The sequence below is a fragment of the Photorhabdus africana genome (assembly GCF_035181445.1).
GTDB classification, from domain to species: Bacteria; Pseudomonadota; Gammaproteobacteria; order Enterobacterales; family Enterobacteriaceae; genus Photorhabdus; species Photorhabdus laumondii.
Genome location: NZ_JAXBVE010000006.1, coordinates 1 through 185,878, shown reverse-complemented (window position 1 = coordinate 185,878; position 185,878 = coordinate 1). Strand labels below are relative to the sequence as shown.

Here is a 185,878-nt window from a genome sequence, read left to right as displayed (position 1 = left end):
TAGCAAAAAGTATTTACCTCGTTATCTTGCCGAATTCTGTTTCAAGTTCAATTGGCGCTTTAACCTTAAAAAAACATTCGAACAGCTTATTTATTCATGTATCCGGGCAGCACCTATACCTGAGTATTTACTCAAGCTAGCTGAGATTCGATGGTAATCAGGTACTGATATTAGAAGAAAAAACATCAAAAAAACAAGGTCTAAATTGTTTAACAAAGTGGAAAAACAACAAATCACCGCATTAAGCAAACTTGCTTAACCAAAAGATTTTACGTAGTCGTAATACATTTTCGCAAAATCAGATAAATCATTAAAAGAAGCCGTAAAATCCTTAGATTAACCAGATTAACCGAAAAAAAATAAAAAAGTTTAACAATATTAAAAAACATTAAAGAAATGGGACTTGATTTTAATACCATTAATGCCAGATTTTAAAAAAGCACAGGCGCTAAAAACAGCCTATTCCCCGCCGTGTTTAATGCACTTATCGACGATTTTATCCCCCCTCTCATTTTACATTTATTTAAACTGCCATAACCATTTAAAAGCACGAACACAGAGAGATTAAGGTTTTTATGTGGCAGGAAGATTTAACTATAGTGCAATTTTTTATAAAGGTAATTCATTACACTTAATCGAAATCTATTAACCATTAATAAAGAATTGAAAAGAAATCAGCATGCAAAGGAATATGACCTGAATAGATTGATATTAAGGTGTTTTCTCGCCATTCTTTTATGAAGAAAACCATAGAAATAATTTAATAAAAAATGAATAAAATGGTTAATGTGTCAGGATTTAAACCCTGAAAAAGGAAGGGATTATTTAAAAAAACATAAAGGGATACCTTTATACCCTAGAAAATAAGGATATGAATAGGTTAATCAAAAAATCCGCTTTTTCAAAGAAAAAGACTTTAATAGCGTTTTCAACCACAAGAGTAAATTTTTTCATAACCAGTTAAATAATCGATGATGAAAAATCGGCATTGAAATATAAATATTAATTAAGTTCTATGAAAGAAGATACAATATGTTACAAAGGTAGCTTAGTTATTTAGGTAATGGTAAAACCATTTAATCAAGTTAAAAAAATAAATAATAAAACATTGCTTGTAAATCCAGCATTTTATTGGTTAATTACTCCTATTTAGTACTTGTTGATTAATAAATTTAATATATTATACTTGCCAGATTTTTAGGGCTGACTATAACTTTTAATATGCAGACAAAAAAAAGATTCAATAAATTACAAGTCAATAATTAAATTGGAAAATACATGGATAATAAGAACCTAAGTTTTAATTCCAAAGCTATATACAACAATCAGGAGGTATTTATCCCTGGTGGTCAATCCCTCAGTAGCACAGAAGGTATGGAATGGATTGGTCAAGCATGGGATATTGTCAAACGTAAATTGGGTATGTGGATACTACTTAGTATCATTTATTTCATTATCATATCTGTTTTACAGCTTATTCCTTTCCTTGGGATATTTACTGTACTTTTTGGCCCGGTATTTTTTGGTGGTATTATTGCCGTGTGCGAAAAACAAAGAACAACTGGACAATTCGAAATAAGACTACTATTCAACGGATTTCAGAAAAACTTTGCATCACTGCTTAGCGTTGGTGCTTTATCTCTTGGCGTTACGCTTCTTGGAATTATCGCAATGTTTATTATCAGCAGTAGTACAATGGCTCATATATTGTTAGATAGCCAATATGACGAGATCCCGGTTGAAGTATTTCCAAATGATCTATCTCCATTATACCTTGGTGCCTTTGTTCTGCTTATTTTTAACATTTTTGGTACTGCTTTAACCTGGTTCGCACCAGCATTAATCGTTATCCATAATTTGAAATTTGGGGCTGCCGTATCAATGAGCCTGGAAGCAGTGAAGAAGAATTTATTACCCAGTTTCTTATTCTTCATGGTCATGGCAGTAATATTCATAATTTCTATCATGACTTTGGGTTTGGGCCTTTTAATAACCATTCCCCTATTTTTAGTCAGCTATTATTCCTCTTATCGTAGTATCTTTATCGGAAAGGAGAAATTGTCGTCTTTAATTAGTTAAATCTTTACTAAACCTAATAACTTTATTTTCAACAAAAAAATCAATAAATAAGAAGCAAAAAGCGCCAAATCTGGCGCTTTTCATTAATATAATAATCAACCAATATATTCCAAACCACCCATATATGGACGCAATACTGCCGGTATTTCAATACGACCATCGGCTTGCTGATAGTTTTCCATAATGGCAACCAGAGTACGGCCAACTGCCAAACCAGAGCCATTCAGGGTATGAAGTAATTGAGTTTTCTTATCTTCTTTACCACGGAAACGCGCTTGCATACGGCGCGCCTGGAAATCCCACATATTAGAACAGGAAGAGATTTCTCGATATGTGTTCTGAGCCGGTAACCACACTTCCAAATCATAAGTTTTACACGCGCTAAAACCCATATCACCGGTACACAATAAAACTTTACGATATGGCAGATTCAGTAGTTGCAGTACTTTCTCGGCATGACCTGTCAACGCTTCCAGTGCATCCATTGATTCATCAGGATGAACAATCTGAACCAACTCAACTTTATCAAACTGATGCATGCGGATCAGACCACGGGTGTCACGACCATAAGAACCCGCTTCTGAACGGAAGCAAGGGGTATGAGCGGTCATTTTCAACGGCAGTTCATTTTCATCCAGAATATCACCACGAACCAAGTTAGTTATCGGAACTTCAGCAGTTGGGATCAGCGCGTAATGGCTCTCCGCCTCTTCTTCCAGCGGCTTCGTATGGAAAAGATCTTCACCAAATTTCGGCAATTGACCCGTACCATATAAGGTTTCATGGTTTACCAAATAGGGAACATAAGTTTCCAAATAGCCATGCTGTTCTGTGTGAAGGTTTAGCATAAATTGTGCCAAGGCACGATGCAGACGGGCAATTTGCCCTTTCATCACCACGAAGCGTGAACCGGTTAGTTTAACCGCAGCGGCAAAGTCCAAGCCATTGGTCAATTCACCTAATGAAACATGATCTTGAATTTCAAAATCATATTTACCTGGCTCACCCCAACGGCTCACTTCCAAATTATCGTTCTCATCTTTACCTACCGGTACAGAATCATCTGGAATGTTAGGGATACTTAAAGCCAAATCACGGATTTCAGCTTGAAGTTTTTCCAGTTCAGCTTTCGCTGTATCCAACTTTTCACCTAACTGGTTCACTTCCTGACGCAGTGGATCAATATCTTCACCACGGGCTTTTGCTGCACCAATAGCTTTCGATCGGGAATTACGTTCTGCTTGCAGGGTTTCAGTTTCAACTTGTAAAACTTTACGGCGCTCTTCTTGTTTGCGCAGCGTATCCACGTCAAGGGTATAACCCCTGCGAGCCAGTTTTTCGGCGACTGCGCCTAGCTCATTACGCAGTATGTTTGGATCGAGCATGCTAGTCCTGTGCTTGTCGTTATTAAGTTAGATGATATAAATAGACCCACACAAGTTGATGGGCCATAAGGTATTTTTACCCGTCAACCTTACCGCAACAATAACGTTAGCGATAGCGTTTTATCGGGCTATTTTGATCCTGTTCAGCAAGCCAGGCGAGTTTATCGCCTATTTTACCTTCTAATCCTCGGTTAGCCGGATGATAATAACGAGTTTCCCGCATCTCAGGCGGAAAATAAACTTCACCCGCCGCGTAAGCATTAGGTTCGTCATGGGCATAACGATATTCCTCGCCAAACCCCATCCCTTTCATCAATTTTGTCGGTGCATTGCGCAAATGCACAGGAACATCATAGTCAGGTTTTTCCTTCGCATCAGCCATCGCTGCTTTAAAGGCGGTATAAACCGCATTACTTTTCGGCGCACAGGCAAGGTAAACAATAGCTTGAGCAATCGCTCTTTCACCTTCCGCCGGCCCAACACGCGTAAAACAATCCCATGCAGCAATAGCTACCTGCATTCCCCTCGGATCGGCATTACCAACATCTTCGGAAGCAATAGCCAATAAACGACGTGCAACATATAACGGATCACCACCAGCAGTAATGATCCGAGCATACCAGTAAAGCGCAGCGTCAGGGGCTGAACCACGAACGGATTTATGCAGTGCTGAAATCAAATCGTAATAACGATCTCCTTTATTATCAAAACGGGCACTTCGCTCTCCACTAACCTCTTTCAATAGCACCGGTGTCAAAACCCGCTGCCCCTGAGCATTGGTTTCTGCCATATCCACCATCATTTCCAGCAAATTCAGTGAACGGCGAGCATCACCAGCAACCAGTTCCGCAATCATATGACCGGTATCTTCGGGCAAAACGATATTCTGACCATGATAACCGCGCTCTTTATCATTCATCGCCTGCTCAAGCACCTGTTCAATCTCTTCTATTGTCAATGACTTAAGCAGATAGACACGTGCCCGTGAAAGTAATGCAGAATTCAGTTCAAAAGAGGGGTTTTCTGTCGTAGCGCCGATAAAGGTGATCGTGCCATCTTCAATGTGTGGCAGAAAAGCATCCTGCTGGCTTTTGTTAAAACGATGTACTTCATCAACAAACAGGATCGTTCTACGCCCTGCATTCCGGTTCTGACGCGCTTTTTCAATCGATTCACGTATCTCTTTGATGCCGGAAGTGACCGCAGATATCCGTTCAACATCAGCCTGAGCATAATGCCCAATAATTTCAGCTAATGTTGTTTTGCCCGTCCCCGGTGGCCCCCATAAAATCATGGAGTGCAGTTGTCCAGCCCGGATAGCCCTTGGCAGAGGTTTTCCTTCAGCGAGTAAATGCCGCTGGCCGATATATTGCTCTAATATCATCGGCCGCATACGCGCGGCCAATGGCCGAAACTCATTTTGAGAAAAATCGAGTGACAGGTTGTTCACTTAAACCTCACTGGCGCTGATCATCCAGCGTAACGCCTTTCGGTAACGTAAAACTGAACTTTGCCGCATCTACATGGGTATTTTGCTGCCTTTTTAATTGATAAGCACTCTTTTGTCCATCCTGCTCAATAGCAGAAAATTTTTGGATAGTGCCATCCGTCGTGACGGTAATCGAGAAACGTTTCAGATTACCAGTGACATCATTCGGCGTCAGTTCAAAATCATTCCCTTGCTGGCTAATTTTATATTGAGACCACTCTTTAGCATCGTTACGAGTAATTAGCATAAATGGCGTATTACCTGTGGCATCTTTCAACCAATTAGCCGTTACCTGCTCAACAAACGGATTATAGAACCACAACGTTTTACCATCCGATACCAAAACACTTTCATCAGGTGATGTCATATGCCAGTTAAATAGGTTTGGACGTTTAACCCACAATTGCCCCTCACCTTCCTGAATTGTTGCCCCATCATCACTGGTGACGGTTTGAGTAAAGCTGGCATGAAAACTATTTACTTTACCCAAACGTTCCTGCAAATTTTGGCTGGCATTCGCCCATGCCACATTGATATTCATGCCAGCCATTAAACAACCAATCAATATCAGTTTTTTCATGTCAGAGATACCTTTCTCAGCGTTATTACTTCTTTCTCAACGTTATTACTTCAAGTGACTTATTATCAGGGTCTTCAACGTTCAATATTCACTATATCCTATGGATTTCAAGATGCATCGCGACGGCAAGGGAGCGAATCCCCGGGAGCATAGATAACTATGTGACCGGGGTGAGCGAGTGCAGCCAACAAAGAGGCAACTTGAAAGATAACGGGTATATCAGCTCTCATGTGGTGGTGGCGCTAATACTTCACGATTACCATTATGACCCGGAGCACTGACAATCTGCTGTGCCTCCATCTGTTCCACAATACGCGCCGCTCGGTTATAACCAATACGAAATTGACGCTGGACACCAGAAATCGAAACTCGTCGTTTTTCCGTCACAAATTGAACTGCCTGATCAAACAGGGCGTCTAGCTCTTCATCACTGTCAAGGCCTAAGCCACCCTCAGCATCATCACTACCACTGAGAATGCTATCAATATACTCTGGACGACCGCGGGCTTTCCAATCATTCACCACTTCATGAACTTCCTGATCTCGAACAAATGCGCCATGAACACGCACAGGAATCGAGGAGTTTGGTGCCAGATAAAGCATATCTCCCATGCCCAACAGGGATTCAGCGCCGCCTTGATCAAGGATGGTGCGGGAGTCAATTTTGCTGGAAACCGTAAAGGCAATACGCGTCGGAATATTCGCTTTAATCAAGCCGGTAATAATATCGACAGATGGGCGTTGAGTCGCCAGAACCAGATGAATACCAGCAGCACGCGCTTTCTGTGCTAATCGGGCAATCAGCTCTTCAACTTTTTTGCCGACGGTCATCATTAAATCAGCAAATTCATCGACCATGACAACAATATACGGCTCTTTTTTCAGCACCGGATGAGTAACATCCATGCTGTCACCCGGCTTCCAGAATGGATGAGGAATTGGGCGTCCCATCTCTTCTGCCTGTTTAACTTTTTCGTTATAACCCGCCAGATTACGCACACCCAATGCAGACATCAGTTTATAACGGCGTTCCATCTCACTAACGCACCAGCGCAGTGCATTAGCGGCGTCTTTCATATCGGTAACAACTTCGGTTAACAGGTGCGGAATGCCTTCATAAACCGACAACTCCAACATTTTCGGGTCAATCATTATAAAACGGACATCCTCTGGTTTTGCTTTATAGAGGATACTGAGGATCATGGCGTTGACACCAACAGATTTACCCGAACCGGTTGTACCCGCCACCAGCAAGTGCGGCATTTTACCTAAATCAGCAACAACCGGCTGGCCGCCAATATCTTTACCCAACACAATTGTCAGTGGGGATGGATTATCGCGGAATTTTTCACAATCCAATACTTCACGCAAATAGACCGTCTGGCGCTTTTTATTCGGCAATTCCAAGCCAACATAAGGTTTACCCGGAATCACTTCCACAATACGCACAGCAACCGCTGATAGAGAACGTGCTAAATCTCTTGATAAGTTGGAAATACGTGATGCTTTAACACCCGGAGCCAAATCCAGTTCAAACCGGGTAATCACCGGACCGGGTGAAAAACCCACGACATCAGCTTTAACTCGATAATCACTCAGACGCGCTTCAATCAAACGGGACGTTTGCTCAAGGGCAAACATATCAACGGGTTCCTCTTCCGCTAAAGGACTGGTTAGCAGATCGAGCGAAGGCATTGGTGTCGTTGGTTTTGGCAACGGTTGATCGTTACGAATCAAAAACGGATGAAATAAGCTATCTTGCTGCGGTTGCTGCGGTTGCTGCGGTTGCTGCGGTTGCTGCGGTTGCTGCGGTTGCTGCGGTTGCTGCGGTTGCTGCGGTTGCTGCACAACATTGTGTACAGGTGCTGGCGCACAAGCAATTTCCGTGGGCCGTTCTGATTGATTTTCCGGTGCCGATTGAACAGAAGGCATAAATAGCGGCTCTGCTGGCTCTTTTTCAACGAGATCTTCAACCGGTGAAAAGTTATTTAAAATCGATAAACTCTCCAGAGCAGAAAGCTCTTTTTTCTCCTGGTGACCTTGCTCCTGATAATGCTTATATTGCGGCTGCTCAACTGTCTGTTTAACAGTCTCTGGCGCTGTTTGAGCCCGTTCTTCCACCGAAAGCTGATTTTCCGGCTCAAATAGATTCTGTCTCATCTGAGGCTGGATTGGAGCCTGTTCTTCTGTATCCGTCGTAATACGATAACGCTCGCGCTGTTGTTCAAGAAACTGCTGACTCAACAATGCTTCTTGCTGTTTATCAGACTCAATATCATCATCCGCTCCACCTACTTGTTGTTTAACCTCTTCTTCACGCTGTTGTTCTGCAAGACGTTGTGAAGGCACTTTAATGCCATACAGTTCACGGCGGGTTGGAATACGGACAGGATTAGGACGGGGTAGTTCTGGCCCGATTCCTTGCTTAACCTGAGAGTTACCTGTTATAACCGTTGCAGAGGTTGAGGTTGCTGCTACAACATTTTTTGGTTCTGTTTCACGCATAAAAGTGGAGGTGTCGCTGCTGTTCCGGCTATTTTCGACGGGTTCAAATGTTGGCGTCGCTTCACGATTAAATTCAGATATAGGTTCAAAATGGTACTCAACAGGCGTTTCAAATACATAACGAACAGGTTCGTCATTATCCTTTTCACTCTCTTCGACTAATGCTTGAGGCCGTGCAATATCATCTGATGTATTGACCAAAATTTCAGGTTCAGCATCAATATCAGCCATATTCGTGGTAGGAATATCTATTGGCTGTTCTTGTTCAATTTCTGCTTTCACCCATTCTGGTTCGTCCAGTTCAGCTTTTGCTAACTCTACGGCTGAAGGGGCTGTAAATAGTATATCATCATGATCAATATCAGCCGCTGTAAATTCGGATTCTATTTTATCATCAGCGGGATCTTCCCTCTCAATAACCGTTTCACCATATGGCATATATTCCTGTTCATGACGGCTACGGTTGGTAATAAATCCTATTGCTCCCAGAATGATTGCTCCCGTTTTTTCAGCAATGGTTAACCATGACCAGCCAGTAAATAACGTCAACCCAATTGCCCAAATACACAACAAGACCAAAGTTGCACCTAATTCATTAAACCAAGGCAACATCGCACTACTAAACAGACTGCCAATAATACCGCCGGAAGCAAAGTAATGGAGATCGTCAACATTCAGTGCCGCTAATCCACATGAAGTCAAAACGATTGCCAATGCACCAATAACGCGCAAAGCCAACGCAAAGAAATCAACGTACTCTCGGTCATCATGTTGCTTAAAAGCAGTCCAGCAACCCAATATCATCACTGGGGGGATAGCATAAGCGAGAATACCAAATGCGGAAAACAGCGTATCGGCCAGCCATGCACCCACACCACCACCCAAATTATGCACCGGCTCATGCCATGCGGTCTGAGACCAGCTAGGATCTGAAGGGTTAAAACTGACAAGTGCGACCAGCAGATAAGCCGATAGGATAACAATGACAAGCAACACAGCTTCTAACAGCCTGCGTCCACTACTTAGTCTTTTTAATTTAATATTTTTATCTTCTGTATATTCCTGGCTCAAGAAAGGCTCTCCAGGTTTCCTGTTGATTTAACGGAACAACGCCGAGATAGCTCAGCGTTGAAACTGTATGCATAAACAGGAGTGTACCTAAGTTTTTCCAGTTTTGCACCTGTACATTTTTGGTAAGATTTTAGCGAGTCTTAATAACCAAACGATTGCTCTGCTTAACTTCTTCCATCACAACATATGTGCGAGTGTCATTAACACCGGGCAAACGCAACAAAGTTTCACCTAGCAACTTACGATAAGCTGACATGTCTGGTACGCGAGTTTTCAATAGATAGTCGAAATCACCGGAAACTAAGTGGCATTCCTGAATCTCTTCCAATTTTTGTACCGCAGCGTTGAATTGTTCAAAAACATCTGGAGCGCCACGGTTTAAGGTAATTTCAACAAATACCAGCAAAGATGCATCCAAATAGTGAGGATTCAGCAATGCCGTGTATCCAGTAATAAACCCTTGACGTTCCAGACGACGAACACGCTCCAGACACGGAGTTGGAGACAAACCTACCCGTTTAGACAGTTCTACGTTAGAAATTCGCCCATCTTTCTGTAGCTCATTTAGGATATTACGATCTATGCGATCAAGATCTTTTCCCGGACGTTTTTTATTATCTATCATCTTGTTGATCTCTCTTTATTTTCCTACACCCATAACATTTTCCCCTATCTCTCTAAGTTTGAGTTGGAAAAGATGTCTTAAAGTTAAAGCCTCGCTCTATCAGCGTAAAGCAACCCACAGGCCATTTTTTTAATGCTACACTAGAGGAAATTATCCGCATGTCGATTTTTATAGAAACGAATTTAGCGAGGTGGATAATTATCTCTTACAGTGATGTTTTCGCAAATGCACAGCCGATTGTCAAAGTAAATGAGCAAAAATCAGAACAACCTGTGGAACAAATTTTCAGTTAATCGTTTCGATAGTCTACCATTAATTGAAAACGAGCAAATAAAATCCAAACAGCACTAAAAGGACACTTTTCTCAGGTTAAAATCATTGTTAGTTAATATCTATCGGTAAAATCGTTAGTAACATGAGTCTTTTAACTTTTTTTACCCTCCTATTTCTCCTACAATCGTTCGATATTCGATAGGTGATAAATGGAAATGAGGTATTCATGAGCGCCGCCAAACACCACAAACTCATTATTCTTGGCTCCGGTCCAGCAGGCTATACTGCCGCGGTTTACGCTGCCCGAGCAAATTTAAATCCGGTTCTTATTACCGGGGTTGAAAGAGGCGGTCAATTGACTACAACCACCGAGGTCGAAAACTGGCCTGGCGATCCTGAAGATTTGACCGGCCCAGGGTTAATGGAACGCATGCACCAACATGCTGAAAAATTCCAAACCGAAATTATTTCTGACCATATTCAAAAAGTTGATCTGCAAAACCGGCCTTTACGCCTTTATGGTGATGAGCAAGAATATACCTGTGACGCACTGATTATCGCAACAGGTGCTTCTGCCCGTTATTTAGGTTTACCTTCTGAAGAGGCATTCAAAGGTCGTGGTATTTCAGCCTGTGCAACCTGTGATGGTTTCTTTTATCGTAACCAGAAAGTCGCCGTTGTTGGCGGTGGTAATACTGCGGTAGAAGAGGCCTTATATCTGGCAAATATTGCAGCGGAAGTTCACCTAATTCATCGCCGTGATACATTCCGTTCAGAGAAGATCTTGATCAGTCGCCTGATGGATAAAGTCAAAAATGGCAATATCATCCTACATACCGATCGGATTCTGGATGAAGTACTCGGTGATGATATGGGCGTTACCGGTGTTCGCCTACGCGATACCAAAAGTGGCGCTACAGAAGAATTGGCTGTTACCGGCACCTTCATTGCCATCGGCCATACGCCCAATACCGCTATTTTTGAAAGCCAATTAGAACTGGATAATGGTTACATTAAAGTTCAATCCGGTTTACAGGGTAACGCCACTCAGACCTCCATTCCCGGTGTATTCGCCGCCGGTGATGTCATGGATCATACCTACCGACAGGCAATTACGTCCGCCGGTACAGGTTGTATGGCAGCCCTCGACGCAGAACGTTTCCTGGATGGGCTAGCCGCTAAATAAATTCTTTTTCTTTCAAGGCGCTATTTCGGTAGCGCTTTTTAACATGTAACATATCAGCAGGATGCTGACACATAGGATATGTCCAGCCTTTTGGTACACCATTACCCTCACCTGCTAAATTAGAATTTTTCCTTATGGACAAAACAAGACAGTATGAATTGGTTCGCTGGCTGAAACAGCAAAGTGCCCCGGCCCAACGCTGGCTCCGCCTGTCCATGTTACTTGGCTTAATCAGTGGATTATTGATTATTGCTCAAGCTTGGCTACTGGCCTCAATTCTGCAAGCTTTAATCATGGATAATCTTCCACGCAAGCACATCACGAACGAATTTTGGTTGCTAGCAGCCACCTTTGCGTTACGAGCTATCATCAGTGCCATTCGAGAACGAATCGGTTTTATCTGTGGCAAAGTCGTGCGTCAGAAAATTCGCGCTATGGTATTGGATAAGCTGGAACAACTTGGCCCAATGTGGGTTAAAGGCAAACCAGCCGGTAGCTGGGCAACCATTATTCTTGAGCAGATAGAAGATATGCAGGATTATTACTCCCGCTATCTGCCACAGATGTCTCTTGCCGTCATAATCCCTCTTCTTATCCTGATCACCCTATTCCCTGTTAACTGGGCTGCCGGGCTAATTTTATTCGCTACTGCTCCCCTAATCCCGCTGTTTATGGCGCTGGTTGGTTTAGGCGCCGCAGACGCTAATCGGCGTAATTTTGTCGCGCTAGGGCGGTTAAGCGGTAATTTTCTTGATAGGCTACGTGGGTTAGAGACGTTGCGCCTGTTTTATCGCAGCAAAGCAGAAACACAACAAATCAGCGAATCCACCGAAAACTTCCGTTGCAGGACGATGGAAGTGCTGAGATTAGCGTTCCTTTCTTCTGCGGTGCTGGAGTTCTTTGCTGCCATTTCTATAGCCGTTGTCGCTGTCTATTTCGGTTTCTCCTATTTGGGGGAGCTTAATTTTGGCAGTTACGGGATGGGCGTTACCCTGTTTGCCGGTTTTCTAGTGTTAACCCTCGCCCCAGAATTTTTCCAGCCATTACGCGATCTGGGTACTTATTATCATGCTAAAGCCCAGGCGGTTGGGGCCGCCGAAGCATTAGTGACTTTATTGAGCAGTGATGGTGAATATGCACCTGCCGGTGGTGATAAAACACTCCCCCCCCAAGATCCGTTGACCATCATTGCTAATAATCTGGAAATTTTGGCCCACGACGGCAACCCGCTTGCTGGCCCGTTGAATTTTACTATAGAGAAAAATCAACGGGTGGCATTAGTTGGTCAAAGCGGAGCTGGTAAAAGTTCCCTCTTGAATTTACTGTTAGGGTTCCTGCCCTATCGTGGTTCAATACAAATTAATGGCACCGAACTGCGTGAGTTGGATCAACAGAGATGGCGTAATCAACTGAGCTGGGTTGGACAAAATCCACATCTGCCTGAGCAGACTTTGCTTGATAATATTCGTCTGAACCAACCTAATGCCAATCAACAACAAATCCATCAGATTATAGAACAAGCATACGTCACCGAATTTATTCACGACTTACCCGATGGGCTGAATACCATCATCGGTGATAATGCAGCACGATTATCCGTTGGTCAGGCCCAACGTATCGCTGTTGCCCGTGCCCTATTGAAACCTTGCCGGTTATTATTACTGGATGAGCCTGGTGCCAGCCTGGATACTCATAGCGAACAACAGGTGATGGAAACACTCAATCAGGCATCTCATCATCAGACGACCCTGTTAGTTACCCATCAATTGGAAGAAACGCTGGAATATGATCAGATTTGGGTCATGGAAAAGGGATTAATTATTGAACAGGGAGATTACCAGACGCTAAGCCAATCTCAAGGGGTATTCACCCGCCTGTTATCCCATCGAAGCGAGGAGCTGTAATTATGCGGGTATTACTTCCTTTTCTGGCGCTCTATCGCCGTCATTGGTTTCTTATCAGTTTAGGCATGGTTCTGACCATTGTGACACTACTCGCCAGCATAAGTTTACTGACCCTCTCTGGCTGGTTCCTTGCAGGCGCCGCACTAGCAGGTCTTGCCGGTTATACATTCAACTATATGCTACCGGCTGCCGGTGTCCGTGGCTCAGCCATTCTTCGAACTGCCGGGCGCTATGCTGAACGGTTGGTTAGCCATGATGCCACTTTCCGGGTATTGGCACATTTACGGGTTTTTGCCTTTCAGAAAATTTTGCCACTTTCACCGGGAGGAATGGCTCGTTTTCGCCAAGGCGAATTATTAAACCGACTCGTTGCTGATGTTGAAACATTGGATCATCTCTATTTACGGGTGATTTCGCCGATATTATCAGCTCTTATCGTTATCATGGTCCTCACTTTCGGCCTTAGCTTTCTGGATCTCACATTAGCCTATACCCTTGGCGGTATTATGCTGGCTCTGTTGATCCTGCTGCCATCAGTATTTTATAACGCCGGTAAATCCATTGGCCGCCATCTGACTATTCTGCGTGGTCAATACCGCACCCAACTCACAGCGGCATTGCAAGGGCAAGCCGAATTGATGGTATTCGGTGCTGTTGGCCGTTTCCGCAAGTCAATGGCTGATATCGAGTCGCATTGGTTAAGACGTCAACAACAGCAAGCCAATCTGACCGGTTTGTCACAGGCAATCATGATTTTCGCCACCGGTATGACTGTCACATTGATCTTATGGCTGGCTGCTAACGGCGTAGGGGGAAACAGCCAGCCGGGGGCATTAATTGCACTGTTTGTCTTCTGTTCTCTTGCCGCGTTTGAAAGCCTGGGGCCTGTCACTGTTGCATTCCAACATTTAGGGCAAGTCATTACCTCTGCAACCCGTGTTTCTCAATTGATGCAACAAGAACCGGAAGTAACGTTTCCTACATCAGGGCCGGAAAGTTCAGCTCAAGCCAGTATTGATATCAAAAATATCAGTTTCACTTACCCTGATCAGCCAATGGCCGTCCTGAAAAATGTTTCTCTCTGTTTGAAAGCAGGGGAACATATCGCGCTGTTAGGCAAAACCGGTTGTGGTAAATCTACCTTGCTACAATTACTGACCCGGGCCTGGGATATTGATTCAGGCTCAATCTGTCTGAATCAGCATTCTATTACTGCTTATGACGAATCAACTCTGCGCGGTATGATATCGGTTGTTTCACAACGTGTTCATGTGTTCAGTCATACTTTACGACAGAATTTATTACTGGCAAAACCAAATGCAACCGATAATGAACTAGAAACTGTGCTGAAACAGGTAAATTTAAGCAATCTACTGGAAACCAATGAGGGCCTAAACTGCTGGATGGGCGAAGGCGGTCGTCAGTTGTCAGGCGGTGAACAGCGCCGCTTGGGAATTGCCAGAGCGTTACTGCACTCGGCACCACTGATGTTACTGGATGAACCTACGGAAGGGCTTGATGCGGATACTGAACAGCAAATTCTCTCTCTATTGCGTCAGCATTGTCAGCATAAGTCACTGATTATTGTCACCCACCGCCTGTACGGGCTTGACCATATGGACCGTATTTACGTCATGGATGGCGGCACTATTCTTGAACAAGGGCAGCATAATGAATTACTGGCTCAGCAAGGTCGCTATTATCAGTTTTATCAGCGGCAACATCAGATTCGTCTTGAACCGGGGCAATAACACACAATGCCAATAATTCAACTGGATGCTGATTCATATGATTTCCCTCACCCGAAAGAAGCACTAACGGAGCCTAACGGCCTACTGGCAGTCGGGGGGGATTTATCCGCTAAGCGATTAAATGCAGCCTACCATCAAGGTATTTTTCCCTGGTTTTTACCCAGTGAAATACCACTTTGGTGGTCCCCCGATCCACGGGCGGTAATCATTCCGGGTGAATTGCATATTGGCCGAACCCTACGCCGGTTTCTGCGCAATCCCCCATACCATATTACGGTGAATCATGCTTTTGAACAGGTGGTTCATTTCTGCGCTCAACGACAGGAGGGAACATGGATAGGCAAGGATATCCAACAAGGTTATAAAAAATTATATCAGACAGGACAAGCACATTCAGTAGAAGTCTGGCACAATGAGCGGATTGTTGGTGGTTTGTATGGTGTCAGCGTTGGCACACTATTCTGCGGTGAGTCTATGTTCAGCAGAATGGAGAATGCATCCAAATGTGCGTTCATTGCCTTCTATCACCATTTTCTGCGACACGGTGGTGAACTACTGGACTGCCAAGTGCTTAACCATCACACAGCTTCACTGGGAGCAAAAGAGATCCCTAGGGAAGAATTTATTCAGTATCTTTATCAATTCAGAAATCGGTCATTAAAACCTGGTTGCTGGTTACAACAAGTACTGGAATTATAATCAACATTTGACCGATTCATGTCGCTGATAACATAAATATCACTATGCACTATTTGCAAAATAGCGGGTTAAAATACAACACTCCTTTACATAATGAGGGTTTTTCGGCATTATCTTGCCCGTTAAAAACGATGGTTATTAAACTTAGAGGATTAGATGGCCAAAGAAGACAATATTGAAATGCAAGGTACTGTGCTAGACACACTACCAAACACTATGTTCCGCGTTGAATTAGAAAACGGGCACGTAGTCACTGCTCACATTTCAGGTAAAATGCGTAAAAACTATATTCGCATCCTGACAGGCGACAAGGTTACAGTTGAGCTGACCCCATATGACCTGAGCAAAGGCCGTATCGTCTTCCGTAGCCGCTGATTCATTACCGTTTTTAGGTATTACACCACAGGTAGCAACTTTGTATTTTACAACTTTGTATTTTACAACGTTGTATTCACCTGTGGTGTCGCTCTTCTATTAGTGCACTACATCTTCCGGCTTCTGCTTATAAGCATTGCTGAAATCGTAGGTCAGTATGCGTTTTGCCTTATCCAGGCCAATACTCACCGAGCCACCGTGAACTAATGAGCCGAATAAGAGTTCATTTGCCAACGGTTTTTTCAAGCTATCCTGAATAACCCGCGCCATTGGACGAGCACCCATTGCTTTATCATAGCCTTTATCACATAACCATTGACGAGCATCCGCACTGACCTCCAGCGAAACGCCTTTTTCATCCAATTGTGCTTGCAAGGCGACAATGAACTTATCAACTACCTGTTGAATGACTTCAATAGAAAGCGTATTAAACCAGATGATACCATCAAGACGGTTACGGAATTCCGGTGTAAACACTTTCTTAATTTCTTCCATTGCATCGGAGCTGTTATCCTGCTGCTTAAATCCAATGGATTTGCGCTGTGTTTCACGTACACCCGCATTCGTTGTCATGACTAGAATGACGTTACGAAAATCCGCTTTGCGCCCGTTGTTATCAGTCAGAGTACCGTTATCCATGACTTGCAATAACAGGTTAAATACATCTGGATGTGCTTTTTCAATCTCATCAAGCAGCAATACTGAATGAGGATGTTTAATCACAGCATCCGTAAGCAATCCTCCTTGATCAAAACCAACATATCCCGGTGGTGCGCCAATTAAACGACTTACTGTATGACGCTCCATATATTCTGACATATCAAAACGCAATAATTTGATATTCAACACCTTAGCAAGCTGTACGGTGACTTCTGTTTTCCCTACGCCTGTCGGACCTGCAAGTAGGAAAGAACCTACCGGTTTATTATCCTGCCCCAACCCCGCACGACTCATCTTAATGGCTTCGGTCAATGCCGCAATCGCGGTATCCTGACCGAATACCAACATTTTCAGCCGCTCATCCAGTGTTCTTAGGACATCTTTATCACTGGCCGAAACGGTTTTTTCAGGAATCCGAGCAATCCGAGCAACGACGAATTCAATATCTGACACATTAATCGTTTTTTTACGGCGACTAATCGGCACCAGACGGGTACGCGCCCCAGCTTCATCGATCACATCGATCGCCTTGTCTGGTAAGTGGCGATCAGTAATGTACTTCACCGATAAATCAACCGCAGCACGGATAGCTTTCGTGGTATAACGTACATCATGGTGCGCCTCATATTTTGGCCGCAACCCTCTAATAATCTGTACCGTCTCTTCGGGTGAAGGCTCAACAATATCAATCTTCTGAAAACGACGCGCTAACGCCCGATCTTTTTCAAAAATATTACTGAATTCATGATAGGTCGTAGAACCAATGACTCTGATACGTCCACTGGATAACAATGGCTTAATCAGATTAGCCGCATCGACCTGCCCCCCTGACGCAGCCCCCGCACCGATAATGGTATGGATTTCATCTATAAATAGAATACTTTTTCTATCCTGCTCAAGGGTTTTTAGCAATGCCTTGAAGCGCTTCTCAAAATCGCCACGATATTTAGTTCCCGCTAGCAATGAACCAATATCCAGCGAATAAATCGTACAATCAGCCATCACTTCCGGTACATCTTTTTGCACAATCCGCCACGCCAACCCTTCTGCAATGGCTGTCTTACCAACCCCCGACTCGCCGACCAACAATGGGTTGTTTTTTCGGCGGCGACACAATATCTGAATTGTTCTTTCTAACTCATCCTGGCGGCCAATCAATGGATCAATCTGTCCTCTTTGAGCGAGTTGATTAAGATTAGTTGTAAAATTTTCCAACCGATCCTCTCCTGTAAGCTGCTCTTCTGCTGATTGCGTGCCTGTCTCCTGATGATCCGATTCCGAGTCCTCTTTTTGAGTTCCGTGAGAAATGAAATTAACCACGTCCAGACGACTCACATCATGTTTACGCAGCAAATAAGCCGCTTGGGACTCCTGTTCGCTAAAGATAGCCACCAGCACATTAGCACCAGAAACTTCTGAACGCCCAGAGGATTGAACATGAAATACCGCGCGCTGAAGAACACGTTGGAAGCTCAACGTTGGCTGAGTCTCCCGCTCATCATTTTCAGGTAACAACGGTGTCGTTTGTGAAATAAAATTCTCCAGCTCCTTACGCAATTGAGCCAGATTGACCTTGCAGGCTTCCAATGCTTCACGCGCTGATGAATTGCTTAACAACGCCAGCAATAGGTGCTCCACGGTCATAAACTCGTGTCTGTTATCCCGTGCTTTAGCAAAGGCAATATTAAGACTAAGTTCAAGCTCTTGGTTGAGCATAAGCACCTCCCCCTAAAAATCAGTATACCTGGTCAGACTTTTTCCAGCGTACAAAGTAATGGATGCCCATACTCCCTGGCATACATATTTACCTGAGCTGCTTTAGTTTCTGCCACCTCAGCAGTATAAACCCCACAAACAGCCTTCCCTTGATAATGGACATCCAACATTAATTGCGTTGCCCGTTCAATATCATAAGAAAAGAACTTTCGTAATACGTCAACTACAAACTCCATCGGAGTGTAATCATCATTGTTAAGAATGACCTGATACATCGACGGCGGCTGCAATTTTTGCTGTCGCTCATCCTTAACAGATTCCTTACTTTTCAAATTGTTATGATACTCGCTCATTATTTTCCCAACGGATTAATCCCTAAAACCAGCCACTGCCAGCAAATAAATTATGTTGCCATTTATCTTATCATTATCTGGCAACTCCTTTTACCACAGACTATTCCCCTATGAAAACTCGGCATAAAAGTGCATGAACGAAACTCATATCGTTATCTATATCAAACTTTAGTCATTCAAAACAACCAGACATTTGTTCTGTGCTTGACGAGAATTTGATTTTTATTACAGTATGTTTTGTGAACAAATATAGATAATGTCACTGTCTACATGTGATTGTTCACGACTGTTATATTAATGACTCATCTCAACCGAAATCATCAAACGAGGGATGTAGAAGTATGGAGACAGGTACTGTTAAGTGGTTCAATAATGCTAAGGGTTTTGGGTTTATTTGCCCGGCAAGCGGCGGAGAAGATATATTCGCTCATTACTCAACCATTCAGATGGACGGTTACCGGACGCTGAAAGCGGGCCAAAAGGTGAATTTCAGCGTTCACCTAGGACCAAAGGGAAATCATGCCAGTATTATTGTTCCTCTTGAAAACGACCCCAAAGGCTAAATAGCCTAGCCTGTGGGTGATAACCAGGTATTATTTTCATACGCCGCAGGCAGTTACCTGCGGCGTCATATTATTTCCGCTTATTCTCTTGCCAACGCTTCGATTGGATCGAGGCGAGCGGCATTACGGGCCGGCAGAAACCCAAATATCACCCCAATTGCGGTAGAACAGGCGAAAGCACTGAGTAAGGCTATGGGCTGGAAGACAAAATGCCAACCAGGCAGCGCCAGTTGAGCAATCAATGCAATCGTATAAGAGAGTACAATGCCCAAAACACCGCCAACCAGACAAACCAAAATAGCCTCTATTAGAAACTGCTGCATCACATCACTGGTTCTGGCACCTACTGCCATACGAATACCGATCTCTCTTGTACGTTCAGTCACCGAAACTAACATAATATTCATAACGCCAATACCACCAACTATCAGCGAAATTACCGCCACCATCGTCAGAAACAGTTGTAAAGTATGGGCCGTTTTTTCCGCCGTTTTTACCATCATATCCACGTTATAGGTGAAAATATCCTTTTTCCCGTGGCGTAAAGTAAGCAATTGAACAATCTTCTTTTCTATATCTTTAGAGTTATAACCATCCTTTATTCTGACAGTAATTGAATCCAGATAATTTCGGTTCATCAGACGGCTGGTCATCGTGCTATGAGGCAACCAGACATGCAATGATTTGCTACTGCCAAATGTAGCTCTCTTATCAGATATCACTCCCACAATTGTGGCCGGCATATTACCCACCAAGATCACCTCCCCAATCACATTTTTCTGGTGAGGAAACAGCTTACGATGAGTATTTTTATCAATAACCACAACTTGCCTCTGACGGCGTATCATATCCAATGAGAATCCCATTCCTTGGGTAAAGCGCAGAGCATAAACCTGAAAAAACTCATCACCAACGCCAGTCACTCTCGACGCAACATCAATGTTCCCTTTACGAAGGCGCATTTGTCCCTCAATTTCTGGTGAAATCGCCAGAATATAGGACTGCGCTTTAATTGCGTCTGAATCCTCTATTTTCAGCGCTTGCATACTGACCGGATCATCAATGCCAAAATCTTCTCCTGGATAAATATCAATGGTGTTTGTCGCAATCTCTTTAATATCGGATAACACCGATGCCCTAGCCGCATCTCCGATAACCAAAATAGTCACGACAGAAGCAATACCAATAATAATCCCCAACATGGTCAGTAAAGTACGCATCTTGTTGGCAACCATTGCCCGCCATGCCATGCATAAAGCTTCATTAAACCGCCCAAAGATTTGGCGTATCGAAGATATTTTTGGTGTTAACATCGGAGCTTGAATGACTTTTTTACCCATTTGCGTGCCGGAATCATTCATAATGTGACCATCCTTGATCTCAATAATTCGTTGTGCCTGCGCCGCGATTTTCGGATCATGAGTGACAATAATGACGGTATGCCCCTGTTCACACAGTTGTTTGAGAATAGTCATCACCTCTTCGCCGGAGTGGCTATCCAACGCCCCGGTTGGTTCATCAGCCAAAATGACCTGACCACCATTCATCAACGCCCTGGCAATACTGACCCTCTGCTGCTGTCCACCAGAAAGTTGCCCTGGCTGATAGTAGATTCGATCTTCAAGCCCTAAACGACCAAGCAACTCTATTGCTCTCTGGCGACGTGCTGCTTTAGCGGTGCCCGCGTAAATAGCGGGAATTTCCACATTCTGTTCAGCGGTTAAATGAGTCAGCAAATGATAACGCTGAAAAATAAAGCCAAAATGTTCCCGTCTCAGTGCTGCTAATTCATCATTATTCAGTTCAGCAACATTCTGCCCCGCGACCCGGTATTCACCGTTACTGGGTTGATCAAGACAACCAAGAATATTCATCAGTGTCGATTTACCCGAACCTGACGCACCAATAATCGCAACCATCTCACCGGCATGAATAGACAAGGTGACATCATCCAGTACTTTTACCTGCTGTTCACCCGCGGGATAGCGGCGCTCTATGCCTCTCAGCTCAAGTAACGCATCCATTACTCATCCCCTGCTTCACTGCGACCAGTAATCACCTGCTCATGTTCTTTCAAGCCAGATAGAATCTGTACATTTACATCATTGCGCACACCAATGGTCACTTCTCGTTTTTCTTCTTTACCCTCATTTAGAACATCCGCCTCATAACGGGTCGGCGTAATCTGTTTACCCAAAGCAGAAAGCGGGATCATTAATGTGTCACGATAGGAATCGAGCTGAATTTTCACCTTCGCAGTCATTTGCAAACGCAAAAGTTGCTGGGGATTAGCTACCTCAAAGCGGGCATAGAAGAAAATCGCATCATTAATCTTTTCTGGCGTCGGCAAAATATCTTTCAACACCCCTGGGAAATTTTTGTCAGGGGCGCCTAATACAGTAAAAGAGGCCTTCTGACCCGGTTTCAAGTCAATAACATCCGCCTCTGAAACTTCTGCTTTTACCAGCATCGTGCCAAGATCAGCCAATGTCAGAATAGTCGGGGCTTCCTGTGCGGCGATGACCGTTTGCCCCTGAAGTGTTTTGATATTGACAACAATACCATCCATCGGTGCGGTAATACGGGTGTATTGTAAACTAGCCTGGGCGGTATCAAGGCTGGCCTGATTTTTACTGATTTGCGCCAGCAAAGTTTCTACCCTCGCTTTTTTCACTTCAACATCCGTTTTAACCTGATCCAATTCCTGGTGAGAGACTGCCTGCACTTTTGCCAGATTGTTCTGACGTTGTAATGTAAGCTGCGCCAGTTTCAATTGCGCCCTAGCTTCCATCAGATTAGCGTTTAATTCTTTAATCGTCGCTTCAACTTCTTTTACTTGGTTTTGAGCAGGTTTAGGATCGATCAATGCCAGTAATTGGCCTTTTGTCACCTTATCACCCACTTCAACATACAAGTTCTGCAACTGACCACTAACCTGCGCCCCTACATCTACTTTTCTGACAGCATCCAGCTTCCCTGTGGCCAGAACATTTTTCTCCAAATCGCCTTTAATAACGGATACAGTCTGATATTTAGCCGTTTCTGGCCCATGCAGAAAATACCCCAGAAGCAATGCGATAACGGCCACAATAGCTAACAACACCACCCATCGACGTTTCGAACGAATAAAATTCATTTAAATATCACCATTTTAAACATTGGATAAAAGGAATAGTAAAAAAATAACGTTTCCTGTAATGTCACGAGTAATCAGAAATTTCCACTCAATCCTAGAAAGATGTAGTCCTCATTCGATTTTTATACCCACTGAAAGTTCACCCACCTTAAGAATAAAAAATTCTTTGAGCAACAACATACTTCACCCTACCCTGACTATTCTCTTAATATAAAAAAATTGTTATCTTTATTCCCGTAGCCTTTAAGGCTAATTTTTATACGAAACTTGGACAAAAAGACGTTAACCGTTTTATAAAGGTGTTAACCGTTTTATAAGGATGTTAATTATGTATTCTGGGCTGCTGATCATTCTTTTGCCTTTAACTCTGGGCTATCTTATTCATTTGAAGAATAAAACAGGGTTAAATCTTGTTCATCGTCTCCTTAATGCGATGGTCTATGTCATTCTGTTTTTCATGGGGATAAGTTTAGCTTTACTGGAAGATTTAAGCCGTAACCTTTTCTCTATTTTTCAATATGCCATTGTATTTTTCTTGTGTATTTTTGCCTCCAATATGCTGGCATTATTCCTGTTTGAAAAACACAATCCCTGGATTGTCAGCCCGCATAAACAGGAAAAACCCCCTTCCCGTTTACATATGATTTTTGAATCACTGAAATTATGTGGTGTTCTGATTTTAGGTTTTCTACTTGGGTTAACTGACTGGTCATGGTTGCATTTCGCCAATCATGGCAGTGAAATTGCACTGGTTGTTTTACTGTTGCTGGTAGGTATTCAATTACGTAACAGCGGCATGAACCTCAAACAGATATTGCTAAACCGCCGTGGTACAGTTATTGCGATTATCGTCGCTGTCAGCGCACTTGCTGGCGGGGCAATTGCTGCACTTATTCTTGGACTGCCGATCAAAACAGGTTTAGCATTCGCTTCCGGTTATGGCTGGTATTCCCTTTCTGGCATCTTACTTTCTGACGCTTACGGGCCCATCATCGGCAGTGCCGCATTCTTTAATGACCTTGTGCGTGAACTTACAGCAATTATGCTTATTCCAATTCTGGTCAATCGGTATCGATCAAGCGCAATAGGGTTAAGCGGTGCAACTTCTATGGATTTCACTCTGCCGATATTACAAAGATGTGGTGGAGTCAGTATTGTTCCAGCAGCTATTGTTCACGGTTTTTTGTTGAGCTTACTGGCCCCTTTACTGATCGCATTCTTTACTTAATCAGAATTTCAGCCACAATGATGTTTGATGTTATCGATGAGAATCCGAGCACTTGATTGCTAAGAAGTCAGCAATAATTATTCATTATACAGTTGTACTTTATTCATCTTCCGCCCTATGGAAACGAATACGTAAGCTTTTGTTAACGAATTATACAAAACGCGGATAGAACAGGTTAATCAGACATGTAATTGAAATATCAATTAATAATATTCCGTGCATAAGATATTGCATAATTATGCTAACGGGTTTAGCATCGGACTAAATCACTGACTATTCAGAATTAAAGCATGAGTATTCAATTAAAAAGCATTGATTGCTATTACGGTGTCCATCAAGCACTGTTTGATATTAATCTTGAATGTTCTTCAGGGGAAACGATGGTTTTGCTAGGGCCAAGTGGTGCAGGTAAAAGTACATTGTTACGAGTCCTAAATCTGCTGGAAATACCCCGATCCGGCCAGTTGCATATTGCTAATCATCAATTCGATTTCGAACAAACACCAGGAACGAAGGAGATTCGTTCTCTACGCCAGAATGTAGGTATGGTTTTTCAGCAATATCACTTGTGGCCACACCTTACTGTTATGGATAACCTAATCGAAGCGCCTTGTCGCGTACTGGGTTTACCCAAGCAACAGGCGCAGGAAAAAGCGGATAAGCTCCTTTCCCGTTTACGCTTAGATGATTTTGCGGGCCGCTTCCCACAACATTTATCTGGAGGGCAACAGCAACGGGTTGCTATTGCACGAGCATTAATGATGGAACCACAAGTTTTATTATTTGATGAACCGACGGCAGCGCTGGACCCAGAAATTACAGCACAGGTTGTCAATATCATCCATGAATTATCCGCTACGGGTATTACACAGATTATCGTTACCCATGAAGTGGAAATCGCCCGTAAGGCCGCAAACCGTGTCGTATATATGGAAAACGGCCACATTATAGAACAAGGTGATATCAGCCATTTTACGCAACCACAAACCAAAGCCTTTGCTAATTATCTATCACACTAACTATTAATAGGATATAGCGATGAAAAAACTACTTTTTGCAGCCCTCTTAAGTACAGTAGCTTTATCTGCAACCGCCACGGAAAAAGAGACTATTCGTTTTGCCACAGAAGCCACTTACCCTCCGTTTGAGTTCATCGATGTAGAGAATAAAATTCAGGGTTTTGATGTCGATTTGGTCAATGCCATCTGTGAGAAAATTAATGCAACATGTACCTTCAGTAACCAATCCTTTGACAGCCTGATCCCTAGCCTGAAATTCCGTCGCTTCGACGCTTTAGCCGCAGGGATTGATATTACCCCTGAGCGCCAAAAGCAGGTTGATTTTACTAACACTTATTACGATAACTCCGCGGTTTTTATCTCCGTTAAAGGCAAAGTCTCCAGCACCGCAGAGCTGAAAGGCAAACTTGTGGGTATCCAGAATGGTACAACTCACCAGAAATATCTGATGGAACAACGAAAAGAGATTAAAACCGTTCCTTATGACAGCTACCAAAATGCAATTCTGGATCTGAAAAATGGCCGTCTGGATGCCGTTTTCGGTGACACTGCCGTTGTTAACGAGTGGCTGAAAAAGAATGAAAACTTAAATACCGTAGGTAACAAAGTCACTGACAAAAATTACTTTGGTATCGGCTTAGGTATTGCAGTTCGCAAGGGTAACAAAGATCTACAAGGTAAGCTGAATAAAGCACTCGCTGACATCAAACGAGATGGCACTTATGACATCATCTATGAAAAATGGTTTAAATAAGTAGCCGAATCTCCATGAATGAATTCCAATCTCTAACAAGCGCCGCCGGCATCACCGTCGGCCTTGCCGTGTCTGCATTAGTGCTTGGTCTGATTTTAGCGATGCTATTTGCTGCCTGGGAATCAGCCCGCTGGAAACCCTTCGCCATACTTGGCACCTGTTGGGTCACTCTGTTCAGAGGATTGCCAGAAATTTTGGTCGTGCTGTTCGTCTACTTCGGTGCATCACAACTTCTCATGACACTGGCTGATGGCTTTGACATTGATCTTATCTTCTGGCACTCCAGAATTCAGATAGATATTCAAGACTTTTATGTCAGCCCATTCCTTTGTGGTGTCATTGCACTTTCCCTACTCTACTCTGCCTATGCATCCCAGACACTCCGTGGTGCGATAAAAGCCATTCCTGTCGGCCAATGGGAAGCCGGTCAAGCATTAGGTCTTAATCGCGCTGAAATATTTTTCCGCCTGATCATGCCTCAAATGTGGCGACATGCTCTACCCGGGCTCGGTAACCAATGGTTAGTTTTGTTGAAAGATACCGCGCTGGTATCGCTTATCAGTGTGAATGATCTCATGCAGCAAACTAAAAGCATTGCCACACGCACTCAGGAACCCTTTACCTGGTATATGATTGTGGCGCTTATCTATCTGGCTATCACTCTGATCAGTCAGTTTATTCTAAAGAAAATTGAGATGCATACCACTCGCTTTGATCGGAGTGCTCCCTGATGCTTGAGTATATTCAACAAATTTTACCCGGTCTGCAAACCAGTCTAAGCCTGACCGTCACAGCGCTTTTTGTTGCTTTCATGATGTCCGTCCTGTTCACTATGGTTCTGACCATGAAACTGCCTGTACTGACACAACTGGTAAAAACCTACATTACTCTGTTTACCGGTACGCCTTTGTTGGTACAGTTCTTTCTGATTTATTACGGGCCTGGGCAGTTTTCATCCATAAAAACGTACCCGTGGCTTTGGCAATTACTGTCTGAGCCTTGGCTGTGCGCAATGGTAACGCTGGCGCTTAACAGTGCGGCATATTCTACTCTGCTATTCTATGGCGCAGTAAAAGCCATTCCTGCTGGTCAATGGCAATCCTGTCAAGCGTTGGGCATGTCTAAAGCACAATCTATGCAGATCCTGCTGCCCTATGCGTTTAAACGGGCGTTATCTTCCTATTCCAACGAAGTTGTATTGATTTTCAAGAGTACTTCTCTCGCAAGTACGATTACTTTGCTGGAAGTCATGGGATACAGTCAGCTTCTATTTGGCCGTAATTATGATGTGATGGTTTTTATGGCCGCAGGGGTGATTTATCTATGTGTCAACGGTATCCTGACTTTGCTGATGCGGATAATTGAACGCCGTGCACTTGCTTTTGAGCGCCATGACTAAACGGGATAGGGCGTCCTCTTTTGAAACCCCATCCCCACACATCCTTTCGTTATTCAGTGATGATTTAATACCAATAACGTTAAAACTTCGTAATGTTCGGTATGAGGAAACATATCAAACAACTGTGTCTTTTCTACACGATAATCAGCTAGTGCAGCAATGTCTTTCGCCATTGTCTGAGCATTACAGCTTGAATAAAGAATATAATCCGGTGCCATTTTACTGAGATAATCGCACAACACCTTACCAATTCCCCGACGAGGCGGATTGACCAAAACCAATTGCGGAATTTGATCTTTTGCTACAGCAAAATGTGTTGAGTCCAAAGCTTGAAACTCGATGTTTTCCAAACCCAGTGTTTTCGCCGAATCGCGGGCACAATCAATCGCTTCTGAGCTGATTTCAATGCCGGTTAAACAGGTATTTTTATCTGCGCAATGCAGACCAAAGCCCCCAACACCGCAGAATAGATCCCACATGCTACTGATTTTCAGTTCACGAACCCAACGCCCTGCTGTTGCATACAATTCAGAAGCCATTTTCGGGTTAGTCTGGAAAAAGCTATGTGGACGGATATAAAGAGGAATGCCATTGAACTGTTCTTTAAGCGCCTTTTGTTCAGTAAACAGAATCTCTTTTTCCCCCTCCAAAATCGCCATATGGATTGGCTGAATATTGGCAGAGATCACCGTAAGCTGTGGCAATTGCTCACGCAACCGGGGTAGAGCACGCTCCAGTTGAGCAATTTTTGTTTCAGAACGCAGTTACAAAACGCAACATCATTTCACCGCTATGACGGCTTTCTGTCAGCAACAAATATTTCAGTTCACCCCGTTTACGAGCAACGTTATACGGTGTCAACCCGGCACAAGCAATGAACGATTTAACAACATCGAATACAGGCTGAAAATGCGCTGGATAGAGGGGACAATGACACAGATCAACCGCCGTGCCATCACGATGCAACATGCCTAGCAATGGGCGTTCTACACTGCCACTGACGACCATTTTAGCTTTATTACGAAAGGCATCTTGTTGGCTGGCAATCGGAGGTAACCATTGCTTCACAATAGCTTGAGGTAATAACTGCTTTAAATTCTGCTGCTTATCTTCTAACTGCTGAGAATAGGGTTTTTCGAGCCACTGACAAGAGTGACAGTGCCCCGCAGAATAATGCGCACATTGCATTGTTGGATGACCGTGTTGAAAATATTAGTGCAAAGTAAAAGTCGGTGCCTTAACAGGAGCTTGTGACTCCTCTTCCTCTTCAATGTCACCCTCGATTTCGATATCACGATTAATATACAACAAGTTATTACTGTGAATTTCAAAAATCACACCCGCAATCTGCTCTTCGCTTTGTTGCAAGAAATGAGAAAACTGGGAAAAAGTCAGCCCGGCTGAAACAAGGAAAGATTGACACACCACCAATTTCGGTAAGTTTTCATCCTGAATATCAAGAAAAGCCTTGATTGTCAGCGAACTGGCATTAATCTGGCTTAGATTAGCCATCAAAGGAATAATGGCGGTTGGTTTAACTTCAGCCAACGCAGAAAACAAGATTACATTGTCCAACAGATCAATTTTAGCATCAAATAAACCATCAATATTCTGCATATGAGGGAGATGCAGCGCCTGGCATGAATCGCACTCAAAGTAGGAAATTTTGAGCTGATCCAACCACTCACGCAATACTGATAAGTCAGGAATGACAAGTGAACTCATCTAACAACCCCATACAACGGAAAATGAAAAAGCGCTATAGCTTACGAAATAATTCTTTATCGCGCTATCACCAATAACTGATAAATTATTTTTACTTACCGTTATCACTACCTTCTACCTTATTTTTGCTCTCTTTTTTATGATCAACTCCCAGAAAAGAGAGGCCATACACTGCACGCCAAATGATATTAACCGCAGCAGGAACCAAACAACCTATGCCGATGAAAATCATAACAACATGTGCTTCTGGCGTCATTAGTAAATCTGTTAAGATGACAATATCATTAATAGTCAAATATGCCAGGAGCAAGCCTAAAATGCCGACAATTTCTAGCAGGATAACCTGTTTTGGCATATCTGCCAATGAACTCATACTGCCTTGATGACTTTTCATCGTATCCTCTCTTAACAACCTGATGCGACATTATACTACCGGAAACACTGTTACCAAAATTGGTGTGATGAATTAGAACAAAAGACAATTTCTGCTTTTTTTTACCGATCAGTACAGGCATAGTAGCCATCAAATAAGCATGAGTAACACATCACACCGCATTATTTTAATATAACCAAGAGGAATTTATATGTTTACTGTGATTTTCGGTCGTCCTGGCTGCCCGTACTGTGTCCGCGCGAAAGAGCTGGCGGAACGACTGAAAGAGCAGCGTGATGACTTTGACTTCCGTTATGTTGATATTCACGCAGAAGGTATCACTAAAGCTGATCTGGAAAAAACAGTTGGTAAACCGGTAGAAACTGTCCCGCAAATTTTTGTTGATGAGAAACATATCGGTGGCTGCACTGACTTCGAAGCGTACGTAAAAGAACACCAATTGCTACAATAATCGAACTTCAATCGAACTTCTCGTTTTACTTTCGTTGCGGTGAAAACCGCGATTGATTATTAATCACAGTGGACTCGGTTGATTTGTGCAAAAAATGTTATTTTCATCAAATTGAAAAAAATTTGTTTTTTTTTCTTATCACGAAGAACTTTCTTGCCAAACCGTAGTCTGAATTAATGCCACTGCTTTTCTTTGATATCCCCATATTGAGGAACCCGATAGTCAATCCATTTTGGTTCAAGACTATCGGGTTTTTTTATTGTCTGAAGAGTATACCGTTCATAAACACATAACCGATCCTACAGATGATCAACCTATCAACCACCGGTACTATCAATGCGCTGCTCTAGAGATTATCATCATATATATCAATTATTTGCTTAGTTTTTGTCAGGATGACTGCCCGATATTTCCTTGACGGAAATATAAACCAAAAATAAATAACACCAACAATTAAGACAATTGCGCTTTACTCTCAGGTCAGCCGACTTTACTCTCTTGCGTCCGACTATCGTGATGTACATAAGTGACTATATGTGAGGCCCGATTTGTTAGAACAAATAAATCATGATCTGTTTACCTTTTTCAATGCTACGCCTGAATCATCACCAGCCATGATTGCAATGGCGACGTTCATTGCAAAGTACCTGGTTCTTATTTTCCCTCTAATATTGGCTAGTTTCTGGTTCTGGGGTTCAGAGCGTACTCGCCCTCATCATCGGGTTATGGTCAGCAAAACCACCATTGCCTTCTGTTTTGCTATGCTAACCTCATACTGTATCGGTTTACTTTGCCCTCACGACCGCCCGTTTGCAGAAGGTTTTGGTTATAACTTTCTTCCTCACGCGCCAACAACCTCATTTCCAAGTCATCATGGAACAACCGTCTTCACTTTCGCTTTATCCTTTTTATTCTGGTATAGGATTTGGCCGGGCTTATGCATGATGGCAATTGCACTGGCTATTGCATGGGCCAGAGTCTATTTAGGCGTTCACTGGCCGATGGATATGGTCGGGGCATTTATCGTCAGCTTAATGGGATGCACTTTTGCACAAATAATCTGGAGCCTGTTTGGTGAACGTTTACAAAAAAGATTGAACAGTCTGTACCAACATTGCTGCGCTTTTCCTATCCGTAAAGGCTGGATAAAAAGCTAGCAACATAAATGCAACTGAGTGACTTGAGATAAACGAACGCTATTTCAACCAAAGTCTTTTTATCAGAAATTATTTACAGGGCCTTCTGTCTATTTAGCATTTATTTGCGCTTAAATTCAACTCAGCGATTTTCATATAAATCAATAAATCTGTATAAATCACTATGTAAATAGATATATAACGAAAGAGATTATTAAAACTTGATCAAAGAATGGCTAGCACATCTTTCATTCATATTATTGATGCTATTAATCTATTATTCTGGTTTTATCTATATCTTTCACAAAGATACAAGCATTACATAAGAGATATCTATTTTTAAATCTGGTAATAAATTGATATTTATCAATTTATTACCCATTTACTCTATTTGCCATTTTCATTCATTAATATGTAAACAAATAGACAGAAAATAACAAAACATAAGAGAATAATAAGAGTTGAATAATGGGAAAATTGAGGTTATAATTTGACCTCATTAAAATTCGCAATATTTAAACAACAATTACACTAAATCTCGTAACATGATGACTTTTCGAGATGTATTCCGCATTTGAGACTATGATCACGGTACTATTCACTAAAAATCGCTATCTTGCCGCTATCAAAAGTCTGGTCTTAAAATTTCCAGACTTTCTTTCAAAAAAGAAAGTAAAGCGAAAATTTTGGCTTGTTAATTTAAAGCCCAATTTTCGACCAAGATGTTAATGTGGTAATAAAAACGTTTAAATAACCACCAGAGATATTTAAAAAATTTATTTTTTATAAAGAAAGAGTTAGGCCACATGTATTTGCATTTATTGCATACTTGCGGCATTGTAATTTCATTTTTTAATTTACCGCGTTATTCTCGGAGATAACTATGGATATGACTCAAACAGGTACGATCGCATCGCAGGCGACCAGCCCAAGCGATTATAAAACCTGGCGTAAATCAGATACAGTATGGATGCTTGGCTTATATGGTACTGCGATTGGTGCCGGTGTATTATTCTTACCCATCAACGCCGGTATTGGTGGCCTACTACCTCTTTTAGTAATGGCACTACTGGCTTTCCCAATGACTTTCTTCGCCCACCGCGGGATGTGTCGTTTCGTTCTATCCGGTAAAAACCCTGGCGAAGATATTACCGAAGTCGTAGAAGAGCACTTTGGCAACCTGGCAGGTAAACTTATCACCCTGCTCTACTTCTTCGCTATCTACCCGATTCTCTTAGTTTACAGCGTTGCTATTACCAACACCGTAGACAGCTTTATTGTTCACCAATTACATTTGCCATCACCTCCCCGTGCCCTGCTGGCTCTGATCCTAATTATTGGTGTAATGACCATCATCCGTTTTGGTGAACAGGCTATTGTTAAGGCAATGAGCGTGCTGGTATTCCCATTTGTTGCCGTTTTGATGCTATTGGCGTTTTATCTGATCCCTAACTGGAATACCACAATCTTCGAAAACATCAGCGTTTCTGCATCGAGTGCAAGCCATGGGCTACTCATTACTCTATGGCTAGCGATCCCAGTAATGGTGTTCTCCTTCAACCACTCGCCAATTATCTCGGCGTTTGCTGTGGCAAAACGTGGAGAATATGGTGAACATGCTGAGAAAAAATGCTCCCGCATTCTGGCTTACGCTCATATCATGATGGTTGTAACCGTGATGTTCTTTGTATTCAGCTGTGTATTGAGCCTGTCTCCAGAAAATCTGGCAGAAGCCAAAGCACAAAATATTTCTATTCTGTCTTATCTGGCTAACCACTTTAATACACCAGTGGTTGCCTACATTGCTCCGTTTATTGCATTCATCGCAATTACCAAATCTTTCCTGGGCCATTATCTGGGTGCACGTGAAGGTTTTAATGGTATCGTGGTTAAAACATTGCGTGACCAAGGTAAAACTATTGAGCCTAAAAAGCTGAATCGAATCACTTCCATTTTCATGTTAGTAACGACTTGGATTGTCGCTACTCTGAACCCAAGTATTTTGGAAATGATCGAAAGATTAGGTGGTCCTATTATCGCAATGTTGCTGTTCATTATGCCAATGTATGCAATCAGCAAAGTTCCTGCAATGCGCAAATATAGCGGCAAACTGAGTAATCTGTTTGTCGTCTTTATGGGGTTAGTTGCTATCTCTGCTGTCCTCTACTCACTGTTTGCATAATAAACATTTGGTTGCTGTTCTCTTCAAGCGGACAGCAACCGAATAATGACATGAGCTAGCTAGCGGAAAAATTTAAACTACACTATCCACTTCACCCAATCCCCCTGCTGTTCATCATATTGCCACAAATCGTCTTCGTTAAAATATCCACGTTCGTCTATTGGTACCCCCTGCTGTTCTTCTTCGTCCCATTGTTGCCGCAACTTATCTGTCAGGATATAAGGCGTCTTGGTCGCAATCTCTCCAGTAAAAGGAAATCTATTGCCAGTCTCCTCAAGACGGATAAACCTGGCATCGGTAGAAATATTAGAGATAACTACAGCCTCAGTTGCTGAAGGAAAGAGAATATAACCGTTAATCAGCGGGAAATATCGTGGCAAACCCGGCTTATACGGTGGTGGAATGATATCAACGGCGTTCCACATAAGAAGATAATCTAACCCCTCATCGTTATTAGGCCCCATTGGATAACCTTGGTAAAAATAACGATTATGAATTGAATAATTACCCGTCAATACATATGCAATATAAAAATAGTAACTAATCAGATCTACTTCTTCTGTTCTGAACGTACCGAATATTGAATGTAAAGGAAATGTTCCCATGCCACCAAGGAGACCAAGAACCTCATACTGTTCATCATGACCATATTGATCAATATATTTCCCCGTCTTGATTTTCGACACCTGCATATCTGTCAAAATATTATCTCGTCCATTACTTGGATTGAATCTATATCGACCATAAAGAAAGTGCAGACTATCCTCATAAATGTAAGTAAATTGCTCCTGATTAAGCTTATAGAGAGGATTAGGTTTATCCGTCCACCGTTTGTCATCACCTAAATTATTGCGATTTCCAAAACGAATAGAAAGCGCTAACGGATCAAGATATGACATATAACCACCTTTTTATCATAGAATAGTGAGCCTATGCGCCCATTAAAAAACGATAATTATTTTCCCAACAACGGTTTAACACTATATTGTCATACCAATTTATAACAACCTCTCCAGTATTATCTAAAATGTGTACTATACCCGTTATCTTTCGAGTTGCCTCTTTGTTGACTGCGCTCACTCACCCCGCTCACATAGTTCGCTATGCTCCCGGGGATTCATTCCCTTGCCGTCGCGATACATCTTGAAATCCATAGAGTATATGTTCATATTCAATAGAATAATGAATTCTAATTATTTTATTTCTAATAACATTAATTTATTGACAAATATAAAATTACTCTAACACAATTTAACCTTAATATTGAAATAGTTAGTTATATTGCTATTTTATACACCATTGAGTTTTTTAAATAATAGACGAACACTTCATAAAGAAAAGTTTTTTTTATAAAAAACACATGCAATATCTCATTTACATTAATATTCATATAAATTTCAAACAAATAAATTAACCATATTTATTTACAATAATCAAAAATATAATTTAAAATTTTAATTATCAAACTAATCATTCAAAATACATAAATTACCAATAACATTTTAATTTAATATAATTATATGAAATATAAAAAATTCCAGTTATTTTATATTTCTCACATCAACAATATATTTTCTATTTTTTAATAAAATGACTTCATATATCAGGCAATTACATTATTTTTTCAAATTTATTTGACAACCTCTAAATGGCACCTATAGTTATATGTGTTAGAGAAAATGTTATATGCCAATTAAAAACGTTAACTGTCCTATATTTTTAGCGCAAAAAAAATTTCTTATGTAAATTGCTTTTATAGTAGAAGTACCAACCACCTTATATTTCTCAAACGGACGGTTTTCCGTTCTTTATTCTGAGATAATATAGGCTTATTTATCAATTAATTACATTATATTTTGGAGTTTATATTATGATTAATGACATGCATCCCTCTTTAATAAAAGATAAAGATATAGTAGATGACGTAATGCTACGTAGCTGTAAAATCATTGCAATGAAAGTTATGCCAGACAAAGTTATGCAAGTTATGGTGACTGTATTAATGCATGATGGCACATGTGAAGAAATGCTTTTGAAATGGAATCTACTAGACAATAGAGGCATGGCAATTTATAAAGTCCTGATGGAAGCGCTTTGCGCTAAGAAAGATGTGAAAATAGCCACCGTAGGAAAAGTTGGTCCTCTCGGCTGCGATTACATTAATTGCGTAGAAATCTCTATGTAAAATAATTTCTTGTTGAAATGCTTGGGCCAAATAATAGACTCCTAATAAACTCAATCTGATTGAAGCGATCTCATTGATCGCAAAATACAGTACTGTTGTGATAGGAATTTGGCACAACATTTCTCTGGTATAATGAAGCTGACTTTTATACCCAATGGATTTCAAGATGCATCGCGGCGGCAAGGGAGCGAATCCCCGGGAGCATAGCAAACTATGTGACCGGGGTGAGTGAGTGCAGCCAACAAAGAAGCAACTTGAAAGATGACGGGTATATAACGGCACATTCTACCCTATCTAAGGCAGAGCGTAATATTAACGCTCTGCCTACCATAGCTACATTTAATAAAAAACAGAAACTCACAAAAATAACAGATAACAAGCTTTCAATAAATTAAATTTAATTAACCTAGTTATCTATTTTACATAAAAAATATCAATGAATTATTATCAAAGTTCAATTTCACTCAAAAAATTTCTTTTAGAAATTATTTTTAAAATAGCACATACCATCTACTCAATCTTTAAAAACAGGGCAGAATAACGTCTCTTTATTACACACAGGGAATACTTAACAACATATGTAATTACATCAATAATATTTCCATATTGTAATTATTAATTAAATATCATACATCTAGGTATTATTAAATCTAAAATAGATTTAAATAAATTAATCTCAAAGATTGCAGTCATATATCTCCATGCGAAATACTATAGGATAAAAATAATTTCATAATGTTTTATTTAAACATCAACTAGAAAATTAAAATTTAAATCATTCACCACATACTACCAGTACGTTTCAATTCCTGCCGCCCCTTCCGTACCTATACTCTATTAATAAGAATATCCTGCATAAATAATTCCCACTGGAATAGACTGTTAATTTCTCCATTTCAACGACAGAAAATAAATATCAATATTATTTTTTGATTAGAGTAATGCATTTGATTATTATAACCATTTAGAGGAAATATATTATTGGCGACTTTTTAACAGCATCAATAATTATATAATACAGATAAACTTTTAATATAGATTACAATTACCAATTACCTTATATTTATTCGGCGGACAAATGATTGCTCCGCACATTTTAGCAAAATTTCTATTTTTAAATTACGTTAAATTAAAAGGTTAACACGATGAACTATACAAATCCTTCTTCTAATGAAGCGGTAACAGAGAATAAACCTGAACAAACTTCTCCAAACCCTAATTACTATTTCGCTGTTGGTACAGTAACTTCAGTTCAGGCTGCACCTGATCAAAACCAATTGCAAGTAACTGTCACTATGCAATTCCCTAACGGCAAATTTAACTATCTGTTATGGTGGAATGCTCAGGACTATAGAGGTTCAGCGCTGTATCATCTTCTTCTGAACGCTTGCAGTAATAACAAACGTGTAAATATCACTTCTTCATCAGCGGTTTCTCCTGGTGGTTACAATTATATCTACAACGCAACATTATTGGCTTCTTAATATAAAGTCATAAATTGCTAAATAGCTCCACCTAATTCCTTATTGTTAAAATATAAATTGGGTGTAGCATTTATCTGGTAGAATAAAGCTAATGTTGAGTAAAAGCTAAAAACATTTCCTACCATATACTCCCCTCTCCAGGTAGAGCCTTGACCACAGGGTTCTGCCTGTTTTAGCAACACCGCTTTAAATTTACCGCAATGTATTATTTCAATAATACTATCTTAATGTCATTAATCTATATTCAATGACTTTAAAAGTTAGTTTAAATAGAAAATAAAACCCTACAAGAATAATAAAAAGATAATAGTAGACTTAAAATTAACCACAATAAATTTATTGATAATACATTTAACATATCTAACAATAACATATTAAAACAATTGTATTATACCCGTTATCCTTCAAGTTGCCTCTTTGTTGGCTGCGCTCGCTCACCCCGGTCACATAGTTTGCTATGCTCCCGGGGATTCACTCCCTTGCCGTCGCGATGCATCTTGAAATCCATTGGGTATAAATCCATTTTTGAACGTTAATATTTCAATTTATCACAAATTAGTTTTATATCTAATATTACCTATAAAATACTAAATAACCAAATTAAACCCCATTTTCTTGACAAATATCAATAACGCTTACTACTATTTTTAATGCTGGAATATCTATTTTTCTCTCATTCATTACTCTTCATAATAGGTGATAAAATGTCAGAAGAAAGCCAACGTATTAAAAAGCCATCCTCAGGTTATGCAACAGATCATTTCTACGATGGAGAATGGCATAGGGCCGTCAAATTTGTTGAGGGCAGTGTTGAATTTTTTGATGTTTACGATGTTATCTTCGAGGGGATTACTTACCAATCTCCACCAATTTTAGTCGCTGAGAACCTCATTATTGTTCCCATAGCAAAAGATGAAGTTGCCTGGAACAGTAAAATAGAAATATATGGAGCTATTGGCACTGGAGAAAGTGAAAAGATTTTTTCTGACGGGGATGCTGTCCGACCTTTTGCCGGTGAACTTGATGTTTCAAATCCTCAGGAACCTCTTGTTATTTTCGGCGGCGGTAATGTTAGTCGTTTTCCCAATTACACAGCCAGCGTCAATGGGGTTGAATATGGTGGTTTAATTATAGATCCAGAAAAGAATTCACTATCCTTATTGCGCCCCATCGAAGATGGAAAACTAATGGTATTTGGCAAAACTGAAACTGGCAAAAATGTCATTGTTTTTCAAATAGAAACTGAAGGTGAAAATAAACCACTTAACGGATGGGTAGAGTTTCATGACGTAGCAACCTGTATTCTATTCAGAAATGGCGATTTAACAGGATTCGCTACTAGCTATGAACTCCGATATGAAGGAACATCAACCCGCAACTATCGAGGTTTATCACCTACGCATATTCGTTACGAAAATATCGGCCATCATGTTAGAACTGAGATCGAATTATGGGCTTACTGGCAAGATAAACCTGATGGTGTCTTGTTATTCAAAGGCCGGTACAACGGATCTGCTGTAAAAAACAACAAACGTTGCTCTCTAGATGGAAAAAAATAAGTGTAAAGCGTGCGCGGCAAAATGCCGCGCCCTAAATCAAAAAAATATAACGCCAGCCAACCTACCACATAAACCGTAGATTGACGTCAAATCAACCCAAAATCGCCTTAAACCAACCACTCACTTTCATCACAATCAAATCCCAAATACGGCTAAAAAAGCGACCTTCCTCTACCGCCTCTTTAACCACCAAAGGGCGTTGTTCAATTACCTTATCCCCTAATTGGAAATTAATCACACCAACAACCTGATTTTTCGTCAAAGGCGCTGTTAACGGAGTTTGATTTAATGTGTAACTGGCTTTCAGATTTTTTAACTGCCCACGAGGAATAGTGATCGCCGCATCTTTTTCCACGCCAAGAGCAACATCTGAGCGCTTGCCATACCAAACTTTTTGCGAAACAAACGGCTCGCTAGCTTTGATGGGCGTCACTGTTTCATAAAAACGGAGTCCCCATGCAAGTAATTTTTCACTTTCAGCGAAACGAATCCGATCACTTGGTGCTCCTAGCACAACAGAAATCAGCCGCATGGGTCCCTCCGTCGCTGAAGCAACCAAGTTATAACCGGCACCTCTGGTATATCCTGTTTTCACACCATCGACATTCATATTTTTATTCCACAGCAATCGGTTACGGTTAGGCTGTTGGATTTTATTAAAGGTGAATGTTTTCTCTTTATGCAGAGCATACTCATCAGGAACATCACGGATCATGGCCTGACTCAATACCGCCATATCACGAGCAGTACTGAATTGGCCCTCAGCATCCAATCCATGAACCGTACGAAAATGGGTGTTAGTCAACCCAAGTGCTTTCGCATAATTATTCATCAGACTAACAAATACATCCTGACTACCTGCCACATAATCAGCTAAAGCAATGCTGGCATCATTGCCAGACTGAACAACAACACCATGATTCAGATCGATCACTTTTACCCTGTCACCGGGTTTAAGAAACATGAGAGAAGAACCTTTCAGTATGGGATTTCCCGTCGCCCAGGCATCCTTTCCCACAGTAACAATATCTTCCGGCGTGATTTTTCCCGCTTTTATCGCCTGACCAACAACATAACTGGTCATAATTTTTGTCAGACTGGCTGGATCAAGCCGCTCATCGGGATTACCCGCCGCCAGAATTTTACCGCTGTCATAATCCATTAACACATAAGCTCTAGCGTCCACTGGCGGAACGACAGGTTCATCCGATGCATCAACACGGGCACTTACCATTGATGCCACTGTCAGCACCGCAGCAACACATTTCATCGTCATCGCCAAACTTTTCTTCATCATCGTTCCCCTTTACTTAATTAGAAAAAATGTCAAATTCTTATACCCTATGGATTTCAAGATGCATCACGGCGGCAAGGGAGCGAATCCCCGGGAGCATAGATAACGATGTGACCGGGGTGAGTGAGTGCAGCCAACAAAGAGGCAACTTGAAAGATGACGGGTATATTAATATAAAATGTTGTACGACAAAAAACCAACATAAATAGGATAAAGATTGTGCTGATTATGGGTTTTCATTTAATCTAATAGAGCGTTATTGGTAGCAAATAACAGACTTTCATATTATCCCGATTCAAGGAGAAGCCATGCTGACCATTTGGGGCCGTAAAAACTCTTCCAATGTAAAAAAAGTGCTCTGGTGTCTGAAAGAACTCAATGTGCCGTATAATCAGGTAGATATTGGCGGTAAATTTGGCAAACTGGATGACCCACAATATCTGAAAATGAATCCGAATGGAAAAATCCCTTGTTTACAGGAGGGCGATTTTATTTTGTGGGAATCCAACGCCATTGTGCGTTATCTTGCAGCAAAATTTGGTAAAGATGTCCTTTATCCGCAAGATCTACAAGAAAGAGCAAATGCAGATAAATGGATGGATTGGGTTGGTTCACATCTGTTTCCTCATATCAAACAACTTATGATAGGTTTTATTCGCACACCGGAAGCAGAGCGTGATCAAAAACAAATAGAACAAACCCAAGCTGAAATCGAAAAACTGATGGAAGTACTCGATAATACCCTAGCAGAGCAGAAATATCTTTCTGGCGATAAATTTGGCATGGCTGATATTGCGTTAGGCCCCATGATTTATCCTTGGCTTAATATTCCTATCAAACGTCCATCTCTGCCAAATATTGAACGCTGGTATCAGTTAATGGCAGAAAGACCAGCGTTCAAAGAAATTGTCATGATTGAGTTAAGTTGAGAAAAATCAGCTCATTGGCATCCATCTAGGATCGGGATATTGATACTTAAATCCTAACTCCTGACAAATACGGCTGCCATCAACAATTCTGCTTCCCATCTGAGTTTCTTCTCTGAAAAACTCAGGTGGAACTAAATCAAGCTGATTACTGGCCTTGGGGTAAAATTCAGCTTTGGTCGGGTGAACAGGCGCACATAAATTATAAATATGCCCGCCTTCAGTCCTCTGAATTAATAGATTAATGGCTGAAATAACATCATCCTGATGAACTAAATTGACCGGCTGATTCCTCCCTTTAACTCCCTTTTTCCCCGCCAGAAAACGCCCGGCATGACGACCACTGCCGACCAAACCGGCTAAACGCAAAATATCAACAGAAATATTTGGCAGTTTGTGCAACCAATTCTCTAATTCAACCAATGCCTGAGCGGAAAGTGTTTCGGGGCAAAAAGGCGCATCTTCATTGAGATTGCCAGCAACAAAACCATAAACAGAAGTAGAACTGGTGAAAATAATCCTTGGCACAGAATATGAGAGAGCCGTATCGACAATTAACTGAACTGCCCTAACATAGTTATAACTGCCACCCGCAGTGTGGCTTGCCGGTAAAGTGATGATCAGCACATCAGCTACCATCAGTTGCTCTAAATCATCAAGCGCGCAATTGATCTGAGGTTCCAGTTGTAACAAATAACATTCGATACCAGACATACGTGCTGCCTCTACACCATCTGGCGTCGTTTTGCTGCCAACAACCTGCATACCACTGCGACTCAATGCTTTGGCTAATGGCATCCCCAACCAACCCAGACCGATAATGGAAACTTTTTTCATCACCCCCCCTTCTATGCCTGATATTACTTTGATTATGCAAACAATTCGAACATTAAGCCACTGTTATTATTGATACTGTATTTCTCCCATAGAAAACAATATTTCAAGTAAAAACAAAACATTATTACAATATAAATTTACTGCTAAAAAAATAGATTGCTTTTAGTCCATCAAATCGTATAGGTTGAATAGCAAGCAAAAAATTTAACCTCTGTTGGTCAGTGAATAAAAGTAACAACCGGCAGCAAACAGCCACCAATAGCAATAATAAATAAAGAGAAACCATGATGATCCGCATTCAATTTAGCCATTACCACCATCATCATCCTGATTAGTCTTTCAGGCGGTTGTGTGCTGGAAGACGTTTAACGGGTCTTCCGGTGGCATGAATGCGATAAAAACCCCCGGAAGGATCCTTCCGGGGGTTTTTTTATGTTTCCGATTTTAAGTGGGGATAAAAATGTTAGATAAATCACGTTTACGTATCGCAATGCAGAAATCAGGCCGATTAAGCGAAGATTCACGAGAATTACTGGCTCGCTGTGGTATTAAAATTAATCTGCAACAACAGCGCCTAATTGCATTCGCGGAAAATATGCCAATTGATATCTTGCGGGTACGTGATGACGATATTCCAGGGCTGATTATGGATGGCGTCGTCGATCTGGGGATTATCGGTGAAAATGTGCTGGAAGAGGAGCTATTAAGCCGTCGCGCTCAAGGAGAAAATCCTCGTTATTTCACCTTACGCCGTCTGGATTTCGGTACTTGTCACCTTTCACTGGCAGCGCCTCTAGACTACAACTATACCGGCGTCGAATGTTTACAAAATGCCCGTATCGCAACCTCTTACCCTCACCTACTAAAACGTTATCTCGATCAGAAAAAAATCCACTTTAAATCCTGTCTGCTCAATGGCTCAGTTGAAGTTGCTCCCCGTGCCGGGTTAGCTGATGCCATCTGTGATCTGGTTTCAACTGGCGCGACACTGGAAGCGAATGGTCTGCGGGAAGTAGAAATTATCTACCGTTCCAAAGCCTGTCTTATTCAACGTGATGGTGAAATGCCCGCCGATAAACAGCAATTGATTGAGAAACTGTTGACCCGCATTCAGGGGGTGATTCAGGCCCGTGAATCCAAATACATCATGTTGCACGCACCAAGTGCAAAACTTGAAGAAGTGATTGCTCTGCTACCAGGGGCGGAACGTCCAACGATTCTACCGCTGGTGGGAGATCAGAACCGCGTTGCCATGCATATGGTAAGCAGTGAAACACTGTTTTGGGAAACGATGGAGAAACTTAAATCCCTTGGTGCCAGCTCCATTTTAGTATTGCCGATTGAAAAGATGATGGAGTAAACGAAAATGACTGACCATTTCGATACCCTGATCCGTTGGCAGGAATGCCATGATGAACAGCAAAACGCTTTACTGACACGCCCTGCAATTTCAGCTTCCGTAGAAATCTCCCGTGCAGTGGAGCAAATTCTGCATGCGGTAAAAGAGTTCGGCGATCACACTCTGCGTGAATTCAGCCGCCGTTTCGACAAAACGGTTATTGAAAATATCCGTATTTCGCCGGAAGAGATAGCCGCCGCAGAAAACAGTCTGAATAATGACATTAAACAGGCAATGCAGCAGGCAATGAATAATATCCGCGTTTTCCACGAAGCGCAGAAGCCGATAAAGATCGAAGTAGAAACCCAACCAGGAGTCTATTGTCAACAAGTAACACGGCCTATTGATTCGGTTGGGCTTTATATCCCCGCGGGTTCTGCACCATTACTTTCTACCGTTTTGATGCTCGGAACACCTGCTCAAATAGCAGGCTGCCATAAAGTTGTACTTTGTTCTCCACCACCGATTGCCAATGAAATTCTCTATGCAGCCACGCTGTGTGGAATTACGGAAATATTCCAAATTGGTGGCGCTCAAGCCATTGCCGCTATGGCATTTGGAACAGAATCCGTCCCCAAAGTAGATAAGATTTTTGGTCCGGGTAACGCTTATGTTACCGAAGCCAAAAGACAAGTTAGTCAGCGCGTAGATGGTGCCGCCATTGATATGCCTGCTGGCCCATCGGAACTGCTTATTATCGCCGATGCGGGAGCAAACCCCGTCTTTGTGGCTGCCGATTTACTCTCACAAGCAGAACATGGCCCTGACTCACAAGTGATATTGGTTACACCTGATGAAGCGTTAGCCAAAAAAGTGATAGCGGAAATCGAAAAACAGCTTACCCTACTTTCCCGCAATCAAATTGCCACCAAGGCATTAGCGCACAGCCGAATTATTGTGGCAACAAGCCTGCAACAATGTGTGGAAATCAGCAACCGTTATGGCCCAGAGCACCTGATTATTCAAACTCGTCAACCAGAACAACTGGTTGAAAAAATCACTAGCGCCGGTTCCATTTTCCTCGGTGACTGGTCGCCGGAATCTGCGGGAGATTACGCATCAGGAACCAATCACGTATTACCAACTTATGGCTACACCTCAACCTATTCCAGCCTTGGTCTGGCGGATTTCCTAAAGCGTATGACAATTCAGCAACTGACACCACAAGGGCTGCTGAACTTATCTCAGACCATTGAAACACTGGCGCAAGCAGAACAACTGACCGCTCATAAAAACGCGGTCACTTTACGTGTGGCGGCGCTGAATATTGCCGGTCAAGGGGTGAATATGAATAACATTTTTGATGCCACTCTGTTGGCACGAGAAAATATCCGCAAATTAACACCTTATATGTCTGCTCGTCGCCTTGGCGGCAAGGGTGATGTTTGGTTAAATGCCAACGAATACCCACTAGCCCCTGATTTCCAATGCACTGAACAAACATTAAACCGTTATCCTGACTGCCAGCCAGCCTCGGTTATCCGCCGTTATGCCGCCTATGCAGGCTTACAACCTGAGCAAGTACTAGCCTGCCGTGGTGCTGATGAATCCATTGAACTTTTAATCCGCGTATTTTGTGAACCCGGACAAGATGTGGTGCTGTTTTGCCCTCCGACTTATGGTATGTACAGTGTCAGCGCTGAAACTTTTGGTGTCGAACAAAAGAAAATTACCGCACTGGAAAATTGGCAACTGGATATCGAAGCGATCGAAAATAACCTCGATCGGGTAAAATTAATCTATATCTGTAGCCCTAATAACCCAACAGGAAACACAATAAATCCTGATTCATTGCGTAAAATTCTGGAACTAACCGCCAATCGTGCCATTGTCACTATCGATGAAGCCTATATTGAATTTTGCCCGGAAAATAGTATCGCAAGCTGGCTAAAAAACTATCCAAATTTAGTCATTTTGCGAACCCTCTCGAAAGCTTTTGCTTTAGCCGGTCTACGCTGTGGATTTACTCTCGCATCTGTGGATATCATCACTCTATTGTTAAAAGTGATTGCACCTTACCCGCTTTCCATTCCTGTTGCGGATATTGCAGCACAGGCACTGACAGCAGAAGGTATCGCAATTATGCAAAAACGTGTCGTTGAGATCAGGGAAAACCGCAATGACTTGCAACAGGCGCTGAATAAATTAGCCATCGTTGAAAAAGTATTCCCCAGTGAAACCAACTATATATTGGTGAAATTCCATGACGCAGAGACTGTTTTCAAAACATTATGGCATCAAGGCATCATCCTGCGCGACCAACGCAAACAGCCCGGTTTAGAGGGTTGCCTGCGGATCACCATCGGCAGTCGTAAAGAGTGTGAGCAGGTGGTTGAAGCCATCAGCGCCCTTTCCACTGTAAATGAACAACCAAAGGAGACAGCAAACTGATGAACCAGAAACTCCTTTTTATTGATCGGGATGGGACGCTGATCACTGAGCCGCCAACAGATTTTCAAGTTGATCGTTTGGATAAACTGGCACTGGAAACCGAGGTTATTCCTGCTCTGCTTGCCCTGCAAAAATCGGGGTTCAGGCTGATTATGATCACCAATCAGGATGGTCTTGGCACAGATAGTTTTCCATTAGAACAATTTGAACCGCCACATAACCTGATGATGCAGATTTTCAGTTCTCAAGGCATCAATTTTGATGAAGTTTTAATCTGCCCTCACAAACCAGAAGAGAACTGTCATTGCCGTAAGCCAAAAATCAAACTAGTGGAAAAATATCTGGCAGAAGGCTTGATGGATACCACTAACAGCTATGTGATTGGTGACCGAGAAACCGATCTGCAACTGGCCAAAAATATGGGCATTCAGGGGTTACGTTATCATCCGAAAAACCTCGGCTGGTCCGCCATCAGTGAACAACTAACCCGTCAAGACCGTCACGCTCATGTTCAACGTGTCACTAAAGAGACATCCATCAACATTAACGTTTGGCTTGATCATGAAGGTGGCAGCCATATCAATACCGGTGTCGGGTTCTTTGACCATATGTTAGATCAGATTGCTACCCACGGTGGCTTCCGCATGCATGTTCAGGTTAAAGGCGATCTCTGTATTGATGATCACCATACCGTTGAAGATACCGGTCTGGCATTGGGGGAAGCATTGAAACTGGCTTTGGGAGATAAACGAGGCATCTGTCGCTTTGGTTTTGTGTTGCCAATGGATGAATGCCTTGCCCGCTGTGCTCTCGATATTTCTGGTCGCCCTCATCTGGAATATAAAGCTGAATTCAAACACCAACGAGTGGGTGATCTGAGTACTGAAATGATTGAGCACTTCTTTCGTTCACTCTCTTATTCCATGGCTTGTACACTGCATCTGAAAACGAAAGGCAGCAACGATCATCACAGAGCAGAAAGCCTGTTTAAAGCCTTTGGCCGAACACTACGTCAGGCAATTCGGGTAGAAGGCGATACATTGCCTAGTTCCAAAGGGGTTCTGTGATGAAAGTCGTCATTCTTGATACTGGCTGCGCTAACTTGTCATCGGTAGCTTATGCCATCCGAAAATTAGGTTATCAACCTGAAATCAGTCAGGAAACAACAACGATTCTGGCAGCAGATAAATTACTTTTGCCTGGCGTCGGCACTGCCAGTGCCGCAATGGATCAATTGAAACAACGGGAACTTATACCGTTAATTAAAGTACTCAGCCAGCCTGTGTTAGGTATTTGCCTTGGCATGCAGCTATTCGCTGCCACCAGCGAAGAAAGCGATAATGTTGCAGGTGATAATGTCACCCTACTCGAAGTTATTGCTTCCCCCGTCCAAAAAATGGCTGCTCATGGGCTTCCATTACCACACATGGGCTGGAACCAAGTTCTGCCAAAAGCCGGGCACCCGCTATTCCGTGGTATTGAAGACCATGCCTATTTTTATTTTGTCCATAACTACGCGATCCCGCTGAATACCTACACCATTGCGCAAACTGAATATGGCAATATTTTCAGCAGCGCAATCGCCAAAGATAACTTCTTCGGCGTGCAATTTCACCCTGAACGTTCTGGTATCGCCGGAGCCAGACTATTAAAGAATTTTCTGGAGATGTAAGCACAATGATCATACCCGCATTAGATTTGATAGATGGCAAAGTAGTACGGTTACATCAAGGGGATTATGCTCAACAACGGGATTATCAACACGATCCTTTGTCCCACTTTCAACAATATGAACAACAGGGGGCAAAATTGCTCCATCTGGTCGACCTAACTGGCGCTAAAGATCCATCCGCCCGCCAGATCCCTTTACTGCGCAAATTACTTGCAGCAGTTTCTATACCTGTTCAGGTTGGCGGCGGCATCCGTACAGAAGAAGATGTGAAAACATTGCTTGATGCGGGAGCAAACCGGATAGTGATTGGCTCTATCGCGATAAAACAACCAGCACTCGTTACCCAATGGTTTAAACGTTATGGTGCGGAAAATATTGTGCTGGCGCTGGATGTCCGTATCAATGATACAGGCATGAAACAGGTTGCCATCAATGGCTGGCAGGAGAACTCCTCCGTCACTCTGGAACAGGTTATTGAGCAATATCTGCCTTGCGGGTTGAAATATGTACTGTGTACAGATATCTCCCGCGATGGCACGCTAACTGGCTCAAATGTCGAATTATATCGGGCAATTTGCCAATACTATCCACAAATCGCATTTCAGGCTTCGGGGGGCATCGGCACGTTAAATGATATTGCTTCTCTGCCAGCCAGCGGTGTAGCTGGGGTTATTATTGGTCGTGCATTACTTGATGAGAAATTTACCCTGACGGAGGCAATTCAATGCTGGCAAAACGCATAATTCCTTGCCTTGATGTTCGTGACGGGCAAGTGGTTAAAGGCATTCAGTTTCGTCATCACGAAATTATCGGCGATATTGTGCCACTTGCCCAACGTTATGCAACAGAAGGTGCAGATGAACTGGTTTTCTACGATATCACCGCCTCATCTGATGGACGGGTAGTCGATAAAAGTTGGGTCGCCAAAGTTGCGGAGGTGATTGATATTCCCTTTTGTGTCGCTGGTGGTATTAAAACTGTCGAAGATGCAGGGCAAATCCTCTCATTTGGGGCAGATAAAATCTCTATCAACTCCCCTGCACTGGCTAATCCAACCTTAATTACTCGTTTGGCCGATCGTTATGGTGTTCAATGCATTGTCGTCGGGATTGACACCTGGTTTGATGAAAGTACGGGTCGTTATCAGGTTTATCAGTTTACCGGTGATGAAAAACGCACAAAAGCCACTCAATGGCAAACCCTCGATTGGGTAAAAGAAGCGCAACGTCGTGGTGCAGGTGAAATCGTACTCAATATGATGAATCAGGATGGTGTCCGCAATGGCTACGATCTGACGCAACTAAAACAGGTGCGTGACGTTTGTCATGTTCCTCTCATTGCCTCTGGTGGTGCAGGCGCACCAGAACACTTTCTTGATGCCTTTAAACAGGCAAATGTCGATGGTGCACTCGCTGCATCTGTATTCCATAAACACATTATTAATATCGGTGAATTAAAACAGTACCTTTTACAACAAGGCGTGGAGATAAGAACTTGCTAACCACACAACAAATCGAAAAACTGGATTGGGAAAAAGTCGCTTATATGATGCCGGTTATTGTGCAACATGCTATATCCGGCGATGTCCTAATGATGGGTTATATGGATAAAGAAGCTCTGAATATCACTATCAGCTCAGGCAAAATCACTTTCTTTTCCCGCAGTAAACAACGTCTATGGACCAAAGGAGAAAACTCCGGCCATTTTCTTAATTTGGTCAATATCTATCCTGATTGTGACAATGATGCCCTGTTGGCATTCGCAGACCCAATCGGCCCTACCTGCCACTTTGGAACACACAGTTGCTTTGCTCCGGCACAAACTGAATGGGGATTTCTCTATCAGCTTGAAAAATTGCTGGCAAGTCGCAAAACAGCCGATCCTGACCATTCATATACAGCGAAGTTATATGCCAGCGGTACTAAACGAATCGCTCAGAAAGTGGGTGAAGAAGGGTTAGAAACCGCTTTAGCCGCGGCAGTGAATAATAGAGAAGAGCTAACGAATGAAGCAGCAGATCTGATGTATCACCTGATGGTTCTATTACAGGATCAAGAGCTGGATCTGAGTTGTGTCATTCGTCGATTACGGGAAAGATGATATACCCGTCATCTTTCAAGCTGCCTCTTTGTTGGCTGCACTCACTCACCCCGGTCACATAGTTTGCTATGCTCCCGGGGATTCGCTCCCTTGCCGCCGCGATGCATCTTGAAATCCATTGGATATATACCCGTGATCCACCGCGCTTTTCCGGTAGATAAAAAGGCAAAAACCAATCATACGAAAAACGACTATCAGGCGACGTAGACGTCTACGTCGCCTTTTTGACAGCTCCCCGCCCAATTAGGCATAGGTATCTACACGAAATGAACGTTTATAAATCACATGGCCGCTTTGAAGATCGAAACAATTTCTTCATGGGTAGCTTGAGTGGGATTAGTCAAACAACATATATCTTTCAAGGCATTAGTTGCTAACTCTGGTAAATCTTCTAATTTGACATTCAGTTCCGCTAGACCCGACGGAATACCAATATCTTTTGACAATTTACGAATTTCAGCAATACATGCCGCAGCGCCTTGCTGATCATTCATAGCGCTTACATCTACCCCCATCGCAGCGGCAATATCTTTCAAACGACCCGCAACGGCTTTGGCGTTGAACTCTTGAACGTGCGGTAATAAAACAGCATTACATATACCGTGTGGTAAATCATAAATACCGCCCAATTGGTGAGACATGGCGTGAACATATCCCAGCAATGCACTATTAAACGCCATCCCTGCCAAGAATTGTGCATAAGCCATGTTTTCACGTGCTTCTATATTGCTCCCATCTGCAACTGCTTGGCGTAAAGAGTGACTAATCATTGAGATTGCTTTCAATGCACAAGCATCCGTTATTGGGCTAGCTTCAGGAGAAACATAAGCTTCAACCGCATGAGTCATTGCATCCATTCCAGTTGCAGCGGTTAACCCTTTCGGCATTCCTACCATCAATTCGGGATCGTTCACAGACAAAACAGGTGTTATTTTCTTGTCAGCAATGGCCATTTTAATATGGCTTTCAGTATCAGTAATGACACAGAAACGTGACATTTCTGACGCAGTACCCGCGGTAGTATTGACTGAGATTAATGGCAAATGCGGTTTAGATGAACGCCCAATACCGACATAATCCCGGATATCTCCTCCATTAGCAGCGACCAACACAATAGCTTTTGCACAATCATGTGGCGAACCACCCCCTAAAGAAATAACGCAATCGCTATTGTGCTGACGCAAAATATCCAAACCTTCCTCAACGTTAACTGTCGTCGGATTCGGATTGGTACCATCATAAACCGTACTCTCAATATCAACATCAGATAATAAAGATTGAACTTTTGTTACTACTCCAATTTCATTTAAAACCCGATCGGTCACAATCAACGCTCGCTTATAACCATCACTTTTCATCGCATTTACCGCTTCAACCAAACAACCCGCACCAAACATATTTACCGATGTCATAAAAAAAGTCGTAGTCATCATTGAAAATTCCTTATATTAAAATAGTTTTAAAATGAAAATATATATACCCGTTATCCTTCAAGTTGCCTCTTTGTTGGCTGCACTCGCTCACCCCGGTCACATAGTTTCCTATGCTCCCGGGGATTCACTCCCTTGCCGTCGCGATGCATCTTGAAATCCATAGGGTATAAAAAGTAAAATTTGAAAAATCACCTAATGGAACTACAGATCATTGCTCTTGCAACAAACATAAATAATAGCTCTATTTAAACCACATAATTCAAAAAATATAAATATATCTCGGTAGAGTTAGATCATGTTTATTAAAATAGATATTTGATAATTTTCCCTCTTGGTAATATATGTCATTGGCAATATAATAAATACAATAATCGCTGAGATTAATATATCCGTCATCTTTCAAGTTGCTTCTTTGTTGGCTGCACTCACTCACCCCGATCACATAGTTATCTATGCTCCCGGGGATTCGCTCCCTTGCCGCCGCGATGCATCTTGAAATCCATAGGGTATATATCACTAAGTACCTATTCCAATAGGCGTAATTGGGCAAATAAAATAGCTCTATTGGAGTAGACCGTAAATAAAGTCATTATTATTGCTACATTATACAAACATTAAACAGAGAGGTATAATTATCAAATACCATGAATATCTAATTATTCACTACTGAGCCATATACAAAAAATCATCAATTACATTAGGGGATAATTTCCACCCAAACAAAGGTGTTTCTTGATAGGAATTTTCAATTATTTTTAATTTCAAAACCTTTATTTCAAATATCGGTATAAAATGACATGTCAATTATATTAATGTTGTATTGGCAACAATTTAATATGCCTATTCATTATATTTTATTAAATACAAAAACCCACACTCATTGTATTCTCATATCGCTTTCAAAAAGAAAGATGACATTTTTTAAAATAAAGTTTAAGGAATAGAAAAATATGACTCATAAGCTAGTTACAGGTGCAACTTTTTTCGATAGAAAATACTTTCTGGGTGAAGCGCACCATTATCCAGAAAACGACATCATTATTCCATTGCCTTATGATCTTAACGATAGATTCCGCTCAGTAAGAGTTGGAACGCTATCAAAAGTTTATGCATGGCGTCATCAGAGCGATTGGGAACCCGGCCAACGCTATCGTGAATGGGAATATGATCATCCAGATATTGATAGAGAAATTAGAGGATTATCTAAGTTTAAAGTGGCACCAAAAGATACCTGTCTGGTTGCATTAAGACTTATTGATGATACTTATTCTGGTATTAAATTCTCAATGTTCACGAATACACATTGCGTGGGCCCAGTTGAAACAACAACTGATGATGATTATGCACTGGTTGGTATACTGCCATTTGAGACCGAGTTAGTCACTGCCATTGCAATAAGAAATACCAGTACTGGAGTATATATCAATAACGGATCATTCTATTTCTATCGTGATGCAAATGGTGTTGTTACTATTGATGAGAAAGCTAATTTCCCTAAAAATCTCAGAATAGTTAATGTAGGCGGCAATCGTTTTGATATTCATATTATCAGTACCGATTTTTCTAACTAATCCGGTCATTCCGGTCATAATGCAACAATAATTAACCATCGTTTTCAGACAGGCTACGTTCTGAAAATTTAAGCAACACCGTTGTGGAATATCATCAAAAACCGCAACGGTGTATTGATAAATCAGCAAAAATTTCGTGGCTATAAATAATTTTTTATTTATTATGATATAAGCGTCATTACAATAGTCACTTAACCTTTAAAAAGAACATTAAATTAAGGTCCATTAGAAATAATGTTCACAAGCTATTTCCTTTGAGATAAATACTTCCCTAACGATTAATTTTTAAAATTATAGTAAAATCCAACCATTCCATTATTACATATCTTATTTTAGGTAATTCGGTATTTTTTAAACAACTTTACTTTATGTATTTTTATGCTAATTTTAATATTAACCCATCTAATATTATTCTTCTATTGACTGGATATATTGCATCTAAAGATAAGGAATAAATAAATTATTAGTGGAAAATATTACACAAAAAAAGCCAATTTTCACAAATAGTATAAACGAGCAAATACTATATATTACTTACATTAACTTTGAGGAGTGGAAAAAATGACAAAAGAATTAATTACAGGCGTCACGTTTTTCGAAGAGAAAAACTATCAGGGTAAGTCACATGATTACCCAGAGCTCGATAAAATTATATCGCTCCCTTCCAATCTTAACGATAAATTTCGTTCAGTAAAAATTGGAAAGTTATCAAAAGTCCATGCGTGGCGTCACTATAACGATCCAGAGAGTCAATATTATGAATGGGTAGTCGATAATCCAGATATCGATAGAGAAATTAGAGGGTTATCTAAATTCAGAATTATACAGAGAGATACAAAGCTGGTTGCACTAAGAATCATTGATGATACTCATTCAGATACAAAATTCTCTATGGCCATTAAGATATTTAATGGAGAAGAAGAGGAAACAATCGACGTTAACGCAACAACAGATGACAATTATACTGTCGTTAACGAACTACTGGTACAGAAAGAGATAGTCACTTCAATTTATGTAAGAGATGTCAACACTGGAGAATATATTGGTAACGGGTCATTTTATTTTTCTTATGATGCTGTCGGTATCGCAACTGTTGATGAAGGTCTCAATTTCCCTAAAAACTTGAAACTGGTCCATGTAGGAAATAATCGTTTTGATTTTCACATTATTAGTACTGATCCTATTGCTTAATTCGGGATTAATGTGACAATCATCACTCTCAGACAAGTCATATTCTGAAATTTAAACTACGCCGTTGCGATATATTTGTTAAAAAACCGCAACGACGTGTTCCAAACGATCGCAGAAATTAAAACCACATCATATCTGATGTAAACTCTCCACTCTGCTGGTCAATCGGTGATAACCGGGCTTACTCCATCCATTCAGTATGGAAAACACCTTCTTTATCAGTACGCTTATAAGTATGAGCACCAAAATAATCACGCTGAGCCTGAATTAAATTAGCAGGCAGTACCGCTGAACGATAACTATCGTAGTAAGAAATAGCAGCAGAGAAAGTCGGGGTTGGGATACCATTCTGCACCCCATACGAGACGACATCACGCAGCGCCTGCTGATATTCATCAGCAATTTTCTTAAAGTAAGGTGCCAACAACAGGTTAGCAATATCCACATTTTCGTTATACGCGTCAGTAATTTTTTGCAGGAATTGAGCACGAATAATACAACCCGCCCGGAAAATCCCGGCAATCTCACCGTAATTGAGATCCCACTGGTACTCATCAGATGCCGCTTTCAATTGCTGAAAACCTTGGGCATAAGAGACGATTTTACCCAAATAAAGCGCACGGCGGACTTTCTCAATAAATTCGGCCTTATCACCTTTAAATGGTTGTACATCCGGCCCGCTCAAAACTTGAGCCGCAGCAACTCGCTGATCTTTCAGAGAAGAGATATAACGTGCAAATACCGATTCTGTGATTAACGTCACTGGAATCCCTAAATCCAGAGAGCTCTGGCTGGTCCACTTACCCGTACCTTTATTTGCTGCTTCATCCAAAATCACATCAACCAAATATTGGCCTGCTTCATCTTTCTTATGGAAAATATCAGCCGTGATTTCAATCAAATAACTGCTCAATTCGCCGTTATTCCAGTCAGTGAAAATCTCAGATAGTTCTTCATTGCTCAGATTTAGGGCATTTTTCAGTAAAGAATAGGCTTCAGCAATGAGCTGCATATCACCGTATTCAATACCATTGTGAACCATTTTCACATAATGACCGGCACCATCCGGGCCAATATAGGCCACACAAGGTTCACCTTCAGCTTTAGCCGCAATCTCTTGCAGAATTGGTGCCACCAATTTATACGCCTCTTTCTGGCCGCCAGGCATAATAGATGGACCTTTCAATGCCCCCTCTTCACCACCGGAAACCCCGGTACCGATAAAATTAAAACCCTGAGCAGAAAGCTCGCGATTACGACGGATAGTATCCTGAAAATAGGTATTACCCCCATCAATCAAAATATCACCTTTATCCAGATGTGGAGTCAGTGAAGCAATCGTTTTATCGGTTGCTTCGCCAGCCTTAACCATGAGCAGAATACGGCGCGGTTTTTCCAGTGAATCGACAAATTCTTCGACAGTATAACTTGGAACTAATTTCTTCCCCGGGTTTTCGGCGATCACTTCGTCAGTTTTATCACTTGAACGGTTAAATATAGATACGGAATAACCACGGCTCTCAATATTTAATGCCAGGTTACGCCCCATCACCGCCATACCGACAACACCAATCTGCTGCTTGGACATGAATAACTCCTGTCTGATGATAATTCTGCTCACCAATAATATACCCGTTATCTTTCAAGTTGCCTCTTTGTTGGCTGCACTCTCTCACCCCGGTCACATAGTTCTCTATGCTCCCGGGGATTCGCTCCCTTGCCGCCGCGATCCATCTTGAAATCCATAGGGTATAATTAGCGTGCAATTTGTTAATGTGATTATATGTTAACTCAGGACGAGTCCTAATGGATAGTTATTGGTGCCATCGATACCGCTACACCCCATTTTTTGGAAAAAACTTCCTCAGATGAAAAATCAACTATTGAAATTTGATGAGTCAATGCCCATTATTCATTATTCGGCATGAGCCGTCATATTAAAAGGTAAAACAAACTGTATGGAATGGATCGCTGATCCGACGATATGGGCTGGGCTAGTTACTCTTATCGTTCTAGAAATTGTCCTCGGAATTGACAACTTGGTCTTTATTGCCATTCTGGCAGATAAACTTCCTGAAAAACAAAGAGACAAAGCAAGAATTACAGGTCTAGGTTGTGCGTTACTGATGCGTATCGTACTGCTTTTTAGTCTTTCCTGGTTGATAACGCTAACTCATCCATTAATTACGCTTTGGGAACATCCATTTAGTGCCCGTGACCTGATTATGCTAATAGGTGGTCTTTTCTTACTATTCAAAGCGACAATGGAGCTCAATGAACGGCTGGAAGGTAAAGATGCCCACTCAGGACAACAACGCAAAACATCTAAATTTTGGACGGTTGTCGCTCAAATAATTGTCCTTGACGCTGTATTTTCACTGGATTCAGTGGTGACTGCTGTTGGTATGGTAGACAACATCGGTATCATGATCGCGGCAGTCACCATTGCGATGCTCCTGATGATACTGGCAAGTAAGCCATTGACTACTTTCGTCAATGCTCACCCGACTATCGTTATTCTCTGTCTGAGCTTCTTGTTGATGATCGGTTTCAGTCTGGTCGCTGAAGGTTTTGGTTATCACATCCCCAAAGGTTACTTGTACGCCGCTATCGGCTTCTCCATTATGATTGAATCCTTAAACCAATTTGCTCAATTTAACCGCCGCAGATTTCTTACGGCTTCCCGTTCACTACGTGAAAGAACAGCGGAAGCCGTTTTACGTATCCTGAGTGGTAAGCATGAAAATGCAGAATTGGATAATCATACATCCAATCTGATTTCTGATAATCAGGAAGTGTTTGATCCACAAGAACGTCAAATGATTGCCAGGGTTCTAGGCATGGCGCAGCGTAACGTTAACAGTATCATGACTTCCCGTCACGACGTGGAATACCTTGATATTCATGCACCAACCGAAAATCTGACGCAAATACTGAGTAAAAATCCCCACACACGCATTGTGGTAACAGATGAAAATATCAGTGACGAACCATTAGGTGTTGTCCATGTTATTGATTTATTGAATCAACAACTCAACCAACAGCCTTTTGATTTACATTCGCTGATAAAACAACCGCTGATTTTCCCTGAACAACTTTCACTACTCCAGGCATTGGAACAGTTCCGCCAGGCACAAACTCACTTCGCGTTTGTTGTCGATGAATTTGGTTCTGTGGAAGGTGTGGTGACGTTGACCGACGTAATGGAAACTATCGCGGGTAATTTACCGGTAGACGGCGAAGAAACTGATGCCCGTCATGATATTCAAGCAACTGAACATGGTGGTTGGATTGCCAATGGTTATATGCCGCTGGATGATTTGATCCTTTATGTCCCTTTGCAACTGGATGAAAAACGTGAATATCAGACCTTAGCAGGTTTGTTGATGGAACATTCACAACATATTCCACGACAAGGTGAGCAATTACAGATTGATAATTATCTGTTTGAACCGTTGGAAGTGACCAGTCACCGAATTAATAAGGTAAAAATTACCCCTCTGGGGTCAGAGGAAGAAAATAAAGAATAACGCAGTGTTATTGATGACTCATCATATTTGTCATCACTGAGTTTTTCCTCTGAAACAAAATAAAACCCGGTCAGTTTAAACTGTACCGGGATTTTTTTAATCTTTTCTATCAATGCCATATGCGGAACTTTATGCGGATACGGTTAATGATTTATCTATACCCGTCATCTTTCAAGTTGCCTCTTTGTTGGCTGCACCCACTCACCCCGGTCACATAGTTATCTATGCTCCCGGGGATTCATTCCTTTGCCGCCGCGATGCATCTTGAAATCCATAGGGTATAACTAGATTAAATAATTTTATATTCAGAACAGAAAAGCCATAGCTTCTCAATTCAATTATCAAAATTTAATCCACAAGTTGAAATCCACCTTTGTACTGAAATTGACTGCTCAAACAACTATGCTCAGACAACGATAAGCATTCATTTAAGCATAATAGTCAACTGCCGGATTGAGCGGTCAAATCAGGCATGAGTTATTAATACAGCTAATTACTGCTGCGTTCAACCCAATCGTTAATAGCCTGTTTTACCTTGTTCTCCAACTCATTATGTAGCAATTGCTCAATATCCAAATTGTATTGCAGATTACTCCAATTACCGTAAACCCGCAGTGGTACTTTCATTTTTCGCAGACGACTAACCAATTCATTATCCTTGCCCCATCCTTGTGTTATCTGTACTTTTAAAGCGACATCAACATCTTGTTTAAGCAGATTAGTCTTACCCTGCCCATCAATATTCAGCAAATCGGATACCGCATGAAGCCGACTGATTTTTATATCACCTCGATTCAGTACCGCTTTAACATCAAGCTTTTTAGCGCGGGTGAAATTATCCATATTATCAGGGATATTCACTTTATCCGTTGCACGAGCAACGGATTGCTGGATTAATTGGGGGATATTTAATCCATACATTTTGGCATTAACTAAACTGAAATTAAGATCACCCTGCCAAAGATGCGAAATCGCATAACCATCATATCCTTTACCAGAAAGATCCCCATTCAGATCGAATTTACCACTAAATGCCGGTGGTAAGGAAAAGGCTTTGAGTACTGGTTCCAGTTCTATATTCCGCAGTAAAGGTTTTGCGTGTAACTTAAGTTGATTACCCGTTGCATCTAAAATAACTGGAATAGAGAAATCACCACCAAATAATTTGCCATTCAGAGTAGAAATTTCAGCAGTACCACTATTATTTGTCGCTTTCAATATCAGATTATCGATCTCCATTCCGCGATAAACAAATTTGTCCGCATTAATAGTCACATTAGCATTAAAATCATTTAAAAATGCAACGTTATAATCAGGCTGGGCAGAGCTTGAAACAGCAATTACAGGTTTAGCTGAACTATTCTCTATCCGGTAATAACGTTTAACTTCTAAACCCTCTTTAGGAAGCAAGTCCCATCCCATCAGATTATCTAAATTCAGTTTTTGGGAAGATAAATCGATCCGATAATCCGCATGAGCCCCCAACATTGCGTTTATACTGCCATGAAGTTCACTCTCATTAGCGGTGAAACTTAGCGTCTGTAAAGAAATTATTTGCGGTCCATCTGTCGTCTCTTTTTGATAAACAGCATGTACTTTTCCTGAACCACTAATTCCTCCCGTAGGTATACCTGCGCCCTGGAGTTGATAATCAAAGGAGTCAATATTACCCGCAACACGATATGGATAATCAGTAATATCAACATCTGCATTAAGATTAAAAACCAAGTCTTGCTGATTCTTACTGACTTTGCTACTTAACTCTACGCTGATATGGTTTTGGTTATCTCGCTCCATAAGCAGATTAATATCGCGGACATTTAACTGCTCATGATCATCTCGCTGCCAAATAAGCAAACTATCCGCGATCTTAATTCTGGCGATATCAAGCTTCCAACCCTCACCCTTCGCAACAGGATTGGCTGTATTCTCTTTTGGTGCAATAGGGGTATTCTCTTTTTTCTGCGACTGGCTCTCTGGGGTTACGCTCAATATCGCCCCTTTCAACATCACCTCTTTAACGGCAAGCTGATGAGAAAGAAGCGGCCACAACGCCACATCAAGACGCATATTTTCTGCTGTCACTGTTGGCTGAGCCGCCCCTGGGGCCGTTAATGACATACGCCCGGTAATGATGCTCAATTTTGGCCAGACATGCCAGCGCATACCATCTTGCAGGACGAGTTGGTAGCCACTCTTCTTTTGCACCTGCTTGACCATATAAGCCCGAAAGTCATTTGGGTTTACTAACATGACTAATGCTACCAGACCGGTAATAATCACAACCAGCAAAATAATCAGTGTCGTCAGCAATCTCTTCATGACTTCCTCAGCTTTTTTTGTCAAAACAGTCAGTGCAGCTCAATAGCCGATAAAAATGTTAATCTTCATCAATACGGCTACTCACCGCACCCTGTTGGTTTTTATATTTCGCATCTTGACGACGGTTATACGGACGGTCAGCGGAACCAGACAATGGCTCAAAACTCAAAGCACCGATGACCATACCCGGACGTAACGCCAGAGGCAATTTACCAGAGTTATAGAATTCAAGAACAATCTGACCATGCCAGCCCGGATCAATCCGGTGTGCTGTCACGTGCACCATTAACCCAAGACGCGCAAGAGAAGAACGGCCATCAAGCCAGCCCACCAAATCATCCGGCAATGTGACGGATTCCTGCGTAACAGCCAGTGCCAACTCGCCAGGATGGAGGAAAAAAACCTCATCGTCAGACAGAATTATTTCATCACTCATCACGCGATCAAGCGCAGCACTCACCTCATCTTTCGGACCACTCAAATCAATATATGCCGCAGTATGACCACAGAAAACACGAAACTGATTCCCAAGGCGCACATCAGCAGTTGCCCCATTAATGCGTTCAATCGGCGGACGTGGAGCAATGACCAACTTACCTTCATCAAGCCATTTAATAATGTCGCGGTCACAGAGTCGCATTATTTCCTCTCAAATACGATGATGCTTATCAATGCCTGACAAGCAAAGTTTTATTATTCGCAGAACTGACCAATTTTGGCTTTCAATATATCAATTGCTACTCGGTTTTTACCCCCGCGCGGCACAATAATATCTGCATATTGCTTTGATGGTTCAATAAATTGCAGGAACATTGGACGCACAGTTTTATGATATTGCTCAATCACCGAATCCAGAGAACGTCCCCGTTCATGCACATCCCGCTTAATACGACGCATAAGGCAAATATCCAGTGGCGTATCAACAAAAATAGAGAAGTCCATCTCCTGGCGCAAGCGCTTGTCGGTCAATAATAGAATACCTTCCAGAATAATAACCCTTTTCGGTGCAAAATGAATCGCTTCTGGTTTACGAGTATGAGCAACATAATCGTATTGTGGCAATTCAATTGATTCACCCATTTTCAACGCTTGTAGGTGAGAAAAGAGCAGATTGTGATCCATTGAGCTTGGATGGTCATAATTAGTCTTATAACGCTCTTCCATTGATAGATTGCTCTGATCTTTATAATAGCAATCCTCTGGTATAATACCGATATTGTGATCACCAACCTGAGCGCGTAATTCACGATAAAGTGTATTAGCAATGAGACTTTTACCTGAGGCAGATGCACCAGAAATTCCTACAATTGTGCATTGATATGCTTCGTCAGCCATAATAGAGATAACCTGATTCTAGAAAAAAATGGGAACAAAGCACTTATGAGTGCTAAGTTTGGCGAGATTATAGGGAGTTAATGGTATCTGTTCCAGTGTAAACAAGAGAAGTCTCACTTTTTTCGAGGCGTTTCGCATAAAAACCATGTAACGAGGGAAATCGAACAAGCATACTTTTCCCCATACAAAATCTCCCCATACAAAAAGCGGGCAATGAAAACATCCACCACCCGTTATCTTCAATCAAATACCCGCATTAAACAGCACGAAACGAAATTTCTGTTGGTATCTTCTCACCTTGCCAATACATCTGTGCTGAAATATTCGCGGCAATTTCGCGATAAATATCGGTAAATTCACTATCAGGATTACTGATAACGGTTGGCTGACCACGATCAAGATCTTCACGCAGTGAAATATGCAGAGGGATTTGTCCCAATAATTTACAGTGATATTTAGCCGCCAATTTTTCTGCCCCACCAGTGCCAAAAATAGGTTCCAGATGGCCGCAGTTGCTGCAAATATGCGCACTCATGTTTTCAACAATACCCAATACAGGTACCTTCACTTTCTGGAACATAACGATGCCTTTCATCGCGTCAATTAAGGCAATATCCTGAGGTGTTGTTACCACCAGCGCCCCCGTTACCGGGATGTTTTGTGACAAAGTGAGCTGAATATCACCGGTTCCCGGTGGCATATCAATAACCAGATAATCAAGATCCGGCCATAATGTATCCTGTAACATCTGCATCAATGCTTTACTCGCCATTGGGCCGCGCCATACCATTGCATTGTCATCTGTGACTAAATAACCAATCGAGTTAGTCGCAAGGCCATGCGTCATGATCGGCGCCATATGCTGTCCGTCTGGGGAAGTTGGACGCTCTTTGGTGGTTCCCAACATACTTGGAACAGAAGGGCCGTAGATATCTGCATCCAGAATACCGACTTTTGCCCCCTCCTGAGCCAATGCCAGCGCCAAGTTTACGGCAGTACTGGATTTACCCACCCCACCTTTACCCGAGCTGACAGCCAAAATATTACGGACACCATTAATTCCCGGCAGATCATTAGCGCGACGTAATGTGCTGATATCATGGATCAATTTCCACGCCACCGATTTTGCACCAGTTACCGCCTGTAATTTTTCCGTTGTCGCCGCTTTTAACGCCTTAAAACCGTGTTGCCAGACAAACGGCATGAGCAATTCAATGTGCAAGACACCATCAAGCATCGTGCAGTGATGTAGCGCCTTCAATGTTGTCAAATCACGTTCTAGTGTCAGGTGTGTAAAAGTAGCAAGTATTTTTGTTACCTGAGATTTCAGCAGGTCAGGATTGGTCTGCTCGGGGGATTGTGAGTTCATCCCGGCTCCTTTAATGATTATCATTAGCTAAAAACCATCTCTCCATCATAACAGAACCTAATGCGTTCGGATAAAATTAGCGACAAAAACCCACTCCCCGCTCATTGATTCAATTTTTATCCATTGACAGCCTCAAAAGGGTTTAGGTTTCAAGGCGCACTGGATAAAACTCATTAATATTAAACCTTACCCTAGCGACAATTTTTTTGATCGGTTAACATCAAACTCCCTTTTTCACTTATTGGAAGTCAGATCCTTACTATGTCTCAAGTCGCAAAAAAATTATTGGTGACGTGCGCGTTGCCATATGCTAACGGTCCAATCCATCTCGGTCACATGCTGGAACATATCCAAGCAGATATTTGGGTCCGTTTTCAGCGAATGCGCGGCAAAGAGGTTCACTTTATCTGTGCCGATGACGCTCATGGAACACCAATCATGCTGAAAGCTCAGCAAATGGGTATTGCTCCTGAAGAGATGATCGCAACAGTGAACCAAGAGCATCATCAGGATTTTACTGGCTTTTCAGTGAGCTATGATAACTATCACTCTACGCATAGCGAAGAGAACCAAACGTTATCAACTAAAATCTATCTCGAACTGAAAAAAAACGGTCATATTAAGAATCGTACTATTTCTCAGTTATATGATCCTGAGAAAAATATGTTTCTGCCGGATCGCTTTGTTAAAGGTAGCTGCCCGAAATGTAAGGCAGAAGATCAGTATGGCGATAACTGTGAAGTTTGCGGCTCAACCTACAGCCCAACTGAACTGATCAACCCTCGTTCTGCTGTCTCCGGCGCAACGCCAGAAATGCGTGAAACAGAGCACTTCTTTTTCGATCTGCCCGCATTCAGTGACATGTTGCAAGCCTGGACCCGCTCCGGCGCATTACAGGAACAAGTTGCTAACAAAATGCAGGAATGGTTTGAATCCGGTTTACAACAGTGGGATATCACCCGTGACGCCCCCTATTTCGGTTTTGAAATTCCTGATGCGCCGGGCAAATATTTCTATGTCTGGTTGGATGCTCCTATCGGTTATATGGGCTCTTTCCAAAACCTGTGTGACAAACGCGGAAATCTAAGCTTTGATGAGTTCTGGGCAAAAGATTCCACCGCTGATCTGTATCATTTTATCGGTAAAGACATTGTTTATTTCCATAGCCTGTTCTGGCCTGCCATGCTGGAAGGCAGCGGTTACCGTAAGCCAACCAACGTGTTTGTTCATGGCTATGTCACCGTCAACGGTGCGAAGATGTCCAAATCCCGTGGTACTTTTATTAAAGCCAGCACTTATTTGGATCATCTAGATGCAGACTGTTTGCGTTATTACTATGCAGCCAAACTCTCCGCTCGCATTGATGATATCGATCTGAATCTGGAAGATTTTGTTCAACGTGTTAACAGCGATATCGTTAATAAAGTTGTTAACTTGGCCTCCCGTAATGCAGGCTTCATCAATAAACGCTTTAACGGCAAGCTGGCGGATAAACTGGCTGATCCGGCGCTCTACCAACAATTTATTGATGGGGCAAAGGTGATTGCAGAAGAGTTTAATAACCGCGAATTCAGCAAAGCAATCCGTGAAATCATGGCACTGGCTGATTTAGCAAACCGTTATGTGGATGAGCAAGCACCGTGGGTAGTGGCAAAAGAAGAAGGCCGTGATGCCGATCTTCAAGCTATCTGCTCAATGGGCATCAACCTGTTCCGCGTTTTGATGACTTTCCTGAAACCCGTTTTGCCAAGTCTGGCAGAACGCGCAGAAGCTTTCTTAAATACAGAACTCACTTGGCATGGTATTGAACAGCCGCTGCTGGATCATCAAGTTTCTGCCTTTAAGGCCCTGTTCAATCGCATTGATATGGATAAAGTGGACGCTATGGTTGCGGCATCTAAAGAGAGCATCAACACACCACAAAAAGTCAGTGGTCCACTGGCAGAAGATCCGATTCAGGACACTATTACCTTTGATGATTTTGCCAAAGTTGATATGCGCGTCGCCCTTATTAAACAGGCTGATTTTGTCGAAGGCTCAGATAAGTTGCTGAAACTGATGCTGGATCTTGGTGGCGAAACCCGCCAGGTATTTTCGGGTATTCGCTCCAGTTATCCTGATCCAAAAGCACTGGAAGGCCGTTTAACCATTATGGTTGCTAATCTGGCACCACGCAAAATGCGCTTTGGTATTTCGGAAGGGATGGTTATGGCCGCCGGACCTGGCGGAAAAGATATCTTCTTACTCAGCCCTGATAGCGGCGCCCAACCCGGTATGCAAGTGAAATAATAGTTAATTTATTTCACTGATATACCCTATGGATTTCAAGATGCATCACGACGGCAAGGGAGCGAATCCCCGGGAGCATAGCAAACGATGTGACTGGGGTGAATGAATGCAGCCAACAAAGAGACAACTTGAAAGATAACGGGTATATTTTCATCCACGGGGATCAGCAATGATCCCCGTTTTTTTAAATGTGAGCTATTATACCCTATGGATTTCAAGATGCATCGCGACGGCAAGGGAGCGAATCCCCGGGAGCATAGATAACGATGTGACCGGGGTGAGTGAGTGCAGCCAACAAAGAGGCAACTCGGGTATAGCACATTCCCAAGGTCACTTGTATGATGAATACCTCACCGGAATTAGGAATTTTGTTATGTCGTTTCGTGAAGTACTGATTGTTGGTTGCCAGTACCTGAGAGCATTTGTTCTGATTTATTTATGTTTGCTGACAGGTAATGCCATTTCTTCCCTACTACCCATCATTATTCCCGGCAGTATTATCGGTATGTTGATCTTGTTCGTTTTATTAGCTTTCCAGCTGATTCCTGCTCATTGGGCAAAACCAGGCTGTAGTCTATTACTAAAAAATATGACTTTGCTGTTTCTGCCTATTGGCGTAGGCGTAATGAATTATTACGATCAACTCAGCCAACAGATAATGCCGATTGTTTTTTCATGCCTGATCAGTACTGCAATTGTTATGATTATCGTTGCTTACAGTTCCCATTATGTTCATCGTGAACGTCCGATTATGGGCTCCACATCAGAAATTAACAATGAACAACAGAAACAAGAGAAATAAAAATGTTAAGTCACATTTGGTGGTCACTGCCATTAACATTGATAGTATTCTACACCGCAAGAAAACTTTCACTACGATGCAAAATTCCCATTCTGAACCCCTTATTGGTTTCTATCGCCGTCCTTGTTCCAATATTGTTAATAACCCACACGCCTTATGAACACTATTTTGCCGGCAGTCGAATTTTAAATGATCTACTCCAGCCCGCCGTAGTTGCGCTGGCATTTCCTCTATATGAGCAGATACACCAGATCCGAGCCCAATGGAAGTCCATTATTAGCATCTGTTTTATCGGCAGTATTGTCGCTATGGTGACAGGCACTGCTATTGCCTTGTGGATGGGCGCAACGCCTGAAATGGCCGCTTCTATACTGCCTAAATCTGTCACAACACCAATAGCAATGGCAGTTGCAGATGCCATTGGCGGTATTCCCGCCATCAGTGCTGCTTGCGTCATTTTTGTCGGCATTCTCGGCGCAATATTTGGTCATAACCTGTTCGATCTTTTACAGGTAAAAACCAAAGCATCCCGCGGCTTAGCAATGGGAACGGCATCACATGCTTTGGGGACCGCCCGCTGTGCGGAGGTCAATTTCGTTGAAGGCGCGTACAGCTCATTGGCATTGATGGCCTGCGGTATCATTACTTCACTAACAGCCCCTTTTGTATTCCCGGTGCTGCTATACCTATTTAGCTAGTTTATCTGTTAGGAAATTTGATAATATTCGCTCGATTACTAACTTCAATGACATAATTCTCATCATCTATATGATATTTATCACATTACAAATCTCATCAGACAACTTAGAATGATCTTAAGTTACTTCGGAGATCACGCTATGCAAGCTCGTTTTCACCCCATATGGGTACAGTTGCCCTCTAAACTACAGGATGCACTTTTACCTTACGCAGGAAACGATGACTTTCCTGCCATGCTCACTGCTGAGCAAGCTAAATCGATTAAGAAGGCCTGCGGTTTTGACGATAACACCTTAGCTGTCGCCCTGTTACCACTCGCAACGGCCTGTTCCCTGACACCAATCTCACATTTTAATGTTGGTGCAATTGCCCGCGGTGAAAGCGGAAACCTCTATTTTGGCGCTAATATGGAATTTGCTGGCGTACCACTACAGCAAACGATTCATGCTGAACAATGTGCGATTACTCACGCTTGGTTATTGGGCGAGAAAAGACTGGCATCTGTTACTGTGAATTACTCTCCGTGCGGCCACTGCCGTCAATTTATGAATGAACTTAATAGTGGCACACAATTAGAGATTCATCTGCCAAAACAGGCATCTTCAACATTAGATCACTATCTGCCAGATTCTTTTGGCCCAAACGATCTGGGCATCACAACTTTGTTGATGGATCCGGTCAATCATGGCTATAAACTAGAAACGACGGATAAATTAGTACTAACGGCATTAGATGCAGCAAACCAGAGCTATGCTCCATACAGTAATTCCTACAGTGGTACCGCACTTCTGGGAAAAGATGGAATAATTTATCCTGGGCGTTATGCAGAAAATGCGGCATTTAACCCAAGCTTGCCCCCATTACAAGCAGCACTGATTCTGATGAACATTTCTGGTGGTGATTGCCTGGCTATCGAAAGAGCGGTGTTAGTTGAGGGAAAACACAGTGATTTATCCCAACGGAGTGCGACTCAATCTATACTTGCTGCACTTGGTTGCAGCAAATTTGATTACTACACTTTCTGAGTTCAGTGGAAAATTCATTTTTCCCTCTATGCAGATAGAGGGCTTTCCACTGTAAAAAATAATTACCGTAATATTTTATTATCTAACTCTGGATGTTATCTCTCATTTTTACTCATAATACCTCTAATTAAGTAACATTTACTGTACATATTTTTCCTATCTCTTAGGATCTATCGCTAACCTTATTATCCATTTAGTTCAAAGAGTAAGATTCATGGAACTGGAACACGAAAGTAAACGTCCACTATATATTCCCTACGCTGGCCCAATTCTGTTGGAATTCCCCCTGCTGAATAAAGGCAGCGCTTTCACTGAAGAAGAACGTAGAAACTTTAATCTTCACGGTTTATTACCGGAAGCGGTCGAAACCATCGAAGAGCAAGCTGAACGTGCCTATCGGCAGTATCTTGATTTCAAAAATGATGCAGATAAGCACATTTATCTGCGAAATATTCAGGACACTAACGAAACCCTGTTCTACCGCCTGCTGGATGCGCATTTGAACGAAATGATGCCAATCATCTACACCCCAACCGTCGGTGAAGCGTGTGAGCACTTTTCCGATATTTACCGCCGTGCCCGTGGCCTGTTCATCTCATATCCAAACAAAACACATATTGATGACATGCTGCAAAATGCGACCAAACAAAATGTAAAAGTCATTGTTGTTACCGATGGTGAACGTATCCTCGGTTTGGGTGACCAAGGTATTGGCGGTATGGGTATTCCTATCGGTAAGCTCTCCTTGTATACCTCCTGCGGTGGTATCAGCCCGGCTTATACACTACCAGTCGTCCTGGATGTAGGCACCAACAACCCGCAACGCCTGAATGACCCGTTATATATGGGCTGGCGTCATCCGCGTATCACCGGTGAGGAATATGATGAATTCGTAGACGAATTTATTCAGGCTGTTAAACGCCGCTGGCCAAATGTGCTGCTGCAATTTGAAGATTTCGCACAAAAAAATGCCATGCCTCTTCTTAATCGCTATCGCCACGAGATTTGTTGCTTTAATGATGATATTCAGGGAACTGCCGCTGTTACGTTAGGTAGCTTAATTGCCGCCAGTCGCGCGGCTGGCCGTCAATTAAAAGACCAAACGGTCACCTTCCTCGGCGCAGGTTCCGCCGGTTGCGGCATAGCAGAACAGATCGTCGCCCAGATGAAATCAGAAGGTTTAAGTGACGAACAGGCTCGTGCCCGTATTTTCATGGTTGACCGCTTCGGTTTATTGACAGACAAGCTGCCAAATCTATTGGATTTCCAAAACAAGCTGGTGCAGAAAAGCGATTCATTGGCTAAATGGGATGTAAACAGCGATTCAATCTCGCTGCTCGATGTTGTCCGTAATGCTAAACCGACAGTATTGATTGGTGTTTCAGGTCAGGCAGGTTTGTTTACAGGAGAGATCATCCGCGAGATGCATAAACATTGTGAACGCCCAATCGTCATGCCATTATCGAATCCAACTTCCCGTGTTGAAGCCCGTCCCGAAGATATCATCAACTGGACGGATGGTGCCGCTCTGGTTGCGACAGGGAGTCCATTTAATCCGGTAAAATATAAAGATCAGGAATATCCGATCGCTCAATGTAACAACGCCTATATCTTTCCCGGAATTGGTCTAGGCGTCATTGCATCAGGGGCCAAACTGGTTACTGACGGTATGTTGATGGCTGCAAGCCGAACATTGGCAGATTGCTCACCCTTAGCCCAACAAGGTCAAGGCCCGTTATTGCCTCTTATTGATGATATTCAGGAAGTGTCACGCAAAATTGCTAAACAAGTCGCCAAAGAAGCACAAATACAGGGCGTTGCCACTGTGACCTCAGATGGCGCACTGGATGAAGCAATTGAACGTAATTTCTGGAAACCTGAATACCGCGTGTACAAACGGACTTCATTCTGATTTTTATCATTAAAAATACGTAAAAAGCTTGTTATACCCGTCATCTTTCAAGTTGCCGCTTTGTTGGCTGCACTCTCTCACCCCGGTCACATCGTTATCTATGCGCCCGGGGATTCGCTCCTTGCCGTCGCGATGCATCTTGAAATCCATAAGGTATAGTTCTCTTTTACTATCACGCTTTTTTCTTACAGAGAAAACTTGCTTCGAAATTTCAGGTAAAGTAGCCTTTAACAAATTCAGTCATTAATGTGTATAAGGCAAAAGCATGTGGAAGCGCCTGATAACTAGTCTGTTATTCATCACAGGGATGCTGATACTGACAGCTATTGCACTTGACCGCTGGATTAGTTGGAAAACAGCCCCCTATGTCTTTGATGATCTCAAACAACTTCCTGAACGTGAAGTGGGTATAGTACTTGGTACTGCTAAATATTACCTCTCTGGTGCGCCAAATCAGTACTATATGTACCGTATTCAGGGAGCCATTAATGCTTATAACGGCGACAAAATCAAATATTTGTTACTGAGTGGTGACAATGCTCAGCAAAGTTATAATGAACCGGTCACTATGCGCAGAGATTTGGTAAAAGCGGGTATTCCTGCTGTAAATATCGTACTGGATTTTGCTGGTTTCAGAACACTTGACTCAATAGTCAGAACCCGGAAAGTTTTTAACACTAATGATTTCACGATTATCACCCAACGATTTCATTGCGAACGAGCCTTGTTTATCGCTATGCATATGGGAATTACTGCTCAGTGTTACGCAGTCTCTACCCCCAAGAATATGATTACCGTTCGATTACGTGAAATCATTGCCCGACTTGGTGCCCTGACTGATCTTTATATTCTGAAACGTGAACCTCGTTTCTTGGGCCCGTTGATCCCTATTCCTGCTCCGTATAAGGTACCAAAAGGTATGACTGATTACCCCGCCGTAACCCCGGAAGAGTTACGGTCAATGGATAAAACCCAACTTAATCAGACCGGGCCAACACCGCCGTCATCTCACGCCACCGCTGTTCTACCGGCCCTTGCGGGTAACGGCGTAACCACCAGCATGAAAAAAGAATATTCACCGCCCAAATGGGAAGAATAAATGCAAGTAATTCCAAACGGCTAAATTGACCAAACAACCCAAAATTATAAAACAGCAAGGTGCAGATTAAGGTTTGTAACAAGTAATTACTCATCGCCATTCGCCCAACCTGATTGAGCCAGTAATTAATTCGCCAGCATGAAATGACCGGCCAGAAACCATATATTAAAGCCATATAGCCCAGTGCCTGAAATGGCATTACCAACTCAGCAAGGATATAACCGACAATACCTGACCAAAAGTAATCCCAATTATGGATATATTGGAACACGACAGAGAATATCTGAACAGCAACACTGAGCGGTATCAGCACTAGCGCCACATTCCGATAATGGCTCACTGAAAACTCACCTTTTAGCCAACCATTACGCATTAATCCAGCACCACATGACATAATGCCGATAAGCTGCCAACCATACTGAACAAACAGCATGACCATCATCAACATGACCTGATTGAAACGCTCTTTTACTGCCAGCCATCCACCAGACGTTTTCCAATATGTTTCGTATAACATCTGGAATTCCGTCAATTGCCAAGAAACATCATTAGATTCGCCGCTGGAAAAAAAGCCGAGAATAAACAATAGCACTAATCCGATCAGATAAAAAATAGTGCCTTTCATAAATAACCGGTTACTGGCGCTATTTTGGCTAATCAATTGAAAACTGAAAAAACCGGCCAAACTATACGAGAGCAAAATATCGCCATCCCAGAATAGGATGCCATGTCCCATTCCAATCAGGGCAAGTGTGGTTAATCGTGGATAATTCCAGATTTTGCCCCTCGGTAATAGTAACTCCAATGCCGCACCAAATAAGAAGGCCAAAATACACAGGAACTTTCCCTGAACAAGGACACTAAGTACAGACCAGACAATCAAATCAGTTAAAGAAGCTGAACCATTATATGCCGGATTCAAATAAGCGGCGGATGGCAAAGCAAAACCGGAGATATTGAGTAGCAATATCCCCAATATTGCCAAGCCACGAATACTATCCAGTGAATCAATTCTCTGGCAGGCCATTCTTATATCCCGGTGTAAAAATTACACATGGCGAATCGTGCGTAAAAACTCTTGACGGGTATTTTGGCTAGATTTAAACAATCCCCCCAGGGAAGTTGTTGTCGTGGTACTGGTTGCATCACGAATACCCCGCGCTTTCACACAGTAATGAACCGCATCAATCGATACGGCAACATTATTGGTACCAAGGAGTGTCTGTAATGCAATCAAAATCTGCTGGGTCAGGCGCTCCTGAACCTGTGGACGCTGAGAAAAAAATTGCACAATACGGTTAATTTTAGACAACCCAATCACTTTATCTTTTGGAATATAGGCAACCGTCGCCTTGCCATCAATGGTCACAAAATGGTGTTCGCAGGTGCTGGTGAGTGTGATATCACGAACGGTCACCATTTCGTCCACTTTCATTTTATTCTCTATCAATGTGATTTTCGGGAAATTGCTGTAGTCCAATCCTGAAAAAATCTCATCGACATACATTTTCGCAATACGACCTGGGGTTTCTGCCAAACTGTCATCACGCAAATCGAGATTCAACAGTTTCATAACTTCCGTCATATGCTCCTCAATCCGCGCTTTGCGCACTTCCGGCGCCAATGCCTGACCACGCAAAGGCGTTTCAAGGCCACGAGCTTCCAGCGCCGAATGCACAAGCTCAGCTTCTTTACTTAAGGATGACATTATTTTCTCCAAAGATATTACTTTTCATCATCTGGCGGGTAATAAAGTTCAAGTCATGAATACTATCACTGAAACAATCACGACTAACAGATAACTATTGCACACACTGTAAATGAGCACGTGGTGATTATCCAGTGATTGCTTTTCATAGCTATATGAATTTTTTACACACGCCCTTCACCGGTCGGTTTATTCCTGTCGCAAACCAATAACCCGGCAATGACCAAGGTAATCAATGCAACATATAACGCAGGCTCCAATCTCCCGGTTATTGCGGTAGAAACCGCTGACAGCATCGGACCAATAAGCTGCCCAACCGCATATCCAGTGGTTAATAACCCGGCCATATAACGGCTATGTTCTGGTGCTAATTCACGCCCATACTGAAATGCCATTTGCACCACACACATAAAACCACCACCAACCAACAAAGAGCTTAATGCCAGACCACCTATTCCCGGAATGATCTCAGCGATAAGAATGCCCACAGCCTGAATCCATAAAGTGATCGCAAGCCGGATTTGCGTTGTCAGCGTATGACGGGTCAGAATAGCAAAACCAATGCCGATGACTGCGGCACCACCAAATATTGGCCAGACAAACTGCGCAAACAAGCTGCCAGGGAAACGATCACTGGCCATTTGTGACAGAAAAGTCGCAGGTAAAATATAACCAAACCCCGCTAAGCTGTAACTCCATACCAACCGCTTAATTGCAGGCGTCAAAGTTAGCTTCTTCACCTCGGCCTGTGAACGATGTAGCTCACCACGACGAGGCAAATGCCGACTAATATAGATACTACAAATCAGCGCCAAAATGCCATATAACAGCCATGCTTCGGAAGCGCTCACTTGCCATGCTTGAATACCGATAGCAAGGATACCAGTAATGAATATCCCGACTCCCGGTCCCGCAAATATGGCAGCACTCAATGCAGGGCGATTTAATTTAACTAATTGTTCATTGGCCCATGATGTTACTAACACCAATGTCCAGCCACTCGCCCAACCAATAAAAAAACGGGCGATACTGTGTAATATCGCCCCATACAGTAACGCAGAGAGCAACGTGATAATTACTGCTCCCCATAATCCGGCCCAAAGCCGATATTCAATCAAACGGCGCGCCCGCATCGCATCATAGGAACCAGCCAGATATCCCAGATAATTAAAAGCCGCAACGATACCGGCACCAGTCAGACTAAACTGGAATTCTGCGATCATTAAAGGCACTTGAGGAGTGAAGGCAGTACGCCCAATTCCCATAGCGACGACCAGCGCCAAAAATCCACTCATTGCGATATGAAAAGCTAGGTAGCGGTGACTTTGTTGAGGAGAAGTTGAATTGTTCATAGCCATAAAATATTATTTTTTTAATTTATTTCTCATAAGCCATAACAAAAATCAAATACAATACACACTTTTAATTAACAAAATTCCCAGAAAAACGTAAATTATTTCTGCCCATAAATAAAAAATCAGTAAGCAATTAATGACAGTATCTGGAACAGGAACAGGAACAGGAACAGGAACAGGAACATCAGCGTATATGAATTTTCGGGCTCTGCTCCACTTATTTATTTTTTACCTCTACTCAGTTACCTCTATTAAGGTTAAATCGAGTTTTACAACACAACATTAGCTGAATTAACCAATCTTCCACACAATATTGTCCACACAATAATGCCAAAATGGTACTAACAAACCTGTCTATAAGAGATATGATTCATCATGTTATGTACAAATATTAATAAGGAGCATTGTTATGTATAAAGCATTTCAAGGTAAGACCGCCATTGTAACCGGTGGTGGAACTGGTATTGGACGGGCTATCAGTATTATGCTAGCGAAACAAGGTGCTGCTGTCGCAGTGATCTATTCACAAAGTGAACTTGAAGCGCAGGAAACAACAGAAACCATTATCAAGGATGGGGGGCAAGCTATCGCGATAAAAGCGGATATTGCCGACGAATCGGCTGTGCAGGCAATGATAAACACCGTCGTGGAAAAATTTAGCGGGATCGACTATCTGGTCAATAACGCGGCAACAACCAGACAACTTCAATTTGAAGATCTTGATGCCATATCTAGCGATATTTGGGATACCATTATTGATGTTAATGTGAAAGGCACATTTCATTGTTGCCGGTATGCGGCTCCTTATCTTAAAGCAAGAACGGGGAGTGCTATCGTGAATGTCGGTAGTATCGCCGGCGAAACAGGTCTGGGTTCTTGTATCCCCTATGCCGCTTCCAAATCAGCGGTTCACGGACTGACAAAATCCTTAGCTCGGGCACTGGCTCCATCGGTCAGGGTTAACTGCGTAGCGCCAGGTGCCGTTGAAACAAGATGGTGGAAAGGGAGAGAAGAGAAAATGCATACGCTTTGCACTTATTTGCCCTTAGAAAGAATTTCAACGCCAGAAGATGTTGCAGAAATAACCTTGATGTTGTTAAAAGCAGAATCGATGACAGGACAAATCATAACAGTTGACAGTGGTCAAACCTTATAATCTCCTGACCACTTTAACCCGGCTATGACAACAGCAAATTTCCTAACGCCAGGTTAATCGTGATGTTCTATACCCTATGGATTTCAAGATGCATCGCGACGGCAAGGGAGTGAATCCCCGGGAGCATAGGTAACTATGTGACTGGGGTGAGCGAGTGCAGCCAACAAAGAGGCAACTTGAAAGATAACGGGTATATGTGTTTATCACATGTCGCGGCGTTTTAGATAACCTAACACCAATATCGCCGCGTATATGGAACATACGATCAAAGTCAAATATCACTCACACATATGATGATCTCTGCCATAATGCCACTAATGAAAAACGTTATCTGGGAGCATCATTATGGATCACTGTCATACCTCTGGATTGATCTCTTTGCAGCAAGCGTTGGAAAAACTTCTGACGCAAGTTACACCACTGACTGACACAGAAACTGTCAGCCTCCCGCAAACATCAGGACGCATTACTGCAACAAATATTATTTCTCCTATCAATGTGCCCCCTTTTGCTAACTCAGCAATGGATGGTTATGCCGTACGCCATGCGGATTTAAACAGCAATAAACCACTGACTCTGGCAGGAAAAGCACTGGCAGGCGTACCTTTTCAAGGAGAGTGGCCGGTTGCAACTTGTATCCGCATTATGACTGGCGCACCGATTCCCATAGGTGCTGATACGGTTATTATGCAGGAGCACGCAGAAACTACTGTTGATGGCATCGTTTTCACTCAACCAGCCAAGCAGGGCCAGAATATTCGTCTGGTCGGCGAAGATATTGCTAAAGGTGCAGTAGTCTTGCAGGCAGGCAGCAAATTATCCACCGCTCAGTTACCCCTAATTGCATCTTTAGGCATCACTGACGTTGAAGTGGTTCGCAAATTAAAAGTCGCCATTTTCTCGACCGGTGATGAGCTACAAGCTATCGGTCACCCACTGAAGGAAGGGCAAATTTATGATACCAACCGTCTTGCCGTTCGACTGATGCTGGAAAAACTGGCTTGCGACGTTATTGATTTAGGCGTTATTGCAGACAATCCCCAAGCTTTACGCTATGTTTTCGCACAAGCAGATCAACAAGCTGATTTAGTTATCAGCAGTGGTGGCGTTTCTGTGGGTGAAGCAGACTACACCAAGCAGATACTGGATGAATTAGGCGAAATCAGTTTCTGGAAACTGGCAATTAAACCGGGTAAACCTTTCGCTTTTGGTAAATTGAAAAATTCCTGGTTCTGTGGTCTGCCCGGTAATCCAGTTTCAGCCGTTCTCACTTTCTATCAATTAGTTCAACCTTTAATCGCGCGTCTATCCGGTTTTACGGCATGGCAACCCCCTATGCGTATGCGCGCCAAGGTCACCACGCCATTGAAAAAGAGACCGGGAAGAATGGATTTTCAACGAGGTATTGCTTCGGTGAATGAACAAGGTGAACTAGAAGTTCGTACGACAGGGCATCAAGGCTCTCATATATTTAGTTCATTCAGTCAGGGGAACTGCTTCATTGTTCTGGAACGTGAACGTGGACAGGTAGAAGTTGGTGAAAATGTTGAAATCGAATGGTTCAATCACTTACTGAAAAACGAATAATGACCATTGAACTAACAGACGCAGAAACCCTACGCTATAACCGTCAGATTGTTCTACGCGGATTTGATTTTGACGGTCAGGAAAAATTGAAATCTTCGGCGAGCCTGATAGTCGGTGCCGGTGGTTTAGGTTGCGCAGCATCCCAGTATTTGACCGCAGCAGGTGTGGGAACAATAACACTTCTGGATTTTGATACCGTTTCTCTCTCGAACCTACAACGGCAGATCCTGCATCGAGATGAACGTATCGGCATGACTAAAGTGCATTCAGCCCAGTTGACGCTCCGGGCAATAAACCCACATGTCACGATTAAAACCGTTAATGGATTACTGGAAGATCAAGCGCTAGATGAACTTATCAGCCAGAATGATGTTGTCTTGGATTGTACTGATAATGTGACAATCCGCGAACAACTGAACCGCCTGTGTCTGGTAAGGAAAACGCCTCTGGTTTCCGGCGCAGCTATTCGCATGGAAGGACAACTCACTACATTTACTTATCAGCCAAATGCCCCCTGCTACCGTTGCCTAAGCAGACTGTTTGGCGAAAACAATCTAACATGTGTAGAAACGGGAGTGATGGCGCCATTAGTCGGTACCATCGGTACATTACAGGCAATGGAAACCATCAAACTCCTTACTGGATATGGCAAGGTCAGCAGCGGAAAGGTTTTACTGTTTGATGCGATGACGATGCAATTTCGTGATATTAAATTACTTAAAGATCCCAATTGCGAAGTGTGCAACAGTTAATCTATCCACCGATGGAAATAACACGCCCCGGTTATCTCAACCAGGGCGATTTATACCACAAGATTATTACTCAATAATTCCCTGACTTCTTAGATATTCATCATAAGAACCTTTGAAATCAATGACCTTATCAGATTTAATTTCCATAACTCGGCTTGCCAATGAGCTAACAAATTCCCGATCATGAGAAACAAATATCAAAGTACCTTTATACAATTCAAGCGCAAGGTTCAGGGATTCAATGGACTCCATATCCAAGTGGTTTGTTGGTTCATCCATTATCAGAATATTTGGCTGTTGCATCATCAATTTACCAAATAGCATCCGCCCTTTTTCGCCACCCGATAATACTTTGACTTTTTTCTTAATGTCATCTTGGCTGAACAACAAACGGCCTAATACGCTACGAACAGCTTGTTCATCATCCCCTTCTCTCTTCCATTGACTCATCCAGTCAAAAACTGTCAGATCACAGTCAAAATCATTGGCATGATCCTGAGCATAGTAACCAATGCTGCTATTTTCAGACCATTTAACTGTGCCACTGGTTGGCTCTGTTTCGCCAACGAGCGTTTTCAAGAAAGTTGTTTTACCGATACCGTTAGCACCAATAACAGCGAGTTTTTCACCAACTTCCAGCAAGAGATTAAGATTTTTAAACAGAGGGCCATTGTCATAGCCTTTGGTCAAACCTTCCAGTTCTAAAGCATTACGGAATAATTTCTTATCCTGCTCAAAACGGATATAAGGATTCTGACGGCTGGATGCTTTAACTTTTTCCAACTGGATTTTATCAATCTGACGAGCACGGGAAGTCGCCTGTTTTGATTTAGAAGCGTTAGCGCTAAAACGGCTGACAAAAGACTGCAATTCCGCAATCTGTGCTTTCTTCTTCGCATTATCAGCTAGCAGACGTTCACGGGCCTGAGTGGCAGCAACCATATATTCATCATAATTACCAGGGAACAGACGCAATTCACCGTAATCAAGATCGGCCATATGAGTACAAACTGTATTCAGGAAGTGACGATCATGGGAAATAATGATCATGGTGCTATTTCGTTCATTCAGTATTTGCTCTAACCAACGAATAGTATCAATATCCAAGTTATTCGTCGGTTCATCCAATAGCAGAACATCAGGATTAGAAAACAGCGCTTGAGCCAGCAATACACGCAATTTCCAGCCTGGCGCCACTTCGCTCATCAAACCGTAATGCTGTTCTACTGGAATACCAACCCCCAGCAACAACTCTCCGGCACGCGCTTCAGCGCTATAACCATCCATCTCGCCATAAGCGACTTCCAGATCGGCAACGCGATAGCCATCCTCTTCACTCATTTCTGCCATTGCATAGATGCGGTCACGCTCCTGCTTTACCTGCCACAGTTCCGTATGCCCCATAATCACGGTATCCAACACCGTGAACTCTTCAAAAGCAAACTGATCCTGACGCAGTTTACCAATACGTTCATTGGGATCGGTGCTGACATTGCCGACAGAGGGTGTCAGATCACCTCCCAGAATTTTCATAAAAGTGGATTTACCAGAACCATTAGCGCCAATCAGGCCATAACGGTTACTGTTGCCAAACTTGACAGAAATGTTTTCAAACAGGGGTTTACTGCCAAATTGCATGGTGATGTTGTTTGTACTTAACACTGCATTCGCTCTTACATTTAGAAACAAAAGGAAAATCGGAAAAATCGATAACGGCGCATTATGCCACAATAGTGTTAAGAGATCGCGGGGAGTTTTGAGCGTTATTCGAGCTATACCCGTCATCTTTCAAGTTGCTTCTTTGTTGGCTGCACTCACTCACCCCGGTCACATAGTTATCTATGCTCCCGGGGATTCGCTCCCTTGCCGCCGCGATGCATCTTGAAATCCATAGGGTATATACCCGTTATTCTGAAACAGATATTACACCAGCCGCTTATCAATAGAATAATTCATTCTGGTACTCTGAATGACAAAACGATACCGTGATTTAATTTGATGCGAAATGTGCTTTCAAATCAGGCACAAAGAAGAAAATAAGAGAAATCAATATTGGGCACACTGCAAATAAACATATTAGGAATTAATGACATTACGTTCACAATAATTTCCTTTTTTACAATTTTTTCATCAAGGATGTAATAGTCCCTATAGTGAATATAATTTCATCTCATTATCCAAATATTTGTTAATCAATAAATCAATAAATCAATAAATCAATAAACTTCTTAGCAATAAGAAAGACTTATCAAATTAGTACGTTTATAGACGCTCAAAATAAATACAATTTTTTACTAAGTTATACTCATTCAATATTACAACATATTAACATCTCATCAATATAATGATGAATTAATGCTCAAAAAAAATAATAAAATTATTATCATTCATCATAGACCTAGCGGCCTATTTTTGTTTGTCATTATAGTTGTTTTATATATTATTTATTAAAAACATAGACATATTTTATCATTTATATCTACGTTTTTAAGTACGAAAATATAATTAACCGGTTGTTATTTTATAATAAAACACAAAGATCAAAAAAATTGACTTTTATCTGAGAGAAAAGGTATCTTAAAAAACATCGAGACAAAATAAATCTTTTTATCTACACCAATGAATAGATAGTTTGCTTTTTATTTTAATCTTTTAAAAGATTAAAATTATTAAAAATGGTAATAAAATGGTGATAACGATAAATAAAAAGACTCAGATATAAAAATTGACTTTTAGGAAACATAAAGAAACGGAATTCTAATAAGAAGTAAAAATAAGCTATTAAATATAGCTAACAAAGCTGGTTCCACCCCAAGTGATTTTATATAACCATAACAGGTTGAATTAAAATCTTGGAATTATTAATTATATTTTTAAAATCAATCATAAGAGGTAATATTATGTCAGAGATCGAAGTCATTTCTTTAAAAGCACCAATCAGCGTTATTGCAAAAGTAACTAACAAATCACCATATAAACTTAAACTTATTCAGGATTCTATCCGTCTGGATCAAGGTGAGTGGACAACTCTTCCTCCTCAAGTCATTAATAGAAGCAATGATAGCACGCCAGGAAAAGCGATTTGGAGAAGTGATTCAAACAGCCTGATAGGTGGTGTTGCAGGACGCTGTACTTATGTATTTGTAGATAGCAAAGGCGAAATCTATAGTATCTATATTACATGGAGTAACCCTTTGATTGGCAGCAGCAGCTACTCAATCTCAACCGATTATTTAGGTGATGATTTACATTTATCCTATACAGCAGATGGCGGTAATAATCCAGTAGTAGAATATATGATTGTAAGCTAATACTTAATCACTAGTATTAACAACCATTCCTGTGAAAAGATATTTAAATTAATATCTATACAACAGGAATGGTTTATTTATTATTTCTGTACCATCCTCTCTTTTATTAAAGTGGATCATATCTCCATTCTGGCTAATACAATCAACTCAACCTGATTAAAATGGTGATTTTTAGCCGCTACTTTTAATTCTCTTATTATTTAAAATTTTATTTTTTAGTTCCTTTTTTACAGTATTACATTGATTTTAATATGTTTTTACAGAGGGTGCCCGATAAGTATTAAAACGATCGAGTAAGATGGCAGGATCTTGCTCAATTATTGCCATATGACGATATTTTTCATGTAAGAATTGTTCATCAGCCATTTTATTAATCATCGCAATTAGCGGATCATAAAAGTTATTAATATTAAGAATACCGCAAGGTTTCGTATGTAACCCAATCTGACTCCAAGTAAATACCTCACTGAACTCTTCCAATGTGCCAAAACCTCCAGGTAAAGCAACAAAACCATCAGCTAACTCAATCATTTTGTTTTTACGCTGATGCATAGTTTCAACAACGTATAATTCTGTCAGATTTTTATGTGATATTTCCCGCGACTCCAATAATGTTGGAATAACACCAATGACTTTCCCTCCCTCTGCCAAAACCGTATTAGCAACAGCTCCCATAATGCCCACACTGGCGCCACCATAAATGAGCGTAAGATTACGTTTAACCAATTCCTTTGCGAAGATAATGACATTTTCTTTATAGATTTCAGATATGCCCAGACTTGAACCACAATAAACAGCAATACTTTTCATCATCTCAGCTCCTGTTACTTTACCTTCACATGAAAAATAGGATTATACGTTAGTATCACAATCATACAACTCACTTATAAAACTGATACCAAGAAAAACAAAATAAAGACGGTTTCTTTCATATTCAATATATTAGCATTAATCATAACTTATGCTTAATTATTATGATATGAAATCAAACATCAATTAAATGGCAATAAATACCTTCATCACTTGTAATCCCTAAATCACCAACATATTAAAATACAATGCAAATTTATATCAGAATTATATTTCAATAATAAAATTTAATTTCACTATAACCATATAATATAGTCTAATAAATGAAAAATATTTCGCTAAAATTATATTCTCTAAACCTATTGAGTTATCTACGTTTCACTGCGAAGATTATCGGTCAGATCACTTGATTTTAATTGAGGTTTTGCCCGGATGTCTTCTTCCAAGCTCCAAAAGAGTGCTTTTCCATTAATACCTGTAATACTGTTACTACTTGCCATGACATCAATTCAGGGCGGTGCTTCTCTTGCCAAAACGCTGTTTCCGGTCATCGGTGCACCGGGTGTTACCGCACTGCGCCTAGGTCTTGGAACTCTCATTCTGTTTATTATTTTTAAACCTTGGCGCCTGCGTTTTAGCCGAAAATCCATCATGCCACTGCTTACATATGGTATTGCTCTTGGCGCGATGAATTATACATTCTATATGGCACTGACAACGATTCCTTTAGGTATTGCCGTAGCTCTTGAATTCACCGGCCCATTGGCTGTAGCTATGTTCTCATCACGCCGACCCATAGACTTTCTTTGGGTGGCATTGGTTATCGCCGGCTTAGCTTTCCTACTACCCATTGGCAATAATAATATTGATAGTTTAGATCTTATAGGGATTATTTATGCACTCAGCGCGGGTGTTTGCTGGGCACTGTATATTATTTTCGGCCAACGCGCCGGTGCAGGTCATGGAGCAGCAACGGCGTCTATTGGTTCATTTATCGCTGCTATGATATTTTTCCCTGTCGGCTTAATACAAACGGGGCCAGAACTATTATTTGATATGTCAATTCTCCCTCTGGCACTGGCAATTGCGATTCTGTCTACTGCATTCCCATATACACTGGAAATGATTGCTCTAACCCGTTTACCTGCACAAACATTTGGTACTCTAATGAGCCTTGAACCCGCACTGGGTGCGCTATCTGGTATTGCATTTCTGAATGAACATTTAACTATAACGCAATGGCTGGCGCTGTTCTGTATTATTTTTGCCTCCATCGGTTCTACATCAACAATAAAAAGAAAACCTAAAATCACCGAAGTCGATTAATCATTTTATTTAATCGTAATAAAATAGAAGCCGGAGGAGTAGAGTCATTCTCCGGTTTTTTTATAAATAAAAAACTCATTCATGACAAAATTATTCACACAGATTTACCTGATAAATCATTATATTTTTCAATATTAATCCAAGAATTTCATGGTGAATATTTTCCTATAAAAATTAACTATTGATTTAATAGGAATAAACTATATGATTTAAGACTAATATCGAGTTACATTCATCTCATCAATGAAAAGCTCATTATTAACATCCAGGGGAAATTATTAAGCACATTGGAACATGCGTGGCAGAAATTTCATTGCCATCCATGAAATGCTGGATACCTTTCGTGCCACGATTATTGAACATTCAGATATCTTTGCAGAAAGAGTCGTACAACTTGGTGGAATAGCTCTTGGCACCGTACAAGAAGTTAATAGACACACAGCACTGAAAAGCTACCCAACAAATATCCATGACGTGCAGGACCATCTAAAAGCACTGGCCGACCGTTATGCTGTTGTCGCTAATGATATCCGCAAAGCGCTGAACGAAGTTGAAGATGAAAACACCGCAGATATGTTAACTGCCGCCTCTCGTGATCTCGACAAATTCTTATGGTTTATTGAAGCAAGCGTTGAGCAGTAAAATATAAAGAGCCGTCATATTATATACCCTATGGATTTCAAGATGCATCGCGGCGGCAAGGGAGTGAATCCCCGGGAGCATAGGTAACTATGTGACCGGGGTGAGCGAGTGCAGCCAACAAAGAGGCAACTTGAAAGATAACGGGTATAGAGCTCTGAGACTTACAGGCTCCTGTTAATAACGAGGGCCTGTTTACCATTATACCCAAGTCCGACACGGCAAAACATCATAAAATGCCCTCCATACGGATAAATTTCACCATATTCTTTAAAAATCAGCACAAATTGTCTATAATCCACACTTATTTTCAGAAATAACTTGAGGAAATAACAAAATGGACAACGAAGTAAAAGACAGCAATGGCACTCTACTTAATGATGGCGATTCTGTACAGGTCATCAAAGATCTAAAAGTAAAAGGCACATCAGCAACGTTAAAACGCGGCACTTTGATTAAAAATATCCGTCTTACCCATCGTGAAGATGAAATCGAATGTCACGCAGATAAAATCAGAGGATTAGTATTAAAAACCTGTTTTCTGAAAAAAGTAGGATAAATCGTCTTTTCTATCGATTTTATTTACTGAATTAGCCGATAAAAAAGGGGGGATAGGGCTGCTCAGGGGCAACCTTGTTAGGCAGTAAGCGAAGCTAACTAACAGACACTTCCCCCTTTCTTTATGCCTATGCTTATAACTATCGTTAAAATCATCTAATATCTTTTAATTTTTCTCATATAAAAAATTAACATTCACAAATAAAACATAAAATAGGGATAATTAAAATCATCCCCAAACAAATAAATATTTTTTTATAAAATCATTCAATCTCAATATAGCACGCTCTTCTTACAGCGTCTTAGCCCACGCCGTAGGCATGCTACTGTTTTCTAATAAATACTAAAAAGTTGACTTTTTACATGCTATACTGTATAAAAAAACAGTAACATCAATGCAAGGAAATCTGATATGGAACCAATAATCATCATCCCCGGTCATTTATGCACATCAGAGTTATTTGCCTACCAAATACCTAGTCTTTGGAAGCATGGTTCTGTCACAATACCATCAATACTGGAAGGTAGTAGCCTTACAGAAATGGCGAAAGACATCATCCAGCAGGCACCCCCCTATTTTTCTCTTGCTGGCATGTCTATGGGCGGTTTCATTTGTCTGGAAATAATGAAGTTAGCTCAGGAGCGCGTAAGCCGATTAGCTTTACTTAACAGCTCTGCGCGTCCAGAGGCAGAAGAACAAAAAAAGATGAGAGGGAATTTACTAAATAAAACCACACTGGAAAATTTTGAAGAAATCTTGAAAGATATGGCCACCGCAGGAGTGCACAAATCTCGTCAGCACGATAAAAATCTTATAAATACTATTATTCGTATGGGGAAAGAAACTGGCTTTGATGCTTATGTTCGTCAATCCAAGGCTTTGGGTAAACGTACAGATAATCGACATATTTTAACCCATATCAGTGTACCTACATTGGTTCTTGTCGGTGACAGTGACACTATAACTCCACCTGAACATTCAGAAGAAATGGCTGAAAAGATACCAAACGCAAAATTAATTAAATTATACGAGTGTGGACATGCCACAACACTTGAGCAACCAGAGGAAGTGAACAAAGCGCTCATCGAGTGGTTAAATATGAATTAAACTATCAATGCACGATGATATTATTTCAACATATCAAACAGTTAAGTTAAACGGAAATCAGAATATGTTAACATACAATAAAGCACTGGAGTTCTTTGGTCGTGATTTCAATTTTCCCCACACAATCAAAGGACTTCCAGAGAAATTATCCGATTTGAGAGATCTTGAAATTGGTTTTTTTAAAACAAGTGATGAGGTATCTCTTTCTTTTTGGAAGGCCGGTAAAGGAGAAACTTTAATATTCATCCCCGGTTGGTCCTCGCATGGTGCAGAATATATATACCCTATGGATTTCAAGATGCATCGCGGCGGCAAGGGAGCGAATCCCCGGGAGCATAGATAACTATGTGACCGGGGTGAGCGAGTGCAGCCAACAAAGAAGCAACTTGAAAGATGACGGGTATAAATATAATATATCTTCTCAGCAAGAAATATGAAGTTTATGTATTGGATCAGCGTAACCATGGTTTATCTCAAAAAGTAAATTATGGAAATAGAATTTCTCGTTTTTCTGCTGATCTTCATGAATTTATTGTTGCTGCTAATATAAAGAAAGCATATTTTTGTGGGTGGTCTATGGGATGCTCGGTACTATGGAGCTACATTGACCTTTTCGGATTGGAAGTAATAAAAAAAATAGCATTGATTGATGAACCACCTTCTATTTATTGCCACGCGGATTGGTCAGAGGAAGAAAGAATTAAAGCAGGAGCTTTTACAAGCTCGCCGGAAGCTTTAATAGACGTCTACAGTGGAAAAATTCCCGGGAATAAAATGCTCTTTAATTCTGATATACTTAAATATTATACAACAGAAGGAGCTCCTGCATTTTTCAATTCACAAGCCTTTGCCAATGAATTTGCTCCACAAAGTATAGATGATTTGAAATCAGTACTATTTGAACATATTTTAAATGATTGGCGAGATGTTATTTCCCATAAAATAACCGTTCCTACTTTAATTTTTTCAGGTGAAAACAGCAACTGGATAGAAAGCCAACAATGGATTTCATCTACTGTACCAAAAGGGGAAATTATAATCTATGGTCGGGAAGAACATGGAGATCACTTCTTAGCGCTTAAAGATCCATTAAGATTTTCAAAGGGTCTTTCTGCTTTCTTTTATTAAAAAACAGGAGAAAAGAATGTTTACCGGACTGAGTGCTTTTCCTTTGACACCGCTGTATGACAACAAGGTGGATGAGAAGACATTTATCTCGCTTATTGAAAATCTTGTTGAAGCGGGAGTGGACTCTATCGGCGCACTGGGATCGACGGGTAGCTACGCCTATCTTACATTGCCGGAGCGCGCGCATGTCGCCCGACTGGCTGTTGAACATGCGAACAGTATGCCGGTGATGGTCAGCATTGGAGCGCTGCGTGTAGCGGATATACTCAGCCTTGCTGAAGATGCCCAACACGCGGGTGTTAGCGCAGTAATGCTGGCGCCTGTTTCTTACCAGCGTCCCACACCGGATGAGGTGTATTCGCTCTATGAAGAAGTCAGCCGTCATCTATCCGTACCGCTTTGCGTCTATGATAATCCTGCAACGACAGGTTTTGAATTTAGCGATGAGCTGCTGATTAACATTGCCAGTTTACCGTCTGTCAGCTCGCTCAAACTTGCTCGCTTGCCGCAGGAACTGCCTCTGGCTACACAACAGGTGAATGCGCTTCGTTCCCGCCTTCCCGGCCACGTTTCGCTCGGAATCAGCGGGGACTGGCAAGCGGCGACGGGCCTCTGTGCTGGATGTGATGTCTGGTTCTCCGTCATGGGTGGACTTTTTCCGCGAACTGCACTGGCTATCACTCGCGCAGCAAAGAATAATGATACAAAAACGGTACAGATGTTGTCGGATGCCCTTGAACCTGTTTGGAGGCTCTTCAAAACCTATGGTAGCCTCAGAGTCACCGCAGCAGCCGCTGAGTTACTGGGCAAAGTAACCGCCCCTTGCCTTCCCTTTCCACTCAAGTCATTATCAGGTCAGCCCCGTGATCAACTAGGCGCCATGCTCGAAGATTTAAAAAATCTTATTTAAACCAAATGATGAAAAATATGCTCGCCGGGGATTTTCTTTTCCGGCGAAGAGGCGTCTTTCTTTACGCCATCGTGCTTGTAGATGATACCACTACCTTACCTACGTTATTTAGCTCAATCTATATCACTTGTAGGGAATAGAGTACTCAAAAATGCAGGTAAAGACGAATAATAAAACCTAAGCTATATTGACAAAATTGTAGCTTTAAAGCTACAGTGTATCACATGAATACGATTAAACATTATCTCACTCCCGACGATCGGGATTTGTATATAGAGTTCCTGAAAGGGATTCGTGACCCAATAGCGAAATCAAAAATTTCGTCGCGGGTTAACCGGATGGTCACAGGAAATTTTGGTGATCATAAACCATGCAGAGAAGGTGTCTGGGAGCTTCGTATAGATCAGGCTATTACATGCCTGAAAGATTACTTAAAGAGGTGATTATGGCCAAAGCACGTTTACATGATGATGCGATGGTGCAGCTTCTCCGCGAAGACCCTGAATTTGCGCAGCATTATCTGCATCAGGCTTTTATTGATATGGATGAAGAAGGCGGGCAGGAAGCGTTTCTAATGGCATTGCGCCACGTAGTAGAGGCGCGTGGAGGAATGGCTCAAGTTGCTGAAAAAGCAGGCATTTCTCGTGAGACTCTGTATCGCACACTGTCGCCGAAAGGCAATCCGACACTCAAAACTCTGCGTAGCGTAGTTGCAGCAACAGGATTCCAATTCTCACATATTGCTGCGATAGCTTAGTCTTTGATTGATTGGAATGATAAAATCTGGATGGCGATGATATATACCCTATGGATTTCAAGATGCATCGCGACGGCAAGGGGGAGAATCCCCGGGAACATAGATAACTATGTGACCGGGGTGAACGAGCGCAGCCAACAAAGAGGAAACTTGAGAGATAACGGGTATAAGCAGCAACTTAAGGCTGCTCTTCCCTGTAATCGCCATCTTCTACATCCCGCCAAACTGTCGTGGCGCAGCATCAGAGGTACCATTGGTTTACCCTGTTTTTCCAGATATCCACGAGTGACCTCGAAGTAGGTAAACGTTAATTCAGATTTAACAAAACGCAATTGTATAAGGTGGCTGATTGCATCGTCCACAAAAACTAGAATACGGGTATATACCCAATGGATTTCAAGATGCATCGCGGCGGCAAGGGAACGAATCCCCGGGAGCATAGATAACTATGTGACCGGGGTGAGCGAGTGCAGCCAACAAAGAAGCAACTTGAAAGATGACGGGTATAAGAAAAACGGTGAGACTTTCAATCACATCGGACTGAGTTCCCTTCAAATGATCTACTATTTCAAATAGCTTATTTACCCTATTGATGAATTAACAAATATCAAGCACAAGAATATAGAAAAATACATAAAGCGAAATGAGGTTTGAGAAAAAAATAAGAAACTAAGAGCCTATCTCAATAGACGTAATTGTTGCAGGCCATTCTTATCAATGAACAGTGAACACGGACAGCGCGGAAAAACCGGAGCGTACACGTAGTACGTGAGGATTTTGAGCACTGCCCAAGTTCGCTCTTTATGGCAAAGAAGGGCAAATAAAATAGCCCTATTGAGATAGGCAGTAACTATGTCGTTAAATGAACACATAAATATCTGCAAATTTATATGACTTTAAAGAACTTATTTAAATTAATTTATACCCGTAATCATTGAAGATGCTTGATTTTATCCGAAATGGAGATCATGTAGTAGTTCAAACCTGATCTGACAGTCGCCCACTTTGATTCAGTGCCTGTCAGATTAAATTTGGGTTAGATTTTTTTCCGCCCAGATTAATTTTCCCTCCAATAATGTTTCTATTGGCGTGCGACCACAACACATTTTTCCTTGATGAGTACGATAATGGTTGTAATTATTTATCCAGATCCTTTTGTAGCTCACTGAGTGAGCTATACAGTTTCTTTCTGAATGTGATCTGATAAAACTCGTTCAAAATCGTTTTATGGAAACATTCTCCTCAACAATTTGGTTATACTCGCTCGCGGTGGAATCTTTCCTTTTTTATATTTAAAATCAAAGGATTATTTAATATCCAGCCCTCAATCAGCACACTTTACCGATTCTTCCGAAAAAATTCGATTGTCTGGCGGCAAGCCGCTCCAACATTGAATATTCCCGATCCCGAATATGATGAAAAAATGGCACGTATTACCGAAGCATTAGAGCACGTATCAGAAAAGCATCCTGTCGTTTATGAAGATGAAGTCGATATCCATTTTAATCCTAAAATTGGGGCTGACTGGTATGTTAAAGGACAGCAAAAACGGATCGTCACGCCCGGAAAAAATCAAAAATATTATTTGGCAGGGGTAGTGACCGGGTAGCTGCGATAACCGCCAACTTTTAAGCGGCCACTTCAATGGGTAATCCTGCAATGAAAGGGAACGAGTGGGAACAATTCCGGTGGTGGCTAAACACTACCTGCAAGGTTACGCGATGTTTTAACAAAAAGGAAAGGGCATAAAGCCCCTTTTTTATTGACGCTCCTTATTTATCGCTATACATTGTATAACAATAAATAAGGAGGCGGATATGAACAAAAACCTGACAAAAGCAATTCGGTTGAATGACGAAGATTTTCACCTGTTTGAATCCTACGCGAACGGCAAAGGGATAACATTCAGCGAATTGTGCAAAAGTGCAGTAAGGGAAAAAATCGAGGACGAGTTAGATTTACAACTCGCCACTGAAAGCTATGAGGACTATCTCAGTGATAAAACAACAATCAGCCATGACGAACTGTTTAAATCTGTTTGAGGTGGTGAGGCATGACACGCTACCGGACAGAGTACACAAAGCGGTTTGTCAAAGAGTTTAAGAAAATCGACGCGGTACACCAGAGAGTTATCCAGAAGTACATAGAGACGCATATTAACAACGCGGTGAATCCCCGCCTGATGGGTAAAATCCTGAAAGGTGATAAAGCCGAATTTATCCGCTGGCGCATCGGAGATTACCGTCTCATTGCCACGATAGAAGATGAAAAGCTGCTGGTCATTGCATTGAGCGTTGGACACCGCAAAGACGTGTACAAGAAATTTTAATCGGAAAGGGGCATACCAAATTTAAACCCGATAGAGCGATTATGGAAGGTCATGAATGAACAGGTTCGAAATAACCGTTATTTCGCGGATAAACATGAATTTCGAGACAACGTCTTCAAATTTTTCACCACAACGCTACCGGATATAGCGGACTCGCTGATGTCTAGAATTAACGACCATTTTCAGGTGCTAAAAACTGCATCTTGAAGTTTCTTGGGTATATACCCTATGGATTTCAAGATACATCGCGACGGCAAGGGAGTGAATCCCCGGGAGCATAGATAACGATGTGACCGGGGTGAGCGAGTGCAGCCAACAAAGAAGCAACTTGAAGGATAACGGGTATAGATTATATTTTTGTCATATCAGCAAAAAACTTCTACATTTACTGCTCTTTTTTATTGCAATTTATCTCATGATAATAAAACCTTTATGAATTAAATATTACATGAGGTTTATTATGTCTGTTCCTGCATTTGGATTAGGTACTTTTCACAACGCGGAATGAAATGAGAGGAAACGTTATGAGCATAGTTAAATACAAACGAAGTGAATTGCCACCTTTGACTGAAACACGGAAATCTGAACTTAATGTGCTGTCTGACAAGCCTGATAATGACATTGATTACAATGATATCGCACCACTGGACAACACTTGCTGGAAAAAAACTGTACGGGGCGATTCTATTACCCGATAAAAACATAAACTTCGGTCATATTAAGACTAAAGCAATCTCATATTGCTATATTACTGCCAATAACAACAAGAATCGGCCTTGCCTTCGCCAGGCGTGAGTTTCAATTTTACACAGCCCTTCATTGATACGCTGACAATGTGTTTCCACTAACCGGCAACCTTGCAATAGTCGATCACTCTCATAACCATTTTCGCACTACCACTCCAGAAGGAAATCCCTCGACACTCACACTAAATAATACATTTTTTTTACCACACCAAAAGGCTTACACAATCTGAAAACCACACACAAAGACATTACGTGATTGTATGAGAACTACCGACTGATTTTATACAGACACCTTATCGGAAAATGCTTTATACAATGAATTTCAAGGTAAAAACACGAGATTATCAACAGTGATTGATATTTTAGATGAGCTGAATCGCGATGGTACGTTAAGTTTAAAAATACATGATATGACAAATTATTACCCTGATAGCAATATTTATTTGATTATCTAATAGCGTATATTTCAGGATGCACATGTCATTATTTTCATCATCTTGTTGATGTTTTTCACTTCTTCTCTACTCTTTTTTATAGGTATGAAAACTCCTAACTCTCATCAAAAATGCGGCGATATCTATTGTCAATTTATTCCCTACCAATATGAGGTTCTATTATGTCTAATGATAAAACAGGAAAACCACTAAAGCAGGGAAACAGCGAAAGAGATCTCGATATACGTGACCGAAACTATTTCCGAAAACTGGCCCTATTCGATGATACTGTTGTAGTCGGTGCAGAAATGATCGGCACTGGTTATGATGTTTTTGGTAAGTACTGCAACGTAGGAAGTTGTATTAACTCGCTTTTCGATGAACAAAAAGTCAACGCAAGTGAAGATAACTTCAAGAAGATCACCATCCTCGGAAAGACTCTAAAAGTCCCCCGTTATGTCGATTGTTATAGTGCCGGAGATTTGAAATATACCAATGCATCAGGAGAATCAATTGAGTCATATCAAAGCAGTATTTCCAGTAAAAGCCGCATTAAAGGTAACTACATATTCTTTAGCGCATCATTGGGTGTCGATTTCGCCACAGACAGCCTGACAGCTTCTGAAAATGCATTTTCCCGCATTCAATATACTTATGGCCTCTATGTACTCAAAGGTTCAGCGGAAGCGTTAAAAGAGTTTCTTAAAGAAAGTGTTAAAACGGCCCTTGATAAGGCAGATACCGAGGAGGATATGGATGACCTCTTTAATACCTGGGGCTCTCACTTTCTTAGCGGCGTGGTTATGGGTGGCTGCGCACAATATTCATCATCTACGGACAAATATACTTCGAATCTAACAAACACTCTTGACGTGGTTGCAGCAGCCTCATTCGCGGGCTTTGTCGGTCTCTCTGTTAGTACAAAGAATTCACTTAAGGAAGACATAAAGAAATTTCGTTCAGCATCCAGCACGAAAACCCACTCCATTGGCGGTAATCTGTCTCAATTTGATCCTTTCGGTGGCGCGACAAACGCAGAGCAAGCTTCATTAGAAGCAATAGCCGCAGCAAAAAAAGCATTTGATAATTGGAAAACCAGTGTTCCTAGTGCCCCTGAATTAGTTAACTTTACAGACTCCAAACCACTGACGGGGATTTGGGAACTATGTACAACATCAGTACAAAAGAAGAAACTTAAAACATATTTCGAAACCGTCTGGGGACCAAGAGAGTCAGCTAAGCGGCAACTGCATGCAGATTATATTGACGAAATCATTATTTCAAAAGCACCTATCCCTGAAAATTATATATTAGCAGGAGGATGTGCTTATCCTGGCTGGCTGGGCGGAACGAATAGTCTAAGCACTCCCTATATTTATCTGTGTTACCACAGGGTGTCATTCAACTCGATTATCGACAATGAACAACGTCATAAATGTGTTAGCGATATGAAGGTAATAGCAGAGGAAGGCATTAACCCAGAAAGCGAAGAAAGCGAAGAAAGCGAAGAAAGCGAAGAAGGCTGGATTAAAATTCCGCAGGATATAAACTGGGGAATGGGTACAAAAAAAATCTATCTATGTTATCGACAAGAAGAATACAACCATGAGAAAGCAATAACAGACATTATTACTATTTATGATTCTTATCCTCCAGTTACTCTTCCACCTTACGGATATCAGGTGGTTCGCGGCGAACAGAATTCAAACGGTAATGTTAATGAGGGATGGACCACTGCATGGAGTATTTATATAGCCACTACTCGTGGTGTAGATAAGTGATTGAATCTTCATGTTAATATATAGGTTGTCTAAATATAGTCCTATTGCAAGCAGCAATACAAGTTAGACTTTCCCTAGTACACCAGAGCTAAACACTAGGATAATGCCGTGACCAAATGATTTTTTAACAATCTTAAAAGGAACGAGTTAGAGAACGTATCTGCCTGCAAGACTTGCAACTTTATCAGTGCTAATGTTTTCAATTGCATTGAAATATTTTACAACCGAGCCTGGAGGCCTTGGAATGGGCCTCTCGTTACGTGGGCAGTTCAGCAAGTAAGTTTACGGTTGCGGGATTGGACATGCTCGTGATTTAAACGCCGCAACCAATATTCACCTTGAGGGGTTGCGAATACTCTCAGTCGAATAATATGTTTATGGTGATAGGGAATACCAACACGTTAAACGTTACTACCAATAACAACAAGAATCGCCTTATTTTCGCCAAGTGTGAGTTTCAATTACCCTTTTTCATGCCCCCAGTTTCCGCCGCTGAAAGAACTTCCGGCTGCTCAATAGGGAAAACGGGTAGAGCCTGCAATAATCTTGGGCCATACCTTTTGCTCAGTAAGCGCCTGTCATAAATCACCACATCACCATAACATTCATGGCTACGGATAAGTCTTCCTACTTGCTGAATAAGGCTAAAAGAAGCACTTGGTAAACTCTGCACTTCAAAAGGATAACGTTTAAGTGATTTCAACCACTCGCTTTCAGTAATAATGACCGGATTATTCACCGGCGGAAATGAGATTTTTTGAATGTGAACTTGGGACAGATAATCTCCCTTTAAATCCAGCCCTTCCGCAAAAGATTGTAATCCAATCAGTACACTACATTGCCCTTCATTAATACGCTGGCAATGTGTTTCCACTAACCGATAACGTGGCTGATCCCCTTGCACAAGTAACATCAGGCGTAAATCCGTTACATAAGAGAGAAAGATATCCATCGCCCTCTGACTGCTGAACAAAACCAACATGCCTTTATGTTGCTGCCTCAGCAATTGAGCTCTGAAATAACACGCCATCTCTTGTAAATGAGCAGTTTCATTGTGCAGTGTCGGCTCCAATGACATTTTGGGGATAACCAGTTTGCCCTGCCGTACATGATCAAAAGGTGATGACAATGCGACAAAACGGTCCCCGGCTTTTTCAGTTAACCCGGTCAATTCCTGAATACGAGAAAAACTATTCAGAGAACGAAGCGTTGCCGATGTCACGACCACATGAGGAATGCTACGCCAAAGCAGTTGATTAAGCTGTTCACTAACTCGGATGCCGGCACAATGGAAATAGAGGTGCGATTGATTTTTCTCATCACGGCGTCTAAGCCATTTTGATATCGGTGCACTGGATGACTCTTCCAACGCTGCTAAACGCCACAACTTAGTCATATTTTCAAAATATCCAAGCGTGCGACTGGTATGCAAAATAGACCGATGCAATCTGATAATATCCTGTTTAGCCGTCCGCTCAGTCAAATCATTCAGTATCGCTTCTGCCAAACCTCGTAAACCGTCGGTCAATTTAAATAGCTGCTGACAACAAAGTAGCAAGTTATCCGGTAATTTGCCCCGCTCAAACAGATACTCATCGACTTCATTCTTTTCAGGTAAAAACGCCTGAGTGATAATTGCGAGCTCTCTAAAGCATTCCCGTAGTTTTTCGCTGTGTTCATTAAGGCGACTGGCATTCGCTAAGCGTGGTGGCTTTGCCGGATGGAATTGCACCAGATATTGCTCAACATGACGAACAAAAGTATCCAATTGACCATTAAGTTGAAACAGGGTGATTTCCCCTTCAACTTCCAGAGAATCCCTGGCAACATCCGGTATATGGTGCCCTTCGTCGAGTACCAATAACAAATTTTTAGCGTCAGGGAGTACCGATTCACTCTCCAATGCCGCCATCACTAACGCATGGTTAGCGACCACCACATCGACATTTTCGATCTCACGGCGAGCAATAAAAAATGGACAACGATGATAATACTGGCAGTTACGTCCCAGACAATTTGCTTTATCCGTACTCACTTTCCCCCACAAAGCATCGGACAAAGCCAATTTATGGTGATCACGTAACCCATCCCAAGCAAAAGTTGTGTAATCACTACGCAACCGACGGCACAATTCCCGCTCTTCACTACTGGCAAGCTCTGTTTTGTCCTCAACCAAAAACATAAGATCGATCTGCTCACTCTCGGTCGCACAGATAGCGTCAAGATTGCGTGGGCAAACATAGCGACCACGACCAAAAGCACCGGTAAATTTCAGATCGGGAATAATTTTACGCAACAGAGGAAGGTCTTTACTGTAAATCTGATCTTGTAAAGCGACATTCGCCGTACTCACGACCAATGGCTTACTTTCCGCTCTGCTGATAGCAATCCCAGGTAGCAGGTAAGAAAGGGTTTTACCGATTCCCGTTGGTGCCTCAATAACCAAATGACGACCTTCCTGATCCGCAAGCGTTTTTGCAACTTCGGCAATCATCTGCCGCTGCGGAGCACGAGAAATAAAACCATCAATATGTTGAGGTAATATCTTATACCACTGACTTATCTGATTTTTTATTGAATTGGAAAGTGCCATTGGATTCTACTGCTATGAAATCGGAGCGCTATTGTCCCACAGAGCAAAAATGAAATCAGCTTTATGTCGAGGCGACAGTCAACTCGTTTGTTAAATTGGTGAGCACCTTGCCAGCTATTCAGAACGCTATATACTTCTTATTTTCTACAACATACTTCCTATTTTCTACAACACCTGAGAACAATAATGAAAAAGCTCCTTATCATTTTCATCGCTATCTTTGCATTTGGTTCAATTGGCGGCGTATTCTTGGCGGGCCTTAATATGTATACCCGCTCAACCACACCGATAGAATCACTAACCAGCCAACAACCAGAAACCACCACAGCACCGGTACAACAACAATAACGGGCCGTGGCATTATTTTATCTTTGTATCAAGTGAGAGATCCCATGAATAACGCATACTTTGTCACTCCACAATGGCTAAAAGATCATCTTGATGATAAGAATCTCGTCATCCTTGATGCAACCGCCCCACCACCACCTCAACAGATTGATTGTCATAAACTTTGGCTGGATACCCATATCCCCGGCGCCCAATTTTTTGATTTAGACAAAATTGCCAATCATCAAAGTGGATTACCTCACATGCTGCCCGATCCGCAAACTTTTAGTCAGGCTGTTGGCGCAATGGGGATCAGTGAAAATCATTTAGTCGTGATTTATGACCAAGGCAATATGTTCTCTGCCCCTCGTGCATGGTGGACATTTAAGATATTCGGTAGCTACAACGTCCGTATTCTTGATGGCGGTTTACAAGACTGGCAACAGGCAGGATTTCCAACAGAATCAGGTGAAGTGAAATGCAATCACCAAATCTTTAGTACCGATTTCAATGCCGACAAAGTGAAATCACTGGAACAAATTCTGGATGCGCTAAATGATCAACAAACCCAAATTGTCGATGCTAGAGCAACAGATCGCTTTCAAGCTAAAGCACCAGAACCGCGTCCCGGATTAAGAATGGGCCATATTCCTGGCAGTAAAAACGTTCCGTGGACAATGTTGGTAGAGAATGGCCACTTTAAATCAGAAACTGAAATGACCGATATTTTCCATAAGCAAGGCGTCGATTTAAACAAACCGGTTATCACCAGTTGTGGATCGGGTATGACTGCTGCCGTTTTAGTATTGGGTTTAGATATCATCGGTAAGAAAGATGTTTATTTATATGATGGATCATGGGCTGAATGGGGAGCAGACAATACCCTACCACTTGAAAAATAATTAAATACCATAGGGCATATTCACGCTATGCCCTTTAATTATTTAACATAATCAAATAGCATCCAATCAAATAAGTTCCATATCGTTATATACCCGTCGTCTTTCAAGTTGCTTCTTTGTTGGCTGCACTCACTCACCCCGGTCACATAGTTATCTATGCTCTCGGGGATTCGCTCCCTTGCCGCCGCGATCCATCTTGAAATCCATAGGGTATATTTCATAATCCTATCTATTAACTTCTCAATAAAGATTATTATTTATCAATCAAAATCACATAAAATAATCAAACCAACATATTTATAAATTTAAATATTATTATTATCAACTTAAAATTCAACTCTGTTTTTTATTTGAAAATAAGATTAAGATATTACTCCAACAGGGATTACATTTAGAGTAAATACATAAGGAGACCAGCACCAAAATGGGTTTAAAACCCATTGATTTTTATCTGGAATATTACCTTATTTCACGATTTACCACAAAGAAATAAAAATCAAACACCCCGATGCAATGGGTTATAAAAAAGTTGAATATTGATACTTTTACCAGAGCATAATATCAAAATTTATATTATAAAAATGGAGAGTAAAAATGACTATTTCGCTTACAGATCAAAGAATAAATCTCGCACTCAGCTTTATCAGTGGCGCAGGGAGTATAATAACTGAAAAACCAGAGCCGACTATGGTTGCAGAAGATATTCAAACATCATTGGAACAGAGCAGAGTGACAGCTAACAGATTTTCTATTATTTGGGGCCCTGCCATTTTTCGCGTTGATAACGGAAAAAACACCAAGGATAATAAGGATGACCACGTTTTATTCATTGTAAAAAATCGCAAGATTCCCCATGATTATCGCATCGTTATCCGAGGATCATGGTCTGATGTTAACTGGCAAGTTGAAAATTTTGCTGTACATGAAACAGTAAACTGGTCACTTTGGGATCAAAATATACCCGAAGAGTTTAAAGATGCTAAGATTTCTTATGGAACCCATGTAGCATTAAACTATATTGTTAATCAAGTAAAAAGTAACAATATCCCTGGTTATGGAGAATCACTCATTGAAGCAATTAATAAAATTGCTTCAGAAAAAGGCATACATAATATTACCATCACCGGGCACAGTTTGGGTGGTATTCTCGCGTCTACCCTTGGATTATATTTAAAACGCTTATACCTTAATAAAGGGAACAATAATATTCGTATTCATGTTTGCTCTTTTGCTAACCCAAATACCGGTAATGACGTTTTTGCCTCTTACATTAAATCTGTTTTCAACCACCCGTCAGCAACTAGCTATAAGAGCCATTTTTTAAGGATATATAATCGTAAAGATGTTATTTCCCTCATTTGGAATCTGGATGGATTAGCAAAAATCCCAACTATCTATGAACCATTAATTAAATTAGATGAGAAACTAATTGACAGATTTAAAAATATTGTTCTTCTCGTGCAAAATAAAGGTTACACCAAACTCACACCAGATTTACCTTTTACAGCACCTATTGCAGAACTGGATCTCAATAAGCAAGTGGTTTTTCAACATATTAAAGCCTATGCCAACCAATATGGCATGAATTTAGTGGAAGTTAATGACGGTACTCAACCCCCTATTGATGATATTGTGGTTATTAATAGTAATCTATCTCAAGATATCGTCGCTTATTTCTTACGGATACCTCTGCCTGATAACAATATTAATATCTCATAAATTTATTATATTTTATCTCAATTCAATGGAGCCTTATCGCAAAGGCTCCATTAAATTAAAATTATTTAAACATAATAATAAGATCACTTTTATATATATCATTTAGAATATCACCAATTTATAATTATTCCCAAAAATATTATTCACAGAGATAATCTCAAAGATATTTACATATCACTACCATTAAGTAATATATATAATCACAAAAGATAGCAATAATATTAACATGTAATTATTCAATATATAACCCCAATCATTTACTTTTAATTTATAAATAAATAATTTATATTTTTGTTAAATTAAATAATATCAAAAAACCCATGTACTTATTTGACAGATTTGAAAGTTATCATTAACTTTAAGTTAAATTCTGTTTTTATCCAAATGGAAGAGCAAAAGAATTAAATCTTGATATTTAAACCAATATACCCTACGGATTTCAAGATGCATCGCGGCGGCAAGGGAGCGAATCCCCGGGAGCATAGATAACTATGTGACCGGGGTGAGAGAGTGCAGCCAACAAAGAAGCAACTTGAAAGATAACGGGTATACCTCACATTAACACTGATTATATGAAACAATAGGGAGTAAAAATGACTATTTCTCGTGAAGATCAAAAAATAAATCTCGCACTCAGCTTTATTATTAACTCTGGAGGTATAAAAACGAGCAAACCAGAACCGGGCATTGTTTCGGAAAATATCCAAAAATCATTGGAAAGCAGTAAAGCAACAGCAAATAAATTCACTATCATCTGGGGCCCCGCGGTGTTTCGCGTTGACGACGTTAATGTGAAAAAAAGCGTTATAGATAAAAAGGACGATCATGTTCTATTCATTGTGCAAAATCGCCATGACCCAAATGACTATCGCGTGGTTATTCGGGGATCATGGTCCGATATTAACTGGCTTAATGAAGATATTATTGTCTGTAAAACTCAAGATTGGGCACGATGGGATTCAAGATCACCTGAAAATGCCAAGATAGCCTACGGAACTGACATGGCATTAGGCTATATTATTAATCAAATGAAAAGCAACAATCCTCCGGGTTATGGAGAATCGCTTATTGATGCGATCGATAAAATTGCCCTGAAAGAAGGGATACAAAATATTACTATCACAGGACACAGTTTGGGAGGTGTACTATCTTCTACCATTGGTTTATATCTAAAGAGACGATATCTTGACAAAGGAAACAATAATATTCGGATTAATGTTTGTGCTTTTGCAGGCCCAACTGCTGGTAATGATGCTTTCGCATCTTACTCCGAATCTATTTTCAATGACATATCAGTAGCCGGTTATAAAAGTAATCTCCTGAGAATTCATAATAGCATAGATGTGGTTCCCCTGGCCTGGCATATAAAAGGTTTGGAGGAAGTTAAAGCTATCTATCCCGTGTTAACTGTCACAATTAATGGTCTTATCCTTTCTGTCCTTGATAAGAATTACACGCAAATTTTCCCAGATTTCCCTATTCATTCACAGATTCCAATCTCACCAATAACATCGTTTGACGATTTACTGGCTAATATTGGCAATCAACATACTCATGCCTATACCAAAGAGTATGATATGAGTTTCATCACCATTGATGATAATTCAAATATACCGACTGATTACGATATTGTTGTAGTTAATGATAGCCTATCCGAAAGTATTGTTGATCTCTTCAAGTTTCTAACCAAAGATAAAATCAATATTACATAATATTATTATGTATAAATATAAATGGAACCTTTATTATATTAAAGGTTCCATTCATTGCAATAAATGACTTTCCATAAGCAGCATTATATACAAAATAAATTATATAATCTTTCAACGAGGTAATGATATTTTTTTGGAATTATTTAGCATATGATTTTTATCACCTATCTTTAATTTCATAATAAATAATTTACATATTACCAAATAAAATAATATTAAAAAATCCTCTTCACACATTTGACAGATTCAAAATTCATTATTAACTTTAAATTTAACTATATTTTTTATTTAAACGAAAGACTCACTCACACACAAAAAAACCAAACCCTTGATATGTTAGCCAAAACATCAGATCAACATTTACCAGATGAAAAATGGAGAGTAAAAATGGTTATATCTTGTGAAGATCAAAAATTAAATCTCGCGTTAAGCCTTATTATTAACTCTGGAGAAATTAACGGCGAACCAGACGAAATAGAAACCATTAAATCTGATATTAATAAATCACTTAAAAGCAGTAAGACAACGGCAGATAAATTCTCTATCGTTTGGGGACCGAAGGCGTTCAATATTAAGGAAAAACACCACGAAAAAAAATATGATCACGTTGTCATGATTGTGAAAAATAAAGATAATCCAAATGATTATCGCCTTGTTATTCGAGGAACCTGGTCTAAGATTAATGCGATTGATGAAGATCTCTGTGTATTTAAAACTGTAGACTGGTCAAATTGGGATACAGATATCCCTCAAGAATTTAAAGGCGCTAAGATCTCCTACGGAACAGACTTAGCATTAAACACGCTTATTAATGGCAAACCTATTAATGAGGATACCGACTCACTATCGCTAATCGAGGCTCTTCAAAAAATTATCGCAGAAGAAGAGAAAGATAAGATACTGAATATTACTGTCACGGGGCACAGTTTAGGCGGTTTACTCGCTTCTACCATCGGTTTATATCTTAAAAAGCGCTACATCAACAACAACAATATACGTATTCACGCTTGCTCCTTCGCAGGCCCAACTGCCGGCAATGATATTTTCGCCTCCTATTCTGACGCTGTTTTTAAAGGAACATTAAGCCCTAACGTTTATGAAAGTAATTTTCTGAGAATTCATAATAACCATGATATCATTCCCTTAGCATGGGCTATCAAAGACTTGAATAAAATTCAGGATATCTATCCACATATAGAAATAAAATTACTTGTTGATGCTGTTATTCTTTTTGTCCTCGATAAAAATTACACCCAGCTCTTTCCAGATTGCTCTTTTACTATTACAAAGACTCTAGGCACCATTGACAGCTTATCTAATATGATAGGTTATCAACATATCGATGCATATCCCGAAGGCTATGGCATGAGTTTCATTCGAACTGAGAATGCTCCAGTGACGCCGACTGATCACGATATCGTTGTGGTTAATGATAGCCTATCCGAAAGGATTATTGATCTCTTCAAGTCTCTAACCAAAGGTAAAATCGATATTACATAACGTTATCTTATTATGTATATATTTGATTTAAATGGAGCCTTTATTAAAGGCTCTATTAATTGCAATAAATTATTTTTCCCTGCCTATCACTAATTACAGCAATTCACTATCACTCACTTTTGTAGATACCAATATAAATTATTTTCCATAGCTACATCCTTCACGTTATCACTACCAATGCTAATATAATCTTACAAAGGCATAGCATAATTTTTGTCACTTATTTTAAAGTTCATAATAGATAATTTATTTTGTTAAATAAAATAACTTTAAAAAATTATATACTCTCATTTAACAGATTTAAAGATTATTATTAACTTTGATTCTGTTGTTTAAATAAAAACCCAAAGTATTGATCATTGGTGTTTAAGCTAATACATCAGATCAACATTCATTATATTAAAAATTGGAAACAAAAATGACAATTTCTCTTGAAGATCAAAAAATAAATCTCGCGTTAGGCTTTATTATTAACTCGGGGAGTATAATAACCTATCAACCAGAACCGGCTATCGTTTCAGAAAATATTCAAAAATCATTAGCAAGTAGTAAAGCGACAGCAAATAGATTCTCTATCATTTGGGGACCTGCTGTTTTTCGTGTCGGTAGTGTTAATAATAAAACAAGCGTTACAGATAAAAAAGATGATCACGTTTTATTCATTGTAAAAGATCTCAAAAATCCAAATGATTATCGAATCGTTATTCGTGGTTCATGGTCCATGACGAACTGGTTTGATGAGAATTTCAATGTAGGCACAACTGAAAACTGGTCAATTTGGGATTCAAAAGCCCCTAAAGATGCTAAAATTTCAAAAGGAACCCATATAACTTTAGACTATATTATCAACCAAATAAAAAGCAATAACCCTCCTGGTTATGGAGAATCATTGATTGAGGCAATTGATAAAATTGCTCTGGAAGAAGGAATACATAACATTATTCTTACAGGGCATAGTTTAGGCGGTGTGATGGCCTCTACGCTTGGTCTGTATTTAAAGAGACGTTATATTGATAAAGGAAACAATAATATTCGTATTCATGTTTCCTCCTTTGCTGCCCCAACTGCCGGTAATGATGTTTTTGCATCCTATAGTGAATCTGTTTTTAATGGAACATTACTATCTAGCTATGAAAGTCATTTTCTCCGGGTCCATAATCGTAAAGATATCGTTACCCTAGCCTGGAGCGTAAAAGGATTAGAAGAAATTAAAGTTCTCTATCCATTATCAACTTTAATCGTTAACGGTTTTATCTCAGTGGTGAAAGATAAGAATTACACTCAACTTACGCCAGATTTACCTTTTACCGCACCTGATTTAAAACCTTCGCAAGGTTTTATTGAAAAACTCGTCTCTCAACACCTTGATGCTTATGCCAAAGAGTATGGCATGAGTTTTACTGTAGTTAATGATCGTGCTAATCCACCGACTGATTATGATATTGTTATCATTAACGATGGTCAATCTCGCAATATTAGAGAACTTTTCTCATCTATTATTCAAGATGAAGATAATATCCGATAATTTCATCGTATTGCCTCTTGCTTTAATTTAAACCAAATGGAACCTTGATTAAAGGTTCCATTCTTTTCCCAACGTGCCCAGATCATTCATAATAACCATTATCACATCAATTAAAATTTTTTTGACAAAGATATCACAGAATGGTAATAAAATTAATTATCATCTGACTTTTTGTAAAAAACATTACAAAAGGAGACTAAAATGGAACCCAAAAAGCTAGAAACCAAAAGATTAATATTACATCCTTTAAAAAGTAAGGATTATATACAAATTCAAAAGATCTTTCCTCAGTGGAAAATTGTTCGCTATCTTACAGCAAGCACCCCGTGGCCCTACCCAGATAATGGTGCCTTGGAATATATAAATAAGATCGCGCTACCATCAATGGCGAAAGGAAATGCATGGTTTTGGACTATCAGAAGGAAGGATGAACCATCAATAATAATAGGAATGATATCGCTATATGATCAAGAAAATAATAATAGAGGTTTCTGGCTAGACCCACAATGGCATGGAAACGGATTTATGACCGAAGCGGTTAAAATAGTTACCGACTTTTGGTTTAATACCCTAAATCGCAACGTACTCAGAGCGCCTAAATCCAGTAATAATATTGCTTCAAGGAAGATATCAATTAAAAGTGGTATGCGATTAATAAGACTAGAGAATAAAGACTTTGTTAGCGGAAGAATGCCCTCGGAAATATGGGAAATAACTCGTGATGAGTGGAATAGAAATAACTAACTACCATCGCAACGGCAAGGGAACGAATCCCCGGGAGCATAGAGAACTCTGTGACCGGGGTGAGTGAGTGCAGCCAACAAAGAGGCAACTTGAAAGATAACGGGTATATACCCAATAGATTTCAAGATGCATCGCGACGGCAAGGGAGAGAATCCCCGGGAACATAGATAACTATGTGACCGGGGTGAACGAGTGCAGCCAACAAAGAGGCAGCTTGAAAGATGACGGGTATATCATACCAAAGAGATCACATGCGCTATATCAGCAGATGTTTTTAACTTTCTTATCTCTTCAAACAGCATTGTTGCTTCTTCATATTCTTTACGCAAATAACCAAGCCACTGTTTAATCCGAGCAACATGATATTGCCCGGTATCACCCTGCTTTTCCAATCGGATATATTTTTGCAATAGTTGAACAACGTCCTGCCAGCACATTTTTGGTTCGTTATATTTCACCACTCGGCTCAAATTAGGAACGTGAAGCGCACCCCGCCCAATCATGACCGCATCGCAGCCTGTCACACTCTGGCAATTCTGCGCACTTTGCCAATCCCAAATTTCACCGTTAGCGATAACCGGAATAGAGAGACGTTGACGAATTTCACCAATCGCTTGCCAGTTAATACGCTCCGCTCGGTAACCATCCTCTTTGGTTCGCCCATGAACTGTCATTTCCGTCGCACCCGCCTGTTGTACCGCATCGGCAATTTCAAATTGCCGATCACCGCTATCCCAACCCAAGCGAACCTTAACCGTCACAGGCAAATGAGCAGGTACCGCTTCACGTATCGCTTTCGCTCCCTGATAAATCAGTTCAGGATCTTTTAGCAACGTTGCTCCGCCACCGCTACCATTGACTGTTTTTGATGGACAACCGCAATTTAAATCAACCCCATAGGATCCTAATTCAATCGCTCGTGCCGCATTTTCCGCCAGCCACTGTGGATATTGACCCAAAAGCTGAATCCGTACCAATGTGCCGGATGGTGTCCGGCTTTGGTTACGTAATTCAGGACAAAGTCGATAAAAAGATTTTACCGGCAACAGGCTATCGACAACCCGTAAAAATTCCGTAATGCACAAATCGTACTCATTGATTTCACTCAGAAGTTCCCTAACCAAAGAGTCCAGCACACCTTCCATCGGAGCCAGTAAAACCCGCATCGATTAACCTCTGACGTTAGGCGATTTATGGGATACATCATGACTGCTGCTACGCTGACGCGAAGGTGCCCCAGAACGGCGATGGCTATTTTTCTGCCGATTATCGCCACGTGCCTGACGACCATTTTGGATAGGTTCAGCCTTGATCGTTGGATCTGGCTCATAGCCGGGAATTGCCATGCGGGAAATCTCCCGCTTTAACAAACGTTCAATATCTTTCAACAGTTTGTGCTCATCAACACAGACCAGAGAAAGTGCCTGCCCTGTTGCATCTGCTCGACCAGTACGACCAATACGATGAACATAATCTTCAGCGACATTAGGCAATTCAAAATTCACCACATAAGGCAGTTGATCAATGTCCAAACCACGGGCAGCAATATCTGTCGCTACCAGCACTCTGATCCGGCCATCTTTAAAATCAGCCAGTGCACGGGTTCTCGCCCCTTGACTTTTGTTGCCATGAATAGCAGAAGCCGTTACACCATCTTTATTTAACTGTTCCGCCAAGCGGTTCGCGCCATGTTTGGTTCGGGTAAATACCAGAACTTGCTGCCAGTTACGGCTGCCGATCAAGAAAGAGAGCAGCTCACCTTTACGCTTTTTATCGACAAAGTGAACAAGCTGTTCAATCTGTTCAGAAGCAGAGTTACGACGCGCAACTTCAACACTGACGGGATCACGCAATAACTTATTGGCTAAATTTTTGATATCGTCAGAGAAAGTCGCAGAAAACAGTAAATTTTGCCGTTTCGGGGGTAATTTATTCAGCACTCGGCGAATATCATGAATAAACCCCATATCCAGCATCCGGTCAGCTTCATCCAATACCAAAATTTCTACCCGGGATAAATCAACCGCATTTTGATGTTCAAGATCCAGTAACCGCCCTGGTGTAGCGACTAAAATATCCACACCACCCCGCAATTTCATCATCTGAGGGTTAATACTGACACCGCCAAAAACAACCAGAGAGCGCAGCCTGAGGTATTTGCTGTAGTCGCGTACATTTTCACCCACTTGAGCAGCCAATTCACGGGTTGGGGTCAGGATTAATGCTCTGATTGGTCGGCGCCCTTTCATCTGAATAGGGGAATCATTTAACCGTTGCAGCATGGGTAAGGTAAAACCCGCGGTTTTACCTGTGCCTGTTTGAGCACTCGCTAATAAATCTTTACCTGCCAATACAACAGGAATTGCCTGTTGTTGGATTGGCGTCGGCGCCGAATAACCCTGCTCTTCAACGGCACGCAAAATATCAGCACTTAAGCCAAGTGATTTAAAATTCATAAATAAGAAATGCTCCAGACTTCACCATTCCTGAACGCTATTCAGGGGCAGTTTTATGGGAAGAAAATCAGACGTGGTAAATACCACAAAGGAAAAAACACAAACTGCAATGCTCCATATCTCGACTATTATACCAGATATACTTTCTGATGATGCAACTAAAACGATAGCTATTTACCCGGTAATTTTCATGATCCATAACATTTTTATGCAATTTACATTGATTTACTATAAGTATAGAGTTAACCAATGATTGATATTTTGTTTAAGTCTTTTGATTATTTGCAACAGGATTCATGTCGATGTCAGTCAACAACACCCAAACCGCCAGAGGCGAACAAGCCAAACAACAGCTACTCGAAGCAGCCCTTGAAATTTTCGGTAAATCAGGACTGACCGGTGCAACGACGAGGGAAATTGCATTACATGCTCAACAAAACATTGCCGCCATAGCTTATTATTTTGGCTCTAAAGAGGGACTTTATCAGGCTGTTGCCCAGTATATTACTGACACAATTAAGACTGAGTTCACTCATCTTTTTAAAAAAATTGATGATTTTTTTTCATCATCAGCACCGTACTCAGCAGAAAATATATTGAGGATGATTCATGAAGGATTCCTTGGAATTAACCGCCTGATGATTGAAAAAGAGAGTATTAATATCAGCCGGATAATGGCCAGAGAACAACTTGCACCAACGAATGCTTATACCCTAATCCATGAGCAAGCACTCATACCTCTTCATAGCAGATTAAATAAACTGATTGCCAGCTATATCGGCGCCGATGAACATCAGCTCTCTACCATGCTACACACTCATGCTTTAATGGGAGAAGTTCTCACTTTCCGCATGGCGAGGGAAACGTTATTACGTCAGACAGGCTGGAATAATATCGGGCCCGAAGAATATAAATTGATTGATCAGATCCTTATCCAGCATATCGATTTATTACTGAATGGACTGAAAAAACATAATCCGAATAAATAAAATAACAGGGAATATCATGTACAACAAAAAACTCACTCTGGCAATATTGGTGACCGCGATTATTCTTAGTGCCATTTTAGGAAGTTACTATTATCAAGGTAAAAATGATAAAACTTTGACCCTCTATGGCAATGTAGATATACGTACTGTTAATCTTAGTTTCCGAGTTGGTGGTAAACTCGCTAGTCTACAAGTTGATGAAGGCGAGTCCATTGCGGCCAATCAAGTCATCGGCCAACTGGACAACGGGCCATTTATTAACGCCCTCAATAAAGCGAAAGCCACTCGTGATAGTACTAAAGCACGTTTAGCCATGATGGAAGAGGGTTATCGCACCGAAGAAATTGCCCAAGTCCGTTCGGAAGTTGCACAACGCGAAGCTGCCTGGCATTTCGCTAATAGTTTCTTCAAACGCCAACAAGGCTTGTGGCAAAGCAAAGTTATTTCGGCCAACGAATTAGATGATGCTAAAACGAATCACAATCAAGCATTAGCGGCTTTACAAGCCGCTAAAGATAAACTGAACCAGTTCGAAACCGGTTATCGTAAAGAAGAAATTGCAGAAGCTAAAGGCCAGCTTGCTCAAGCCGAAGCGGCTGTTGCTCAGGCTGAATTGGACTTACAAGATACTCAACTGACTTCCCCCTCATCCGGTACTATCCTGACCCGCGCCATTGAACCGGGCACTATGCTGTCAGCCGGCAATACGGTGTTTACCCTTTCTCTAACTGACCCTGTTTGGGTAAGAGCCTATATCGGTGAAAGCTATCTCGGACAAGCAACGCCCGGACGTGAAATTTTACTCTATACCGATAGCCGTAAAGATAAACCTTATCACGGCAAAATTGGCTTTGTTTCACCCACCGCCGAATTTACACCAAAGAATGTAGAGACCCCCGATCTACGTACTGATCTCGTCTATCGGTTACGCATTATTGTCACCGACCCGGATGATGCCCTGCGTCAAGGTATGCCCGTTACTCTGCATTTTTCTGATTCAGATAAATAAGGGGCTGTCATGAGCAGCTCTGCATATACGATAAGGTTAGAAAAAGTCGAAAAAACTTTTCCCGGCCTGAATAATCCTGCGGTATCTAGCCTGACCGCAGAGATCTACGGTGGCTCCGTTACTGGCCTTGTAGGCCCAGATGGAGCAGGAAAAACGACACTGATACGCATGCTAGCGGGTTTACTGAAACCCGATAGCGGTTCTATTGAAATAATGGGGCTTGATCCGATAAAAGATGGCGTACAAGTGCGTTTTGAACTGGGCTATATGCCCCAGAAATTTGGCCTGTATGAAGATTTAACCGTATTAGAAAACCTGAATCTGTATGCAGATCTGCGGGGCGTACTGGGTGACGAGCGTAAAAGAACCTATGAGCAACTCCTTACGTTTACTGATCTGACCCGTTTTACCGGGCGACTGGCGGGCAAACTTTCAGGCGGCATGAAGCAAAAACTGGGGCTTGCCTGTACTCTGCTTGGCAAACCCAAAGTTCTGCTGCTGGACGAACCCGGCGTTGGCGTTGACCCGATAGCCCGCCGTGAACTCTGGCGGATGGTTCACGAACTGGCTGATGATGGCATGCTAATCCTCTGGAGTACTTCTTATCTGGATGAAGCTGAACAGTGTCGTGATGTGCTGTTACTTAATCAAGGAAAACTGCTCTACAGCGGACAACCACAACAACTGACCCAAAAGATGTCCGGGCGTTCTTTTTTGCTTGGCGCCAAACAGGATTCCCGTAGAAAAATGCTGCAACACGCTCTTACCTTGCCACAAGTCACAGATGGCGTGATTCAGGGGAAATATGTTCGTCTTATTCTCAAACCTGATGCCTCTCCGCAAGAATTACTTAACCAGCTTAAGCTACCTGATGCTGAAATCGTTAAAGCCGTTCCCCGCTTTGAAGATGCTTTTATCGATTTACTCGGTGGGGGTTCCACCCGCTATTCGGAACTGGCAGAGATCATGCCACGGATTGCTGCTAACCCGACAGAAACAGTGATTGAAGCGCAGGATTTAACCAAAAAATTTGGCGATTTTGCGGCCACTGACCATGTTGATTTTCAGGTGAAACGTGGAGAAATCTTTGGTCTGCTTGGCCCGAACGGTGCCGGTAAATCCACCACGTTTAAAATGATGTGCGGGCTCACGGTGCCGACTGGTGGTAAGGCGCTGGTATTGGGAATGGATCTGAAAACCAGCTCCGGGAAAGCCCGCCAACATTTGGGTTATATGGCGCAGAAATTTTCTCTGTATGGCAACCTGACCATTGAACAGAACCTGAAATTCTTTTCCGGCATTTACGGCCTGCAAGGGCGCAAACAAAAAGCAAAAATTGATGGCATGATCGACGCTTTCAATCTCAAATCCGTTTTACATCAAACCACCGACCAATTGCCTCTGGGATATAAACAGCGTCTTGCTCTTTCCTGCGCACTGATGCATGAGCCAGATATTTTGTTCCTGGACGAGCCAACTTCGGGGGTTGATCCGCAGATACGACGCGAATTCTGGCTACATATCAACGGCATGGTAGATAAAGGCGTTACCGTTATGGTGACCACCCACTTTATGGATGAAGCAGAATATTGTGACCGAATAGGGTTGGTATTCCGCGGTAAATTGATTGCCGCCGGAACGCCTGATGAGTTGAAACAATTGGTTGCTACTGATGAAAATCCTGACCCATCAATGGAACAGGCATTTATTGATCTGGTCGTTAATTATGATGAGGAGCTACAATAATGAGTAGCCCAAAGCAACATGCTCCACAGCAAGCTGTCCGCTTCTCTTGGTGGCGATTGAAAGCACTTTGTGTAAAAGAGACAAAACAGATCTTACGTGATCCCACCAGCGGATTAATTTCTATTGTCATTCCATTGATTCTGCTGTTTATCTTTGGTTACGGTATTAATCTCGACTCCAGTACCGTCCGCCTTGGTATTCTGGTAGAACAGCAAAGTGAAGATGCTCGTGAATTAATACAGGCTTTTGCCGGTTCTCCCTATATTGAACCCAAAATCAGCGATAATCGTCAGCAATTAATTAATATGATGCAATCAGGAGAAATACGTGGACTGGTTGTCATTCCTGTTAATTTCGATGCGCAACTTGCCCGCCCTGATGGTAAAGCACAAATTCAGGTCATTACTGACGGCAGTGAACCCAATACAGCAAGTTTTGTACAAAATTATGCTAAAGGAGTGTGGCAGATTTGGCTACAGCAAAGAGGGCAAGATCAGGGGAACGCTGTTAATCCGTTAATTGATATGCAGGTTCGTTATTGGTTCAATCCGGCAACAATTAGCCAGCATTTCATCATTCCCGGCGCAATAACCATTATCATCACCGTGGTTGGGGCCATTCTGACATCATTGGTGGTTGCCCGTGAATGGGAACGCGGTACGATGGAAGCCCTGCTTTCTACTCAAATTACCCGCACCGAATTACTGCTTTCTAAACTCTTGCCTTATCAAGTGCTTGGATCATTCTCCATGCTGCTCTGTATGCTGGTGGCAGTATTTGTGCTGGATGTCCCCTACCGAGGCTCGTTATGGATATTGTCTGCAATCACCAGCCTTTACCTGGCGACGGCCCTTGGTATCGGGCTTTTGATCTCTACGGTGACACGCAACCAATTTAATGCCGCAATGATAGCGCTGAATGTCGCTTTTCTGCCTGCGATTATGCTTTCCGGCTTCATCTTTGAAATAAATAGCATGCCTGCCTTTATTCAGGTAGTGACCTATTTCATTCCGGCTCGTTATTTTGTCAGTAGTTTGCATACGCTCTTTCTGGCTGGAAATATCAGCACGGTACTGGTGATAAATCTATTATTACTGATCGCCTCCGCTATTGTGTTTATTGGCCTGACAGCATGGAAAACCCAGCGGCGTCTGGATTAAGAAGGAATTAATATGTTTTATCGTCTTTACACTCTGATTATTAAAGAATTGCAATCTCTACTCAGAGATCCGCAAACACGAGCTATCTTAGTTATGCCGGTTATCTTCCAGATGATCTTATTTCCTTTGTCAGCAACCCTTGATGTGACTAATGCAACTATTGCTATTTTTGATGAAGACAAAGGCAAAGCCTCTATTGAGCTCACCCAACGGCTAGCAAAATCAAAAGCATTTCCTGACGTGCTATTGCTGAACCATTCACAAGAAATACAACCGGTAATCGATCACCAAAAGGCCTTATTACTGGTACGTTTCCCACAAGATTTCAGTGCTAAGATTGCCAGCCATGATCCGGTTTCCCTCCAAGTATTGCTGGATGGGCGCAACTCTAACAGCGCTCAAATTGCAGCGGGCTATATCCAAGAAATTGTCCTAAATTATCAACAGGAACTGATGGGTAATCTGCCAAAAGCCAATAATAGCGAGTTGGTGATCCGCAACTGGTATAACCCTAACTTGGATTATAAATGGTTTGTCGTACCCTCTTTGGTGGCACTGATTACCACGGTTGGGATATTGACGGTCACGGCACTGTCAATTGCGCGCGAAAGGGAGCAAGGAACGCTGGACCAATTACTCGTTTCACCCATGACCACCTGGCAGATTTTCATTGGCAAAGCGGTTCCTGCGGTGATTGTCGCTACCTTTCAGGCAACTTTGGTGCTGGCGATTGGTATCTTTTGCTATCAAATCCCCTTTTCGGGTTCACTCGCGCTGTTTTACTGCGCCATGCTGATCTACAGTTTATCGCTAGTGGGATTTGGCCTATTAATCTCTTCCCTTTGCTACACTCAGCAACAGGCGTTTATTGGCGTATTTGTCTTTATCATGCCCGCTATCTTAATCTCCGGTTATATTTCTCCGGTTGAAAATATGCCCGGATGGTTACAAGACATCACCTGGATTAATCCTATCTGGCACTTTAACGACATCACCAAGCAAATTTATCTCAAAGATGCCGATTTCACGGTTATCTGGCGGAGTCTGTGGCCTCTTTTGGCAATTACTGCCACAACCGGTAATCTTGCCTATTGGTTATTTCGACGGAAAATTGCTTAATAAGAATGACCCTGCATTATTAGCTATGCTTAACGATGCAGGGTTTTTATCAGAAGCAAATCAGCGATTAGCGGCGATCGCCAAAAATACGCAATAACATCAAGAACATGTTGATGAAGTCTAGATACAGCGTCAGTGCACCAACAATCGAGAATTTACGCAAATTCTCTTTGTCATTCACATCCAGATTTTCACCCATCTCTTTCAGCTTCTGAGTGTCGTAAGCGGTTAAGCCCGCAAAGATAACGACACCAATGTAGGTTACCGCCCACGTCAACGCTTCACTCTTTAACCATAAGTTAATCAGAGAAGCCAAAATAATGCCGATCAGCCCCATAAATAAGAAGCTACCAAGGCCACTCAGGCTACGTTTGGTGGTATAGCCATAAAAACTCAGCGCACCAAACATCCCGGCCGTCACGACAAAAGTGCTCGCAACGGAGCCGATAGTATAGACAACGAAAATACTGGAAAGCGTCAGGCCGGTCAGCGCTGAATAGAGCATAAACAACCCTGTGGCTAACGAAGCTCCCATGCGGTTAATCATGCCTGAGAGGACAAAAACCAACCCAAATTGAGCAATAATTAATCCATAGAATAGTATTGAGTTTGAGAAAATATATTCAGCAGCATTCTGATTTTGTGACACATACCAAGCCACAAATGCGGTTAACAACAGACCACAAGTCATCCAACCATAAACCTGGGCCATATAAGTTTGTAGGCCGGTTCCAGCTTGCTGGATTATCGAACCATTAGAGCGTGGATATCGATCCATGAAGCTTACCTTTTATAACGATATTAAAGATCTAGGTTGTTCAGTACCAACAACCCACTCAAGTTTTATACATTATCATAGAATATAAACAAAACAATTCACTATTCAATAATTACTCATATAGTAATCCTTTTATTCAATCCTTTTTCGAAGCGTTTCGCAGAATTTAACCAATACTTTCATCACCAACGTTTCGCGGCTTCCTGATCACTCTCACGGGATTCAACCCAACGTTCACCATCAGGCAAAAACTCTTTTTTCCAGAAAGGCGCTTGAGTTTTCAAATAATCCATAATAAATTCAGCCGCTTCAAAAGCCATATGACGATGAGCACCGGTCACACCCACAAACACGATCTCATCCCCCGGATAGAGCGTACCAACCCGATGGACAACACTGATTCGCTGCAACGGCCAGCGACTGCGTGCTTCGGTGACAATACGCCGTAACGTTTTTTCCGTCATTCCCGGATAATGTTCCAATCTCAACGCGCCGACATTATCTCCCAAATTATGATTGCGGACTTTGCCGGTGAAAGTGACAATAGCACCATCTTCATCACATTGAGCAAGCCATTGATATTCATCCTCTAGCTTGAAATTCTCCGGCCCAACGAAAATGCGGGTGTTTTCCATTTATTATCCCCCAGTCACCGGCGGGAAAAAGGCCACTTCATCGCCATCCTGTAATCGGTGCCCGCCATGAACCAGAGATTGGTTTACCGCTGACAACAATTTTCCATTTTCCAATGCCAAAGCCCAACGTTCTCCCTTTGATATTAACGCCATTCTCAAACTGTCAACGGTTGTGTAACGATTATCGAGATCCAGTGAATCAGTACCTACCAGCTCACGTACCTGAGCAAAAAACAGGACCTTAATCATTGCTCCACCTTAAAATGACCTAATTTACCACCGATTTTCTCCAGTAAACGCACTGGCCCAATGACCATATCTTTCTGTACCGCTTTACACATATCGTAAATTGTCAAAGCCGCGACTGACGCCGCTGTCAGGGCCTCCATTTCAACACCGGTTTTCCCAGTCAGACGACAACAGGATTCAATTCTGACCCGGTTATATTTTGTCTGAGCTTCCAACTGGACTTCTACTTTAGTTAGCAGTAATGGATGACACAGCGGAATTAATTCCCATGTGCGCTTGGCTGCTTGGATACCCGCAATCCTTGCGGTGGCAAATACATCACCTTTGTGATGGCGACCTTCAATAATCATTGCCAGTGTTTCCGGCTTCATTCCAACAAACGCTTCTGCCCGTGCCTCCCGTGATGTTTCAGCTTTAGCAGAAACATCAACCATATGCGCTTCACCGGTAGAATTGATGTGGGTTAATTGAGACATTCTCAGCTCCTGAAAAAACAACAATATCTAGATGATAAATTAACCGCCGATGACAGAAAGATTTGGCGTGACACCACTGTCACCTTGATGAAGAAAATGGGTTTGCCGTTTATGCCGCAATCCATCCTGAATACGCAATTTCAGATCATCGAGTTGTTTTTCACTCGCCAATAAATCACGCAGTGGTATCCCCTGTTCACCAAACAGGCATAAATGAAGATGACCTATTGAAGAAACACGTAACCGATTACAACTCCGACAAAAATCTTTCTCATAAGGCATAATTAGACCAATTTCTCCCTGATAATCAGGATGGCTAAAAACCTGTGCAGGGCCATCACTGTGTGAACGTTGAAGCAAATGCCAGCCATCAAGCAACAGGCGTTCCCGGATAATTTCCCCCGAAATGTGGTATTGACGAAACATTTCACCACCGTCACCGGTTTCCATCAACTCGATAAATCTTAATTGAATCGGACGATCTTTTATCCAGTGCAGGAAAGCCGACAGGCTGATATCGTTAACATTTTTCATCAGCACCACGTTGACTTTCACTTTACGAAAACCCGCCGCAAATGCTGCATCAATACCACGCATCACCTGAAAAAATTTGTCCTGCCCGGTAATCGCATGAAACTGGCGGGGATCAAGCGAATCCATACTGACATTCACTGCGGTTAAACCCGCCTCTTTCCACTTAGCAATATCTCGTTCCATTCGATAACCGTTAGTGGTTACCGCGAGGGTTTTAATCAACTTATTTTCACGTATGACGGAAATAATATCGGTGAAATCACGGCGCATGGTCGGTTCGCCTCCCGTCAAACGGATTTTCTCTGTACCCAGATCGGCAAACGCCCGGCCAACAAGACGGATTTCGGATAATGTCAAAAAGGAGTGATGTCCACGGGGTTTATAACCCTCCGGCAAACAATAAGTGCACCGAAAATTACATACATCGGTGATTGATAGCCGCAAATAGTAAAATTTGCGGGCGAAAGCATCTATGAGTTGTTCCACCATAACACCTTTCCAAACATGGGAGACGTGGGCATTTCTGCCTCACATCCTGGTGACTCAGTGGTCACGGCCAAAACATCATATCGCTGTGTAAAAAGTGACTTAGATGCAGAGGCTAGGAGTTAATTCCAACGTCTTGAAATCCATTGGGTATATGATTTAATGTAAAACGACCTGCTCTAATATGGATTTTAGCGCTTAACAAAGAAAAATGCGAATACCTACTTTCGTTATATAATTGAATATATAATGAATTACCAACGTTCAGAATAAATAACAGACAATTTCTATTAGAAATCAGTTAAAACATTAGACCCAATCATAACGTTTGTTCGGTTAATCGTGTTTTATAATAAATTACGCTAAAATTATTCAGCGAATATATGCTCAGTCAGTAATAGGAATTCTATGCGAAACCGCACATTAGCCGATTTAGATCGGGTAGTTGCCTTAGGCGGAGGTCATGGCCTTGGGCGCGTTATGTCCTCTCTTTCATCACTAGGCTCTCGCCTGACAGGCATTGTCACCACGACAGATAATGGCGGCTCAACCGGCAGGATCCGGCGTTCAGAAGGCGGTATTGCCTGGGGTGATACCCGCAATTGTTTAAATCAGCTTATTACCGAACCCAGTGTCGCGTCGGCAATGTTCGAATACCGTTTCAGTGGCAATGGCGAACTGGCAGGGCATAATCTGGGGAATCTGATGCTTAAGGCGTTAGATCATTTAAGTGTCAGACCCCTTGAGGCAATTAATTTAATCCGCAGTTTGTTGAAAGTTAATGCTCATCTTATTCCAATGTCTGAGCAGCCCGTTGACCTGATGGCGATAGACGATCAAGGCAACACCATTTATGGCGAAGTTAATGTTGATCAATTGAATTGTATTCCTCAGGAGTTGATGCTTTATCCGCCTGCGACCGCAACAAAAGAGGCATTGGATGCCATCACTCAAGCAGATCTGATTATTATCGGCCCTGGCAGCTTCTTCACCAGTCTGATGCCATTGCTTCTGCTTGAAGATCTAACCCAAGCACTGCGCCGTAGCAACGCCAATATGATTTATATCGGTAACCTTGGCAAAGAACTCAGTGCCGCGGCTGCTGAACTGACACTGAAAGATAAGCTGGAAATAATGGAAAACAAAATTGGCAGCCGGATAATTGATGCGGTAATCGTTGGCCCGTGCACAAATATCAGCGAGCTTAACGACCGGATTATTACTCAGCAAATACTCGAAGCACAGGATGTTCCCTATCGCCACGACCGTGAATTACTGCATCAAGCGTTAGAGAATACCCTGCAAAACCTTGGTTAATTAAGAATTGGCAATAAATTGCTCTCGCAATGCCTGAACCTGATCCCGAACACTCGCCGCCTGTTCGAATTCAAGATCCTGCGCATGCTGGTACATCTTCGCTTCCAGCTCGCGGATTTTGTTTTCCAGCTCTTTGGCAGACAGGTTGCTGAATGTTTCCGCTGTAGCAACCGCTTTACCTCTGCCCTTTCTTTTGCCACCCGCTGGCTGCCCAATTTGCAGAATATCACTAATTTTCTTATTCAGACCTTTTGGAACAATACCGTGTTTTTCATTAAATATCTGCTGCTTAGCACGCCGGCGTTCCGTTTCACCAATAGCTTTTGCCATTGAATCAGTGATCTTATCGCCATAAAGGATCGCTTTACCATGCAGGTTACGGGCAGCACGCCCAATCGTCTGAATTAATGAGCGTTCAGACCGCAGGAAACCTTCTTTATCCGCATCAAGAATGGCCACCAGAGAAACTTCTGGCATATCCAGCCCTTCCCTCAGCAAGTTAATTCCCACTAATACATCAAATTCACCTAAACGAAGATCCCGAATAATTTCCACACGTTCAACAGTATCGATATCCGAATGCAAATAGCGAACCCGTTCACCGTGTTCTTCCAAATACTCCGTCAAGTCCTCTGCCATTCGCTTAGTCAACGTGGTGACCAATACCCGTTCATTTTTCACCGCTCGGATGCGGATTTCAGACAGTAAGTCATCAACCTGTGTTGCAACAGGACGCACTTCCAATTCAGGATCAAGCAAACCAGTAGGACGCACCACCTGTTCCACCACATCGCCACTGGATTTTTCCAATTCATATTTGCCTGGCGTAGCCGAAATATAAATGGTTTGTGGAGCCAGTGCTTCAAATTCTTCAAACCGAAGTGGACGATTATCCAACGCAGAAGGCATACGGAAACCATATTCCACCAGCGTCTCTTTGCGGGAACGATCCCCTCGATACATCCCACCAATTTGCGGGATGGTAACGTGCGATTCATCCACTACCAGCAAACCATCAGCAGGGAGATAATCAAACAGTGTCGGCGGCGGTTCCCCTTCAGCACGGCCAGAGAGGTAACGGGAATAGTTTTCAATGCCGGAGCAATACCCCAATTCATTCATCATTTCCAAATCAAATTGAGTACGCTGCGTAATACGCTGTTCTTCCAGCAGTTTACCATTTGCCAGCAATACCTTACGCCGCTGCTCAAGCTCAATTTTAATCGCTTCCATTGCCTGAATAATACGCTCACGCGGAGTAACATAGTGGGTTTTCGGATAAACGGTGTATCGTGGAACATGATATTGAATCTGCCCTGTTAGCGGATCAAACAGTGATAACCGTTCTACTTCATCATCAAATAGTTCAACCCGCAGGGCATGCTCATCAGATTCCGCCGGAAAGATATCAATCACTTCACCACGAACCCTAAATGTTCCTCGCTGGAATGCCTGATCATTACGGGTATATTGCAATTCAGCTAAACGCCGCAGAACAGAGCGTTGATCAATCATCATACCGTTGGTCAGGTGGAGCATCATTTTCAGATAACTATCAGGATCACCCAAACCATAAATAGCCGATACAGACGCAACGACAATCACATCTCGCCGCTCCAGCAAAGCTTTTGTGGCAGACAGACGCATTTGCTCAATGTGTTCATTCACGGAAGCATCTTTTTCAATAAAAGTATCAGAACTCGGCACATAAGCTTCCGGCTGGTAATAATCGTAATAGGAAACAAAGTACTCCACGGCATTTTCTGGGAAAAAGTCCTTCATTTCGCTGTAAAGTTGAGCCGCCAGTGTCTTGTTCGGAGCAAGTACCATCGTTGGTCGGTTTAAATTAGCTATCACATTAGCGACAGTAAATGTCTTACCCGACCCCGTAACTCCTAGCAAAGTCTGGTGGGCAAGCCCATCTTCTAAGCCTTCTTGTAATTGACGGATGGCCTCTGGTTGATCACCCCCCGGTTGGAAGTCAGAATGTAATTTGAACACCTTATTCATTGGTATCTCACTTTCCTAACATTGATCCCCATATAATACTGGATATAAAACCAGCTTCAAGTTGGTTTTATAAAAACGGACTCAAATAGGTCACTTCCCTATCAATTAAACATTCGTTGATATCAAAATAAATCCCATTTTATCCCCAAAATTATCTTGATTTTTCCATTTTTTATATGATCGGCTGAAAGGTGACAACATGGGACATCATCACAGGTCAGACAGGGCTTGATTTTAGTTATCTTATTGATATTTAATACAATTAAAACAAAGACGAGAATAACATCAACCTTGACGAAAGCCGCGTATTTTCTTGCGTCACGTAACTTTTCTAAGTCTAATACACAAGGTTATCCACAGGAATAGTGGATAACTCTACAAACCCTATTAACTGTACGAGGTTGCAACATCATGCCACAAAATAGGTATTCTCTACCGATAAAAATTTTTACTATTTTTTTAACCTTTATCTCATATTATTCCTTTCAAAAAAATGAATAAATTTGCTGAAAAAGCAGCAATTTTCTCAGGGAAATTAAATATCAATAAATTATATTCGTTCAATATTACCAGCATTAAAGGTAGATAATTGTCGATTTTTTCTGTAGGATAAGCGAAAAAAACTGCCTTTTCTGCGCCAAACAACAGTAAACAATACAGGTTAGATTGGAATTTTTATTCAATAAGAAATAACCGGCGAACAGTTTCCTGTATAAAATCTGTTCTTCAAGAGGAGAGTCGTGTTTTACTTAAGCAGAAATAGGATTCACTGTTTCCTACGCTTTCAGCAATAGCAAGTTCAATAGCATTTTTGACTATACCGATATAAACAATGCCAATATAAATTATACCAATATAAACAATACCGATAAACATTTATCCAAAAAACAACTGGCTTAATTCGCGTGAGCAAAACCCGCTTTTTAATTAGAATATTAATATATGTCATTGATAAATTAATGAATTCACATCAGCATATCCTCCATATTTACAAAACGAGCTCTATCGTGACCGCTCAAAAAAAATGATAGATACATAAATATCAAATCGATACTGCCCTCATAAAACGTCCAATATTCTGCTGGCTATTTTCGATCGAAAAACTTACTTTGTATCTATCATTCACAATTTCAATCGATTGCTGTTCCAAAGCATCTTTATACTACCATTTCCTGGTGTTTTAACTGTGTTATCATTTTATTAATTTACTAATTTACTAATTTCAATCCTGATGTTTATTTAACTTCCTCTATTTTCTTGAAATTCCCTAGTGCTAAAAAAACAATCCACTTCCAAACTCAAAGGATAAAGTCGCTCTCCCCCGAGAGATTTATAATAAGAATAATATTTTGTTTGATGCTATCTGGTGACCCAAAAACACATCAACACAATTTAACATTATTATAATAAAACCCATAAAGTCAACACAAAAATAAACATAAAGTTCAGTTTTGTGTAAACTTTACAATGAATTTCACTTAATTATATGATTTAACTTTCATTTTTAGAATATAAAGGTAAATCCATGAGCATTTTCTAATATAGGATGTGCTAATATAGATAATCATAAAAATAAGATATTAAAAGTAAAATCAATAAATTATCACAATAGGTGGTTTTTTCACACTGGACAATACCATCAAGTAATATATAGTAATGCTGTTATCTTTACATAAAGGATTCTCATGAAAACGTCTAATGCACAGCGAAAAACAAATATCATTAAAAATATAGAATATTTGATACGTACCCGTGGAGAAACCAAGAGCTCTTTTTCCAATCGAACAGGATTGACCCGTACCACCATTTATAAAATTCTGGAAGGACAAGTCAATAACGTTCAACAATCTACTGTTCTTCGGATCTCCGATTTTTTCGGTGTTTCCTGTGAAGAAATAGAATATTATGACCTTGAACAATTAGAACGCCTCAATGAAACACTTTCAACCGAAGGCAATAAAAATCCTTCGGCTATCCCTATCGTTCCACAATCTGAATTTTTAGCCGTTTCTGAGAAAAAAATAGGTCAACTTGTTACCGAGTATCCGCTAACCTATTTCTTTGGTGATGAATCAAACATGTTGGCTCTTAAAGTCGAATCGGCAATAGAAGATATATTCATACCCGGTGAGGTGATCATCATAAAACGTCCCCCCGCATTAGTCACCAATACGCCATTATTGTATTACTCTAAGGAAATGGGGTTCTTTATCCGGCAAGAGAAAAATGATGACAGCCTCGATAGGAAACCCTACAGAAATGCTCATTTTTTGGGCTACATCGTAGGAGAAAGACTATAAATGACAGCAAATCAAAAATTTAAGTTACTGGGGTTTTCAAGATACGGTAAATTATCGGCAAATGTCATGGTGCTAGCGACAGGTAAGACCATTACTATGGGGTTAAAAGAGCTCGTTGACAGTGATATTTCAGAAGATTTGAGCAGACATGAGCTCAGTACGATATACCGGAAACTATACAGCCACAGTAATATCGTAACAGCTTATGAACTTGGGGATCGTCATGAGCGTTCATGGCAAGCCTATTTACTCATTAGCATCGCACTCAGTGTTATCTATATTTTCTCTACCATATGTGGTGTGAAGCCCATTCATATCCCGATCCTTGATATTGTCACGCCTCCTGGGGTTTTTATTTACCCTATAACCTTCTTGCTGGTCGACATTCTAAACGAATTCTATGGATTACGTCTGGCAAGAAGAACGATTATTATCTCTTTTGCAGCGAACTTATTATTTGTTCTAGGACTTTGGGGAACCGCACTGATGCCGGGTGTTCCTGGATGGGAGTTTAGTGCGACTTATAATGGAATAGTGAATAGTATCGTATCAGTATTACTGGCATCATCTCTTGCTTATTTTATCTCTGAGAATATAAACTCATATCTCCTCTGCAAAATAAAATCTCTCACAAACTCAAAGTATCTTTTCCTGCGAGTAATAACCAGTACTGTTATCGCCTCAGCATTCGATAGTATAATATTCTGTTCAATCGCTTTCTATGGTGTTCTCGGCATAGATATCATAAAAGAAATGATTATCGCCCAGTTCCTCATTAAAGTGGCTTATTCTATCCTGGGTGTAGGCCCTATTTATCTGGTAAGGAAGATATTCAGAAATTATATAAATCAGCCAGCAGATGCGCCAATGCATAAAAAACTCGCTGAAGTATAAATAGAGATAACGTTTTATCAGAATAGAGAAAAATCGTTGAAAAATATCATTTTTATGCCGGGATATCATTCCGGCATATTGTCCTAGCATAACCCTTTACATATCATCAACAGTAAAATCCATATATACCCGTTATCTTTCAAGTTGCCTCTTTGTTGGCTGCACTCGGTCACATCGTTATCGATGCTCCCGGAGATTCGCTCCTTTGCCGTCGCGATGCATCTTGAAATCCATAGGGTATATTCATTGCCAAAAATATAGATATGAATAGTGTAATCATGACATTGAAAGAATATTCCACCAGATTAAATTTTCAAATTAATAACTCAATTAACCAGTAATTTTAAATCTATATATCCCCCTAAATGATTAAAATATTCTTGCGTTAAATGAGGAATCGTACCTAATAAAGGAGCAGGTAACATACGCTCTAATGTCGCCAAATATTCTTGCTGACGTTTGCCTGCGGGTTCAACCTCATTAGCTATCCAGCCTGCAAAATGTAATCCTGAACCTATAATAGCCTCCACGGTAAGTATCGCATGATTAATACAGCCCAACTTCATTCCCACTGCCAAAATAACCGGCAGTTGCTCTTTAACCACCCAGTCAGCAAAAGTCACCGATTCTGATAGAGGGGTATACCAACCACCAGCACCCTCAACTAAAACCCAGTCTGCTTTCTTTTCTAACTGATGCAACCCCGTAGACATAACAGTAAAATCAATAGGTTGATTCAAGTCATCACTGGCAATATGCGGTGATGTTGCTTCAACAAATACTAACGGATTCACTTCTTCATATTGTAAAGACACAGAACTATTTGCCAGCAATGCCAATGCATCGGAATTACGAACACCTACCGGTGTTATTTCACTACCAGAAGCAACGGGTTTATAACCTGCTGTTTTATATCCTGCTTTAGTTGCCGCTTGTAACAAAGCACAACTGACAACTGTTTTACCCACTTCGGTATCTGTACCCGCCAAAAACCAGCGCTTAGTCACGATGAATCACTCCAAAAACAACCTGATAGCTAAGAGGTAACTGTTCATTTTCTCGTGGATAAGCCTGTTCCAGAGCAGTCAGCCGTCCACGCGTCATTAGTCCTTGCTGTCGCCCATCATGAAGGTGAGTCGCACCAATCCCTTTCAGAGAACCCAATAGCGGCAATATATGAGAATATTGCTGACGATAAACCTGACTAATAAGACAATGCCGGAACCCTTGACAGGCATCTTTAATTGTCTGTTGCGGCAGGAACTGATTAATATGATGGTAGTTATCAACCACACTCCAAGCTTGCTTCAATTCATGCAATGAACCTTTAGCCAAGGTGGAAAACAGAATCAATCCACCCGGGCGGGTTACCCGATAAAGTTCTCTTAACGCGCGGGATAAATCATCACACCACTGAACAACCAGATTACTGAAACAGATATCAACACTGCTGTCAGCAAGCCCTAAATGTTCAATATCCGCTTGTAAATAATAGTCAGCCGCCAATTGCTTACGGGCATGAGCTAACATGCCTGATGCCAAATCCAGCCCAATAACCTGCTTCCCCTGTTGTCGCCAGCGGTGACTAAAAAAACCGGTACCGCAACCTGCATCCAATACTAATTTGCCGGAATGCTCACCAACTTGTTGCATGAGGAATTCACCGGTTTGCTGCTGTAATTTCGCTACCACATCATAATTGGCGGCCGCTCGTCCAAACGCTCCCGCAATCGCCTGTTTATTGGCAAATTCAGCTACGGAACCCATGCAACGCCTCCATCAACATATCAATATCCTGTGGCATATGGCTGGCCGTCAAAGTAATACGTAATCTGGCGCTGCCCGGCGGTACTGTTGGTGGACGGATCGCTTTAACCCAAATCCCTTTTTGTTGCAGATACTGAGATAAGGATACACTCAGCTCGTTATCACTCACAATCAATGGCTGAATTGCGGTAGTTGAATCTGTCAAATTGAATGGCAGTTTCTGAGCTTGCCGACGGAAGTCATTGATATTCTGCTGCAATCGTTGGCGCAATTCATCACCAGATTGTATCTGCCGAACAGCTTCAGAAAGCGCCTGAGCCTGTGCGGGAGGCATAGAAGTGCTGTAGATCAGATGACGGGCATACTGGATGAGATATTCTGCCGTCTGCTCATCACAAAGCACCGCTGCACCACTCAACCCAAATGCTTTGCCAAAAGTGACAATCAGGATTTCTGGTTTTACTTTCTGTTGCCAGCAGCTTCCCCTTCCCTGTTCACCACAGACACCAATACCGTGAGCATCATCCACCATTAACCAGTTGCCAGAAATTCTGGTTTGCTGATGAATATCGGCTAGCGGTGCGCAGTCACCATCCATACTGAACACACCTTCGGTTACCACCAACGTCTTTCCAACACAAGGCGTTGCCAGTAAATTTGCAAGTGATGCAGGTTGATTATGCAGAAAACGCCGTAGCTGAGCAGGGGAATGCATAGCTGCTTCCATTAATGAAGCATGACTCAGACGATCGGCAATAATCCGATCCTGTTCCGTCATTAACGCGGCAATGACCCCCTGATTCGCAGAATACCCCGAAATAAACAGTAATGCTTTTGGATAACCCAACCAGTCAGCCAATTGTTGTTCCAATAGCTGATGAGCCTTTGTATAACCCGTAATATGACCTGAACCTCCACTACCAACACCATATTGTTCAGCGCCCCGCTGCCATGCGGAAATGATTGCGGGATTTGCACTTAATCCAAGGTAATCATTACTGGAAAAATTAAGATATTTGCCATCAGTGGCATACAGGAAACGCCCATCTGATTTCTGATTGACCTGCCGCTGACGCCATAGCGAAGTATCCCGACGCTCAGACAATTGCCGGGAAAGATAAGATGACCAATTCATCATAATGCCGCATTATAAAATTGTTCGTTATCCGCATTGATAATGGCTTCTGCCAAATGCTGCTGTTGCTGATTATCACCAAATGCTGTCTGAGTCTGCTGAGGATTAATGCCCAACTTGCGAAATAGTTGTAAATCTTTATCTTCCGCCGGGTTAGGTGTAGTGAGCAACTTACAACCATAGAAAATGGAATTAGCGCCAGCCATAAAACACATTGCCTGTGTCTGTTCGTTCATCTGTTCACGACCTGCGGATAACCGAACATGAGAAGACGGCATCATGATCCTGGCAACAGCAATCGTGCGGATAAAATCGAAAGGGTCTACATCTTCGTTCTCAGCCAATGGCGTGCCTTTGACTTTAACCAACATGTTGATGGGTACACTCTCCGGCGGTTTTGGCAAATTTGCCAGTTGTACCAATAACGCAGCCCGATCACGTATCGCCTCACCCAGACCAACAATACCACCAGAACATACTTTTATTCCGGCCTCCCGTACTTTATCAAGGGTATCCAATCTGTCCTGATAGGTCCGAGTCGTAATGATGTTGCCATAAAATTCCGGGGAGGTATCCAGGTTGTGGTTGTAGTAATCTAATCCTGCATCCGCCAGCCGCTGCGCTTGTAAACCATTGAGCATGCCCAGTGTCATGCAGGTTTCCATTCCCAATGCTTTGACTTCCTTAACCATTTTCTCCAGATAAGGCATATCCCTCTCATGGGGATTTTTCCACGCGGCCCCCATACAAAAACGTGTTGAACCCGCATTTTTAGCCTTACGAGCAGAATCAATCACCTGTTCCACTTCCATCAACCGCTCTTTTTCAAGACCTGTTTTGTAACGGGAGCTTTGCGGGCAATATTTGCAATCTTCCGGGCAAGCCCCGGTTTTGATGGAAAGTAGTGTACTGACCTGTACTTGCTGTGGGTCAAAGTAAATACGATGAACCTGCTGTGCTTGAAATAATAATTCGAAAAAAGGTTTATCAAACAGCTCTTGCGCCTGCTTAATTGTCCATTGCTTACGCTCAATCACAATAACATCTCCAGTGTGAAAAAAGTCTAGTCAGTTTAAATAATGCCGTTATACTGTCAACCAATTTTAATAAAATTGGTTTACGTTAAGCTTTATGACTTCTTCCGATATTGAATTTGATCTACGCCATATTTGGCATCCCTACACCTCCATGACCAATCCTCTTCCGGTTTACCCTGTCGTTGGCGCTTCTGGGATGGAACTAGAGTTGGCTGATGGCCGTAAGCTGGTGGATGGCATGTCTTCCTGGTGGGCTGCCATTCATGGATATAACCATCCGGTACTGAACCAAGCCGCTAAAATTCAGATTGATAACATGTCCCATGTCATGTTTGGCGGAATTACCCATCCACCCGCAATCGCACTTTGCAGGCAATTAGTGGCAATCTCCCCGCCATCACTGGAATGTGTTTTTCTGGCTGATTCAGGTTCTGTCGCAGTGGAAGTGGCTCTGAAAATGGCATGGCAATACTGGCAAGCAAAAGGTGAGAAACGTCAGCGGATTTTGACATTACGGCACGGTTACCACGGTGACACATTCGGCGCTATGTCTGTCTGTGATCCCGACAATTCAATGCATAATCTCTACAAAGGCTATCTGCCACCCCATCTATTTGCCGAATCGCCTCAGTGCGGGTTTGATTCTCAATGGGACGAGCGGGATATCATGCCATTTCGCACTTTGCTGGAGCAGCATGCCCTTGATATTGCCGCGGTGATCCTTGAACCTATCGTACAGGGTGCTGGAGGAATGCGAATTTATCATCCTGAATATCTGCGTCAGGTCAGAATGCTTTGTGATCAGCATCAGATCCTATTAATTGCGGATGAAATCGCCACCGGCTTTGGCCGCACAGGAAAATTGTTTGCTTGTGAACATGCTGAAATTGAGCCAGATATCTTATGTGTAGGGAAAGCGCTGACAGGCGGCTATATGACACTATCAGCAACACTGACAACCCGTAAGATAGCTGAAACAATTAGCAATGGTGAAGCAGGCTGTTTTATGCATGGCCCAACATTTATGGGCAATCCATTAGCTTGTGCCGTAGCAGAATCCAGTTTGAACTTATTATTACAAAGCCCTTGGCAACAACGGATTAAATCAATTGAAAACCAATTAAAGAGTGCGCTGATGCCACTAAAACACCATGCAAAAGTGGCTGATGTTCGGGTATTAGGTGCAATTGGCGTCGTAGAGATGGAACAGCCCGTGAATATGGCGGTGCTACAACACCATTTTGTTTCTCAAGGTGTCTGGATAAGACCATTTGGCAAGCTGATTTATTTGATGCCACCTTATATTATTCAACCGGAGCAACTTTCACGCCTGACAAAGGCTGTCTCTGGTGCAATTAATTTGTAATTTTCCTTTATTAAATAAATTCTTCTGAATTTATTGCTGAGCAGTTAATAAAGCTAAGTTTCAGTTCGATCAAAAAAGGCTCCTAATTGGGTAATGTCAGTCAGTTAAGTAACTGACTGGCTGTTTTTCTGTACTTATACCCACTGGTTTTGCGAAGACTGATAATTGATGACATGAACGGCCTACCGGCCTGATGAGAAACCTAACATAAAAATTGGCTCCTTGAAGCCGGCACAGTTTTAAGGTTCATCAGGCGCGGAACTCATCGAGGCGCAGGCTCCTTGCCTATAGTGACGCCGGATAGATTTAAGCAAGCCCAAAATTCATCAAAATAAGTGTTGCAAAAACGAGGGCGACCATAGAATTTTTATGCTCTCCAAGATCGTATTTTCACTGACATGATATCGGGGGCAACGGACGAGCGGAAAGGTTTGCAACGGCTTCTTACACGGGCAGAAAAAGATGACATCATCATCTGTACTAAAATGGACCGTCTGGGCCGCAACACTTCCGACATGATCCACATTGTGGATGCCTGTTATAAAAAAGGCATTGCCATTCGTTTTCTTGAAAATGGCCTCAGCACTGAAGGCTCAATGGGGAAAATGGTGATTCAAATACTAGCCGCCGTTGCAGAGGCTGAACGGGAACGCATCCTTGAACGCACCAACGATGGCCGGGTTGCCGCTATGGAATCGGGCGTTAAATTTGGACGAAAACCACACAAGAAATCGGCAATAGCCCAGGAACTTATCCGCCAGAACCAACCTACTAAGATTGTCATGGAAAGAACGGGGATTTCCCGCGCTACTTACTTCCGATTAAAAAGGGGCAATTAAGCCCCTGTGAAGTGGAGTTTCAGCCCTAACGCTTTTGTTATTTTCATCATAGCGCTGAATGTTGGATTACCTTTTCCTGAAAGCGCATGATATAGCCCTTCTCTGGACATACCGACCTCTCTTGAAAGCTCGCTCATGTTTCTGGCTCTGGCAATATCACCCAGCGCAGACAGTACCAATTCCAGATCACCATCTTCCATAATTTCATTAAGATACATTTGTATTTCTTCTTCACTGTTTAAGTGTTCTGCAATATCGTATTCTTTCAGTTTCATAGCTCCCCCTCAATCTCTTTGTAAATGGCTTTTGCGATGGCTATATCTTTTTGCTGTGTACTTTTATCTCCTCCACACAACAAAACAACGATTACTTTTCCGTGATTTTTTAGATAAACCCTGTAGCCTTTACCTTCATGAATCCGCATTTCTGAAAACCCTTCCCCTACTGGCTCTATATCGCCAGAATTACCGTTTTTCAGTCTGCGAATTCGTGCCTGAATCTTTGTTTTTGCTCTGATGTCTTTTAGGGCATCAATCCAGTTATCAAATGTTTCTGTACTTAATACAGTTATCATTCTTTGCCCCTTATACTTCGATAATTAAAGTATACGCCATATTTTTTTATTGCCAAATATATCTGACACAATAAAGGGGCATTTTTTTCTGCCCCTTGTTTTTAAATTAAAACATTGCGTAGCCTTGCTGGAGAGCGACGGCAAGGGAGTGAATCCCCGGGAGCATAGATAACGATGTGGCCGGGGTGACTGGGGTGAGCGAGTGCAGACAACTTGAAAGATGACGGGTATATATGGCCTTTCCTTCATGTCATATCTGTAGGTACCAAAACCAATTCCATTTCATCTGCAAGCTCTCTAAGTTTTTCGTTAACCTCTTTAGAAGTAGCGGCGGACTCTGATTCAAGAGACACATGCAAATCTTTTTCTTCCACCCGATCTCCAAAAATTATTATTGCTTTACCGCCGTGCTGCTTAGAGGGCCATCGAATTGCTTGAGCATCAGGATTGTCATGATAAATTTTTGCTGCCCAGAGCTGAGTAATATGATAATCCGATGCTTCTGATTCTACGAGTTGGCCTTGAATAATCCCCCATTTCTTCAATATTCGTGGGTTGATATCCACATACTTGATGTCTTTTTTTGGCGTAATTTGGCTATACGCTAAATCATCTAGTTTACTCAGTTCAACAGGTATACCGGCGCAATTTAGTGGAATATCATGCAAAATCGTCTCCATAATAGCGACTCCTACGTTTTCACCTCCATAGAGTGTTGGAACAAAGATTCCATTATTTTTGAACGGGCTAAAACGGGCATTACCAACACCAGGATTAAATTCAGCGCCTTTAAACTCGGCTTTATGAATACGTTCAATAGGTGTACCCGCTTTCCATTTTTGGATTTTGGCTGCTGTATTCTCTGGGGGAAGCGGTATATCTTCTTGAAATTCTTTTTTATCATCAACTATGACGCGGCCCTTCAGCTTCTTCTTTGGCTGCCATATAAACATCATCAGGTTGAGTTAATACAAGGTCCTTTGGTTTTTTATTACCAAGCCAGCTATTTGGTGTGCCGAACCAAATAGCGATTGACCAAGGGGTCTTTTTGTCTCCAAACAGCGCAAGGGTTTTCTTTATCACTGGTAACGGTTGGCCGCCTTCGTCTAGAGCATACAATGGGAATAGGTCTTTGCCATTAATTGGCAATGCGAATATTTTTTTCGACTTTTTCAAACGATTTGCCGCAGCGCTGGAATTCATTGATTTAGATCCGGCCAATTTGCTAAGTTCACTTGCAGTCAGCCACTCTGAATCAGTAATGATCTGATTTTTTAATTTTTCAAGGCGTGCTTCATTACGGGAAGCAAATCCAATTTTTGAAGATGGTTCGGTCATAACAGACCGATGTTTGTTCTTATTGAATGTAGTGACAGCGGTTACTGCACTAGCTATTGCCAACTTAATATCATGATAATCAATTGCTCTTGGCAACTTTATTACCACATATTGATCTGCCTCATCAGCGGGAATTTCAGACAAATTGATATGTTTGGCAACATCCTTGTCATTTGATAACTCAATTGAAAGAAAGTCAAAGCTAACATTCTCCGATTTGGATTGCGATTTAGTCATCATACTGCCTCCCTACTGCATCTGTTTGAGTTCGTATTTTGCGTATTTTCGTTATATGGATGATATTGCGTATTTGTTAAAAGTACAAGAATTGGTGTAGTTGCATCACACGAGGCTTCCATCAAAGCGCTTTCAACGGGATTTTGTCGTGAATATCACATGCACAACCCGTTCGGCGCGGTCCGTTTTGCGTATAACAAGGCGCTGCACATCAAAAAGCATGCTTATAGAAGTCACGATGTGAGTTTAAATCCGCGCAAAGACCTCAAACCGCTACTAGCGGTCGCGAAGAAATCACGCAAATACGCCTCTGCTCAAGGTATGTGACGCCATCACGTTACAGCAGTCGGGGAGCAATCACTGGATGAGTTTAGTGAAACCGGGCAGACATAGAAAACCATTTTTGCATCTGTCCGGTTGAATAACTGCAAGATTTGGTGTTGCATTAGCTCAAACTTGATCTGGTGCCTACCGGTTATTTGCATCAATGCCTATCAAATTAAACCGTAACTAGCACACACGATCACCGTTAACATCCAATAATCTTTTCAAATTCACAGGGCCAGCACCGTGACCCACATTGGGCCTTTACCTACTGGATAGCGCGTCAATTCAGTCAACTTACCGGTATATTTATCAATAGAAGAGACTGAAATATGGTCAGACTTTTGACCGGATGCAATCAGATATTTTCCACTGTGATCGATCGCAAAACCACGCGGCTGAGTTTCAGTTTTATAGTGCCCTGCCAGCGTCAAATTAGAACCATCTTGCGAAATAACAAAATGGCTGATCAAACTTGAAGTCCGTTCACTGGTATAAAGGTGACGACCATCCGGTGTAATATGAATATCTGCAGACCAACGAACTCCCGCTAAATCCGCCGGCAATGAATCAATCGTCTGAATAAACCGGTATTTTTCCCACTTGCGATAAACATCCACTGTAGAATCCAGCTCATTAATACAATAAATCACCTGCTGATTTGGATGAAATGCCATATGACGAGGACCCGCACCCATTGCGGTAGTGATTTCCTCAGCACGTTTTTCTGTTAGATAACCCTCTTCTGCCATCTCAAAAATACGGATGCGATCTTCTTTCAGACAAGGAACCAATAGTTGTTTATTATCCCAGTCAATATTAGCCGAATGCGGTGCTTGCAAGCCTGCAATAACCTGAACAGGTTCGCCCACAATACCTTGATCATCAATTAAACTAACACTCAAATTGTTATAACTATAGGAAGCAGAGAATAGAAAACGGCCCTGTTTATCAGTAGAGATATGAGTCGGGCTACCCGGTATTGATGAAATCCCCTGTTGTGCCAGTTCTCCTCTAGAGCCAATCTGGTAAGTGACAATACTGAATTGTGGCCGGATGCCAACATAAAGATGTTTACGATCCGGGCTAACCACCATTGGTTGTACTTCCCCCGGTACATCAACTGTCTGAATGAGTGATAACTCACCTTCATTATTCAGGCTCCAAACATGAATCTGACAACTGTTTGGACTCGCCGTATAAACCACTTGTTTCATCTTCACTCCTTAATTATCCATGACCATTTTATTGTGCTGTAACGACTCGATTGGTTTTATCGGTTAAACTCACCGCACAATTGGTGTAGCTTTATTCAGTTTCAATGTAATATCCTTACATTATATATAGTTATGAGGCTAATTTATGTCATATCGCATCATTGCACTGGATCTGGATGGTACACTACTCGATCCTCAAAAAAATATCCTGCCAGAATCACTCATTGTACTAAACGAAGCACGTAAAGCGGGCATTAAGGTGCTAATTGCTACTGGCCGTCATCATGTTGCTATCCACCCTTTTTATCAGACTTTGCAACTCGACACGCCTGCCATCTGCTGTAATGGTACTTATCTGTATGATTACCATGAAAAGAGCGTTTTAGCCTCAGATCCACTGTCAACTCAAGAAGCTATAAAAGTTCTCAGCCACTTAAAAAACACAGATATTCACCGTCTGATGTATGTAGATGATGCCATGTTATATGAAGAACCGTATGACACAGTTGTCCGTACCATAAAATGGTCTGAAACCCTACCTGAATCTCAACGCCCAACTATGCGACATGTTAATAGCTTTCAACATGCTATTGACGAAGTACAGTCTATCTGGAAATTTGCAACCTGCTCTCCTGATTTAGTAAAACTGCGGGAAGTGACTGCACACATCGCAAATGACACAGGTCTTTCGTGTGAATGGTCATGGTTCGATCAAGTGGATATTACTAAGAAAGGTAACAGTAAAGGTATGCGCTTGAAACAGTGGGTTGAAGCACAGGGAATGAAGATGAAAGATGTCATTGCTTTTGGTGATAACTTTAATGATCTGAGCATGCTGAAAGCCGCTGGACTCGGTGTCGCTATGGGTAACAGTGTGGATGCGATTAAAGAACAAGCCGATCTGGTGACGCTGGATAATACTCAGCCGGGTATTGCCGAAGTTATTCGCAAGTATGTTCTTTAATTGCTTGTCTGACAAGATTACTGTGCGGGGAACCTTCCGATAAGCTCCCCTTTCCTTTGCTATTTATAGCAGAGACTACAATTGCCGATGAAGAGAAACACTTTTTATCTGAGCATAAAGCCACTGACCAGACCGCAAATTAAGTTCATCCCTTGCCCACGGAGTGATCCTTGCCCATAAATAGTGGCCACTCAACACCAATTTGACATCAACGTGTCCACTATCATCAAAGAACTCAACCACTTTCACCGCTAAAATATTACGGATACTACTGCCGCGAGGAGGTTCCAGTACTAATGAAACATCTGAAGCATCTATTCTGATACGCAAATCAGTTCCTGGTTGAACATCCATTTTCGGCAACCATAAAGCCTGGTCAGCGAGTGCCACCGCTGTCATTTCATAACGATTATGATGTTCAACCATTGAAACATTCAGAATACTGCTAAGAGTCTCCTTTTGTAACCAAAGACGTAATGCACTACTGGACCAAACCTCTTCCAATTTTCCCGTTGCCCTGACTTTTCCGTTATCCATGACGAGTACATTTTCTGCCAGACGAAGAATCTCATCCAGATTATGGCTGACATATAAAATTGGGATGTTGACCTCTCCAGAAAGTTTTTCAAGATAAGGCAGTAGTTCTCTTTTACGGGGGAGATCCAACGATGCCAACGGTTCATCCATTAACAACAGATCCGGTGCTGTCAATAAAGCACGACCGATAGCAACCCGCTGCTTTTCACCGCCGGACAAGGTAAGAGGAAAACGAGATAGTAAGTGCTCAATTCCTAGCAAACTAACAATGCTATCAAATTCCGGCTTCATCTCCGGCGACATTCCGTATTGAAGATTACCTTTTACTCGATAGTGAGGAAAAAGCCGGGCATCCTGAAAAACATAACCTATACGGCGCTGCTCTGGTGACAAGCAGATACCTTTTTCAATATCAACCAGCACATGATCATTGAGGACAATCCGCCCTTTCTGTGGGCGTATCAAACCGGCGATAACATTTATCAGTGAAGTTTTCCCGGCGCCAGAAAGGCCAAAGACAGCCGTGATCCCCTCAGTGGGTAGCTGTGTATTGACCTGTAAATGAAGATCACCAAGTTGTTGCTCAAAATCCAGCTCTAACATGTTGCTCCCAAGCGTCTCCTTCCCCAACGGGTTAACCATTCAGAAACCATCAGTGACATCAACGCTAAAATAATGGCAATGATGCACAAACGAGCCGCAGCCGTTTCTGCTCCAGGTGTTTCAATCAAGGTATACATTGCCAAAGGGATTGTCCGCGTTTCGCCGGGAATATTGGATACAAAAGTGATAGTTGCGCCAAATTCACCCAATGAACGGGCAAATGCCAAAACAGCACCCACAATGACCCCAGGCAAAGAGAGCGGCAATGTGATAGTAAAAAATACCTTAAACGGATTTGCGCCCAAAGTACGAGCAGCCTGTTCCAGCCGCCGATCAACACCTTCCAGCGCCAGACGTATCGCCCTAACCATCAATGGAAAAGCAACAATAGCAGAAGCCAGTGCAGCACCACGCCAACTGAACACAAAGCTGATGCCAAACCAGTCATATAACCATTCACCGATAAATCCACGACGCCCCATACTGATCAACAGCAAGTAACCCACCACCACGGGTGGTAACACCAGCGGCAGATGGATAATGCTGTCAAGTAATGATTTCCCGGGAAACTGGAAACGAGCAAGAATCCATGCCATCAAGATCCCAAATGGCAGACTAAGTAGCACTGCCATACCGGACACTTTCAGACTCAGGATGATGGCTTGCCATTCGTATTCACTCAACATCACCAAAAAATCTATACCCGTCATCTTTCAAGTTGCCTCTTTGTTGGCTGCACTCTCTCACCCCGGTCACAGAGTTTGCTATGCTCCCGGGGATTCGTTCCCTTGCCGTCGCGATGCATCTTGAAATCCATAGGGTATATTCCTAAAGTGGGTGAAAACCATAACGTTTAAAAATTTCAACGGCTTTAGGGGTTTTCAAATATTCATAAAAATCGAGAACGGTGGGATTACTCTGATCTTTGATAATCGCCATTGGGTACTCAATAGGTTTGTGGCTCTCTTCCGGGAAAACCCCCACCACTTTGACTTTATCACTGGCAACGGCATCCGAGCCATAAACAATGCCCAATGGAACTTCAGCACGCTCCACCAGCGCCAAACCACTGCGCACATTACTGGTACGCGCCAGCAGAGGATTAACCCTCTCCCATGCTCCCAAATATTGCAGAGACTCTTTAGCGTAAATGCCCACTGGAACATGATCTGGATCACCAACAGCAAGACGACCGTCCTCTAATAAGGATTTCCATTTGGTTTCTTTATTAATATCAACTTTATTGAATCTACTCGCTTTCGGTGCAATCAGAACGAGTTGATTTCCCAACATAGTCAACCGAGTTTCATCAATAATCAGTTTCTTCCCGGCAACATAATCCATCCACTGTTGATCAGCGGAAATAAAAATATCTGCCGGCGCCCCTTGCTCAATCTGACGAGCCAAAGTGGAAGATGCAGCATAAGACGCCACCACTTCACCTTTTTTCTCTCGCTTATACAGCGCCGCAATATCATCAAGTGCGTTAGTCAACGAGGCGGCAGCGAATAACGTGACTTTTTCCGTAGCCCATGCTTGCCACGTCAAAGCAAAAGAAACGACAACGCCGACTAGCAGTTTGCCAAAACTCTTTTTCATTTGTTTTCCACCTGTTTCTTACCTATTAGTTCGTCGTGTATAACAAGATATAACGTCAATTGGAAGAGTGTTCCAATATTAATCGGCAAATTGTGAGCAACTTTTACTATCTAATTTAATTCGAAGTAAAATACTGTAATAGAAAAACCAAATGAATAAAATGGAACTGATTATGATTAATTAAGACAAATTACCCGGTTAATCACCGGGTAATCAGAATAGCATCTGGTGTAAAAGAAATATTAGTTTTACTTTTCAGAACGGCCAATACGGGAAACGATATTAAACAGTTCCCCGAGACCATAAATTAAACCTAAAATGCCGACCGTCACTACCGGTACCATGACCAGGGCGAAAGCCATACTTTTAATCAACTCAAACATGGTAGCCTCACACAATGGCTCATTAAATGAGCCAACAACATAACACATTTTTAACCATAGCGGATAATACCGCTATAATTAGTACCATTCTAGACAAAGACAGACAACTGTAACCGGCTAAACGTGCGTTTTTCGAGTTAGCCTATAAAAATTTACGATTATATTTACTAAAAAAAACTATCATGCAAGCCGAAATTCTACTAACACTGAAATTACAACAACGGTTATTCGCAGATCCACGGCGAATATTATTACTAAAACAGATTAAAATAACGGGTTCTATCAGTCAGGGAGCAAAACTGGCCGGCATCAGTTATAAAAGCGCTTGGGACGCAATTAACGAAATGAATCAGTTGGCAGACGAAATACTGGTAGACCGTGCTACAGGTGGTAAAGGCGGTGGCGGGACAAATCTTACCCATTATGGCGAACGTCTATTGCAACTTTACGATCTACTAACACAAATTCAGCAAAAAGCCTTTGATGTGCTAAAAAATGACCAACTTCCCCTCGACAGTCTGTTAGCGGCCATTTCCCGTTTTTCTCTGCAAACTAGCGCCCGTAACCAATTCTTTGGCACAATTACTGACCGTGACCATAATCAGGTGCAGCAACATATCCGCATCTTGCTGACAGATGGTCAAACATCACTGAATGCGGCATTAACAGAACAAAGTGCTAACCGTCTTGGCTTAGTAAAAGGTAAGGAAGTATTAGCGCTCATTAAAGCGCCTTGGGTGAAACTCACTAAAGAGCCGTTCTCTATCGGTCATTTCGACAATACCCTGACAGGGCTAATCAGTAACATTGAAACGGGTGAAGAGAACACAGAAATTATTATTGTTCTTGATGGCGGTGAAATCCTCTGTTCTACTCTGCCCAATCAAGAAGTAAATAACCTGAAACTACATTCTGGAGATAAAATCACTGCACTTTTTAATGCTGACCAAGTGATTATTGCTACTCTGTGTTAAGAATTGACTCCATTATCACTGAACAATTCGGAATATCCAGGAATATTATGGTGTTACGTACCTTATACCTCCCCTAATGTCCGACATTAAATGTTAATTAAAAGTTAATATTGACATTCCGCGGCATTCCGCTTATTTGTGGAAAAATATTTGCGTTGCTTAAAAAGGAAGAAAAGATGTCTGAATTGCAAATAACGCAAGGCTGTTTCCGTTTAAGTGATACTCGAACCTTGCAGTTATCATCACTAAAAATAACCTCTGGCGAAAATTGGGCTTTCATTGGTGCTAATGGTAGCGGAAAATCATCATTGGCCCGCGCACTTTCAAATGAACTCGTTCTACTTTCCGGCGAACGAAATTGCTCATTTCGCAGGTGCGCCCGCGTCTCTCTAGAACAATTACAAAAACTGACGGAAGAAGAGTGGCAACGCAATAATAGTGATATGCTCAGTGATGATGAAGATGATACCGGTCGCACTGCGGCAGAAATTATCCAACTTTATCATAAAGATAATGAACTTTGCCTGGAACTGGCAAAACAGTTCGGTATTATGGATTTACTTTCCCGTCGTTTTAAATATCTTTCTACTGGTGAAACCCATAAAACATTACTTTGCCAGGCACTGATGGCTTCACCTGATTTGCTGATTCTTGATGAACCTTTTAATGGTCTTGATCTATTTTCCCGTGGTCAACTCGCTGAATTATTGGAAAAATTGTCATCAAAAGGAATCGTTTTGGTACTTATCCTTAGCCGGTTCAGTGAAATCCCAGATTTTGTTGATCAGATTGGCGTATTAGCGGATTGCCAGTTAACCTCTATTGGCATCAAAGAAAAAGTGATGTCAGATTCCTTGGTGGCTCAACTGGCACACAGTGAAAAACTGAACGGTATTCATTTACCTGAACCAGATGAATTTCCTGTCAATAATCAGCTACCGCCCGATCAACCGCTGATTATCCTACGTAACGGTATCGTTCAATATAATGATCAGCCAATTTTGCATGGACTAGATTGGCAAGTGAATTCAGGTGAACATTGGCAAATTATTGGCCCAAATGGTGCTGGAAAATCAACGCTTTTGAGTCTGATTACCGGAGATCATCCTCAAGGCTACAGTAATGAACTGATCCTGTTTGGCCGTCAACGCGGTAGCGGCGAAACCATTTGGGATATCAAACGCCATATTGGCTATATTAGCAACAGCATTCATCTGGAATATCGTGTCAGTATCAGCGTTCGTAATGTGATTCTGTCCGGTTTCTTCGATTCAATTGGTCTTTATCAGGCAGTATCGGATCGCCAGCAGCAACTTGCTGATGAATGGCTGGCTTTACTGGGATTATCTACTCAGATTGCCAATGGTCCGTTTCACCGCCTTTCATGGGGACAACAACGGCTGGTTCTAATAGCTCGCGCACTGGTTAAACATCCGGCTTTATTGATTCTTGATGAACCTCTGCAAGGGCTTGATCCACTCAACCGTCAGTTAATATTACGTTTTATTGATATCATGATCGCTGATGGCGATACTCAACTACTGTTTGTTTCTCATCATCAAGAAGATGCGCCGCAATGCATTACTCACCGACTGATATTTATTCCTGATGGTGATCTATACCGCTACAAAACAGAGAAAGTTTCTGATTGATTTCTGACAGTTCCCCGTTATGCGGGGATCTTAATGAGTCTAGCCAATTTTCATCACTGCCATTTCTATTAGTACCTTAATGAGGTGATTAATCCTTAACCAAAGAACCTGAATTAAGGAACGACGATTACCAGCATAAGAACTTCTCCGACCAGTGAAAAAAACATCGCAATTTAGTTATCATGCATTATTATTTTTGCTCACTAAATAACATCCATCATCGATTTTTGGTCTGCTTTTCAGATCGTTTTTTAATTTGTTAAAAATAAAGGGAAATTATATGATTTGGGGTTTACTTGCTGCATCACTGGCGTTATTAGCTATACACCGCACCACTGCACTGATTGTTCTACTGGCCGCGGTCATTACCGGATTCGTCACGCAAACTATGGCCTATCCGGCAGTCGCCACTATTGCGATTATTTTTTTGTTAGGTGCGCTACGTATCTATTTTCAACAAAATAACATCATTAAAATCACAACTGAATTGCTATTACTCGCCTTTGCAGTGGCATTATTTTTACATCTGCTCCCCGGTTTTAATAACCTGAAATATCTCGATAAAGTTCAAGTAGGCCCTCATAGTGCTCCATTCTCAATGTATTTCAACTTTGACAAAGCACTCATTCCTTTCCTGCTGTTATGTTGCATACCTGGCCTATTTACAACAAAGCCACTGACCAAAATTCAGCCTTATGCCTGGATAATCTTAGCTATTGCTATTCCTGTATTATTAAGCATAGCAACGGCTCTCGGAGGGCTCGCAGTTGAACTGCACATGCCACAATGGTTACCGATGTTTATATTGGCCAATATTTTCTTCGTTTCTCTGGCAGAAGAAGCGCTATTCCGAGGTTATATCCAACAGAGATTGAGTCAGTGGATTAACCCCTATTTTGCCCTGATCATCACTGCTTTGATTTTTGGTGGCGCACACTTCGTCGGCGGCCCATTATTAATGATTTTTGCTACACTTGCCGGATTAATATATGGGCTAGCATGGATGTGGAGTGGCCGTCTGTGGGTCGCTGTTGGGTTCCATTTCGCGCTCAATTTGGTTCATTTGCTGTTCTTTACTTACCCAATCAAGTTGGTGACTGCGTTATAAACGTGTCAAACTTGCCCGGTGGTATCTATTCAGCAATCTGCAAGCAATTCAGCTTTTCAAGCAAATAAAGTTTGAAACAAGACTATTGATTGCTGTTCTGGTGCATAGGGCAATATAATGCGCTCAGTTATCATTAAGTTTGATTTTTAAGGAGTTTAAGCTATGGCTGTCACTAAACTGGTTCTGGTAAGACATGGCGAAAGCGAGTGGAACAAAGAGAACCGTTTCACTGGCTGGACTGACGTCGCGTTATCTGAAAAAGGTCGCGCCGAAGCTCAACAAGCAGGGCAACTGTTGAAAGAAAAAGGTTTTGTTTTTGATTTTGCCTACACCTCCGTGCTAAAACGCGCTATCCATACGCTGTGGAACATTCTGGATCAAGTTGATCAACAGTGGTTACCTGTTGAAAAGAGCTGGAAACTAAATGAACGTCATTATGGTGCTCTGCAAGGTTTGGACAAATCAGAAACCGCAGCTAAGTACGGTGATGACCAAGTTAAACTGTGGCGTCGTGGTTTTGCTATCACCCCACCAGATTTAACTAAAGATGATGAACGTTTCCCAGGCCATGATCCACGTTATGCAAATTTGAAGCCAGAAGAGTTACCCGTGACTGAAAGCCTGGCAACGACGATTGAACGCGTGATCCCTTACTGGGAAGACGTTATCAAACCGCGTGTTGCTCAAGGTGAGAAAGTGATTATCGCAGCGCACGGTAATTCTTTGCGTGCTTTGGTTAAATATCTGGATAATATGAGCGAAGAAGCCATTCTTGAGCTAAATATCCCAACAGCAGTACCTTTGGTTTATGAATTCGACGAAAACATGAAACCAATCAAACATTACTATCTGGGTAACGCTGATGAAATCGCAGCAAAAGCCGCGGCGGTAGCAAACCAAGGTAAAGCGAAATAATTCATTGCCGATAAAAAATTGCTGACACCCTATTTTCCAGCAAACATAAAAAACCGGAGTTGTCGATTCCGGTTTTTTTACATTGGAAAAATGTTATCAGCCACAACGCGCTTTTATTGCCGACGACAATTGACGTAATAAAATTTCAGTATCAGCCCAACCAATGCAAGCATCAGTAATACTTTTACCATATACCAATGGCAGACCGCTATCCGGGTTCTGATTTCCTTCTTCCAAATGACTTTCTACCATGACACCAATAATCGCTTTCTCCCCTGCGATAAGTTGCCGACTCACATCTGAACACACATCCATCTGCTTTTTAAATTGCTTAGAACTATTGGCATGACTGAAATCAATCATAATTCTTGCCGGCAAACCGGCTTTTTCCAACTCTTGCTTCACGGCAGCGACATGTTCAGAACAGTAATTCGGTTCTTTACCACCACGCAAAATAATATGACAATCGTTGTTTCCGCTAGTATTTACAATCGCGGAATGTCCCCACTTAGTGACAGAAAGGAAACTGTGAGGAGAGCCCGCTGCATTAATCGCATCAATGGCAACTTTTATCGCACCATCAGTACCATTTTTAAAACCAACCGGACAGGAAAGGCCAGAAGCCAACTCACGATGGACCTGAGATTCCGTTGTACGAGCGCCAATTGCTCCCCAACTCATCAAATCGGCTAAATACTGTGGAGAAATCATATCCAGATATTCCCCCGCAGCCGGTAGCCCCATATCATTAATATCCCGTAACAACTGACGAGCTAAACGCAAACCATCATTAATATCAAAGCTATGATTCATATGAGGGTCATTAATTAACCCTTTCCAGCCAATGGTTGTGCGCGGTTTTTCAAAATAAACTCGCATGACAACTTCCAGATCCTCTTTCAGCTCTTCACGCAATTCATTCAACCGCCCGGCATATTCCATTGCTGCTTTAGGATCATGAATAGAACATGGCCCAATCACCACCAACAAACGATCATCTTCACCCGTCAGAATTTGATGAATCGTTTTACGCGCCTTACGTACTGTAAATGCAGCCTTTTCAGTTGCTGGAAATTTTTCAAGTAGTGCCACAGGAGGTAATAATTCTTTTATCTCTTTAATTCTTATATCATCATTCTGATAATTCATAGCCCTCTCTCATCTACATCTTTATCTATTTAATTAAAGCAATCTTGTGATTTTAATCTAACTGTTAGAAGCCAAACTGTAAATATTCTTTGTAGAGAATAAATAAATCAATGCTTAACTCAAGACATAGCAAGATATAGTCAAATGTGGCTAATTCCATTCTTATAGTTGAAATATCTTTAGAAATGAGAATTATCAAAGTAAATACCTAAAAATATGCCAGAAATCGACAAAACAATTCTCTGGCATAGTTAGCAAACTATTTCACATGAGACAATGGCAAAGAATGGTTCTCCTTAGCTGCCTGAACCCACAAACGGGAGCCATTAAATGCAATACCCAAAAGAATCACATACTGCAACGACATTGCCAGCACGCCTTGATGGAAATAGATAACAACGCTTATCACATTGATAACCATCCATACCAGCCAGTTTTCAACATATTTGCGGGTCATCAGAATCATGGCCACAATAGATAGCACTGTCATTGTCGAATCCCAGAATGGGAATGCATCGGGTTCCAATATCGGCATCTGAACATTAAAGCCAAATTTTTGCATAATCGTAACGGCAATCTGAGTCAGATAACCGAAGACTCGATCAATATTAAAAGTCATAATGGCAATCAATAGCACAGAAATTAGACTAATTATTACCGCCTTATGCAAACTTAACCAACGTATTTTAAGTTCAATCTGCTGCTGATCATTAACCCTGCTCCAGGCATACCAACCATAAATATTTGCCGCAAAGAAGAATAATTGCAGCAATAAACTGGCATAAAGTTGAATTTGGAAGAAAATCACAGCAAATAATGTGACATTAATTAGCCCAAACAAATAGTTAATTATCTTCTCCTGACTGGCAAACCAAATACATAACAAGCCAGCGATCGTACCTACCGCTTCAATCCACGATAAATCATATCCTCCTTTTCCCAGAGGAATATTGACTAATATATTGTTAATACTGAAAAAATCCATCTGTTATATCCTATTATTATCTATACCCGTCATCTTTCAAGTTGCCTCTTTGTTGGCTGCACTCACTCACCCCGGTCACATAGTTTGCTATGCTCCCGGGGATTCGCTCCCTTGCCGCCGCGATGCATCTTGAAATCCATTGGGTATACAATAAAATATTACCTTCATTATTCAATTTTCTATTTTAGCTGAGTTGCAAAATCAAGCATCCTATTTAAAGGAATAAGTGCCTTTTCCCGTAATTCTTTTTCAACCAATATCTCATGCTGACCCCCTCCCTGTTCCAACCCCTGAACGATGGCTTGTAAACCATTCATTGCCATCCACGGACAATGAGCGCAACTACGACAACTCGCCCCTTCTCCAGCCGTAGGCGCTGCAAATAACTGCTTCTCAGGACACGCTTGCTGCATTTTATAAAAAATACCTTTATCTGTTGCCACAATCAGTTTCTGATGCGGCAAAGATTGCGCTGCTTTGATTAATTGGCTGGTCGAACCAACAGCATCAGCCAGATCAATAACAGCATGTGGCGATTCAGGATGAACCAATACCGCAGCATCGGGATGCAGACCTTTCATCCTTAGCAAGGCCTGAGTTTTAAATTCATCATGAACAATACAAGCCCCCTGCCAACACAGAATATCGGCTCCTGTTTGTTTACGGACATAATTCCCCAAGTGGCGATCGGGTGCCCAAATTATCTTCTTTCCCTGACTATCCAGATAATCGATCAGTTCAACAGCAATACTTGAAGTCACAACCCAATCTGCTCGTGCTTTAACGGCTGCTGATGTATTTGCATAAACCACAACGGTACGATCAGGATGGTCATCACAAAACTGGGTGAACTCTTTTTCAGGGCAACCAAGATCTAGCGAACACTCAGCTTCCAGCGTTGGCATTAAAACACGCTTTTCCGGGTTGAGAATTTTGGCGGTTTCTCCCATAAACCGCACACCGGCAACTAATAAAGTAGAGGCCGGATGATTATTACCAAAACGTGCCATTTCCAATGAATCGGCAACACACCCTCCTGTCTCTTCAGCTAAAGCTTGGATCTCAGGGTCAGTGTAATAATGTGCGACCATAACGGCATCCTGCTGTTTTAGAAGGCGTTTAATTTTTTCACGGTAATGTTTTTTTTCATCCTTACTGAGAAAGGCAGGTTTAGGTGGGAATGGATAAATGGTTGAATTAAAATCAATATACTGGTTCATTACTTTGATTCTCTGTTTAGTATATGGTTTTAAAAAGCGATAATTTTGGTTTTCAGGCCGAAAATTTGCCCAGATTTGTTTAATATACTAAACAAAATGATCAATTTATAGTAATTTATCGCGAGATATTTTATCTATGATAGGATGGCTAAACAGAAAACATTATTATATTTATAAAAGCTGTTTTATTAAAGCTATTTATTAAATTATTTTTTAATTAAAAAATAAGGAAATCCCAAGCATGAGAATCGTTTTACCGGCTTACCCTCTTTTTAATAACGAATTAAAATCAATAATAAATGCACTTTTAAAAAAAGTGTTAATTGAATTTAATCGAAGTCCATTAACCATTAGCAATGAGTTAAAAAGAAATTAGAACACAACAAAATATTATCCGAATAACTGGTATTTAAGCGTTTTCTCTCCGTTATTTTATGAACAAAGACATAAAAGATAACAAAATAAAAAAGCGGACAAAACAGTTAATGTGGCAAGATTTAAGCTCTGAAAAAAGCTTGATTATCCTAAAAAACATAAAGGGTAGCGACTGATAAAAACGACTCAAGACTGCCAGTAATACCGCATTAATAAAGATAAAAATCGGGTATGATTAATGTTTTTTAAATATAAAACACGATACACCATTTCGACTTTGAAAGACAAACTATCTTTATCTCGAAGCCGGTGGTTTTAACATTTTACATAAAAGAGTAAATATAGCATCTAATAAGGAGTCTGCTTTGTGATGTGATTCAACATTTTTGTTAACAAACAGGTTTTCTAATTTGACAACAAATATTAATTTTACTATAAATTAAGTTACAGTTGCTATATTTTAAGTTGGCATTTAGAAACTGGTGAAGTATTAAGTAGGTTATTTTAGGATCAAGATTATGCGAAAAGAATAATTAATCTAGATAAAGAAGAATTTATTGTTTATGGTGAAAATAGTAAAGTAAAAGAATATATCATGCATGACAATGACATATTACTTACAAAAATAGTGAATTAAAATGATAAAAATTACTGATTTATGCTTTAGTTATAAAAGTAGAGAAATTAAAAAAAATATTTTTAAAAATATATTTTCATTAAATTAAATCGAAATAGTTTTATTTGAAAATATAAATATTGAAATATTTGACGATAGCAAGATTATAGGATTACTGGGGAGGAATGGCGCCGGAAAAACAACTTTAATAAAGCTGATTTCCGGTATTTTAACTCCAAATTCTGGAAATATTACTGTTTTTGGTATTGATTCAAATGGAAGACCTCTTAATCTTTTATCTAATCTTGGTATCGTTTTTGGCAATAAGTCAATGCTTTGGGATGAGTTATCTCTCTATGAAAATATTGAGCTTTTTTCTAAGATATATAAACGTAATTATGATAAGAATAGTGTTGAAAATATGATAGAAATGTTGAACCTGAATAGCATAGCAAAAAAACCTGCAAAAACGTGCTCTTTAGGTCAATCTGTAAAATCTAACTTATTAATACACTTTCTTAATAGGCCAAAATTACTGATATTGGATGAACCAACAATCGGATTAGATATAGAGTCACAAATTCTATTACGCAACATTTTAAAAGATTATGCTCAAAATAATGAAAGTAAAATACTAATTACCTCACATAATATGATAGATATTGCGGATGTTTGCAAAGATATTATCTTCTTGAAGGATGGTGAAATATCAAAAATACATCTAAATAAAAATAATTCGAAAGAAAAGAATGCGCTATATCTAGAGAGGCTTTTCTGTGATAATTAAATTTTCTTTTATTGAAACCATTAGGGCTAAGAATATAATATTTGGTTACTTATTTATAATTGTAACATTATATGCGGTTGAACTATCTTTTTGGGATACCATGACAAAATCAAATGGTTTTGTTAACTATACCCTATGGATTTCAAGAAGCATCGCGACGGCAAGGGAGCGAATCCCCGGGAGCATAGATAACTATGTGACCGGGGTGAGTGAGTGCAGCCAACAAAGAGGCAACTTGAAAGATGACGGGTATATACGCATGATGAGATAATAGTTTATATATTATGGTCTGTTATTATATTTCAATTGACAAGTATTACCGGATTTCCAGAAAATTTATCGTTCCATATTGAAGATGGTAGTATAGATAGACTAATTATAATGCCAAAATCCATACTATTATATTATTCAGAATATGCTTTCGGACAGATATTAGCTAGATTATTTATAATGTCACCATTAATTTCATTCATAATTATATACCAAAAAGACATTCCTAATATTATATATCTATTTATTTCGTTATGTATAGGGTTGTTTATCAATTTGTACTTAACAATGATATTGTCATGTATGGCATTCAAATTTAGAGGCTCGTACTCTTTTATCATTATTAAGGATACTTTGTCATGGGTCCTTTCAGGTGCGTTGATACCATTAGATGTGTTTGGTGACTCTTTAAAATCAATATTTAATTATATTCCGTTTCAATACATTACCTATATTCCAGTTAAATTTGCAACAAATTCAATATCTATTTATTTTATATTTAATGGATTCTTAGTCATGATGTGTTTAATGATGATTTTTAATTTTATTTGGAATTATATGTTAAAATACAATCAAGGATATAATGGTAATGCTTAGAGTTATATTTATTGGTTTTAAAAGTGGATTATCAGAAGCAAAAAGAAGCCCATTAAATTTTTGGTTATCCGCTTTTGTTAATTTTAGTTACTATATAGCACAAGCTTTTTTTTGGTATGCTATTTTAAATTCACAATCTTCAAATTATATTTTATCTGATGATTTTGTTATTATATTTTTCACTACAGTATGTTTAATCGATAATTTTTATCTTTTTTTATTTGGTAAAGGAAGCTTCTTGCTGGTTAAAAAAGTCAAGTCATTAAAGTTAGAACCTCATTTAACGTTACCTATAAATACTCAATTTTTATATGTCACTACAAATATTGCATTTGAGCATTTTTTATTGTCATTCCTATCTTTAGTGTTATTTTTTACTGTACATATTTACCTTGGTACTAATATTTTGTTGGTTTTTTTACATTTGATAATGGCATTAGAAGGAGTCTTAATACTTACTTCAATTACATGGATCATAAGAACAACAATATTTTGGACAGCTTCATTAGTTAGTATTAAGAACTCAAATCCTTGTTTTAAAGTATTGGTGAGACCTGAACAATCTTTTCATGGTATAGTTCGTTTTATTTTAATGTTCATACTTCCGTGTCTATTTATAACTGGTGTTCCAGCTTCAGTAGCAAGTGGAATAATGAGTATGAAATGGTTTTTTATTCAAACTCTGGTCACATTGATTTTAATTTTTATAGCGAAATTGGTTTTTGATATTGGTGTCAAAAGGTATTCGAAATATATAACGTGAGGAAACGTAATGAAATTGGAAATTATTTCAGTAAGCTATAGTTCACATTCTAATTCAGGTAAAGTTGGTAATTCCTTAGATTTATTTAAAATAACCAAAAAAATAAAGCCGGACTAACCGGCTTAATTCTTACTTCAAGCTGTTTCAGCCACTAGAATTATGCAGCCTTTACGATGTAGTTAAATGCCACGTTACGGGGCCTATTTTCGTTAGCGGTTGGGACTTGTCTTGATGCATCAATGTCAAAATAGGTAAGATCAGTACTACCGCCATTATTTGCTGAACGTGTATCTGCCGTACCATATCGCAACGATGCCATGACACCATTCACAATAGGCGTCTGGGGAGCACCGCCCATCTGAGCATGTATAGCTTGAGTTGACCCTGTAATATTTCTGATTGCATCTCCCTGCCAAGACAAAAGCCCACGACCACTATCAACACCACGATTATCATCCCATCCGCGGATAAATTCTCCTCTTAAATCAGGTAATCTACCGCCAGGATAAGCCTCCGCCAACTTCGGATACTGTGATTTATTAAAAGGTGAGCCATTACAAATAAAATAACCGAAAGGAGGATAGAGTAACGGCCAGGGAATAGGAGAACCAACAGGAATTTCACCGACTGTTTTAATCCGGTTATCTATCTCTTCGCGGGTATAAGTATGCTCACGTAATGAGTTTATTTCTTGCTGAACAAGCTTTTGCGTCACTGCCAATGTATCACTATTGCCAATCACATTTGTAAGCTGAACAACCCCTTTTTGTGTTAATGAAGCATTGGGCATATCTGTTGTAATTTTTTGTGCTATCGCTTTATTTAATTGAGCGGTAAGTTTAGCTACATTTCCATCATCCAGAATATCATTGCCAGATTGTGTCGCGATAAAATCAGCGACGACAGATGATATAGTTGATGACTGACGTAACACCTTATTTAACAAGTGAGTGGGAACATTATCCGGAGAAAATCCCACCTGCAAACCCAAGTTTTGTTCATATTTTTCTTGACTAATGACATTTGCATTACTACTAATAGAAAAAGCCTTAAAATCATTTTTAGAACTCATATATTTTCCTTAAATTAAATAATGTGATTTTATAATCAACCTCTTGAATTATTGTAAAAATAATCCCCTGTAATTCAGGCTAATCAAAGTCTAGTTCAGGAAAAAAATAACACTGTGTTCTTATTACTTATAAGCTTAACCGTTTTTGTATCATTGGCAGCAATAAGTAGCTCAACATTTTAGAGTCGCTTTCGGCTTTGCAAGAAATGGGGATTAAGAAAATATCTCGATGGTGTGTAGATATGTACATTTGTCGCAAGTACATATTGAAACCCCATCGATGCTATTATGAAATTTTACCGCAAAAATATGGCACATTACCCTTTTTCTGTTTTCAGAATAAAAAAATAAAGCCGGTTACCCGGCTTTATTTCCTTATCTATTCCGTTGCTTGATAGAATAGGTTTATGGAATGACTATAACACTAGGATCTGTTAACGAACATTCGATGTTTGATACTAGGGTGACAGCAATAATATTTACTGTCGAGTTTCTTGATTTATCAAACAAAGAAACCTTTATCACCTCAGTAGAGAGTTTTTCCCCTTCCACTCCATCATTTAACGTAATTATCCTACCATTGTGTTTCAGAGGAAATTCATTTAACAAAATGCTAGCACTCTTTGAAATATCAACATTATCAGACTTAATAATACCTTTTTGTTCAGCTTTCTGTATTACTTGCTGAACATTCCAACCGTTAATATCTGCACAATCATCAGATCTTGTTCCCGCCACAGCGTTAGCAGTAAAAAGCATCGCAGTTAATATCAATATTAGTCTTTTCATTCGACAACCAAATCCATATCGTGCGAGAGCAATATCTCACGTCGTATATCTCTATTAAGAATTATACAACCTTCTGATGAATGTTCAGGATCTTTTCTGCTAGCACCGTGAATTCTAAAAGCACTACGGCCATGCATATCATTATAACTACATGGGTCAAGGATAATAGTCATGGGGCCTTTTGAGCTATTTTCACCGGTTATTTTATAATAACCTCTGGGTATAGGACCTAAGTTTTTTATACCTTCTGATGCAGGATTATTCTTATGTATACCCTGACCACTCCAACCGTGGCCAATTAGCTTCGTATCGTGATAAATTTCACCACTGTATTGTTGATAAATCCACGTCATAGTGCATGCCTCTACTTGAATTATTAATACTAAGTTTCATTTCTACAAATTAAATAAAACCCATATAGCTCATCAATTAGACAATAACATATCTGAATAGTTCTCATACATTACTAAAATAACTGGATTTATTCTCCATATTTTCCTGTAACTTTTTTTGCTTCCAGTTCCAAACTGAATCTTCTGACATATGGACACGAATATCTGGTATTAAAGATTTTCACTTCCGTGTTCTACGGCATATGTAGGCACGCTGGTTGATATAATCCAAAATCGCTTTCGGCATTAGGCATTAGGCATTAGGCATTAGGCATTAGGCATTAGGCATTAGGCATTACACAAGAATACGGCACATTACCCTTTTTCTGTTTTCAGAATAAAAAATAAAGCCAGACTAACCGGCTTTATTCTTACTTCAATCTGCTCCGGCCACTAGAATTATGCTGCCCTTACAACGTAGTTAAATGCAATGTTACGAGGGCGAGTTTCATTTGCAGTACGTGCGACACGTGATGAATCGAAACTAACTGCATACGATGTTCCATTTTGTGTCACATGAGATATTGTTCTCAAGTCACCCTCTAGAAAAACTCCGGATGTGGAATCATGTGGACGCGTCATCAAACCAATGCCGTTACCAGCTTCTAAAAAACCTGTCATTCGCTGCATCGCATCCCCCTGCCACGACAGCATTGTGCGTCCCATGTCCACACCGCGTCCATCATCCCAACCACGAATAAATTCGCCTCTTAAATCAGGTAGCCTACCGTCAGGATAAGCTTCTGCTAACTTTGGGTACTGTAATTTATTAAAAGCAGAACCGTTACAATTGAGATAGCCGACAGGTGGATAAGGCAACGGCCACGGAATAGGGGAACCAATAGGAACTTCACCGACTGTTTTAATCCGGTTATCTATCTCTTCACGGGTATACTCACGTAATGAGTTTATTACTTCCTGAACAAGCCTTTGTGTAACCGCTAACGTGTCGCTATTGCCAATCACATTTGTAAGCTGAACCACACCTTTTTGTGTTAATGAGGCACTGGGAATATCTGTCGTAATTTTTTGTTCTATCGCTTTATTTAATTGATCGGTGAGTTTGGCTACATTTCCATCATCCAGAACATCATTGCCAGATTGTGTTGCGATAAAATCAGCGACGACAGATGATATGGTTGATGACTGACGTAATACCTTATTTAACAAGTGAGTGGTAACATTACCCGATGGAAATCCAGTCTGCAAACTTTGGTTTTCTTCATATTTTTCTTGACTAACCACATTTGCATTATCACTAATAGAAAAAGCTTTAAAATCATTCTTATGACTCATGTACTTTCTCCTTAAATTAAATAATATTATTTTATAATCAACATATTAAATTATTGTAAAAATAGTCTCCCTTGCAATTCACACTAATAAAAGTCTAGTCCAGAAAAAGAATTTGGTTCAACATTTTTGAATCAAAAATATACCTTCCAAATTTATATTTAACATCTGGAAATTATTTTTATTTTACTCTTTCTATTTTATCCTATAATTTTTTCTATTTTAAATTCCAAACTGAATATTCCAGCATTTGAACAAAAATATCTAAGCGGTAATGTTCAGAAATATCACAGGATTTCCCATCTTGTAGAAGACACGCTTGTTGTTATCATCGATGCACTTAAGTTGCCAGTTCTGAAAACGTGTTGGTAAATGAGAATACTGACAATGGAAGGTTTCAATAATATGATGGAATGCCGGGTTGACGCGGTTATCGACAAAGTAGAGCTGGAGTGAACAATGAATATTAAACCCATTAGAACAGAACAAGACTATCAAGAAGCATTAAAAACTGTTGCCTCACTGTTTGATAATCAACCTGAAATCGGCACACCTGAATTCGATTATATGGAAGTTATGGTTCTGCTGATTGAAGCCTATGAAGCAAAACACTACCCTATCGATCCACCAGAGCCAATCGAAGCTATCAAATTCAGAATAGAACAATCTATTTAGAGGCGGCAATTCACAAAACAACCGAGAAGTCCCCAAAACATGAAACAGACATAGAGCGTTTGTGCTCCACCGATTGCGCAACCAATTCAGTGAAATCACCTCTATGCCTGTTCGTAACGTATGTCAGATCTTTTTCCCGTATGCCTTAGCACCATTTACAAATATCGATAGAATGCCCTGACTAATGCTTCTATAGTGCTGATCAGAGGTGCATCACTGACGTTGACCCGCCTTGGATATTTTCTACTAGGGCCAGCTCAGGTTAAAAGAGAGGATTTTTATTCGACCCAACCCCCACTTCAATTTCTGCGTTTAAATAACTAGCAAGATTGGTGGCTGTAACTTTATAGTAGTAAATAAGATTAGGAGGCGGTACAAGTATTTCACTTCTACCGGGATAGATCTCTATAGAATTATACAGAGTATAATCTCCAACTAAGGATGACCAGTAGCCACTCACTTTAACTAGCGCTAAGCTAACGTTTTTTATCGTTATATAAGGTTGACGCGTAGGAACTAATACACTGCCATTCTTATAAATATCAAGAGTCTGATTAGGGTTTATATATACTCGTGCCATTTTATTGTTTCCTTATTATTACGGTTATTTGACTGCCTATATAGCAGGTAACCTTATCGGTGAAATTTAAATTAACATTTACTACAAGCAGTTAAATATTGAATTTTATCAGTGATGCGAAAATAATAAGATAATCTCATGGCCATATCAGTATTAAATGATTAGTGGGAAGAATGTTTTCTGGAATACATTAAATATCAGCATTAAAATTATTTAGGTTAATTATAAGCTATACATTGGTATACTTTGGAAAATAAAAGAATGATGAATATCATCTAGAAATTCAATTTTAAATTAATAGACATATTTTATTTTGGTATTTTTTTAATTTCAAAAAATGGGTTGTTTATTACTGCTAATTACATGAAAATGGTTAATAATTTAAGATGTAAGAATGTTTCATTGTTATTCATTCAAATTAGACTATACCCTATGGATTTCAAGATGCATCGCGACGGCAAGGGAACGAATCCCCGGGAGCATAGATAACTATGTGACCGGGGTGAGTGAGTGCAGCCAACAAAGAAGCAACTTGAAAGATGACGGGTATATATTTGAAATGAATTGCCGGAGGTTTTTAACAGTCATTTACTCTGCAAGTAAATAAGTTCGTATTCCTTTAAATAATTTATTGGGAGCTTTGCGCTCACGCGCTGTTGTCTCGCTTCGCTCGGCTCGAACCTGCAACCCATTGATTAAAAGTCAACGGCTCTACCGACTAAGCTAACGATCTATCTGGGGAATTTGCTTTGAATGAAGCTTCAAGATGGTGGGTCGTGCAGGATTCGAACCTGCGGCCAATTGATTAAAAGTCAACTGCTCTACCGACTGAGCTAACGACCCATCTGGGAGATTTGTTTTGAATGAAGCTTTAAGATGGTGGGTCGTGCAGGATTCGAACCTGCGACCAATTGATTAAAAGTCAACTGCTCTACCGACTGAGCTAACGACCCATCTTGTGACTTCTCTCGGCAACGGCGGCATATATTACTGATTTTTCTGCACTACGCAATAATTATTTTTTCAAATTACGTTTAAATGCTTACTAAGCACTCAATAAACCCCGAAAATGTATTATTACACCCTTCCGGGGCCAATAATTACAGTGTAGAAAGCTTTTTCTCCGCCAGTTTAGCTGCGTTCGAACCAGGATATTGTTTCATAACCTGTTGATAAACCGATCTTGCTTTATCTTTCTGACCCTTGTCTTGCATGATTAAACCAACTTTATAAAGCGATTCACCACTCTTCTGCGATTTAGGGTGCTCTTTTACTACCGTAGCAAAGTAATACGCAGCTTCGTCTTTTTTACCCTTGTTGTAATTAAGCTGTCCTAACCAATAATTAGCATTAGGCATGTAACTCGATTTTGGGTAACTCTTCACGAAACTCTGAAAGGCTATAATCGCTTTATCATATTCTTTGGTATTCACTGCCAAATGAACAGCAGCGTCATAATCACCCTTCTCGCTGCCTGTACCAGCAGATGATGATGCCTGATTGCCACTGTTTTTTGTATTACTTGCCGTTGAAGAAGCTGTATTTGCAGCAGGTTTACTCCCCTCAGAACCGGTAGCCCCTTCCAGTTGCTGATAAATATCCTTCTGCCGCTCTATAATCTGATTGAGCTGATACTGATTCTCCTGAATCTGCCCTCGAAGCATGTCAATATCACGTTGAGAATCAGCAAGTTGTTGCTGGAGCTGAGTTAATAGCTGACTGTGAGCGTTGGAAATACGCTCTAATTGGGTAAGGCGCTCATCGGTAGAACCCGAGCCGACATTACTGATTGGCGCTTGGGCAATAGCGGCCCAAGGAACCGCTACGCCAACCAATAACGACAGACCCAAAAAATGATGTCTGAAGTTACTGTTCATGAACTACTCTTAGTATGCCAGTACTGCGCGACGGTTTTTAGCATAAGCGGCTTCGTCGTGACCCAGTACAGCAGGTTTTTCTTTACCGTAAGAAACGATAGAGATTTGCTCACCGGAAACACCTTTGCCTTGCAGGTACATTTTCACTGCATTAGCACGGCGTTCACCTAATGCGATGTTGTACTCAGGAGTACCACGTTCGTCAGCATGACCTTCTACAACAACTTTATAAGATGGGTTGCTGCGCAGGAATGCCGCGTGAGCGTCTAGCAGCTGAGTAAAATCTGAGTTGATGTCGTATTTGTCAAAACCGAAATATACGATGTTGTTGTTTTGTAGCTCTTGCATTTGCTGACGAGCTAATTCCTCTGCTGACAGACCCGCATTAGTTTCGTTAACAGTGCCTACACCAGTCTGATCGTTATCAGCATTCTTGTTAGAACTACACGCTGCTACGGCCATAACTGGTAAAGCTAACATCAGCCCTTTTAGCACTTTGTTCAGTTGCATCTCTTTGATCCTTTTAAAATTTGCCATACATATTATTATGCATCACAGATACGGCGACCAGGCAGGAAATTTTACCTGTCCATCGGTTGCCGGAAGACGCGCTTTGAAACGCCCGTCAGTCGAAACTAGCTGCAATACAGTCCCCAACCCTTGGGTGGAGCTATAAATCACCATAGTGCCGTTAGGTGCGATACTCGGCGTTTCATCCAGGAACGTATCCGTCAAAATTTGAACGGCTCCCGTTGCCAGATCTTGTTTAGCTATGTGCTGCTTACCACTCTCTGAGCTGACCATCATCACAAAATTACCATCAGCACTTACATCAGCATCCTGGTTTTGTGTGCCTTCCCAAGTGAGGCGTTGCGGAGCACCGCCATTTATATCGGTTTTGTATAACTGTGGACGACCACCCTGATCAGAGGTATAAACCAATGTCTGGCTATCCGGCATCCAACTCGGCTCAGTATTGTTACTGCGACCATCTGTAACCTGACGGATCTGAGCCGACCCCAAATCCATCACGTAAAGATTCAAACTACCCGATTTAGACAACGCAAATGCCAATTTACTGCCATCAGGGGAAAATGCAGGTGCACCGTTATGACGTGGGAAGGAAGCAACCTGGCGTACTTCACCGCTCGCCAAGGTTTGAATAACCAAGGCAGAACGACCACTTTCAAATGTCACATAAGCCAGTTTGGCACCATCAGGAGACCAAGCCGGTGACATCAACGGTTCCGGCGAACGGTGAACAGTGAACTGGTTGTAACCATCGTAATCAGATACACGCAGTTCATACGGATATTTACCGCCATTAGTCTTGACAATGTAAGCCAGACGAGTACGGAATGCGCCTTTGATGCCCGTCAGTTTTTCAAATACTTGATCACTGGCTGTATGCGCAGCATAACGCAACCACTGCTTGGTCACTTTAAATTGATCCTGAGCAAGCACCGTGCCTGGAGCACTCGAAGTATCAACCAATTGATAAGAGATTAAAAAACCACCATCCGCGCTTGGTTGGATCTGGCCAACAACAACAGCATCAATCCCCAACGCCGACCATGCAGCAGGCGTCACCTCAGATGCCGTCGTTGGTTGCTGTGGCATACGGCTGACATCAATAGGGTTAAATTTACCGCTGTTGCGAAGATCGGCCCCAACGATCGCCCCTATCTCTTCCGGTGCATTACCCGCGCCAGTCCATTTAAATGGCACGACACCAATAGGACGTGCAGAATCGACACCTTGGGTGATCTCAATACGAACTTCTGCGTGAGCAACCGTGACCCACAACATTAAAATGCCTAGTACTACTTTAAAAGCCTGCCTCATTAATCTCTCCCTTATCACGATGGAATAGTCGCAATAATTCGCAGAATATTAACAAACGTCAACAAACAAAACCAGATATACCCGTTATCTTTCAAGTTGCCTCTTTGTTGGCTGCACTCACTCACCCCAGTCACATCGTTATCTATGCTCCCGGGGATTCGCTCCCTTGCCGTCGCGATCCATCTTGAAATCCATCGGTATAGCTTAATAACATTGAATGGTTTTATCTGTTATCAATAACTTCTAAATAACAACTTTATTGAGGTTTGAAATCAAGCGGCGCGTTTTTAAACACTTCATAAACCTCCTTGCTTGGTGGTTTCGGAATTTTCGCCTGTTTAGCCGCCGCTACCGCAGCCTGGCACAACGCCTGATCCCCCCCTTCTGGTTTTACATCAATTAACAACCCATCAGGAGCAAGTTTAATCCGTAGTGTACAGGTACGCCCACGATACATGTCTGCATCGTAAAACTTATTCTGTATCGCTATCTGAATCTGCCCCAGATAGTTATTAATGTCGGCATTTGAAGCACCACTTTTCTTGCCACCACCTTTACCGGCGGCAGAAGCCCCTCCTTGCTGTTTCGGTGCATTGGAAGTTAAACCACCCAATAAGTCATCAACTTCACTTGCCTGTTTAGTGGCTTGCTCAGCAGCTTTTTTCTTGGCGTCAGCTTCGGCCTTAGCTTTAGCCTTTGCATCTGCCTCAGCTTTGGCTTTAGCATCCGATTCAGCCTTGGCTTTTGCTTTAGCCTCAGCGTCTGCTTTGGCTTTCGCTTCTTCCGCGGCTTTTTGTTTAGCAGCCGCGGCTTCAGCTTCTTTCTTAGCTTCCGCTTCGGCTTTCTTCTGTGCCTCAGCCTGCTCTTTAATAAGTTTTTCTTTTTCAGCCTTAGCCTTTGCCGCAGCTTCTTCTGCCTGTTTTTGCTCTTCACGGGCTTTGTTTGCCGCTTCTAAAGCTTGCTTCTTCTGTTCTTCCGCTACCTGTTGCGCCTTAATTCGTTCTTCTTCTACCGCTTTTAAACGTTCCTGTTCTTCAACCTGTTTTTCCCTTAATTCAGCGGCCTGCTGTTCGGCTTTCTTCTTTCTTAACTGCTCTGCACGCTTAGCATCTGCCTGTTGTTGTTGCTGTTGGTTGTACTGTTGTACTACCGCATTCGGATCGACCATAACAGCATCAATAACAGAACCATCCTGACCACCGCCACCCATTTCAGTTTTTCGTGTCAGGGAACCCCAAATAAGTAACCCGATTAAAATAATATGCAACACAACCGAAACGATAACAGCGCGATTTAATTTATTGTTTTGCCCGTTTGTCTTTCCCACGCTCGATATCCAAGATCTTCAAATAACAGCAACTGCCGGCCAAACTCAGATAGGCTGAGTCATTAAACCAACGGATTTCACACCTGCCTGATGTAACATATTGAGTGCCTTAATAATCTCATCGTAAGGCACTTCCTTCGAACCACCAATCAAGAAAACGGTTTTTGGATTCTTTTCTATTTGTGCCCGCGCTTCCGCAATAATCTGTGGCTCAGGCAATAATTCCAATCGTTCATGGTTAACTATCATGGTGTACTGACCAACACCAGAAACCTCCACGATTACCGGTGGATTATCAGCGCTGGAAACCGTTTTAGAATCTACCGCATCCGGCAGATCAACTTCTACACTTTGAGTGATAATCGGCGCTGTTGCCATAAAAATCAGCAACAGAACCAGCAATACGTCCAGTAAGGGAACGATATTGATTTCGGATTTCAGCTCACGCTTGCGACTACGAGTGCGTGCCATAGCCTCTCTCCTTACTATTTGTTCTCTGCTTTATTTTCAGCCGCGAAAGCTTGACGATGCAAAATAGCCAAAAACTCTTCCATAAAGTTATCGTAATTTTGCTCCAGCTTATTAACACGCTGGTTCAAGCGGTTGTATGCCATCACTGCCGGAATCGCCGCAAACAAACCAATCGCCGTGGCAATCAATGCTTCTGCAATACCCGGTGCCACCATTTGGAGAGTAGCCTGTTTTACCGCACCTAACGCGATAAATGCATGCATGATCCCCCAAACTGTACCAAATAGACCGATATATGGACTAATTGAGCCAACTGTCCCCAAGAATGGAATATGGCTTTCCAGCGATTCCAATTCACGATTCATTGAGATACGCATTGCACGCGAAGCCCCTGTGACTACCGCTTCTGGAGCATGATTATTTGCATGATGCAGACGGGCAAATTCTTTAAATCCAGAATAAAAAATTTGTTCTGTTCCACCTAAAGAGTCTCGACGCGACTGACTTTCCTTATATAAGCGTGATAATTCAATACCCGACCAGAATTTATCTTCAAACGCCTCCGATTCTCGGGTTGCTGCATTGAGAATTTTGGTCCTTTGAATAATGATCGCCCATGAAGCAACGGAAAAGCAGATCAAAATAAGCATGATCAGTTGCACCAAAAGGCCCGCTTTCAGGAATAAATCTAGAATGTTCATGTCAGTCACTGCTTAAACTCCGCGACAATAGACTTCGGAAGCGCAATCGGCTTCATTTGAGATGTATTCACGCAGGCGACTAAAACTTCTGCGCTGTTAATAATTGCGCCATTACCATCAACAATGCGTTGAATAAATGTCAAAGATGCTCTACGAATATCCGTAATTTCACTCTGCACTTCCAACATATCATCAAGCCGGGCCGGGGCTCGGTAATCAACCACCATCCGCCGCACAACAAATGCAATTTGTTCATCAAGTAAACGCTGTTGATGAATTCCATGCTGACGTAACATCTCAGTACGTGCTCTTTCATAAAAGACGACATAACGGCCGTTATAAACTATCCCGCCTACATCTGTATCTTCGTAATAAATACGGATGGGCCACCGGAACAACGTATTACTCACTTTCAATCCTACATAAGACGAATTAACGTTGCCACTATACTCAAGACAATGCGGCTTTGGAATAATGTGCAAATAAAAAATTTATGGGTTAGATGCCCCAATAACATACAGAATTAACTTATATAGAAATGACACAGCCCCAAAATCAAAATCAAGCATGCCGGAAAATACTTTGCCATATCTGTAATGAACTGGTGTTAGCCGCAAAACGAGCAGGATCCCAGAATACATAAGCAGTGAATATTAATGCCACAATAAGGATAAAGCCCGCACAGGGGCTTTATCCATTAGTATCCATGCCGATAGTATTTATCTATACCCGTCATCTTTCAAGTTGCCTCTTTGTTGGCTGCACTCACTCACCCCGGTCACATCGTTATCTATGCTCCCGGGGATTCGCTCCCTTGCCGTCGCGATCCATCTTGAAATCCATTGGGTATATCAACACGATTTCTCGCTATTTTTCGCGGCTTTTTCTTCTTCATTATGCTCAAGAGCTAAGGCTGCGATGATAGCGAAACTACAAGCCAAGAGCGTTCCGAGAATCCAAGCAAAATACCACATGCTTTATGTTCCTTAGTACAGTGAATGTTTGTTATCTTCGATAAAGCTTTTATCCAAACGCCCGAACATTTTGTAGTAACACCAAATGGTATATCCCAGAATGATTGGGACAAAAATCAATGCAACTACAAACATAACACGCAGCGTCATCAGGCTTGAAGTCGCATCCCACATCGTCAAACTGACATTAGGATCAGTGATTGAAGGCATCACAAATGGGAACATCGTTACACCGCAAGCCAGAATGATGCCAGCAATTGTCAGTGAAGAGAACAGGAATGCCCATCCAGCTTTATTCATACGCGTCATCAGCATCGTCAGCAAAGGCGAAGCCACACCCAATGCCGGTAGTACCCACAACCACGGATAGTTGTTAAAGTTGGTCAACCAAGCACCCGCCTGATGAGCGACTTCTTTATGTAATGGATTAGACTGAGCCACCGTATCCAAACCGCCAGTCACAATATAACCATCAATACCATAAATCAGCCATACACCTGCCAACAGGAAAGCCACCATTGTCACCAGCGCACAGAGATAAGTTGCCGCACGAGAACGCAGGCGCAGCTCACCCGTAGTACGCATTTGCAAATAAGTTGCCCCCTGAGTCACAATCATCATCAAACTGATAATTCCCGCCAATAAGCCGTACGGGTTGAGCAATCCAAAGAAGGAGCCGGTGTAGAACAGACGGAGTTGGGAATCGACGTTAAACGGCACCCCCTGTAATAGATTACCGAATGCCACACCGATAACTAATGGTGGAACAAAGCTACCGACAAATATTCCCCAATCCCACATGTTACGCCACTTACGGTTTTCCAATTTGGAGCGGTAATCAAAACCAACCGGACGGAAGAACAACGCAGATAACACCAAGATCATAGCAACATAGAAACCAGAAAACGCCGCGGCATAGACCATCGGCCATGCGGCGAACAGCGCTCCACCGGCGGTAATCAGCCAAACCTGGTTACCATCCCAATGCGGTGCCACTGAGTTAATCATGATGCGACGCTCAGTATCGTTTTTGCCGATGATACGTAATAGGATACCGACTCCCATATCAAAACCATCAGTTACCGCGAAACCGATTAGCAATACACCAATCAGTAGCCACCATATAAATCGTAGTACTTCATAATCAAACATAAGTGGACTCCTGTTTACTGAGCTTCAGGTGCTGAAGTTGTTTTCTGTTCAAAATGGTAACGCCCTGTTTTTAGGCTACTTGGGCCAAGGCGGGCAAATTTGAACATCAGAAACATTTCCGCAATCAGGAATAAGGTATAAAGGCCACAAATCAGCGCCATAGAGAACAAGATATCGCCGGCTGCTAAATTGGAACTCGCCACCGCAGTTGGCAGAACTTCACCAATTGCCCACGGTTGACGACCATATTCCGCCACAAACCAGCCTGATTCGATGGCAATCCACGGCAATGGAATACTGTACAGTGCTGCGCGTAGCAACCATTTTTGTTTACCAATGCGGCCACGGATAACGCTCCAAAACGCCAGACCGATCAACAGTAACATCAGGAAACCTGCTGCAACCATGATACGGAATGCAAAATAGAGCGGTGCAACCCGAGGAATAGAATCTTTTGCGGCTGCTTTGATCTGTTCTTCACTGGCATCAGTCACTTTGCTGGTATAGCGTTTCAGCAACATGCCATAACCCAGATCTTGTTTATTTTCATTGAATGCTGTACGAACCGTTGGGTCGGTGTTACCTGCACGCAACTCTTCCAACAGGTGATAAGCCTTTATACCATTACGAATCCGCTGCTCATGTTGGTTCATCAAATCACGCAGACCAATGACCGGAGTATCAACAGAACGGGTAGCAATCAGCCCCATAAGATAAGGGATCTGAATGGCATATTTGTTTTCCATTTTATCCTGATCTGGGATACCTATCAGTGTAAAAGCGGCCGGCGGTGGCTGGGTTTCCCATTCAGCTTCGATGGCGGCCAGCTTAGTTTTCTGTACGTCGCCCATTTCGTAACCAGATTCATCACCCAGCACAATAACAGACAGCACAGCCGCGATACCAAAACTTGAAGCAATCGCAAATGAACGCTTAGCAAATGGAATATCACGGCCTTTAAGCAGGTAGTAAGAGCTGACACCGAGAACGAAGATCGCCCCTGTCACATAACCCGCGGCAACGGTATGCACAAATTTCACCTGAGCAACTGGGTTCAGTACCAGTTCAGCAAAACTTACCATCTCCATACGCATGGTTTCAAAGTTGAAATCAGAAGCAATTGGGTTTTGCATCCAACCGTTAGCAACCAGAATCCAAAGTGCGGAGAAGTTAGATCCTAATGCAACCAACCAAGTTACCGCCAGATGTTGTGTCTTACTGAGGCGATCCCAACCGAAGAAGAACAAGCCTACGAATGTAGACTCCAGGAAGAACGCCATCAGCCCTTCAATCGCCAAAGGTGCGCCAAAAATGTCACCGACGTAGTGAGAAAAGTATGACCAGTTAGTCCCGAACTGGAACTCCATAGTCAACCCTGTTGCAACCCCCAGAGCAAAGTTAATACCAAATAACTTGCCCCAGAATTTTGTCATATCTTTGTAAATTTGTTTACCGGAGAGCACATATACCGTTTCCATGATCGCCAGCAAAAACGCCATACCAAGCGTTAGCGGAACGAATAGAAAGTGATACATTGCAGTTAAGGCAAACTGTAATCGTGACAGTTCGACAATATCAAACATCTTGACTCCTTGCTCCTAGCAGGAAGACACCGACTTGCGGCAACCTGACTTCATATAAGCCCTTTTCTCAAATCTCAAAGTACTCATGCGGAAGCCTCATAACTACCAGCAATAAATGCCTTTAAAATATACCGTTATCTTTCAAGTTGCCTCTTTGTTGGCTGCACTCACTCACCCCAGTCACATAGTTACCTATGCTCCCGGGGATTCGCTCCCTTGCCGTCGCGATGCATCTTGAAATCTATTGGGTATAACAACTCATTACTAAGTAAATTAAAAACCAATTAGACTAATAGTATAGTACACTTATATTCCCATACAATAAATAGGTTTTACGTGATTCAGATTAGAATTCTGAATATAGGTCAAGAATTGCAACCGCTGTTTAATAAGAACTAATTTGATTAGAGTCAATTTAAGCAAATGAAAGCAATAATACTATAGTAATAACTTGATTTTATTTATCTTTTTCTGGTTAGTGTTAATTATCTTGTCTATTATTTCATTTTGGTTGACATATTGTTAATTATTTGTTTATTTAGATAAATATTGATTTCTATATTGCTGTGAAATGACTTTTAAAATTAACTTTTTATTTTGATCCTTAAGAAAATATTATTATTAACTTTGCATTAACAGTGAGATCACCACCATTTGGCTGTCATTCAGATAGCATAATGACACGCAGCTCAAGAACTAAACTTCCCTCTTACGACAGATCTCTTCAAACTGAGTGAAATGACTTAGTATCTTAAGTTACACAGCCCAACAATAATTGTGTAAAAATATTTTACACAACAGAAAAACTGCGAGTACCAACAAGTAATGACCGAAATGCCTTTCTTCCGGCTCCCACAGACAGGCTTTTCCGGGCTCGCGCCAATCACCACCATAATACGCTGTTGAAACTGAGATACAGTCGGAAGCTAAAAAAGCGTTATTGCTGAACTGGAAAAAGTATTTGGCATTATTGAGTTTGGTTGATGTTTCATTGGCACCAAACATTAAATGAATAATTATTTTTTCTGATTATTTAATACAAAATCAAATTTTTCACTGTAAATTAATTATTAGATAACACGGATATTATTGAGGATGGTTTATAATAAGAAATTAATAGAGAAAACAATAGCTTTTAGATGTTGAGTTTTTTATTTTCACCAATTAACTAAAAATAGTTAATCCCTTAAGGTATAAGAGAATTTAATTATTAATTAACTGAACTAGACTGTGATTGATGTGAATTATTGAAGTGTTTTTCAATAATTAAAGATATTGATTATAAAATAACGCCACCTTACTTAAGGAATATTTATGAATCTAAAAAATGATTTTAAAGCTTTTTCTATCGGCAATAATGCTAATGTGCCGAGCCAAATAGATTATGAAGCAAGTGAGAATATAAATAATGGATTTCAAGCAGACAAAGCTATCACTACTCATGATTTAAATAAAGCATTACGTCAATCTTCAACCATAGCATCTGTGGTGGCTGATTTTATCAAGACACAATCTGGTGAGAATGTTCTGGATGATGGTGATATAGCCAAGATCACTGTGCAGTTAAATAGAGCATTAGAAAAAATAGTTACAGAAAAAATTCCCAGTGCCACATTAACACAAAAGGGCATTGTTCAACTAACAAATGAAATTAGCAATAATGACACATTAGCAGTGACGCCGAAACTTGTTCAGGAAAGAATAGATTCATTGAGTAAAAATATTAATGAGAAAGTACCCAACACCCGGAAAATAAATGGGAAAGAGTTGACTGGAGATATTAATATCAATGCTGAGGATGTGGGAGCAATATCAACTGATAATGTAATACATTCAATGGCACACGGTCATCTGGATAAATTAGAAAATCTGCGTAATGGTTGTTCCGGATTTAACCCTTCCGCGCCGTTCCTGACTCAATATGGGCTGCCACGTGGCAATGGTGGCGTTCAGTTAAGAATTAGCAATATGAGTGGTGAATCAAGCGAGGGGGAAGACGATGTATGGAGCCACAGGCTGATTTTCACCCATTTTGGCGATACATATCGTACAGATCATATAGATGAATATTATAAACTTACACGTAAATTTTGGGACAATATCAATGCCAAACCAGATTTTAATGGATACCTAAAAATATCCTCTCCGATTATAGAAATCTATCCTGATGGCACATTCTCAACTAATGAAGAATCAGCGGGTGCAGAAGTAACGAAAGAAGGAATAGGCATATACCGTGTATCAAATATCTCAGGTTATAACACTGATGGCGCCTGGGGTGTACATGGCGGTATTTCTGTTCCCCAAAACAATAATAATCTTGAATTGATTTTCGTTAGCGATCATATCCAACCTGATGGTTCTATTATGATTGAAGTCTGTCACCGCCAACATTCGCATTTACCTGAGAAATTTCAGAACTGGCGACTCAAATCTGTTGATGGTAATGGCAAACAGGTGTTTTACCAAGATGGGGAACCCTGTGATATTCCTGAACATTGTCGTTTAGATATTCGTGTCCAAATGCCAGAAGATTCACTCTGGAATTTGAAACGAAACAAGTTACAGGAAGAAATAGAGAGTACCCGCATTTCTGACGATAAATTGTAGTAATACGGGGCCATATGGCCCCGTATTTTATTTTTATTCGAATTAAAAATCGGTAGCTAAAACCCAGCATCACGCCATATTCTTTTCACAATAACGTGATATCCCGCTTATCGCGAGTTTCCGTGGAGAATGAAGTTAAAAAATCCCTACAAGAAAAATAGCGGGGTTTGTTAACTATTTAACATGATAAACTTGACAATTTTTTACAAACGACTATTAATTATAATACCGTCTTTAATGTCCGTTTTCTCCTGTAATACCAGAATGTTACATATATGCTCTTACAACTATTTATTTAATTGGAGGAATTATTATGCTACTTTATTATTATCTTGACCCATAACTTTCAAGATGAACTTACGGTATTATCACGCTATCTATTTAATATTCAGTGGATAGTGAAGCTTCAATATTATGTACCCAATAGGTTTCAAATTGCAGCGCGGCGGCAAGTGAGCACAGCCAACAAAGCAGCAGTTTGAAAGATGAAGGGTATATTGATATACCATGGATATCATACAAAACATGTATTATTCATGGCTTACAAAGACTCTATTATTTCATGGAATAAAATTATGACTCTATATAACAGAATATTGATTTTTTTCATCCTGATGTTTGCCCCGATAATATCCAGCTTTGCGGATACCGAAATTAAGTTATCTGACGAGGAAAGTCAGGCTATATCTCAGCTATTAGAGAAGATTGAACCTAATAAACCGACACTGATCGATTTAACTAAATCAGAAAATGAGAAAGGATATATTGCATTATTACATTCCCACGGTATTACAAAACAGAAACATCCTGATATCTTTGAAGATATCGAGCTTATGAAAGCAAATCAAAAGACAATGTTTAGACGTGGAGAACTACTTGAAATAAAAAGCTCAAATGCAAAGCCAGAAGATTATTTTGGTCAGCCTACAATATTAATTTCCGATGGCTCCAAATCAATTTCAGCTGAAGTTCTTGGTTCCCTATATTTTCCTGGTTCTAATATTTTAAACAGTAATACAATTAAAACTGACGTTAGCACTATATCATTACAGGGTGGCGTCACAATTTATGGCACAGACAAAAACAGTGGAAAACTTAAAAACTTAACCAACTCCCCATTCGAACAGGCAAAAAATAAGGAAACAAGAGACTTTTTAGCACAAACCAAAGAATATGATATTGTTAAATTAGAAAAATTTGGTAATATTAAACCTGTTGCTGTTTTTCAAGGAAAAAGAAATGGTATACCTATTACTCCCGGACCAGTAGTCATTCAGTCAAATACACTGACAGACCCTGGAGATATTGCTCAATACTTTCAGCCCCACAAGATGAATAACACAGCACCAACTCACGTAAAGAATCTATCAACGAAACCGGTAATCGTTTGCTTAAATAGAGCAAACCCTGAACCAGGGGCTCCTAGTCAATGCGATTATGGCCCAACATCACCCGGTAAACCAAATCCAGAATCAACAATCAAGCTGGAAATAATAGGTGATGTTACATTCAAGAACCCTATCGCGATTGATGAAAAGGGAAAACCTACAAAATTTCAAGGTGTGGAACCACAGGCAAATCTGACACTGATCGGTCTTGATACTGGCGGCGCATGTAAATTAGCAAGAGATATAAATGAAGATACATTTTGGAAACATACAGAAGTCAATCATGATCCTGCCAAAGGTAATAATACAAAGTTATCATGGGATTTTTCTAAAAACACAGGTTACGCTGATTTTGGACCAATATGCTGGAAAAATAACGAAAGATATATACTAGACCTACAAGTTACTGTTGCAACAATTCAAGGTGATACTGCATTTTCTAGCCAATTTACTTATACCAATAATCCCGGTCATGTGAAGAACGAGTCACAATTCATCTATCCACCTATTCAAATCCAATATGGTTGTATTGCTGAAGGCACATTAATAGATATGGCTGACGGCTCAAAATGGAAAGTTGAAAATATACGCCCTGGCGATAAAGTTTTAACTAAACAAGGAGGTATCTTACAAGTAAAAAGCCGTATTGTAGGTCACGATACTGAATTTATTGATTTAATTTACAATAATGGTGAGCAGATTTCACTGACGCCAACTCATCCTGTCTCAACATCACAGGGAATAGTCAAAGCCGAAGACCTTAAGGTCGGTGATACAATACATACACTTGATGGCCAAATTACCCTTACCTCAGTTAAACTGAGAAAATCAGAACCATCAAACGTGTATAATTTTGTCTTAGAAAAGACAGATAGCCAAAGTGAATTATTACCTGAAGATGCAGTGCTTTCTGCCGGCGGCATTTTGGTTGGTGATAATAATCTGCAAAGAAAAGTGTCGATATCAAATTAATCTCTCAGATTAATAACAAAGTGCTGGCTTTTTTAGTCAGCACTAATTTCTAAGTAACGCATTTGTATTATTTTTATGGTTGAGAATAAAATCCAGCCAACGAAAAACAGCCATAAGACTCTGTTCTATCGTCTCCTTTACCGAGCGCACTTCTTTTTGCCCTACAACGTCAACCCGTTTTCTCCAAAATGAAGGCTAGAAGAATACTGCAATAGCACTTAATAAAGTGAAATAAAGAGTCCCACGAGAAAAATAGTGGTATTTGTTAACAATCTGATATGAGAAACTTGACAATCTTTTACAAAGAACTATTAATTATATAAACGATTATAGCGCCACCTTTAGTATCTATTCCTCCTATACTGTAAAAACATTATATATGGCGAATTCGACTAATGAGTGTAATTTTTCAGAAAGGCGGTCAGTTGATATAGTAGACATCTTTACTACTCATCTTACTCATAATTTCAAAAATAAATTAAAAAAATTAATAAATTATTAGTTTAAGATAGTAATGCATTAATATTATATTGACTAAAAAATAAAGTATATACCGAATGAACTTCAAGATGCTTGAGCCGTCAGACATAAAAACATTTAAATTCAACAATGTAATCGTTTTTCAAACATGCACTTTGAAGTATCTTGAGTATATACCCAATAGATTTCGAGTTGCAGCGCGGCGGCAAGTGAACGAATCCCCAGGAGCATAGATAACTATGTGACTGGGGTGAGTGAAAGCAGCCAACAAAGCAGCAAATTGAAGGATGAAGGGTATATGTAATTAATTGCTTACAAAACCTATATTATTTCACAGGATAAGATTATGACTCTATTCAACAAAACACTTGTTTTTTTCATCATGCTATTTTCCCCTATAATGTCATGCCTTGCTGATACCCAAATTAAGTTATCTGCCGAAGAAAGCCAGGCTATGTCTCAGTTCTTAAATAATCTTGAACCTAATGAACCCACATTGATCGATTTAACTCAACCGAAAAACGAGAAAGGATATATCGCATTATTAAAATCCCTTCATATTACAGAACAGACACATCCTGATATTTTTGAAGATATCGAAACTATGAAAGCACACCAAAAGGTATTACTTAAGAATAAAAAACGACTTGAAATACCAGATTCAGTTACAAAACCAAAAAATTACATTAGTCATCCTAGAATAGTATTTTCCGAAAATAACAAATCAATTTCAGCTACTGTTTTTGCTTCCCTATATTTTCCTGGTTCTAATATTTCAAACAGCAATACAATTGAAACTAACGCTGGAAAGGCAACGTTACAGGGCGGCCTCTCAATTGTTAGCTCTGACAACCAGAATGTTAAAACACTACATGTATCCGTACAAGAAAATACAAAGAATAATGGGGTACGGAACTTTGTACTATCCACCCCCGAATATAATTTCGCTACCTCTGGACAACATGGCAATACGTATCAAGCTATTTCCTTTTTCCAAGGGGAAATAAATGGGATACCACTCAATAACGCACCAATAGTAGAGAAGTCACTGCCGCTGCAAGACCTTGAAAATTCTTTTAGCAACTTTTTTCCTCAAAGTATGGAAAACAAAGCGCCAACTTATGTAAATAATTCACCAGAGAAACCGATAATCGTTTGCTTAAATAGAGCAAACCCCGAACCAGGAGCTCCTAGTGAATGTGATTACGGTCCTACGTCGCCAGGTAAGCCAAATGATCAGTCAACAATCAAGCTGGAAATAATAGGTAATGTTACATTCAAGAACCCTATCGCCATTGATAAAAATAGGAAACCTATAGCAGCTCAAGGAATTTCACCAGCGATAGATCTGACACTGGTCGGTCTCGATACTGGCGGCGCATGTAAATTAGCAAGAGATATAAATGAAGATACATTTTGGAAACATAAAAAAGTCAATAATGATCGTATTAAAGGCAATAATACAAATTTATCATGGGAATTTTCTAAAAACACAGGTTACGCTGATTTTGGACCAATATGCTGGAAAAATAACGAAAGATATATACTAGACCTACAGGCTACTATCGTAACAATGCAAGGTGATAACGTATTTCCTGTCCTGTTTTCTTATACCAATAACCCTGGTAGTAAGAAGAGCGAGTCACAACTCATTTATCCACCCATTCAAATCCAATATGGTTGTATTGCTGAAGGCACATTAATAGATATGGCTGATGGTTCAAAGTTAGCAGTTGAAAATATACGCCAAGGCGATAAAGTTTTAACAAAACAAGGAGGCATCTTACAAGTAAAAGAGCGTATTGTAGGTCACGATACTGAATTTGTTGATTTAACTTACAATAATGGTGAGCAGATTTCACTGACTCCAACACATCCTGTCTCAACATCACAGGGAATAGTAAAAGCCGAAGACCTTAAGGTCGGCGATACAATACATACACTTGATGGCCAAATTACCCTTACCTCAGTTAAACAGAGAAAGTCAGAACCATTAAACGTGTATAATTTTGTCTTAGAAAAGACAGATAGCCAAAGTGAATTATTACCTGAAGATGCTGTGCTTTCTGCCGGTGGCATTCTGGTTGGTGATAATAATCTGCAAAGAAAAGTGTCGATATCAAATTAATCCCTCAGATTAATAACAAAGTGCTGGCTTTTTTAGTCAGCACTCATTTCTAAATAGCTAATTTATATTATTTCTTTCTCCGGGAATAAAATCCGATTAACAGAAACTTGACATGATAAGCTTGACAATTTAAAAAAAACCATTAATTATAATACCATCTTTATCCTGTTACATATATATCATTACAATTATTTATCCAGTTGAGGAATTATTATACATCTTTACTATTACTCTGACTTATAACCTTTGAGGTTAACTTACCATATTATCACACTATCTGTTTAAGATTCAGTGGATAGTTAGGCTTTAATATTATACTGATATACCATGGATATCATATAAACATGTATTATTCATGGCTTAAAAACTCTCTATTATTTCATGGAATAAAATTATGACTCTATATAACAGAATATTTATTTTTTTCATCATGATGTTTTCCCCAATAACATCCAGCTTTGCGGACACCGAAATTGAGTTATCTACTGAGGACAGTCAGGTTATATCTCAGCTATTAAAGAATATTGAGCCTAATAATCCTACAGTGATCGATTTAACTCAACCGGAAAATGAGAAAGGATATAAATAGCTTTTCATAATTCTGCTACACATGGCCTTCTTCAACCCATTGTTATATATGGAGTTATGAGTGGTATAAGATGTAGCGCTATTTTAGAATCTTATTTATTGCATTATTACAATCCCATAGTATTACAAAGCAAAAACATCCTGATATTTTTGAAAATATCGAGACTATGAAAGCACACCAAAAGGTAATGTTTGAGCGTGGAGAACGGCTTGAAATAAAAGATTCGCTTACAGAACCCGCAAATTATTTTAGTAATCCCAGAATAGTATTTTCCGAAGATTCCAAATCAATTTCAGCTGAAACTTTTGGTTCCCTGTATTTTCCTGATTCCAATACTTTAAGCCATGAGTCGCTACAAATTTCCCTCTCAATTCTTGGTAAAGATAAAAAGGGGAATATTAAAATAATCACACCCACAATCAAAGGAAATATAAGAAGCACTGATTTACGGTACTTTCTGATATCCACTAACAAATATAATCTTGTTAACTTGAAGCAATTTGATTCTATTCAGGTTGTTGCTAGTGTCTTGGGGAAAAAGAATAGGAAACTTCTCACTGATGGGCCAGTATTAATTACATCAAATACACTGACAGACTTTGAAGATCCTTTGCAATACTTTCAGCCTTATAAGATGAATAACATAGCACCAACTCATGTAAAAAACCCATTAACAAAACCAGTAATCGTTTGCTTAAATAGAGCAAACCCTGAACCAGGGGATACTGGTCTATGCGATTACGGCCCAACGTCACCCGGTAAACCAAATCATGAATCAGCAATCAAGCTGGAAATAGTAGGTAATGTTACATTCAATAACCCTATCGCGATTGATGAAAAAGGGAAGCCTACAGAAGTTCAAGGATATAAACCATCCGTAGATCTGACACTAATTGGTCTTGATACTGGAGGAGCATGTAAAGTAAGAACAATAGATAACGATGGATTCTGGAAACATACAAAAGTCAATAATGATCCTGCCAAAGGTAATAATACAAATTTATCATGGGATTTTTCTAAAAACACAGGTTACGCTGATTTTGGACCAATATGTTGGAAAAATAATGAAAGATATATATTAGACCTACAGTCTACTATTATGACAACTAAAGATGATAACGTATTTCCTGTCGCATTTTTGTATACCAATACCCCCTATAGTAAAGAGGGCACATCACAATTCATCTATCCACCTATTCAAATCCAATATTGAAATCCAATGGAGAAAATCAATCGGCAAAGATGAATTATGAAATTTTCGATGTTGAAAAACTATTTTTAACCAGCTTTTTTAACGATCTGAGGCCACTTTACAGCGGCCTCATAGATAAGAATTTATTATTAGTGATCACTTGCCAGCAAGTAACTCTTTCACTGCATCACCGATGTCTGCCAGACTGCGAACCGTCTTCACGCCAGCCGCTTCCAGAGCAGCAAATTTTTCGTCCGCCGTTCCTTTACCACCTGCGATAATGGCACCAGCATGCCCCATACGCTTACCTTTTGGTGCAGTCACACCCGCGATGTAAGCAACAACCGGTTTAGTGACGTGCTGTTTAATATAAGCCGCCGCTTCTTCTTCCGCTGTTCCACCAATTTCACCAATCATTACAATGGCTTCTGTTTGCGGATCTTGTTGGAACAATTTCAGGATATCAATGAAGTTAGAACCGGGGATAGGGTCACCACCGATACCAACACAAGTAGATTGTCCTAAACCAGCATCAGTGGTCTGCTTTACCGCTTCATAAGTCAATGTTCCTGAGCGGGAAACGATACCAACTTTACCTGCTCGATGAATGTGTCCCGGCATAATACCGATCTTACATTCATCTGGCGTAATGACTCCCGGGCAGTTAGGGCCGATCATACGCACACCCGCTTCATCCAGTTTCACTTTAACCGCCAGCATATCCAGAGTCGGGATACCTTCAGTAATCGTGATGATCAGTTTGATACCTGCGTCGATCGCTTCCAGAATAGAATCTTTACAGAATGGAGCCGGAACATAGATAACAGATGCCGTTGCCCCGGTTGCTTCTACCGCTTCACGAACGGTATTGAAAACAGGTAATCCCAGATGTTCAGTACCGCCTTTACCCGGCGTTACCCCGCCAACCATTTGGGTACCGTAAGCAATCGCTTGTTCTGAATGGAAAGTACCTTGGCTGCCAGTGAAACCCTGACAGATAACTTTGGTGTTTTTATCGATTAAAATAGACATTATTATTTTGCCTCCACTGCGGCTACTGCTTGCTTAGCTGCGTCCGTCAGGCTGGTTGCAGCAATGATATTCAAGCCACTGTCAGCCAGTTTTTTCGCGCCCAGCTCAGCATTGTTCCCTTCCAAACGAACAACAACCGGTACGTGAACCCCCACCTCTTCCACCGCACCAATGATACCGTCAGCAATCAGGTCACAACGAACAATACCACCAAAGATGTTAACCAATACCGCTTTCACATTTTCATCTGACAGGATGATCTTAAACGCTTCTGTAACACGTTCTTTGGTTGCACCACCACCGACATCAAGGAAGTTAGCTGGCGCACCGCCATGCAATTTAACGATATCCATCGTTCCCATTGCTAAGCCTGCACCGTTTACCATGCAACCAATATTGCCATCCAGCGCGACATAGTTCAGCTCCCACTGTGCCGCCTGAGCTTCACGGGGATCTTCCTGAGATGGGTCATGCATTTCACGCAATTCAGCCTGACGGAACAGTGCGTTACCATCAGCGCCCAATTTGCCATCCAGACAAATCAAATCACCTTGAGTCGTAATAACCAGTGGATTAATTTCAACCAGAGCCAGATCACGCTCCAGGAATAAATTTGCCAACCCTAAGAAAATTTTAGTGAACTGGCTGACTTGTTTACCGGTTAAACCCAATTTAAATGCCAGTTCACGCCCCTGATAAGACATAGGACCAATCAGCGGGTCGATAATCGCTTTATGAATCAGTTCCGGGGTCTCTTCCGCAACTTTTTCAATTTCAACACCACCTTCAGTAGAAGCCATGAACACTACACGACGTGTACCACGATCAACCACAGCACCAAGATACAGCTCCTTCGCAATATCAGTTGCCGCTTCCACTAAAATCTGACGAACAGGCTGCCCTTGCGCATCTGTTTGGTAAGTGACCAAACGTTTGCCCAGCCACTGCTCTGCAAAAGCGCGAATTTCTTCTTTACTGTTAACCACTTTCACGCCGCCCGCTTTACCGCGACCGCCAGCATGAACCTGGCACTTCACCACCCAAGGGCCAGAGCCGATTTTAGATGCAGCTTCTTCTGCTTCACGCGGTGTCGTGCAGGCATAACCAGCCGGAGCGGGTAAACCATACCGTGCAAAAAGCTGTTTTGCCTGATACTCGTGTAAATTCATGATGTTCTATCCATAATTAAGTCTGAGAAGAGCAAAAAATGGGTAAGTTGCTCTCTGATTTTTTTTGTTGCTCTGGTACAGCTAGCCCAAAGACTAGCTGTACATATACATTTGTTTACTTCAGACCGGGCAGATATTAGCGCGTATCTGCCCTGATTATGTTGCTATACGTCCAGCAGCAAACGTGCAGGATCTTCCAGCATTTCTTTGATGGTCACCAGGAAGCCTACAGACTCACGCCCGTCAATCAGACGATGGTCATAAGACAATGCCAGGTACATCATTGGAAGGATCTCCACCTGACCATTAACCGCCATTGGCCGATCTTTAATAGCATGCATGCCAAGAATCGCACTCTGTGGTGGGTTAATGATTGGTGTAGACATTAAGGAGCCGAATACACCGCCATTGGTAATGGTAAAGTTACCACCCGTCAGCTCTTCAACGGTCAATTTGCCGTCGCGGCCTTTGATAGCCAGCTCTTTAATGCGTTTTTCGAGATCAGCCATGCTCAACGCATCCGCATCACGCAGTACTGGCGTTACCAGACCACGTGGTGTCGATACCGCAATACTGATATCGAAATAGTTGTGGTAAACCACATCAGTGCCATCAATAGAAGCATTCACTTCTGGATAGCGTTTCAGTGCTTCAACCACGGCTTTCACATAGAAAGACATAAAGCCCAGACGCACACCGTGGCGTTTTTCAAACGCCTCGCCGTACTGTTTACGCATTTCCTGGATTGGCTTCATGTTAACTTCATTAAATGTTGTCAACATCGCGGTGTTGTTTTTCGCTTCCAGCAGACGCTCAGCCACACGCTTACGCAGGCGAGTCATTGGAACACGTTTTTCACTGCGATGTGGCAACAGAGAATTCTGGACAGAAGATGCAGGGGCTTCTGCTGGCTTGCTAGCCACTTTTCCATTATCAGCCATGTATTTTTCCACGTCTTCACGGACGATACGTCCACCAACACCACTGCCTTTAATCGCTTTAGCATCAAGATCATGCTCTGCAATCAAACGGCGGACCGCCGGACTGAGTGCATCATTGCTCTCTTCTTCTAAACCCGCCGTCTGGCGTTTCGCCAAAGTTGCTTCTGTTTTTTCTTTTATTTCTGTCGGTTTGCCGGTGCTATCGCCCAAGCGGATACGACCAAGAAGCTGACGGGACAGAACGGTGGCATCTTTCTTTTCCAAAATGGCTTCTAAAACACCCGCCTCACTGGCAGGCACTTCCAGCACAACTTTATCTGTTTCGATTTCAACCAGCACTTCATCACGTTCAACACGGTCACCCTCTTTTTTGTGCCAGACTGCCACAGTGGCATCAGCAACAGACTCAGGCAGATCCGGAACCAGAATATCTACGCTACTCATTTTATATCCTTTATTTATTCAACGTTCAGTGCGTCATTAACCAGCTCTTGTTGCTGCTGCTGGTGAACTGACATATATCCAACTGCCGGGGAAGCAGACGCAGGACGACCTGCATAACGTAAAGAAGCCCCGAACGGGATCACTTCACGGAAGTTGTGCTGACTGCAATACCAGGCCCCCTGATTTAATGGCTCTTCCTGGCACCAGACAAAATCATGTACATGAGCATACTGTTCCAGTGTTGACTGAACATCTTGATGAGGGAATGGATATAGTTGCTCAATACGCACGATAGCGACATCAGTTTGTTCATTTTTACGGCGTTGCTCCAACAGGTCGTAATAGACTTTACCTGAGCAGAGTACAACTCGTTTAATATCTTTCGGCTCCAGAGCATCAGTTTCACCAATAACCGTCTGGAATTTACCGTTAGCCAACTCATCCAGGCTAGAAACAGCTAGTGGATGACGCAACAGTGATTTTGGTGACATCACGATCAACGGACGGCGCATACCGCGCAAAGCCTGACGGCGAAGCATGTGGTAGACCTGAGCCGGAGTTGACGGCACACAAACCTGCATGTTCTGTTCTGCACACAGTTGCAGATAACGCTCCAAACGGGCTGAAGAGTGTTCAGGTCCCTGCCCTTCATAACCATGCGGCAACAACATCACCAGACCGCACATACGGCCCCATTTCTGCTCACCGGAGCTGATGAATTGGTCAATAACAACCTGTGCGCCGTTAGCAAAATCACCAAACTGTGCTTCCCAGATCGTCAGAGCGCGAGGTTCTGTTGTTGCATAGCCATATTCAAACGCCAACACCGCCTCTTCAGACAGAACAGAATCCCAAACATTGAATGCTCCCTGACCGTTATGAACGTTCGCCAGAGGCACATAAGCTGAACCATTAGTCTGATTATGAATAACAGCATGACGATGGAAGAAAGTACCACGGCCCGCATCCTCACCAGATAAACGCACCGGAACCCCTTCATCAACTAAAGTCGCATAAGCCAATGTTTCCGCGGCGCCCCAGTCGAACAATTTATCGCCGTTTGCCATCTCTGCACGATCGTTATAAATTTTCGCTACACGGGAGTGCATTGTTACTTCTTCCGGGACAGAACTGATGCGCCTACCTAGCTCTTGCAAACGCTTAACATCAACTTTATGTAGGTATTCTTCATCCCATTCGTGATTCAGATAAGGCTCCCAAGTAAATGAGTGCAGCCCCATTGAGCGCCACTCATCAACGACACAATCACCACGATCGAGGGCATCACGATACAGGTTAACTATCTCGGTCACATCATCGACTGATATCAAGTTCTCAGCCACCAGCTTGTCACCATAGATTTTACGTGGCGTTGGGTGTTTCTTAATTTTCTGATACATCATTGGCTGAGTTGCACTTGGCTCATCAGCTTCGTTGTGACCATGACGGCGGTAACAGACCAAATCGATCATCACATCACATTTGAAGGTATTACGGAAATCCAGTGCTAGACGGGTAACAAATGCCACCGCTTCCGGATCGTCTGCATTAACGTGGAAAATCGGCGCCTGTACCATTTTGATAATATCAGTACAGTATTGTGTTGAACGGGCATCTTTCGGGTTAGACGTTGTGAAACCGATCTGGTTATTGATGATGATACGAATTGTACCACCCACTTCATAACCACGAGCTTGAGACATGTTCAGGGTTTCCTGCACCACTCCCTGGCCGGTAACAGCAGCATCACCGTGGATAGTGATTGGCAATACCATATTACTGCGACCTTCATCCAGACGGTCACGGCGGGCACGTACTGAACCAATAACGACAGGGCTGACAATCTCAAGGTGAGAGGGGTTAAATGCTAATGCCAAATGAACCTTAGCCCCCTCAGTGGCAAAATCAGACGAGAAACCTTGATGATATTTCACGTCACCGGTACCGAGGTGCTCTTTATGCTTACCCGAAAACTCATCAAACAGATCAGCCGGTTTTTTACCTAAGATATTAACCAAGACGTTGAGGCGACCACGGTGAGCCATTCCCAGCACAACTTCTCGTGTGTCATGTTTACCTGCATGGCGGATAAGATCCTTCAACATGGGGATCAACGCATCACCACCTTCAAGAGAGAAACGTTTCGCTCCCGGAAACTTCGCTCCCAGATAACGCTCCAAACCTTCGGCTGCCGTCAGTTCTGCCAGAAAACGATGCTTTTCCACTACGCTAAACTGAGAGCTGACAGTGACAGACTCCAGACGCTGCTGAATCCAACGTTTTTCTTCCGTATTGGTGATATGCATGTATTCAGCACCAATAGAACCGCAATAAGTGCGTTTCAGTGCTTCATACAAATCAGCCAATTTCATCGTCTCTTTGCCGATCGCAAAAGAACCTACGTTAAATGTTTCTGCAAAATCAGCTTCCGTCAGATTATGGAAAGCAGGATCTAAATCAGGAACACTATCCTGTTTCCATAATCCCAACGGGTCAAGGTTCGCATTTTGATGACCGCGGAAGCGAAATGCGTTGATGAGCTGCAAAACTTTAACTTGTTTTGCATCCATTGCTGGATCGCTGACAGAAGAATGATAACGCGTAGTATCTTTCGCAAGACGGCGGAAGTAATCACGCGTCTGCGAGTGGAGTTGTTCACCGCTGAGTCCCGCATTCGGCAATTGTTGGAAAATCTCTCTCCAACTTGCATCAACGGAGTTTGGATCGGTTATATAGTCTTCATAGATCTGCTCTACGTAAGACTGGTTTGAACCAGCCAGGAAGCTTGAATCCAGCCAGTCCTTCATTGCGCCGTTCTGCATTGTGATCCCTTAAGCTTTAAAAGCTTTAGTTTTCGCCGTGGTTAACTATTACCGCTTAAATACGGTATCGATAAAAGGTTCATTTGGACGTGCTTTATGCATGTTCTCTTTTGGGTTTCGGAACCCTTCAAGGAACCTTTAAAAACCGCCTAACCGTTTTTAAAGGTTCCTCACTTCAAGCTTTTGTCATCATTGGCAGTTGGCAACTCATACTCTTCAATTCTTTGTGCCCTCCACAGAGAAAATCTCGCGGAGGGCGGACCTATTACGCACTACGCTTTAGCAACATAGACTTAATATGGCCTATAGCTTTTGTTGGATTCAACCCCTTAGGGCACACACTGACACAATTCATGATGCTATGGCAGCGGAAAACACTGAAAGCATCATTCAGCTTATCTAATCGTGAAGCCGTTTCAGTATCACGGCTGTCAATCAGGAAGCGATATGCTGCCAGTAAGCCCGCAGGCCCAATAAATTTATCAGGATTCCACCAGAATGACGGACAGGAAGTTGAACAACAAGCACACAGAATACACTCGTACAGACCATCGAGTTTTTCCCTTTGTGCAGGTGATTGCAAATGTTCACGTGCCGGCGGATTTTTACCGTCATTCAGCAAATATGGGCGAATCTTCTCATATTGCGCATAGAATTGCCCCATATCGACAACCAAGTCACGAATAACCGGCAAACCTGGCAACGGACGGATAGCAATTTTTTTGCTACCACGCCGCAAAGCCGAAACAGGCGTAATACAGGCCAGACCATTTTTACCATTCATGTTGAGGCCGTCAGAACCACAAACACCTTCACGGCAAGAACGACGGAAAGAGAGTGTTGGATCCTGCTCTTTAAGCTGGATTAACGCATCCAGCAACATCATGTCACGCCCTTCTTCTGCTTCCAGCGTGTAATCCTGCATATGAGGAGCGCTGTCAACATCCGGGTTGTAACGATAAATCGAAAATTCAAGTTTCATAATCTATTCCTCCGCAACTGGATTATCAGCAACTCATTAGTAAGTACGCGCTTTCGGCGGGAATGCTTCACGCAGCTTTGGCTGCATGTTGACATCACGACGAGTCATGGTCTCAGTTTGCGGTAGATAGAGGGTATGGCATAACCAGTTCGCATCATCACGATCCGGATAGTCGAAACGGCTGTGAGCACCACGGCTTTCAGTACGGAAATTGGCCGCAACAGCCGTAGAAAATGCTGTTTCCATCAGGTTATCAAGCTCCAGACACTCAATTCTCTGAGTATTAAACTCTGAGGAAGTATCGTCCAGACGGGCACTTTTCAGGCGCTCTCGGATAACTTTAAGTTCTTCCAACCCTTTCGCCATTGCATCACCTTCACGGAATACCGAGAAGTTGTTCTGCATACACGCTTGCAAATCTTTACGAATTTTAACCGGGTCTTCACCCGTACGGGTACTATTCCAACGGTTCAGACGTTGCAAGGATATTTCAATATCCGATTCGCTGGCTTCACGGCTAGTCCCCTGCTCCATCAACGATTCTTTCAGGTGCAAACCGGCAGAACGGCCAAACACCACTAAGTCCAACAGCGAGTTACCCCCCAAACGGTTTGCGCCATGAACCGATACACAGGCAATTTCGCCGACAGCAAACAGGCCCGGAATAACCACATCTTCACCTTTTTCGTTAACCGTCAGTGCCTGACCGGTCACTTTAGTTGGGATTCCTCCCATCATATAGTGGCAAGTTGGAATAACCGGGATAGGTTCTTTTACTGGGTCAACGTGGGCGAAAGTACGGGATAACTCAAGAATGCCCGGCAGACGAGATTCCAGCACTTCTTTGCCCAAATGATCTAATTTCAGCTTGGCATGAGGCCCCCAAGGACCTTCACAACCACGGCCTTCGCGAATTTCGATCATAATGGAACGTGCCACGACATCACGACCAGCCAGATCTTTAGCATTTGGCGCGTAACGCTCCATAAAGCGCTCGCCATCTTTATTCAGCAAATAACCACCTTCACCACGGCAGCCTTCCGTGACCAGAACACCTGCCCCGGCAATACCGGTTGGGTGGAATTGCCACATTTCCATATCCTGTACAGGTACACCCGCACGCAACGCCATACCTACACCATCACCAGTGTTAATGTAAGCGTTAGTTGTTGATTGATAAATACGACCTGCACCACCCGTTGCCAGAATAGTTGCTTTTGCTTTGAAATAAACCACTTCACCGGTTTCAATACAGACAGCAGTACAACCAACAATAGTGCCATCCTGATTTTTAACCAGATCCAACGAATACCATTCAGAAAAAATAGTAGTGTGATTTTTTAAGTTCTGCTGATATAGCGTATGCAACAGGGCATGACCGGTACGGTCTGCCGCCGCAGCGGTACGTGCAGCCTGTTCACCACCAAAGTTTTTTGACTGGCCACCGAATGGACGTTGATAAATACGACCGTCATCCAAACGCGAAAATGGCAACCCCATGTGTTCCAGTTCCAGAATGGCCTCGGGTCCGGTCTTACACATGTACTCAATCGCATCCTGATCACCGATATAGTCGGAGCCTTTCACCGTGTCATACATGTGCCATTCCCAGTTATCGTCATGGGAGTTACCCAACGCAACGGTGATCCCCCCCTGCGCGGATACAGTATGAGAACGGGTTGGGAATACTTTGGAAATCAAAGCACAGGATAATCCCATTTGTGAAATTTGTAGCGCAGCGCGCATGCCAGCGCCACCTGCACCAATAACGACTGCATCAAACTCTCTTACCGGCAGTTTCATCTATACCCCCCACACCACAATTGTTCCGTAAATCAAGTAAGCCATCAGTACAACGATAATCGCCAATTGCAGCATTAAACGCAGTGCCAGCGGCTTTACATAGTCAGTTAGTACTTGCCACATACCAATCCAGGCGTGAGCCAGAATGGAAAACAGTGCCAGCACAGTGAAGACTTTAGTGATGGATGAGGCGAAGAAACCCCGCCAGACTTCATAGGTGATATCCGGTGTTGTAACGATAAAGCCCAGCATATAAAGAACATATAAAACAATAATCATTGCGGACGCGCGCAATAATAGCCAATCATGGATACCCGTGCGACCCAATGCAGATGCGTTACTTACCATACCAGTACTCCAGCCAGAATCGACAGAATAACAGCAATCCCGATTGCCACTTTGGCAGAGAGACTACCGACCGCTAAGTTTTCTTCCAAGTAGCCGAAATCCATCAGCATATGACGGACACCACCACAGATATGGTAAGCCAGTGCGGTCAGAATGCCCCACACAATAAACTTGGCGAAAAATCCCGTCATAATATCGGCGGCTTGCTGAAACCCTTCTTGCGAGGAGAGAGACATTCCTAACAACCAGAGGAGAATTCCTACTGCTACGAAAGTAATGACGCCGGAGACACGGTGCAAGATCGAGACTATTGCAGAGACTGGAAAGTGTATCGTCTGCAAATCAAGGTTGACAGGTCTTTGTTTTTTCACAATTTTGCCCACACAGCTCTTTTATTATTTTCCTTCCTCCGGACCTGGGCGGAAATCAGACAGCGATAAGAGGATACAAAGACACAACATTTAATCAAACGATAGATCCTTCATGTTAAAAAATGTTGTGATTTAGTTACGCTGGGTGCTCCTACGGCAGGGTAATCCGGAGACCTGGCGGCAGTATATGTGCTTCACATTATTATTACAATTACAACACAATATGATTAGCTACATTTCCACTGAACAGTGATTAAGATCACGATTCAAACATATTGCACAAAATTAATTATCTTGTTTGACAAACTTTAAACATTTATCTTACATATATGGTTGAAAACACTTTTGAGATTGATTTTTGGTAAGAGGAAAGACCTCAAGAAAAGCTAAAGTTATGTAACTGTGTCGTCCGCACGAATCATAATCATTTTTGTAGTCAATGCATAAAACATAATTCTCAAAAATTCGCTAACAGCCTGAAAACCATTGTCGTCCGGGGTGAGATTTCAGCCTTAAATGTGATATTGGCCTGATTTCAGCTTTTCCCCGGTAGTACAGTGCCAGGGGACACAGTATAAGAACCTATTCCACCAGGCATCATAGGTATAGACCATTCTTGTCAATAAATTGGGAACACAGATTGCACAGCAACCGGAGTATGCGCACAGTCTGTAAGAGGCGATTCACTCACAAATCGCTCACCGGCGCGGGCCACACCAAAGTGCATTCAAAAGTGACCGCTTTTGTCAGAGCACCGTCCAAACCCGTTCTTGATGACAGAGAATAGTCGATAAAATAGCCTGATAAGATAGACTCTATACGGTGTCTTTCTGCGGTGGTTGTTAAGAGTTATAAAAATGAAAGCGCTAAGGAGACTGTAATGGCAGATAACAAAGCAACTCTAACCCCAGACGGTTCAGTTGCTATTGAATTGGACGTGCTCACACCGACCCTTGGGTCTCAAGTCATCGACGTTCGTACTCTCGGCTCCCAAGGTTTCTATACCTACGACCCTGGTTTTACTTCCACAGCATCTTGCGAATCCAAGATCACTTACATTGATGGTAACGAAGGTGTATTGCTGCACCGTGGTTTCCCTATCGACCAGCTAGCGACAAAATCCACTTATCTGGAAGTCTGCTATATCCTGCTATATGGTGAAACGCCAACACAAGAACTGTTTGATAAATTCAAAAAAACCATTACCCGCCACACCATGATTCACGAACAGATCCATCGCCTGTTCAACGGTTTTCGCCGTGATTCGCATCCTATGGCCGTACTGTGTGGTGTTACTGGTGCTCTGGCTGCTTTCTATCATGATGCTCTGGACGTGAACAATCCACGTCACCGTGACATTACCGCCTACCGCCTGCTGTCAAAAATGCCGACAGTGGCCGCCATGTGCTACAAATACTCTATTGGTCAGCCATTCGTTTATCCACGCAATGATCTCTCCTATGCAGGCAACTTTCTAAACATGATGTTCTCTACGCCGTGTGAAGAATATAAAGTGAACCCAGTACTGGAACGTGCTATGGATCGCATCTTTATCCTACATGCGGACCATGAACAAAACGCGTCTACCTCAACAGTACGAACCGCGGGCTCTTCCGGTGCCAACCCATTTGCCTGTATTGCCGCAGGTATCGCTTCTCTTTGGGGGCCTGCTCATGGCGGTGCAAACGAAGCTTGTCTGCGTATGCTGGAAGAAATTCAGTCGGTTGAACATATTCCGGAATTCATTAAACGCGCCAAAGATAAAAATGATGCTTTCCGTCTGATGGGATTTGGTCATCGTGTTTACAAAAACTATGATCCTCGTGCAACCGTCATGCGTGAAACCTGCCATGAAGTGCTAGATGAACTCGGCCTGAATGACAGCCTGCTGGAAGTTGCTATGGAGCTTGAACGTATCGCTCTGCACGATCCTTATTTTATTGAGAAAAAACTGTATCCGAACGTGGATTTCTACTCCGGCATTATCCTGAAAGCAATGGGTATTCCATCCACCATGTTCACTGTTATTTTCGCCATTGCCCGTACTATCGGCTGGATCGCTCACTGGAATGAAATGCACGATGGTGGTGTGAAAATCGCTCGCCCACGTCAACTCTATACCGGCTACACAAAACGTGATTTCGATAGCCAGCTTGAAAAATAATAATAAAATCCAATTACGATAGAAGGCAGAGCTCTAACTTAATCGTTAGGGCTTTATTTAATTGGAAAAGGGAATCCTGCCGATGACGTTTGAGTCATCCGTTTTCAATTAACTGTTGATACCAAATGAGGCAGAAAATTTCAACTAACCCGTTTATTGCCTGCTCCTCCCTGAACTGTTTTTGGCATTCACCAAAACTTTGCTCTAGGAACAGGCTCTTCTTCAACTTTTTATCCAGAATTCGAGTTACAATATTTTTTATAGAAATTTCGAATTTCTAAAGTTACATGCGGAGATATATCAAACCCGGAAAGAATCCGATTAAAAACAGAATCACCACATGGTTCATGGATTTTAATATCGCCCGCAGCCATATGTTGCTCAACTGTTACTGAGCCAAAAATATCAGCACGACCATAGAAAACAAAACTCGGATGTCTAATAAAAGGATGATCGCCACAATTCAATATACATGTTCGATCATACGGTATGTCCGGTTTTAAAGAGCTAATATTTACAGCCAGAAAACATGTCTTAGTTTTTTTAGGGTAAAAAACTGGATCACAGCAGATAATATATAAGTGATCTGTATACCCGGATGGGATAAGTAAACTTCCTTTCCTTAAAATCCCACCCGGCATCACCGCAATCCTTGAAGAAAACAGTCCAGTTGTTGCCTTTCTATTAACTCTCGCGCCAATTTCTCAGCAACTTCTGGTGATTTACCGACAGCGATAAAAACAGAACTTGGTGAAATAGGATAAGAACTGCCGCCTGGATCTTGCCACTCAGTACAATGTTTATGGGTATACTCCACAATATCAAAGCGGCTCATATGACCGAACTGTTCCCAAATGGCATCCAGAACCCCTAATTCAGCATCAGAAAGAGATTCAAAATCATCTCTTGTTACATCTTTTTTTCGTTTGAGTGAAATTTCATAATTCTTTTCACTTTTAATCCACGCCCCCCATCCAAATTCATCACTGGCGTAATCTCCAGTAATTAAATTTAAGGTTTGCGATAAAACTGGCCCTTTAGGCATAGATACCATTCGATCACCAGTGATAGAGTAGCCGTAGTCATTCATAGATACTCTATCTGCCAGATAAAGCAACTTCATAAGTTTCAGATATGCCATGCGTCCGCCGCACTTATGCAGCAGGTAGGCAGCCATTTGAGCTACTTTTTCTTCGCAAAACATAGAAACCTCCAAGACTTTTTCGAAATACCAGACTGGCAATTTACACATATACTGTAGCTCTAAATGCGCAACCCTAGCAACATCTTAGCCCCAGCCCCTAATATTGTTTGAAATAATCTATACCCGTTATCCTTCAAGTTACCTCTTTGTTGGCTGCGCTCGCTCACCCCGGTCACATAGTTTGCTATGCTCCCGGGGATTCACTCCCTTGCCGCCGCGATGCATCTTGAAATCCATAGGGTATAGCACGCTTGCTATCAATAATAGCAGGCAAAAGATGAATATCCTCAGTGCCCTTTGTCATATCAAGTTCATCTTTGTTGATATTCTTCCACCGACCTTAGTCGGTGGTTGTTGAGTTCCGTCTTGGGAAAACGTGATTAAACCGGGTTTGGAATATCGATAAAAGTGACATCCAGACCATAATTACCAGCCAACCACTCCCCCAACGCCTTAACACCATAACGCTCGGTGGCATGATGACCCGCAGCATAAAAGTGCAGCCCCATTTCGCGGGCGATATGAACCGTCTGCTCTGACACTTCACCGGTAATAAAAGCATCAACACCAAATTCCGCCGCTTCCTGAATAAAACTCTGACCACCACCGGTACACCAAGCAAGCTTACGAATCTCTGCGGGTGCATTGTCACCGACATACAACGCCTTGCGACCCAGCGCCTGTTCGATACGTGCAGCTAACTCCACCGGTGTTATCGGCTGTTCAAATTCCCCATGCGGCACGAATGGCTCAACCAACCCGACCACTTTCGCATTAATCAGACGGGCCAATTGCACGTTATTTCCCAATGATGGATGGGCATCAAGGGGCAGATGATAACCATATAAATTGATATCATTACAGAGCAGCGTTTTCAGGCGATTACGTTTCATACCACGAATCACTGCCGGCTCATTTTTCCAGAAATAGCCATGATGGACGATAACAGCATCAGCCTGAAGGCGAACCGCTTCATCCAATAAAGCCTGACAAGCGGTCACACCAGTAACAATTCTCTGAATATGAGCACGCCCCTCAACTTGTAAACCGTTGGGGGCATAATCCTGAAAATCACCAACATTCAGCTCTTGGTTAATGACATTTTCCAGCTCAATATTACGCATCATATTTGTCCTGTGTATTGATTATATGACAACAATATACCGTTACCGCTCCCCAATTGTCAGTTATTCCTGACTGCCAAAACCTGCTCTGACTGTTTTAACCACACAGGTTTATTACTGGTTTTTACCCATACACGATACAAATAACTGTAAAAACGGGCACGATCACGACGAAACAACATAACCGGAAACGCCAGGATACCGAAAGTAACAGCGCCAATACGGCGTAAAAGAACCTGATGCCAAGGATATTCACGATATGAAGACATATTAGTCCTCCTTAAAATGATCCCACTTTTCCGCAGGATCTTAAAAATAATCAATCTGTAAATTGTTTAAAATTTTATCGCAAAAAATGAAAATTTACCACTTATCAGACCACTTTTAAGCCGTTATTATCGCTATATTTTCTATTTTTTGTAATTTTATTACATAAAATATGATAAAAATGTAATATTACAAACATTTTATTAACAGTCAGTAAAAATGGGATCAACGATATCAGAGTCAATTTTTTCATGATCCTTAATCCTATTCCTATAATCATCGATTTCACTTTGCTTAGGAAAAGAACTGGTTTCAATAGATAATTCTTATTGAAAAAAATAAAGAAATTAACGACACAGGCATGTGAAAATATCCTTTTGATTCTGGCAATAGAATCAAGGATTGCCAATATGAAAATTTTCATTGATAATTATTATATGAGCATGAAAAAATGATGTAATCTTTTGCACCATGCTGTTTTTCCAGAATGCTTGTGAATTAACTATAATAGGAGGAAAGATGAAAGTATTAACTGTTATATTATTGATATTAATAACAAATATTTCAGGTTGTGTCTCCAAAAAAAATTCTTTTTCTATTGACTATAAAACAAATGGTGAAACTTTTCGTTTGACTCCATTATGTATAGCAGAAATTACCCCGGAAAAAGGGGATAATCACTATTCCATTTTCATCAAAGTAACAAACAACTCTCATTGTAGTAAACCATTTAATCTCCTCATAAAGCAAAATGTAGGAAAAAAACTATCTGTTTTCTTTAACAATAAACCAATATTGAAAAATACCAATATAATTACGCCAATGCATGTCGAAAATGGCTTCTATCAGGCAATAGACTCAAATACAACATTTGAAGAAATAGTCAACGCTTTAAATTGATGAAAATCTATGGCTTTTTGTTAAATCCTAATCATAAGCTTGTGTAATTACCTGTTTTTGGCATATTTGATTTATCAACTAAAACAAGTGAAATGATGGACAAAAAACAGTTACAGGCTCTGGCTAAAAGCCTTAAAACCTTAAAACCTTAAAACCTTAAAACCTTAAAACCTTAAAACCTTAAAACCTTAAAACCTTAAAACCTTAAAACCTTAAAACCTTAAAACCTTAAAACCTTAAAACCTTAAA

General features: G+C 41.4%; 162 protein-coding genes, 3 tRNA genes, 12 pseudogenes, 1 riboswitch and 1 other annotated feature. Of the genes and pseudogenes, 92 read left to right on the top strand and 85 right to left on the bottom strand.

The features are described 5' to 3' along the window. Together SLS51_RS05720 and SLS51_RS05715 are read left to right on the top strand one after the other, a co-directional pair. A pseudogene (locus SLS51_RS05720) lies at positions 1-157 on the top strand (IS1595 family transposase); the annotation flags it as partial. Between the two features lie 1,121 nt (positions 158-1,278). Then, positions 1,279-2,079: a BPSS1780 family membrane protein gene (locus SLS51_RS05715; RefSeq protein WP_323836331.1), complete on the top strand. Its 801-nt coding sequence runs from the start codon at positions 1,279-1,281 to the stop codon at positions 2,077-2,079. Positions 2,080-2,174: 95 nt separating this feature from the next. Here the strand turns inward: SLS51_RS05715 and serS are convergent, their stop codons facing one another. From serS to lrp, 5 genes are all read right to left on the bottom strand, one after another. Then, positions 2,175-3,464: a serine--tRNA ligase gene (serS, locus tag SLS51_RS05710; RefSeq protein WP_323836329.1), complete on the bottom strand. Its 1,290-nt coding sequence runs from the start codon at positions 3,462-3,464 to the stop codon at positions 2,175-2,177. Positions 3,465-3,570: 106 nt separating this feature from the next. After that, on the bottom strand, positions 3,571-4,914 hold the full coding sequence (locus SLS51_RS05705) for a replication-associated recombination protein A (RefSeq protein ID WP_323836326.1): 1,344 nt from the start codon (positions 4,912-4,914) through the stop codon (positions 3,571-3,573). 7 nt (positions 4,915-4,921) lie between these two features. After that, positions 4,922-5,533, bottom strand: coding sequence for an outer membrane lipoprotein periplasmic chaperone LolA (gene lolA / locus SLS51_RS05700; RefSeq protein ID WP_323836324.1), 612 nt, complete (start codon positions 5,531-5,533; stop codon positions 4,922-4,924). A 219-nt stretch (positions 5,534-5,752) separates the two neighbouring features. Continuing rightward, complete coding sequence (locus SLS51_RS05695) at positions 5,753-9,109, bottom strand: DNA translocase FtsK 4TM domain-containing protein (protein WP_323836322.1); 3,357 nt, start codon at positions 9,107-9,109, stop codon at positions 5,753-5,755. A gap of 130 nt (positions 9,110-9,239) precedes the next feature. After that, positions 9,240-9,734: a leucine-responsive transcriptional regulator Lrp gene (lrp, locus tag SLS51_RS05690; RefSeq protein WP_011145896.1), complete on the bottom strand. Its 495-nt coding sequence runs from the start codon at positions 9,732-9,734 to the stop codon at positions 9,240-9,242. 499 nt (positions 9,735-10,233) lie between these two features. Here lrp and trxB point away from each other — a divergent pair, with 499 nt between their 5' ends. From trxB to infA, 5 genes are all read left to right on the top strand, one after another. Next, positions 10,234-11,193, top strand: a complete 960-nt coding sequence (gene trxB, locus SLS51_RS05685; protein ID WP_323836320.1) for a thioredoxin-disulfide reductase — start codon at positions 10,234-10,236, stop codon at positions 11,191-11,193. Positions 11,194-11,327: 134 nt separating this feature from the next. Beyond that, a complete protein-coding gene (cydD, locus tag SLS51_RS05680) occupies positions 11,328-13,097 on the top strand; it encodes a heme ABC transporter permease/ATP-binding protein CydD (protein ID WP_323836318.1) in 1,770 nt (589 codons plus the stop codon). A gap of 2 nt (positions 13,098-13,099) precedes the next feature. Then, positions 13,100-14,848, top strand: coding sequence for a heme ABC transporter ATP-binding protein/permease CydC (gene cydC / locus SLS51_RS05675; RefSeq protein WP_323836316.1), 1,749 nt, complete (start codon positions 13,100-13,102; stop codon positions 14,846-14,848). Between the two features lie 6 nt (positions 14,849-14,854). Further along, complete coding sequence (gene aat / locus SLS51_RS05670; protein WP_323836314.1) at positions 14,855-15,547, top strand: leucyl/phenylalanyl-tRNA--protein transferase; 693 nt, start codon at positions 14,855-14,857, stop codon at positions 15,545-15,547. A 156-nt stretch (positions 15,548-15,703) separates the two neighbouring features. Continuing rightward, on the top strand, positions 15,704-15,922 hold the full coding sequence (gene infA, locus SLS51_RS05665; protein ID WP_002211347.1) for a translation initiation factor IF-1: 219 nt from the start codon (positions 15,704-15,706) through the stop codon (positions 15,920-15,922). A gap of 99 nt (positions 15,923-16,021) precedes the next feature. Here the strand turns inward: infA and clpA are convergent, their stop codons facing one another. Continuing rightward, positions 16,022-18,298: an ATP-dependent Clp protease ATP-binding subunit ClpA gene (gene clpA, locus SLS51_RS05660; protein WP_323836311.1), complete on the bottom strand. Its 2,277-nt coding sequence runs from the start codon at positions 18,296-18,298 to the stop codon at positions 16,022-16,024. A 32-nt stretch (positions 18,299-18,330) separates the two neighbouring features. Continuing rightward, positions 18,331-18,651, bottom strand: a complete 321-nt coding sequence (clpS, locus tag SLS51_RS05655) for an ATP-dependent Clp protease adapter ClpS (protein ID WP_323836309.1) — start codon at positions 18,649-18,651, stop codon at positions 18,331-18,333. Between the two features lie 341 nt (positions 18,652-18,992). Between clpS and cspD the strand changes: the two genes are divergently transcribed. After that, positions 18,993-19,214: a cold shock-like protein CspD gene (gene cspD, locus SLS51_RS05650; protein ID WP_323836307.1), complete on the top strand. Its 222-nt coding sequence runs from the start codon at positions 18,993-18,995 to the stop codon at positions 19,212-19,214. Between the two features lie 80 nt (positions 19,215-19,294). Here the strand turns inward: cspD and macB are convergent, their stop codons facing one another. Then, positions 19,295-21,238 carry a macrolide ABC transporter ATP-binding protein/permease MacB gene (gene macB / locus SLS51_RS05645; RefSeq protein ID WP_323836306.1) on the bottom strand — a complete coding sequence of 648 codons (1,944 nt, stop codon included), beginning with the start codon at positions 21,236-21,238 and terminating at the stop codon, positions 19,295-19,297. Beyond that, positions 21,238-22,350: a macrolide transporter subunit MacA gene (gene macA, locus SLS51_RS05640; protein WP_323836304.1), complete on the bottom strand. Its 1,113-nt coding sequence runs from the start codon at positions 22,348-22,350 to the stop codon at positions 21,238-21,240. The genes macB and macA overlap by 1 nt, the downstream gene beginning before the upstream one ends. Before the next feature lie 328 nt (positions 22,351-22,678). Here macA and SLS51_RS05635 point away from each other — a divergent pair, with 328 nt between their 5' ends. The 5 genes from SLS51_RS05635 to artM all read left to right on the top strand — a co-directional run bounded on the left by SLS51_RS05635 (position 22,679) and on the right by artM (position 26,750). Next, the gene (locus SLS51_RS05635) at positions 22,679-23,578 is read left to right on the top strand and encodes a LysO family transporter (RefSeq protein WP_323836302.1); all 900 of its coding nucleotides are present in this window, start codon (positions 22,679-22,681) and stop codon (positions 23,576-23,578) included. Between the two features lie 290 nt (positions 23,579-23,868). Further along, on the top strand, positions 23,869-24,597 hold the full coding sequence (artP, locus tag SLS51_RS05630; protein ID WP_323836300.1) for an arginine ABC transporter ATP-binding protein ArtP: 729 nt from the start codon (positions 23,869-23,871) through the stop codon (positions 24,595-24,597). Between the two features lie 19 nt (positions 24,598-24,616). Further along, positions 24,617-25,351, top strand: coding sequence for an arginine ABC transporter substrate-binding protein (gene artJ / locus SLS51_RS05625; RefSeq protein WP_323836298.1), 735 nt, complete (start codon positions 24,617-24,619; stop codon positions 25,349-25,351). 14 nt (positions 25,352-25,365) lie between these two features. Continuing rightward, positions 25,366-26,082 (top strand): arginine ABC transporter permease ArtQ, encoded by a 717-nt coding sequence (gene artQ / locus SLS51_RS05620; RefSeq protein ID WP_323836296.1) that lies wholly within the window; start codon positions 25,366-25,368, stop codon positions 26,080-26,082. Continuing rightward, positions 26,082-26,750, top strand: coding sequence for an arginine ABC transporter permease ArtM (gene artM / locus SLS51_RS05615; RefSeq protein WP_323836294.1), 669 nt, complete (start codon positions 26,082-26,084; stop codon positions 26,748-26,750). The genes artQ and artM overlap by 1 nt, the downstream gene beginning before the upstream one ends. Before the next feature lie 53 nt (positions 26,751-26,803). On the opposite strand, the pseudogene rlmC reads toward artM, so the two are convergent. The 3 genes and pseudogenes from rlmC to SLS51_RS05600 all read right to left on the bottom strand — a co-directional run bounded on the left by rlmC (position 26,804) and on the right by SLS51_RS05600 (position 28,869). Further along, a pseudogene (rlmC, locus tag SLS51_RS05610) lies at positions 26,804-27,938 on the bottom strand (23S rRNA (uracil(747)-C(5))-methyltransferase RlmC). A gap of 24 nt (positions 27,939-27,962) precedes the next feature. Then, entirely contained in the window at positions 27,963-28,475 is a 513-nt protein-coding gene (locus tag SLS51_RS05605; RefSeq protein ID WP_011145880.1) for a type III secretion system chaperone family protein, read from the bottom strand. A gap of 91 nt (positions 28,476-28,566) precedes the next feature. Continuing rightward, the gene (locus tag SLS51_RS05600) at positions 28,567-28,869 is read right to left on the bottom strand and encodes a YbjC family protein (RefSeq protein ID WP_011145879.1); all 303 of its coding nucleotides are present in this window, start codon (positions 28,867-28,869) and stop codon (positions 28,567-28,569) included. A gap of 190 nt (positions 28,870-29,059) precedes the next feature. Here SLS51_RS05600 and SLS51_RS05595 point away from each other — a divergent pair, with 190 nt between their 5' ends. The 3 genes from SLS51_RS05595 to SLS51_RS05585 all read left to right on the top strand — a co-directional run bounded on the left by SLS51_RS05595 (position 29,060) and on the right by SLS51_RS05585 (position 32,638). Next, positions 29,060-29,320 carry a GrxA family glutaredoxin gene (locus SLS51_RS05595; RefSeq protein WP_011145878.1) on the top strand — a complete coding sequence of 87 codons (261 nt, stop codon included), beginning with the start codon at positions 29,060-29,062 and terminating at the stop codon, positions 29,318-29,320. Between the two features lie 548 nt (positions 29,321-29,868). Then, positions 29,869-30,477, top strand: a complete 609-nt coding sequence (gene ybjG / locus SLS51_RS05590; protein ID WP_323836288.1) for an undecaprenyl-diphosphate phosphatase — start codon at positions 29,869-29,871, stop codon at positions 30,475-30,477. Between the two features lie 862 nt (positions 30,478-31,339). Further along, positions 31,340-32,638 carry an HAAAP family serine/threonine permease gene (locus tag SLS51_RS05585; protein WP_323836286.1) on the top strand — a complete coding sequence of 433 codons (1,299 nt, stop codon included), beginning with the start codon at positions 31,340-31,342 and terminating at the stop codon, positions 32,636-32,638. 77 nt (positions 32,639-32,715) lie between these two features. On the opposite strand, the gene SLS51_RS05580 is transcribed toward SLS51_RS05585, so the two are convergent. Then, complete coding sequence (locus SLS51_RS05580; RefSeq protein WP_323836284.1) at positions 32,716-33,537, bottom strand: hypothetical protein; 822 nt, start codon at positions 33,535-33,537, stop codon at positions 32,716-32,718. Positions 33,538-34,508: 971 nt separating this feature from the next. Here SLS51_RS05580 and SLS51_RS05575 point away from each other — a divergent pair. From SLS51_RS05575 to SLS51_RS05565, 3 genes are all read left to right on the top strand, one after another. After that, positions 34,509-34,823, top strand: coding sequence for a Cro/Cl family transcriptional regulator (locus tag SLS51_RS05575; RefSeq protein WP_323836282.1), 315 nt, complete (start codon positions 34,509-34,511; stop codon positions 34,821-34,823). A 1,145-nt stretch (positions 34,824-35,968) separates the two neighbouring features. Beyond that, a complete protein-coding gene (locus SLS51_RS05570; protein ID WP_112879000.1) occupies positions 35,969-36,307 on the top strand; it encodes a hypothetical protein in 339 nt (112 codons plus the stop codon). A 704-nt stretch (positions 36,308-37,011) separates the two neighbouring features. Beyond that, positions 37,012-37,866 (top strand): hypothetical protein, encoded by an 855-nt coding sequence (locus SLS51_RS05565; protein WP_323836279.1) that lies wholly within the window; start codon positions 37,012-37,014, stop codon positions 37,864-37,866. Positions 37,867-37,957: 91 nt separating this feature from the next. Here SLS51_RS05565 and SLS51_RS05560 read toward each other — a convergent pair whose 3' ends face one another. Further along, the gene (locus SLS51_RS05560) at positions 37,958-39,163 is read right to left on the bottom strand and encodes a serine hydrolase (protein ID WP_323836277.1); all 1,206 of its coding nucleotides are present in this window, start codon (positions 39,161-39,163) and stop codon (positions 37,958-37,960) included. A 305-nt stretch (positions 39,164-39,468) separates the two neighbouring features. Between SLS51_RS05560 and SLS51_RS05555 the strand changes: the two genes are divergently transcribed. After that, positions 39,469-40,089, top strand: coding sequence for a glutathione S-transferase family protein (locus SLS51_RS05555; protein WP_323836275.1), 621 nt, complete (start codon positions 39,469-39,471; stop codon positions 40,087-40,089). 6 nt (positions 40,090-40,095) lie between these two features. Here SLS51_RS05555 and SLS51_RS05550 read toward each other — a convergent pair whose 3' ends face one another. Further along, entirely contained in the window at positions 40,096-40,923 is an 828-nt protein-coding gene (locus SLS51_RS05550) for an SDR family oxidoreductase (RefSeq protein WP_323836273.1), read from the bottom strand. A 310-nt stretch (positions 40,924-41,233) separates the two neighbouring features. Next, positions 41,234-41,357 (top strand) — a sequence feature (His leader region). A gap of 26 nt (positions 41,358-41,383) precedes the next feature. Between SLS51_RS05550 and hisG the strand changes: the two genes are divergently transcribed. From hisG to hisIE, 8 genes and pseudogenes are all read left to right on the top strand, one after another. Then, positions 41,384-42,283 carry an ATP phosphoribosyltransferase gene (gene hisG / locus SLS51_RS05545; RefSeq protein WP_323836271.1) on the top strand — a complete coding sequence of 300 codons (900 nt, stop codon included), beginning with the start codon at positions 41,384-41,386 and terminating at the stop codon, positions 42,281-42,283. Positions 42,284-42,289: 6 nt separating this feature from the next. Next, a pseudogene (hisD, locus tag SLS51_RS05540) lies at positions 42,290-43,609 on the top strand (histidinol dehydrogenase); the annotation flags it as partial. Beyond that, the gene (hisC, locus tag SLS51_RS05535; RefSeq protein WP_323836356.1) at positions 43,610-44,713 is read left to right on the top strand and encodes a histidinol-phosphate transaminase; all 1,104 of its coding nucleotides are present in this window, start codon (positions 43,610-43,612) and stop codon (positions 44,711-44,713) included. After that, positions 44,713-45,780: a bifunctional histidinol-phosphatase/imidazoleglycerol-phosphate dehydratase HisB gene (gene hisB / locus SLS51_RS05530; RefSeq protein WP_323836269.1), complete on the top strand. Its 1,068-nt coding sequence runs from the start codon at positions 44,713-44,715 to the stop codon at positions 45,778-45,780. The genes hisC and hisB overlap by 1 nt, the downstream gene beginning before the upstream one ends. Continuing rightward, a complete protein-coding gene (hisH, locus tag SLS51_RS05525; RefSeq protein ID WP_323836267.1) occupies positions 45,780-46,385 on the top strand; it encodes an imidazole glycerol phosphate synthase subunit HisH in 606 nt (201 codons plus the stop codon). Before hisB ends, hisH begins: the two co-directional genes overlap by 1 nt. Before the next feature lie 5 nt (positions 46,386-46,390). Further along, positions 46,391-47,128 carry a 1-(5-phosphoribosyl)-5-[(5-phosphoribosylamino)methylideneamino]imidazole-4-carboxamide isomerase gene (gene hisA, locus SLS51_RS05520; RefSeq protein ID WP_323836265.1) on the top strand — a complete coding sequence of 246 codons (738 nt, stop codon included), beginning with the start codon at positions 46,391-46,393 and terminating at the stop codon, positions 47,126-47,128. Further along, entirely contained in the window at positions 47,110-47,886 is a 777-nt protein-coding gene (gene hisF / locus SLS51_RS05515) for an imidazole glycerol phosphate synthase subunit HisF (protein WP_323836262.1), read from the top strand. Before hisA ends, hisF begins: the two co-directional genes overlap by 19 nt. Then, a complete protein-coding gene (gene hisIE, locus SLS51_RS05510; protein ID WP_323836260.1) occupies positions 47,880-48,485 on the top strand; it encodes a bifunctional phosphoribosyl-AMP cyclohydrolase/phosphoribosyl-ATP diphosphatase HisIE in 606 nt (201 codons plus the stop codon). Before hisF ends, hisIE begins: the two co-directional genes overlap by 7 nt. 281 nt (positions 48,486-48,766) lie before the next feature. Here hisIE and yiaY read toward each other — a convergent pair whose 3' ends face one another. Beyond that, complete coding sequence (gene yiaY / locus SLS51_RS05505; RefSeq protein WP_323836258.1) at positions 48,767-49,918, bottom strand: L-threonine dehydrogenase; 1,152 nt, start codon at positions 49,916-49,918, stop codon at positions 48,767-48,769. Between the two features lie 950 nt (positions 49,919-50,868). Between yiaY and SLS51_RS05500 the strand changes: the two genes are divergently transcribed. Both SLS51_RS05500 and SLS51_RS05495 read left to right on the top strand, forming a co-directional pair. Further along, positions 50,869-51,489, top strand: a complete 621-nt coding sequence (locus SLS51_RS05500) for a beta/gamma crystallin domain-containing protein (RefSeq protein ID WP_323836256.1) — start codon at positions 50,869-50,871, stop codon at positions 51,487-51,489. A gap of 561 nt (positions 51,490-52,050) precedes the next feature. Beyond that, positions 52,051-52,680, top strand: a complete 630-nt coding sequence (locus tag SLS51_RS05495) for a beta/gamma crystallin domain-containing protein (RefSeq protein ID WP_323836254.1) — start codon at positions 52,051-52,053, stop codon at positions 52,678-52,680. A gap of 181 nt (positions 52,681-52,861) precedes the next feature. Here SLS51_RS05495 and gnd read toward each other — a convergent pair whose 3' ends face one another. Then, a complete protein-coding gene (gene gnd, locus SLS51_RS05490) occupies positions 52,862-54,268 on the bottom strand; it encodes an NADP-dependent phosphogluconate dehydrogenase (protein ID WP_011145857.1) in 1,407 nt (468 codons plus the stop codon). After that, positions 54,219-54,365, bottom strand: a complete 147-nt coding sequence (locus SLS51_RS05485; protein WP_323836252.1) for a hypothetical protein — start codon at positions 54,363-54,365, stop codon at positions 54,219-54,221. The genes gnd and SLS51_RS05485 overlap by 50 nt, the downstream gene beginning before the upstream one ends. A gap of 273 nt (positions 54,366-54,638) precedes the next feature. Between SLS51_RS05485 and SLS51_RS05480 the strand changes: the two genes are divergently transcribed. Next, positions 54,639-56,210: a TerC family protein gene (locus tag SLS51_RS05480; RefSeq protein WP_323836250.1), complete on the top strand. Its 1,572-nt coding sequence runs from the start codon at positions 54,639-54,641 to the stop codon at positions 56,208-56,210. A gap of 489 nt (positions 56,211-56,699) precedes the next feature. Here SLS51_RS05480 and asmA read toward each other — a convergent pair whose 3' ends face one another. From asmA to apbC, 4 genes are all read right to left on the bottom strand, one after another. Beyond that, entirely contained in the window at positions 56,700-58,532 is a 1,833-nt protein-coding gene (gene asmA / locus SLS51_RS05475; protein ID WP_323836247.1) for an outer membrane assembly protein AsmA, read from the bottom strand. Between the two features lie 58 nt (positions 58,533-58,590). Further along, positions 58,591-59,172 (bottom strand): dCTP deaminase, encoded by a 582-nt coding sequence (gene dcd, locus SLS51_RS05470; RefSeq protein WP_323836245.1) that lies wholly within the window; start codon positions 59,170-59,172, stop codon positions 58,591-58,593. A gap of 53 nt (positions 59,173-59,225) precedes the next feature. Beyond that, positions 59,226-59,867 carry a uridine kinase gene (gene udk / locus SLS51_RS05465; RefSeq protein WP_036777923.1) on the bottom strand — a complete coding sequence of 214 codons (642 nt, stop codon included), beginning with the start codon at positions 59,865-59,867 and terminating at the stop codon, positions 59,226-59,228. A 256-nt stretch (positions 59,868-60,123) separates the two neighbouring features. Continuing rightward, positions 60,124-61,236 carry an iron-sulfur cluster carrier protein ApbC gene (gene apbC, locus SLS51_RS05460; RefSeq protein WP_323836240.1) on the bottom strand — a complete coding sequence of 371 codons (1,113 nt, stop codon included), beginning with the start codon at positions 61,234-61,236 and terminating at the stop codon, positions 60,124-60,126. Positions 61,237-61,497: 261 nt separating this feature from the next. Between apbC and metG the strand changes: the two genes are divergently transcribed. From metG to sanA, 6 genes and pseudogenes are all read left to right on the top strand, one after another. Next, positions 61,498-63,525, top strand: a complete 2,028-nt coding sequence (metG, locus tag SLS51_RS05455; protein ID WP_323836238.1) for a methionine--tRNA ligase — start codon at positions 61,498-61,500, stop codon at positions 63,523-63,525. A gap of 373 nt (positions 63,526-63,898) precedes the next feature. Beyond that, positions 63,899-64,327 carry a CidA/LrgA family protein gene (locus tag SLS51_RS05450; RefSeq protein ID WP_323836236.1) on the top strand — a complete coding sequence of 143 codons (429 nt, stop codon included), beginning with the start codon at positions 63,899-63,901 and terminating at the stop codon, positions 64,325-64,327. Positions 64,328-64,329: 2 nt separating this feature from the next. After that, positions 64,330-65,025, top strand: coding sequence for a CidB/LrgB family autolysis modulator (locus SLS51_RS05445; RefSeq protein WP_323836234.1), 696 nt, complete (start codon positions 64,330-64,332; stop codon positions 65,023-65,025). 141 nt (positions 65,026-65,166) lie between these two features. Continuing rightward, positions 65,167-66,051: a cytidine deaminase gene (gene cdd / locus SLS51_RS05440; RefSeq protein WP_323836232.1), complete on the top strand. Its 885-nt coding sequence runs from the start codon at positions 65,167-65,169 to the stop codon at positions 66,049-66,051. 214 nt (positions 66,052-66,265) lie between these two features. Continuing rightward, the gene (locus SLS51_RS05435) at positions 66,266-67,963 is read left to right on the top strand and encodes an NAD-dependent malic enzyme (protein WP_323836230.1); all 1,698 of its coding nucleotides are present in this window, start codon (positions 66,266-66,268) and stop codon (positions 67,961-67,963) included. Between the two features lie 265 nt (positions 67,964-68,228). Beyond that, positions 68,229-69,002: pseudogene (sanA, locus tag SLS51_RS05430) on the top strand (outer membrane permeability protein SanA); the annotation flags it as partial. On the opposite strand, the gene yeiB reads toward sanA, so the two are convergent. The 3 genes from yeiB to SLS51_RS05415 form a co-directional block, all read right to left on the bottom strand. Then, positions 68,941-70,089, bottom strand: coding sequence for a DUF418 domain-containing protein YeiB (yeiB, locus tag SLS51_RS05425; RefSeq protein WP_323836228.1), 1,149 nt, complete (start codon positions 70,087-70,089; stop codon positions 68,941-68,943). The pseudogene sanA and the gene yeiB sit on opposite strands and share 62 nt — an antisense overlap. 21 nt (positions 70,090-70,110) lie before the next feature. After that, a complete protein-coding gene (gene folE, locus SLS51_RS05420) occupies positions 70,111-70,770 on the bottom strand; it encodes a GTP cyclohydrolase I FolE (RefSeq protein WP_112894847.1) in 660 nt (219 codons plus the stop codon). Positions 70,771-70,934: 164 nt separating this feature from the next. Then, complete coding sequence (locus SLS51_RS05415) at positions 70,935-72,122, bottom strand: YbfB/YjiJ family MFS transporter (protein WP_323836354.1); 1,188 nt, start codon at positions 72,120-72,122, stop codon at positions 70,935-70,937. Positions 72,123-72,534: 412 nt separating this feature from the next. On the opposite strand from SLS51_RS05415, the gene SLS51_RS05410 reads away from it, so the two are divergent. The 3 genes from SLS51_RS05410 (at position 72,535) to moeB (ending at position 75,620) form a co-directional block, all read left to right on the top strand. Then, positions 72,535-73,281 carry an SDR family NAD(P)-dependent oxidoreductase gene (locus SLS51_RS05410; protein WP_323836226.1) on the top strand — a complete coding sequence of 249 codons (747 nt, stop codon included), beginning with the start codon at positions 72,535-72,537 and terminating at the stop codon, positions 73,279-73,281. Positions 73,282-73,626: 345 nt separating this feature from the next. Further along, positions 73,627-74,868 carry a molybdopterin molybdotransferase MoeA gene (gene moeA, locus SLS51_RS05405; protein WP_323836224.1) on the top strand — a complete coding sequence of 414 codons (1,242 nt, stop codon included), beginning with the start codon at positions 73,627-73,629 and terminating at the stop codon, positions 74,866-74,868. Continuing rightward, on the top strand, positions 74,868-75,620 hold the full coding sequence (gene moeB, locus SLS51_RS05400) for a molybdopterin-synthase adenylyltransferase MoeB (RefSeq protein WP_323836223.1): 753 nt from the start codon (positions 74,868-74,870) through the stop codon (positions 75,618-75,620). The genes moeA and moeB overlap by 1 nt, the downstream gene beginning before the upstream one ends. A 66-nt stretch (positions 75,621-75,686) precedes the next feature. Here moeB and SLS51_RS05395 read toward each other — a convergent pair whose 3' ends face one another. Further along, a complete protein-coding gene (locus SLS51_RS05395) occupies positions 75,687-77,282 on the bottom strand; it encodes an ABC-F family ATPase (RefSeq protein ID WP_323836352.1) in 1,596 nt (531 codons plus the stop codon). Between the two features lie 1,238 nt (positions 77,283-78,520). On the opposite strand from SLS51_RS05395, the gene SLS51_RS05390 reads away from it, so the two are divergent. After that, entirely contained in the window at positions 78,521-78,931 is a 411-nt protein-coding gene (locus SLS51_RS05390; RefSeq protein WP_011145834.1) for a hypothetical protein, read from the top strand. A 246-nt stretch (positions 78,932-79,177) separates the two neighbouring features. On the opposite strand, the gene SLS51_RS05385 is transcribed toward SLS51_RS05390, so the two are convergent. After that, positions 79,178-79,741: an LOG family protein gene (locus SLS51_RS05385; protein WP_323836350.1), complete on the bottom strand. Its 564-nt coding sequence runs from the start codon at positions 79,739-79,741 to the stop codon at positions 79,178-79,180. A 432-nt stretch (positions 79,742-80,173) separates the two neighbouring features. Here SLS51_RS05385 and rhtA point away from each other — a divergent pair, with 432 nt between their 5' ends. From rhtA to SLS51_RS05345, 9 genes and pseudogenes are all read left to right on the top strand, one after another. Further along, entirely contained in the window at positions 80,174-81,067 is an 894-nt protein-coding gene (rhtA, locus tag SLS51_RS05380) for a threonine/homoserine exporter RhtA (RefSeq protein WP_323836221.1), read from the top strand. A gap of 282 nt (positions 81,068-81,349) precedes the next feature. Then, positions 81,350-81,709: pseudogene (dps, locus tag SLS51_RS05375) on the top strand (DNA starvation/stationary phase protection protein Dps); the annotation flags it as partial. Between the two features lie 334 nt (positions 81,710-82,043). Beyond that, complete coding sequence (locus tag SLS51_RS05370; protein WP_323836219.1) at positions 82,044-82,265, top strand: alkylphosphonate utilization protein; 222 nt, start codon at positions 82,044-82,046, stop codon at positions 82,263-82,265. 411 nt (positions 82,266-82,676) lie between these two features. After that, a complete protein-coding gene (locus SLS51_RS05365; RefSeq protein ID WP_323836217.1) occupies positions 82,677-83,372 on the top strand; it encodes an alpha/beta fold hydrolase in 696 nt (231 codons plus the stop codon). Between the two features lie 64 nt (positions 83,373-83,436). Then, complete coding sequence (locus tag SLS51_RS05360; protein WP_323836215.1) at positions 83,437-83,715, top strand: hypothetical protein; 279 nt, start codon at positions 83,437-83,439, stop codon at positions 83,713-83,715. A gap of 50 nt (positions 83,716-83,765) precedes the next feature. Further along, on the top strand, positions 83,766-84,500 hold the full coding sequence (locus tag SLS51_RS05355; RefSeq protein ID WP_323836213.1) for an alpha/beta fold hydrolase: 735 nt from the start codon (positions 83,766-83,768) through the stop codon (positions 84,498-84,500). Positions 84,501-84,516: 16 nt separating this feature from the next. After that, complete coding sequence (locus SLS51_RS05350) at positions 84,517-85,410, top strand: dihydrodipicolinate synthase family protein (protein ID WP_323836211.1); 894 nt, start codon at positions 84,517-84,519, stop codon at positions 85,408-85,410. Between the two features lie 224 nt (positions 85,411-85,634). Continuing rightward, on the top strand, positions 85,635-85,853 hold the full coding sequence (locus SLS51_RS24605; protein WP_439126848.1) for a hypothetical protein: 219 nt from the start codon (positions 85,635-85,637) through the stop codon (positions 85,851-85,853). Positions 85,854-85,855: 2 nt separating this feature from the next. Then, on the top strand, positions 85,856-86,167 hold the full coding sequence (locus SLS51_RS05345) for an addiction module antidote protein (protein WP_323836209.1): 312 nt from the start codon (positions 85,856-85,858) through the stop codon (positions 86,165-86,167). Positions 86,168-86,274: 107 nt separating this feature from the next. Here the strand turns inward: SLS51_RS05345 and SLS51_RS05340 are convergent, their stop codons facing one another. Together SLS51_RS05340 and SLS51_RS05335 are read right to left on the bottom strand one after the other, a co-directional pair. Then, positions 86,275-86,607, bottom strand: coding sequence for a hypothetical protein (locus SLS51_RS05340; protein ID WP_323836358.1), 333 nt, complete (start codon positions 86,605-86,607; stop codon positions 86,275-86,277). 585 nt (positions 86,608-87,192) lie between these two features. Beyond that, positions 87,193-87,406: pseudogene (locus tag SLS51_RS05335) on the bottom strand (IS481 family transposase); the annotation flags it as partial. 121 nt (positions 87,407-87,527) lie between these two features. Between SLS51_RS05335 and SLS51_RS24600 the strand changes: the two are divergent. The 6 genes and pseudogenes from SLS51_RS24600 to SLS51_RS05305 all read left to right on the top strand — a co-directional run. Further along, a pseudogene (locus SLS51_RS24600) lies at positions 87,528-87,767 on the top strand (IS630 family transposase); the annotation flags it as partial. 217 nt (positions 87,768-87,984) lie between these two features. After that, complete coding sequence (gene relB, locus SLS51_RS05325) at positions 87,985-88,209, top strand: type II toxin-antitoxin system RelB family antitoxin (RefSeq protein ID WP_083451967.1); 225 nt, start codon at positions 87,985-87,987, stop codon at positions 88,207-88,209. Positions 88,210-88,220: 11 nt separating this feature from the next. Next, complete coding sequence (locus tag SLS51_RS05320; protein WP_054481487.1) at positions 88,221-88,496, top strand: type II toxin-antitoxin system RelE family toxin; 276 nt, start codon at positions 88,221-88,223, stop codon at positions 88,494-88,496. A gap of 15 nt (positions 88,497-88,511) precedes the next feature. After that, positions 88,512-88,703 (top strand): annotated as a pseudogene (locus tag SLS51_RS05315) (transposase); the annotation flags it as partial. A gap of 317 nt (positions 88,704-89,020) precedes the next feature. After that, positions 89,021-89,194 (top strand): hypothetical protein, encoded by a 174-nt coding sequence (locus SLS51_RS05310; RefSeq protein ID WP_323836207.1) that lies wholly within the window; start codon positions 89,021-89,023, stop codon positions 89,192-89,194. A gap of 664 nt (positions 89,195-89,858) precedes the next feature. Continuing rightward, positions 89,859-91,457 (top strand): MAC/perforin domain-containing protein, encoded by a 1,599-nt coding sequence (locus SLS51_RS05305; protein WP_323836205.1) that lies wholly within the window; start codon positions 89,859-89,861, stop codon positions 91,455-91,457. A 457-nt stretch (positions 91,458-91,914) separates the two neighbouring features. Here the strand turns inward: SLS51_RS05305 and dinG are convergent, their stop codons facing one another. Then, positions 91,915-94,050: an ATP-dependent DNA helicase DinG gene (gene dinG / locus SLS51_RS05300; RefSeq protein WP_323836203.1), complete on the bottom strand. Its 2,136-nt coding sequence runs from the start codon at positions 94,048-94,050 to the stop codon at positions 91,915-91,917. A gap of 186 nt (positions 94,051-94,236) precedes the next feature. On the opposite strand from dinG, the gene SLS51_RS05295 reads away from it, so the two are divergent. The 7 genes from SLS51_RS05295 (at position 94,237) to SLS51_RS05265 (ending at position 102,479) form a co-directional block, all read left to right on the top strand. Next, positions 94,237-94,398, top strand: coding sequence for a hypothetical protein (locus SLS51_RS05295; protein ID WP_164488463.1), 162 nt, complete (start codon positions 94,237-94,239; stop codon positions 94,396-94,398). Between the two features lie 44 nt (positions 94,399-94,442). Then, complete coding sequence (sseA, locus tag SLS51_RS05290) at positions 94,443-95,279, top strand: 3-mercaptopyruvate sulfurtransferase (protein ID WP_323836201.1); 837 nt, start codon at positions 94,443-94,445, stop codon at positions 95,277-95,279. Positions 95,280-95,873: 594 nt separating this feature from the next. Beyond that, the gene (locus SLS51_RS05285) at positions 95,874-96,998 is read left to right on the top strand and encodes a lipase family protein (protein WP_323836199.1); all 1,125 of its coding nucleotides are present in this window, start codon (positions 95,874-95,876) and stop codon (positions 96,996-96,998) included. Between the two features lie 593 nt (positions 96,999-97,591). After that, positions 97,592-98,710 (top strand): lipase family protein, encoded by a 1,119-nt coding sequence (locus SLS51_RS05280; protein WP_323836197.1) that lies wholly within the window; start codon positions 97,592-97,594, stop codon positions 98,708-98,710. Between the two features lie 333 nt (positions 98,711-99,043). Continuing rightward, positions 99,044-100,210 (top strand): lipase family protein, encoded by a 1,167-nt coding sequence (locus tag SLS51_RS05275; RefSeq protein WP_323836195.1) that lies wholly within the window; start codon positions 99,044-99,046, stop codon positions 100,208-100,210. 418 nt (positions 100,211-100,628) lie between these two features. Further along, positions 100,629-101,735 carry a lipase family protein gene (locus SLS51_RS05270; protein ID WP_323836193.1) on the top strand — a complete coding sequence of 369 codons (1,107 nt, stop codon included), beginning with the start codon at positions 100,629-100,631 and terminating at the stop codon, positions 101,733-101,735. 201 nt (positions 101,736-101,936) lie between these two features. Next, the gene (locus SLS51_RS05265) at positions 101,937-102,479 is read left to right on the top strand and encodes a GNAT family N-acetyltransferase (RefSeq protein WP_323836191.1); all 543 of its coding nucleotides are present in this window, start codon (positions 101,937-101,939) and stop codon (positions 102,477-102,479) included. 233 nt (positions 102,480-102,712) lie between these two features. Here the strand turns inward: SLS51_RS05265 and dusC are convergent, their stop codons facing one another. Both dusC and rhlE read right to left on the bottom strand, forming a co-directional pair. After that, complete coding sequence (gene dusC, locus SLS51_RS05260) at positions 102,713-103,645, bottom strand: tRNA dihydrouridine(16) synthase DusC (protein ID WP_109791421.1); 933 nt, start codon at positions 103,643-103,645, stop codon at positions 102,713-102,715. Positions 103,646-103,648: 3 nt separating this feature from the next. Further along, positions 103,649-104,935, bottom strand: coding sequence for an ATP-dependent RNA helicase RhlE (rhlE, locus tag SLS51_RS05255; protein ID WP_323836188.1), 1,287 nt, complete (start codon positions 104,933-104,935; stop codon positions 103,649-103,651). Between the two features lie 302 nt (positions 104,936-105,237). On the opposite strand from rhlE, the gene SLS51_RS05250 reads away from it, so the two are divergent. From SLS51_RS05250 to SLS51_RS05230, 5 genes are read left to right on the top strand one after another with little or no spacing between them, the layout of a single operon-like run. Beyond that, entirely contained in the window at positions 105,238-105,924 is a 687-nt protein-coding gene (locus SLS51_RS05250; RefSeq protein WP_323836186.1) for a transcriptional regulator, read from the top strand. A gap of 16 nt (positions 105,925-105,940) precedes the next feature. Then, positions 105,941-106,933 carry a secretion protein HlyD gene (hlyD, locus tag SLS51_RS05245; RefSeq protein ID WP_323836184.1) on the top strand — a complete coding sequence of 331 codons (993 nt, stop codon included), beginning with the start codon at positions 105,941-105,943 and terminating at the stop codon, positions 106,931-106,933. 9 nt (positions 106,934-106,942) lie between these two features. Next, positions 106,943-108,679: an ATP-binding cassette domain-containing protein gene (locus SLS51_RS05240; protein WP_323836182.1), complete on the top strand. Its 1,737-nt coding sequence runs from the start codon at positions 106,943-106,945 to the stop codon at positions 108,677-108,679. After that, positions 108,679-109,839, top strand: coding sequence for an ABC transporter permease (locus SLS51_RS05235; RefSeq protein ID WP_323836180.1), 1,161 nt, complete (start codon positions 108,679-108,681; stop codon positions 109,837-109,839). Before SLS51_RS05240 ends, SLS51_RS05235 begins: the two co-directional genes overlap by 1 nt. Before the next feature lie 12 nt (positions 109,840-109,851). Next, complete coding sequence (locus SLS51_RS05230) at positions 109,852-110,958, top strand: ABC transporter permease (protein WP_011145807.1); 1,107 nt, start codon at positions 109,852-109,854, stop codon at positions 110,956-110,958. A 67-nt stretch (positions 110,959-111,025) separates the two neighbouring features. Here the strand turns inward: SLS51_RS05230 and SLS51_RS05225 are convergent, their stop codons facing one another. The 5 genes from SLS51_RS05225 to moaA form a co-directional block, all read right to left on the bottom strand. Further along, entirely contained in the window at positions 111,026-111,736 is a 711-nt protein-coding gene (locus tag SLS51_RS05225) for a Bax inhibitor-1/YccA family protein (RefSeq protein WP_323836178.1), read from the bottom strand. A 182-nt stretch (positions 111,737-111,918) separates the two neighbouring features. Further along, complete coding sequence (moaE, locus tag SLS51_RS05220; RefSeq protein ID WP_323836176.1) at positions 111,919-112,371, bottom strand: molybdopterin synthase catalytic subunit MoaE; 453 nt, start codon at positions 112,369-112,371, stop codon at positions 111,919-111,921. 3 nt (positions 112,372-112,374) lie between these two features. After that, on the bottom strand, positions 112,375-112,620 hold the full coding sequence (gene moaD, locus SLS51_RS05215; protein ID WP_011145802.1) for a molybdopterin synthase sulfur carrier subunit: 246 nt from the start codon (positions 112,618-112,620) through the stop codon (positions 112,375-112,377). After that, complete coding sequence (moaC, locus tag SLS51_RS05210) at positions 112,617-113,096, bottom strand: cyclic pyranopterin monophosphate synthase MoaC (protein ID WP_011145801.1); 480 nt, start codon at positions 113,094-113,096, stop codon at positions 112,617-112,619. The genes moaD and moaC overlap by 4 nt, the downstream gene beginning before the upstream one ends. Positions 113,097-113,135: 39 nt before the next feature. Further along, on the bottom strand, positions 113,136-114,119 hold the full coding sequence (gene moaA, locus SLS51_RS05205) for a GTP 3',8-cyclase MoaA (RefSeq protein ID WP_323836174.1): 984 nt from the start codon (positions 114,117-114,119) through the stop codon (positions 113,136-113,138). Next, positions 114,106-114,250, bottom strand: a riboswitch (molybdenum cofactor riboswitch). (Overlaps the previous gene by 14 nt.) Positions 114,251-114,524: 274 nt before the next feature. Between moaA and yvcK the strand changes: the two genes are divergently transcribed. Further along, a complete protein-coding gene (gene yvcK, locus SLS51_RS05200) occupies positions 114,525-115,433 on the top strand; it encodes a uridine diphosphate-N-acetylglucosamine-binding protein YvcK (protein WP_112876155.1) in 909 nt (302 codons plus the stop codon). Here yvcK and uvrB read toward each other — a convergent pair whose 3' ends face one another. Continuing rightward, on the bottom strand, positions 115,434-117,443 hold the full coding sequence (gene uvrB / locus SLS51_RS05195; protein ID WP_323836171.1) for an excinuclease ABC subunit UvrB: 2,010 nt from the start codon (positions 117,441-117,443) through the stop codon (positions 115,434-115,436). A 1,685-nt stretch (positions 117,444-119,128) separates the two neighbouring features. Between uvrB and SLS51_RS05190 the strand changes: the two genes are divergently transcribed. Both SLS51_RS05190 and SLS51_RS05185 read left to right on the top strand, forming a co-directional pair. After that, positions 119,129-119,743 carry a helix-turn-helix domain-containing protein gene (locus SLS51_RS05190; RefSeq protein ID WP_323836169.1) on the top strand — a complete coding sequence of 205 codons (615 nt, stop codon included), beginning with the start codon at positions 119,129-119,131 and terminating at the stop codon, positions 119,741-119,743. Beyond that, on the top strand, positions 119,744-120,637 hold the full coding sequence (locus SLS51_RS05185) for a queuosine precursor transporter (RefSeq protein WP_323836167.1): 894 nt from the start codon (positions 119,744-119,746) through the stop codon (positions 120,635-120,637). 326 nt (positions 120,638-120,963) lie between these two features. On the opposite strand, the gene bioD is transcribed toward SLS51_RS05185, so the two are convergent. Genes bioD through bioB form a run of 4 tightly spaced genes read right to left on the bottom strand, consistent with a single transcriptional unit; the run spans position 120,964 to position 124,576 of the window. Continuing rightward, entirely contained in the window at positions 120,964-121,644 is a 681-nt protein-coding gene (bioD, locus tag SLS51_RS05180; protein WP_323836165.1) for a dethiobiotin synthase, read from the bottom strand. After that, positions 121,637-122,404 (bottom strand): malonyl-ACP O-methyltransferase BioC, encoded by a 768-nt coding sequence (bioC, locus tag SLS51_RS05175; RefSeq protein ID WP_323836163.1) that lies wholly within the window; start codon positions 122,402-122,404, stop codon positions 121,637-121,639. Before bioC ends, bioD begins: the two co-directional genes overlap by 8 nt. Then, the gene (bioF, locus tag SLS51_RS05170) at positions 122,388-123,539 is read right to left on the bottom strand and encodes an 8-amino-7-oxononanoate synthase (protein ID WP_323836348.1); all 1,152 of its coding nucleotides are present in this window, start codon (positions 123,537-123,539) and stop codon (positions 122,388-122,390) included. Before bioF ends, bioC begins: the two co-directional genes overlap by 17 nt. Then, positions 123,539-124,576: a biotin synthase BioB gene (bioB, locus tag SLS51_RS05165; RefSeq protein ID WP_112876161.1), complete on the bottom strand. Its 1,038-nt coding sequence runs from the start codon at positions 124,574-124,576 to the stop codon at positions 123,539-123,541. The genes bioF and bioB overlap by 1 nt, the downstream gene beginning before the upstream one ends. A 94-nt stretch (positions 124,577-124,670) precedes the next feature. Here bioB and bioA point away from each other — a divergent pair, with 94 nt between their 5' ends. Together bioA and SLS51_RS05155 are read left to right on the top strand one after the other, a co-directional pair. Then, entirely contained in the window at positions 124,671-125,942 is a 1,272-nt protein-coding gene (bioA, locus tag SLS51_RS05160) for an adenosylmethionine--8-amino-7-oxononanoate transaminase (protein ID WP_323836157.1), read from the top strand. Positions 125,943-126,328: 386 nt separating this feature from the next. Continuing rightward, complete coding sequence (locus SLS51_RS05155; RefSeq protein WP_323836346.1) at positions 126,329-126,781, top strand: recombinase family protein; 453 nt, start codon at positions 126,329-126,331, stop codon at positions 126,779-126,781. On the opposite strand, the gene SLS51_RS05150 is transcribed toward SLS51_RS05155, so the two are convergent. The 4 genes from SLS51_RS05150 to SLS51_RS05135 form a co-directional block, all read right to left on the bottom strand. Then, entirely contained in the window at positions 126,778-127,056 is a 279-nt protein-coding gene (locus SLS51_RS05150) for an addiction module antidote protein (protein WP_323836155.1), read from the bottom strand. The genes SLS51_RS05155 and SLS51_RS05150 overlap by 4 nt on opposite strands. Beyond that, positions 127,053-127,355 (bottom strand): type II toxin-antitoxin system RelE/ParE family toxin, encoded by a 303-nt coding sequence (locus tag SLS51_RS05145; RefSeq protein WP_323836153.1) that lies wholly within the window; start codon positions 127,353-127,355, stop codon positions 127,053-127,055. The genes SLS51_RS05150 and SLS51_RS05145 overlap by 4 nt, the downstream gene beginning before the upstream one ends. A 245-nt stretch (positions 127,356-127,600) precedes the next feature. Continuing rightward, positions 127,601-128,311 carry an RES family NAD+ phosphorylase gene (locus tag SLS51_RS05140; RefSeq protein ID WP_323836151.1) on the bottom strand — a complete coding sequence of 237 codons (711 nt, stop codon included), beginning with the start codon at positions 128,309-128,311 and terminating at the stop codon, positions 127,601-127,603. Further along, on the bottom strand, positions 128,259-128,930 hold the full coding sequence (locus tag SLS51_RS05135; RefSeq protein WP_323836149.1) for a DUF2384 domain-containing protein: 672 nt from the start codon (positions 128,928-128,930) through the stop codon (positions 128,259-128,261). Before SLS51_RS05135 ends, SLS51_RS05140 begins: the two co-directional genes overlap by 53 nt. Before the next feature lie 171 nt (positions 128,931-129,101). Between SLS51_RS05135 and SLS51_RS05130 the strand changes: the two are divergent. Next, positions 129,102-129,288: pseudogene (locus SLS51_RS05130) on the top strand (helix-turn-helix domain-containing protein); the annotation flags it as partial. A gap of 196 nt (positions 129,289-129,484) precedes the next feature. Here the strand turns inward: SLS51_RS05130 and pgl are convergent. Continuing rightward, positions 129,485-130,471 carry a 6-phosphogluconolactonase gene (gene pgl / locus SLS51_RS05125; protein WP_323836147.1) on the bottom strand — a complete coding sequence of 329 codons (987 nt, stop codon included), beginning with the start codon at positions 130,469-130,471 and terminating at the stop codon, positions 129,485-129,487. A gap of 145 nt (positions 130,472-130,616) precedes the next feature. On the opposite strand from pgl, the gene SLS51_RS05120 reads away from it, so the two are divergent. Then, positions 130,617-131,435 carry a pyridoxal phosphatase gene (locus SLS51_RS05120; RefSeq protein ID WP_323836146.1) on the top strand — a complete coding sequence of 273 codons (819 nt, stop codon included), beginning with the start codon at positions 130,617-130,619 and terminating at the stop codon, positions 131,433-131,435. 75 nt (positions 131,436-131,510) lie between these two features. On the opposite strand, the gene modC is transcribed toward SLS51_RS05120, so the two are convergent. The 4 genes from modC to SLS51_RS05100 all read right to left on the bottom strand — a co-directional run bounded on the left by modC (position 131,511) and on the right by SLS51_RS05100 (position 134,557). After that, the gene (gene modC, locus SLS51_RS05115; RefSeq protein WP_323836344.1) at positions 131,511-132,575 is read right to left on the bottom strand and encodes a molybdenum ABC transporter ATP-binding protein ModC; all 1,065 of its coding nucleotides are present in this window, start codon (positions 132,573-132,575) and stop codon (positions 131,511-131,513) included. Continuing rightward, positions 132,569-133,264 (bottom strand): molybdate ABC transporter permease subunit, encoded by a 696-nt coding sequence (modB, locus tag SLS51_RS05110; RefSeq protein WP_323836342.1) that lies wholly within the window; start codon positions 133,262-133,264, stop codon positions 132,569-132,571. The genes modC and modB overlap by 7 nt, the downstream gene beginning before the upstream one ends. 139 nt (positions 133,265-133,403) lie before the next feature. Further along, on the bottom strand, positions 133,404-134,174 hold the full coding sequence (modA, locus tag SLS51_RS05105; RefSeq protein WP_323836144.1) for a molybdate ABC transporter substrate-binding protein: 771 nt from the start codon (positions 134,172-134,174) through the stop codon (positions 133,404-133,406). Between the two features lie 248 nt (positions 134,175-134,422). Continuing rightward, on the bottom strand, positions 134,423-134,557 hold the full coding sequence (locus tag SLS51_RS05100; protein WP_011145778.1) for an AcrZ family multidrug efflux pump-associated protein: 135 nt from the start codon (positions 134,555-134,557) through the stop codon (positions 134,423-134,425). Positions 134,558-134,739: 182 nt separating this feature from the next. On the opposite strand from SLS51_RS05100, the gene modE reads away from it, so the two are divergent. From modE to gpmA, 4 genes are all read left to right on the top strand, one after another. Beyond that, positions 134,740-135,531 (top strand): molybdenum-dependent transcriptional regulator, encoded by a 792-nt coding sequence (gene modE, locus SLS51_RS05095; RefSeq protein WP_323836142.1) that lies wholly within the window; start codon positions 134,740-134,742, stop codon positions 135,529-135,531. 176 nt (positions 135,532-135,707) lie between these two features. Further along, positions 135,708-137,183, top strand: a complete 1,476-nt coding sequence (modF, locus tag SLS51_RS05090) for a molybdate ABC transporter ATP-binding protein ModF (protein WP_323836140.1) — start codon at positions 135,708-135,710, stop codon at positions 137,181-137,183. Positions 137,184-137,466: 283 nt separating this feature from the next. Further along, a complete protein-coding gene (locus SLS51_RS05085; protein WP_323836339.1) occupies positions 137,467-138,291 on the top strand; it encodes a CPBP family intramembrane glutamic endopeptidase in 825 nt (274 codons plus the stop codon). A 162-nt stretch (positions 138,292-138,453) separates the two neighbouring features. After that, positions 138,454-139,206, top strand: a complete 753-nt coding sequence (gene gpmA / locus SLS51_RS05080) for a 2,3-diphosphoglycerate-dependent phosphoglycerate mutase (protein ID WP_323836138.1) — start codon at positions 138,454-138,456, stop codon at positions 139,204-139,206. A gap of 96 nt (positions 139,207-139,302) precedes the next feature. Here gpmA and aroG read toward each other — a convergent pair whose 3' ends face one another. The 3 genes from aroG to nadA form a co-directional block, all read right to left on the bottom strand. Beyond that, positions 139,303-140,355 carry a 3-deoxy-7-phosphoheptulonate synthase AroG gene (gene aroG / locus SLS51_RS05075; RefSeq protein ID WP_323836136.1) on the bottom strand — a complete coding sequence of 351 codons (1,053 nt, stop codon included), beginning with the start codon at positions 140,353-140,355 and terminating at the stop codon, positions 139,303-139,305. A 259-nt stretch (positions 140,356-140,614) separates the two neighbouring features. Beyond that, positions 140,615-141,340 carry a nicotinamide riboside transporter PnuC gene (gene pnuC / locus SLS51_RS05070; RefSeq protein WP_323836134.1) on the bottom strand — a complete coding sequence of 242 codons (726 nt, stop codon included), beginning with the start codon at positions 141,338-141,340 and terminating at the stop codon, positions 140,615-140,617. 179 nt (positions 141,341-141,519) lie between these two features. Next, on the bottom strand, positions 141,520-142,560 hold the full coding sequence (nadA, locus tag SLS51_RS05065; RefSeq protein ID WP_323836132.1) for a quinolinate synthase NadA: 1,041 nt from the start codon (positions 142,558-142,560) through the stop codon (positions 141,520-141,522). Positions 142,561-143,660: 1,100 nt separating this feature from the next. Between nadA and SLS51_RS05060 the strand changes: the two genes are divergently transcribed. The 4 genes from SLS51_RS05060 to SLS51_RS05045 all read left to right on the top strand — a co-directional run bounded on the left by SLS51_RS05060 (position 143,661) and on the right by SLS51_RS05045 (position 145,968). After that, the gene (locus tag SLS51_RS05060; protein ID WP_323836337.1) at positions 143,661-144,338 is read left to right on the top strand and encodes an ATP-binding cassette domain-containing protein; all 678 of its coding nucleotides are present in this window, start codon (positions 143,661-143,663) and stop codon (positions 144,336-144,338) included. Positions 144,339-144,438: 100 nt separating this feature from the next. Beyond that, positions 144,439-144,609 carry a hypothetical protein gene (locus tag SLS51_RS05055; protein WP_232507904.1) on the top strand — a complete coding sequence of 57 codons (171 nt, stop codon included), beginning with the start codon at positions 144,439-144,441 and terminating at the stop codon, positions 144,607-144,609. 35 nt (positions 144,610-144,644) lie between these two features. After that, a complete protein-coding gene (locus SLS51_RS05050; protein WP_323836130.1) occupies positions 144,645-145,205 on the top strand; it encodes an ABC-2 family transporter protein in 561 nt (186 codons plus the stop codon). Beyond that, a complete protein-coding gene (locus tag SLS51_RS05045; RefSeq protein ID WP_323836128.1) occupies positions 145,198-145,968 on the top strand; it encodes an ABC-2 family transporter protein in 771 nt (256 codons plus the stop codon). The genes SLS51_RS05050 and SLS51_RS05045 overlap by 8 nt, the downstream gene beginning before the upstream one ends. A 157-nt stretch (positions 145,969-146,125) precedes the next feature. Here the strand turns inward: SLS51_RS05045 and SLS51_RS05040 are convergent, their stop codons facing one another. The 4 genes from SLS51_RS05040 to SLS51_RS05025 all read right to left on the bottom strand — a co-directional run bounded on the left by SLS51_RS05040 (position 146,126) and on the right by SLS51_RS05025 (position 149,517). Then, complete coding sequence (locus SLS51_RS05040) at positions 146,126-147,040, bottom strand: tail fiber protein (protein WP_323836126.1); 915 nt, start codon at positions 147,038-147,040, stop codon at positions 146,126-146,128. Positions 147,041-147,445: 405 nt separating this feature from the next. Next, entirely contained in the window at positions 147,446-147,829 is a 384-nt protein-coding gene (locus SLS51_RS05035) for a hypothetical protein (protein ID WP_011145765.1), read from the bottom strand. Continuing rightward, positions 147,826-148,182 carry a tlde1 domain-containing protein gene (locus SLS51_RS05030; RefSeq protein WP_011145764.1) on the bottom strand — a complete coding sequence of 119 codons (357 nt, stop codon included), beginning with the start codon at positions 148,180-148,182 and terminating at the stop codon, positions 147,826-147,828. The genes SLS51_RS05035 and SLS51_RS05030 overlap by 4 nt, the downstream gene beginning before the upstream one ends. Before the next feature lie 438 nt (positions 148,183-148,620). Continuing rightward, positions 148,621-149,517 carry a tail fiber protein gene (locus SLS51_RS05025; protein WP_323836123.1) on the bottom strand — a complete coding sequence of 299 codons (897 nt, stop codon included), beginning with the start codon at positions 149,515-149,517 and terminating at the stop codon, positions 148,621-148,623. Between the two features lie 456 nt (positions 149,518-149,973). On the opposite strand from SLS51_RS05025, the pseudogene SLS51_RS05020 reads away from it, so the two are divergent. After that, positions 149,974-150,180, top strand: a pseudogene (locus SLS51_RS05020) (helix-turn-helix domain-containing protein); the annotation flags it as partial. Between the two features lie 271 nt (positions 150,181-150,451). Here the strand turns inward: SLS51_RS05020 and SLS51_RS05015 are convergent. The 15 genes and pseudogenes from SLS51_RS05015 to cydA all read right to left on the bottom strand — a co-directional run bounded on the left by SLS51_RS05015 (position 150,452) and on the right by cydA (position 160,699). Then, entirely contained in the window at positions 150,452-150,769 is a 318-nt protein-coding gene (locus SLS51_RS05015; RefSeq protein ID WP_165577875.1) for a hypothetical protein, read from the bottom strand. Between the two features lie 660 nt (positions 150,770-151,429). Further along, positions 151,430-151,499, bottom strand: a tRNA-Lys gene (locus SLS51_RS05010). A 37-nt stretch (positions 151,500-151,536) separates the two neighbouring features. Continuing rightward, positions 151,537-151,612: transfer RNA gene (locus tag SLS51_RS05005), tRNA-Lys, on the bottom strand. A gap of 34 nt (positions 151,613-151,646) precedes the next feature. After that, positions 151,647-151,722: transfer RNA gene (locus tag SLS51_RS05000), tRNA-Lys, on the bottom strand. A gap of 147 nt (positions 151,723-151,869) precedes the next feature. Further along, the gene (gene cpoB / locus SLS51_RS04995; protein ID WP_323836121.1) at positions 151,870-152,646 is read right to left on the bottom strand and encodes a cell division protein CpoB; all 777 of its coding nucleotides are present in this window, start codon (positions 152,644-152,646) and stop codon (positions 151,870-151,872) included. Between the two features lie 9 nt (positions 152,647-152,655). Then, positions 152,656-153,156: a peptidoglycan-associated lipoprotein Pal gene (gene pal, locus SLS51_RS04990; RefSeq protein WP_011145759.1), complete on the bottom strand. Its 501-nt coding sequence runs from the start codon at positions 153,154-153,156 to the stop codon at positions 152,656-152,658. Positions 153,157-153,198: 42 nt separating this feature from the next. After that, positions 153,199-154,491: a Tol-Pal system beta propeller repeat protein TolB gene (tolB, locus tag SLS51_RS04985; RefSeq protein WP_323836119.1), complete on the bottom strand. Its 1,293-nt coding sequence runs from the start codon at positions 154,489-154,491 to the stop codon at positions 153,199-153,201. A gap of 256 nt (positions 154,492-154,747) precedes the next feature. Then, entirely contained in the window at positions 154,748-155,818 is a 1,071-nt protein-coding gene (gene tolA, locus SLS51_RS04980; RefSeq protein WP_323836117.1) for a cell envelope integrity protein TolA, read from the bottom strand. Between the two features lie 45 nt (positions 155,819-155,863). Beyond that, a complete protein-coding gene (gene tolR, locus SLS51_RS04975) occupies positions 155,864-156,289 on the bottom strand; it encodes a colicin uptake protein TolR (protein WP_323836116.1) in 426 nt (141 codons plus the stop codon). A gap of 14 nt (positions 156,290-156,303) precedes the next feature. Then, positions 156,304-156,999 carry a Tol-Pal system protein TolQ gene (gene tolQ, locus SLS51_RS04970; RefSeq protein ID WP_323836114.1) on the bottom strand — a complete coding sequence of 232 codons (696 nt, stop codon included), beginning with the start codon at positions 156,997-156,999 and terminating at the stop codon, positions 156,304-156,306. Continuing rightward, the gene (gene ybgC, locus SLS51_RS04965; RefSeq protein ID WP_323836112.1) at positions 156,996-157,400 is read right to left on the bottom strand and encodes a tol-pal system-associated acyl-CoA thioesterase; all 405 of its coding nucleotides are present in this window, start codon (positions 157,398-157,400) and stop codon (positions 156,996-156,998) included. Before ybgC ends, tolQ begins: the two co-directional genes overlap by 4 nt. Before the next feature lie 166 nt (positions 157,401-157,566). Next, positions 157,567-157,688 (bottom strand): annotated as a pseudogene (locus SLS51_RS04960) (cyd operon YbgE family protein); the annotation flags it as partial. 153 nt (positions 157,689-157,841) lie between these two features. Continuing rightward, positions 157,842-157,964 carry a cytochrome bd-I oxidase subunit CydX gene (cydX, locus tag SLS51_RS04955; protein ID WP_113026983.1) on the bottom strand — a complete coding sequence of 41 codons (123 nt, stop codon included), beginning with the start codon at positions 157,962-157,964 and terminating at the stop codon, positions 157,842-157,844. A 12-nt stretch (positions 157,965-157,976) separates the two neighbouring features. Then, positions 157,977-159,116 carry a cytochrome d ubiquinol oxidase subunit II gene (gene cydB / locus SLS51_RS04950; RefSeq protein ID WP_011145753.1) on the bottom strand — a complete coding sequence of 380 codons (1,140 nt, stop codon included), beginning with the start codon at positions 159,114-159,116 and terminating at the stop codon, positions 157,977-157,979. 14 nt (positions 159,117-159,130) lie between these two features. Next, the gene (cydA, locus tag SLS51_RS04945) at positions 159,131-160,699 is read right to left on the bottom strand and encodes a cytochrome ubiquinol oxidase subunit I (protein WP_323836107.1); all 1,569 of its coding nucleotides are present in this window, start codon (positions 160,697-160,699) and stop codon (positions 159,131-159,133) included. 907 nt (positions 160,700-161,606) lie between these two features. Between cydA and SLS51_RS04940 the strand changes: the two are divergent. From SLS51_RS04940 to SLS51_RS04915, 6 genes and pseudogenes are all read left to right on the top strand, one after another. Then, a pseudogene (locus SLS51_RS04940) lies at positions 161,607-161,711 on the top strand (tail fiber assembly protein); the annotation flags it as partial. A 302-nt stretch (positions 161,712-162,013) separates the two neighbouring features. Continuing rightward, complete coding sequence (locus SLS51_RS04935) at positions 162,014-163,309, top strand: phage tail protein (protein WP_323836105.1); 1,296 nt, start codon at positions 162,014-162,016, stop codon at positions 163,307-163,309. A 536-nt stretch (positions 163,310-163,845) separates the two neighbouring features. Continuing rightward, positions 163,846-165,669, top strand: a complete 1,824-nt coding sequence (locus SLS51_RS04930; protein WP_323836103.1) for a Hint domain-containing protein — start codon at positions 163,846-163,848, stop codon at positions 165,667-165,669. A gap of 826 nt (positions 165,670-166,495) precedes the next feature. After that, entirely contained in the window at positions 166,496-168,277 is a 1,782-nt protein-coding gene (locus SLS51_RS04925) for a Hint domain-containing protein (protein WP_323836101.1), read from the top strand. A 394-nt stretch (positions 168,278-168,671) separates the two neighbouring features. After that, entirely contained in the window at positions 168,672-168,866 is a 195-nt protein-coding gene (locus SLS51_RS04920; protein WP_323836098.1) for a hypothetical protein, read from the top strand. 166 nt (positions 168,867-169,032) lie between these two features. Next, positions 169,033-170,079 carry a hypothetical protein gene (locus SLS51_RS04915; protein WP_323836096.1) on the top strand — a complete coding sequence of 349 codons (1,047 nt, stop codon included), beginning with the start codon at positions 169,033-169,035 and terminating at the stop codon, positions 170,077-170,079. A 135-nt stretch (positions 170,080-170,214) separates the two neighbouring features. On the opposite strand, the gene sucD is transcribed toward SLS51_RS04915, so the two are convergent. From sucD to sdhC, 8 genes are all read right to left on the bottom strand, one after another. Beyond that, complete coding sequence (gene sucD / locus SLS51_RS04910) at positions 170,215-171,090, bottom strand: succinate--CoA ligase subunit alpha (protein WP_058589165.1); 876 nt, start codon at positions 171,088-171,090, stop codon at positions 170,215-170,217. Between the two features lie 2 nt (positions 171,091-171,092). Further along, on the bottom strand, positions 171,093-172,259 hold the full coding sequence (sucC, locus tag SLS51_RS04905) for an ADP-forming succinate--CoA ligase subunit beta (protein ID WP_011145737.1): 1,167 nt from the start codon (positions 172,257-172,259) through the stop codon (positions 171,093-171,095). Positions 172,260-172,423: 164 nt separating this feature from the next. Next, complete coding sequence (odhB, locus tag SLS51_RS04900; RefSeq protein ID WP_323836092.1) at positions 172,424-173,644, bottom strand: 2-oxoglutarate dehydrogenase complex dihydrolipoyllysine-residue succinyltransferase; 1,221 nt, start codon at positions 173,642-173,644, stop codon at positions 172,424-172,426. A 14-nt stretch (positions 173,645-173,658) separates the two neighbouring features. Continuing rightward, a complete protein-coding gene (gene sucA / locus SLS51_RS04895) occupies positions 173,659-176,466 on the bottom strand; it encodes a 2-oxoglutarate dehydrogenase E1 component (protein WP_323836090.1) in 2,808 nt (935 codons plus the stop codon). Positions 176,467-176,731: 265 nt separating this feature from the next. Then, positions 176,732-177,448, bottom strand: a complete 717-nt coding sequence (locus SLS51_RS04890) for a succinate dehydrogenase iron-sulfur subunit (RefSeq protein WP_323836088.1) — start codon at positions 177,446-177,448, stop codon at positions 176,732-176,734. Positions 177,449-177,484: 36 nt separating this feature from the next. Continuing rightward, positions 177,485-179,251, bottom strand: coding sequence for a succinate dehydrogenase flavoprotein subunit (gene sdhA / locus SLS51_RS04885; protein WP_323836086.1), 1,767 nt, complete (start codon positions 179,249-179,251; stop codon positions 177,485-177,487). After that, the gene (sdhD, locus tag SLS51_RS04880; RefSeq protein ID WP_323836084.1) at positions 179,252-179,599 is read right to left on the bottom strand and encodes a succinate dehydrogenase membrane anchor subunit; all 348 of its coding nucleotides are present in this window, start codon (positions 179,597-179,599) and stop codon (positions 179,252-179,254) included. It abuts the gene before it with no gap. Next, complete coding sequence (sdhC, locus tag SLS51_RS04875) at positions 179,593-179,982, bottom strand: succinate dehydrogenase cytochrome b556 subunit (RefSeq protein WP_058589169.1); 390 nt, start codon at positions 179,980-179,982, stop codon at positions 179,593-179,595. Before sdhC ends, sdhD begins: the two co-directional genes overlap by 7 nt. Before the next feature lie 868 nt (positions 179,983-180,850). Here sdhC and SLS51_RS04870 point away from each other — a divergent pair. Continuing rightward, entirely contained in the window at positions 180,851-182,134 is a 1,284-nt protein-coding gene (locus SLS51_RS04870) for a citrate synthase (RefSeq protein ID WP_323836081.1), read from the top strand. Positions 182,135-182,364: 230 nt separating this feature from the next. On the opposite strand, the gene SLS51_RS04865 is transcribed toward SLS51_RS04870, so the two are convergent. The 4 genes from SLS51_RS04865 to SLS51_RS04850 form a co-directional block, all read right to left on the bottom strand. Next, positions 182,365-182,775 (bottom strand): hypothetical protein, encoded by a 411-nt coding sequence (locus tag SLS51_RS04865; protein WP_323836078.1) that lies wholly within the window; start codon positions 182,773-182,775, stop codon positions 182,365-182,367. Further along, positions 182,775-183,338 (bottom strand): Panacea domain-containing protein, encoded by a 564-nt coding sequence (locus SLS51_RS04860; protein ID WP_113026977.1) that lies wholly within the window; start codon positions 183,336-183,338, stop codon positions 182,775-182,777. Before SLS51_RS04860 ends, SLS51_RS04865 begins: the two co-directional genes overlap by 1 nt. Positions 183,339-183,718: 380 nt before the next feature. Next, entirely contained in the window at positions 183,719-184,462 is a 744-nt protein-coding gene (locus tag SLS51_RS04855) for a type 2 GTP cyclohydrolase I (protein WP_323836333.1), read from the bottom strand. A 59-nt stretch (positions 184,463-184,521) separates the two neighbouring features. Beyond that, the gene (locus tag SLS51_RS04850) at positions 184,522-184,731 is read right to left on the bottom strand and encodes a YbfA family protein (RefSeq protein ID WP_323836075.1); all 210 of its coding nucleotides are present in this window, start codon (positions 184,729-184,731) and stop codon (positions 184,522-184,524) included. Positions 184,732-185,248: 517 nt separating this feature from the next. Here SLS51_RS04850 and SLS51_RS04845 point away from each other — a divergent pair. Next, complete coding sequence (locus tag SLS51_RS04845; RefSeq protein WP_323836073.1) at positions 185,249-185,629, top strand: hypothetical protein; 381 nt, start codon at positions 185,249-185,251, stop codon at positions 185,627-185,629. Positions 185,630-185,878 lie beyond the last annotated feature (249 nt).

Bases quoted from the DNA above. Each gene is read 5' to 3' on its own strand.
- SLS51_RS05715 (WP_323836331.1), top strand. From the start codon at position 1,279: ATGGATAATAAGAACCTAAGTTTTAATTCCAAAGCTATATACAACAAT.
- serS (WP_323836329.1), bottom strand. From the start codon at position 3,464: ATGCTCGATCCAAACATACTGCGTAATGAGCTAGGCGCAGTCGCCGAA.
- lolA (WP_323836324.1), bottom strand. From the start codon at position 5,533: ATGAAAAAACTGATATTGATTGGTTGTTTAATGGCTGGCATGAATATC.
- lrp (WP_011145896.1), bottom strand. From the start codon at position 9,734: ATGATAGATAATAAAAAACGTCCGGGAAAAGATCTTGATCGCATAGAT.
- trxB (WP_323836320.1), top strand. From the start codon at position 10,234: ATGAGCGCCGCCAAACACCACAAACTCATTATTCTTGGCTCCGGTCCA.
- cydD (WP_323836318.1), top strand. From the start codon at position 11,328: ATGGACAAAACAAGACAGTATGAATTGGTTCGCTGGCTGAAACAGCAA.
- cydC (WP_323836316.1), top strand. From the start codon at position 13,100: ATGCGGGTATTACTTCCTTTTCTGGCGCTCTATCGCCGTCATTGGTTT.
- aat (WP_323836314.1), top strand. From the start codon at position 14,855: ATGCCAATAATTCAACTGGATGCTGATTCATATGATTTCCCTCACCCG.
- infA (WP_002211347.1), top strand. From the start codon at position 15,704: ATGGCCAAAGAAGACAATATTGAAATGCAAGGTACTGTGCTAGACACA.
- clpA (WP_323836311.1), bottom strand. From the start codon at position 18,298: ATGCTCAACCAAGAGCTTGAACTTAGTCTTAATATTGCCTTTGCTAAA.
- clpS (WP_323836309.1), bottom strand. From the start codon at position 18,651: ATGAGCGAGTATCATAACAATTTGAAAAGTAAGGAATCTGTTAAGGAT.
- cspD (WP_323836307.1), top strand. From the start codon at position 18,993: ATGGAGACAGGTACTGTTAAGTGGTTCAATAATGCTAAGGGTTTTGGG.
- macB (WP_323836306.1), bottom strand. From the start codon at position 21,238: ATGGATGCGTTACTTGAGCTGAGAGGCATAGAGCGCCGCTATCCCGCG.
- macA (WP_323836304.1), bottom strand. From the start codon at position 22,350: ATGAATTTTATTCGTTCGAAACGTCGATGGGTGGTGTTGTTAGCTATT.
- SLS51_RS05635 (WP_323836302.1), top strand. From the start codon at position 22,679: ATGTATTCTGGGCTGCTGATCATTCTTTTGCCTTTAACTCTGGGCTAT.
- artP (WP_323836300.1), top strand. From the start codon at position 23,869: ATGAGTATTCAATTAAAAAGCATTGATTGCTATTACGGTGTCCATCAA.
- artJ (WP_323836298.1), top strand. From the start codon at position 24,617: ATGAAAAAACTACTTTTTGCAGCCCTCTTAAGTACAGTAGCTTTATCT.
- artQ (WP_323836296.1), top strand. From the start codon at position 25,366: ATGAATGAATTCCAATCTCTAACAAGCGCCGCCGGCATCACCGTCGGC.
- artM (WP_323836294.1), top strand. From the start codon at position 26,082: ATGCTTGAGTATATTCAACAAATTTTACCCGGTCTGCAAACCAGTCTA.
- SLS51_RS05605 (WP_011145880.1), bottom strand. From the start codon at position 28,475: ATGAGTTCACTTGTCATTCCTGACTTATCAGTATTGCGTGAGTGGTTG.
- SLS51_RS05600 (WP_011145879.1), bottom strand. From the start codon at position 28,869: ATGAAAAGTCATCAAGGCAGTATGAGTTCATTGGCAGATATGCCAAAA.
- SLS51_RS05595 (WP_011145878.1), top strand. From the start codon at position 29,060: ATGTTTACTGTGATTTTCGGTCGTCCTGGCTGCCCGTACTGTGTCCGC.
- SLS51_RS05585 (WP_323836286.1), top strand. From the start codon at position 31,340: ATGGATATGACTCAAACAGGTACGATCGCATCGCAGGCGACCAGCCCA.
- SLS51_RS05580 (WP_323836284.1), bottom strand. From the start codon at position 33,537: ATGTCATATCTTGATCCGTTAGCGCTTTCTATTCGTTTTGGAAATCGC.
- SLS51_RS05575 (WP_323836282.1), top strand. From the start codon at position 34,509: ATGATTAATGACATGCATCCCTCTTTAATAAAAGATAAAGATATAGTA.
- SLS51_RS05570 (WP_112879000.1), top strand. From the start codon at position 35,969: ATGAACTATACAAATCCTTCTTCTAATGAAGCGGTAACAGAGAATAAA.
- SLS51_RS05565 (WP_323836279.1), top strand. From the start codon at position 37,012: ATGTCAGAAGAAAGCCAACGTATTAAAAAGCCATCCTCAGGTTATGCA.
- SLS51_RS05560 (WP_323836277.1), bottom strand. From the start codon at position 39,163: ATGATGAAGAAAAGTTTGGCGATGACGATGAAATGTGTTGCTGCGGTG.
- SLS51_RS05555 (WP_323836275.1), top strand. From the start codon at position 39,469: ATGCTGACCATTTGGGGCCGTAAAAACTCTTCCAATGTAAAAAAAGTG.
- SLS51_RS05550 (WP_323836273.1), bottom strand. From the start codon at position 40,923: ATGAAAAAAGTTTCCATTATCGGTCTGGGTTGGTTGGGGATGCCATTA.
- hisG (WP_323836271.1), top strand. From the start codon at position 41,384: ATGTTAGATAAATCACGTTTACGTATCGCAATGCAGAAATCAGGCCGA.
- hisC (WP_323836356.1), top strand. From the start codon at position 43,610: ATGAATAACATTTTTGATGCCACTCTGTTGGCACGAGAAAATATCCGC.
- hisB (WP_323836269.1), top strand. From the start codon at position 44,713: ATGAACCAGAAACTCCTTTTTATTGATCGGGATGGGACGCTGATCACT.
- hisH (WP_323836267.1), top strand. From the start codon at position 45,780: ATGAAAGTCGTCATTCTTGATACTGGCTGCGCTAACTTGTCATCGGTA.
- hisA (WP_323836265.1), top strand. From the start codon at position 46,391: ATGATCATACCCGCATTAGATTTGATAGATGGCAAAGTAGTACGGTTA.
- hisF (WP_323836262.1), top strand. From the start codon at position 47,110: ATGCTGGCAAAACGCATAATTCCTTGCCTTGATGTTCGTGACGGGCAA.
- yiaY (WP_323836258.1), bottom strand. From the start codon at position 49,918: ATGATGACTACGACTTTTTTTATGACATCGGTAAATATGTTTGGTGCG.
- SLS51_RS05500 (WP_323836256.1), top strand. From the start codon at position 50,869: ATGACTCATAAGCTAGTTACAGGTGCAACTTTTTTCGATAGAAAATAC.
- SLS51_RS05495 (WP_323836254.1), top strand. From the start codon at position 52,051: ATGACAAAAGAATTAATTACAGGCGTCACGTTTTTCGAAGAGAAAAAC.
- gnd (WP_011145857.1), bottom strand. From the start codon at position 54,268: ATGTCCAAGCAGCAGATTGGTGTTGTCGGTATGGCGGTGATGGGGCGT.
- SLS51_RS05480 (WP_323836250.1), top strand. From the start codon at position 54,639: ATGGAATGGATCGCTGATCCGACGATATGGGCTGGGCTAGTTACTCTT.
- asmA (WP_323836247.1), bottom strand. From the start codon at position 58,532: ATGAAGAGATTGCTGACGACACTGATTATTTTGCTGGTTGTGATTATT.
- dcd (WP_323836245.1), bottom strand. From the start codon at position 59,172: ATGCGACTCTGTGACCGCGACATTATTAAATGGCTTGATGAAGGTAAG.
- udk (WP_036777923.1), bottom strand. From the start codon at position 59,867: ATGGCTGACGAAGCATATCAATGCACAATTGTAGGAATTTCTGGTGCA.
- apbC (WP_323836240.1), bottom strand. From the start codon at position 61,236: ATGAACTCACAATCCCCCGAGCAGACCAATCCTGACCTGCTGAAATCT.
- metG (WP_323836238.1), top strand. From the start codon at position 61,498: ATGTCTCAAGTCGCAAAAAAATTATTGGTGACGTGCGCGTTGCCATAT.
- SLS51_RS05450 (WP_323836236.1), top strand. From the start codon at position 63,899: ATGTCGTTTCGTGAAGTACTGATTGTTGGTTGCCAGTACCTGAGAGCA.
- SLS51_RS05445 (WP_323836234.1), top strand. From the start codon at position 64,330: ATGTTAAGTCACATTTGGTGGTCACTGCCATTAACATTGATAGTATTC.
- cdd (WP_323836232.1), top strand. From the start codon at position 65,167: ATGCAAGCTCGTTTTCACCCCATATGGGTACAGTTGCCCTCTAAACTA.
- SLS51_RS05435 (WP_323836230.1), top strand. From the start codon at position 66,266: ATGGAACTGGAACACGAAAGTAAACGTCCACTATATATTCCCTACGCT.
- yeiB (WP_323836228.1), bottom strand. From the start codon at position 70,089: ATGGCCTGCCAGAGAATTGATTCACTGGATAGTATTCGTGGCTTGGCA.
- folE (WP_112894847.1), bottom strand. From the start codon at position 70,770: ATGTCATCCTTAAGTAAAGAAGCTGAGCTTGTGCATTCGGCGCTGGAA.
- SLS51_RS05415 (WP_323836354.1), bottom strand. From the start codon at position 72,122: ATGAACAATTCAACTTCTCCTCAACAAAGTCACCGCTACCTAGCTTTT.
- SLS51_RS05410 (WP_323836226.1), top strand. From the start codon at position 72,535: ATGTATAAAGCATTTCAAGGTAAGACCGCCATTGTAACCGGTGGTGGA.
- moeA (WP_323836224.1), top strand. From the start codon at position 73,627: ATGGATCACTGTCATACCTCTGGATTGATCTCTTTGCAGCAAGCGTTG.
- moeB (WP_323836223.1), top strand. From the start codon at position 74,868: ATGACCATTGAACTAACAGACGCAGAAACCCTACGCTATAACCGTCAG.
- SLS51_RS05390 (WP_011145834.1), top strand. From the start codon at position 78,521: ATGTCAGAGATCGAAGTCATTTCTTTAAAAGCACCAATCAGCGTTATT.
- SLS51_RS05385 (WP_323836350.1), bottom strand. From the start codon at position 79,741: ATGAAAAGTATTGCTGTTTATTGTGGTTCAAGTCTGGGCATATCTGAA.
- rhtA (WP_323836221.1), top strand. From the start codon at position 80,174: ATGTCTTCTTCCAAGCTCCAAAAGAGTGCTTTTCCATTAATACCTGTA.
- SLS51_RS05370 (WP_323836219.1), top strand. From the start codon at position 82,044: ATGGACAACGAAGTAAAAGACAGCAATGGCACTCTACTTAATGATGGC.
- SLS51_RS05365 (WP_323836217.1), top strand. From the start codon at position 82,677: ATGGAACCAATAATCATCATCCCCGGTCATTTATGCACATCAGAGTTA.
- SLS51_RS05360 (WP_323836215.1), top strand. From the start codon at position 83,437: ATGTTAACATACAATAAAGCACTGGAGTTCTTTGGTCGTGATTTCAAT.
- SLS51_RS05355 (WP_323836213.1), top strand. From the start codon at position 83,766: ATGACGGGTATAAATATAATATATCTTCTCAGCAAGAAATATGAAGTT.
- SLS51_RS05350 (WP_323836211.1), top strand. From the start codon at position 84,517: ATGTTTACCGGACTGAGTGCTTTTCCTTTGACACCGCTGTATGACAAC.
- SLS51_RS24605 (WP_439126848.1), top strand. From the start codon at position 85,635: ATGAATACGATTAAACATTATCTCACTCCCGACGATCGGGATTTGTAT.
- SLS51_RS05345 (WP_323836209.1), top strand. From the start codon at position 85,856: ATGGCCAAAGCACGTTTACATGATGATGCGATGGTGCAGCTTCTCCGC.
- SLS51_RS05340 (WP_323836358.1), bottom strand. From the start codon at position 86,607: ATGCTCCCGGGGATTCGTTCCCTTGCCGCCGCGATGCATCTTGAAATC.
- relB (WP_083451967.1), top strand. From the start codon at position 87,985: ATGAACAAAAACCTGACAAAAGCAATTCGGTTGAATGACGAAGATTTT.
- SLS51_RS05320 (WP_054481487.1), top strand. From the start codon at position 88,221: ATGACACGCTACCGGACAGAGTACACAAAGCGGTTTGTCAAAGAGTTT.
- SLS51_RS05310 (WP_323836207.1), top strand. From the start codon at position 89,021: ATGAGCATAGTTAAATACAAACGAAGTGAATTGCCACCTTTGACTGAA.
- SLS51_RS05305 (WP_323836205.1), top strand. From the start codon at position 89,859: ATGTCTAATGATAAAACAGGAAAACCACTAAAGCAGGGAAACAGCGAA.
- dinG (WP_323836203.1), bottom strand. From the start codon at position 94,050: ATGGCACTTTCCAATTCAATAAAAAATCAGATAAGTCAGTGGTATAAG.
- SLS51_RS05295 (WP_164488463.1), top strand. From the start codon at position 94,237: ATGAAAAAGCTCCTTATCATTTTCATCGCTATCTTTGCATTTGGTTCA.
- sseA (WP_323836201.1), top strand. From the start codon at position 94,443: ATGAATAACGCATACTTTGTCACTCCACAATGGCTAAAAGATCATCTT.
- SLS51_RS05285 (WP_323836199.1), top strand. From the start codon at position 95,874: ATGACTATTTCGCTTACAGATCAAAGAATAAATCTCGCACTCAGCTTT.
- SLS51_RS05280 (WP_323836197.1), top strand. From the start codon at position 97,592: ATGACTATTTCTCGTGAAGATCAAAAAATAAATCTCGCACTCAGCTTT.
- SLS51_RS05275 (WP_323836195.1), top strand. From the start codon at position 99,044: ATGTTAGCCAAAACATCAGATCAACATTTACCAGATGAAAAATGGAGA.
- SLS51_RS05270 (WP_323836193.1), top strand. From the start codon at position 100,629: ATGACAATTTCTCTTGAAGATCAAAAAATAAATCTCGCGTTAGGCTTT.
- SLS51_RS05265 (WP_323836191.1), top strand. From the start codon at position 101,937: ATGGAACCCAAAAAGCTAGAAACCAAAAGATTAATATTACATCCTTTA.
- dusC (WP_109791421.1), bottom strand. From the start codon at position 103,645: ATGCGGGTTTTACTGGCTCCGATGGAAGGTGTGCTGGACTCTTTGGTT.
- rhlE (WP_323836188.1), bottom strand. From the start codon at position 104,935: ATGAATTTTAAATCACTTGGCTTAAGTGCTGATATTTTGCGTGCCGTT.
- SLS51_RS05250 (WP_323836186.1), top strand. From the start codon at position 105,238: ATGTCAGTCAACAACACCCAAACCGCCAGAGGCGAACAAGCCAAACAA.
- hlyD (WP_323836184.1), top strand. From the start codon at position 105,941: ATGTACAACAAAAAACTCACTCTGGCAATATTGGTGACCGCGATTATT.
- SLS51_RS05240 (WP_323836182.1), top strand. From the start codon at position 106,943: ATGAGCAGCTCTGCATATACGATAAGGTTAGAAAAAGTCGAAAAAACT.
- SLS51_RS05235 (WP_323836180.1), top strand. From the start codon at position 108,679: ATGAGTAGCCCAAAGCAACATGCTCCACAGCAAGCTGTCCGCTTCTCT.
- SLS51_RS05230 (WP_011145807.1), top strand. From the start codon at position 109,852: ATGTTTTATCGTCTTTACACTCTGATTATTAAAGAATTGCAATCTCTA.
- SLS51_RS05225 (WP_323836178.1), bottom strand. From the start codon at position 111,736: ATGGATCGATATCCACGCTCTAATGGTTCGATAATCCAGCAAGCTGGA.
- moaE (WP_323836176.1), bottom strand. From the start codon at position 112,371: ATGGAAAACACCCGCATTTTCGTTGGGCCGGAGAATTTCAAGCTAGAG.
- moaD (WP_011145802.1), bottom strand. From the start codon at position 112,620: ATGATTAAGGTCCTGTTTTTTGCTCAGGTACGTGAGCTGGTAGGTACT.
- moaC (WP_011145801.1), bottom strand. From the start codon at position 113,096: ATGTCTCAATTAACCCACATCAATTCTACCGGTGAAGCGCATATGGTT.
- moaA (WP_323836174.1), bottom strand. From the start codon at position 114,119: ATGGTGGAACAACTCATAGATGCTTTCGCCCGCAAATTTTACTATTTG.
- yvcK (WP_112876155.1), top strand. From the start codon at position 114,525: ATGCGAAACCGCACATTAGCCGATTTAGATCGGGTAGTTGCCTTAGGC.
- uvrB (WP_323836171.1), bottom strand. From the start codon at position 117,443: ATGAATAAGGTGTTCAAATTACATTCTGACTTCCAACCGGGGGGTGAT.
- SLS51_RS05190 (WP_323836169.1), top strand. From the start codon at position 119,129: ATGAAAACGTCTAATGCACAGCGAAAAACAAATATCATTAAAAATATA.
- SLS51_RS05185 (WP_323836167.1), top strand. From the start codon at position 119,744: ATGACAGCAAATCAAAAATTTAAGTTACTGGGGTTTTCAAGATACGGT.
- bioC (WP_323836163.1), bottom strand. From the start codon at position 122,404: ATGGGTTCCGTAGCTGAATTTGCCAATAAACAGGCGATTGCGGGAGCG.
- bioF (WP_323836348.1), bottom strand. From the start codon at position 123,539: ATGAATTGGTCATCTTATCTTTCCCGGCAATTGTCTGAGCGTCGGGAT.
- bioA (WP_323836157.1), top strand. From the start codon at position 124,671: ATGACTTCTTCCGATATTGAATTTGATCTACGCCATATTTGGCATCCC.
- SLS51_RS05150 (WP_323836155.1), bottom strand. From the start codon at position 127,056: ATGAAACTGAAAGAATACGATATTGCAGAACACTTAAACAGTGAAGAA.
- SLS51_RS05145 (WP_323836153.1), bottom strand. From the start codon at position 127,355: ATGATAACTGTATTAAGTACAGAAACATTTGATAACTGGATTGATGCC.
- SLS51_RS05140 (WP_323836151.1), bottom strand. From the start codon at position 128,311: ATGATGTTTATATGGCAGCCAAAGAAGAAGCTGAAGGGCCGCGTCATA.
- SLS51_RS05135 (WP_323836149.1), bottom strand. From the start codon at position 128,930: ATGACTAAATCGCAATCCAAATCGGAGAATGTTAGCTTTGACTTTCTT.
- pgl (WP_323836147.1), bottom strand. From the start codon at position 130,471: ATGAAACAAGTGGTTTATACGGCGAGTCCAAACAGTTGTCAGATTCAT.
- SLS51_RS05120 (WP_323836146.1), top strand. From the start codon at position 130,617: ATGTCATATCGCATCATTGCACTGGATCTGGATGGTACACTACTCGAT.
- modC (WP_323836344.1), bottom strand. From the start codon at position 132,575: ATGTTAGAGCTGGATTTTGAGCAACAACTTGGTGATCTTCATTTACAG.
- modA (WP_323836144.1), bottom strand. From the start codon at position 134,174: ATGAAAAAGAGTTTTGGCAAACTGCTAGTCGGCGTTGTCGTTTCTTTT.
- SLS51_RS05100 (WP_011145778.1), bottom strand. From the start codon at position 134,557: ATGTTTGAGTTGATTAAAAGTATGGCTTTCGCCCTGGTCATGGTACCG.
- modE (WP_323836142.1), top strand. From the start codon at position 134,740: ATGCAAGCCGAAATTCTACTAACACTGAAATTACAACAACGGTTATTC.
- modF (WP_323836140.1), top strand. From the start codon at position 135,708: ATGTCTGAATTGCAAATAACGCAAGGCTGTTTCCGTTTAAGTGATACT.
- gpmA (WP_323836138.1), top strand. From the start codon at position 138,454: ATGGCTGTCACTAAACTGGTTCTGGTAAGACATGGCGAAAGCGAGTGG.
- aroG (WP_323836136.1), bottom strand. From the start codon at position 140,355: ATGAATTATCAGAATGATGATATAAGAATTAAAGAGATAAAAGAATTA.
- pnuC (WP_323836134.1), bottom strand. From the start codon at position 141,340: ATGGATTTTTTCAGTATTAACAATATATTAGTCAATATTCCTCTGGGA.
- nadA (WP_323836132.1), bottom strand. From the start codon at position 142,560: ATGAACCAGTATATTGATTTTAATTCAACCATTTATCCATTCCCACCT.
- SLS51_RS05055 (WP_232507904.1), top strand. From the start codon at position 144,439: ATGACAAAATCAAATGGTTTTGTTAACTATACCCTATGGATTTCAAGA.
- SLS51_RS05045 (WP_323836128.1), top strand. From the start codon at position 145,198: ATGCTTAGAGTTATATTTATTGGTTTTAAAAGTGGATTATCAGAAGCA.
- SLS51_RS05040 (WP_323836126.1), bottom strand. From the start codon at position 147,040: ATGAGTTCTAAAAATGATTTTAAGGCTTTTTCTATTAGTAGTAATGCA.
- SLS51_RS05035 (WP_011145765.1), bottom strand. From the start codon at position 147,829: ATGAAAAGACTAATATTGATATTAACTGCGATGCTTTTTACTGCTAAC.
- SLS51_RS05030 (WP_011145764.1), bottom strand. From the start codon at position 148,182: ATGACGTGGATTTATCAACAATACAGTGGTGAAATTTATCACGATACG.
- SLS51_RS05025 (WP_323836123.1), bottom strand. From the start codon at position 149,517: ATGAGTCATAAGAATGATTTTAAAGCTTTTTCTATTAGTGATAATGCA.
- SLS51_RS05015 (WP_165577875.1), bottom strand. From the start codon at position 150,769: ATGGCACGAGTATATATAAACCCTAATCAGACTCTTGATATTTATAAG.
- cpoB (WP_323836121.1), bottom strand. From the start codon at position 152,646: ATGAACAGTAACTTCAGACATCATTTTTTGGGTCTGTCGTTATTGGTT.
- pal (WP_011145759.1), bottom strand. From the start codon at position 153,156: ATGCAACTGAACAAAGTGCTAAAAGGGCTGATGTTAGCTTTACCAGTT.
- tolB (WP_323836119.1), bottom strand. From the start codon at position 154,491: ATGAGGCAGGCTTTTAAAGTAGTACTAGGCATTTTAATGTTGTGGGTC.
- tolR (WP_323836116.1), bottom strand. From the start codon at position 156,289: ATGGCACGCACTCGTAGTCGCAAGCGTGAGCTGAAATCCGAAATCAAT.
- cydX (WP_113026983.1), bottom strand. From the start codon at position 157,964: ATGTGGTATTTTGCTTGGATTCTCGGAACGCTCTTGGCTTGTAGTTTC.
- cydB (WP_011145753.1), bottom strand. From the start codon at position 159,116: ATGTTTGATTATGAAGTACTACGATTTATATGGTGGCTACTGATTGGT.
- cydA (WP_323836107.1), bottom strand. From the start codon at position 160,699: ATGTTTGATATTGTCGAACTGTCACGATTACAGTTTGCCTTAACTGCA.
- SLS51_RS04935 (WP_323836105.1), top strand. From the start codon at position 162,014: ATGAATCTAAAAAATGATTTTAAAGCTTTTTCTATCGGCAATAATGCT.
- SLS51_RS04930 (WP_323836103.1), top strand. From the start codon at position 163,846: ATGGCTTACAAAGACTCTATTATTTCATGGAATAAAATTATGACTCTA.
- SLS51_RS04925 (WP_323836101.1), top strand. From the start codon at position 166,496: ATGACTCTATTCAACAAAACACTTGTTTTTTTCATCATGCTATTTTCC.
- SLS51_RS04920 (WP_323836098.1), top strand. From the start codon at position 168,672: ATGACTCTATATAACAGAATATTTATTTTTTTCATCATGATGTTTTCC.
- SLS51_RS04915 (WP_323836096.1), top strand. From the start codon at position 169,033: ATGAAAGCACACCAAAAGGTAATGTTTGAGCGTGGAGAACGGCTTGAA.
- sucD (WP_058589165.1), bottom strand. From the start codon at position 171,090: ATGTCTATTTTAATCGATAAAAACACCAAAGTTATCTGTCAGGGTTTC.
- sucC (WP_011145737.1), bottom strand. From the start codon at position 172,259: ATGAATTTACACGAGTATCAGGCAAAACAGCTTTTTGCACGGTATGGT.
- odhB (WP_323836092.1), bottom strand. From the start codon at position 173,644: ATGAGTAGCGTAGATATTCTGGTTCCGGATCTGCCTGAGTCTGTTGCT.
- sucA (WP_323836090.1), bottom strand. From the start codon at position 176,466: ATGCAGAACGGCGCAATGAAGGACTGGCTGGATTCAAGCTTCCTGGCT.
- SLS51_RS04890 (WP_323836088.1), bottom strand. From the start codon at position 177,448: ATGAAACTTGAATTTTCGATTTATCGTTACAACCCGGATGTTGACAGC.
- sdhA (WP_323836086.1), bottom strand. From the start codon at position 179,251: ATGAAACTGCCGGTAAGAGAGTTTGATGCAGTCGTTATTGGTGCAGGT.
- sdhD (WP_323836084.1), bottom strand. From the start codon at position 179,599: ATGGTAAGTAACGCATCTGCATTGGGTCGCACGGGTATCCATGATTGG.
- SLS51_RS04870 (WP_323836081.1), top strand. From the start codon at position 180,851: ATGGCAGATAACAAAGCAACTCTAACCCCAGACGGTTCAGTTGCTATT.
- SLS51_RS04865 (WP_323836078.1), bottom strand. From the start codon at position 182,775: ATGCCGGGTGGGATTTTAAGGAAAGGAAGTTTACTTATCCCATCCGGG.
- SLS51_RS04860 (WP_113026977.1), bottom strand. From the start codon at position 183,338: ATGTTTTGCGAAGAAAAAGTAGCTCAAATGGCTGCCTACCTGCTGCAT.
- SLS51_RS04855 (WP_323836333.1), bottom strand. From the start codon at position 184,462: ATGCGTAATATTGAGCTGGAAAATGTCATTAACCAAGAGCTGAATGTT.
- SLS51_RS04850 (WP_323836075.1), bottom strand. From the start codon at position 184,731: ATGTCTTCATATCGTGAATATCCTTGGCATCAGGTTCTTTTACGCCGT.
- SLS51_RS04845 (WP_323836073.1), top strand. From the start codon at position 185,249: ATGAAAGTATTAACTGTTATATTATTGATATTAATAACAAATATTTCA.